The organism is Rhodonellum psychrophilum GCM71 = DSM 17998, from assembly GCF_000381545.1.
GTDB lineage: Bacteria > Bacteroidota > Bacteroidia > Cytophagales > Cyclobacteriaceae > Rhodonellum > Rhodonellum psychrophilum.
Genome location: NZ_KB906676.1, coordinates 1 through 230,686, shown reverse-complemented (window position 1 = coordinate 230,686; position 230,686 = coordinate 1). Strand labels below are relative to the sequence as shown.

Below are 230,686 nucleotides of genomic sequence, written 5' to 3'. Positions count from 1 at the left end.
CTTCCCGCCATTAGAAATGCATAAGGATCCGATATACCATACGGCCCTTCTGAAGGGATTGGAAATCTTTTGGATAAATTACCGGATTCCAGATCATAGGTATCGAAACTCTTGTTTTGCTTATTCAACACACAAAGCAATTCTCGACCGTTCTCATTTACGACTTGATGACTGAAAAACTCATAAGTGGAATACTCGTCCAAATGGAGCATCATTGAACCTGCAAGTTCAAGTGCTGGACCTTGATGAGCAACGCGATCGGAATCCTCGAGCTTATTGGAGGTGCAGGAGATCAATATGCACGCAAGGATTGCGGGGGAAAACACATTCTTCATGAAAAATGACATTTGATTCTGATTTTATTTAAAACAAAAAGCGCAAGTCCATTGGCAATCTGCAGGACAGGGAAATCTTTCCATTTGATTGATGCCCGGACAACTAATCTTTATCAAATTAAAACCTAAAAATTTCATTCGCAAATTTCGTCTGGACAGGAAAGCTAAAACATGTACATTTTGAACTTTTAAAAGCTAAAAAAACCAAATATTGTTCTGATATACTAATCCCCCCCCTGAAAACTAATAATTCATAAGTAAATTGCCTATTTTTAGTTTATGAAACTTTTTTTGAGGTTTTGAAAAAAATCTTTAAAAAAATATCTGAACCTGATCAATTAACAAAATTACCCAAATTTACAGGTGGTTTTCAAAACTTGATCCACTTCCATAATGGGCCAAGCATTAGAAAGAAATAGCTGACAGATCAAAAGACAACAAAAAAAGCCCCCAAGGTTTGATCCCCTCGGAGGCTTTTGCAATTCATCTATTTCTAATTCTTCTTTCGATCTGAAATCTTATCTATTTTCAACCTTGATCTTTTCCCAAGAATGGATATTTGTAATCCACAGCAGAGACAAAGGTCTCTTTGATTGTTCTTGGAGAAACCCAACGCAGTAAATTGATCATCGAACCTGCCTTGTCATTGGTACCGGAAGCTCTTGCTCCACCAAATGGTTGCTGACCAACGACTGCTCCTGTCGGTTTGTCATTGATGTAGAAGTTACCAGCAGCATTTCTGAGCTTTTTGGTGGCCAATTCGATCGCATAGCGGTCTTGGGAGAATACCGCTCCAGTCAATGCGTAGGGAGATGTCTGATCCACCAATTCCAAAGCGGTCTCAAAATGCTCTGCATTGTACACATAAATGGTCAGAACAGGCCCGAAGATTTCTTCACACATGGTGGTGTACATTGGGTCTTCGACGACAATTACCGTTGGCTCGATGAAATACCCTTTTGACTTGTCATAATTTCCACCCGCGATGATTTCCACTCCATCTGCATTCTTGGCATTGTCAATGTATTTGGCGATTTTATCGAAGGATTTTTCATCGATAACGGCATTGATGAAATTGGTGAAATCTTCCGTTCCTCCCATTTTCATGGATTTCAAATCCTCTACCAAAAAGGTTTTTACATCATCCCAAATATTCGTTGGGATGTATGCCCTTGAAGCGGCAGAACATTTTTGTCCCTGATATTCAAAAGCGCCCCTTGACAGACCCACGGCAACGGCTTTGGCATGCGCAGATTTGTGTGCAATGACGAAATCCTTCCCGCCGGTTTCCCCGACGATTCTTGGATAGGATTTGTAGTTCTGGATATTGGCACCGATCGTCTTCCAAATGTTCTGGAAAACGCCAGTAGAACCCGTAAAGTGAATCCCTGCAAAGCGAGGATGATTGAAGATAATATTGCCTGCAGTAGGTCCATCGACATAGATCAAGTTGATCACACCATCAGGTACGCCAGCTTCCTTGAAGACATCCATCAAGACTTTTGCAGAGTAAATCTGCGTGTAAGCAGGTTTCCAGACGATGGTATTGCCCATCATGGCGGCAGAAGTTGGCAGATTTCCCGCAATCGCGGTGAAGTTGAAAGGCGTCAAGGCGAAAATAAAGCCCTCAAGTGGTCTTTGTTCCAGTCTATTCCAAACACCATCACCCGAAACCGGAGGTTGCTGTGCATAAATCTCGGTCATGTACAGCACATTGAATCTCAAAAAGTCAATGAATTCACAAGCTGCATCGATTTCAGCCTGCATCGCATTTTTGGATTGACCAAGCATGGTTGCGGCGTTGATCTTTGCCCTGTATGGTCCAGCTAAAAGATCTGCGGCTTTCAAGAAAATAGCAGCTCTTTGTTCCCATTCCATGGATTCCCAAGCTTCTTTTGCTCCCAAAGCAGCATTGATAGCCTGTTCCACATGCGAAGCATCGCCTTCATGAAAATAGCCAAGAATATGCTGGTGGTCATGAGGTGGAGACATGGACTTTTTCTTGCCTGTTCTCACTTCCTCAGAACCAATGTACATCGGCACATCTATTTCTTGGGCTCTGAATTCTTTAAGTGTTTTTTGTAATTCTATTCTTTCAGGGGAACCCGGTGCGTAAGCCTTTACAGGTTCGTTTTTGGGTGTAGGGACATTAAAAAAACCTTTAAGCATATTATTTGGCGTTTATTTGATTTCTGAATATGACAAATATAAGAAACTAGGCTTGGAATGCCTTTTTTATCCTATTCTTTTATCCAGGTCATGAAGGACAATGGGGAAATGCGCTATTCGCCTACCGCTGTAAAAATAATTCAGAGATAATCATTCAGTCAATGACCAAGTTTGACCCGTTTTATGCATTACCAATTCAATTCCAGCCTAAAAACACCTCATAATCAGCCGGTTGTTTTTATTTTTGACTTCACCATATTGGCATTTGCCTTAATCCCCAAATAGTCTGGTTTTCTTGCGGTTTCAACCCCAATCAGGAAGCGGAATGCATATTTGGGGTTTAAAAAATATTCATTTAGTTTTACCCCATGCAGAACACAAGGATTAGCTTAATCGTGGCCATCATTATTTTTATGCTTCCCCTTTCCGGAATCAGTCAAGACGAAACCAAAAGAGAGGCGGTTTTTCTGGAAGGCTTAGGTTCGGGGATTCTTTATTCCTTCAACTATGACTGGCGATTCAAAGATCAGGCAAATGGTTTGGGTGCGAAGGTTGGTCTGGGGTACACCGCTATCGATGGATATAGCGTTACTACCCTTCCTTTTGCGGTTAATTATCTGGTAGGTCGGAAAAGGAATTTTCTGGAGCTTGGATTGGGGGCAACGGTTTTATTTTTGTCTAGAACCAATTCCACCTTCACATCTTCGGCCCCCCGGTTAACTGCAAGTGGTCTATTGTTCAATGGCATCATTGGTTACAGAAGAGTGGCTCAATCGGGATTTCTTTTGCGAGCGGGTTTAACCCCTTTCTTTTCTTCCGATCCTGCGCAACTCCTTGCACCTCAGGTTTCCATTGGTTATGCTTTTTAAGCCGAAATATGCATTGAAATTCCTAATGAGGATGTGACTGATAGAAAATCAGTTTATTTGCGAGAATGACGTATCTACCCGATATGGTGAAGTCAATAATCAGACAAAAACTGGTTATGAAGCAATTTTAGGCTGGATTAGAAATGGCAATGCAGTACAGGGGTTTAAAGAAAAATCCCGGCTTTTGGCCCTATGAAAATTCCTCTTGTATTGAGATTTTTGTCCAGAAAGATCCCTCCTTGTATTCCCAAACTCACTTTATTGGCGATGATTTTTTTCACAGCGTATGTCAGGGGAAAGTGAATGCCTGTCTCAATATCCCGGTTCCATGAAATGGAGGTGTAAAGCCCCCTCTCTTCATCAAAGTTTCCGGCAACATAATTCTCACTGGTTTCGATATATCCTCCAATTCCAGCACCCAGACTTGCTTCAATTTGATAAGGAAATATGACTTTCCTTTGAAAAGTAAAGTATAAATGATCTGATTTGACCCTTCCGGACGTGATGAAATCGCCAAAGGAAAGTGGCGTAGCTGCCAATGACGCTCTATCAAAATTAAAAACTGAATGATTGATAACCGTACCCATTTCCCAATGATCACTGAGCTGGTACATCAAGCCAATATTCATATTGAATCCTTGTTTAGGCAATTCAAATTTAATTTGATTGGGTACTCTGTAACTGCCAAAGCCTAGGCTTAAATCGAGTTTTTGTCCATTTACTTGAAACAGCACACAGGCGAGAAGTAAGATGGTTAATCCAGATCTTTTCATACTTGATTAAATTTAAAATCTATAACTGACCTCAGGACCTAAGTGAAATCCGCCAAAAATATAAAAAGGGGTTAGGAAGACGCCGGACTTGATACCGATGATTACATTTTTTGATATTTCCCTGTTGAGATTGATCTCAATAGGCATCGTAAAATCTCGTTTGTAATCTTTTTCCCCAGACAAATAATTCACTTCACCTTCCCAATGCTCCAAAAAATATCCGATTCCAGTTCCTACATGGATTTGCCAATCATTTTTGAGTTTAAACTTCCGTAGAAAAACAAAAGAAACAGCATTGAAGCTTGCTCTGGATCTTTCTCTCTCGTATCGCTGCCCATTGATACGCTCTTCTGCTCCTGCCGGAGAAAAATGGAAATTTCCATGGAAATAATTTGAAGAGAGGGCGTGTTTTTCATTGAAATGGTAATTGAATTTCACGCCTGTGCTAGGCCCCATTCCCCCATCTACATAATACCAAAAATCAATCGGTGTAAACACCCCTCCGTGAATACCGATATCATAGTACTGTGCAGAAACGCCAATTGAACAGAGGCTGAAAGTCAGAAACAATAAAATTTTCTTCATGGTCCTTAATTTACCTCAAAACTAAGGATTTATCAATTAGGGTTACAGAAAATCTTCCAATTCTTTCAAATGTTTGATGGTATGGGTGGGCTTTATTTCTATCCCTTTGCCGTGTGGATCAAAATAGACCTGATCAATATTTGCATTGATGGCTCCGAGAATATCTGAATTGGGATTGTCTCCGATCATGATGACCTCCTGATTGTTGATCCCAAGATGATCCAAGGCATATTGAAAAATTCTTGCATCTGGCTTTTTGTGGCCTGTTGTCTCTGATGTCACGATCAAGTCAAAATAGGGATTCAATCCGGAAGCATGAAGTTTTTTGGACTGGCTTTCATTGAACCCATTGGTGATGATGTGCATGGGATAATTGGGTTTCAGATAATCCAAAATCTCCATTGCATAGGGAAGAAGGTAATTCTTTGAAGAAGTCCGATGCATAAAGTCAGGCTCGAGAAGTGCGGGGACACTTTCCGGGTCAACTCCTGCATTTTCGAAAATCAACTTGAAGCGGGTTTCGCGAAGGCTGTCTCTGTCTATTTTACCGACATCATAGAGTGCCCAAAGTTTGAAATTTACGTTGTAAAAAGCCTGAATCAGTGCCTTTGCGTCAGTTATCCCCAGTTCATTTAATTGATGAACATCATGGAGTTCGGTCAGGGATTCCTGAACATTGCGGTCATAATCCCAAAGGGTATGATCCAAATCGAAGAAAATATGTTGGTATCGTTTCACTCAGTTTTATTTACGGTAAGGATTGTTCTGGATCTTGTTGGTCGCCAATTCCCGATTGGAATGTAGGATTTCGTAGACCTCCTGATCCTTGATCAGGTTGATGTCCTTTTGTATAAACTTAAAAATCTGAATAATGATTTCAGTTGCCTCTTCTAAGAGGTAATAAAAAATCCATTGGTCCACCCTTCGGCTTCCGACCAGGCCTGCATTTTTGAGATAGGCCAAGTGCCTGCTTGTCTTGGTTTGGGTAAAGTCGAGGATATGCTCCAAGTCTGAGATAGACAGTTCTTTGTTGTGGATCAAAAGATGTACTATCCTGACGCGTGGCTCCTCGGACAAGGCTTTGAAAACCCGCATTCCATAATTCAAACTGATGTTTTTTAGTCTCATTAATAACTTTTAACGAAGAAATATGGTTTGAAATTAATAAAATCATACGGAAATAGGCTATTATAGTGGTTTAATTTGAAAGCTTTTGAAAACCCGCTACGCCGTAAGCCGTAATTATAAAGAAAAACGACATTGAAAATAAAACCAACACATATCGTCCTTTTTACATTCTTTGCCCTACTCTTTCTGGGAATGGAAAAAACCCAAGCTCAGGATCAAAAGGAAAGAAAGGTAATACAATTGTCAGGGATCATCCTGAATTCGGACAGTACAGACGCTGTGCCGGGAGTAAACGTATATGTGCCCAAAAAAGGAAGAGGAACCAGTAGTGGTAGATTCGGATATTTTTCCATGCCAGTGCTCGAAGGTGATAGTGTGGTCTTTAGTTTTATCGGTCTCAAAAGGCAAACCTACGTGGTGCCCAAGCAGATGGTAGACGATAAAATCAGCTTGATCCTCACGATGCAGGATGACGAAATTACTTTGGCAGAAATTGAGGTCATGCCTTATCCCACCGAGGATGAATTTAAAAGGGCCGTTTTGGCCATGAATTACGAAGCGCCAATGTCCATCGACAGCCGTGGAAATTTGAGTCCTGCGACTTTGCTCAGATGGGCGGAAAACATGCCAGCCTCAGGAAACGAGAATTTCCGGGGATTCCAACAGGGTCAGGTCATGCAGATCCAGGACCGATATGGACCGAGACCCTTCAGATTGCTTGATCCATTTGCTTGGTCACAATTTATCCAGTCCATCAAAAGAGGTGACTTGAAGAAGAAGGATTAGAAAGTCAAACAAAGACTGCTTGTAATCAAGGAGAAATTCAACAATTACAAAAACAAGTATCGATTGAATCTCGAAATAATCTGGGAAGAAAAACCATTCATTTTATAATCCCCATTCAAATCAAAAGGCCTCAGAAAATATTTTCTGAGGCCTTTTGATTTCCCTTTAACCCGCTTTATGCAATACGAACTCAATTCAATATTGGAATTAACAGATAATCAGTTAGTTTAAACTATTGATAAATCCACCATTTTGGTGTCATAAAGTATACTCCCAAGGGTCTGATTTTCTTTCCATTTCAATCCCACTTGGAAACCTACTGCATATTACGGGATTAACCTCGATTTCCTTTATCCGAGAATTGAAGGATTAAATTTATGTATGGCTAGAATTTAGACAGACCAACTCCAAAAGAAGTGAATTCCTCCCATCTTGAGCACTTATAATTTCTGCAAAACACCATCTTCTTTCATCAATTTTTCGATGTCAGCCACCGTCCTAGGCACGAATTGGCTGAGGTTTAGATTTCCTGTTTCCGTGATCAGGATATTGTCTTCAATCCGGACGCCGATTTTCCACCATTTGGGATCGCAATTGCTTCCTTCCGGAATATAAATTCCCGGCTCCACGGTCAATACCATTCCCGGCATCAATTTGCCGTAGGCGCCCCTATCGTGTACATCGAGTCCCAAATGATGGCCAATTCCGTGTGGGAAATAGGGATGCCGCTCTCCTTCCTTGATGATCCCCAAGTCCACCAATCCCTTGTCGATGATCTGCTTGGCCACAAGCCCAACATCTCGGAAATCCTCTCCGACCTTACACGCTTCAGTTCCCGCCTCCAAGGCCTTCAACACGATTTCATAAATGGCTTTTTCTTCTTTGGAAAAAACGCCTTTCACCGGAACAGTCCGCGTGATGTCTCCTGAATATCCTCTGTATTCCGCCCCAACATCCATCAGGATGACACCATCCTGGAGTTCTCGCTTGTCATTGTCTACATAATGAAGAATACAGCTGTTGTTCCCGGCACCCACGATAGAGCCATAACCGATGTCTTCCGCACCCATTGCTTTGTGGACAAACTCGTGCACGCCCTGGATCGCCCGCTCGGAAACACCGGGCTGGATGGACTTGATGGCTTCGATGTGTGCCATGCCCGATATTTCAATGGCTTTTTTCAATATTGTCAATTCCTCCTCCGACTTGATCACCCGCAACTGGTTCATCATCTTATCCAAAGCCATTGCCGCGGGTTTGGCTGGCGAAGGATTGTTGGTGTAAAAAACCTCCATCATGCCATTCAAAGTCGCATTGTGTCGCCCTCCCTCTGTTTGACTTTTGGCCGGCGAAAGCACTTGTGCAAACTTTGAAAGATCCATTGCGGGGGATTTCATGAATTCACTGTTCAAAAATACGGCTTCCAGCCCCAGTTTTTCCTGAACACCCTCCACGCCCAATCGCGCACCTTCCCATTGTTCGGTTCGGGGATCTCTGGCGGGAACGAAGATAAATTCATCCGCACTGCCATTTCCAAAACCTTGGGGAGATTTAAAGACCACCAAAACAGCATTCGGTTCTCTAAAACCCGTCAAGTAATAAAAATCAGAATTGGGCCTGAAGGCAAAATCAGTGTCATTGGACCTGTTTTTGATCGGGTTGGTGAAGAAAACAGCGACGGAATTTTCCGGCATCAGCGCCCTTAGGGCTTGGCGGCGTTCTTTATGGAAAGCCGGACTCAAGCCATCGTCAAACCAGGATTGGCCATTGGCCGTGGTATTCCATCCAAAAAACCCAAAAAGGAAGGCAAAAAGAAAACATTTCAAAGTCTTTGTCATCTCGATATAATTATTGATTTCGGTATTCGAAAGATAACATTCCTTTCAAAATAATTTAAACCGTCGATCAAAAAATGGTGTTGACCTTCCTAAACCAATTATTGACAGCCCATCCAAGGCAAAGTGCATTTAACAAAATCTTAATCTGTCCTTCTTTTTGAATCCCTATCTTTGCCTCAACCAAAAATCAACGCATTATGAAGAGTACCTTATTGACCATATTCCTTGGACTGATATTGACTTCAGCCACATTTGGCCAAAAAACCGAAAAACCCGCAGGAAAACCAAAGCTTGTCGTTGGCATCGTAGTGGATCAGATGCGTCAGGAATATTTTTACAAATACCAAGACAGGTACACTGAAGGCGGTTTCAAAAGGCTGATGAATGAAGGATTCATGATGAAAAACGGCCATTACAATTATATCCCAACCTATACCGGTCCTGGTCACGCCTCTGTTTACACAGGAGCCACCCCTTCCACACATGGTATTATCGGAAACAATTGGTATGTACCCAGCTTGGGACGCAGCATCTATTGTGCGGAAGACAGCACAGTGACCGCAGTGGGAGGTTCGGCGGAAAATGGAAAAATCTCACCGAGAAACATGTTGTCCACCACCATTTCGGACGAAATGCGGTTTGCCAGCAACAAGCGGTCAAAAGTGGTAGGCATCGCCATCAAAGACCGTGGCGCTGCTCTTCCTGCAGGGCACATGGGAGACGCTTATTGGTTTGACAGCAAAACCGGTAATTTCATGACTTCAAATTACTATTATGACACATTGCCTAAGTGGGTGAGTGCATTCAATGAAAAGGAATTGGCCAAAAAATACCTTTCCCAGAAATGGGAACCTCTATTCCCCATCGCCACTTATACCCAAAGCATTGCAGATGACAATGAATTTGAGGGGCCGTTTATCGGCATGACATCTCCTTCATTCCCCTATGATCTGCCTGCCTTGATGCAAGACAATGGAGAATTTGGATTGATCTCCACCACACCTTACGGAAATTCACTTACCCTTGACATGGCGTATGCCGCTTTGGAAGGTGAGCAACTGGGCAAAAGAGGCGAGATGGATTTATTGGCTGTGAGCTTCTCCTCACCCGATTATATTGGACACCGATTTGGGCCGTCCTCAGTAGAGGTTGAGGATACGTATCTCAAGCTTGACAGGGAAATGGAAAAATTCCTGAATTACTTGGACAAGGAATATGGTAAGGGGGAATATTTGGTTTTCTTAACCGCTGACCATGCCGTAGCCGACATTGTGGACTACATGAAAAGCGAAAATATCCCTGCTGGGAATTTCAACTCCAGATTTATTTTAACACAACTAAGAGGTTTTTCCCAAGCCCAATTCGGAGAAGGAAATTGGATTTTGAATTTCTCCAACGAACAGGTTTTTCTGAACAAAGCTTTGGCGAAGGAGAAAGGATTGGATGATGAGAAGATGCAAAGACAAATCGCCGAATTCCTTTTGGGATTTGAAGGGATCAAGGAAGTCTACACTGCTACCGACCTGAGAAGAAACGAGTACCTTTTTGGGAGAAAAAACTTGTTACAGATGGGATACAACCACAAGGCTTCCGGAGATTTATTATTGATCCTTGAGCCAGCCTGGCTGAGCAATTCTTACAAGGGAACGACGCACGGTACGGGTTATACTTACGATACGCATGTTCCGATCGTATTCTTTGGATGGAATATCCAGCCTGGCAGCAGCAGCAGATATGCGACCGTCACGGATATCGCTCCCACCCTTTCGGTATTGCTCGAAACCAGATTGCCAAACGGAGCCACGGGACATCCGATTCTAGAAATTACAGATAAGAAATAATCCGACTTATACCAAAACAGAAAAGCCGGAAAGGCTGAAAGCTCAGGAAAAATCTCCTTTGTCTTTCAGCCTTTCCGGCTATTTTTTTTGAAAGCTTATCTGGACAAACCTGAAGGGAAATTTATTCCGTCCAACTCATTGGATACTTTTCATCTACAAATTCAAGAGCGGCAGTGGTCAGGTACAAGGGTTTGAAAGTATCCAACATCACCGCAAGCTCTTCGGTGGCTTTTGCTCCGATGGACTTTTCTACGGTCCCGGGATGCGGACCATGAGGCAATCCGCCCACATGTTGGGTAAAAGATCCCCTATCGATGCCTTTTCTGCTCATAAATTCTCCTTCCGCATAATACAGAACTTCGTCCGAATCAATATTGGAGTGATTATAGGGGGCAGGAATGGCCAAAGGATGGTAATCAAAAAGCCTTGGCACAAAGGAACAGATCACAAATCCTGAGGCCTGAAAGGTCTGATGGACTGGCGGTGGCTGATGAATTCTTCCCGTAATGGGCTCGAAATCATGAATGGAAAGTGTATAGGGGTACAAATAACCATCCCAACCCACGATATCCAGAGGACTGTGTTCGTAGGTGTATTGATGGAGCATGCCTCCTTTTTTGATTTGAACGAGGTATTCCCCTTTCTCATTTTCAGTGACCAATTCCCCGGGGGGATGGATATCCCTTTCACAATACGGAGAATGCTCCAACAACTGTCCGACTTCGTTTCTGTATCTTTTTACAGTTTCGATGGCACCTTGGGACTCGATGACCAGCAGCCTCAAAGGGCCAACTTCATTCCACTCAAAGCGGTAAATGGTCGTTCGGGGAATGACGATATAGTCACCCTTCACCACCTTCAATTTCCCGAATTGTGAATACAGGTATCCTTCACCATCATGGACATAAATCAACTCATCCCCGTCGGCATTTTTGAAGTAATACTCCATTTTGCGCTCCTCCGGGGAACAAATCCCCATCATGACGTCATTGTTCATGAGCAATATTTTCCTGGCATTCAGGTAATCCTTTCCTGTGGAGGTGACATTGGAAGTTTTGAGATGGGTTTGCAAAAGGCCAACATCTTCCGTCTTTTTCCAAGAAAAGGGAACGGGTTTTCCAATGGATTTCACCGAATTTGGGTTGTGGATGTGGTATAAAGTAGAAAAAATGCCTGAAAAGCCTTTAGAACTGACCAATTCTTCCTTATAAAGGCTTCCATCCGGCTGACGGAACTGCGTATGTCTTTTTGGCGGGATATTCCCCAATCTATAATAATAAGCCATTTTCTTTTGGGTTTATGTCAAGGGTTAAATTTAGAAAAATCGACGGGATTATTTTAGGATCCAATGTTAATCTTCAATCCTACCTTCTTTTTAGATAACGCTTATCCCCGATATTCAGTTTTCCCCAAAACAAGAAAAGCGGCCTAGGCCGCTTTTCTTGTTTTGGGTATCAGTGGGTTAATCCTTGTCGAACAAGAACTTGTTCAATTCATCTTCGGCTGCGCCTGTTTTTTTCTGAAGCTTGCCAAGAAGTTGATCCTCTTTGCCTTCTACATAAATAAGGTCATCATCTGTGAGTTCCCCGTATTTTTCTTTTAATTTACCTTTCAACTCGTTCCAATTTCCTTTTAATTTCAGGTTAGTAGACATAAATTTTTCGTTTAGATTAAAAATAATTACACTAAAATTAAAACAAAGACCATTCCAAAAACCTTTTAATAGAACTAAAAAGATGAAATATATAACAATAATATTTTTAGCAGTCCTTCATTTTTCATGCAGCGAAAAAAATTCTGATAACCTGGTTTGGTCCGATGAATTTGGAAAAGACGGAATGCCGGACCTAACCAAATGGGGATATGATCTGGGAGATCATGGCTGGGGCAACAAGGAGCTGCAGCTTTACACGAAAGAAAAGCTCTCCAATGCTCGGATTGAAGATGGGAAACTCATTATTGAGGCACATCGCGACAGCACGACCGATAAAGGTTATACTTCAGCAAGATTGGTGACCAAAGGAAAAGCTTCTTGGCTTTACGGCTACTTTGAGGTGAAAGCCAAAATCCCTTACGGAGTGGGAACTTGGCCCGCCATCTGGATGCTTCCCGAAAAAGACAGCTATGGCAACTGGCCGAAAAGTGGGGAAATCGATATCATGGAACATGTGGGCTATGATCCCGGAACCATTCACGGTACCGTCCATACCGAAGCCTTCAACCATATCAAAAAGACACAAAAAGGCGCAACAAAACTGGTCCCCACCTTTTCAGATGAATTCCATGTATATGCGATTGATTGGCAAGAGGATAAAATCGACTTCTTTATCGACGATGAACTGTACCACACCTTCGCAAATACGGGGAAAGGGTCGGATGAATGGCCCTTTGACCATGCCCATCACCTGATTCTAAATATTGCCGTTGGCGGTAACTGGGGAGGCGCCCAGGGTGTGGATGAAAGTATCTGGCCACAAAAAATGGAAATTGATTATGTGAGGGTTTATAAGGAAAAACCCCTGGAAAAATAACCCTTTCCGAATAGCCATTTTGGCTAATGCGCCAAAGAGAAGAAACAATTCCGTAAATTTGAGGCATCCTTTTTTCAAATTCCGCAATATTAAAAACTCATGCCCCAAACATTGACATCAAATCCCCAAGAAATACTCAAGAATTTTTTCGGCTATTCTGGATTTCGGGGAAACCAGGAAGCAATCATCCAATCGGTAAGCAAAGGCCAGGACACCATTGTGCTGATGCCTACCGGTGGAGGAAAATCTGTTTGTTATCAGATTCCTGCGGTCCTTTTTGGGGGCTTGACATTGGTCATTTCTCCCTTGATCTCCTTGATGAAAGACCAAGTGGACGCTTTGAACACCAATGGGATTCCTGCAGCTTTCCTGAACTCCTCCCAGAGCATAAGTGAGCAGCGCTACATCACTTCCCAGATCCAGGAAGGCAAAATAAAACTTCTTTATATCGCCCCAGAACGACTTTTTAAGGGAGAATATCCATTGATTGAATTTCTAAAAACCGTGGATCTCAAATTGGTCGCCGTGGATGAAGCGCATTGCGTTTCCCAGTGGGGGCATGATTTCCGTCCTGAATATTTGAAAATCGGAGCGCTTCGGAAGGAATTTTCCAACACCCCATTTATCGCCCTTACCGCCACAGCCGACAAACTCACCCGGAAAGACATTGCAGAAAAACTGGGATTGAATTCCCCAAAATGGTTTATTTCCTCCTTCGACCGGAGCAACATCACCTATAGAGTGACTGCAAAACGAGATTCGATGGACAAATTGTTGGAGTTTTTGGATTTCCACAAAAAAGATTCCGGAATCATCTATTGTCTCTCCCGAAAAAACGTGGAACAGACAGCGGCCACCCTTGAGGCAGAAGGACTATCAGTTCTCCCCTATCACGCTGGCCTTTCGCGGGAAATCCGCGAAAAAAACCAAGAACTATTTATCAAGGACGAAGTCAAAATCATGGTTGCCACGATTGCATTTGGGATGGGAATCGACAAATCCAATGTGCGCTTCGTGGTGCACATGAATATGCCACAAAACATCGAGGGCTACTATCAGGAAACCGGGAGGGCCGGAAGAGATGGACTGCCGAGCGATGCCTTGCTGTTTTTCAGTGTCGGGGATGCCATCACCTTGGGCAGGATGCTGGAGCAGTCGGAAAACCAGGGATTTTCCGATGTCATGCAAGGGAAGCTTGACAAGATGAAGGCTTTTTGCCAAAGCAAAACCTGCCGGAGAAAGTACTTGCTGAATTATTTTGGCGAAGAGGCTGCCGACAATTGCGGGAATTGCGACACCTGCTTTCAGAAAGGCAACCTTCAGGACATGACCATCCCTTCTCAAATGCTGTTGTCCACCATTGCCCGATTGAGCGAAGCGTTTGGATTGGGATATGTGGTGCTGGTCCTTCGGGGATCCAAATCTGCAAAAATCCAGGAAGCCCATCAAGCACTTTCCGTGTACGGAATCGGAAAAGACAGACCCGAGTCCTTCTGGAAGGATCTGGGAGAAAAACTCCAACAGGAAGGCTATCTTGCTGAAGCAGGAAGCCAATTCCCAACCCTGAAACTCACCACCTTGGCATGGGAAAAACTGAAATCCAAGGAGAAATTTCTCCTGCCGATGGAAGAAGAACGGACTACAGCCTCTGCAACTTCAGCTAAGCATGATGAAGGTCTTTTGGACGAGCTCAAAATGCTGCGCCATCGACTTGCCCAAAAGGACAATGTGCCACCATACGTAGTTTTTGCAGACAATACCTTGGTGGAAATGGCCACGTATTTCCCCTCGGATGAGGATGCCTTGTTGACGATCTCAGGAGTTGGTAAGATCAAGGCAAACAGCTATGGAAGAGATTTTCTCGGCCTGATAAAAAAATACGCCAAAGACCATCAACTGGAACCCATCCAAAAAGCCCGCCCAAGAAAAGCCCCCGTGGGTAAGGACTCACAATCTGAAATGCTGACTTTGAAATACCATGAGGAAGGCATGAATATTTTTCAGATTGCCCAGGCCAGAAGCATGACGCCAACCACCATAGAGTCCCACCTCGCCAACCTTGTCAAAAGGCAGCTTATTGATCTGGAAAAATTCCTGTCAAAAGATGATGTCCTGAACATCCGATTGGCCTACCGAAGACAGGGGAATTCATTCCTAAAACCTTTGAAGGAACATTTCGGTGACAGGTACAGCTATTTCCAGTTGAAAGTTGCATTGGCGGATGAAAGAGAGGGCTAATTCAAAAATTCCCGGAGGTCAAAAAATAAACCAAGTTCATCCCCAGCAGTTTGAAACCTTACAGGAGAGATTTGGGTAAAGTCTAATGAGTAGAAAAGTAGAAGTTTTTTGAGAATACAAATCATCTGAAATCTGAAAACTTTTCTGAAAAAAACATTTTAACCTGAAATAAGCATTCCGTTTCCCAATGGGATCGAAACTTCAAGAAAATCAGGCTACTGGGAGATTAATGCGTAACACCTATTTGGCGAAGTCAATAACGGTTAACAACTCACTGATTTAAAGATATTTATGATCAGCACCCAATTGGTAATGCATAACACGGGCTTAATTTTTTTGATGAATTGTTAAAAGTTGACTTTCAACAATTGGTAGATTAATTTAGTTGGAAAGATTGATGTTGACTATTGACTTTATCGCTTACTTTTGATTGAAGAATCCCAAACCTATGCCAAAGTCATTTTCCATCTGGAGTCTATTGAAAATCAGCAGGCCTGTGAATCTGGTGATCGTGGCTTTTGCCCAGCTGATGACAGCGCACTTTTTGGTAGGGACTACCCGACAGGGACTGCCGATCCTGCAAGACATCAATCTTTATCTGATCATTCTTTCCACCGTGATTTTGGCTGCGGCCGGCTACATGATCAATGATTATTACGATGTGAAAATCGATTACATCAACAAGCCCGAAGAGGTGATCGTAGGAAAAGGCATGCGCAGGAGAATGGTGATTTTTCTACATTCACTACTCAATTTCACGGGAATTGGTATCGCCCTAATTGTCAGTCCAAGGATCGCATTGATCAATTTCGTGGCTTCTTTTCTTTTATGGCTTTATAGCAACTCCCTCAAAAGGCTTCCTTTTATCGGGAATTTTACTGTGGCACTTCTGACCGGGACTTCGATATGGATGATTGGGTACTATTACCAGCAATCGGAGTTGTTGGTGTTGACCTATGCCATTTTTGCATTCTTTATCAACCTGATCCGGGAAATCATCAAAGACATTGAAGACCGCCAAGGAGATCGAAAACACGGTTGTCGAACGCTTCCGATTGTCTTGGGCTTTCGAAACACCAAAAAAGTGATTTTCCTGATTGCCTTTGGTTTTGTCTGCGCCATTCTGATCGTGACTTTCAAGATCAATAACCTGCAGCTTTTTTATTATTTCGGGGGCATGAGTTTCCTCTTCTTTTACTTTATGTACAAAATATATGTTGCCGACCGGAAGGCCCATTTCACCCAATTGAGCATCCTGTCAAAGATTTTGATGCTTACCGGTATTTTGAGCATGGGTTTTTTATGATCAATTTCATTGTTCTACTCAATTCCAAATTGAAATCCCGGTCTTCTTTCCGCTTTTTTCAATCCAAAATATGGAATAGAATTCCTAAAGAGGTTTGAAACTATAAGAAAATCAGATTATTTGGAATATTAAGGTTTCCCACCAAGGTATTGAAGTCAAAAACAGCAGAAAACCAACCGATTAATAGTGGATTTTAGACTGGAATCAAATTGGTACTACACAAAACGGGTTAAGTTGCGCGCCTTTTATTTTCCTACCAACTGTTTTCCAAAAATCAAATCGAAAGGGACTGGGACGAAAAGAAAGCGATCCTCTTCGATTTCAAAGGATAATCCCTATTTTTACCCGTACAAATCAACCTGAACCCCACCTTGAAAAAGATCGCCATCCTCGCCTCAGGCAGCGGAACCAACGCGGAAAAAATAATGGAGTATTTCCAACATTCCCCAAAAGGTAAAATTGTCCTGGTGGCCTCCAATAAAAAAGATGCTTTTGTGCTGGAAAGGGCAAAGAAATTCGACGTCCCCACTTTTACCTTCACCAAATCAGAAATGGAGTCTGGTGAACTCACCAAAAAATTACAATCCCTGAGAATCGATTTGGTGGTATTGGCAGGATTCCTTCTTAAAGTGACGGATGACCTGATCCAAAAATTCCCTGACCGCATCGTCAACATCCACCCTGCCCTATTGCCCAATTATGGAGGAAAAGGCATGTACGGCGACAAAGTCCATCAAGCCATAAAAGAGGCTGGGGATACCGAAACCGGCATTACCATTCACATGGTCAATGAACATTATGATGAAGGGAAAATCATCTTTCAGGCTGCCGTAGCGATTGCACCCGAAGATACCCCCGCACAAATCGCGGCAAAAGTCCATCTTTTAGAACACAAATACTTTCCAAATGTCATCGAAAGCCTGCTTTAATGCATTGGTTTTCCTACCTTTGCCCTTTGATTTTAAACCTTAAAAACCAACGATAAACCGCATTGTGCTTAAGGAAAAAATCCAAATCCTACTAAGCGATGCGTTTACAAAACACAAAACATGGCTGCCAAAAAAATCCAATCCGCCCTTATTTCTGTTTATTACAAAGACAATCTTGAACCTATCATCGCCCTACTCAAAGCACATGGCGTAAAAATATACTCCACGGGAGGCACTCAGGCATTCATTGAAGGCCAAGGAGCCGAAGTGATTCCTGTTGAAGACCTGACGGGATATCCTTCTATTTTTGGAGGAAGGGTCAAGACTTTACATCCAAAGGTATTCGGCGGTATTCTTCAGAGAAGAGACCACGACGGGGATATTTCACAAGCTACTGAATTTGACATCCCGGCCATTGACTTGGTCATCGTGGATTTGTATCCCTTCGAAGAAACGGTTGCATCAGGCGCTGGAGAGGCGGATATTATCGAAAAAATCGATATTGGAGGCATTTCATTGATCCGTGCAGCAGCCAAGAATTTCAAGGATGTGACCATCATTGCCTCTAAAGATCAATATGGCGAACTTGAAGAAAGACTGAACAACCAGGACGGCGCGACCACCTTGGAAGACAGGCGGTATTTTGCAGCCCAGGCGTTTCAGGTCTCCTCCAATTACGACACCCATATTTTCAATTATTTCAACTTAAACGAAAATATCCCTGCGCTTAAAATCTCTGAAACCAAGGCAAAAGCCTTGAGATACGGGGAAAACCCACACCAGTCTGCCCGTTTCTATGGAAATTTGGATGAGGTTTTTGACCAATTGAATGGCAAAGAGCTCTCCTACAACAATCTGGTGGATGTGGATGCAGCAGTTGCTTTGATCGCCGAATTCAAAGGCGAAACAGCTTTTGCCATTCTCAAACACACCAATGCCTGTGGCGTGGCTTTGGCATCTAGTGTCAAGGAAGCCTACCAAAAAGCGTTTGCAGCGGATACCACTTCCGCTTTTGGCGGGGTTTTGATCACGAATCAAAATGTGGATTTGGCTGCGGCTGAAGAAATGCATGGCCTTTTCTTCGAGGTGCTGATCGCCCCATCATTTGACGAGGATGCACTAAAAGTGCTGAAAGGCAAGAAAAACCGGGTCTTGTTGAAACAAAAAATCCAGATTGGCGGTACAAAACAAATCAAAACGCTACTCAATGGTATCATTGAGCAAGACAAAGATCTTCAAACCGAAACCAAGGCAGACTTCAAAACAGTGACCAAAAAGTCGCCAACAGAGTTGGAAAAAGATGCCTTGGTATTTGCGGCCAAAATCTGCAAACACACGAAATCGAATACCATCATCCTAAGCAACGGAGATCAATTGTTTTCCTCCGGCGTGGGTCAAACCTCTAGGGTCGATGCATTGCTTCAGGCGATTGAAAAAGCCAAGGCATTTGGCTTTGACCTCAAAGGTGCCGTAATGGCTTCGGACGCTTTCTTCCCTTTCCCGGATTGTGTGGAGATCGCCTCCAAAGAAGGGATTTCCGCGGTCGTTCAGCCAGGTGGCTCTATCAAGGACCAAGACAGCATTGATTTCTGCGACAAGGCCGGCATGAGCATGGTCTTGACAGGCGTGAGGCATTTTAAACATTAATTTGCGATCCATTGTATTGGCTATGTAGTATTCAAACCCCGAATTCATTGATTTACAATACAATGAATTCGGGGTTTGAAAATATTAAACACCAAGAAATAAAGAAGTTAAAATACCAAATCCCAAGCGCACGAGCTGCTAAATAACCCGTACGCTATACCGTTTTTTTTAACCCCTATGAGTGATCTGAAAATATACAATACGCTATCCAGAAAGAAAGAAACCTTTGAGCCGCTAAACGCGCCCTTCGTGGGGATGTATGTCTGCGGGCCAACGGTGTATGGAGACGCCCATTTGGGACATGCCAGACCAGCTATCACGTTTGACACGGTGTACAGGTACCTGAGTCATTTGGGATACAAGGTCCGTTATGTTCGCAACATCACCGATGTAGGTCACTTGCAGGGAGATGCGGACGAAGGGGAGGATAAAATCGCCAAAAAAGCCAAGCTGGAGCAATTGGAACCCATGGAAGTGGCGCAAATGTACACGGACAGTTACCACCGGGACATGCTGGCGTTGAACACCATCAAACCCAGCATTGAGCCAAGAGCTACTGGACATATTCCGGAGCAGATTGCTTTGGTAGAAGGGATTCTCAAGGAAGGATTGGCCTATGAGGTCGATGGCTCAGTATATTTCGATGTCATGAAATACAACGAAAGCTACCAATATGGCAAACTTTCAGGCCGGGTATTGGAGGAGTTGGTCAGCGGAAGCCGGGATCTGGACGGACAGAGCGAAAAAAGAAATGCAGTGGATTTTGCCCTTTGGAAAAAAGCTTCGTCGGAGCACTTGATGAAGTGGGAATCCCCATGGGGACTAGGTTTCCCAGGCTGGCACTTGGAGTGTACAGCCATGAGCTCCAAGTACCTCGGAAAGCAATTTGACATTCACGGAGGCGGGATGGACTTGATGTTTCCCCACCATGAATGTGAGATCGCGCAGGGAAATGCCTGCAACCATCAGGATCCGGCAAAATACTGGATGCACAACAACATGATCACCATCAATGGCCAGAAGATGGGCAAATCGCTGGGCAACTTCATTACTTTACAGGAGTTGTTCACCGGCAAGCATGACTTATTGGAACAAGCGTATAGCCCGATGACGATCCGTTATTTCATCTTGACGGCGCATTACCGGTCTACTTTGGATTTCTCCAATGATGCGCTCAAAGCTGCACAAAAGGGATACAAGAAAATCATCAATGCACTGCGCATAGCCAAAACGCTGAAATACAGCAATCCCGATCAAGTTGAAAAGGATGCTGACCAAATCAAACAGGTCGAGCAAAGCATTGCCAATGCCTACCGTGCACTTGATGAGGACTTCAATACAGCACAGGCCATTGGACATTTATTTAACCTGTTGAAAAAAATCAACAGCATGTACACCGGGCAATTGTCACCTGGTGTTTTTGGAGAAGAAGTGTTTGAGAAAACCAACCAAACCTTCATCCGCTTCGTAGAGGAGATTTTGGGATTGTTGGAGGAAAAAACGGACAATCAGGAAGGACTGTTGTCTTTGTTGATCAAACTGTATAGCGAGGCAAAACTGGCCAGAGACTACAACCGTATTGATGAAATCCGGGCTTCATTGAAGGATTTGGGGATCATCGTCAAGGATATGAAAGATAAAATTGATTGGGCTTATGAAGAATAGACTGGGATTGGGGATCGTTTTGCTTTCTCTCTTTTGGGCATGTAGTGGCGAAAAAAACGGAGTGGTCGTTCAAACTCCCGTGGATTTCAGGGAAACCCCAGCTTTCAATGCAGATTCCGCATTTCATTATATCCAAAAGCAGGTGGATTTTGGCCCGAGGGTTCCCAATACCAAAGGACATTCCCAAACCAAAGACTGGTTGGTTTCCAAATTTGAAGGTTTCGGTTTGGAGGTTCAATTGCAGGAATTTCAGGCCAAAACCTATGACAACAAACTTTGGGACCTGACGAATATCATTGCCTCCTACAACCCTTCAGCCAAGAAAAGAATTCTTTTGGCCGCCCATTGGGATACACGGAGAATGGCCGATAAGGACAGCCAAAGAATCGACCAACCCATTGATGGCGCCAATGACGGCGGATCAGGTGTCGGTGTTTTATTGGAAATCGCACGGATTGTCGCATCGGATCCAAATTCTCCCGAAATAGGCATTGATTTCATTTTATTTGACGGGGAAGACGACGGGGAACCCGAACAATCGGTATCCCGCAACAATTCCCAAATCTGGTGGTGTCTTGGCTCCCAACATTGGTCAAAAACACCCCATGAAAGAGGTTATTCGGCCTACTATGGAATTCTCTTGGATATGGTCGGCGGCAAAGGAGCCCGGTTTTACAAAGAAGGATACTCCATGGCTTATGCCAAAAACATCGTCAATAAAGTATGGAATTATGGAGTAGAATTAGGATATTCGGACTTCTTCATCATGAAAGAGGCCCCCGAAATCATTGATGACCATCTTTTTGTGAACAAAGATGCGGGAATTCCAATGATCGATATTGTAGAATTTTCTCCGGATTTTGGGTTTGGTCATTATCACCACACCCATGCCGACAACATGGAGCTGATTGACAAAAGAACCCTGAAGGCGATTGGACAAACCGTATTGTTCACCCTATATCAAGAGTAGCAAGCCATTTACCGTAAATACCCCCAAAATGAAAAAAGGCCACCAGGTAACGATGAAAGAGATTGCCAAGAAACTGAATGTCTCTGTTTCTACTGTTTCCAGGGCATTGAAGGATTCTCCCGAATTGCATCCGGACACCAAAAAACGGGTGGTCGAGATGGCCGAAAGCATGCACTATCAGCCAAATCTATTGGCTCAAAGCCTCAGAATCAGCCGAAGCAAAGTCCTTGGCGTGATCGTGCCCGAGCTCACCTCACACTTTTTTTCGAGCAATATTTCCGGGATTCAGGATACCGCCTACAAAAGGGGCTACAACATCATGATTTGCCAGTCCAATGAATCCTTTGAGCAAGAAAAGGCAAACATCAAGATATTGGTTTCCAGTCAGGTAGACGGATTGTTGATTTCCTTGAGCAGGGAGACCAAAACCTACGAACATCTGAAGGAATTGGTTGACCGCGAAATCCCCTTCATCATGTTTGATCGGGTAACGGAGGAAATACCGGTCTCACGGGTGACCGTTGACGATGCACATGGCGCCTATCTCGTTGTGCACCACATGCTCGAACAAGGCTGCAGAAAAATAGCTTATTTTTCCGGCCCAGAGGATTTGTACATCAGCAAAAAAAGGAAAGAGGGCTACCTGTTGGCGCTTTCTGAATATGGTATTTCAGAGGAGGAAAGCCGGACCTATATCACCGATCTGACCTTGGAAATGAACCGAAAAATCGCGCTGGAAATCATAAATGAAAAAAACAGGCCGGATGGAATATTTGCCATGATCGACCCGCTGGCCGTAGATGTAATGATGGTTTTGAAGGAAAACAAAATCAGGATTCCACAAGACATTGCCTTGGCTGGATTCACAAACAACCCCACTTCGGCGGTGGTGGAACCATCACTGACCACCGTGTCCCAACCTGGCTACGAGATGGGACAACTGGCAGCCAATCACCTATTGGATCAATTGGAAGAACTTGTTTCTGATGATCCTCAGTCTTTTGTTTTAAGCACAACCTTGATGGTTAGGAATTCTTCCTTGAAAAGTAAGTAACCCTACTCTTTCGTTATTTATTTCTTTTCCATGAAGAACAAGCTCTCACAGACTACCGAAATATTTGGATTAACCCCAGATGGTAGAACAGTCAACCTTTTCACTTTTTTGTTGGCCAATAAGATCAAGGTCTCCGTCATGAATTATGGGGCCACACTTACTCACTTATTTGTTCCCGATAAAAATGGGCAAATGGAAGATGTCGTGCTGGGATTCGACGATTTTGATGGCTATATCCAAAAGGAATATTTGGACAATTATTGCTATATCGGATCCACTGTAGGGAGGGTTGCCGGAAGGACCGCAGACAATCAAATCCTGATTGATGATCAAATCTTTGCACTTCCTGCCAACCAAGGACATGTCCATCTGCATGGAGGAATCGAGGGTTGGGACAAAAAAATATGGGAATCCACCCCTTTTCAGACAGCTGAAAAAGTTGGCGTGGCATTCAAATACCAAAGCGCCGATGGAGAAGAGCATTACCCCGGAAAAGTCGATGTAACTGTCACGTATTCTTTGGATCAAGCCGGCATTTTGGAGATCCACTACCAGGCGGAAACAGACCAGAAAACAATCATCAATCCTACCAATCATAGCTATTTTAACTTGAGTGGGGATTTCACCCAATCGATTGATGCTCATTTGCTTCAAATTGCGGCGGAGCACTACATGCCCCTAAGAACAGAAAGCCTTCCCACAGGAGTTTTTACGGAAGTGAATGGAAGCCCTTTTGATTTCCGTAAGCCGGGAAAAATCGGGATTGCCCTTGAAAATGAAGATCCCCAATTGCAGTTGGCCAATGGAATCGATCATGCTTTTTTATTGGACAAAAACCAACCAACCGCTACACTTCATCACCCAGGATCCGGAAGGGTGCTGCACCTTTCCACCACAGAACCCGCGGTACAGGTTTATTCGGGCAATTACCTCAATAACCGCTTCAAAGGAAAAAATGGCATCACCTATGACAAGAGGGCAGCCATTTGCCTTGAAACACAACATTTTGCCGACAGTACCCATCATTCTCATTTCCCAACAATTGTATTGAATCCCGGGGAAACCTTTGATTCCAAAACCAAATTTTGGTTTTCAATCCAATAATCCAATCCTTGAAGACATGATTACAGAGAAAATTCGCAGTGTTTTTTTGCAGACTTTTGGGGAAAGCCCTTTGCTTTGCCACTCACCAGGCCGTATCAACCTCATCGGAGAACATACAGATTACAATGGGGGCTATGTGATGCCCGCAGCGATTGACAAAAAGATGGTTGTGGGGATCGCTTCCAATGACGGCAATCAAGGAAGGATACATTCCATTGACTTTGACGAAGATTTCACCTTTGACCTCAGTTCTTTTTCTCCAAAAAAAGGCCATTGGGGTACCTATATCATGGGTGTGGTTGCACAATTTCAACAAGCCGGATATCCAGTGAAAGGATTTGACATGGTATTTGGGGGGGACATTCCAGTTGGCGCAGGATTGTCTTCCTCGGCAGCGTTGGAATGCGCAGTAGGTTTTGCATTGTCCGAACTGTTTCATTTCGAAATTCCACAACGATCCTTGATTCACTATGCCCAAAAGGCAGAACACGTTTTTGCGGGTGTCCAATGTGGAATCATGGATCAATTTGCTTCTGTAATGGGCAAAAAAGACCATGTGATCCGATTGGATTGCAGGAGTTTGGACTATCGACATTTTCCTTTGGTACTCCCCCATCACAGTATTTTATTGATTGATACCCAAGTCAAACATTCCCTGGCTGATTCTGCCTACAACCAAAGAAGACTTGAGTGTCAGGAAGGCGTAATCGCTGCACAAAAAATCAATCCGGAGATCCAATCTTTAAGGGATATGGATCTGGGCATATTGGCCTCTATTCAACATGAGGTCAGTGACATTGTATTCAACCGCTGCAAATATATTATCGAGGAAAACGAAAGGGTTTTGACAGCCTCCACACTTTTGGACAACAATGACCTTGAAGGTTTTGGTGAAAAAATGTACGGTTCGCACGAAGGGTTGTCGAAATTATATGAAGTCTCTTGTGATGAACTTGATTTTTTGGTGGACTTCACCAAAGACTTGCCTTATGTTTTGGGAAGCAGAATGATGGGTGGAGGATTTGGCGGCTGTACCATCAATATTGTCGAAAAGGAAAACGTACCATCTTTGCAACAGGAGATTGAAACTGCCTTTGAATCCAAATTCGGCGTTAACCCAAAGTTTTATGAGGTGAGTTTGGAGGACGGGACAGGCTTGGTGTGATTTTAGCCAAATCTGAACCTATTTTATGCATTGCGAACTCAATTCAATATTGCAATTAACTGATTTTCAATTATTTATTGATTGATTTCAACTTCACGCTATTGGTGTCAGGAATTAGTCTCCCAATAGTCTAATTTTCCTGCAGTTTCGATCTCATTTGGAAACGGAATGCATATTTCGGGCTGAAGGGACAAAACTGATTTTTTTTACACTTCAATAAAGCAATAAAGGCAGTCCGGAATGGACTGCCTTTATTTTTAGACCTGTATTGTGCACATGCTTTTTTATTCAGGGTTGAAATTGCAAAAAGACCATACTGTTTGGAGCCTTCGCCATAGCACTGATATGGTGAAGTCGAAAACACCAATGAAGTGACTGATTTTCAAACAATTTAAGCCCGCCATTCAATTGCGCATAATTCAGTGAAACTTAAATCAATGTGCTGCAACAATTGTTTCAGTCCTTGGATTGGCGTTCTTTTGCCAGAAATAGAATATGGTAAACAAGACTACAAGGATAATTGGGAAAATGACCATTTTAGCCAAAGTATCCTGACCAGCAGCAAGTTGGAGGTCATCACCTGTAAGACCTGCCGCCTGATTGATTGCAGTGGATCCATCGATCCAACCTCCGATTATCGGTTGGAAGATAGCCGTAGAAAACATGCCAACACCACCAATAATCGACATTCCCAAGGCGCCAGTCAAAGGCGCTCTTTGCGCGGTGGCACCGATCATAACCGGCCAGAAATAACCCACACCCAAAGCGAATACTATCGCTGCAAAATAAGCAATTGGTCCTGTGACTACACTAAACATGTATATGCCGATGGTTGCTAAGATTGCACCAGTTAGCAATACGCCTGTTTGACCCAGTCGCTGCACCACGGGACCAGCGAAAAATCTAGCGAGAGCCATCACACCGGTGGTCAAGGCAAGAATCAACATGGCATCTGCACCACTGCTGCTCAAGACAATGCTCACCCACTGATTAGGACCAAATTCGGAGATGGCCGTAAGCGCCATTGCAAAGAACAGGAATATGAATACCGGTCTGCCCATTGCTTTAAAGTTTTCAGAGAGGGAAGTGACACCCACAACTTTTGGTGTTGGGAATCTTTTCCCGAAGAATAAAACGGCATAAATTACCGTTGGGATCATCAATACCCACATTTGGGTTTGCCAGTTGCCCATTACTCCTCCAAAATCCGTCATGAACTTGGAGATCAGAGCGCCAAGGAGAATGCCTCCAGGAAACCACATGTGGAATCTGTTCAGCATTTTGTTCATTTTAACGCCTGAGTACATGTCTGCGATCATCGGATTACAAGCCGCTTCTGTACAGCCGTTACCGAATCCAATGAAAAGAGTGGAAATCAACAATGTGGTGTAGCCGTCTGCATAGATTGTAAGCAGGATACCCAAAGTATGGGCGACGAATGCTACTCTCATGATATTTGCAGGGCCAAAAGAATGGTACACAAGACCGCCGATGATCATGGAAATGGGAAAGCCCAAAAACCACATAGAGTTGATGAAGCCAAGTTGTTCGCCCGAAAGACCGAATTCCTGACCGAGCTGCGGCAAAATACCGGCCCTGATGGCAAAAGTGAAAGCAGTAGTGATCAAAGCAAAGCAACTCCCATTGAATAGGGCGCTTTTGTTAATGTTTTCGTTCATTGAAGCTGGGTTTAAGAGGTTAATGGTTTGGTTTTATTGAAGATAGATTTATCAACCTGAAAATATAAAAAAACTTAAGGAGATGGCTGGTCTTTTTCTCAAAATATTGCCGATTAATTTGATCAGCGCAAAAAAAACAATGTGGACTCAATCCAAAATCAGGAGGCTCTTGCTGACCTTTTCATTTAACCCAAATCTTTCACTACGATAGACCAAGGTGACAATATAGGTGCCAGAGGGCACGTTTCTCCCATTTTCATTCCCATTCCAGTTGCAGAAGGATACGCTTGGCACGACGCTGTAGTTTTCACAGAAGAAAACCAGAGACCCGAATTTGTTATGTATCCAGACTTTTGCCTCCTCCACAGGATCATTCACGAATATTTCAAAATGCCTTTTTTCATCGCTAAGGATCATTCCCGTAGGAAACACGTATTTAAAAACACAATCCTGAAAAGCGGAGAATTTCCCCAGAAAAGAGCAGCCCAATGCGTTGGTGACGATGATTTCATAATCCCCAACTTCTCTGGGTTTAAAAGTTGGGGATTGAGAAACCAAATTCCCTTCAAAATACCATTCATATGCTTCATAAGCACCCGGATCAATGGTTTCCCCAAAATTGGTTTCTGAACAGATATAATAAATACTTTCCAAAGTTGGCGGATCATCAGCACTGTGCATCAGCAAAATCAAATCCCTCCCCAATTCACAACCCCGATCATTGTAAACTACCGCTTCATAACTGCCCTCATTTTCGACTTCTGCGGTTTTATTGTTTTCAAAGCCTTTGAGGATTTCTTGCTTTCCGTTTAGATCGGTAAAGATCCATTCCAGCCTATCCCCTGTATTCAAATCTGTTTGGACACTTAAGGTTGCACTAGGAGCATTCGGACAAAACATCTCCGCTGAAATGGCTACGTCTACGAAAAAAACAGGTGTTTCCACGAAAAATTCGTGAATTGAGGAGGGGCAATAGCCGCTTTCCAATGGTTGTACCTCCAGAAAATACCGCCCAAATGCAGGGAGAAAAAATTGGGATCCTCTACCCACAATGCTCCCATTTTCGTTGAGCCAGCGGATACTGACAGTATTGGGATTTCTTCCAAACAATTCGGCTTCATACACCACATTGCCTGCGCAATCCTGACTTGCAAGTTTTTCTTCAAACACAATGGGTTCAAAAAGTGAAACATTGAAATCCGTTTTTCGGGGACAGCGATCAGGATTAGCCAGCAAGCTGGATCCCATTAAAGAATAGCTGCCCGCCTCGGTCAAAGTAAAGGCCTCGCCTGCATTTTTGTTGATTACCTCTCCGTTCGGGAAAGTCAAACTGAATAAAAGACTATCCGTGGTGAATGGAATGAATTCAAAAGTCTCACAAACATTGATTTCCTCAGGCACGGAATAGGAGACAAAATTTTTGCCCGGAATGGTAAATACCAGCTCTTCGGGCAGGGTACATCCTGATGTGTCCACTATTTCCAAGGCGAAATTCCCTCCTGACACCGTCAATTCAAGGGAAGGCAAATTTGGGATTGTCCCCGATTGGACAATGCTTCCCCTTTGATTGACCAATCGAAATTCCCCTTCAAAAGCACCATCCAAAAAAACCACCTTGATCTCGCCGAGCTTTTTGCCTGTATCGGTACAACTTTCCCCAATCTTTTCCAATTGAAACCTTTGAGTAGCAGGAGGAGAATCATTAGGGACAATAATGATACTGGAACGGGTACATCCATTGTAAGTACCTTCCAATGTATAAATTCCCGGCTTTAGCCCTTCAAAAAGCATATTCTCATTTTGGTCAATGTCAAAAATTTTTGATCCCAATTCCTTGATCTCCAAAATATCCAAGGGGGAATTTGCGGTAACTTGAAATGCTCCGTTTTCCATTTCGCAATCTGAAGCATTCTTCAGCAGGTTGGATTGGAATTTCGGCCCATTTTTGACCTCCACCAACACTTCCCTCTCCGAAGCGCAATCTGGATGTTTTTCATCTGCTACATTGAAAAACACCCGATATAATCCAGCACCACCCAATTCATTGTCTGTATTGAAATTGAGTGAAAAGGAAGTGCCCATATCGACACGGGAAGTTGCTCCTTCTTTTAGGACCGACCAATCCCCTAAAAATGGCACATCGGGCGTTACTGTAATCCTTTCGCCCAAGCAGACTAGGGTTTTGGAAATATTAAGCTTGAAATCGTTTGGAGGGCCGACAAAAGTGGAGCCATTGATCAGACAGTCCGCTCCTCCGCTTTCATTATTCAGAAAAAGGGAAACCGAATAGGTACCTTCCCTCGACACCTCCAAGGTATTTGTTGTCCCCACGATAGCGCCTTGGGCATTTTTCCATTGGAAGGTATATTGGTCAAGGTTTGGCGTATTGGAGTCAAGAACGGAAACACTGACGGTGTTTCTACCGCAAAGCAAATAGTCGGGCTGAAGTATTAAGGAAGGACCCTGGATGACTGACAGGGATTTAGTTGCATTATAAATCACAGTATTCCCCCTCCTCACACTTAGACTCACGCTGTAGTTGCCGATTTGTCCAAAAGAAAAACTGATATTCTGAAAGGTTCCTCCCCCTGTACGGTTAAAAAGCTGCACATTGCTTGGGGAAATGATTTGCCAACTGTAGACATCTGTTGCGGGCTCTCCAAGGCCTGAAAAGTCCCCGATGACACTGCCAAAAATCATACAAAGCCGATCCGGACCAGTAAGCTCTGGATCGATAAAAAAAGGAATGTCCATTTTCTCGTTCCATTCCAAAGGAACCATAAATCCTCTATTGATTCCAGGAGATGGATTGCCGAGACATTCCATAAAAGGATTTATCCAAAATGAGCAGGCCATCAAAGTTGCTACAAACCATTTGTTCATAAAACCGATGCTTAAAAAACGAAAAAACTCAATGCCCAAAAACAGCATTTACTAATGACCAAAGACTATTGTCTTATTTTTGACTGCCTTTTTGAATACACCGAAAGTGCTAAAACAATCAAAACAAGGCTACCTTAAAACATGGAAACTATCCATATCGATTGAGCTCAAAACAAATTCCCAATTAACAAATATTGAGATTAAAATGCAGAAAAAGTAATTTTATATATATAAAAAATGATATTATTGAATTAATGTTTTAATTTAAATATTTTTTTACACAAAATAACCATGTTTAAAAGAATATCAACTTCGTGGATTTAGCGAAAACAGAGAATTTTCAATCCAAAACAGAAAGGGACTGCAGCATGGTTCTATTGATGTTGCGTTCGGAATTTTTGAAATTTACTTTGATGGAATATGTGCCATTGGTGATTTTCTCACCATCTATGGTCCCATCCCAGAAACAAGTCGATTCTTCGGCGATCAAATCACTATTTGTACAGTGAAAGATCAATGTTCCCCATTTGTTATAAACCCAAACTTCCAATTCATCCACCAAATAATTGGTATAGATCAAAAACCCTTTCCCCTCCGTAGCTGGGATGATGGCATTGGGAAAAGAGACTTTTAGATCGCATTCTTCCTTGACGGTAAAGGGGACGGAATATTCACACCCTTCTCTACTCTTGACCAGAAGAAAATATTGACCTGCCAATTGAGGTTTAAAATCAACACTGGAAGACACAAGCATGTCCTCTCCAAAGAACCAATTGTAACTTTCAAAATCACCGGGATTAATGGTTTCTCCATAATTGCTTTCTGCACAAATCGAATATAGAGCATTGACTTCCGGCCGCTTTTCGTCCATGCTTTTCATGATCAGGATGAGGTCCCGACCGAGCTCACAACCCCTCTCATTGTAAACAATGACCTCATAAGTCCCTTCATCCTGGATCTCTATATCCGTTTCATTTTCAAAATCCGTCAAAATGAATTGATTGTTTTCCAAATCAATATAAACCCACTCAATCCTTGAGATTTGATCAAGTTCTGACTGCATGGAAATCGTGGTTGAAGAAGGATTTTCACAGATTGATCCTGCCTGCAACTCAACATCCACCTGAAGAACAGGCAATTCCACCTGAAACTGCTTGGGGCTGGCGGGACAAATCCCACTCCCCAAAGGCTGGACATCCAAATAAAACGTCCCTAATGAAATCGGAAACCATTGTAACCCACGACCTACAATCTCCAATTGTTCGTTCATCCACCGGACACTTACTTTTTCAGGTTCAATTCCATTCAATTTTGCTTCAAACAATTGAATGCCGAAACAATCCTGATCCACCAAAACTGGTTCAAAATCAAATGGATCAGAAATAGTAACAACAAATTCTCTGATTCTTGGGCAAAGCGCGGATTCAGTTCCCAAACCTATTCCCTTGAGCAAATAAACCCCGGGTTGGTTGATGATAAAAGCTTGACCTGAGCCTTTGATAATTTCTTCTTCCGATGGCGTCGTTAGCGTGAAGTTGAGATCCTGCCCCGTCGCAGGGATCAATTCAAAAGATTCGCAAACAATGAATTCTCCAGGAATCGAAAATGTCACAAAATTGATTTCTGGGATTTCCAACAGTGTTGGCCATGGCAGTGTGCATCCATTTTCATTCAAAATCTCCAATGCATAATTTCCATTGGGGGCTGGAATCACAAAAGAAGAGGTATTGGTGATGCTGCCAGAAGACAATTCATTTCCGGATTCATTTACAACACGGTAAGTTCCCGTAAATACGCCCATTGGAAAAATCACTTTGATTTCACCATCCTCTTTTCCGGAATCATTGCAACTTTCCCCAAAGGATTCCACATCATAAATTTGGTCGATCGGCGGATCCTGATTTGGGACTATCAGGATCTCTGTAAGGGTACAGCCGCTGAGCGAAGCTGAAAGGGTATAAATTCCAGGTTTGATATTGGTGAAAGAAAGCGTTTCGTTTGGACCAACATTCAAATTTTGATAACCCAGTTCTTCTATTTCCAATTTATCGAGAACCGAGATGGTGACAATATTGAATTCACCATCGTTGGCGGTACAATTCGCAGCGGATTGGACAAGGGAGGATTGGAATTTTGGCCCTTCGTTGATTTCAATGGCAACTTGTCTTTCTGTTGCACAAACGGGATTTCTTGGATTGATATAGCTGAAAAATAACTGGTAAATTCCTGGACCACCTAAATCCTCACTTGTATCCAAACTTAGCCCAAAGCCCGAACCCAAAGAAATCCTTTCCGGGCTTCCCTCCTTAACATAAGCCCAATCACCACTCACCGGGATATTTGGCGAGACTGTGATCGTTTCTCCCAAACAAGTCTGCGACGATGATATATTCAAGCTGAAATCACTTGGCGGTCCTACGTAGGTGACTCCGTTGATCAAGCAATCTGCTCCTCCGCTGGAATTGGTAAAAAACAGAGATATTGCATAGGTCCCCTCGGCAGTTACCAAAAGAGAGTTTTCGGTCCCCACGATTTCACCTGCTCCATTGGTCCATTCAAAGGTATATTGATCAAGGTTTGGTGTGGAAGGATTTAAAGCTGTAATCAGAGCGGGCTCCCCACCACAAAGCAAATAATCGGGAAGAATTGCCAATTCTGGACCTTTAAGGACAGTAAGGTTTCTGCTGGTTTGATAAATAATGTCATTGCCTCTTCTAACAGTCAAGGCAATGGTATATTCTCCAATTTCGGAAAAAGGAACATTGATATTTTGAAAGGTCGAACCTCCTGTTCTGTTGAAAATTTCGGCGCCACCGGCAGAGGTGATCAGCCAGGTATAGACATCGGTTCCCGAATCTCCATTAGCAGAAAATTGACCGATAACACCTCCGAAAACTATGCAGAGTCTATCAGGCCCCGTCAATTCCGGATCATTGGAAGTGGAGGCACTGAAAAGGTTTTGTGGCAAATTATAGCCCGACACCCTGCTCCAAGCGCTATTTAAAACCCCAGCAAAAAACACCCAAAACAGGGTAAATGTCATCAAATTGAGGATATTTTTTTTTAGAGAAGAAGTGGGCATTTCCGGTGATTTTACGTGCTGAAATTCAAATTAAGGAACAATTAACCCTTTAATCTGTATGGCAAATCCTCATTGGAATTGAGGACATGACACAATATCAAAAACAATACCATCAATTCTTCCTAAGATTGATTTCTTTAATTCCTCATTTCCTAATTCAAAAGCAATACAATATGATTCGCTAAGACTCCAAACCGATGGAAGTTCTTTCGTTGCAAAAGAGGATACTACCACCGAAAAATTCCAATAAAGTTGATTTTAATTCTGTAGGCAATGTCAGAAATTTCGTGAAAATTTAACCCGATATATGGCTGGCCCCAAACAATTCAAAGCAAAACACCAATAGCCAAATGATTCTCCAAAAATCAATTGCTACCAAACCTGAATTCATTCCAACTCCAAAAAAAATTCAAAGCAATTGCGAAATAAAACTCCTGCTTAGGTCAAAAAAACTTCCCCTTGAAAATGAATTCCCCATCAAATTCAACCTAAGCAGGTTCAATCAACCACCAAAATCGTTTTCAACAAGGTTTTATTGATATTCTTTTCGATGTTTTTGAAGGCTATTTTTATGGCATAGGCTCCATTTGGGATTTTTTCACCATCAATCATTCCATCCCAAAAACACGTGGACTCCTCTGAGATCAAGGATTTATTTTCACAATGGAAAACCAATGTTCCCCATTTATTGAAAACCCAAACTTCCATTTCATCTACCAAATAATTGGTGAAGATCAAAAAGCCTCTTTCTGGATCACCAGGGCGGATCGCACTCGGCAGCACAAGTTTCAGCTCACATTCCTCCTCCACAGTAAATGCTACGGAATATTCACAACCTTCACCGCTGTTGACTACAAGTGAATATTCACCGACCAGTTGCGGTTTGTAATTGGCACTGTTTGAAACCAGACTGTCATTTAGAAACCAGTTGTAATTGGAGAAAACCCCTGGATTGATCGTTTCGCCAATTTCGTATTGTGCACAGATCAAATATTTTTCCTCAACCTGAGGCCTTACCGTATCCGTACTTCTTAACACCAGTACTCTGTCCTCTCCCAATGGGCAACCCAGAGCATTGAAAACCCTCACCTCATAAGTTCCTTCATTGAAGGCAGAGATTTCTTGTTTATTCAACTGATCCAAGGCTGATTGATTTCCATTGATGTCCGTAAACCACCATTCTATTTTGGCGACTGAAGTGAAGTCTGCTTCCACTACCAAAACCGCAAAATCAGCCTCTGGACACAAGCTGCCTGCATTTAAGAAAACATCCAACTCTAAAACCGGCTTTATGATCTCGAAACTTTTGGGCTGTATATCACATGGCATGCTGCCTTTTGGCTGTACTTCCAGCGAATAATTGCCGGGAATACTGGAAATGAAAAGCTGTTGGTCACCCACCACCTGGTCATTTTCATTCCTCCAGGTGAAAAGGGCAAGAGTCGAATCAGTTCCAAAAATATCTGCTTCAAAGGTGAATTGTCCGATACAGGTTTGATCAATAAGTTTTGGCTCAAAATCTATTGGCGAGACGATAAAAACTTCAAAAATCTTTTCATTCGGGCAAACCAAATTATTAACGTCATTGCTTTCTCCCCTGATCGTATAGGATCCTTCTTGATTCAGGGTAAAGGTTTCTTGGGAATTGATGATGGTTTGTTGACCATCTGGATATGTAATGGTAAAAGTAAGATCTTCATTGGTAGTCGGTCCGACCTCAAAACGCTCACAAACCGTATAAACTGGTTCGATATCAAAATTAACCAAATTGGTACTTTTCTTTATGGTGATGATTTCTCTTCCCAACTCGCAATCAAACCTGTTCCATACAATGGCTTCGTATAATCCTTCATCTGTGACGGTGATGGATCGTTTGTTTTGTTCCCCTGTAAGTTCTACTTGATTATTGTCCAAGTCGAAATAAACCCAATCGATTCGATCCACTTCGTCAAAATCTGTATCCATGTCGATGATTGCTCCGGGACCAAACGGACATAGTGGCGTAGCAGACAATTCGACATCCACTTGCAAAACAGGCCGTTTCACTTCAAATTCCTTGGGTGGAATCGGGCATGCAAAACTGTTAATTGGCTGTACGTCCAGCTTGTAGATCCCATACGAGACAGGATACATTTCCAAACCAGTACCTATTTCCTCATCCAATTCATTGAACCAACGGATTAGAACTTCATTTAAGGGCTTGTTTTTCAAATCGGCTCGGTAGGTCTGATTTCCCACACAATCCTGATTGAAAAATTCAACCTCAAAATCAACTGCAGAAATCAAACTGACAGTGAATTCCTGTTGCCTTGGACAAAATTCCGGGTCTGAATTGTGCGTGGCAAGAAGGGTGTATAGTCCGGGAAGCGCCAAAGTAAAGGGAGTTCCTTTGGGATTGGTACTGACCCCTCCGCTGGGATCTGTTAATGTAAAAAAAACATTATCCCCTGACAGGGGTATGAAATCATAGCTTCCACAAATATTAAAATCATCCACTTCAGGAAGGTCAACTTGTGGAAGTCCCAAAATTTTGATTTCCTCAATTCTAGGAAAAGCGCATTCTTCCTCTTTGAATAACTCGAAATAATAAGTCCCACCTCGGACCTCTATGATCAAATCAGTGTCTTTCTGAATTACACCTGACCTAGTCAGATCTCCCATCTCATCAATCAGATTATAAAAGGCATCGGTCGTTCCATTTGGTCTCGTGACCTTAAATCCTCCGAGATTTTTGCCGGTTGGAGTACAAATTTCATCATAAACTCCTTCGATTGAAAATTCCAATTCCGGAGGTATATTGGCAAGCGGCACAACAAAAGCTTGATTGAATGGACATCCTCCCAAATTCCCAACGAAACTATAAACCCCGGACTGCAGTCCTTCAAATTTAAAGGATTGTCCTGCTTGTAAGGAAATGGGTGAAGAAATCGTCAGCGGATCTATCTCATAATAGAGTTGATCCAAATCCGTGAATGCCGTAATCGTCAATGACCCATCAGCAGCAGAGCACCCGCTGGCCGGCTCTGCGACAATCACATCATAACTCGGACTTGGGTTGTATTTTATATTCAGGCTGTTGGTAATCTCACAGCCTGGCAAATCCGGATTTTCGATAGATAGGGAAATGGTATAATCACCATAGCCATCCAAATCGACCGAAGGACGAAAGCCAAGGTTTTTAGATGACCCCATTGATACTGCTGTTCCAATACCGTTTTTCTGGTAGGACCATTTCCCAAACAAGGGTAGGCTTGAAGAAATTTGAATAAAATCCTCGGGACAAGCGATAGGTTTGTTTGATGAAAGGCTGAAGGACAACGCTTCAGAAACCTCTGTTTTTACTATGTTTTCACATTCTGGATTACCCAAAGTATTTACAAAATAATATCTGACTTGGTAATTACCTGTATTCGAAATCGCTATGTTATTGGCATTTCCCACGGTATTTCCATCAGCATCTGTCCATTCAAAAACAAATTCACCAATATTTGGCGTCAATGGATCTATCGCCATCAAGTTTAGCCCAGCACTGCCACACAAATCATAATTTTCTTTCAACAGTACTTTTGCCCCTTTTACCACATTCACCTTTTTGATCTTCGTGAAAAAGTCTTGGACCACCCCCCTTCTGACCTTGAGTTCAATAGTATGCTCACCCAATTCGGAAAAAGTAAACGGAAAAGTCTGCAAAGCAGGCCCTCCACTTGCCAACCTCAGCACCACACCATTGGGGCCAGTGACCTTCCACTGGTAAAAATCAATACTTGGTATTCCTGCTCCAAAAAACTCTTCTAGAACATTTCCAACCACCAAGCAGACCCGATCCGGACCAATGATATCAGGCATGTTCACCAATTGTGATGCTTCTTTCTGATTCAAAAAATCATTACCAGAAAAGGCATTGCTTTTCACAATCGACAATGTCAAAAGAAACATCCCAAAGAGGGACAACAAAACAAGGGTACTTTTTAAATTCATTTACAATTTTGTAATTAACCGGAAGTGTCTGGTTTCATCCATGCACCACCATAGGCTTATCACATCTCCTTGGCGGGTAGGGTTACAAAACCAATGGTTTACAATCATTTAGTAAATCCATTATTATCCAAAGTTAAAGCTACGTTAATTTTCTTTGACCAGAAAAAATCATTTTGAGGACGACCATTTAATTGAAGTAAACTTTTCTTTCACAATGGAAAAAACCCTACTTCTTTACCCATTTTATTTGGGTTTATTTTAAAAAATTCTCCGATTTATTGAAAATAAATCTATTTCTGAAAGGTATAATCCTATTTATACAAGAATCATCTTTTGATTCAATTGAAAATTTTATTTTACTTTTATCTGCATTTTTTTGACTACAAAAAATCATTCGAGTACCAAAACGGTGGCAAAGTCGGTACCCGCTCCCATGCCCGTCCTTTTATAGAATAGTTTCACGCTATAAACTCCTGGCGGGATCCTCTCCCCATTGCGTGTCCCGTCCCAATGGCAACCCGAGGATTTCGAAAGAATATTGTCATTCTTGCAATGAAAAATCAGCCCTCCCCATTTGTCAAATACCCAAATTTCAAGTTCCTCGACATCTCCATTGGCATAAATCAAAAAATGCCGATCCGGATCTCCAAGTTTGATGGCATTGGGAAATACCAACCTGAATTCACATTCCTCCACAGCATAAAAATCTACACTGTATTCGCAATTTTCCTTACTGCTGACCACCAGGCTGTACTTTCCAGCTGCTGTGGGCTTGAACGTAGGGTATGTTGCAATTAAGCTTCCTTCAAAATACCAATTGTAAATTTTGAATAATCCCGGATCAATCCTTTCCCCAATATTGTTTTCAAAACAGACGGTATACTCTTCCTTTACCGATGGTCTCACGGCATCCATGCTTCTCATCAAAAGGATTTGGTCTTTTGCCAGAACACAGCCTTTTTCGCTGAAAATCACAACTTCATAAGTCCCCTCCTCCTTGGCAAATATTTCCATAGGATTGGCGGGATGGATTGGGGATTTATTTCCACGAAAATCAGTGAAATACCATTCAATCCGAAAAACCCGATTTTGATCGGTTTCCAAAGTCAGCAAAGAAAATTCGGCCCCAGGACAGAGTGTGTTGGTGACAATCTTGAGATCCAGATTGACGATTGGTTCTTCGACGAAAAACGAAATCGGCGGATCAGGACAGGAAAAGCTTCCTTTTGGATACACTTCTAAACTGAAATCCCCATGACTCGTCAATGAAATCAATGCTGCATTCCCGATGACCGACCCATCTGAATTGTACCAATTGATAATCAGGGAGTCTGGGTCGGCTCCAAAAAGCTCCGCTCGATATACGGATTTCCCGGAACAATCCTGCTCCACGAAGACCACATCATACTCCACGGGTGGGTTGACCTTCACCTTGAAAATCTTGGTCGTCGGGCAAGTATTCTTCGACAAATCACTGCTGGTTGCCGATAAAACATACTCTCCCTGCTGATCTATTAAAAAAGCTTCGTCCTTACCCCGAACTAAGGTTTGCCCATCGGGCAATACCATTGTGAAAACAAGATCTTGGAGAGTCACTGGCGTGAATGCATAAGCTTTGCAGACGAACAACTCTTCCGGTACATCAAACTCCACCAGATCAACGCTTTCCTTTATTTCAATTGTTGTTCTGCCCAATTCACAATTGCCTTTGTTGAAGACCACCACCTCATAAACTCCCTGTTTTTCAACAAGAATCTCTCGTAGCTCCTGAAATTCGGATAGCTCAATACTGGCTCCTTGGTTGTCATAGTAAATCCATTTGACCAAATGGATAATGTCAAATTCTGCTTCAAGACTGATGACCGATTTTTTTTCGGATGGACAAAAGGGAGTGGCACTAAGCGATAATTCTTCTTCCAAATCAGCCTTTTCAACTTGAAAGATTCTTGGGGGATACGGACAGGATTGACTGTTCAAAGGCTGAACATCAAGCTTGAATTCACCATGGGAAGTTGGAAACAATAAAATCCCATTCCCCACGATTTCATCCTTTTCATTGTACCATTTGATGACAACCTTGCTCGGATCTGTACCAGATAGATTGGCACTGAATGCCTTATTCCCAAAACAATCTTGGAAAACCAGTTCCGGCTCGTAGGTTATGGGAGCGGTAAGCACTACCTCAAAACTCAATACTCTTGGACAAAAACCACGATTACCATCCATGTCAACACCAAGCAAGAAATATTTCCCTGCTTGATCAAGGACAAAGGGCTCACCTTGGATTTTGTGGACTTTCTTCCCATCTGGATAGGTGAGGGTAAAGGACAGGTCCTCCAACCCATCCACTTCCGGAGTGTATTCAAAAGATTCGCAAACGGTGAATCTCTGAGGTGCCGAAAAAGCAATCTGTTCTTTTGATGGGACCTCAAATCGCTCAATGTATGGGTTTTTACAGCCGTCTTCCTCTACAACCTCCAGATAATAGTTGCCTGGACCAATTGAAATCTCAAATTCCTGTTCTGTTGCGACAATTGAACCTGATGCGATTTCAACTCCTCCCGTGTTCAGCACCCTATAATCTCCCATGAATCCCATCTGCGCCATTTTTATCCTGATCAAGCCTGGAATCTTTCCGATGTCGTTGCAAGCTTCTCCTCGGATTTCAACAATGTTAAATTTGATGGATTCTGGTGGTTCAAGGAGCGGGACAATGGCCGCTCTTACTTTTGAACAGTTCCCTAACCTTCCTCGTGCATGGTAAACCCCCGCTTTCAGATTGGGTATTGGATAGGTCTGCCCCATTTTTAAGTCATTCAGGACGATGTCGGTACCCAATATTTGGACGATATCCATATCTGACCAAGCCGTCAACAATAAAACCCCATCATCATCCGCACAATTTCCTGAGCCTTTTTCCAAGGACATAGAAAATTCGACAGATGGCAAAACCTTATAGGAAATACTTTCTTGGGTTTTACAGTAGATTTTATCCTGATTGTCCAATTTGAAGACTATTTGATAATTCCCAGGACCTTCTAGGTCTCCACTTGATGAAAAACTCAATTGGGAACCTTCATTCAAAAATTTCATTTCAGAATCCCCTTCTTTTTGATAGTACCAATTTCCAGAAACATTCTTATTTGAAGTCACAAGGATGACTGTGCCCCCATCACATTCCTCTGTTTTGGAAATTTGAAGTGAATAATCTTCTGGATAGTACACCAAAGTGTTTGCGGTATAAGGACAGGTCAATTCGCCTTCTCCATCCAAAGAGTAGAAATAAACAGAATACACATCTGCTTTATTGACGACGATACTATTGGCCTTTCCTAGAACTTCACCATTGCTGTTTTTCCACTCAATGACATATTTGTCAAGGAATGGGATTTTGGGATCAAAAAGCGTTAAAACCGCATTTCCGTCATCGCAAAGCAAATAGGAGCTCTCCAACAACAAATCAGCCCCTTTCACCACTTGGAAATTTTTGTGGCCAGAAAAAACCTCCTCCAAACCTCTCCTAACTTTAAGTTGGACTTCATATTCCCCCAGAATCGAGAAAGTATGGCTAAAAGTCTGGAATCCACCTACCTTTTCCACGAGCAGGCTTCCATCAGGCTTTAGGATCTTCCAGGAATAAACATCGGTATCGGGATTTCCCCCTCCAAAAAAATCCCCGATAACGCTCCCAAAATAAAGGCAAAATTGATCAGGGGAAAAAATTCCCAATTCCTTGTTCTGTTCTTTGAGCTCTGATAAAGGGTTTTCATTGCGTACCCCCACTCCCAAAGGATTTGACTTCCCAGTTAAAAACACAGGCAAAAACAAAAACCATATAATGATCCCCTTAGCCATAAAAAAAAGTCAAAAATTACAATTCAATTTACAATTATTCCTGATTCATTAAAAATATTTAGAGAATAAAATACATATTTTTTCATGTAAAAAACATATAATTATGTAGAAAAAATATTCATCACCAACTTTAGGGTAAAAAATTCAAAAAATCAGTATTAAACGCCTATAAAAATACAAGGCAGAAATTCGGGCAGAAGGGTCAAGAAAGCTTTCCTTGATCTGGGTGATTTAAGGACTATTGTCCTACCGCACAAATCGCCAATCCTTTTCGTCTCCTGTCAGTTGATAACCCGCTTCATTGAAAAGCTTAAGTTGCTCAGGATCTTCCACTCTGTTTTTGATGATATAATTCGTCATCATTCCTCTTGCTTGCTTGGCAAAAAGCCCGATCGTCTGGAATTTTCCATTTCTGTATTCCTGAAACAGAGGGCTGATTACAGTGGATTCGATGGTTTTTTGATCTACCGCCTTGAAATATTCTTGCGAGGCCAGATTGATGATCGGTCTCTTGTTGGCCACTTCATTGATTGCTTTTGCAATCCTTGTCCCCCAAAATTCATAAAGATTGTTTCCCTTTTTATTTCCCAATCTGATCCCCATTTCCAACCGATAAGCTTGGATCAGATCCATGGGTTTCAACAAACCATACAATCCCGACAAAATCCTCAAATGCGCTTGCGCAAACTCAAAATCGGCATCACTGTAATTTTCAACGTCTATTTTAGTATACACATCTCCGTTGAAAGTCAACAAAGCCTGTTTTGCATGGGTGGGTTCAAAAGTTTTTTTAAAATCTTGGTACCGTCTTTCGTTTAGCGCAGCGATGTTTTCGCTCACACTCATCAACTTCTTGATTTCCTCCGTGGATTTTTTCTTCATAATGGAGACAAGTTCCCTTGTTTCTTTTTGAAAATCCGGAGTTGTATAGGTTACATTATCAGTGGTACTAAGATCCAAAGTCTTGGCGGGTGATATAAGGACGATCATAGGTTACTCGATTACTACAATGGATTTTCTAATGGTTTTCACTATGTTTTGATTCTCACTTCTAAACCTCACAATCACGGGATATGTTCCGATGGGCACAACTCTCCCTCCAACAGTCCCATCCCATGTGCATAAAACTTCCTCACCCTGAACATTTTCACTTTCACAAAAATAAATCAATTCTCCCCATCGGTTATAAATCAACACATCTACATGGTCGATAAAATCATTGGCATACACAACAAAGAGCCTCGAAGGATCGCTCGGTCTCATGGCGTTAGGGAAGATTATCTTCAATTCACAATCCTCCTCCACGACAAACTCAATCGTAAAAAGACAATCAAATTCATCGCTCACTGTGAGTGCATAATTCCCCGGCAGGGTGGGTGTAAATGTCGGTGAATTGGACACTTCTTCACCTTCCAATTCCCATGAATAATTGTCATAAACTCCGGGATCTAAAACATTGACCACATTTTCGGCGGCACAAATGACATAGCGTGTTTCCAATACCGGAGGCGTGATAAAGGATTTGGTGATTTGGACCTGCTGCCTTCCAAGTTCACATCCAAACCCACTAAAAAGAACTGCTTGATAGACACCATTTTCAATGACGGTAATGGTTTGCTGATCATCAAATCCTGGAAGCAAGGTCGCCACCCCCCCCTGAAGGGAAAACCATTGGATGGATGCCACATTGGTTAAATCTGCGACAACAGTAATCGTGGTGAAAGGATCATCGCCACAGAAAGGCAATGCATCCAAAACCACATTCACTGGTTGACCAAAATCCTCCACCGTAAAATCAATCGGAGCGGCTGGGCATAATGAACCTGCCCGTGGCTGCACCTCAAGAGAATACTCCCCTGCAGCTGCTGGAAAAAAAGTTTGATTTCTTCCGACAATAGCCCCGCTTTCATTTTTCCAAAAGAAGAAAACATCCGCAGGATCAGTACCATTGAGAATAGCATCATAAGAAATTGCCGTCGCACAGGGATCAGCCGGTCCGGAAAGAGAAAATCCTATTGGACCGTTGATCTCAACATTCATGGTTCTGACCCTAGGACAGTCAATTCCAGTTGGATCCTCTCCGGTGATCTGGTAAGCCCCGGAAGCCAAAAGGGTAAATTCCCCATTTGCATCCGCTGCTATTCCATTTCCTAATGCATCGGTCAAGGTGAAAACCAAGGACTGATTGGTCTGTGGAATAAATGAAAATAATCCGCAGGCGATCAAATTCGTCGGCACGGTGAAATCGACCTCTAATTTTTCATCGACCAAATAATTGACAGGTTCAGGCAAGGTACAGCCGAGGGCGTCCGAAACCTCCACAGCATAATCCCCTTCGGGCACAGAGATTGTCACAATTTCTTGATTTGTAATTGTTCCTGAAAACTGTAGCCCATCTTGCTGTCGGGTAAGGACATAAGATCCTGATTGAGGTCCATTGGAGAAGGTAATGATCACTGCACCATTTTCAACCTCATTAGGTCCACACACTTCCGGATTGACTGCGACTGTGTATTCAAGCGCTACTGGTGGGTTGAGGTTCGCGATGGTCACGCTTCTTGTGAACACACAGCCAAAACTGTTTGTAGCCTGAACCGTGTAAATGCCTGGTTCAAGATTTGAAATCACCGGCAACACATCCCCGGCATTGACATTGTTAAAAACCTCCCCGGTTTCCAATATTTCTATCCGTTCCGCATCCAGAAGCGCCGTAATTTCGAAACTCCCGTTTGGCGTGGCGCAGTCATCCGCATCGGTCAAGACCAACAGCTCAAAATTGGGCAAGGGATGCACCAAAAGTTCAAGTTTTTTCTCCACCAAACATCCCGGAACAATCGGGTCTTCGGTGATAAATATGATTTCGTACAAGCCTGGAGCGGGAAGGTCTGTTGGAATCAATTCCAATTCAAAAAACTCACCAATCAATGTTCTGGTGGGACTACCGACCTGCTGATAATACCAGTCTCCTATCACAGGAGTATTCGGGGCAAACACCACCAATGTCTCGTCGTAACAGACTTCCTCCGCACTTTGCGTCAAGTCAAATTCAAAGGCTGGACCTACAAAGACAGATTTTGAAGCCGGACAGACATCAAAAAACACAGTATCAGAACCACTGGGAGTTCTGTAGGAAACCGTAACGGTGTAGATGCTTTCTTCCTCTACTGCAATACTGTTGGAATTTTCATCCCCAATCAATTGACCGGCGGCATTTCTCCATTCAAAATCATACAAGCCTTCATTGGGATCATATCCATCAATCGCCACCAAGGTTACGGGCGTCCCGCTACAGAGCGTGACATCATCCACGAGGGTGATTGGTGGTGGAGCGACCACGACCACTTCCATGCTTGCTTCAAAGTAATTGGCATCACCACACCTGTCCACTCTTAGCGAAACGGTGAAGGTGCCATCTTCCTGAAAGACATGTGTTAAGGTTTGGAACTCCTCACCTGGACCTCCAAAATTGGTCAATACTGCTTGACCATTCTCTGACACAATTGTCCAGAAATAACTGTCAATATCCGGTTCCCCTCCACCCTCAAACAATGCTTCTGTCCCGTTTTCGGGATCCAGACACAGTCGGTCCGGCCCACCCAAGGTTGGCTCAGGAATACTGCTGCCTGAATTTTGGACAAAAGAAGGCAGTCCCAAATTCGTAGTTCCGGTTAGGGTGGATGTCCCCATTTCTACATAAGCACTGTTTGCGCAACCTTGCCCTGCATTGATGGTTCCCAATACATTTTGACCGGGCCTTGCCACATAAATCTGTCCATCAGGCCCTATTTGCAAAGCTCCGAATGGACCGGCGCTGCTCAATGTGTTTCTCGTGCCCAATATGCAGGATTCAACAGCCGCTTTATCTCCTGCATTTTCAAAACATGTGGCGCAGGCAGAAGGGGTTGCCGCCCCCTGGGCATCCGGGTTTTTGATCAAAAACTCTTCGATCTTTCCTCCACCACCAGTGTAGGAGACAAAAACCCTATTGCTGTCATCTGAAAACTCCAATCCATATACGTCTTCCCCACTGCAGCTCAATTCCAAGAGTGCATATTCGGTGAGCTTCCCCGTAGTTTGGTTAAAATCAAAAATTTCCAAGCGACTGCAACTCCCATTCTGGATGGTTACCGCCAATTTTGACCCATCTGGACTAAATTTCATGCTTCCGACACCAGATCCAAAAGTATGCGCAGAACCGACAGAAGAAAGCACAGGTGGCCCAATTCCAAAGGTTGTAACAGGATATGTCCGAAAGGTATTGTTGCCCAATTCATGAAAAATAACCCAAGTGGTATCTCCCGAGTTCAGGCCTGCGGAATGCTCGGTACTCGGACTGAAAAGGAAATTGTCCTTGCTCACGACATTCCCCACGCCGGTCGGATTATCCACCTTGATGTCCACCAGGGAAAATTTCACTTGATTGGTCCCATCTTCTGCTTTTTGGGTCGTGAAAAGGTAGAAGATGGTTTCATCCTGGGGAAGTGGTACTGCGACCACACTTTGCGTTGCTAGATTGCTTCCTCCGATGCTGTCCCCATTGGCCATAGTATCTCCATTGAGATCCCAAACAGTTTCTCCATCGGTGTAAAACAAAACCTGACCCGTTTCGTCGGAAATGGTCGTTGTACCGGCCGGGATATTCGTCGGATGGCTGACAGGACGGGGAACAGGCGCATTCGGATCATTTGGGTCTGGATTGAAATCCAAACCAGCTCCATCTCCAAAGTACCACACATTGTTGCTTTGGTCTGGCAAATCCCAGATTTTCACCCTGATACTCGCATAGGCATAACAATCACTCCCCTCTTCCCGAACCAAAACCCAATACAAGCCTGGAAGAAGCACACAATTTTCCTTGTCTTTTACCCAACCTTCTCCCCTGCGGTTTGACCAGAAATATTCATAATTTTCTTGTTGGCCACCGCCTCCACCTCCAACATTTGGATTTTCGCCATCTCCACCTCCACCTTTTTGAACCTCCAATAAAGAGCCGATATCCACACAGGCGCCTTCGCAAACCGTGGTGTCCTGCGCACTGAAATTGGCCTCCAAATCGTTTTCTTTGAGCGTGATGGTCTTCGTCACCGGGACAACAGACCCATCCGCAAATGTTACGGTCAAGGTAACTGTGATGCTTTGATCCGCAGTCGCCTCTTCAGGAATCAACAGGTGTTCTTGGTTAAAGTCAATATCCACCGGTTGGCCATCCTCATCTGTCAAGGCAGGTTCGAATGTCCATACAAAACTCACAGGCCTGTAGTTTTCGGGTGTGATCAAGCTGGTCAATTGAACAGGATTATTGCTACACGGTTCCTCTGGGTTCCATTCAAAATCAACAGTGGGGTTGATGTCCTGGTTGGGTGCAAACTGAGGAAAAACACGCCCACAAAAATCCGTACCGTTGAAAGGGTCTTCATCAAGCTCCAAAAGATCCAAATCAGATTCATTCGGATTGTTGACAACTCCGATCAGCTGCGGCCCTCCGAGGACCTCTTCATATAGATAATAGAGTTTTCCATCCGGCCCGATTTTGAGATCATAAACCTTGAAGATGTCATTGCCAAAAGGAATCACGGAAGGAGTCGCACCCAAATCTGCCACCGGAACCCTAAGGAGTTCATCCCCTCTGGAGAAATAAACAAAGACTCCATCAGGAGAAAAGCTGGCGCCTTCAATTTCTTCTGCACTACCCGATTGGGAAATAGGAGTGACCGCTCCAAAAGATCCGGTTGCGGTATCAAAATCTACCAGCAACAAGTCTTCGATTGCGTTTTCAGGAATGAGGATCAATTGACCTGTGCTCTCGTTGAAAACAATCGCTTTTGGTGTGAATGGGATTCCTTGCGTAGCTGTCAGAGTAAAATCACCCTGCGTGGATTCAATACTTCTTGAAATTAGGTTCCCTCCGGCAAAGCTGATCAGGTATGAAGGTGATGCCGCTGTTTTGACCACGGCGATTGCTCCTGAGGCAGGTCCGATCGGCTGATCCAAGGCCGTAACGGCACCCAAAGGAGGTTGATTTGCTGAAGCTCCTCCGGGCGCATTCATGTCCACTACCGAATACAATAACTGTCCACTTGGCGAAATGTAAAAAGCATAAAACAGTTTTTCGCCATCCGGATCGTAATCCAAAGCTCCGATAGCGACAGTTTGTCGACCGTCAAAATCCCCGTTAAAACCATTTGGAGCACCTTGAAGAGGGACATTGTCATAATTGTAGACCAATTCACCATTTGAAAAAAACAGTTTTTGCCCGGTAATGGGATCAATGGCTAAAGCGTTATTATTGGCTCCCACCACAATTGAACCGGGAAGGGATCTTACGATTGGATCCCCACTTTTACCAAAGGACAAATAATTGTTTGGATCATTTGGTCCACAATATCCAAAAACCCATTCGTTGTTATTGAACCCTTGCGAAAAGCTTTTATTTATGTTTATAAAACAAGAAATCAAGCAGATCCCTACAAATATTAATGCAAAATTTATGTTATTATAAGGGCTTTTCATAATTTACGTGCTGCATACAAAACAACAATTGAGTCGAAACGTTTAGATGCTGGATTGAATCAACTTATAAACGAACAAACAAGTGCTAAGGTCTTATCTAATTGGTGTTTTTTTTACCATTTTTTTGCTATCCACTTTTAACGTGGCTCTGGCCCAAGACCCGCAATATAGTCAATATTATGCTGCACCACTTTACCTAAACCCAGCTTTTACGGGATCGGAAATGACGGGAAGGATCGGTGCAAACTACCGCAACCAATGGCCTGGATTGGATGCCCAATTCACCACTTTCTCGGCTTATTACGACACCTACCTGGATGACTACAACAGTGGAATAGGTGTGATGGTCATGAATGATGTGGAAGGAGCGGCAAAATTACGATCAACGACGATTTCGGCATTGTATTCCTACGAGCTTCGATTAGGAGAAAGGTCCTTTTTCAGACCTGGTTTTCAGGCCAGTTACATCAGAAGGGATATTGGCTTTTATGAAAACCTTATCTTTGCCAACCAAATCGATAAAATTGATCCCTTCGGACCAACACTCCCAGGAACCGATTTGCCGGGATTGGGTGAGCCGGTCAATATGCTTTCTGTCTCTTTTGGAGGTTTGTTTTTCACCGAAAACTTTTGGTTTGGAGCTTCCGCACACCATGTCAACCAGCCCAACCAGTCCTTTTTGGACGGGGTGAGCCGTCTTCCAGCAAAATTTTCATTGCATACGGGATACCGAATTTCTTTGGGAACGGGTGGATATCGAAGTGATTTTTCACACACTTTTAAAGAAAGGTATTTGGTCCCAACTTTGAATTTCAAAAAACAAGGCCCTTTTGAGCAGTTGGATTTAGGTGCCTATGTCTACATGGAGCCTTTGGTTTTCGGGTTGTGGTACAGAGGATTGCCTTATAAACCCGTAGAGCAACAAAGCAACAGGGATGCTGTCGTGGTGATGGTGGGCATGAATTTACCTTCTGGACTCAACATTGGTTACAGTTTCGATTACACGGTTTCTCAATTGGGGATTCAATCCGGAGGAGCCCACGAAATCAGTATTTCATTTTTATTGGCTGACAAGAACCAAGGAAAACCCCGAGGAAGGGATACCATTTTACCTTGTCCCAAGTTCTAAAAAATCTGTGGAATGGATGTGGAAGATTTGAAGTTCCTCCTATTGGGGATATTGACTTTTGGCTATGTATTTAAAAAAGCACTTGATTTTCTGAACATCAGAAGGCCCATTGGGCAAATTCCAGAAACCTTATCCGAATATGTCAATTCCCAAAAATTAATTGAGGCAAGAGCCTATGCTTTGGCCAACTACAAATTCGGCTTGCTCACAGGTACGATTTCTTTTCTTCTGACCTTTTGCTTTATTTATTTTGGCTTTTTTGGAATAGTAGATCACTGGTTAAGGGGATTTATTGAAAATCCAATGTGGTTATCAGTGGTCTATCTTGGTGTTGTTTTTATTGGATCCGACCTCGTCGCCATTCCCTTTGACTACTACCATACTTTCGTAATCGAGGAAAAATTCGGTTTCAACAAATCCACTAAAGCCACTTTTTTTTCAGATAAAGCAAAAGGATATTTGCTTTCCATCATTGTGGGTGGAGGTTTGCTTTTGGTTCTGCTCATGCTTATCCATCAGATGGGGAAAGATTTTTGGTGGCAATTTTGGGGGATTTCAGCCCTGTTTATGGTCTTTGTCAATCTCTTTTATACCGCTTGGATTTTACCGATTTTCAACAAACTGACTCCGCTTCCAGAGGGGGAATTGAAACAGCAAATCATTCAATATGCGAAATCCGTAGATTTTTCCCTTGAAAACATTTTTGTCTTGGATGGCAGTAAACGTTCCTCAAAAGCCAACGCCTTCTTTTCGGGTTTGGGGAAAAGAAAAAAAGTAATCCTGTATGACACCCTAATAGAACAACACACCCCCGATGAATTGGTGGCGGTTTTGGCACACGAAATCGGTCATTACAAAAAGAAACACCTCCTGTCCGGCATGTTGATCGGTATCCTTCAAATTGGGATTTTGCTGTTTATCCTTGCCCAGTTTATCCACAATGAAAACATGAGTATGGCATTGGGTGGGTCCGAAATGGCCATTCACCTCAATATTATTGGCTTCACAGTCCTCTTTTCCCCTATTTCCACGGTTTTGGGAATTGGAATGAACCTGATCAGTCGAAAAAATGAATTCGAGGCAGATGCTTTTGCCAAAGAAACTTTTTCGGGATTGCCACTGGCGGAAGCCTTGAAAACACTCTCGGTGAATACGCTCAGCAACTTGAATCCCCATCCCTGGTACGTTTTTGTTCATTATTCCCATCCCCCCTTGTTAAAGAGACTGGAGCGTTTGGAGAAGGACACTCTCGTTCCATTGGTGTAATGGAACGGAACAGGACAGAAATTATGATTGGAGGTTTTTGATTTCAAACATTTGATACTGCCTTTTTTGACGGACATTTTCTTCTTGTAAAAATTTCCAGAGGTAAATTCCGCTTACTTTTTCTTAAATTGATTTTCAAACCCAAAGCGCCATGCATGACCTATCTTTTTACCATTATCCACTTTCGGATTTATTTTCATTTCCAAATAGCCCCAAGGAATGGGAGCCATACAAACTAAGCCAAGATCAAATCGATTTTTTTCATGAGCAGGGTTATTTGAGCGATGTCAAAATGCTCAATGAAAAGCAAATAGCGATTTTGAAACAGGAACTTGAGGAAGTTTCCGACCCAAAGCATCCCTTAAACCATCTTTTCCACGAATTCCATAGCAACGAATCAGCAGATCCAAATACCGTGCTTTTCCATTCCCTGGGACATTGGCGGATCTCCAAAGCTTTTCACGACGTGCTTTGGAATCCAGCTTTTGTCATGGCTGCCAGTCAATTGCTGGGGAATAAAAGTGTGCGGTTTTGGCATGATCAATTGTTTTGCAAACCCGCGCATCATGGAGGCGTCGTGGCCTGGCATCAGGATTATTCCTATTGGACCAGAACCATCAAAATGCAACACCTCACCTGTTGGTGTGGGTTGGATGATGCCAATATGGATAATGGATGCCTTCATTACATACCCGGCAGCCACAAATGGGGATTGCTTGAGAAACCCGCATTGGCGGGAGAAATGGAGGGCTTGAAAACCTGGTTGACAGCAGAACAGAAAGCAGCATTCAACCCAGTTCCAATAGCACTAAAAGCTGGCCATGCCACATTCCACCATCCATTGATGGTCCATGGGAGTTATGAAAACAAATCCAAGAGAAGCAGGCGAGCATTTGTATTGAATGTTTTTGCCGACGGAACGCTATCCAATGCGGATGAGGAATTGTTGAAAGGTGTCCCCATCATTCCAAAAGGACAAAAAATGAGTGGCCAGTTTTTCCCTCTGCTCCATGAGTTTAAAAATCAATCCGAATAAAAATCATCTCTCAGAATTGTCCACAAGCAAAAAGTCCATTGAGATTTCAAAACCTCAATGGACTTTTTGTATTCATTATAAAATGATTTTTGGAAAAATTGAGAAATCACACATCCCAATGAAATGTCTTCCGAACAAATTTATTTTTCTGCCATCACCTTTTTGATATAAGCCACACTTTGAGGGATCTGCTCAACCGATCGGGAGGATTCATCTTCAATAATCAAGTACTTGGTCCCGGATTTTTGAGCCTGTTTGATCAAGCCCTTGATGTCCACATCGCCTGTCCCCAAGACCACATTGGTCTCCACATCTCCAGAGCCATCCGAACTTCCAGGAGTGCCGTGAGCCCGATCCTTAAGATGTAATAATGGAAATTTGGATGGGTACTTTTTCATGATGGCCAGTGGATCTCCTCCCCCCATTTGCACCCAAAAAACATCCATGTTGAAGTCAAAATTCCGGGCATTTTCGAGGATGTAATCAAAAAGAAATCCATCACCATGTGTTTTGAATTCGTAACCATGCGGATGGTACGTCAACGTAATGCCTGCGTCTTTGAACATCTTTCCGGTTTTATTGAACAACTCCACTGCTTCCATGGCTTCTTTGAAACTGAAGTTTCCTGAAGTATGGGGAATCCAAAAACAGGTTGCATATTTTGCCCCATACGCTTTTGCATTGTCGATGATTTCCTGGGGATTTTCCTTCAGCTTGTTGTAATCTGCGCCTACTGCAACGATGGAGAGATCCAGCGCTTTGAGCATTTTTTTGTACTCCTCTTGGGCCATCCCATAGGTACCACCACCCTCTAGATTTTTGATTCCCCAATCGGCAACCAATTGGTGACTTCCGCTGACATCTGTTTTCATTTGCTCTCTAAGACTATAAAGCTGGAGGGCTATTTCCTGAGCATGAAGGTTTGCACTGATCAATATCGCAGAGATCAGCAGAGACAATTTGAAAATTTTCTTTTTCATAGGTTTTAAGGGTTTTATACAAGATACCAAAAAATGAAAAACAATTTTTCGAATAATTGATCAATGGACAATTTCTGGTCCCTTTAAATCCATGTTATCCATTGCCGAATCAACTCCAACCTGAAATTGATTAATAAGCTGTCTTTCTTTCTGATTTTTTTGACATCACCATACAGGCACTCCGCCTTATTCTTCAAATAGTTTAATTTTCTTGGCGTTTAAACCCCATTGGGGAACAAAATGTATATTTCCATCTAACTTAATCCAATTAGATGTTCTACGATACTTTTTCGGTATCTTAGAATTCGGGCTAAAATGCCAGATGAAACTCTCCAATTTCTTACTTAAATTGCTTTTGACAATGTCATATCCCGAACTATGAAAATTCCCAGAAGACATTTCCTCAAACAAACAGCACTAACCGGAATAGCGATGACCATTCAACCCCATCTTTCATTTTCAATCTCAGAAGACGGCATCATTGGCCATGGTGATTTCAAATATAAAATCGACGCAAAGTGGGGCAACTTGGATCCGGAAAAAACCCCCGTGAAAAATTGCCACGAAATGGTGATGGACAAAAAGGGGAGACTGATTATGGTCACCGACGAGGCCAGGAACAACATCATCATCTATGATCAATCCGGTCAGCTGCTCGAATCTTGGACTTTGGGCTTGGAGGCTGCACATGGGTTGACTTTGGTGGAAGAAGGAGAAGAAGAATTTCTTTGGATCGTGGACAATGGAGGTCGGGTCATCAAGACCGACCTCCAGGGGAATATTGTGGATGAAATCGCTTCCCCAATCAAAGAAGGGATTTATGAAAAGGGAATGCGGTACACGCCAACAGAAACAGCGGTAGCACCCAATGGTGACCTCTATGTCACGGATGGATACGGCTCCCAATTTGTACTTCAATACGACAAAAACGGGAAATTTGTGCGGGAATTCGGAGGAGACGGACACGGAGACGCACAATTCAAAACCGTCCATGGGATTGCCGTGGACCAGAGAAAAGATGGAACACCAACACTGATGTGTACCTCCAGAGGTCACAATTCTTTCAAGCGGTTTACAATGGAGGGGGAATATTTGGAGACGATTTTTCTGCCGGGAGCATTTGTCTGCCGACCCGTGATCCATGGGCAAAATCTATATGCCGGCGTGTGCTGGTCGAGAACGAAGTATTTGGAGCAGATGGACAATTCTGGTTTTGTAACCATTCTGGATCAAAACAACAGGGTAGTCTCTAATCCAGGAGGAACAGCCCCGGTATATTTGGATGAAAAACTCCAATTGATGGTCCAAGAAAAACCGATTTTCAAACATTGCCACGATGTCTGCATAGACCAAGACGAGAACATCTATGTCTGCCAATGGAATGCGGGAAAAACTTATCCGATAAAACTCATCAGGGTATAATTGAAATGTCGATTTACAAGACCTGAAAATGGAATTACAAACCATTTCTTTACACGAAGGAAGAATTTTATTTTACTGAATTTTTGGTATTTTTTTCACAAACTAAACAAAAACAATTATGAAAAATGTGACTGTCAGCTGGTTTGAAATCCCAGTACAAAACATGGAAAGGGCCATTGCTTTCTATGAAACCGTTTTTGATTGTAAACTTCATCGGCAACAAATGGGAGAAATTGACATGGCTTGGTTCCCTTGGGATGAAGCGGGCAAGGGTGCCGGCGGAAGTTTGGTCAAAAACGACGAATTTTATTTACCAAGTGCCGATGGGGTTCAGATATATTTTTCCTCTGAAAATGTCGATACCGAAATTGCAAAAGTTGGGAAAGCAGGAGGTAAGGTGCTTTCCCCAAAAAAGGAAATTGCTCCAGACATCGGATTTATGGCTTTGTTTATGGATACTGAGGGAAACAGGATCTCCTTACATTCCAATCAATAGTTATGGGCAAAATGAGTAGAAAAGGACATTTCTGATCATTCTGAAATGGGGTTTTCCAAATCAGAAAAATCTTTTGTCGAAGAAAAAAGGGAGGATATCGATTATCTTGACTTTTTCAAACTCTGGGTGATTGGTATTGATCACATAGTTAAATTCATCGGGAATGACCGCGGAAGGGACTTTCAGCATGGGTTTAATTTTAGATTGATACCAATCTGAGCCCAGTTGCTGACACACTTCAAAAATAGAAAGTTGGTTCCAATTTGCCGGTAATCCTTGGAGATCCACTTGCTCAATCGCGAAATTGTCGGGAACATAGATGACCATGGTTCTAAAAGATGCCGTTTCGCCAAGTCCTCTTTTGTGAACAAGGTTTTCAAGACATGCCAATGATCTGCTTGAAGCGGTGTAGATAACTTCCTCACCGGATTTATTCCACCTTCCAGAAAATCCCGGAGCAAATAGTTTTTGTGAAAATTCAGTTTTTGTAATCCTAAAAAGCTCCATTGATCAGACCACATATCCATGGACAATCCGCAAAAGAGCCTGCTCCACCAAATCCACTCCGGTGGATGTATTCAAAAAATCCAGTGGTTTTTTATTGTTAAAAGCAAAAGAAGGGGCATAAATCCAAGTTTTAAAGGCCTCCATTTTCTCAAAAGTGTCTGCGCCAAAATCAAATAATCTTTCCAATTTTAAAAGCAACTCCCCCTCCAAAGCCCCGAAATTTCTTCCTTGTTTTCTATAATTGTCAATGGTCCGAGGATCAAGCCCCATCAAGCTCGCCAACACTTGCTTTTGCAAGCCGGATCTTTCAAGCAACCGATCAAAATTATTAACGTGAACCCCTCGGTCAACTTGGTAGACAACTTGGAAATCATCTCGTAAAATACCCATTTCCTAACTTTTGATACTAATTTAATCATTTTTTCGTATTGCGAAAGAAATTTTGTTGTATTTTTTTTTACTTTTAGACAATTTGAAATCTTCCTCATTAATTAAAAACCAAAATCAGTAAATTAAAAAAGACAACTCCGTGCGTCGGGTTGTCTTTTTGTTTTGTGACTTATTTATTGGGGCTTCAATTGATCTTCTTTACAACTTGTAATATTGCTCCCACCCTTTTCGCGGTTCTGCACCAGTGAGTAACTGGTTGGCGAGCTTGTGATTTGTGATTTGCTTTGTTTCCCGATCGAACAACAACTTGGCATTCAGCTGCTGGGATAGAACTCCAAGGTTAAAAACCTGACTCAAAGGACCCGCGATATCAAAAGAGGAACGGCATTTCTCCTGACCTTTGCAGGCCAAAAGGAAGTTAGCAAAATGATTGGAGGGACTTTCAGGTACTTCAGGCAACTGTGACTTCATGTCCAGGGCTTTGTCAGCAGGAATGATCGAAAGCGTACTTCCGTGCGAACCTCCTTTAAAGGTCAATTCCTTGCTGTAAATGATCTTGCCAGGGTTGAGTTTTGAGGGTTGTATTTTGCCGTTACTTGCTGGCGGAATGTTGGGATCAAGAGCAGATTCTCCGTATCCTTCCGGAACTTCGGGAACATTGTCTACACCATCATACCAGGTAATCTCGACGGGAGGCATTTCCCCCCGTTTTGGAAACTTGAAAGCCAAGGTGGTGGATGTTGGAAAGAAAAAAGAATTATGCCCGGATAATAACAAGGGATCGATTTCGTAAGGCAATCCCAAATCCAGAAATTCATGTGCGGTATCGATGATATGTGCTCCCCAATCGCCCAAAGCTCCCATTCCGAAATCATACCAACAGCGCCATTGACCGTTGATAAAGTCTTTGTTGTAACCGTGCAGGTGGGTCGCAGAGTGCCAGGTATCCCAATCTAGCGTTTCCGGAATTGGCTCGGCGGCGGGAAATTTTGTGATATTGGTATCCCATCCGTGCCAGCGACGGGGACTGTTCATGTGGGCTGTGATGGCAGTGACATCTTTGATGATGCCTGCTTCTTTATAGGCTTTAAACTGGAAATAATTTTGTTCCGAATGGCCTTGATTTCCCATCTGATTGGCCACTTTGTATTTTTTGGCAGCTTTGGTCATGAGCTCCACCTCATTGAAAGTCCTGCCCATTGGTTTTTCGACATACACATGTTTGCCCATACTCATGGCCAACATGGTGATTGGAAAGTGAGAATGGTCAGGGACACCCACGGTTATCGCTTCGATTTGGTTTCCCATTTTATCCAACATCACCCTAAAATCCTTGAATCTGGGAACATCTGGGAATTTTTCGAGGATTTTTATTGTGTGCGGCGCTCCCATATCCACATCGCAGAGCGCGACAATATTGGCCAAACCAGTATTGTACAAAGAAAGAATTATTTCCGCTCCGCGATTTCCAATGCCACAGCAGGCGAGATTTACCCTTTCACTTGGGCCAAACTTTGGTACTTGGGTTCGTGCTGATGCCGAATTTAAAAGGATAGAAGGAACTGCCGCAACCGCAGACAATGCAAGTGCTTTTTTCAAAAATAATCTTCTGGCTGAACTATTCATTTTTTCAAGGTTTAGGTTGAGTGGGTTGTTGATTTGATGCCATGTGTGTCAATAAGTAAAACAAAAAAGGAAAATAGAAGAAAAAATGTCTTTCACCTCCATATTCTCTTTTCATAATAGGTAATGATAACTTATTATTTTAAAATATCCCCAATAAATTATACCAATGGATCAATAAATATTCATTTTGTTTTGCTCAGTGGATTTTCAAAAAAGGGGAATCTTTTTTGCTCATAATATCATATTGGTGTCAATCTCTAGAACCGGATATTAACTCCATAAAACAAATATTTGAAGTACTTATCCTTTTTCAAAATAGCTACCAAATTCAAGAGAAACACGTTTTGGGCAACTGCAATAACAATACCTCTGTCAATAGTAAGATCTTTTGCGCCAATCGAAAACCGGCAAAAGATTGTTTAAAAAGAAGCGTGTGCATTATCCGCTTCATTTATTATTGGAAAAACAATTGATAAAAACTTAAACCCGTTTTATGGATCACCAATTCCATTCTTGGCTATACTTGAATCAGAATCAGTCAGGTGTTTCCTGTGTTTGACTTCCCTAAATCGGCACTACGCCGTATTCTCCAAATGGTCTGATTTTCTTGCAGTTTCAATCCCATTGGGAATCCCAATACATATTTCAGGTTAAAAATAGCTCCGCGACAATATTTGAACTATTTACCTACTTCACGACAATAAAATTGTCGTGAAGTAGGTAAAATTGAAAACAATTATAGATTTAGCGACAATTTATGTATATTTCTGTCGCAAAATGCATAAATTTGGAGGTGGTGAAAATTTCAGAAAATAAACTGTTTGACCTCGTCAAGGAAAAATTGGCGAAGCTTCCCTATGGAGCCTCACTAGAAGAAATCAAAAAAGGCCTCGGGTTCCACATAGAGCTTCGGACCCTACAACGACGACTTAAGAAACTGACAGAAGAAGGTGAAATATATACAAGTGGTGGCTCTCGTGCGACAAAATACCATTTGGCCTTTGAGACTAACCTCGTCCGCGAAAGTGAGTTGGAAAAGCTAATCCTCTCAAAAAAAGAGGGGATTTATATTTCGCCAGCCGGTCAGAAAATCATGGATGCCGTTTCAAAACCTATTAGGGAAAGAACAAGAGTTGGATATAATAGGGATTTTTTGGAATCCTACAGACCAAATAAAGACCAATTCCTGACGAAAGATGACCTGATCAAATTGACAGCACTAGGGAAGACAAACACACCGAACCAACCCGCTGGTACTCATGCGAAAGAAATTCTCAATCGTCTTTTGATCGACCTCTCATGGAACTCCAGTCGGTTGGAGGGGAATACCTACTCGCTATTGGACACAAAAAGATTGGTGGAATTTGGAGAATCTGCGGATGAGAAATCAGTTGAAGAATCGCAAATGATCATTAATCATAAAGATGCCATTGAGTTTTTGGTTCAGTTGGGAGATGAGATTGAATTCAATAGTTATGTGATACTGAATTTGCATGCGCTCTTATCAGACAATCTCTTGCAGAATCAATACTCAATCGGCCGATTGAGGTCTATCCCAGTTGGAATTCATGAATCCACATATACGCCATTGGCTATTCCTCAGCTGATTTCCGATCAGTTTGACTTGATATTGAAAAAGACAAGAGAGATCAAAAACCCATTTGAGCAAGCTTTCTTTATTTTGGTTCATCTCCCTTACTTGCAGCCTTTTGATGATGTGAATAAAAGAACATCCCGCTTGGCAGCCAATATTCCCTTTGTCAAAAACAACCTCTCCCCCTTATCATTTGTAGAAATGCCAAGTGATCTATACATCAAGGGGATTTTGGGTATTTATGAGCTCAATCAGGTTGACCTATTGAAGGATGTCTTTATTTGGGGATATGAAAGGTCAGCTGTTCGCTATGCCGCCATTAGGCAGACGGTCGGAGAGCCTGACCCGTTCCGGACAAAATACAGAAATGAAATCAGAGACCTGATCACCGATATCATCTCCAATAATTTAAGCCCAAAAAAGGGCTCTCAAAAAATCAAGTCCCGTTCGATGGATTTCCCGGTGGATGAAAGAAGCAGATTTGTGGAATATGTAGAAGCAGAACTTATTGCGATCCACGAAGGTAGCTTTGCTAGATTTCGGGTAACTCCTTCGGAATTCAGAGTATGGAAGGATCATTGGTCAAGATAAAATGCCCTGGTTTTGGACTTTTATCTTGACTTTATTTTTACCGTTTTCGTAATTTCTAACCTTCAATAAGACATATTTCTAGTTTGGACACAACCAATTCGCCTATCGGTAATCCCAAGGTTTCCTAATAGGGTTGATACTGCAAGGGAATAAAGCTATTTGGACAATTAGGTGTGGCTAAGATGTGGCGAGGCCGTAAAGAGAAAAACCGGCTGCTTATTATGTTTTCATGGCTTAAACCGAATGGATACTGCATAAAACGGGTTCGCTGTATATTGACGCTACATTTACCTCAGCTAAGAAACCGTCACGATCACCCGCTGATATCTCGTCAAAGCCGGAAATCCATTGTCCGTCACCTGTAAAATCAAGTGGATTGTATCTCCAATTCTGGCTTCTTGGGGAATTACGAAAGAAGTTTCAGCCGCATCCTTGTCTTGGATTTGAACAAGCCCTTTAAAATCACCGGCTTCTAAATATTGCCACCAAAGAAAGGTGAGTTCATTGTTATCGGGATCTGTAGCTGTCCCACTAAGGGAGACCAAGTCACCGATGCCAGCAGTCAAATCATTGGCATGTTTAAGACTGACCTGCGGGGGATGGTTGGCACTAGCAAAGTCTTTCACGCACCAAGCCGCTCTTGCCGCAAAATCATGCTGCAATTCCTTTATCCAACGGGTTTGGGGGAATGTCGCATCTTGCTTGCCGGTATAGAAATTGAAATCCGACACATTTTCACCATCTTCCCAGCGATTGGGATTTTCCGAAGATTGAATAAATCTGCCACCCCAGCCACCATATGATGGGTTTTCATGACTTCTCAAACCGACATCCAGCAAATAAAAATAGGCTGGAGAATCTCCCTCAGAAATGAAATCATATTGGTTGCGGTTGTTTTCCCTCATGGATTGCAAATCACCATGATGGTGCTCAGGATCGTTTTCTATCTGACGTCCATCTCCCCAAGTATAATATTCTGCCATCAAAGCCCCCCTGTCAAATAGAATGTGCTCTGAAAAAAAATCCCCCGACAGGTACTGCTGAAGTTTCTCGGGAACCCTTGAAGGCCAAGGGTAGGCAAGACACCAAAACTGATCGGAATTATAAATCACCTTGACCTCTGGCCAATTGGGAGCGATGTATTTTTTGTAGGTCGCATCCTGGTCCAAAACCGTGTAAATGATGGCCTTTTCTGTTATTTTCTGATAAATCTCCTCCCACTCCGCACTTTCCTTAAATTCATCTTCTATGGATTTCAATGCCCTGGCAATGGTATTGGTCCCACCCCAAACCTGCAAGAAAACAGGACTCGGATTATCATCCAAAAGGATGGCTTTGATCCATTCGGAACCTTCGGTATCTTTTGACATTTCCCCTTCAAAATCAATATTGCCAACTTTCACCAGCCCAAGTAGATGATCAGCCGTAGGAAATCCCTGCGCGTGCAGGAGTAAGTTTTCACGGACTTCTCCATATTTCCCGATCAATTCTTCCATCCAATTTGTCCCAGGCCATCTCAATTCCGTTCTTTTTCCATAAATGGAAGCTGTCAAGGGCATTTCGGACATAAATTCCGTTCCTTTTCCATCCCCTTTGTAATGCCATTGGGAACTGCTGTAAACCAATCCTTCAATCTCAAATTCATTTGCATAAAGCAACATTCGGATAAAGGAATCTACATCGTCGACTTCTCCATCTGTGGTAATGATGGTTCTGGCTTTCTCTTTGATCTTGGAAGCAGTGGTTTGATTAGGTTCCTTACACCCAATGCATGAAAAAATCAAAAAAAGGAGTAAAAGCGAATTTGGAAAATTATTCATAGTGGCTTAAGATGCAAGGTTTTCTAAAAATAAGTATCTATTTGTATAAAATACAAGATGATTCTATTTTAAAATTAAAAAACAAAATATTATTCGTTTTTTTTATCAATAACCAAATTTATTTAAAGATTACCCTCGAATTCTAAGACTCCAAAAGAGTAAGGTAAAGCAGTTAACTTAATTAAGTTGGGTTTGCTACAACGAAATTGGCGATGCATAACACGGATTGAAACAGGCTACGGCAATACATTTTCTTCCAGTGTCTGGGTTAAAACCCCGACATAAAACGGGTTAAACCATTTCAAATTCATTTATTGTGAGGATCTGATATATAGAGGTTTTGAATCTTGGAGGTTTTTGATGGTTTCCATCCCTTATTCCTTGCAGAATAAGTGGGTGGCCAACCCTCATTTTCATGGACTTCGCAAAAGAACACTACACGATTCACCCTATATTTTAAAGAAGATTTTCTTCTTGTACAGGAAATAACACAGGTACCACATCCCGCCAAGAGTAAGCAATGCCGTCAAAAGCAAAAGAAGGGGTTCAGGTATTCCAAGCGGTTCCAAAAACCCAAAACTGAATATTTTGAGAAACCCAAACAGCCAAGCATGGCCCAATATTTCAGCAAATAGATAAATGAAAATTGAATTCATGCCGACGACCAAAAAAGCAAAAGTCCAGGATTGGACCTTTTTTACATCCACCATCCAGTAAAAGAAAGCCAATGTCAATATCGCCCATCCTCCGGAGGCAAAGGCAAAGGAACTTGTGCTGATCCTTTTGATAATGGGAGTGATCCCGCTGAGATCCAGTCCGTATCCCAAAATCAATCCGATTGTCCCGGCAAGAACCATGGTTTTAATCTTTGTCTGGATGCTTTTATCTGAAAGCAATAAATTTCCGCACATCGCTCCCCAAATTGTATGCGCAGCAGTTGGGATAAAATTGACAGCGACCCATCCTCCTCCGTTGATTTTCCCCATCAAAATCATGTCTGTATAAGACCCGAAATTTTCTCCCATGACAAATGGACTTGCCGGATGATACAACCGGTAAAGAATTTCTGTCAAAACCAACAAGCCGATGGAAACTGTCAATTGAATCCTTGCGGGCAGCTTAATCAAAAAATAAGTGATCAGGATGGTAGCTGAAAGTTGGGTCAATACATTCCAAAGTTCAAAAACCAATGTTTGACTGTACACGCAATGAAGCCCCATCCCAAAGAGAAAAAGGAGAAAACACCTTTTCAAAATATGGCGCGTCACTTTCCCCTCACCACCCACTTCTGCTAAGCGCCTGTTTAGGGAAAACGGCATTGCCACACCCACGATAAACATGAAGAACGGCTGTATCAAATCCCAGAACCGCAGCCCATGCCACGGATGATGCGTGAATTGCTCGACCAAACCCGAGCCAAAACTGCCTTCCGGAAAAACGTCCTGTAGCGCACTATAGACCAATGCCGCTTCTGCAATCAATAAAAACATGGTAATTCCCCTGTACGCATCGAGGGAAACCAGCCGATGCGGGGACGTAAGTTGCGGTTGATTCATGTGGTGGTTTTTTGGCTTGGTAATGGAAAGGTTTGAGAATGGCTGAAAGGACTTCTTGAACTCAATCTGGGTGGCTAAGGATGATTCTTCTGTAGGAAAAAAGAGAAGGGCTTCCTGAATCCTCCACTTCCAGGATAAGATGAATTTCTTGACCAGATTTCAACTGTGGCATCATAAATTCCACCATTTCCGTATTGGAATTTTTCAACAGTAGATCACCAGTGTATCTTCCAGCCCCCTTGTATACCCACCATTTATATTTCAACTCATTTCCGTCAGGGTCATAGGTGCCTTTTGCGGAAAGCGATACATTGTCGCCCGCCTGAATTTTTCCATGTGCAAATGCCTTTCCTTTGTTGCCATTCAGGACAATTATGGGATTATGGTTGGCCTTATTGAACTCGTCCGCTACATTCCAATCCATTCTTGCTGCAAAATCATGTTGAAAAGATTTTCTCCAGCGCCAAATGGTTGCTTGATTGGAAGCTATTATTTTACCATTGGGCAATTCAATTGCGTCAAATGAATTGATCGAACTTGTCCATATTTTATCCACTTCGGCATAGGCTTTAAAAAAATCATACCTTCCAGCCCAACCTCCATAGGAAGGGCTTTTATACCAAGCCAGTCCGTTTTGGATCAAACCCAAAAACGCTGGTGTATCCCCTTCCATGATGTAATCCAGTTCAGGATAATTGGCTCCCAAAGGCCCGTGATTCTCCATGATATTTTCCTTGAGCCATGGATTATCAACCAATTCAAAGTGGTCTCCAAGTTCATGTTTGTAGAATTTATCGCCGGAAATACCTGTCCAAGTGGCCTTGTAGTATTCTATATAAGAATCTCCTGCACTTGGGTCCACGATATAAAAAATTCCGGGAAAATTATTCCTTACCCAAGTACCCGCAAAGTCTTGATCGGAGATGGCGTATATCCTGAGTTTGGAAACAAAGTGCTTTACCTCTTCCGATGATCTTGTATTTCCCACCTTCCATAGCGCCTGGGCAAGACAATTGGCTCCACCCCAAACAGAAACCCAAAGTGGTCTATCATCCGTTTTGTCAACCGCCTTGATGAGCAGCTCAGATCCTTTAGAATCTTTCCCATCCCCGACACCGTCCATGCTGTACAAAGGCAAATGGCTCGCTGTCACTGCCAAAAGATCCTCCATACTTGGGAATCCCGCCGCATGCTTGTCCAAATTGGACTTTACCTTCCCATAATTTCTGACCAATTCTTCGATTTTTTCCTGCCTGGTACTACTTCTCAAGTGGGTGGATGTTGTGGCCACAATTCCTTCGACATCATATTCATTGGCATACACCAGAAACCGGACGAGGGATTGCTGATCATCCGGTTCGTTGGTGATATCGGTGAGCACAAATACCCGCTGCTTGACAGGTTCCTCGAAGGTCAGTTGGGTTTGGGAGGAGGAAATAAGAGGTAAAATCAAAAAATAAAAAAGGAAAAGGTGTTTCATTGGGTGTCCTGTTTTGGTTTTTCCAATTTATACCAAAGCAGATTAAATCACAAGAACAAAACCCTTCAATGAATGGATTTCGAGTTGAATGGCAAAATATTAATAGGGAAAAGGTAAGAAACACCTCTCCAAAACAAACCGTTCTTGGAGAGGACTTAATTTACTCCTTAAACAGATGTCCTAAAATCAGGTCATGTATTGCGGTGGCTTCCAAAACTCCCGTATTCAGCAAGCTTTCATTTTTTGTGACAAAAATAGGCTTGTCCAAGGAATCTTCATTTAGCCTGCCATGGGAGCCTTTTACCAAACTGGCATCCAAAGGAATGATGTCCATTAGATACCTGAAGCCAAGCTTTTTCTTCAAAATTTTCATTCCGACTGTCGCTTTCAAGAACTTGATTTTTGGATCTGCAAGCATCTCGACCGGATCATAACCTGGTTTTTTGTGGATATCCACGCACCTGGCATAATCAGGAGCTTTGGCATCGTCCAGCCAGAAATAATAGGTAAACCAAGAATCCTTATCTGCGACAACTACCAGATCCCCGGCTCTTTCATGGTCAATATGGAAAGCCTTTTTACCTTCTTCATCCAAAACCAATTCTATTCCCGGCGTATTTTCCAACAATAATTTCACCTTCGGAATATCATTTTTATCCCTGACGTGGATATGTGCCAGTTGATGGTCAGCAACAGCAAAAACCTTGCTGGTCCCGGCGTCCAATGTCTCCAAACCCTGTTCATCTTTCACTACAATATATCCTTCCTTTCTCAAAATCCGGTTGATATGGATGGGATGGTTGACCGAAGTAATGGCATATTCCGAAAGGAGAATCACATTTGCGCCTTGTTTCTCATAATACGTGATGAGATCCTTGCACACTTCATCGACTTCCTCAAGGTCTTTCCCTATTTTAGAAAAATCAATCCCGCAACGCTGCAGGTTGTAATCCAGGTGTGGCAAATAAATCAGCGTTAGGGTTGGATTGTGCCATTCATCCACTTTTTTGGAGGCTTCGGCGATCCATTTTGTGGAAGAAATGTTGGCGTTTGGGCCCCAAAAGGAGAACAGGGGAAACTGTCCCAATTCTTTTTGGAGCCCTTCCCTCAATTCCATCGGCTGACTGTGGCAATCGGGCAATTTCCTGCCATCTGCCAAATACAAGGGCCTTGGCGTAACCTGGTAATCCGCGGTGGAATACATATTGTACCACCAAAACATATTCGCACAGGTGAAACTTGGATCTATTTTCTTGGCTGCATCCCAGACACTTTCCGATTGGACCAAATGGTTGGATTGTCTCCAGAATTTTATTTCGCATTCATCCTTAAAATACCAGCCGTTCCCGACAATTCCGTTTTCTTTTGGCCATTTCCCGGTTAAAAAGGCAGTTTGGGATGAACAGGTAACTGCGGGCAATACGGGATTGATCACTGCTTTTTTCCCTTTTGCTATCCAATCCCGCAAGAAGGGCGTATGTTCCCCTATTACTCTACCCGAAAGGGCTACGACATCAATGACTACTGTTTTTTTCATGAAGCTTTAAAATTTTCTCCCACCCATTTCAATTCCCGAACGATGGAATTCCCCAAATCCAGGTTGACACTTTCGGGCAGAACCTCCCAAGTGTAGGTCTCTACCTCAAGGTGATTGCAGACCTGATCTGTTTGGATGTACTGCAATACATCCTGGATATCACTTTGCGTGGAAGAGATTTTTCCATAATCCGATAAAAAAACCGGGACATGAAAATGTATTCTCCATTCCTCCATTTCGGTTTCCATCAATGTTTCCAATGCTTGGGGAAGGTCTTTGAAGGAGATGAGCTTTCCATTGGTGTTGTTTTTTGCCACCACCTGATGCAGGTAGGTGGATTCTACGAAGGGAAGTAGTATTCTTTCCACCTCTTTTCTCCCTTCCAAATCAGTGGGCAAATTGACCTTCAAGGCTGCACTGATCTGAATTTTTCCGATTTTGATTCCTTCCGCTTTGAAGGCCTTGAAGATTTCCTCCGGCTTTTCATAGACCACCGCAAAATGGCAGACATCGTAACAAATCCGGATATGCTCCTTAAGGCAATTTTCGGCTTCCTCGGCACTCAAGCCTAAGTGGTTCATCAGGTAGATGCTTCCGATGGGAACCAACCAATCTTTATAATAAGAGATTACTTCGGCTGTATTTTGAAGCATCCCATCCGGTTCAGGTTCTATGTCGAGGTGCAAAAACTGCCCTTTGGATTGTTGGATTTTGTATAGCTTTTCAGCAACTGCGGCCAAGTGCAAAGTAGATTTCCTAAAAGCATCCTCAAGTTCATCCCTGTCCTTGTGCCAAAAGCGATAGGAAAGCGGTGAAGTAGAAATCCCACCGTCCATTCCCTCAGGCAAAAGAGCGGATAGAATGTCTAAAAGCCTTTTGGTATACGCGACTCTTTCTCGCGTGGTCCAGTCTGGCTGATGCACTTCGTCTTTGACTACCTGACGGTGAAATCCACCATAAGGAAAACCATTGAAAGTAAACACATAGCAATTGTTTGCTGACAGCCAGTCCTTGAAGACCTTCAATTTTTCAGGATCGATCAATTCCAGACTGGCTTCGTTTGAGAGGCGCAGTCCTATCCCGAAAGGTTTTTCGGCGGAGACTTCCCGCTTGATCCCGGGAATGTATTCCTTTATATTCTCAAAGGTTTCTGACCAACTTTCACCGGGGTGAATATTGGTGCAATAGGTCAGATGAAAACCGTTTTTTAACATTGGTGATGGATTTATGGGAATTCCTTTGCGTGAAGAAAGTCCTTGAATTTTAATTTTCTACCAGGGTTTCCTGATGGAAGGCCTTCAATTGATCGATGGCTTTTAGGATCAGGTTATTGTCCATTTCATGGACTTCCACTCCTCTCCCTATTTTCTCTAGCAAGGTGATCGTCAGTTCACCTCCCAAATGTTCCCTAAATTCTCCCAAACCTTTCAAGAGGGCTTCGCCGTTCAGTTCCGGCACATACAGTGCAAAGCCAAGGGATTTGATGAGTGTAACCACCCTGATCAACTCTTTGTGTGTGATCATCCCTTTCAAATAGGAATATGTGGTGTCCAAACCGATGCCAATGGCGACGGCTTCTCCATGACGGATGCGGTAACCGCTCAAATGTTCCATTTTATGCGCTGCCCAATGCCCGAAGTCCAAAGGCCTGGAGGAACCGGATTCAAAAGGATCCTTGCCGGCAATATGGTCCAAATGCATTTGGGCACATCTGATGATCAATGTTTTCATAGGCTCCATTTCCCGTGCCGACAATTGCTCAACATGCTTTTCCATCCAGCAGAAAAAATCCTCATCTTTAATCAAAGCCACTTTGATCGCTTCGGACATCCCGGATCGCCAATCCCTGTCCTCCAAGGTTTTCAAGAACTCCGAATCATTGATGACGGCGAATGGAGGCGCAAATGTTCCCAGATAATTTTTCTTTCCGTAGGCATTGATGCCATTTTTAACACCCATTCCAGAATCGTTTTGGGAAAGCACGGTGGTCGGAATCCTGATGTGTCGGACACCTCTGTGCGAGATGGCGGCAGCAAAACCGACCATATCCAATACCGCACCGCCGCCGATGGCGATGATGTAAGAATGCCTGTCAATCCCGTGAATGTGGGTCGCATCGACTACTTTCTTGAAGGAAGTCTCGTCATTTTTGGAAATTTCGCCACCAGGCAGGATCAGCGGCTCGGCACACAAAATGAAGCTGTCTTCATAGGTCTTGGCATACGCTTTAATGGCATTTACCAGTGCTGGATGTGCATCTGCAACTCCACTGTCGATGACAAAAAATGCTTTTGGTTTTTTTTCGGCTTTCAGCAATTGGGCAAGGAAAGGATTTCCTTCACCAAAAACCGACTCGGTAAAACAAACCTGATACCTAAAGGGTACAGAAAAGGTTTGTTCAATGATCTTGTTCATTTATTTTAGGCTTAAGAGGCTTTTAACTTATTTTTTTGGGTCAATTCAGATCCAATGAAATCCCCAACTTCATTGCAATTTATTTAATCAAATCTATGTTAGGTCACGGCAAATTTCTTTGCCAACCAAAGGGATATCGGCAACAAAAGCATTACGACAAGCCCAAATTTCCAACCTGCAAAAACTGCCGATAGGGAGGCATTCAAAATAATGAGCGATATGACACCGGCTTTTACCGCTTTCCCGATCAACTGGGGTTTCTGAAGGCGAATCGCTTTGACCAAAGGAGGGAAAATCATAGAAGACATCAGGATAAGGAAAGGCAACACTTGCCAACCCTTATTGCCGACCGTAAAGGCCAGTATCAGCACCACTGTTAGGATCAAGACATAAAGTCCAAATCCTCCGATCAATGCTTTTTTGTTTTTTCCATGCACTTCTCCCCGGCTGATCATGGTGATGGCTGCTACAAAGACAAGTGGAATGAGTCCTATCAAGGCATATTTGCTTACCATTAACGGGACAACACTTATTCCCAAAAGGAGATTCCCTGCCCTGCAAAGCCCCATATTGATGGGGCCAAGGATAAACTGATGCTTGCCCCAATAATCATAAATGACTGCTAAAAGTGCCACGGTAAGCGCGATCAAGGCACTTAAATACCCAACCTGCCAAGCTGCGATCACTCCCATCAAAAGAAGCATAAAAGCCATCCAAGCTGCATTGTTTTTACTGACGCGGCCACTGGGGATGGGTCTTTCGGGCCTTTCCCTCGCATCCAGTTTGGCATCAAACACATCATTGAATGCCACTCCGCCGCCATAAAGCCCTATGGTAGCCAATGTCAACCACAATAAATCCTGGAACATTGGCGGGGAAACCACCGATGTCAGTTTGGAAAACACCAATAGTGATCCTCCGGCGATGGCAAAGCCCGCCCAGATATCCGCAATGGCAGTAATGATATTTGCAGGGCGGGTAAGTTGTAAATAGGCTTTGATATTTGACATTTTCTTGGACTAATTCTCCACGATATCAGAAGCCTCGCCTTCCACCTTGGGGCTTTGGCCACCTCTCAAAACGGAATTGCCGAATTGACGCTGTCTTTGGTCGATAGGGTCTGGCTTCAACCAATCCATTTCTTCCATCTGTCCACTTTGGGCATAAGCTGTCAAGGCATTTTGGTAGCAAACCAATCGGATATGTTCTTCGGGAATCCCCATCTTGCGCATCAAGGCAGCTGTTTTTGGCACGGCGAGTGGATCACTTACGCCCCAATCTGCGGCACTGTCCACGATGATTCTTTCCGGCCCATATTGTCGGACGATTTCTACCATTCTTTCACTACCCATTTTGGTATGGGGATAAATGGTGAATCCAGCCCAATAGCCCCGGTCCAAAACTTCTTTGGCGGTTTCTTCATTGTTATGGTCTACGATGACCATTCTCGGATCCAGCCCATGTTCTTCGCTGACATCCATGCTTTTGGTCGTCCCTTTCCGCTTGTCACGGTGAGGCGTATGGATCAAAACCGGGAGGTTGACCTCTTTGGCCAATTCCAACTGTAGGCGGTAAAACCTATCTTCAGCAGGAGTTTGGTCGTCATATCCGATTTCCCCAATGGCTACTACTCCTTCCTTCCCCACAAACAGGGGGAGCAATTCCATCACCTCTTCTGCCAAAGGCACATTGTTGGCTTCCTTGGAATTCAAGCCCATGGTACAGTAATGGACAATCCCAAATTGCTTGGCCCTAAACCGCTCCCAGCCCACGAGACTGCTGAAATAATCCTTGAAACTACCCACTTCGGTCCTGGGTTGTCCCAACCAAAACGCAGGTTCGATGATGGCAACGATACCCGCTTTTCGCATGGCTTCATAATCATCGGTGGTTCGAGACGTCACATGAATGTGGGGATCGATATACATTTCCATTTTATATTGCTTTTTTTGACTAAAATAATTGTTTGGGATCGCTCTTCATAGCGCTTATTGACCAACGGTAGCGTGATTTTTACATGAGAAGCTATTTTGGGGATGACCTGAATCCTGCACGATGGATTCAAGGGTTTTCTTTCCGCTTTTTACTGAGGCCGACTGAGGTTTTCGAATTCCCTCCCGATCTTTTCCCAGGTAAGTTCTCCCTGCTGTATTTCTCTTTGGACTTTTGGGAATTGTTTCAGAAGGGAATTTGCTGGTACAAATCCACTCTGGTGACAAGCCAACAGCGCCGCATTTTTCTCAAGTGGATCACTGGAGTGGATTACTTTTTCAATGTCCCCGAAGTTTTGTATATCCAAATAAGGCCCTACAAAACGCCAGAGTTCCGGCATTACTTTTCTTCCTGCCGCCCATCTTTCATGTGCAAAATCCACGAGAATCTTTGCCAAAGTGGGATTGGCACGCTTATCTGCACCTTGGATTCGGTAAAGTGGACGCTGCATAAACACTGCCTTGAGGACCATTTGATTCCATGCCCTTTCTTCCATATATTGGCTTGGATAGGGATTATCAAGTGCAATGGCATCAAACACCGATGCAATATTGGTCCGAAGGCCTTCCACAGCCCTTTCCACCATTTCTTCCCTGAATGGCATCAGTGGAAGCGCCGCATACAGGGATTGTTGCTCATGCATGTCAGCCGTTTCGAACAATTTATTGATGGCATCTACCCAAGCAGAAGCATCGGCGATTCCAAAATGAAGCAGTAAATAACTGCGGGCAGTTTGCAATTGATCCCAAGACTCCGGACTGAATCCTTCCACAAGGGTTTTGGCTTTCTGGATTTTTGTTTCCGAAAGGTCCATCAGGTTTTTTTTGAAATATCTTGAGGCCATGCCAAAGGCCAAATAAAATTTCATGTAGGAAGTATCCTCTCCTATTTTTTCTTTTTGGAGCGCTAACCAGTCCAAGGATTTGGGCTCCGCATTCATTTTCAATATTTCCAAAAGGAAAGTTTTTGTTTTTTCTAAATCCATGGATAAGTGAATCATCAACTCCAGCAATAGTGCTTAAAAAAACCGTATTTTAAAGATAAGGGAAAAAATTAAAATTTAAGGAACGGAACATCTTGATCCTTTCCCCAAAATGGCAAAAAGAAAGAAAGCTGAACATTGGGCAAGTTTTGAAACTTCCTCAAATTTGAATATTTAATGAAATATTACCTAATCCCCTACCTCAATTACCCTTAAGTCATCATAGAATGGAAAAATTGGCTTTTTCGTCAAAAGGATAAATGATCAAAATCATTGAATTTATTTTGCTTGAAATCTTCAAATTATTGACGTGATTATTCCTACGTTTCAGGGAAATCAATTTCAAGTCAATTTTCGGAAAAATGAAAATGACTGGACTGGTAAAATCAAATCCTACCCAGAACATAAAAGCCCATTTTTCCAAAATTGACGAATTCAAAGCCTTATTTTTGTGCGTAAGAGAATGAAAAAAACCCTCCCCTATTGAATGCGAATCACTCATGAAAGAAAAAGAGATACGTTTGCGCTGTTGGATTGAAAAAGGTGGGGTCAAATTTTTTGGCCCGGGAAGATTGGAAATTCTGGAGCTGATCGAAATCGAAGGATCGATCTCCAAAGCTGCAAAAAGAATGGGCATGTCTTACAAAAAAGCATGGGACATGGTGGATGATCTCAACAAAAGGGGGCAGCAACCTTTCGTCATCCTCAGAAAAGGGGGCGAAAAAGGTGGTGGAGCAGAAATCACCGAATCGGGAAAAAAGATCATTTCTGACTACCGCAGGCTTGTCAAAAAACTACAGTCCATCCTGGAGGAAGAAGCTGAAATCCTTCAACTTATTTAATTATATGGGCACCTCGTTTTTAGATTAACAGTTTCTTTTTATCTTTCGATATATACGCACATATAGATCGCTGTGGTCGGAGCAAGAAATCACAAACATAAATTTCTGTTTTAAAAGGAATGAAAAATTATATTCTGGTTTCATGAAAACAAAGCATTTCTGCACATTGATTCTATTGTTATTTTGTTTTTCTGCACCTGTTCAAGCCCAGCAAAACACCAGAACGCGCATAGCTGCGGCCGCAGATCTAAGGTTTGCACTGGACTCCCTCATTTTGGTTTTCAAGGAAAAAAATCCGGGAAAGATCGATGCGATCTATGGGTCCTCTGGAAAATTGTTTGAGCAGATATCCAACGGGGCACCTTTTGACCTGTTTTTTTCTGCCGACATTGCCTATCCTGTTCGCCTTCGGGAACTTGGGATGGCTTCCTCGGAAATCCATCCTTATGGCATTGGCAGGCTGGTTCTTTGGAGCAAAAAAATGGATCCCAACCAAAAACAGATGAAGACCCTACATGATCCCGCCATTCGCAAAGTAGCCATCGCAAATCCTTCCCATGCTCCCTACGGGGAAAAGTCAGTGGAGTCTTTGACCCATTATGGGCTTTATGATAGGCTCGAAAAGAAACTGGTTTATGGTGAAAACATTTCACAAGCGGCCCAATTTATCACCAGCGGCGCGGCCGATATTGGATTGGTGGCTTTGTCCCTTGCCCTATCCCCAAACATGATCAAGCAAAAGGGGAAATATTACCTTATTCCTGAAGAAAGCCACCAACAATTGTTACAGGGAGCTATCCTCACCAAGTTTGGTCAGGACAACAAAATTGCTTCACAATTTTTGGGTTTTGTCAAGTCGGATCAGGCCATCGCCATTTTGAAACATTTCGGTTTTATGCAACCTTTGGGACAATGATGGATTTGGCCCCTTTTTATCTGACTTTAAAACTCGCTTTTTTCACCACCATTGTCCTTTTTGTTTTGGGTATTCCCTTGGCCTATTGGCTTGCTTTTAGCAGATGGCGACCGAAGATCATCGTAGAAGCCATCGTCGGTCTTCCTTTGGTATTGCCCCCTACGGTAATGGGGTTTTATTTGCTGCTGGCCTTTAGCCCCGAAAATGCTTTCGGCAGATTCCTGGATAATTATCTGGATATCAGGCTCGTCTTTACTTTTCCAGGCTTGGTCGTGGCTTCTGTGATTTATAGCCTTCCCTTTATGATTCAACCCCTACAATCAGGTTTTCGAATGCTCCCGCACGTCCTGACAGAGGCTTCATATACCTTGGGCAAAAGTAGGTTTATTACTTTGGTGCATGTGTTGCTCCCCAATATCAAGGGGGCCATCCTTTCTGGATGCATCTTGACTTTTGCGCATACGATCGGGGAATTTGGTGTGGTGCTCATGATCGGGGGGAATATACCGAATGAAACCAGGGTGGTTTCGGTATTGATCTACAATGAAGTAGAAGCGATGAATTATGAAATGGCCAATTTCTATTCACTTATCCTCTTGATTTTCTCTTTCTTGGTACTCATTACCGTTTATGTTTTTCAATACAAAAGGGCAGACTCCTCCATTTTCCGATGATCGAGATACAAATTACACGAAAACTCCATGGCGCAGATGGGGAATTGAACCTCCAATTTGAAACCCGGATAAAACCTGGGGAACTGGTGACCATCTATGGTCCATCCGGCGCTGGAAAGTCAAGTGTGCTCCGGATGATTGCTGGGCTGCTGAAACCAACCTCTGGAAAAATCATCGTGGATGGCCAGGTTTGGGTTGATAAGAATGAAAAAATAGACCTTAAAACTGCTTCAAGGGATATTGGGATGGTGTTTCAAGAGTATTCCCTTTTTCCCAACATGACCGTGAGAGGCAACTTGGAATTTGCCCTGCAAAAAGGTCAACCTAAAAATGTGGTTGCCGAAATATTGGCGTTGACCCAACTGGAAAATCTTCAGGACAAAAAACCAGCCTTACTCTCGGGAGGCCAAAAGCAAAGGGTTGCCCTTGCCAGGGCACTGATCCGTAAACCCAAGATCTTATTGTTGGATGAACCCCTTTCCGCTTTGGATTCTGGGATGCGGGCAAAACTTCAGGATTATATTTTGGAGTATCACCAGAAATTCAACTTGACCACGATCTTGGTCAGTCATGATTATAATGAAATCGTAAAGCTTTCCAAAAGGGTATTGTTGCTAGAAGGAGGAATGATCCAGAAAGATGGACCACCCAAGGAAGTTTTTTCAAGCCCAATTGGCTGATCAAAAGGGTCATATTCAGATCGCTTTACCTTTTCTTAAACTTCTTCCTGTATTTGTACTTCCATTTGGCACGGGAATAGGTTGGAATTGCCCTAAGGGAAAGGAGTATGATCAGCACCAAAAGGCCAATGCTGATCATAAACACCACATTGAATCCCAAGCCTGCATCCAAGATCACCCCAAACAGTGCCGGACCAACTGCCGAACTCAATACCATCATGGAGGTAAACAAGCTTCTGACAGTCCCTATGTACTTTTGCCCAAAAAACTCCACCTGAAGTGCCGCGATGGTGGCATTGCCAAATCCAACGGAAAGCCCCATAAAAATCATATACCCGAACATTCCCATTGGCCCCTTCACGAGCCAAATAATCAGCAAAGCAACCAAAAAGGGGATCAAATAAAACGGAAAAAAGGTTTTGGCAGAATACTTATCAATCAATGGGCCGGCAGTCAAAATACTGAATGCACTGGCAATGGCAAAAGCTGTGAGCCCAAACGCGACCAATTCCACTCCCCATTCTTTGAACTCCACGATTCCAAATTGGTAGAAAAACAATCCTGTGATCGCAAATGGGATAAAAAACACATTGGGTGCCAACAACCAAAATGGCCTAGACTTCAGGATATCCCTTTGACGGACCTTATCTATCTTTTGAGAAGTTTTTTTAACCTCCTCTTGGTTTTCCAGAATGGATTCGGGTTGAAGATGGGCGGGTTTAATGGCAAATATTACAAAAAACGTGACGATGATGCCGACCAAAGCGGCATTGACCCAGAGAGATTCCCTCCAGCCGATTTGGGCAATAACCAAAAGCGTAATGGCTGGCAGTACAGCCTGGCCTAGAGGGTGCCCAAGTGAAGCCACGCTGATCGCCTTTCCCCTATTTTCCATAAAATACCGGGACATGGAAGTAATGGCAATATGGGAGAATAAGCCCTGCCCGGCCAATCTCAAACCAAAAAATGCCAAGGGGATATGCCACCATTTCCATGAAAAACTAAAAAACACCAGGGACACCAAAAAAACGGCAGTGGTCATCAAGGTAAATTTTTTGAGCGGAACGGTATCGATAAACTTCCCGAGTTTTGGCAGCATCAAGGCACTGGCGATGGTGGCTATGCCATAGAAAGAACTAATCAGGCTATTTGTGATCTTGAATTCCTCAATCAAAAAAGGGACATACAATGCCAAAAGAAAAGTTTGCCCAAAACTGGAGAGCGTCGTCATCATGGCCCCAAAAATGGACATTACCTTGTTTTTTCGGATAAACTGGAAATAATTCAATATCGGGCTGAATAGATGGGATTTCGGTTTTTGCGCATCTTGATAGATAATTTTGTTTTTGACTCAAAAGAGGCGATTTTAAGAATTATTGTATTTTGGATTATATTACCACAAATGTAAAATAATGAACCCAAAGTAAAAATAAACCAAAATAAATGTGACTTTACGTATAAAAATCAAATATACCAGCCCAATTCCAATGGATTAGATGATCCTAGGTAATATGAAAATTCAGAATAATATTTCCTATAAAAAATTATTCTACTTACTTTTGCATCCTAATGTAAAAAATACCCCCAAATTTAGTCCCCCATTCAACAGCACGGAATTATTCCGACTTTATTTTTTTGCTATTGATTCTAAAGCACAAAATTTCTCAATCCCATTAAAAATCATCCCTATGATTCAACCTTTTTACAGATTATTTGTCCCCAAAGAGACAAATTTAAAAGACGAAGTATTGTCCGGACTCACCGTTGCTTTGGCTTTGGTACCAGAAGCTGTAGCATTTTCCATTATTGCCGGAGTCAGTCCATTGGTCGGTCTCTATACTGCATTTATCATTGGACTGGTCACCTCAATCATGGGTGGTCGACCGGGAATGATTTCCGGAGCTACAGGTGCGATTGCGGTTATCATCGTGGCATTGGTGATTAATCACGGGATAGAATATCTTTTTGCCGCCGCTATCCTGATGGGGCTTATCCAAATCCTGGTAGGTGTTCTAAAACTGGGGAAATTGATCCGTTTGGTCCCCCATCCCGTTATTTTTGGCTTTGTGAATGGTCTGGCCATTATCATATTCATGTCCCAATTCAGCCAGTTCAAATTCATCAACACCTCTAGAATAGAGGAGTGGATCAGTGGCAACAACCTTTATATCATGTTGGGCTTGGTGGTTTTGACGATGGTAATTATTAAGTTTTTACCAAAATTAACCAAAGCGGTACCCTCTTCTTTGGTCGCAATTTTGGTCATTTCATCCATTGTTATTTTTGGAGGTCTCAACACCAAAACCGTTGGAGACATTGCCTCGATCAAAGGTGGTTTGCCTCAATTTCACCTCCCATTGGTCCCTTTTAATTTGGAGACTTTAATGATCATTTTGCCTTATTCGGCTATCATGGCCGGTGTTGGATTGATTGAATCCCTGCTTTCTTTGACTTTGATCGATGAGATTACCGAGACTCGTGGTCATGGAAACAAGGAATGCATCGCGCAGGGCGTGGGAAATATTGCGACTGGTTTTTTTGGAGGAATGGGCGGTTGTGCCATGCTGGGACAGAGTTTGATCAATGTCAATGCAGGTGGTAGAACCAGGATTTCGAGTTCAGTAGCGGCAATTGTACTGCTGCTGTTTATTTTATTTTTCTCGGAATATATAGAAATGATCCCGATGGCAGCATTGGTAGGACTGATGTTTATGGTTGCCATTGGTACTTTCGAATGGGCATCCCTGAAGGTGTTTGGAAAGGTTCCTGTTCCTGATTTGATCGTCATGGTATTGGTCACCGGGATCACGGTAGTGCTTCACAATTTAGCCCTCGCGGTTTTGATCGGTGTGATCGTTTCCTCTTTGGTGTATTCCTGGGAAAATTCAAAAAGGATCCGTGCCCGAAAAAGGGTTGACGAAAATGGCATTAAGCATTACGAGATGTACGGCCCTTTATTCTTTGCCTCCGCCACCACGTTTTCAGAGAAATTTGACCCAATAAATGATCCCTCTGAAATCATCATTGATTTCAAAGAAAGCAGGATTGTGGATCATTCTGGAATAGAAGCCATCCATAAGGTGACAGAAAGATACCACAAGCTTGGAAAAACAGTTTATATCAAACATTTAAGCTCCAGCTCTAGGGTATTGCTGGAAAAAGCGGATAAAATCATCAACGTCAATTATACGGATGACGACCCAAGTTACATTTTGGTGATGGATTGATCGTGAAAATAAGGCCAAGGGTTTTGAAAGACAGCATTAAAACAACATTTCAATAACCTTGTTGTATCTTTCTCAATCAATAACTCAAAACAAACTTATGAAAAACGCTAAACTGTATTTCTTTGCCCTTACCCTGATGGTGATTTTCGCCGCCACTGGCCAGTCCAATGCCCAGATGCAGGCTCCCGCAGCCAGCCCAGCTGCCTATGTTTCCCAAAATGTAGGCTTCACCAAAATCAGCATTGACTATTCCTCTCCTGCCGTGAAAGGCAGAAAAATATTCGGGGAGATCGAAAAATATGGGGTAACCTGGAGAGCGGGTGCCAATGCAACCACCATCATAGAATTCAGTACTGGAGTAAACATTGGGGGAACCAATCTTCGCCCGGGCAAATATGGCGTGTTCATCACACCTCAAGCTTCCGGTGACTGGACCATCCATTTCAACGCAAAAGGAAACTCTGTTTTTGCCTACATGAAAGATGGAAAAATAGACGAGGAAGCAATGGCGAAGGACAATGCCGTCTCCATCAAAGTAGCGCCCATGATGGCAGCTGACAACCAAGAAAGATTGATTTATACCATCTCAGCCGAAAACAATAAAGTTGCAAAAGTGACGATGGCTTGGGAAAAGGTGAGATTGTCCTTTATGGTAGACACTCAAGTTGACCAAAAAATGGAAGGTTTCAAATCTGCATTTTAATTGAATTCAACAGTTCCAAGTAGGTTCGATTGCTCTTTGAAATTAAGCAATTGAATCCAATCTAGAAAAAACCTCCTAAATGGGAGGTTTTTTTTATTTCCTCTTGCCTCCTTTCCTGACCATTGTCATTTTTTTTACAGGACCTGATAACATGCTCATATTCAAGTTTTTCGTTATTTTTGATAGGATAATCAAGCAAATGAAAAAGAGGAGGTCAATCTACCCTCGATATTTTCATCCCTAAAATGCTTGAAGATGAAAATCCTGAAGCGACCAATTTTTTATTTTTCTAGTGTTTGATATTGGCGATTTATTTTCCCATGATATGAACAGGCTATTGAATCCCTTTATGATACAAATTGATCCAATGGAAAAACTCTTATTGGTCAATTTTGAAAAAGACCCAGACGAATTTTATATGGGCTTTGAGCCACAGGTTTTTGATGATGAGAAAAATGGGAAAGGCCATTTGATCATTGGTTGGCGGGTAGACGGAAGGGTGGATGTCTATCATCAACCAAGTTTAACTCTGGATCATGCAAAATATGATATCGCTGGGAAGGGTTTGGCAAATATGGTTTCGGTGGAAATGAAGGCTGCCGAATTTGAGGTGGACGCTTTCGGTGTCCACGCACATTATCAATTCAAGGACCTGAGAAACAGGTCCGTTGAATTTAAAATCAATGAATACAACCAAAAAAAGCGCAAGCCTTTTGGTTTATTGGCTCCTATGGGAAATGCGGCTGTGCATCCTTCTTCCATGCCCTTGGTGCTGATGCATGATTTTTATTTCGTCCGAAGGACTAAAACGGTTTTTTTTATTAAAATTGATAAAAAAAACCATCAACCCGACACTTTTCCAATACCGATGGACTGGACAAGGATGTATTTTGCCCGATACAGCCCTGAACCAGTTATCGCAACTCTAAACCCTGCCTTTGACGATGTATTGCCTGCAATTAAACTGGGTAATGGAAAGGAGCAAGCCTTCGAGGGCGATTTAATTTATGAGATAGAGTGGGAGAATCGGCTGCCAAAATTAAAATCCCTTATAAAAAACAACAAGACCCACCCGATCAAATTGTCATTCCATCCAGCCTTTCCAAATTTGGACCTTCTGGAGGTAGGCTCACCGGTAAAGGGCACTTTCGAGATTTCAGGCCATCCCTCAACAGGCTTCGTAGCCGGTGATTATTTGGTTTCTCCGAATAAAAAAGGTACGACCATTGTCTTGGCACCTTCAAAAGGATGGAAGCCCCGGCCTACCAAACTTTCCCTTTGGATTTTATATAGCGTCGTCAGGATTTTCAAACTATGGCCAACTACTTACCGATGGGAAGCCAGCTTGGAAAGGAGCAAGGATGAAGTTTGGCACATGAAATCATGTTGGAAAAGAACCGGGAAGATCTTGTAAAAAGTTTTTTCACACAATAAGCAAACCATGAAAATTATCCTTTTTATCATCCTCTTCCTTCATGGCGCCATCCATTTGCTTGGCTTCCTAAAAGCCTTTGGGATTTCGGAAATAGGGCCGCTATCTGCGGAAATTTCAAGACCCATGGGCTTGGTTTGGCTTTTGGTAACGGTTTTATTTTTAGTTGCGGGAATACTTTCCCTTTTGAATGTTTCCTGGTGGATCCATCCAGCCCTCATTGCAGTGATGCTTTCCTCTTTTTTGATGGTATTTTTTTGGGCGGATACTAAATATGGAATGATACCCAACCTGATCATCCTTTCAGCTGTAATCCTTGCTTATTCTTCAGATTCATTTTATAAAAAGATTGCCCGCGAAACCAGCGAGATCTTGGCGACCATTAATTTATCAGAACAGACATTGGTTTCAGAAGATGATTTGAAAAATTTGCCTGCACCTGTTTCTAAATGGATGCATATTACAGGAATCATGGGAAAACCAAAAATCAAAAGTGGTAGAATTGTCCAACATGCCCTGATGAAAATGAAGCAAGACCAAAAGGATTGGTATCATGCTGCTGCTTTGCAGTACACCACAACAGAAGAGCCGGCCTTCATCTGGACGGTAAATCTGAACATGATGCCCGGTATTCATATTAAAGGCCGGGATAAATTTGAGAATGGTACTGGGGAGATGTTGATCAAGATGAATTCGCTGGTGAAAATTGTGGACGAGAAGGGAGAAAAAATAAATGAAGGTAGCCTTCAGCGCTTTTTGGGTGAATCGGTCTGGTTTCCTTCTTTGGCTTTGAGTCCTTATATAAAATGGAAAATCATAGATAATTATTCCGCAAAAGCCACCATGACCTACAAAGGAACTTCTGGGAGTGGCGTTTTTTACTACAATGAACAAGGTGATTTTGTCAAATTCATAGCAATGCGATACCAAGGAAATAAACCTGATTCCAAAACCTATCCCTGGGTGTTGACAGTTGATGAATACAGCGTCTTTGAGGGAATAAAAGTCCCCTCCCGCATGAAAGCCACTTGGGAACTGGAGACAGGCAGCTGGACCTGGCTGGATTTGGAAATAAAGGACATTCAGTATAATGTTCATGGGATGGATTAAATGAAAATTCATTTTTAAAATGATCACTTCTTAAGGTTCCTTAAATCCTATTCAGGCCAATGTTTTCATTCACCTTTTTGAACTTCCATATATAATCCATATTGTCTTTTCTGATGATCATATAGGCAGCAAAAGCAGTAATGAGCGGAAAAGGAAAAGCTGCGCCAACGCCGAGAGGTGAAATGCAGAGGAAAAAGACAATAGATCCTATACAGGCAAGCTTAACCCAAATTCCTTTGAAAGCCATGCCTAAAGCAATCAATCCCTGACAAACAGAAATTATCGTGACCATTTCCCGGATATTGGTTTTGAACCAGCCATTGATAAAGTCTCTATAAACGGGGATTGACAATTCCGCATAAGCCAAATAATCTCCAGGATTTTGCTGTGCAACAGTAAAATTGAGCCAGCTCGCCCAGCCAAAAAGCAACATAAAAAAGAGACGTGTCAGTTTGGGTTGATAGAACGAAGAAATCAGGATTATAATAGCCGCAACGTTTGAAATAATGTACGGCAATAGATAATGCTGTAGAGTTTCCATAACAAGTGTGATTGAAAGACTGACGCTCCGTGCTAAGTCAATATGAAACCAAGAGAGGACTCCAAATTGAATTGGAGTCCTTCATTTTTAACAATGGACATCGGTCTATTTTCAATTCTTGGTCTCATCGGATTCCTTTTTTTGCAATAAGGTCTTGATCAGATCCGGGACTTTATCAAACATCTTGGAAATCCCTTTTTCCTGATGGGTGGAGATAAAGGAAATCTCGGATCCCTTGGTAACCAAAAACCCTATTGGCTCAATGCCCATTCCAACACCGGCGCCCAAACCTTGTCCTTTCCCATTTTTGGAGGAATCACCTTCGCCTCCCCCACTTCCGAGGCCCATTCCGACCCTTACCACCGGCACGCAGGTGAATTCTCCCAGAATGAATTGTTCACCTACCACGGTTCCTGTTTTGGCTTCCCGATGGAGGAATTCGGTCAGCTTTTCAATGACAACATTAAAATTCGTTTCCATGATTTTATTTTTTAGTTAAAAATACGAGAAATGTAAAAAGCATTTTATTCAGTCTCCCTTCAATGATCAGGTCTAGGAAATAGTTGTTGTTAAGGTTGGAAATCAACTGAACTGGACCTCGGTTTATAAATGGATAAATGGCATATAATTGGGAATGGAGCAACACATCGTCCAAATCGAACGTTCCCACCAATCTTTTTATCCTAAAACTTTTGAGCAAACCCTTTATGAGAAACAGCCATGATTGCATTGACCTTTTGAGGAATGGTTTTCTTTTTTTCTTAATGTCAGGCTTTTTGGGGTACTTTTTGGATTCGGGGATCAAAACCCCAAAAACGCTCACTTTAAAATTTGGCCTTTCCCCAGGAGTAAAGGAAAGGTGAAAAGTACCCATCTGGGAAATGATATACAGCTCCTTTTGGGTATCTATTTTCAGGTAAATGGGAACAAAAATAATCCAGGAAATCAGCCCCAGAATTAGCAGCAAAACCCAGCCAAAGACTTCCATTTTCTTGGTTTTTAGTAAATGCTTATTGCTTTTCCCAAATCTAAAGTTCGTGTCAAATTGTAAAATTCAATAAATATTTTTATTATTACTAAAAATTAATTAAGACATATAAAATAAATTATTAATCAAATAAAATTATAAATTTTAATATTAAAATCATAAAAATAATCTCAATTTACTATGAAAAAGATGATTCAGATTTTAATGGGTGGGTTTGTCATGACCCTTATACTTTCAGGTTGTGCCTCATCGGGCATGCACATGTCTTCCTCACTGACCAACGTGGAATTGTCCGAAGCCAATTACCAAATCGTGGCCAGGTCGGTTTCTGGTGAGGCGAAAGCAGGATATATATTAGGGGCCTCCTTTGGCGTCGGCATGTATGCGCAGGTCTTTGGCGTGGCCCGTGTAAGTGGGGACAAGGCGCTCTATAAAACCGCAATGGATCACCTTTGGGAAAATTTTGAGGCAAAACATGGAAGCGTAGAAGGCAGAAACCTTGCTTTGGTCAATGTCCGGTATGATGTTGATGCCCTAAACTTGATTGTGTATACCCAACCTGTTTTGACCATTCAGGCAGATATCATTGAGTTTTTGGAATAGCCGAAAAGAAAAAAAAATATCCATTCTCAGATTTTCACCTTTGGGGTATTCCTTTTTTTCAGTTCATCCCGTTTTATGCATTACGAACTCAATTCAATAGTATAATTAACTGATATTCAATTATTTGTTGATTTTTTTTTAACTTCCCTTATTGATCTCAGGAATTAGTCTCACAACAGCCTGATTTTCTTGCTGTTTCGATCTCATCTGGAAGCCTGATGCATATTTCGGGTTCAATTGAAGCAAGCTGTTTCCAAGTCTAGCGTCTTGGAAACAGGATTTACCTTCCTCCCGGTGGACAATACATTTTCAGGAAATTGGTGTATAAAGTGGAGAGATGTTCAAAAGTACCTTCACCTTCCGAAATCCCATGCGCCCTGTTGGGGTAAGGCATCACTTGAAACTGCTTGTTGTGTTTGATGAGCTCACTGATGAGCATTTCTGCGTTTTGATAGTGCACATTGTCGTCTCCGGTACCGTGGATGTACAATAGATTTCCCTCCAGATTTTTTGCATGGGTAATGGGCGAGCCCTGTACAAAATCCTCCAAATTCTCCTGCGGCAAGCCCATGTACCTTTCCTGATAGATGTTGTCATAGGTCAGCTGGTTGGCAACTGCCGCGATGGAAATCCCGGTTTTATAGATTTCGGGAAATTGGAACAAAAGGTTCAAGGTGGCAGATCCTCCACCGCTCCATCCCCAAACCGCAACCCGATCGGAATCGATGAAATCCCATTTCAAGATCTCCTTGGCGGCATTGGCCTGGTCCTGAATGTTGACCACGCCGATTTTTCTGTAAATCGATTTCCGCCATTCGCGACCCTTCGGCGCAGGAGTCCCGCGGTTGTCTATGGAGATGTAAACATATCCGTCCTCCCGCATATCTCCTTTGTACAATCTGTTTTTCGAGGCACCATATCCATCCATGACCGTGGCTCCCCAAGGCTCGGAATACACATAAAATACCACGGGATACTTCTTGGTAGAATCAAAATCCGATGGCTTTACCATCCAGCCGTCCATCTCCACTCCTTCTTCCGTTTTGATTTTGAAAAAGGCAGTGACATTTTTCTCCTGGGCATTAGGAAGTTTTTGGGCGATGCTTTCTTTTTCATTCAAAGCCTTGTGTTGAGGCAAGCTGACCAATTCTCCAAGTGGCCTTGTATGGGTATTTGAAAACCGGTGTTGGGCAAATTTCCCATTGGGGGAAATGTTGTAATAGTGACTTCCAGCCAATCCTGCGGGTGTTATCAATTCGGGTTTCCCTTTCCCATCCAGCTTGGTCCGGTACAAATATTTTTGGGTGGCATGGGTCGGAGAAGCGATAAAATAAACATAGCCGCTTTTCTCCTCATAATTTCCCAGGGAAATCACATCAAAATCTCCTTTGGTCACCAAAGTTTCTTTTTTGCCATCAATGCTGATGCGGTACAAATGCCTCCAGCCATCCTTTTCACTCGTCCATAAAAATTCCTTTCCACCGGCAAGCCAATGAAATGGATGCTTGAAATCCACGGCATAAGTATCCTCATTGGGCGTCATCACATCTATCCAAGCAGCGTCATATTCTGTGCTGATCACGGTCACCGCCCCCGAACCAACATCGCAACGGATGATTTTGCTTTCCTGCTGTTTGCGATTCAGTTGCTGTACCAAAAATTCATTCGTGCCGGGAATGAATTCCAATCGGACAAGATAATGCTGTCTCGGATCGCCTTCGATTTTCACCCATTCAATTTTTGACGTGGACAAGTTAATGACGCCAATACGGGCGGCGGATGGATCCTGACCTACTTTCGGGTATTCAACCGGTATCACCTTGGAATATACCGAATCGATATTGTTGATCATGAAGAAATCACCCGTCCCTCGCGCATCCAACTGCCAAAAAGCTATGGACTTGCTGTCCGGACTCCAGCGAAAACCATCCCTATTTGCAAACTCTTCTTCATACACCCAGTCAAAAGTACCGTTGATCAATTTTCTATTTCCATCTGTGGTCAGCGCTTGAATGGCTTGGGTCGAAAGGTCTTCCAGATAAATATTGTATTGGCTGACATAAGCGACCTTAGTGCCATCCGGAGAGAATTTCGCAAACATCAGGGAGGATTCCGGCAATGATTTCCCAAGCTTGTGAAGGCTGTTGTGCTCCAGATCCAAGACCCAATAATCTCCTCTGGTATTGATTCTCCACACCTGTGCACTGTTTGTATAGATCAATAATTTCCTACCATCCTCTGAAAAAGAAAATAATTCCAAGTCAAGCGGATCAGTTTGGCCTTCGGGAATCATGAGGTTTCTATTGATCAAAACACTTCTGTCATTGGAAGGAAGTGCATATTGAACAATCTCATTTTGCTCCACACGGAAATAGGAATTCCCGTCCTTGGACCATTGAATCCCATCCTGCTGCGCCTTGGCATGGAAAATTAAAAAAATCGAAAATATGAAAAGATAAAATTTCAAATAGATTTTTGGAAGCCTCATCGTTCTTTGAATTTGATTGTTTGAAGCACTTTTGACAAGAACTAAAATCCCATCAAAAACGAATCTCAATTTAAGGTAAATTCATTGATCTCCTCTCCCAATCAGGCAATGTTTTGACCATTCAAAAAAACATGAATTCAATTGTCGCATCCCCCACTTTATTTACGTCTGTCTTTTAGCAAGTCACCTTTATAAAATTTTTATTTTCACTTAATAATCTGAAGAAATGAAATCCCAAACAGCCAAGTACCCCATATTTTTGTTGATTGCCTGCCTCCTGATGGGCTGCGCATCCAACGAGGAATCCACCCCTAAAATCCAGCTTTCAGAAGTGGGATTCGTGGGTTCATTGCCTGACGGCAGGAATTTTGGATCCACAGGAATCAAAACCTCAAATTCCACTGGACTCAGCGCAGAACTTTATTCCAGCAGGGCAGCGGCATATGTCTATCACGGATTAACCATAAGGGATGCTATATCCGGGATTGACATTTATTTACAACTTCCGAAAATTAAGTTCAAAGAGGACTTTGGGATTCAAGATTTGGATCAGAAAGGGATTGCCAATGAATTTTACCCCTATGACAAGGTGAAAGAAATCCTTGCTATTGGAAACAAAAACATTCCCTTTGAGGAAGGGGATTCGTGGGAAGACAATTATTACATCGCTGTTTTGGATCAGCGAAATTACAATGGATACACACTTTTGCCAGGTCTTTTGGATGCCGGGAATTTTCTCAAAATCATTCATCTCATAGAAGGGACCGAAGAAAATGCTGCTGGGGAGAACATCAGAACAATAGAAGTCATATTCGATGTGGATGTCAAATTGCAATCAAACGATGCCGGTCTTGAGCAACAAGGCAATCTCAAAGGTCAGCTAAGGATGAAATATCGAGAAAATTTTGACCAATCTGAATTTGAGTCGAATTAAGTGGGGGAAGGTATCTGTGCAACAATCAGCCAATTGGAATCAATGATCACAGACACGCCTCTTCATGCAATCCAGGTCAATCAATTCATAAAATCATATTTGGTCATATTTCACCTCAATGAATTTCACCCCAAAAATGCAAATACGGATGATATCAAAACCAAAAAACCTCCTTGCTGGGAGGTTTTTTGGTTTTTTGTGGGATTTTCATTGATCACTTTTCAGTCCATTCCACCCCGGTATCTTTCCATCTTCTTTCGGCAGCGGAATCCAGGACTGCCTGACAGACTTTTTGGGTTTCCAAAGCATCTTTGAATGTAGGCGAACAGGGTTCTCCCGTCTCAAGACTTTTGAAGAAATCCGCCACCTGATGGATAAAGGAATGCTCATACCCGATGCATGTCCCCGGAATCCACCATCTGTCCATATAAGGTTGGTCGGCATCAGAAACGTGAATGGATCTCCACCCTCTCACAATGGAATCGTCGCTGTGGTCAAAATATTCCAATCTGTTCAGATCATGTAAATCCCAACGGATCGAAGCATGTTCCCCATTGATTTCGAAGGTGTACAAGGCTTTGTGTCCCCTAGCATATCGGGTCGCTTCGAACAATCCCAAGGATCCATTTTCAAAATGACAATGGAACAAACAGGCATCATCAATCCCCACTTTTTGGACTTTACCGCTTTCCTGATGCACTCTTTCCTTGATAAAAGTCTCCGTCATGGCAGAGACATCCTTGATGCCGCCGTTTAGCCACATGGCCGTATCGATGCAATGTGCCAACAAATCCCCAGTCACCCCGGAACCTGCTGCATCGGCATCCAGTCTCCAAAGGGCATCTCCTCCCTGAGGGAGATCCGGATTGATCGTCCAATCCTGAAGGAAATTGGCCCTGTAATGGAATATCTTTCCCAATTTTCCGGAATCGATCACCTGTTTGGCCAAGGTCACGGCAGGAACCCTTCGGTAATTGTACCAAACCGTATTTTTCACCCCGGATTTTTCGATGGCTTTCACCATGTCCTCCCCTTCCTGGAGTGTTCTGGAAAGTGGCTTTTCGCAGAGGATCATCTTTCCCGCCGCCGCTGCGGCAATGGCGATTTCAGCATGGGTATTGTTCGGCGTACAAATATCGATCGCGTCGATATCGTCTCGGGCAATCATTTTCCGCCAATCCGTTTCGACGGAAGCATATCCCCATTGTTCTGCAAATGCAGTGATTTTGTCTTCTCTTCTGGAGCAGGCCGCTTGCAGCACTGGGCGATATTCCAATTCCGGAAAAAAATCACCGAGTCGCTTGTACCCGTTGGTATGGATCCTACCCATCAATCCTGTTCCTATCAATCCTATTCTAAGTTTTTTGGTCTCTTTCATCGTTCTAGGTTTTTTTAAAGAATTTACTCCGCTTCGTACCAGCCGTGTTTTTCACGCACCTTGACCATGGCTGACAAGATATCATTCCATGTTTTGGGCTCTGTCATCACTTCATTGGGAAACATACAGCCATCCCAGCAAAGGTGTCGGAAGGCTTTGGTCAGCTCCCCTTGCTCATCCCTGAGCCAATGTCCGGCATCTGTTGCGATATCCAATTTTCCGTTAGGATCGGAAGCGAGGCAATGTCTGCCTGTTTTGTCATGGGATCCAGAACCGAAAACGGTCCCGTCATTTTGGGCAACATGAAAATCTATCGTCCAAGGCCTCAATGCCTTTGTCAAGGTTTTGAGTGCTTCGGTCAGTGTGGCCCGGTCATTCCAGTCAAAATCTTTTGGGAGTATCCTGTCCTGCGGACTGTTGTATCCCAATAAATACAAAAAAGTATGGGACATATCCGCCTGAAAGCCAATGTTCGGTCTGTCCACTTGCTCCAGTGTGTCGATCATCGCTCTCCAACTGTGCATGCCGCCCCAGCAGATTTCTCCTTCGGCTGCCAGTTTTTCGCCAAAATCAGCCGCCACATCACAGGCTTCTCTGAAAGTTTGGGCGATCAATTTGGTATTGCCAACTGGGTCGACTGCCCACTTTTCGACTGAACTGGCAGAATCGATTCGGACGATGCCATTTGGCCTCACACCCAAATCCCTTAGTTTTTGACCAAATAAGCAGGATTTCCTGACCATTTCCACGAAAAGTGCTCGGTCCTCTTTGCTCCCCATGGCTGGGCCTCCCCAGATGGGCGCAACCAAACTTCCAATGTTCAGGTTCAGGCCGGCAACCTTCTCTGCCAATTTCTTGATCCCGTCGTCAGACATGTCCAAATCAATATGGGGATCAAAAAGCCCGATATCCACCCCGTCAAATTTCACCCCGTCCACTTCTGCGGCGGCGGTACTTTCCAACATGGTGTCAAAAGAAATAATTGGCTCTGAGTCGGGTCCTTTTCCCACAATACCCGGCCAAGTGGCATTGTGGAGTTTTGGATAATTATTTTGGGTCATCTTTACAAGAGTCTATATGAAAGAAAATGATTGAAATTATAAGATGAGGTCCGGATTGTTGGGACCAAAATGTTTCAGCATGACAATTGGGTCAGTCTTGGAAGGATTGGCGATTTTCACGCCCGCCATTGCGGTTTTTTCGGAAACAAAGAATTCGTCGTTCGTCAATTGTCCATAGCGGATCAATGCCGGGGTTTCGATATCCCAAACACCCATCTTTCCATGCCCCTGCATCACGATCAAACCATAGGCCGCCTGGTCTGTAATGGTGACGGTCTGTCCCGGGAAAATGGTCAATTCCTTTGCGCTGAAAGCTTCGGAACGGTAGCAAACCCAGTTTTCGATATAGCCCTCGGCCTTCATTTCCTCCAAGTCTCCAACCGGCTTTGGATTCATGAATCGGGTTTCCAGGAGATTGGGATTCACGTTCAATTCCCAATCGATCACTTCCATCAACTGATCGAAATCCCCCATTCTATCCTTTGGCGTTCCGTTCCAAAGCAATTCTTCGGGGATAATCGCCTCATTGACCAAGGACTGATACATGGCGAAAACGTCAGATGCTTTCTGCGGCTCGTAAGTACACATACTTCCCGGTGCGTGCAACATTCCCGGAGGAACATCCCAGCCAGTTCCAGGTTCCAGACGGAATGCCTGGGAAAAATTAGTGATTTTGTTGTCTCCCTTGGTGAAGTTCACAAGGCATTCCCGGATCTGTTCTTTGGTGGTTCCCGGAGCAATGCCAAAGAAGGTGTAAGGAAAATCCCCTCCATGGTTGTTGAGTTGTGGTGGGAAATAATAGGCTTCTGGTTTGCCCTTTTGGCCGATCAAAGCGGCATGTTCGTCATTGTGGTGGATATGGTGCGGAAGAGGCCCCATGTTGTCAAAAAACTTGGAGTACATCGGCCAACTCTCGTATTCGTCCCAGATGCGGTCTCCGATGATTTCACCTTTTAATTCCTCGATGGCGTCTTTGAGTAAAAACTGCGTTTCCTCATCTCCGTCCTGAAAAACCACGGGGCTCAAACCTTCGCTTTTTCCTGTCAAAGGCCCATTTTGTGCAGGCGTAGTGGAAGACAACCAGCGCTCGTCAATCCCTCCTCTTTGTCCGCCAAGGACATAATAATCATCGGGATGTAATTTTATTCTTCTGCCGGGAACGCAGAAGGACCTCGGAACCCAGGTGGGTGCCAATCTTAGGATTCCCTCGCCCTGTTCTAATGCTTTTTTTGCCAAACTCATATTGTACTGGTTGATTATTTGGGATAGATTTATTTTAGGTTTTATTGTTTTATAGTTGTTTTTCGCGTTCTCTATTGTTGATTCTCAGGAGGGCTTCGATTTCCTCCGCTGTGGTCAGGACGCTCATTTCAAGGGAATAGCATCTTTTTTCTCCGGGAGGGATTTTGATCAAGGCATTTGCTTTCCTGGCGGCGGCTTGTCCGATTGGCGGATTTGTGGCAGGTTCCAAGGCGGTGACATATTCGCCTTTGCCCCAATGCTGCCAATTTACAAGCCAGGGCAATTCCTTTCGGTTAAATTTAATGGAGAATCCAATGCCCAGTTTTTGATTGACAAAACCACAAACGCACATTTCATCTTTTAGAGAAGAAAGGTCAATAAATGCAGCATCCTCGCCAGAACCGGCATGCGCATCCATCGGGGCTGGGCATTTCTTGAAATCGTTTTTGGGGTTGAAAATCCTGTTGTCGGGATCTCCATCCCTTGATTTCCAATTCCCTTCCCAGACCATCTCTGTTCCCTCATCGATAAAAGGCCAACCAAAATTCAAGTGGTAAAGCAGCATGTGGGCAGCCTCGGTATTGCCGAGATTGGTGATTTCATCGCGGATGACCAGGCTTGGTTGCCCCAATGTTCCCGAAATGGTCCTCCTCAGTTCCAGGTTGGGTCCGAGAACACGCGTTTCTTTTATTATTCCCGTGATGGACATTTCCAGATTTCCCCGAATAGGGTCAGGCTGCTGGATAGAGATGATTTCTGCAGGAGTATTGCTAATGTTGCCATGAAGGCCTCTGTTGCCAAACTCATCCGACTCGGGACCGCCCACGTGCGACAATCCGCAAGTGGTCATCAATCCTCCACCGAATGTTCTTAGCCAATTTGCACCTTGATCCGAAAAAGGCTGCGGGGCCGTGGTTCCTGCGTGGCTGATCCAGGCAAGACTGTGCGCATTGAAAAAGGCTTCAGCGATGTCCATCCCACGATCAATGACGACCTTATACCGCAATCCCGAACCCGTGTTTACCCATGCCATTCGGACTCCCTTTCCTGGGCCATTGTCCAATATGGAGGTTTCAATCCCGCCCAGTTGTGCGGAATTTGAGATAAAGTCCTTCGAAAAGTTAATGTCCATCTTTCTAGAAACGCAATAGCATTTAGGTATACAATCAAATTTCAATATATCAACACCAACATTAGGGACTATCCTGTTCTGTCGGGCTTCGAAAATCTTCCATTATAATATATCCACAATAGATGGGGAGATTAAAGCTGGTTCCATTTAAAGATAGCAAACTGCCTTCAAGAATCGAAAATTATAAGGTCCAGGATTCCCAATATTTTTATCGATTCCCCTTCTCGGCGCATGACCGGTTGTTTTCAGCCATTTTATTGTTTTTCTGAAGGAAAAGTCAATATTTAATTTCAGGAAATAACACTCTAGCCAATCAAGATTCTATCTTGGAGAAAAAGACAACTTGGCCATCTCTATCTGTTTTAATGGTTTGTAGGATAAAACCATTCATTTGTTTCGAAAAGGCAATTCTTGTAAAAAAAACAGTCCCCATTTTTGCATTTTTCTCCTTTTATCAAATACTGGGGCACCATATCAATAATTCTCTGCTTTGGCTTTTGGATTGCTTAAATTCAAGCACTAACAAACCTTAAACCCATTCACAAAAAATGAAAAAATCAACACCATTTCTCATCGCACTATTCTGCATCTTTTTGGTTGCGGACCTCTTCGGCCAAGGCTCCAAAAGGGATTTCTATGAATTGAGAATTTACCACATCGAGAATAACAATCAGGAAAAACAGATTGACGCATATCTTCAAAATGCTTTGCTACCGGCGATGCACAGAAACGGCGTCGCCAAAGTTGGGGTTTTCAAACCGGTCGCTTCTCAGCCAGATGCTGGAAAAAAGGTATATGTGCTGATTCCTTACAAATCCATGAAACAATATTTGGCTTTGCCGGCCAAATTGGACAAAGACAGCAATTACCTTTCGGATGGCGCTTCCTACATCAATGCACCGCATGACAATCCTCCCTATAAAAGGATTGAAAACGCCCTGCTCCATGCTTTTACCGGCAGCCCAAGGTTTATCGAATCGAAGGTGACGGGTCCAAAAAAGGACAGGATCTATGAATTGAGGAGTTATGAAGCTGCAACAGAAAGACTTTACAAGCAAAAAGTAAAGATGTTCAACGAGGGTGAAATCGATATTTTCGCCAAGTTGGGTTTTAATGCGGTCTTTTATGCCGAAACACTGGCCGGAGCAAACATGCCGAATCTGATGTACATGACCACATTTGCCGATATGGCATCCAGAGATGCACATTGGAAAGCCTTCGGGTCGGATCCGGATTGGGATAAGTTGAAGGTAATCGAAGAATACCAAAACACGGTTTCCAAAAACGATGGTAGATTATTGTACCCAACGGACTATTCAGATTTCTAAAGATTACTTCACTGACAATCAATCGCAAATCCCTTTTAGAAGTAGGCTGATTTTTCTGGATTCCCGCAAGGGACGTACAAATAAAAAAAGCCCGAAGTTGAATCTCAACCTCGGGCTTTTTTGTACTTAAGCAACAATAAACAGATCTGGTTTCACAAGAGATTGCCTGTGGAAAAACAGACCGATTTCTGGTACGGCATCAAAGCTTTTTCATCAGGACATTCTTGAATTGGACCTTCATCGGAGGGCCTACATGCACCTGAAAACCCATCAACCCTGACATTTTCCTGTTTTTCGGGTCGTCATCGGTGACTTCACTCATCAAGGTCCCATTCACGAAGTGCTGCAACACATTGCCTTTGATCACCACATGCAGGGTGTTCCAATCATCTTTCTTGATCAAGGCACCAAGTGTGTCCCGATCGCCCAGTTCGCTTTCCAGATTCAGTCCTTTCCAGGCATTTCTTTCCACAAATCCTTTAACATCGCCGGATTCCTGGCTGGTAATTCGGGTTTTCTGTCCACGATAAGCAAGTGTCGTTCTTTTCCGCTCCTCATAGTTTTGGCCGGTATATCGGTTTTGTCCGTCGATATCGGCTTGATAGCCTTTGAGCGCAAAGGGTACTTCCTCCACCCTATCGCTTCGATAGTTGAATCCCGAATTGCCGGCACCGCTGATTTTGTAGTCCACTTTCAACTCAAAATCTGCAGGCTCACCACCTTTCCAGATGATGAAGGTATTGGTCTTGAGCAGCGTTTCGGACGTGATTTCCCCGACGATCGTACCGTCCACAACGGACCAATACACGGGGTCGCCCTCCCAGCCTTCCAGGGTTTGCCCATCAAAAATTGAGACAAATCCCTCATTTGGGGATTGGGAAGGAGAGACTTCAGGTGACTTGGATTTGCTTGTTGAATTTTGGCAAGACCCGCAGCTCAGCAAAATAAAAACCGCACTGAGTCCGAATACCCTAATTTTATGGAATGAAAATTTATTTGGTTTTCTCATTTTGCTGTTATCTTTTTGTCTTGATACACCTCATGGTCCGGATTGCCACCTGAGATGAGGTAGGCCATCAAATCCTTCAATTCTTCTTCATTCAACCTGTTGATCATTCCCGGCAACATGATGGAAACATCGGAATTTTTGGTACTTGCGACCTCACTTTTGGCTACGGTTCTGATGGTTTCCGGTGCAAACGGGTTTTGGGAAACATAATAATTTGTTTTATCCTCATCCGTCAATCTACCCACAACCGATCCACCTGCTTTCAATTCGAATATGGTGGAATGGTATTGTTCAGAAATCACGTCACTTGGATTGATGGTGGATTCAAGGATATCCTTAGCGGAAAATCTTGTCCCAAGCTGGGTCAGATCAGGTCCTATGATACCACCTTCTCCTTGCATGGTATGGCAAGAAAGGCACAAAGTCGCCGAATACATCGCTTTCCCTTTTACCAGATCCCTGCTACTTAAATCAGCCATCAAAGGCAGGGCTTCTTCCACTGTCCATCTTCGTCCTGGACCTTCTGGCTGAACATCCGAGACGACCAGATCATTTCCACTTCCGGTCAGCAAAGCGGCACCTGACATTTCATTGTACAGATCAAAATCTTTCTGGTCAACATGCGTCAAGGCCATTTTTCTTGCCCTGTCGATAAAGCCTACATAACTTCTTCCACCTTTGTATTTGAATGCATTTTGGATCCAAGTAAAATATTCATTCCTCAAATCTGGATTCCATCCGGCTTTTGCATTCCCTAGAACGGTCGCATAATACGTCTGCTGGGCTGGCGGCACATTTGCAAGCATTTGTGCGATATCAAGGCCGTATTGAGGATTCCTCAAGACCAAATCCGAAGAGGAAATAAACGTCTTCTGGTATTCAGGATCATCTTTGGCATTTTTCAATAAGGCCAAGGTTTTTTCCACGGCAGTGGGTGCATCCAAGTGGACCAGCAATACACTCAACGAACGACCTAGGTCATTGTCATTTGCAGGGAAATTGGGATCCAAGTACGCAATCAACTGGTTTTTCACTGTAGCATTTGGGGTTCCCTGTCTATAAAGAATCAACTCAAAAGCCCGTAACAAATCCTGTTTTCCTTTTTCGTTCAAGGACCCGTAATCGATCCCTATCAAGGCCTGGATCATGGGTTCTCCCTGGCCTTTGCCGGAGTGTCTCGCCAATGCGATCATCGCTTGAGTCAAAGTGGCCGGATCTTTTTCTGCCAAAGCTTTCGCTTTCCAGGAATTCACTGGCTGATGTTCCAAAACGATTCGTGCAGCATATTGAACAAAACGATCACTGTTTTTCAGGTTTGGCCATGCCAAATCAAGCCCAGCAGCAGGCGCACCGCTTACATGATATTCTTCCAGCTGTCTTCTCAATTTGGCCTCTTGTGGCAAATCAGATGCAAGCAACGGCTTTTTCTCGCTGGCTTTAATCTCCCCATCATAGTACACCCGATAAAGATCGGATTCCAATCTTCTTCCTCCGGTCATAAAATACATCGCTCCGTCAGGACCAATTTCTCCATCGGTCAAAGGAAGCGGAGAGCCGGAAATAAACTCTTCAGCCGTGGCCTCGTAAGTGGCACCAGCCGGTTTTAAATGAATGGCATAGATAATTCCAAAGCTCCAATCGAAGGCATAAAGCGCTGTTCTGTATTTTTCGGGGAACTTCGCATGGGTGCCAAACATGGCATTGGTGGGCGAACCCTGACCGATGTTCAGCACTGCGGGTAGATTGTCTGGGAAGTTGGGCGACCATTTCGAATTGCCCGTTCTCCAGCCAAATTCACTGCCGCTGGTCACGTGATTGATTCGGGTAGGTCGGTACCAAGGCATTCCAAAGTCCCATTCCATATCTGCATCATAGGCAAACATATCCCCTGCTTCATTGATGGCGAAGTCGAATGCATTTCTGAAACCTGCCGAAATCAATTCCCAATTTGTACCTTCAGGATCAATCTTGGCTATCCAACCGCCGGGCGCCATTCTGTTGTTGGCGTGGCCACGGGGATCTTTGATGAGCGGAAAAAGATTGTCTTCATCCCAAACTTTCGGGAGTCGGTAAGCGTCCATTTCGGGCACATCGACATGGTTTCCGGCGATGAGATAAATGGATTTTCCATCCGGGGAGAGTTTCATGCTGTGGGGGCCATGTTCTCCCGGTTCACCGGTGAAGCCCCTGATCTGGGTGACGGTTTCATATTGATCATCGCCATCTTTGTCCTCGAGGCGGTACAATCCCGTGCTTTTTTCGAAATTTTCGTTGGCATTGTGGTTGACCATCACATAAAGGCTGTTGAAGGCATAAAGGAGCCCTTGGGCGTAACCCATCCCCACTTGGGGTTCCTGCACATTTCCCACGATCAATTTCTCGATTTTGGGAGCCAATGAATCCGAACCGATTTCAGGGATTTCCAAGCGATATAAAAAGCCGTATTGGTCCGCGGTGATGAGTCTGTTTTTGTCATCGAAGGTCATGGCCACCCAAGAACCCTGTTCATTTTCACCGGGGCTATGGATATGCTCTGCGACAAATCCATCGGGCAATTTTAATTTTGCCACTTTGGGATCGATAGGTCCCTTGTCTTCGGTTTTTTTGTTGCAGGCGGCAAAGACCAGAAGCAGCAAGGGAAGAAATCGGAATAGTTTAATTGAATTCATTGGATGCATATTTTTATGGTTTTTGGGTCAAGTGTTTTAGTGGCCTTCAATTCGAAATTCACAGATTCAATTTATCTTATTTTGTGGACAAATAATGGGAGAGTTTTATAAACACTTTGAATTGACTTAAAAACGGTTTATACAAGAGGTTTTATGAAGGAACATTTCATTTGAATGCCTAAAAATTTATAAAACACCCAATATTATTGGGTTAGATAGATGAATGGATTGGATTAAGTGAAATTTTCATAAAGCTATTTTATTAAACAATTTAACTATCCTGTACTATCCTTCCCTAAAAAAAGCAAAACCTATAAAATCATGTCCCGCCTGATAGTTTTTAAAACACAAGCTTCTAAATTCCTTTCAAGGGGAGGAATAATCGCTTAATTAAATAAATCCAACCAAAATTTATCCTGTAAATATGAAGATACGCCTCAATAGGCTTGATCTGATCTTATCGGCAAAATCACTACAAATCAAAAAAACCAGCAACCCATAAGGTTGCTGGCTTCTTGTATTGGCAGTAAATCAATTTATTTGAACTGCCAAAAAGGACTGCTGCTTTTTATTTCGATAGGGAATTGATCCAAAGGGCAATTTTCATTGCGTCTTCCTTGGACACCTGTGGCATAGGAGGCATTGGAGTGGCATAATCCGGCCAGTTTTCAGGCTTTGGGTTATGAATTAATTCCACGATTTTCTCCGCTGTATACTTCCTTTTGGCTACGTCAACATAAGCTGGCCCAACTTGCTTTTTAGTAGCATTGTGACATGCCGTGCAGGTGTTTTTGGAAAGTAGTGCTTTGATTTCCAATTCTGAAGGAATCGCGCGAGCAGAAGCCAAGGACTTGCTGGCGGATTCAACTTTGGGTTTTGGATTTACTGCAGAGGTGGACTTTTCTGGACTTGAGGGGACCACCACACGCGGCTTTATCACCATTTTTTCTCCACCAGGGATTTGATTCAATGTATAATACGCATCTTCGTGTACCAACTGATGGGAGTCGTTTAACTCCCTTACCCCTGGTAAACTGATTTTATGAATGTGGTATTGTTGCAAATTATTGATGGCTAGCCTTACCTTCATTCCATCTTCGGAAACTTCCACTCCCAGAATTTCGTGGGTCATTTGTTTCACTGGGGGGCTGCCATAAACTGGGAAATATTTATAAATAAAACTTTCAACTACATAAGAACTCAAATCCTCTGCAGATTTTTTATTTATTGGTTTGGTAAATTCAATTTCAAAACCATCCGGTTTAGCTTTTACGGTTCTCATTTCAAAGGGCAATTCCCTATTCCAAACCAAACGCTGCAATCCTTCATTGGCCTCTCCTGCAGAACCCCAGCCTCGGTTTGTTTCTCCCACAAACAAGGATTGATCCGGCGCAAATGCCATTCTCAAAACCCCTGATTGAAAATTACTTCTAAAATCAATTGATGCTCCCTGGTACTGACCGTTGATTTTCTCCAACATCACACGCATAATTTTGCTTTGCCCTTGATCCCCGATCAGAATTTGACCTCCAAATGGCCCCAAGAAATTTTCAGGTATTTTCAAGGGCTCTGAATTGGATATGCCATGGATACCATGCGGCAACCATACGGCTGGCAATTTCAAACTTGGCAATGACTCTTTAGCCTCGTACATGGTGATAAACTCTTCATCAACAACATTTTCCGGTTTATTGAATCTTCCCTGTTCATTTTTAACTTTCTGCGGATCTACGATTTTATCAAATTGAGCAGTAGTCATTTTGACCGGAGAATTTGGCAATTCCGCCCAGCGAAGGCCCGCTGGATGGCCCGAAAAGTCGCCTTTTTCGAGGTGCCAAAGACCGCCAGAACCAATATAGTCACCTTGGTTTTCAGTATAAAAAACTTCCTCATCAAGGATTCCGATTCCTGCGGGCGAACGCATTCCCGACGCATAGGGCTCAATGGTTCCATCCCTGTGGATTTTTAAAGTCCAACCTCTGTAGGGTACCCGACTTTCTCCCCTCCACCATTCTTGATCACCGAAGGCGACATTCGTGGTTACAATAAACGCACCATCGGCGGCTATTTTTGGACCGAAGCTATATTCGTGGTAATGCGTAGAAAGAGGCCAAGAAGCAACCGTTTCAAAAACATCTGCCTTCCCGTCAGAATTTGAGTCCACCATTTTGGTCAGCTCTCCTCGCTGTACACTATAAAAGGCTCCTTCCTCATAGACCAATCCTAAAACCTCATGCAATCCAGATGCAAATTTTCTGAAATAGGGCCGTGCTGAAGTTGGATTTTCGACAATAAAAACATCTCCTCTTCGAGTGGCAACACCGAGGCTACCGTTTGGAAGCATCGTCAATCCTCCTACTTCCAAAAGCAAACCTTCGGGAGCAGGTACACGAACGATTTTAAAATAATCCTCTTCTTTTGGCGATTCTTGGGCAATGGCTGTAACCCCAATTCCCAACCCAATAAGGCTAAGGATTACAGCTTTCAAATTAAATTTTAAACGCATCATATTTTTCAGTGCTGAATTAGAACAAAATAGCATAACTTAATTTTGAGGTTATTGGCAAGAAAATACCATCCTCTGAGTCGACTTTGGATGCTTGAGGTGAAACACCTTCAGACAAAACCTGCAAATAAACACCGGTATCTGCTATCAAATAAAGATTTGAAGAAATTTTCCTAAGTTGCTTGCCTGCCGAAACCTTTATCAAATGGGCTTGACCAGAACCTTTCAAATCCATGTTTCTTACGATCCCCTGACCATTATCCATCAGCTTAAGATGGTCCGAAAGCATGGTGCCGGTTTCCGATTTGCTGTCAAAGATCAGCTCCCCATCTCCTAAAACACGATACCCACTGCTCTTCAATTCTTTATCGATCGGAGTGAAGTCTTGCGAAAACAAGAGTGATTCACCCATGTTCAATGTAGTCACAACACCCAATGGCAAGGAAACCCCATTTCCACGGTTATTCCACATAGGAGTCGCATCCAAAAACGCTCCCCTCCATACCTGAATCAGTTGATTTGTACTGAGATCATAAGAAAAATGAATTCCTGATTTTCCAGAAACGGAAACTGCATGAGATATTTTCTCTCGATTTGGAAGCTGAATAAAGCTTCTTAATACTGGCGTTTCATCTGCATTTACCCATATTGGATCGGTGGAGTTTTCAAAGGAAATCACAGGCTCACTGAACTTAACCGGCCATAAGCCCTCTGCGCTGGCACTCCAAAAAAATCCTTGGGCAGTCCAATCACGCGGCTTTGAAACCCAAAGCACGTAGGGTATTTCACCTGGGGAAAGTGTTTTTTCAACCTTGATTTTACCTTGTTTGAATTCAGGTTGTCCCGAATCGCCTCCAAGCTGCAAAGCACCTAATCCTCTTGGAACTTCCACTTCGAACGTGTAGCTTCCAGTCTCAAGAATCCTAATATTCCCTTCGAATTTGGTCAAAGAGGCACCAGACACTCCAGTCTGGAATTCTTCAAATGAGTTCAAGTCACCTGAATGCCCATTTTCTAAATTCTCTATCGCTGGATATTGCGTATACGCACCGGGATAAACCTGATACTTTATGGAAGAAATTTTTGGTGCAGGAAAATTCATTTGCTGAATCTCCAAAGATTGGATGGCAATCGGACCATGATCTCCCTGAATTCGGATGGGGCCTTCCGCCACTTCATTCGCTTTCAAAGCCCCTCGAGTGGGGCCAAACAATTCAACATCTTCATGGATCACAACACCGTTTAGTTTTATGAAGTTAAACCTGGCATTCTGAGTTTTTCCTCCACTTTCAGAAAATCTAGGCGCTTGAAATGACACCTCCAATGTTTGCCAGATTCCCGGAGCCTTGCTTACATTTTGTCTCGGTGCATAGCCCTGAAATCCTTTTTGTCCCTCAGGTTTTAAATCATCCCAACGCTGATAAATCCCGCCGTTATCCCCGGCCTTAGGTGTGATGGTTTTCCAGCTATCAAACAATTGGATTTCATATTGTCCTTGGATATAAATTCCTGAATTGGAGCCCGCGGCAAGCATGTAGGTTAGAGAAAGTTCGATATCCCCAAAATTCTCAAGGGACACAATATCTTTTCCAGGGTTCTTTTTAGTTGGCGTATTGATCAATACATTGCCTTTTCCCTCCGAAAAGAGGAGTTGGTTATGGATTGGATCAGTCCATGCATCACGCACTTCAGACCAGCTTCCTTTTGTTTGGACAAAGGAATCCAGAGTAAGTGTGGTAGTGGATTGTGCCAGAGCATTATTGGAATTGGCAGAAATGGCAAATGCCATTCCTATCAAAATTAATCTGGGGTTCAACAACATGATTTTATTAAGAGTTTGGTAATATGTTTTGAAATTAAATTCATAAAAAAGAAGTGCTGAGGAAAAATTCATCCTCAGCATTTCCATCTTATCCAGTGCAGTAAATCAATAACCCGGATTTTGAATTAGGTTAGGATTGGAATTTGTTTGGATTCTTGGAATTGGGAAAAGCTCCAATTCAGGATTATTTGATGCTTGGTGATCCCACCAATTTGTCGTGGTGAATTTGCCAAACCTGATCAGATCGGTCCTTCTCTTTCCTTCAAATATAAATTCTCTCCCCCTTTCGGCAAGCAATTCATCCATGGTAAGGGTGGTGGTGGTATAGGCTGCCGAAAGCCAATCTCCATCTGAAAAAGATCTTTTTCTAGAGGCATTGATTAAATCAACCGCTTCTTGGTTTGCAACGCCTCCATTTTTTCTCATTATTGCTTCCGCCTTATTGAAGTACAATTCTGTCAATCTGTAGATGATATAATCATTTTCCCAATATTGATCATCATCTAATGTACCGGAACGGAATTTATGAAGCCTTGCACCGCTGTTTTCTTCTCCCTCAGTCATGGATCCTTCGCCCGTTGCACCTTCAGAGTTTCTGCGAATATTATTCACATATACCAAGGGTTGGTTTTGAAACTCTTCCGTACCAAGAATAGGCTCATCTGTTCCAAATTTGAATTGGGGGCCAAAAAGAAACCATTCCTGCTTTCTCTTGTCGTTTTCCTGGTAGGCATCAAAAGCAGTTGGAATAACCACAAAAGCATTGTTTCCACTGTAGTTCACATTTAACGCCTGGGACATGTTGCCATATCCAAAATAAAATCCAGACCAGTTAAAAGTAAATCCTCCTACTCTGCTAAAGGCAAACTGGAAAATGTTTTCCGGAGACAAATGGTTATCCGCCTTGAAGGGTCCAAGAATATCAACATCCAGTCTCATAGGGCCATTTAAAGATCCCCCTTCACCGATTATGACCTTATTGGCATACTCGATTGATTCATCCCACATGGCTGTACCACTCCATTTTTCTGCATTGAGGTACAATTCGGAAAGCATGGTATAACCGGCAGCTTTAGAAACCCTACCGACTAAAGCTTGGGACAAAGGCTCTAGCAATTCAACATTTTGTTCCAATTCTTGTCGAACAAAATTAAACACCTCTGATCTTGGCGCAGTTGGAGGACTCAATGGCTCCCCAACTTGTGTGATAATGGGAACATTTCCCCAAAGATCCATAATCCTTATATAATGATAGGCCCGCATTACTTTCACTTCCGAAATGAGCGCTTGCCTTTCCTGTTCGCTCAACCCTGCCCGAGCAATATCCAGATCCTCTAAATCAATCAAAATTGAATTTACGTAGCCAAGACCTTCCCAAATGAGAGACCATGCATTTCTCATTCGAGGCTCATCAGGACTCCAAGTATGGTTATGCAACCGAATATGGTCTCCTCCATCAAAACCATGTCTTCCTTTTTGTGGCCACGCAACCTGATCTGCTGCCATTTCGCTGTGGTAGTAAAAACCATTTTGACCTGTTGGTGCAAGCCAGGCTTGCATGTGGGTGAAAGGTCTCAAAACACCTTGCATCACCTCGACTTTGTTATTGTAAAAATTATCCTTGGACAATTCACTGTAAAAGGTCTCCGAAAGGTCCATACATCCCACAAATCCGAGGAAAAGGAATGCCAAAACTACGCTATAGTTCTTTATAAAATTTTTCATTTTCAATGTCTTTAGAAAGTTACATTTAAACCTAGGGTGTAAAAATTGGTCCGCGGATAAAATCCACGCCCATCAATACCGGTCGTAAATCCGGTATCCTGCAACTCAGGATCCAGACCTGAATAACCAGTGAAAGTCAGCAGGTTTCTGCCTGATGCATAAACCCGTAGATTTTTAACCGCTTTGCCCACCAAATTGAAAGTATAACCGAAGGTCACATTGTCCAATTTGACAAAATCACCTTTTTCAAGGTAGTAATCTGAAAATTGAGGATTGTCATTGAGTTCAGCATTTTTGGTTATCGCACTCTTCAGGAGATTATTGGGTAACCAAGCTTTGTTTCCAAAGTACATTTCTTGGGTATTCAGGATATCAAATCCAAACTTACCCCTGAAAAACACCGTGAGATCCATGTTTTTGTATTGAATGGTATTTGAAAAACTGGCCATGTATTTTGGTACACCATTTCCCAAAATTGTCAAATCCTCAGGGGAAATTCCACTTGCAGTAACAGTAGAACCATCGGCTTTGAAAAATAGCCATTTTCCATCATCATTAAATCCAGCAAATCTCTTTCCATAAAAATTCCCCACTTTTCCTCCTTCGTCCAACCTGATTGCTGGCCCTAGGTTTCCTGGGGAAGGCAAAAATCCGAATTCCAGAAAATCTGAACTATAAAACTCATTTGATAGTGAGGAGATGGTATTGAACTGAGAATTACCCGCAAAGTCAACGGAATATTTAAAATCGTTTTTGTCAACGATGATTGCATTCAAATACAATTCTACACCATGGTTTCGGATACTTCCCACATTGGTATAAATTGAACTTCTAACAAAAGGAGGCTGCTGGGCAGAATAGTTATTCAACAAATCAACTGTTTCCCGATTGTAAACATCCAATGATCCCGAAATCCTGTTATTCAACAATCCAAAGTCAAGACCAACATTCCATTCTTGTTTTTTCTCCCACTTTATGTTGGGGTTTGGATTTCTGGATGGTCCATAAGTTTGATAGAAGACGCCTTCCTGTGGGTAAACGCCTCCTGTATTCAAGGTCACCAAAGATTGGTAATTAGGAATCCCCTGATTTCCCGTCACACCGTACCCTATTCTCAGTTTAAGATTGTCGATTTGACTTATATCGGTCATGAATCCTTCTTTGGAAATATCCCAACCAACCGATGCTGCAGGGAAATTACCCCATTTATTGTTCGCCCCAAACTTTGATGAGCCTTCTCTCCTGACGATCACTTGACCGAAATATTTATCACTAAAGGCATAACTCACCCTGCCAAAAACAGCTATCAAGGTATTGTCCTCCTTGAAACTTCCCATTCCCGGCCTTGGCAACCTCGTATTGTTGATCGCACTTCCTGCGCCTATATTCCAATCCAAGAAAGAATCCGTAGTGAATCCGCTATTGTTTACCGCGAAATTTTCATAAGTAGAATATTGGTAACTATAGCCACCAATAAAATCAAAAGAATGGTCTCCGATTATTTTTTTATAATTAACCGTAGATTCCAATACGTCCGTCCATGTTACTTCATTGTATTTTCTGGCAAATCCCGTCCCTTGATATTGGGAATTGGGTCTTTGATCAAAATCGGTTAAAGAACGGTATTGACGATCATTGATTACATTTCTTACATGTGCGCCGAAGGCACTGACGGTCAATCCTTCAAAAATCTCAAAGGACAGTTTTACATCACCTGAGAAAGTCTGCTGATTTCTTTCATTTAACCGGTTCTGCAATCTAGAAAGCGGATTGTAGTTGTTAAATGCTTCAGTTTCCACAAAAGACCCATCGGCATTTCTGATAGGTGCTGTTGGGTTTCTCTGGATACCTTGTTCATAATCACCTCCACCGCCTCCAAGAAGGTTTGCTTTGTTAAAGTTTGTGGCTAGATTGGATTGCATCTGCAGTCTGCCATTCAGTCCGGTTTGGTTGAAATTAATCCTTGCACCATATTGCTTTCGCGAATTTTCTTTGGCGATACCTTCAGCATCATTGAAGTAAAAAGAGGCCCTATAATTCGAGTTGGCAGTACCACCTGATGCTGCGAAATTGTGGTATTGGCTTAAATTTTCCTTGTTCAACAACTCATCATAGAGATCGGTGGAAGCCCCCAGATCATTTCCTTCACTGATCAATCCTTGTGTGATCAAATTCCTGTATTCGGCTGCAGTAAGAAAGTCGGGCTTCCTATCCACGACATCTCTCTGAAAATAGGTAGAGTAATCAAACCTGGCTTCACCTGCTTTTCCTTTTTTTGTGGTGATCAAGATTACACCGTTATTTCCACGTGTACCATAGATAGCCGCGGCAGAACCATCTTTCAATACTTCAAAAGATGCAATATCATCCTGCTGAAGAAGATCCAGATTCCCACCTGGAATTCCATCGATTACAATCAAGGGATTAAGGTTTCCTGTGAGCGAGGTCACTCCACGCATTTGGATGGATGCCCCAGAGTTAGGATTATTGCCTTCCGTTCTAGTGATGCTAAGACCTGCCACTTTCCCTTGAATAAGGTCAAGGGGACTTCTTACGCCTCCTTGATTAAAGCTTTCTTCATCAACTTTAGCGACAGAAGAAGTAATTTCTCTCCTCTTTTGGGTACCATAACCAATAACGACTACTTCATCCAATGACTTGGTGTCTGCTTTCATCGACAAGTTAAATACTCTTCTTTCCGCTACGGCAAGCTCAATAGTTTGCATCCCGATGAATGAAAAAACAAGGACTGCATTCTCTGATGCGACCACAAGCGAGAATTTTCCGTCAAGGTCGCTAATGGTGCCGTTGGTAGTTCCTTTTTCTATAATGGAAACTCCTGGCAAGCCCATATTTGTTTCGTCTACTATCACTCCGGAGACGGTCTCTGTGGGATTTACTTCAATGCTTACTGCATCTTGTGATACAATTTCTCCCCCTTTTCTAACATGGATATTTCCATTGATCTGTTTGAAGTGCAATCCTGTTTGCTTCGAAAAATCCACCAAAATATCATATAATGACTCATTGGCATTGATATTAACCAATGGAAGATTTTTTGTTTCCTTGTTTGTGTAAACAAAGTTGAAACCGGTCGCAGATTCAATTTCTGAAAAAGCTTTGGTAACAATACTATTGTTAAGGTGCAAACGGAGTTGAACCTCATCTATTTTTTTCACTTGGGCATTGCTGTTGGAAGCAAGCAGAAAGCTCATAGATATGCATTGAATTAAGAAAATATAAAGTAATCTTTTGGACATGGCCAGTACGTATAACAGTATGATTTTTTTCATAACTTTACGAGTTGTTTAAACTATTTAGGATGGTTTTTGCAATAGGTTCTGAAAGAAAATTTGAACATGACTTTCAGACGGAATCCAGCTGGAGGTGTTGGCGCACCTCCAGCTTCATTCTTTCACAAGGTTTTGTTTCATTGGCTATTTAGATTTGGGTTAAAATTGAATTTTGATTTCTTTTCCTTCAATGGAATAGCTGAATCTAGATCCATAACTAAGTCCCTCCAGAATATTTTTCAGGTTTTCATCCTTGAATTTTCCTGACACCGTCAAACTTTTCGGAATCGGGTTTTGTATTTCGATCTTTACACCAAACCAGTTTTCGAGTTTCAAAATCGCCTCACTCATCGGGGTGTCGTTGAAGATCAGCGTTTTGTTCATCCACGCAATGATCTCTTCCGGATCAAATTGTTCCTTCCTCCAATCATTGGTTTCTGTGTTTGCAAACACACCTTCTCCTGGGGCAAGTCTCACCTGGAAGTCACTGTTACTGTCATTGTTTACGAACACACTTCCGGTCAGCAATGAGATGGAAATCACATGATCCGAATAGGCTTTAATGTTGAATGAAGTCCCTAGGGCGGTCGTACTCAATTGATTGGTTTTCACAACAAATGGCCGCAAAGTATCCTTTGCAACATCAAAAAAAGCCTCGCCACGCAAAGTGAGCAGTCTAACATCACCTTCAAGATTTTTTACATAGCGAAGACTGCTTCCGGAATTCAAGAAAACCTTTGACCCATCTGGTAGGGCAATGGTGGTCTTGACCCCTGCTGGAGCTTCATGCAACACAAATACCTCTTTCGGTTCTACTTCTGAAAAATCTTGATTTTTGATCTGAAACCAGAAAAAGGCTGTACTAGCAAGTACCAACAAAAAACTAGCGGCTATTCCTCTCCAAAAATGTTTTTTCCTTTTTTTATTAGACTCGTCCTTATGGCGCTGGATTGCAGACCAACTGTCCAAGGACACGACTTTTCCAGAATGACTAGGGTGATTTATTTGACCAATCCTTTCATCGATTTTTTTCCATTGAAGATCCAATTCATCCTGATTCATTGCATACTTTTTGCGCGAAAGATTGATCAGGATTTTTCGTGCATGCTGAATATCATCTATTTTATCCTTATTCAGGCCCATGAACTCGACCCAATACGCCTTAGCCTCAGGATCATTGTTCAATACCCATTTTTTAAATTCAGGATCGAGGACAAAGTCCTCTAATGTATATTCTGATTTATTCATAACTTTTGCATTCAATGTGATAAGTCACAATCAATGAAAAGTTATCCCTCAAATTAGAAAAATATTTGAAAAATAAAATGAAGTCAAAATATTAATTATATATACTAGATAATATCAAAATAATAATTGGTTGACCTATTTCTCTTTTAAGACTCGTTATTGCCTTCCAAGCCAAAGTATACACAGATCTAAGATTGATATTCATCAATCGAGAAGTCTCCTCGTAAGTGAATTGTTCAAAAAACAAACAGTTGAGTACCTCCTTTTGCCGCATTGGCAATTCTTCCAAAGCAATGGAAAGTTTAATTTTGACACTTTCCTCTGTGTTTATATTTATCAGATGCGTTTCTACACTATCCAAAAAATGATCTTGTTGCATTGCATGATCCTTCGAGATAACTCTCCTTTTGGACTCCTCTTTGTTTCCCTTATAAATCCTGTTGGAAAGGCATTTAAATAAATATAGTTTGATATTATCTGTAGATTGAAGAGTGGAATGGTATTTCCACAGGTCTACAAAGACATCCTGGAGGCAATCTTTCACAAATTCTGGATCATTGATCAAAGAACAGCCAAATTGAAGTAATTCACCTGCATGTTTCCGGTAAATTGCTTCAAGTGCACACCTGTCCCCTTGGATCAAACGCCCCCAATTTAAACTTATCTCATCGTTTAAATGAGTTTGCTTCAATTCTTCCACGAGATTTTTTTTGGGTTTCCCGCTAACTTAAAGTAAATTTTCAAGAAAGTAATTACATTTTTTCAAATTAACACCAAGCGATTCTGTAAATCTTAAAATTATTCAAAAAAATAAAACAGAAAAATCTAATCCATTTCTCCTCCTGATTGTATTTTAAAACTTCAAAAGCACTTTCCAAACACTGCAGTGAACTTCAAATTCACCCCCGCTTCTGCCAAAACTTCAATTTTCCTTTGTTCTGGGATTTGACAAGGGTGTAAGTTTCGGGGATTTCTATGTCTTGGCCGCAATAGGTCACGATCTTGGTGCCTTTTGGGACCAGGTCAAATTGATCGTGCAGAAATTGACAATATTCTTGGTAAAGGAGGACATCAAAGGTGTTCTCTGCGTCAAGCTTGTCGGTCAGGTTGATGTTCTCCTCAAATGAATTGAAAAAATAGAAGGCCTCATACTCCTTAAAATCAATCGTTTTGATATCCCCATGGACAAAATCCACGTTTTCAATCTTGTAATTTTCGGCCATTTTTCTGGACAAGCGAACCAGGTTTTCCCTTTGCTCCACACCTGTGACCTTTGCCTGTGAATGACTTGCCGCGACCAAACAAAACTTGCCTGTACCCGAACCAAGGTCCAAGACTTTGACACCGGGACGATCCGCCAGAAACTCGATTGCTTTCCTGGCGATGGCCACTGGAGTCCAATGGGTAGCCGACAGTTTCCTCATCTTGATGGGATAAAACGCATCGAAATCCTCATCCGTAAAATCGCTCAGTTCCATGTCCGCAAAAATGGGGTTGTTTTATGAAAATAAAAAAAAGCATTGAAAGCGGATTTGATCCAGCCCTCAATGCCCATTCAATCCTTATTGGACAATCTTCTCAGACATCACAAATCTCCACTCCCTGCTTGAGAGAGGCCAGTTTATCAGGTCTTTTTGGGATAAATTCCTGACCGACAAAGCCTTTGTATCCCGTCTCAAGAATGGCTTTCATGATCGCGGGGTAATAAAGTTCCTGGGTTTCATCGATCTCATTTCTCCCCGGAACGCCTCCTGTGTGGTAATGCGAAATATAGGGATGGAATTTATTGATGGTCGCGATGACGTCCCCTTCCATGATCTGCATGTGGTAGACATCGTAGAGCAACTTGATGTTTTCAGACCCAACGGCCTTGCACATCTCTGCTCCCCAAGCGGTATGGTCAGCTTGATAATCCTTGTGGTTGACCTTGCTGTTGAGCAATTCCATGCACATGATCACGCCATGTTTTTCGGCAGTCGGCATCAGTCTTTTCAATCCCATCGCACAATTTTCGATTCCTTTTTGGTCATCCAAACCTTTTCTGTTTCCGGAAAAACAGATGATTTGTTTGAAGCCTGCGGCGGCTACCTTTGGGATCATTTCCTCATAGCTTTTCACAAGATCATCATGGAAATCGGGATTGTTGAATCCTTTTTCGATACCCATTCCGGCACCCCAGGGCATGGCGGATGTCAATCCGTATTTTTTGAGCATTGGCCATTCTTCCGGACCGACCAATTCGATGGAAGTCAATCCAATTTCATTTGCTGCTTTACAAAGGTCCTCCAGTTCGATATCGTTATAACACCAACGGCAAACAGAGTGGTTGATGCGGCCTTTCAAGCCTTGAGGCATATTGTCTTCCGAGGCTTGGATCCTCTGGGAAATCGAAGCGCCCAAGAATGTGAGAGCGGTCGTTCCTGCTATTTTCTTCAAAGTATTTCTTCTGGATTCCTTCTCGTTGATTTTTTTCATGCTGGTTTATGTTAGGTTTTTGCTGGGCAAGGAAATGGGAATTTCATCCTATTTTAAGGATCTAATTGATTTTCACTGGCTTTTACTTTTTAAAGTCATCAAGTACTCCACCAAATCCACCAACTCTTGACTGCTCATGGATTTTTCCAATCCCGAAGGCATCATGGAGTTCTCCATTTGTGTGATGGAGGTGATATCGCTGGTTTTCAGAGGAGTGACAGTTCCTCCGGGCATTTTCAGGTCGATATCGGTTTCTGTCCGACTGGAAATTATTCCTCCCAGTGTACTTCCATCCTTCAATTTAACCATATACCCTTCATAGCCAAAACTTATCCCTGCATCTGGATGAAGAATGGATAGGTATTGCGCTTCTTTTGGCAATTTACTGCCGATTTCGGAAAGTTTTGGACCAAAGTCCAATCCGATCTCATTTACTTGGTGGCACACGGAACAGTTTCTCTTAAAGATTGTCAATCCATTGTCTATGTTTCCTTCCATCTCCATCAGGGTTTTGATGGGAAGGGTTTTATTTTCTTCGTCGTTGTTGTCCAGATAGGAGGCGGCTTCCATTCTCACACTTTTACGCCAGGCATTGCTCACCCCTGACACTGCGGCTGCTTTGAGGTTTTCGGGGAATTTCTCGGCTTTCAACAATTCCAAGACTTTCCCTTCCCCATCATAACTCCCCCCAATCGACCCGGCTGCTTCCCGCCTTACGGACAATGGCTGCTTTTGGTCAAAAGTCAAGGTTTCCAAAATCTGAATGGATTCTTTTGAGCCAACCCTTTTGATGGCTTGCAGCATTGCGAAAATTTGTTTTTCATCCTTTCCAGCCAACACCTGATTTACATGATCTGCTCCACCCTGTCTGAGCAAGGTACCGGCAGCACTTCGACCAATATTGTTGTCGCTGTTTGCCAAGACCAGTTTCAGAAGTCTTGGGTTTTCTTCCTTCACTTCAAACCGCTGCACCATTTCCACAAATTCCTGGGTGCCTTCCACGTCATTCAAAACACCTTTCAAAGCCGTCATCGCAAGGTTTGACTTTCTGGTGAAAGCTGGATCAAGATGGGCAAGAACCAATTTATTGATTGGGCTGGGTTGCCGTTTATCACTTTCCAGCATGTTGACCAGTGCTTTGGATTTGGCTTCCCCATCGGGATTGAAATCAAAAGCGCGGAAATACCTGAGCCTTTGATCAATCTCCTCTGAAGAATCAGATGCCAGGGAGGCCAACATCGGGATGGATTTCCCTGTTCGGGCTCTCCAGATGATATCCCGGTTGGATTTGTTGGCAAGTGCCTGGTCTTTGACTTCTTCGGCCCAATTGGAGAAATAACTGTCCCATTGGCCGTCGGCGCCTATTCCCAAAGCTTCCAAATACCATCGGTCTTCTCCATCATGCTGCAAGGCCAATTTTGTCCAAAGTGCGGCTGCTTCAGGCGCCTTGTTGTGCCGCAATGCGATGGCAGCTTCGCGCCTCACTTGGGGATCTTTGTCTTCGACCAATTGCTGCAGATAAGGAATAAGGTCCATTTTCATTTGCCTGGCAATACGGATTCCTGTTATTCTTATGTCTGGATTTTCATCCTGAATGGCCTTTTCGACATGGATTTTTTCTTTCCCCTCTATTTTTGCAAGGAGCCACAATGCCCTTGCCTGCATCCTTGTATTTTCATGGTTATCGAACATTTCCGACAAGCCTTGCTCGGCTTTTGAGCCCATGCCGTTCAAAGCATTCCAGGCTTGGTATCTCCAAGAAAGGTTGGGATTTTGAAGGGCTTCCAATGCCCCGTCCACGGTTTTGAGATCGTAATCTGGATTCCTATAAGGCGTTTTTGGCGGCGCGATTCTGAAAATCCTTCCCCGGTTGAGATCACCAACCTGATGTCCACCCACACCCGGATCATACCAGTCCGCCACCATCAGGGAGCCATCCGGCGCCACGGCAACATCCGAAGGACGGAACCATTGGTTCTTGCCTCCTTTCATGATGTCCACTATTTCTGCTTTGTATCCTGCACCGGATTTAGTAACAGGATAGGCCCGGACCACGTTGGGACCGGCATCTGTATGGATCATCTGGTCCCAAAAAACCTCAGGCAATAATCTCCCTTCATAAACCAAAATACCAGTTGGTGAACCCGCTCCGGTCTGAAGTAAATTCGGCACGACGCCGGGATCGTTGAGATGCCAATGCTGGAGAGGGATTTCCGCCTCTTTGTTGGTCCTGTTGGCACGCCAACCCGCGCCGGTCATTTCGTCCTGATAACCGTAATTCCCATATTCCATTACAAAATTGATCCTGACAGCTTTGTTGCCATCATCGTCATTGTCAGATTGCCAAAGGGTGCCATAGGAATCCACGGCCACCTCATAATTGTTCCTGAAGTTTTGGCCCAAGACCTCTATGTTCGTGAAATCCGTATCGCACCTAAAAACCAAGCCTTGCCTGTAATTTGCCGGGGAAATTTCCTTTCCGGAAATGTCTTTTACGATTTCCCCGTTTCTATCCTTCAACTGACCGCCTTCATTTCCGAAGTTGAAATAAAATTTGCCATCGGGGCCAAATACAAAAGCATGCATGCCATGGTCATGCTGCTCACCGGAAATCCCCTGGAAAATAATCTCTTTTTTGTCCGCCTTGTCATCCCCATCGGTGTCGGTAAACAGCCATACATATGGACTTTGGGAAACAATGGCCTGATTGCCCATCACCCAGATTCCCAGTGGGGAACTGATTTCAGGACCTTGGTAAAAAACGGTGCTTTTGTCTTGGACACCATCTCCATTGGTATCCTCGAGAATCATGATTCTATCTCCTGCTTCCCTGGTGTCATTTCCTGTGATTTCCGGTCGGTAATTGAAGGCTTCACAGACCCAAACCCTTCCCTTGTGGTCAATGTCGATATTCGTGGGATTGGTGATGGTGGGTTCAGAAGCGAATATCTTGGCCTCCAAACCCTCGGCAAGGGTGATTCCCGCGAGTGCGTTTTCCGGCAACCTCCTTTCTTCTTCGGTGAGCAGATCAAAGTCTTTGGGCGGGGTTTTGGAAGTGCAGGAATAAAAAAAAGAGACCATCAAGACAATCATTGAAATTGGCTTGGCCACAGTTGAATTTATCATTTTCGGTTTTTTAGGCTTATTCTTTGGGAAATGGTTCATTTTCCAATATTAAAGTTAGGTCTCTATTCTGAAATACCGGTTTTTATGATTGACATTTTTATGAACGGACAATACAATCGATAAATAGCATGTCCGATGGTTTCCGATCTCCTTTTTCATTTGGTGAAACAATGACTGAAAAAGCGACCAAGGATTTTTTCCTAGAAAGAGAAAGAAGTATGAATGGGATCGTTTTTTCAGAAAAAAATATCTTCTTTTTGTAGATTTTTAAAGAGAAAACCAATTCAAATCCGTTAGGTAGGGAACACTTATGGAAAGCAAACAAATCACGACCATCACCATTTTTAGATTCGAGGGCAAAAACAGGTACTGGATTTTTACCCAGATGCAGCGGTCCTTAGCAGGATTCAAAAAAATCAAGGGCTTGACGTTTTTTAAAATGCTGGGGAGTGGGGGCAAAAACGGGTTCTCCAAAATGCTGAATCTCAATGTATATGCCTTTTTGGGTGTTTGGGAATCCGAGTCTGATGCCAATGATTTCTTCGATAATTCGGCTTTTTATCAAGAATTTGATACTCGCTGCACAGAAGCCTGGACCATTTTTATGGAAAATAAGGCCGCCCATGGCCGGTGGTCAGGGGTCTCACCTTTCGAAAACTTCCAGCCCTACGCCGGCGGATTGATCGCGGTGATCACCCGGGCGCGGATAAAGCTGAGGTTCCTTCCGAAATTCTGGAGCTATGTGCCCCGCGTGGCCGACAACCTTTTTGACCATGAAGGCTTTCTTTTCTCAATAGGTATCGGAGAACTCCCTCTGTTGACGCAAGCCACTTTCAGCATTTGGAAGGATCAATCCTACATGCACCAGTATGCCTACAAAAGCAAACTGCACAGCGAGGTCATCAAAAAAACCCGGGAATTGGGCTGGTACAAAGAAGAACTGTTTGCCAATTTCATCCCTTATAAAAGCGTGGGAAATTGGGAAGGAATCAATCCTTTGGAGGAGTATTTGAATAACGAAAAACCCCTGGACACATAAGTCCACACATTCATTTTTTTGTATTGGACTTTTGTGCAAAATGCTTGAGAGCTTACCGGAGGGTTATCCCATCGAGTGTAGGCTCGATTTTCAGGATATAGCCATTTTCATCAAATTCCATTTTATCAATACAAATTTCCCTATGGAATCCAGCTGAAGAACCCATTCTGATACCTTCAGGTCTCTTGAATCGGTGATATACGATCATCCAGTCATCGGTATCTCTGACATTGATTACTGAATTGTGGCCAGTACCATATATTCCCAATATTGGATTTTTACTCAGAATCAGGTTGTTTTTCGGAATTTCCAATGGTCCAATCGGAGAATCAGAGATAGCATATCTCACCCTGTAATTTTCAGACCTTGTATCATCCTCTGACCAAAGGAAGTAGTACTTTCCTTTTCTAAAGAAAACTTCCACACCTTCCCTAAAAGTATTGTCAGGAGTCATGATTTTTATCTGCTTTTTGTCAAAACTCTTCAAATCATCATTTAAAGGAACTACAGCCAAGTAGCCATTCCCCCAGTAAAGATAAGTTTTATCAGACTTTGGATCCTTGAAGATATCAGGATCGATCTCTTGTCCACCTCCAGCACCTTCTGGCCTGAAGTCAATCAAAGGTTTGCCCGAATCCTTAAATGGCCCTGATGGACTATCAGAAGTTGCCAAACCGATTTTTTGGCTTGCGGTGAAGTAATAGAAATATTCGTATCCATCTTCTCTCTTGACTTCAAGCATTGCAGGCGCCCAAGCATGCTTATCACTCCAAGACACATCCTTCTGAAGATCCAAAATCACCGCTTCCTCTTTCCAATCCCTGAGATTTTCTGAGGAAAATGTCTTAAAGTAAGTTCCTGACCAACCATCAAAGCCATCACTTGTAGGATAAAGGAAGTATTTCTGTTCTTTATCCGAATAGATAATTTCAGGATCAGCATAGTAGCCTTTCAATACTGGATTGCCTGATACAACCTCATCTGCATAGCCAAAGTCATTGATCAATCTCTCTTTTTCTTCCAAAGAAATCGGAAGAACAGAACCATGTCTAGGGTGAAAGTCCATGCTAATTTGCTCATCAATGATGCTGAAATCCTCCAAGTCGGTACTCTTCGTAAACTGGTAGGAACCATTCATATAAACATCATACATCAAGATGTAATCATCAGAATCGTTCAATTTGAAAATACCGGATCCCTCAACCGCCTCTGTGGTCTGCTGGAGGTATTTATCATGTATTTCATATCCTTGTGTCAATTGGTCAGAAACCGCCTTTTTGAGTCCATTACCATGACCTTCGGTTTTGAAGAATAAGTGGTATTTTCCTTCATGAAAAATGATATCCCCATCTATACAAGATTTTCCATCTGGATGGAAAAATAGTTGCTGAGGCTCGGATTCCAAAGCTGTAAAATCCTTATTGGCATAGGCATAATAGATAATATCTTCCTCGCCTTCAAACTGCATTGACCAGTAAACCATGTATTTTCCGGCTTTGGAATCAAAAATAGTTTGTGGTGCCCAAACTCTGCGTACTTCACTGAATTTTTCAGGAAAAACAGTGGGAATATGAATATTGCTGTGGGTCCAATTGACCAAGTCATCTGATTTTAACAAGATCATACTTTCATTTGTCCAGCCGTCGTTTGGGACATATAAGTCTGTGAGCGCCATGTAAAAACTTTTACCATCATCCGATCTAAGAATATGTGGATCGCGCACTCCCCCCTGCTTGCTGATGACATCATTGTCTAGAATCGGCAGGTAATTATTCAAGGCCCGAAAATTGAAACCATCATCACTGATCGCATAATGGACAGATTCCTGACCTGCACCATTCCCGATAAAATATGAGAATAAATAAGCTTCAGTTTTAATGGGTTTAGAGCAGGAGTTCAGAGACAATAGACATATGCAAAGTATGTCGAAAAGAAAGTTCTTGTGGGATTTCATTAGATAGACTTTACGTGATTTTTATATCTTTTGATTGCTTCCAAAAAATAATAATCCCCATAGGTCAGGGGTGTATCTACTTCTGTGTTTTCAGGAATATGACCTACTCCATGATTCAGGATAAATCCACCATTTGTCTTCGGATCGGCCAAATAAGGTGCAGAAACGAGTGATTCAAGCATGATTTCTGCATTATGGAAATACTTTTTTGAAGCACTTTTATCAACATAAGTTGCCAATTCAAACAGCGCAGAGGCTATGATTGCACCCGCCGAAGAATCTCTCAAAGCATCTGGTATATTTGGCGCATCGAAATCCCAATATGGGATTTTGTCTTCTGGAAGGTTTGGATGGTCTAGGATCAAATTCGCTATGTTATTCGCTAAATCGAGGTATTTCTCGTCTTTGGTAAACCTGTACATCACAATATATCCGTACAATCCCCATGCTTGTCCCCTTGCCCAAGCGGATTCATCTGCATAGCCCTGGGCGGTATGCTTTTTATTTACCCCCCCTGTTTTTGGGTTATAGTTGACCACATGATAGGTGCTATAATCCTCTCGGAAGTGGTTCTTGATCGTATTGTCAGCATGTTTGATGGCGATGTCTCTGTACGTCGGATCACCCGTCTCTTGAGATGCCCAAAAAAGCAACTCCAAATTCATCATGTTGTCAATGATCACTAGGTAATCTCCCTCTTTTGAATCCCAAGACTTGATCACGCCTACTTTTTCATCGAATCTTGAACTGAGTGACTTCGCACTTTGGATCAAAACATCCTTGTAACTTTCATCAGGAGCTATTTCCAAAGCATTCCCAAAACTGCAAAACATCATGAAGCCCAGATCGTGGGTTGTGGTATTGAATTTTTCTTTCTCAAGCACTTTCATGATTCTATTGGCTTCCACCAAAAGTTCCACATCCTTGTTTTGCTCATACATGTAGAGGAGTGATCCCGGATAAAAACCGCTGCACCACCAGCCTGAATTGGAAGTTTCAAGTTTGTCTTGATCAGCATGATATGTCTTTGGAAACCTATTTTCAGGTAGGGTTTCCATCATAAATTTATATTGATTCGAAGCTTGGTAAATTACTTCATCCAATTTGGAATTTAAATCTTTATCCTGGATTGCCACGCTTTTTCTTTCAACTTGACAATTCGAAAAAATTATCGATGAAAGTAAGATAAACAATGTGAAAAGCCTTTTCATTTTTTAACCTTTAGTATATGAATAATATTAATTGAGTTCGATAACTTGAACAGGACTTGATTTCCCATCTGCTATTCCCTCTCCATCTATTTGCGCTACATTTTGCAAAAATAAGTGGAGTGATTTTGAGGATTTCCAAAGTGAGATATCATAAGTCGGCTCCCATTGACCGACAGGAAGCTCGGTCAAATCCCTAATGTCCCATCCTAATTTGGTTTGATATACCAAAGAGACCTTATTGTCTCTTTCCTCATCTCTATAAATGATATAAATCTGTTCTTGATGATCCACAAGAATCTGAGGTCTGGAAATTGGAATTCTTTTCGTACCTCCACCTCCCAAAGAGAAAGCTTGTGTTCTATTGTTAGGGCTTACTTTTTCCCATTTTCCATCCTTCAAAAAAACAACCTGTAGCTGCGGAACCCCATTTTCAGCCCAATAAGTAACGATATAAGGATTCCCCTTCCTATCTGCCGACATGCCGGTCTGATTGATCAGGCTACTGTTTTGGGGTATTTTCCATGCGTATTCTGCCGAAGATGCGGTAATCGGTAGTATGTATTTTTCACCAGTTGACTTTTCCCATGTCATTCCCTGATCTCTGGATACTGCATAACTCATGTCATGGTTCGTCGAAACATCCCAGGATTCTCTCCAGACCCAGCTTAGATGAATGTTTCCAAGATCATCGATATAGGATTGCCAATAGGCATTTCTTTGATCTTCTCCATCGATGAGATTTGAATGGATTTGAAGCCAGGATTTAGACTTTAAATCATATTTATTGATCAAAAGATTTCCTCTTCCTGATGCTCCTGATCTGTACATAAAAATCAGATTTCCATCGGGTAATCTGTGAAATTCAGGATAAGTGACTTTTGATTCCTGAAGTCCTGTCATGTATTCTTTATCTCCCAATTCAAGACTTAACGGCTCTTTGCTTTTGGCATATCGCAATTCATTGTCATGGTGATCCCAAGAAACATGCAAATACCCTTGCCCATCCAGCGCAATGCTGATGGAATTGTGTGCATCCTTGACATTGCCCATGTATGCTGTCTTTTTAAGCTCCCAAATTTCCGAGGACAGATTTCTTTTACCAAGAACAACAAATCCCTCCTGATCATAGAAAGCGATAAATTGATTCTTACCATCAGAGTCCAAAGAATTTCTTCTGAAAATGACTGTATTGATAGAATTATTCGCCCAACCCTCACCGACCAAAGTCGCAGTGATCGGTGCTTTCTCCAACTTTTGAGCCTGACAGGAACAGACAATCAGAATAAATAGTAAATATGATATTTGAATCCTTTGAATCATCTCAAATTGCTTTGTCAATCACTCCTTTTTTCCCACCCCAGATTTTCTGTTGTGTCCATTCTTCCCTTGGCTTTGCCCAAAAGTCAGCTGACGCAGGCAATCCAAGAACCAGGAATACTTCTGCACATAAATAAAGGCTACCGGTAGAAATGTAAGGCTCTGCCAATTCGGGTTGGTTGCCGTTGAACCCAAGTTTCAGCCATCCATTTTGATCGAACATGGACTCAGACGCCATGTGTTTGTCCACAATTGCGAGTAAGGCAGCACGGACCTGTGGTGGAGCAATTTCTTGAGGCAATTCTTCCCAAAGTGCTATTTGGGCAAGTGCCTGAAAAGCACCAAAGCGATAGGCCATAGATCTTCCAATCACGGGATAGGTGCCTTCTGGAGAAATCAATCTTTCTTGAATCGCTGCATATCTTCTTGCCCTTTTTAAAAAAATTTCAAATTCTGCTTTATTTCCGCTACCTGCTTCCAAGAGTGCTTTTGTGACATCCAATATCATCGGCTGGATGACAAAGCTGTTGTAATAGTCAAAGTGAAAGTCAGGACCATCTCCATAAACTCCATCCCCGAGATACCACTCTTTGTGCTTGTTGAGGGCATAGGAAATTCTGACATAATCCCCATCACCGTCAAACTTGATCAGTGCTGCCTCAACCATGGCTGTAAAAAGCAACCAATTGCTGTAATAAGGATTGATGGTTCTTGTGGATTTCAATGCTGTGATTGTATTCTTCTTGGTTTGGGCATCCAGCCGATCCCAAAGCTGGGTCGGTGCTCTCAACAATCCCTGAGCTAAAAATGCTGCATCCACAAGCGGCTGTCCCCCTTCTGTGAAATTCATATAATCCTTGGCATTAGGGTCTGTTGCATTTCTGAGAGATTGGTGAACCAAAAGGATATATTTCTCTCTCAACTCACCTTCTTCCGAGTCATCCGGACCGAGCTCCAACCAAGGTGCCATTCCAGAAATCAATCGACCAAAAGCCTCCAAGTGAGTGACTTTATCCCGATCACCATATGCATTTGGAGCAATTTCGATAGGCATATTTTCCTTTAACTTGTCCTGACTTAAATTGACCAAAACTGGATCAGCGATTTTTGTCAGATAGGAAATAAAAGCTTTCCTATCCTCCAAATCTTCTGCTTGGGCTGTGCCTAAGCTCCAAAGGATTAATAAAATGCTGAGTAGTTTAATATTTTTCATTGCGTGATTATTATTTGTTGGAATACCCTTGCGTAGTCCACTTCATAGGTTTTGGGAAACAATGTGTTACTTGGATCTCCACCATTTGAGCCAATAGCAAGATTGAGAAGTAAGTAATGGGGCTGATGGAAAGGGTTGAAACCATCTGGGTTGATGGTTTTGGAAAGGTCTATTTCATTCAATAACTCCCCATCCAGATAGAGTAGAATCCTGCCCTCATTCCAATCCATAGTCCAAACGTGAAATTCGTTTGGCCAATTGCTGTTTTTTTCAATAAACCCCTCAATCTTAAATTTAGCTTCATCCCACATGACAGAAGGTTGGGTTCCTTTCCATGCCGCATTTGCCAAGATAAAGGCGTTATCATTTCTGCGGTAGAATTCCATGACATCAATTTCACCATTGGAAGGCCAAGGTTTTGAAACGCCAAGTGTCCATATGGCAGGCCACATACCCATCGCAGTATCAATTTTTGCCCTGACCTCGACGATTCCATACTGAAACTCCATTTTTCCCCGCGTATTGATACTTGAGGATGTGTATTGGGAGAATTCAGAATTTCTTCTCCAATCTTGGCTATTGGGATCGAATTTTTGGTTTGTTGCTTTTTCCCTTCTGCCTTCTATAATCAAAAGCCCCTGTTGGACAGCGGCGTTGTCTTCTTGGTAGTACTGGAGCTCATTGTTCCTGACAAAACCTATTTCATATGACCAATTACTAGAATCAGGTTTGTTCCCATTGTCGAATTCATCAGACCAGATAAGTGTATACACTTTATTATCTTCCGCTGAAAACAAAGTCGGAACAGGGTTCTGTGCATATGCACTGCCAGGAGTCCAAACAATGAGATAGAAGGAACAAACCCAAACAAGTGAGGTGAGTGAAAAATTGCCATTCATGGTTCCTATCCTTAAATTATTGATGTTTTCGAGCATTTGCTATATTTTATTAAACCCGTTTAATGCATTATCAATTCTTTTCCGGCCTGAAATTGCTTATTAATCAGTCGGTTGTTTACTGTTTTAGACTACAACATATTGGACTTTACATTATCATCCAAATAGTCTGATTTTCTTATAGTTACAGCCATATTGGGAAGCCTATTGCATATTCCATCTAACTTAATCAAGTTAGATGCATTCCGTTACTTTTTCGATGTCTTAGAATTCGGGTTAAAGGGTAAATATGCAATTACCAGACAAAGCCCGGTAATTGCGATAGCTACAATAAACCCTAAAAATATTTAATATGATTATCCGTTTTTCTGCCAGTTACTTGATTTTCTCTCAATATCGGACTTGAAGACCGAAAACGGAAGAAATCATAAATTCTGAATTTTTCGGGTTTTTCAACTGGCCCATTGGTCTAGTGGAAAAGTAGTGGATATACATACCATTTAATATTAACATTCAAGAATATGTGAGTCCCTGGATTTAATACCCTTCATTTTGCTTCAGTTCGGCATCTTTGTTCAAATCAATCTCAGACTGAGGGATAGGGAATTTCATGTGAAAATCCTGCAAACCACCTGTCGTTTCAATTTCACCATTCGCCAAAGGACTCGTCCCGTTCAATCTTCTGGCTCTTTCCACAAGAGTCCCCGTCCTGACGAGCGTCATTCTTCTGTTTTCTTCGGCCAAGAGTTCTCTCGCTCTTTCATCCAGGATAAAATCCAGGTTCACTTGTCCCGCGTTCACCAGAGGTGCATTTGCCCTTTCTCTCAACACATTGATGTCAGAAGCTGCGCCTGCCAGGTCTCCCTGAAGCATCCTAGCTTCTGCCCTTAACAAGTAAGTCTCGCCCAATCGCATCAACATGAAATCTTTCCACATACCATAGCCAAAAACATCTCTGTTATCAAATTGACCCCACTTCATAGAATAGGGAGCCATTCTCCAAATAGTATCTGCGGGAAAAATTTTAATGACATTTCCATTAGTAAGGGTAAATTCTGAATTTTTACCATAAGGTACCTCTTGTCCTCTTATGTTATCGTAAGCACTTCCCCTATTATTAAAATACAATTTCCTTTTGATGTTAAACTCTGAGTTTCTCATGTCAAGCTCATCGTACAACCCATATAAAACCCAATTATTAAGTCTGACCCTTGCGATACCTCTTCCGCCAAGAGAATCTGCTGGCTCCATTCCTGGAATATCGTAATATCCACCTACCCATAATCTTCTTTGCTGTGGGTTTCCAGAACCACCACCTGCAATATCTGCTGGGTTTTCCATTTCCAAAACCCAGATAGCCTCTGTATTCCCTTGGTTCCTCCGTTGATTTCCTCTGATAAACATATCAGAAAAAGGATCTCCTGGGCTATTTGCATTTACACCATATCTCTGATTGACAAGAGAATACCTTCCATTGCCAATGATTGAGGAGGCTTGTTCTTCTGCCTCCGCTGGTTTTCCTAGTCTTAGGTAAACCTCTGCAAACAGTTGGTGTGCCATCATTTTATTGATTCTACTTTCATGACGGGCAGATCCTGCATTAGGAAGAAATTCCGTTGCAAAAATCAAATCCTGCTCGATAACTGCATTTATTTCATTGATCGGGATGCGAACAAAATCCGTTTTGGGTGCTGTCAACGGTTCAGTCAAAAGAGGGACGTCTCCATAAAGTGTTGCAAGCATGTTGTATGCATATGCTCTGAAAAACCGTGCTTCTGCATTGAATGCGCTGATTTCTTCGGCATTCATTCCAGTAGGATTGTTGTTTTCAGCACTATTGATTAAAATGTTGGCATTATTGATCAGAATGTACAATGAACTCCAGGTTTTTCTAGCCGCTGGGTCCAAGGAGTTCATTTGAGAATAGCTGAAAAATGATCTTGAATCTCCGTTTGACCTACCTGATGGTGCCCACAAAATATCTGTTCCCACATGCCATATCCCTATCAAGGTTTGATCTTGATCCGTATTGAGCATGGAAACAAAATGTCTATGCAAGCCAATGGCTGCAGCATCAAAGCCCAATCGATCATTCAATGATTCCGGAGCATATCTGTCCAGGACTTTCTCATCTAAGAAAGATTCGTCGCAAGCTGTATTGGTAATTACCAAAACACAAAGGATTCCTATATATATGATTAATTTTTTCATTTTCTTTCTGATTTAAAGTGTTAGGTTAAGACCAAAGGAAACTGTGCGGACCAAGGGGTAATTATTGGTCCAATTCCCAGATCCTCTTGGATCATAATTCATCTCAGGATCCCATCCAACCCATTTTGTAAAAGTGTGCAAGTTTCGGCCTGCCATGTAAAGTGTCAATCCTTCAATATTGTATTTTGACAGAAATGGTTTAGGCACGACATAACTCACCCTTACATCTTTGATTCTCAAAAAGCTAAAATCTTCCGTAAACTGATATCCTCTGTAATTTCTGAAAGCTGCAAGACCAGGCCAGTAATTGTCCTGGTTCTCGGGAGTCCAGTAACCGACCTCTTGAGGAATGTTTCTCCTCCCTGCCTCATCCGCATAGGACAAGTCTCTATTGCTTTTTAAGCCGCCCTTCACTGCTTGAAGGAATATACTCAAATGGAAGTTTTTGTATTTGAAATTATTGGTCAATCCTCCTATCCATTTTGGATCTCTTTGACCCAATATCATTCTATCTTCTGCATTGATGATTCCATCTCCATTCTGGTCCCTATATTTGAGATCCCCAGGCCTCGCTACAGGGTCATGATTGGCTACTTCTTCCCCAACTTGCCAAATGCCAATTTTTTCATAATCAAAAACCACCCTTAGCGGTTGACCTATGAACCAACCGTTTCCAATATCATCACGACCATCCCCGTAAAGCTCCAAAATTTCATTTCTGTACCTGGAATAATTCAATGATGTTTCCCAGGAAAAATTATCTTTGGCGATGTTTACGGTGTTTAAGGTAAATTCAAACCCTAGGTTTTGCATCTTCCCTAAGTTTGTCAAAACATTGGAATAGCCAGTGACATTGGGGAGGTTTCTTCGCAATAAGATGTCATTTGTCACAGTTTTGTAAGCTTCGACAGACCCTCTTATTCTATTTTCAACAACTCCAAAATCCAAAGCCAAGTTGGTCGAAGTGGTGGTTTCCCAATTTAGATTAGCATTCCCTAAATTGTTATAAAGTACCCCTACTAAGGGTGTCCCGTTGAACGGCTGTAGAAATGTATTGGCCGTTGTCGCAGTTTGATTCACCCCAATGGCTTGATTTCCTGCTTGTCCGTGAGACAACCTAAGTTTTAACTCACCTACTGAACTGGCATTTGCCATGAAGTTTTCGTTGTGAATATTCCATCCCAAGGCAATGGATGGGAAAAGACCATATTTGCTTGTGTTTGCTCCAAAAGCTGAATATCCATCTCTTCGGGCAGTTACTGTCAATAAATATTTACTCATGTAGGAATAATTCACCCTTGCCATTTGAGACAATAAGGTGTAGCTGTTTCCTGCCGATCCGGTTTGTTGTGTCGATCCTGCACCCATATTGTTGAAAGACAGCGCATCATTTGTAAAAATCCTTGATTGTCCACTTGTGAAAAAATAATCAACTTTTTGTGCACTGTATAAACCTGTAAAATCAAGTCTATGCTCGCCAATCTCTTTGGTATAAGACAAAATATTTTCCAAAACCCAATTGGTTACTTCTGTATTGGAAACATTGGCCGTGCCGTTTAAATCATTGAATTGGCGGCCTGTATACTGGGCTGTTCTGTCGATATTGTAAGTATAGTTACCATTGAGCCTATAGGTCAATCCTGGAAGAAAACTTGGGGTGATGTCCACATAAGCACCACCTGACAAGGTTTTCCTTCTGTCTTCTCTGTCCACCGTAAGCCCTAACATCGGATTTAAGAAAAGCTGCTCGGGTGCCATAGGGAAAATCTGATATTCTCCATCATCATTCGTAGGTCTTGAATAAGGACTCATGGCAGTCGCCAAAAGCAGGTTTACCCTTCCACCATCTTGATTTCTATCCGTAAAGAATGCGCTGGTACCCACTTTGATTAAATCATTGATCTTTGCATCTATATTTGTTCTGAAAGAAGCTCTCCCAAACTGATATCCTTTGACCACGCCCTCTTGGGCAACCTTAGAGCCAGAGACAAAGTATTGAACATTCTCTGTCCCACCCGAGATACTCAAATTGTGCTCGGTGATTCTTCCTGTTTGTGAAGCTTCATTTAACCAATCGGTGGTGATTCCATTGTTGAAATTTTCAACTTCCGCAGCATTGGGGAGAATGTTCGTCATGGAAAGATTGTTGGCCACTAAAAAATCTGAATATTTTTGAACATATCGATCTGGGCCCATAGGTGTTAGCAGATTGCCAATCCCCTCAAATCCAGTATAGGCATTGTAGTTAATTCTAGGTTTTCCAGATGTAGATGAACCTCTCTTTGTAGTGATAAGGATGACCCCGTTGGCACCTCTTGTGCCATATATCGCAACCGCGGATGCATCTTTTAGAATCTCGATTGATTCAACATCATTGGGACTGATGTCATTGATACTTCCAAAAAATGGGGATCCATCTACGACCAAGAATGGGCTTGTGTTGGCATTGATTGAATTGACTCCTCTGATCTGTAAGCCTCCCGTACTTCCAGGAACAGATGAACCTTGAGTAACTGTCAAACCAGCCGTAGTTCCCTGAATGGCTTGGGTAATGTCCGTCACCGGAAGATTTGACAATCTATCTTTTGGGACCGATGCCACAGAACCGGTAATGTCCGATCGCTTCTGCGTACCATACCCAATGACCACGACTTCATCTAGCTGGCTGATATCCTCCTCCAACAAGACCTCTATGAAGCTTTTGTTATTGATGCTTATTTCCTGTTGGGCGAATCCAATAAATGAAACAGTGATGAGTGAAGCGCTGGAATTAACACTGATTTTGAATTTTCCATCCACATCCGTTACGGTTCCATTTGTGGTGGCTTTTTCTAAGATCGTCACCCCTGGTATGGGTAAGCCATTTGAGGCTTCTTTTACAACTCCTTCGATTGTGATTGATTGATTTTGAGCATCAGCAGAATTTGCCAACATCAAAAAACAAACCATAAGGACAGTTATCCTTCGTATTAGTTTATTCATAATTAAATTGGGTTGATGTTAATTGATTTGAGTGTATTGATACTTATTGAAATTCTGAGTTCGAATTATTGTGGTGATTATTCTTTTTCACAGACTTTAACCTTATCACATTATAGTTTTTGTAATCAGAGAAACATTCAAAATTAAATTGCTTCAATCTGCATTTCTACCGACTTTGAATGCTGTAATGATTGTAATTAAAAATTAAAAATCTAAATTTAACGTACTTTTAACGGTATCTTTAACGGTTAAAAGATGACTTGAATCAATTTAAATGGCATTTTTCTAAGCACCATGACACCGATACCCAAATCCTAAAACCGATGGACCAATCAAAAAAACTAGAAGCATTGCGGCATTTGCTTGAGCATAAGTTGTTCTCAAGATCGCCTTCTACGAGCATGTTATTGAAATATCTTGTCGAAGCATCTTTAGAAAAGAAAGACTTGAAAGAAAATACAATTTCCATGGAGTTGTATGGAAAGGATTATGCAGATGAAAAAAGTGCAGCCCACATGCGGGTAAATATCTATCATCTCAGAAAAAAAATAGAAAAGTATTACAGCACCGATGGAGAAAACGATGAAATCAAATTGGAAATCAAAAAAGGTCAGTACCAAGTTGAATTCATCGAGAGATCAAATGACCCTCAGTTGATCATCCAAAGAAGAAGAAGAAAAAAGAGGTATTTCGTCTTGGCCGCTTCCATACTTTTGGCAATTTCCCTCGTTTCTCTCTCGATTTATCAAAAAAAAATCCCCGTTTGGCAACCCTTTTTTAGCAACAATAAACCTACCACTTTATTTATCGGAGATTTTTTTGGGATAATGGGAACTACAGTCACAGGGAATACTGGCTGGAATAGAGATTATGATATCAACAACCTTCAAGACTACTATAACTACCTGGAAAGAAATCCAGACAAAAAAGAGCAAATGTCCCCGGCAAACTATCCTTATGTCACAGGATTAGCGGCCATTGGAACGATGAATATCTCTAGGATTTTCCATTTCAACGGCAATGACTTCGATATTCGTTTTACCTCTCAAACGTCCATAAAAGACATTTCCTCTGTGAACTCCATCTATATCGGTCCGGTAAAGAACAAAAATATTTTTCTCGCCCTTTTCAATGACAGTAACTCAAAATTCAAAATTGACCAATACACCATCTCCTACAAAGATGCCGCTGCCGAAAGAGATACTTTGATCAATTTGAGTATTGAAGATGGTACAAAATATGAACATGCCGTCGTTTCGAGAATGAAAGGGCCCAACGGCACAGAGCAGTTTATGTTTTTCTCCGATCATGATATTGGGGTAAAAGCTACCACAGAAAAATTTACGGATATCAAGTGGATAGAAGAAGTGTTTTTCAAAATGACTGAAGAAAACATTGAGTATTTCACCGCGGTATTTTTGGTGAGAGGTCAAGAAAGGACAAGCCTTGAACTTGAACTGCTGTTATGGGAAAAGTTGTGAAAAGTGACTTTATTTGTCTGAAAAATAATTCTGCAATAAATTAAGAATACCGGAAAATCGAATCCAGACCTAATTGTAGACACATCTTCCTAATTGCTCTACCAGGGGAGATAAGGCCCAAATTTTCTAATAGTTTTGAGAATTCAGAGTGTCAAAAGTGTTTCATTCGTCTATTTTTTGGTGATTATGAAAAAGTCGAACAGGGTTGATTCATCTCATAACCTTTTCTATTCCATTTATTTGAGGTGATTTCTCCTATAAGGTTCAATGATAAACTTTTAAAAAGTTGTATTCTTTTTTTTAGCTTTTCCCCACCCCATTATTCCACAAAAAGCTTGATTAGCGATATTTTAAAAGAATCATTCCCATGCATATAAAAAATGTTTAAGATTCGCGATATTTTGTCCTTATTGATTCCGATACTAAAAAAATGAACCATGACAACACGTTTTTTTCAATCCATCACCTTTCAACCCAATTCGAGCATCCGGTTTTTGATGGCCTTTGCGATGGCGATCTTTTTTACCTTGGCCTGTCAGGCACAAAAAGATGTACAATGGCTTCAGTTTGAAGGCAAAGAAGGTCCAGGAAAAGGGAAACACATCGTCTTGATCAGCGGGGACGACGAATACCGCTCCGAGGAATCCATGCCAATGCTTGGCAAATTGCTCGCCCAGCACTATGGCTTCAAATGTACCGTCCTATTCCCCATCGACCCAGAAACGGGGGATGTCGTTCCCTCCTACCAAAACAATATTCCAGGACTTGAGCATTTGGCAACTGCGGATCTGATGATCTTGCTGACCCGGTTCAGGGAATTGGATGACAAGCAAACCCAATATTTTGAAGACTATCTTAAGGCCAGCAAACCGATCATCGGCATGCGGACGTCCACCCATGCTTTCCATTATTCCAAAAACAAAACAAGTCCTTTTGCCAAGTACGGTTTTGAAAGCAAGGTAAAGGATTGGACCGGAGGTTTTGGCCAGAAAATCCTTGGCGAGACATGGGTTGCCCATCACGGTGACCATGGCAAGGAAGGAACCAGGGCCTTGATCGATGGCCCAGCACAACTCGCGGATCACCCCATCTTGAGGGGTGTGAAAGACATTTGGGTAGCTTCCGATGTGTACACAGTGAAAAACCTCATTCCGGAAGCAAAGGTCTTAGTCTACGGACAACCCACCAAAGGGATGACCGCCGACACGCCTTTAAACTGGGAAAAAGCCGTGATGCCCATTGCCTGGACCAAGGAGTATCAAATAGAAGGTGGCCAAAAAGGAAAGGTTTTCACCACCACCATGGGCGCATCTGTTGACCTGGAAAGTGCCGATTTGAGGAGATTAATTGTCAACGCCACTTTTTGGAGCCTTGACATGCCGGATAAAATCACGGAGGACATGAATGTCTCCATTGTGGGAAATTATCATCCCACTCCATTCGGTTTTGGGACATTCCGGAAAGGGATGAGGGTTTCTGATTTCAAGTGATTTAGCAAACAAATTTGTCCTTACAAATCAACATCATGAATAAAATTGGATTTAATGTATTGGCTTGGTCCGCAGACATGTCGGATGACCTCATCCCCATTCTTGACAGACTGAAAACCATTGGATACGACGGCGTGGAGTTCTTTGTGGGTTCTCCCGATAAGGCCGCCTACAGCAGAATTGGCGCCTACGCAAAGCAGATTGGCTTGGAGGTCACGGCTGTATTTGTACTGGGCCCAGACGAAAACCCAATAAGCCCCGATGCCCACAACAGGCAAAAAAGCCTCGAAAAAATCAAGTGGACCATTGACAGGGCACATGACTTGGGTGCAAAAGTAATCTGTGGACCTTATCATTCCGCTTTTGCGACGTTTACTAAAGCGGCTCCACAGGAAATTGAATATGAGCGCAGTGCCGAGATCTTACGCCAAGCCGGAGAATACGCAGCCCAAGCCGGGATTTTGCTCACTCCGGAGGCACTGAACCGGTTTGAATGCTACCTCTGCAATACGATGGAGCAACTCGCTTATTTGATCAAAAAAGTGGATCATCCCAACGTGAAAGCCATGTTTGATACCCACCATGCCAATATGGAGGAGAAAAAATTCCGGGATTCCATCCACAAAATCGCGCCGATTCTGGGCCATTTCCACATCAGTGAAAATGACCGGGGCACACCTGGATCCGGACATGTCCCCTGGGATGAAACATTTGCAGCATTGGCCGAGATCCATTACAAAGGCTGGCTCACCATCGAAGGTTTCACCCGAAACGATCCCGGCTTTGCCAATTCGATCGGAGTCTGGAGGGAATTTTCCGAACCTTGGGACATGGCCGAAAGTGGCTACACTTTCATCCGGGAAATGGGTGAAAAGCATGGACTCTGAGAGCCGTGATTTTTGTGAAGTGTTGAGGAAATAGGAGTTGACGTCAGAATTGCAAGCTTAGTGTGCGGAGAATAACCCTTTTATTCTCCGCATATTTGTGGTGAATAAACCATTCAATTTCCTTTGATTCGGCGCTGATTCCCAATCGGCTTTACTTCTGATTTAAAAGCCAATCCCGCACCCTTACATTAAAATCCTCCAGATTTTCCCAATGAAAAGCATGGCCGCTTTTCTCATAAAGATGCAATAATGAATTGGGAATGGCTTCCGCCACCTCATGGGTCATCCAGACGGGGGTAAAAGCATCTTCTTCCCCTCCCAAAACAAAAGTAGGACAACTGATCCCTGACAATGCATCCAAAACCGAATGATGGATACAGGCAGCAGCCTGTCCTTCCAAACCGATCAAGGGTTGTGGATTGGGATCCAGAGCGGCATTTTTCCGGTCTTCCAACAGACCTTCGTACACTTCCTCATCATCCCAGGAGCGTTTTGAAAAGATCAACAGTTGGATATAAATGCTGAATTCCTCCGGAACGAGCCTGGCCTTACAGTCCACCATGTGTTGAAATATTGCCTTCGCGGTATTGTCACAGCGTGCCCAGGGACACATCAAAACCATTGCGCTTATTCTTTCGGGAAAATGGATGGCCAATTGCTGGGCGATGATACTGCCCATGGATACGCCCACAACCTTGGCAGAGGAAATCCCCAAATGGTCCAACACGCCAATACAATCCTTCGCCATCTGCAAGGAAGTGTAGGGGCCGGGTCGCTTGTCGGATTTGCCCACACCCCTATTGTCGATCAAAATGCACCTGAAGTGTTTTTCCCAATGGGCAACATGCTTTTCCCAAACCTCACCGGCCGCGGTGATTCCCATGATTAGCAAAAGGGGCTCACCTGAACCTCTTTCTTCAAAATAAATATCAATTCCGTTGGCGTTTATGGTTGACATGGTTTCTTATTTTAATCCGGGAACCAAAGTTTTCTGGATCCATTGTCCATCATGGAGCGTGACAAAATCAGGATCTTCCAAAGCTTCCTTTCCTTCATCTTCACAGATAATCCAACCCTTGTAATGGATATCCTTAAGCCATTGGGTGATTCCCAAAAGATCAACTCTTCCATTTCCCATTAGGGCAAATTCCGGATTTCCATCCCAATCTTTGTAATGGACATGGTTGATTAGGGATTGATATTCTTTCATTTTCCCGAGGGGATCCATGCCGCCATTGATGATGTGTCCAACATCCGGACACCATCCCGTGGCCGAAGTATCCAAAGCGTCCAAAATCACCTGATAATCCTCCTCTGTTCGCGTTATGGAACTGTGCGGAGAATTTGGGTGAAAACTACTGATCACGCCATGATCCGCAGCTCTTCTGGAAACTATATTCACGATATCCGTCAGGTTTTTTCTCCTTTGGACAAGGTCATGACGGCCTGTTGGTATCTGAACGGTACAGAGCACTGAACCCGGAAACTTTTTGAGCAATTCAATGGCATTGTCAGCTACTTTCCGCTCTTCGTCTGTCTCCTCTTTGCCGTTCCAGTCCAATGCCAAAGCGACCGCTGCCAGTTCTATTCCCTGTTCCTTGAGTTTTTCCTCCAACAAGACCGGATCACTCAATTTTCCCATCCAAGAAAAAATAGGTTGGATTCCCGTAAATCCGGCCTTGGCAATGATTTCAATCATATGCCCCAACTGATCTTTGTAGGTTTCCCCATTGTTGTTCATGTACCAGGTATAAACTTCAGCTCCGAATTTGAAGGGTAATTGTTGCATCTTATTTTCCATTTAATTTCAAAAATGATTCAAACCGCTTTCCCATTTGGGGCACACGTGTAACCAATAATACATTTATTTTCAATTCTCCATCGGATGTACTTTCAGCAATTCCGCAGGGGAATAAAAACCGGTTTTCCCGGCTTCGGCAGCCCTGACAGCTTTCACCTGTTCAGGTTTGATCGGAGAAGCCTGATTGCCAAATGAGTTTCGGACATAGGTCAAAACCGCTGCCACTTCATTGTCATTCAACATTCCCCCAAACGGCGTCATGGGCACTTGTCCGGGATAGTCCTTTCCGTTGACTTCTATCGGCCCGAGAAGTCCTTTCAAGGTCAACTTGATCAACCGTTCTTCACTTCCCAACACCCAATTGGTCCCCACGATCGGTGGAAATCCCGAGGCGGGGAGTCCTTTCCCATCTTCCTGGTGACAGGTACTGCAATATCCATCACGGGCATAAATCTCTTTTCCCATGTTGTAAAGTTCCAAATCGCTTCCAGTCAAACTTGACAGAATGTCTTCCTCTTTTTTCTGCTTCACAGAGATTCCATTGAGATGGGCCACAGCGGTTTCATGTGCGTGCACCATCCATTCATCCATCGGTTTTTTCTTGGCTTCCTCTAAAATCGGCAATCCTTTTTGTTTCTCCAGCCATGAGGCCGATACGATGGCTTCCAATCTCACCCTTCCGTGATCATCCCGAACGGCTTCCATCAGTAGATTTGGCTGATCGGCAACTTGGTGACCGGTATACCGCAATACTCTGACGGCAGCTGATCTTACACGGAAATCCTTCGCCTTTAAAAGCTGTTTAAGCAGGTCTTGATCTACCTTATTCAAGCCCCAACTCACCCACAAAGCTTCCAAAAGATGATGCTCATACTTGGGGTCGTTTTTATTCAAGCCAGCCTGGTAAGTTTTGATTGCCGTGAGAACATCATCGACATTTCTTCCCCTCAATTCCCTTCGGGTTCTGTATCTCGTTCTGAATTCGGGGAGCTTGAGGTTTTCCAAAAGCTCCTTGATGCTTGCCCCATCAATTTTGGCAGGTTCCACCAAAGGTCTGGACGGATACGTGATCCGATAAACCCTTCCATGGACGTGATCCCGCAGCGGATCCCTTGCATTGTGCTGCATGTGCCCGATCAGGACATTGTGCCAATCGATAAAATAAAGCGATCCATCCGGAGCAAATTCCATGTCCACCGGCCGGAAATTTCGGTCATCACCCACCACGATATCCAATCTGTGTTTGCTGGTATATCCCGTTCCATCATCGACCATGGTATGTTGTTTCATTCCCAAAAAACCAATGGTGTTGGCGATCAAAAGGTCTCCTTGAACTTCCTCTGGAAAATGTCGGCTGGACACAAACTCCAGTCCCGAAGTCGGTCTCACGCGGTGGGCATCTTCCACGAGATTCGTGGACTTATGTGTCGCTTCACCATAGCGAGGCAACACGGATCCGGGCATCATCCAGCGGACATCTGGTCCGGAAGTCTCCGCAAAGAAGTTTTGTCCATAATCGTCAAATGCGATTCCCCAGGGATTAGGGATGGAAAGCTGGGCGGTGCGTTCCAAGTGCCTTCTGGCGGGATTGTACCGATAGAAACCGCCGTTCGTTGCGCGAACCGGACCATAGGAAGTTTCAACATTGGTGTGCAAAAACACACCTTCGCCCATATAGATGGCACCGGAAGGATCCGCTACATAAGCACTGTGGGCATGGTGGGTATCGTGGTCATCAAATCCACTTAAAAGCGTTTCGATTTTGTCTGCCCGGTCATCTCCATCCGTGTCTGTATAGAGTTTAAGGTTGGTTCCCTGAGAAACATAAACGCCCTCCGGCGCTATTTCAAACCCGATTGGCAGATGTAATTTATCTGCAAAAACGATTTGTTTGTCCGCTTTGCCATCGCCATTGGTATCTTCCAAGATGATGATTTTGTCGTTAGGTTTTTGATCTCCAGGCTTGTAATGGGGGTAGCTTGGAATGGTGGCCACCCACAATCTGCCTTTGTTGTCAAAGGTCATTTGAACGGGATTGGCCAAATCCGGAAATTCTACTTCCGAGGCAAAAAGTTCGATTTTATATCCTTCTGGCACTTTTAACCTGTCTAAGGCATCTTGACCATAGAGGTACTTTAGACTGCCATTCTGATCGGGATTGTAATTGGTCTCTACTTTTGGCAATTCCCTGGTGGTTTTATCAGCAGCCACCAGATCCATTTTCTCTCCTTTTGAAGCCAACCAAATCGCCTCATCCCGGATGGCTGTCATCTGCCGTATTTTCTCCAATTCAGCAGGATAATTGTCCGGACCGAAAGGCGCATAGCGACGGCCAAAAACATGAACCCCATTTGGGATTTTATAGTCATTGTGCCACATCCAGTTTTTTTCCATGACCGCTTCATGGATGATTTCCCTGTTTGCACCGGCCTGTTCTTTTGATTTCCCAAAAACCTTATCGGCCAACAAAACCGCAAATTTTTTGTAGCCAGCCTCATTGAGCTGCGACCCATCGATGGTCAAGGGCTCTTTGCTGGATTCAAACCATTTTTTTGAGGGGGAAAAGGCATCCACAAAGAGCACTTTGTTTTTTTCGGCCACTTCCTTCATCGCATGGGTATATAAGGAAAGATTTTCATTTTCCTTTTTCCCATTGGGCAAATCCATAAAGGCCGATAAATCCTCAAAAGCGATCGGGGAAACAATGGCCAGTCGGGCTGCGGATTTGCCATTGTATTTTTGTGCCAAAGTATGCTTGATAAAAGCATCCAATTCCGCTTTATAATTTCCCAATCCTTGTTCACCTTGAAAGGATTCATTGAACCCGAAAAAAGCGATGATCACATCCGCCCCATGTCTGGCAAGCCATTCGTCGGGAGATTCGAAATGCCCTTCACTCCCTGAGTTTTTTGCCAGTTCGGTTTGGAACTCCTCCGCACCCGGAAATGCCCAAGGGGATTCCCTTCCTGAATGCGGTCTAAAACCCGGTGTATTTCCCCCATCACTCATGTTGCGGATATAGAGTAAACTATCGGGATAGCGTACATGCATTTCCGTTTCAAAAAGCCCATAATCCATCATTCTGGACCCAAGATTGTTCCCGATCAAAATAAGGTGATCACTTTTTTTGACCTCTAGCGAATCCGATGGGCTGCATTGAAAGGCACTGAAGGCCATGGCTACAATACCAATGGCTCTGCTCAGCTTTTTGAAACTGAATTTGAAAGGGTTTATCATTTTGGGTAGTGGCTTGTTCATTTCTGTATTTTGGGCATGCATTTATCCACATGCAAAAAGGTCTTCAATGGATATAAGTAAGTTTTAAGACCCTTGATTTCTGCCCTCATTAATCCTGCTGGAATGAAATATTTCGTTCCAGCAGGATTTCTTTGGTTTTGCCCATCAAGGTAAAAAAAGTGCTTTGCATTCCAAAGAGCAAAAAAGCTGGTTTTGAGGATATTTCGATACTTTATTATCTTCTTGGGCAAAGAAATTGCGCTTGGAAAATCAATCCTTCAAAATTTGATTTCTTTGGATTCGCCAACGGAAATTTCTTTGCCATCTTCCGGGATCACAACTGAATTTTCGAAAATCACGCCTTCGGCAAATATGATGGAGCCTCCGGTTTGCGTGTGAATTGTACTGTTCTTGATCCTTATATTCTGTATTGCCGAAGTTTCCGCTCCTGCTATGGTGATCGCCATCTTGGATTTTTGGACCTGCAGATTGGTGATCTCTATATTTTTGAATGTGGGAATACCCAATGCTTTCGGTACCACTCGGGTCAACATCGTCTTCCAATGATCAGGAACACTGTCCGCATCAAACCCTTCGGGCAATTCCGAGTAACTGTACGAAGGATTCCAGTTCAATCCGATTTCAATGGCAACCCCGACGGTATCCATCTGAATATCTCTCAGGTGAATATTTTCCACTGTCCCGCCTCTTGTCATCGCAGACTTGAAACGCAAGCCAACACCTGTTCCTTTTGCCTGCAGGTCATGGGCAACCACATGCCTGATCCCTCCCGAAGTTTCACTTCCAAAAGTGATCAAACCTCCACCTGCACGGGAAATTGAGTTTCGAATCACGACATATTCCGTAGGCCTATTCACTCTTAAACCATCTGCATCCCGACCTGATTTCAGGCAAAAGTTGTCGTCATTGCAATCGATATCACAGTTTTCGACCAAAATATAGGAGGAAGAATCAATGTCAATCCCGTCGGTACTCGGACCGTGTCCGTCCAGATTGTTTCGAATTATGAGACCCTTGGCGGTGATGTTTTGGGAATACAAAATATGGACTGTCCAAAATCCGGCTTGTTTCAAGGTGAGATCCTCCAAGGTGACATCGCTGGATTCTGAAACCAAAATTGTCCTTGGCCGCTTCACATCATAATCCACAATCCACCTTAGGCCCCGCTTTTCGTATTCTTCTCTGGTTCTCCAATAGGCCTCCCAAAAGGGTTTTCCCTGTGCATGAATTACTCCTTTCCCGGTAACCGCTGCCTTTTGCTGCCCGATCACATTGATCAATGCGGCCGGCCAAACCATCTCAATTCCAGCAACCCGCGTTGGCATGTCCGGATAATCTTCGAGATTTTGGCTTCCCAACAGCGTCACCTTTTCCCCAATCCATAGGTTGACGCCTGACTTGATGAAAAGTGATCCTGTCAAATATTCTCCGGCATTGAAGGAAACTACCCCTCCACCCTGTTTGGCACAAGCGTCAATGGCGGATTGAATGGCTTTTGTGTTCATTGTCTTACCGTCAGCCACAGCACCAAAATCATTGACAAGAAAGGGCTGTTTTTGATCCGGAAAATCCTTTGCACCAACCTTATCGTACCAGTCAAACTCGTCCTTTAAGCTTCTCTCTTTTTCACCACAGGAAATCACGACCAGCGAAATCAAAGCCAACAAAAGCAATTTGGGATTCATCATTTTTTAGTTTCCATCAGGTTTGACATTGGAGGTTCTTTTGCTCAGGGGCCAATAAAAATCTTCAAACCTTCCGGGAATTTCAGGGTCATAGGGCACGATTCCGGGCTTTAAAAATTTGATCACCTCCAGATCCGTATTTTTCAAGCCTTCGACGACAGCTTTTGCCAATTCATTGGCGCCATAGGTGCTGAAATGGGTATTGTCGGCAAAATCCTCCTCTTGTCCTTCGAAGGTTCCTTTGGCAAAATGGACAAAAGCCTTTTTTGAATATTCAGGTCCCCAAGATTCATACAGGACTTTGCTCATCGCATTCAAGTCGATCAGCGCAACATTTTCCTCATGGGCGACCTGCCTGACCGCTTCGGGATAATCTCCAAGCGTATTCACAATCTTTCCGTTTTGATCGAAACTCCTTCGGTGCATGGAGGTTACCAAAACCGGAATCCCTCCTTTTTGTCTTGCCGAAGCAATGTAGGATTTCAAGGTTTCCTTGTAGGTGGTAAAGGCATCTAGATGATTTCCTCCGGTTTTTTGGTCATTGTGGCCAAATTCGACAAACAGGTAATCTCCGGGTCTCATTAAATCGAGGATTTTGTCCAATCGATTTTCCCTTTGGAAAGACAAGAGACTTTCTCCGGATTCTGCGTGATTGGCGATAGCCACTTTCCCTGCTTGGAAAAAAACAGGAAACATTTGGCCCCAAGCCGCCCAAGGCTCATACGCTTGATCCACCACGGTGCTGTTTCCTGCGAGGAAAACAGTTACCGCTCTGGTATTCAGCTGAATCTCAAGCCCGGTCACCCTTGGATTTTCCCCGTTGAATTCGATTGTCAACTTGTCATCCCAGTGGAGATAGTCCAGCTCCCTTTCCTTCAATTTCACACGCTCTCCGGTATTCCCAATTTCAGGTTGCCTTATATTGACCGTGAAAGTCAAGGCCTTTATTTCCCCGTAAGCAGTTTCGGTTTCCTCCAGCATCAAGCGTCTGCATTCGGCCCGGATAGTGGTGGCAGATTTTCCCTGCAAATCACCGAGATAAACCGTTACATCATAATTTCCTTCGGGCAAATCCACCAAAAAATAAAATGGATCTAAGCTGGAGACGCCATCGATAACAAGCGGGTCGCCCTCCAAATTTTCGATCCCGATCAAATCAGTTCCTCCCAAAAACCCAAAGCCCTTTTCTGCAGCATAGATATCCCAGGGTTGAACGGCTTCATAACCTGCCTGCACTTCCCCGGTCCCGAAATCAAATTTCCATTCGGTCTTTTGGTTCCCTTCCTGTGCCAAAGTAATCTGGGGAAGGAAATACCAAAGAAAAATCAGGGCTTTGAATATTGGGCCATATCGCTTTAGAACACGCTTCATTTTATTTTCTCAACAATTGGAGGGAGCTGTCATTGATCTCAAAATCATTGTTTTGGAGCAAACGGATCACTTCCGCTCCTGCTGCGATGACGGGACCATAACCATGGGCGGCAAATTTATTGATTGGCCTGTGGTAATAAAATGCGGGATCAAAGGCCATTCCTGTTCCGACACAAGTTCCTTCCACCTGCCCAGTATTGTTTACCATCGTGGCCACGGCATTCCATGCGAGAAGTGTCATCGGTGCATGCGCCAGACCATCAATCCATCCTTCATTGATCGATTTTGCGATGCAATAGGCATATATGGCGGTGGCGGAGGTTTCGAGATAACTGTCATTTTTATCCAGCAACTGATGCCAAAATCCGGAGCCGGATTGTAAAGCGGCTAGACCTTTGATGTGTTTTTTTAATAAATCCATGACCATTGGCCTTCCTGGATGGTCTTTCGGCAAAACGCTCAACACTTCCACCTTGGTGAGCAATGCCCAACCATTGGCTCTCGCCCAATGAAATTCGGGATGGACATCCATATCCTCTACCCAACCATGCATATAAAGACCGTTTCTTTCATTGAACATTCTTTTCGAAAACAATTCGATTTGCTTGACCGCTGCATCGTAATATTTCGTTTCCCCTGTCAGTTTCCCCATTTGAACAATGGCAGGAACACTCATGTAAAGATCATCCAGCCAAAGCGTATTTTTCAAGGGCCTGTTTCTCGCCAAGGTTCCATCATTGAGTCTAAATTCTTTCTCCATGATATAGGTCATGAAATTGTCCACAATGGGTCGGATATCGGCATCCGATCCTACCGCTTGGGTTTTGATGAAGGCCGCACAAAGTGCCCCTGCATCATCCAAAGCTCCAGGATGGAGAATGGAGTGCAGCGCATTTTTTTGTTCTGAAAGTGCTTTGAAATGGGGATACAGGTCAGCGATGAATTTCACGCGGTCCTTGGTGTAGTCGGTGTATTTGGCGTCTCCGGTGATTTCACCGGCTGCCAACATCGCAGAATAGGTCACGCCCCACTCGTAGCTCAGCAGTCTGAAATCCCCGGGTTTCAAGAGGCTATTGGCATTCACTTTAGAAAAATCCGTGATTTCCTTCTGAGTGGTTTTGTCGATAACAGTTGTCGGGGTGACTGCCGCCAAATAATCCCTCACCCGATCGATCACTCCTTTTACCTCTTCCTTTTTGACCATTCCATAAGGAACGGGATAATCAGGTTGGAGCAAATGGAGCGGGGTATTGCTGTCTGTGAGTTCTTTTTCTTTTGAGACTTTTCCTTCCTTTTCAATTTGGAAGCTGAAAAGAAAAAAAGAAACCAAAAGAAAGATAAATGGCTGGGCGGTTCTGGTTATAGCGCGTTTCATTGTCATTTTTGAGTTTTATGTACCTAATCTAGCTCCAAAAATATTGATTAAAAGCTAAAAACTTTCCTGTAGTGTCTGTTTGAATGGAATTGAATTCGGCATGCAAAGAAAAGCACGGCTTTTTGTGAATTAATAAATAACAAGACCATCAAAAGAAGCCTTTGCAAAGGCTTCTTTTGATGGTCTTTAGGTTTTTGAATAATGAAGAATTCCTTATCAATATCCCGGATTTTGATAAGCGCTTCTCGCAGAAGGATCCAAAGGATCACCATTTTCATCCGTCAACTGGACTAAATAGTTGAAAGGCCACATTCTGAAAGTATGGTGCTTTTGCAGTTGTCCTTTGCCATTTCCATTCTGTCCATTTCCACCGGCAGTATTGGTCGCACTTGGCCATAAACCTGTCCTATTGGAGGCCATTTGGTTATGATGCATCACTCTCTCAAACAAGATTCCTGCATTGTGTAAATCTTCCCACATAATTCCCTCTGCCAAGAATTCTCTATTTTTCTCATTATAGATAAAGTGAACAAACATATCCGCTTTGGTGGTCACTGAAGGGATATACCCTTCGCGGGTTGCTTCAGGTGTGCCAGGGGTAAAGTGATTTTGTGTTACCATGATGGTATTGTAAGAATCTCCCGAAGCGGCAAAAGGAGTTTGCCTTTCGGATGCATTCAACTCCCGGGCTTCAGGATACCACTCGACAATGGGTGCTGGTCTGTTTTCCCCACCTTTGAAGGCTGCTCGCTGTCTCAGGATATTGATGTCATCCAATGCCGCTGCATAGTCGCCTTTTCTACCATAAGCTTCTGCTCTAATCAAGTGGGTTTCCGCCAATCGCATCAAAATAGCATCTCTTGTTCCTGCCTCACTGTTAAAGTTACTTTCGTCAGTGCTGCCTCCACGTGAAGGATCTACATATTTCTTCACTGCAAGATAGGGAGCAAGTTGCGTTGCAAGCCCCATGTTGGCTCCGTTGATAAATAGCCGATAATAATAATTCCCTGTTTTGGAGGAACGAACCCATCTTACCATAAACTGATAAGGCTGGCTCATAACCTCCATAGAGTCAAGCGCATTTTCTTTGTCATTTTCCAAATAAATCAATGCTCTTCTTCCATTTTGGACTCTTCTGTCTCCAGCCTTTACCTCTGGTTGGTCGGCTGGTTTATTGGCATTCCACCAAGCGGCTGTTGGGGCGGTCCAAGTAAATGAAGTAGAGTTTCCAGCCATGTTGCCAATGTATTCATGTTGGAAGGTTTTGGCATATCTTGAATCATGCATTTTGTCCTTAAAATTATCATAACCAAAATCAGTTGGCTTGAATGTCCCGAAGGGTCTGCCATAGGCCATGGATCTGTTCACCCCAGATTGTTCTGTATAATTTCCAACATGGTAGTTCACGGACCTATTGCCTCCAAAACGGCCATTGAGGCCAATATTAGTATCAAACTGAGCTGACCAAAGAACTTCAGGGTGTGGGTTGGTTTCTGAAACAGATGGATCAAACAGTGTAGAATAGTCTGGTGCAAGGCCTCCGGCGCCACTGATGACCTCGGTGGCAATCTGAATGGATTGCTCCAAATCGGTTGGATTTGTTCCTTTGAAAAGCATTCTCAAAGATTCATCTCCACTGTTTGCAAATTCCGCAGCTTGGGCCCTGTTTAAATAAAGTTTTGCCAAGAAATGCCCAGCTGCCCATTTTGTAATCCGCCCTCTTGGCGCATTGGTGGGAAGATTTTCATACGCAAATCTCACATCTTCAATGATTTGTTTATAAACAGCTTCCAGAGAGGCTTTCGGGTAATGATAAATACCGTCATCCTGTCTTCTCGGTGTCAAAAGAAGTGGGATATCCCCCAATTGGTTGGACACCAAATAAAACGCCCATGATCTTAAGAACAATACTTCGGCTTTTCTTTGGTTTGCAAAAGCTTGATCTGTACCAAATACACCCGGCTTACCATTTTCAATCACATCCAAAGCAAGGTTACAATTATTGATATGGGGATAAGCACCCATCGGGGCATAGGCGGCGTTCGCATTACCCAAATAATTGAATACATTTCCTGCCACATTACTGAGGTCATTCCCATAGGTACCTATTTCCACTCTTGCCCAAGCCGGACTTGAACTCATATAAGCATCTGTTTCGGCTTGCGTCAATCTTGATCCACTCGCATCCCATTCATGTTTTATCCGTGCAAAAACATAAAGTCCATTGATCAATGATTCAAGACCATTCTGATCATTGTAATAATCTTGGGTAAGATTGGAAACTTGCCTTTCGTCCAAAAAGTCCTGACATGAGTTGAATGTTCCCATCGCAATCAGGGCTATTATCCAAATATATTTTTTCATCTTCTTTTTTTTTAAATTATTAAAACCCTGCTCTTAATGTGAAGACGAAACTTTGGGGTAGAATTGTATTGCTATTCATCCCACCCAAAGGATCTCCTTGACCGTTTCTGTTTTCCCACGAGGTATCATCATCCGGGTTGAATCCCAAACGAACCATGTCTCCTCCAAAAATGAATGGGTTCACAAATTGAACATTCACCTGAAGACTGGACATTCCCATTCTCGCTATTGTTTGAATTGGAAAATCATACGCCAAAGAAATGTGTCTGATGGAAACAAAAGAGCCATCATTGAATTGAAGTGGATTTACGATATTTTGAACGTTCGCACCAATGATCGGTAAAGGCCATCTTCCATTTGGATTGTCCCAATCCCAGAAATCGGTCTCATACCTTCCATTTGGAAAAATCCCTCCTGTACTGGGAAGACCCCCAAAATAGGTTTGACCGAATCGACCATAAGCCATCATGCTCAAGGTCCAATTTTTATAAATAAATGTATTGGTGATGCCACCAGTCCATTTTGGTTGTCTCGAACCCAATACTTCCCGGTCATCACTATCGATCCTGTAATCACCGTTTTGATCCACAATTTTCACTGTGCCCGGATAGAATCGATGTCCATTTGCATTGAAAAGCGCCATTTGTTCCAAATCCTCAGGAGTATTTTGCCAAATACCATCATGGCGATAATCGAAAAAGGAATGGATGGGATGACCAATGAATAGGTTATTGGCGATCATATCTTCAGCACCATTTACAAGACTAACTATCTGCTCTCTATTGGCTCCGAAGTTGAAGTCTGTCTGCCAGACAAAACCATTTTTTTCCAAATTGATCGTGGATAGCGTCAATTCCACTCCTCTATTTCTCGTACTTCCAATATTCTCGAATTTTTGAACATAACCTGAAACAGCTGGCAGCGACCTCCCGAAAATCAAACCGGTGGTCGTCATGTCATATACTTCAAGCGCGCCCTTTACTTTGCCATCAAAAAGACCAAAGTCCAATCCAGCATTCCATTGCGCGGTTTTTTCCCATCCCAAATCGGGGTTCTGTACCAACTGAGGTAAGAAACCAATCGCAGCATCACTGCCAAAAACATAAGGATTTTGGCTCAAAGGACCTGTGGTCGTATAGGGATTCACCGAAGAGTTACCTGTAACACCAAATCCCAACCTCGGCTTCAGTTCATAAATCCAGCTGACATCTCTAAGAAAACCCTCTTCTTGCATTTTCCAAGCTGCCGAGAAAGAAGGGAAAAAATCCCATTTCTTTCCTGGGGCAAGCACAGATGAACCATCATATCTTCCTGAGGCCGTAAAAAGGTATTTGTTTTTCAATGCATAATTGACTCTCAGCATCCAGGATTGAAGCGTGTTTTCTGTGAAGGAAGACCCATAGCTATCTGGGCGGCCATTGGTGTTTGAGGCCAAGTTGTACCACTGACTTGCCGGAATTACGGTATTGGAAACACCAATACTCATTCCTTCTCTTCTTGAATATTGCGAAGACTGCAACAAAGTGATTCCTATTGCATGGTCATCGCCAAAAGTCTTGTCCACGAAAAGCAGGTTTTCTGCGACCCAGGAGAAGTTTTCATCTCTGGACATGCCTGCGGTATTTCTTCTTAAGGTTAGGTGGTTAGACGCATTTGGTCCAGTCCAGCTGCCATTTCTGAAATTTCTGATTTGTCCTCCAAAATTGACTCTGTACTTTAACCAAGGCGTGAAGGTTATTTCAGAATAGATATTGGCTAATACTGAAGCTGTTCTTCTTTCATTCAAAGCCTGATCGATGTCCATCACAGGATTCCAAAGATTCAGATTCCCTCCCGGATTCGGGATGATTTGACCATTCCCATCTCTTGGGACTGCATATGGAAATTGTCCATTTGCCCTTGAAAACAAATCCTTGGCTCCGGTATTACTTGTATTCGGACCCATGAAACCGTAATTCTGGTTCGAGAAGGATCCAATTACTGATGTACCAACCGTCAACCATTTTGTAGGCGTAACATCCCCATTAAGGTTCAGTGTAAATCTTTCGAAGTCTTGGTCTTTCTGAACACCTACTTGTTCATGGTATCCAAGAGAAAGGTACAGCCTGGAGTTTTCAGTACCCGAAGAGAGTGACAATTGATGGATTTGTGTGATTCCCTGCCTGGTAACCTCGTCCTGCCAGTTGTGGTTTCCAACATTTTCAGCATTGTAAACCGGCACCTCATTTGGCCAGCCCATACTTCTTTCCTCCGCAGTGGTAGGTCTCAATCTGGGGGTTACGCCAAATTCCTCCCACTCATACCCTCTCCAAACAGCATCTCTGGCGTTTGGATCCTGTCCAAGCCCCATCACTTGCTGATCTAAAAATGGATCCGGATACCAAGATGTTGCAGCAGTATTCAAGTTCTGATTGCCATTGCTGCCATATAAACGTCCATTGATCAATGACCTTCTCCAGATGTCGACATATTGTCCTCCACTCATCCAATTCGTCAGGTTCTTGTAAGAATCCAAAGAAACGGTCGCAGTGTAATTCACTTTAAGTTGGCCTTTTTTGCCTTTTTTAGTCGTCACAAGGATAACTCCATTTGAGCCTCTTGATCCATAAATTGCTGTGGCGGATGCGTCTTTAAGGACCTCTATGGATTCAATGTCATTTGGACTGATGTCATTGAGGGAAAATGAACTCACGCCCAATTGTGAAACAATCGGAATCCCATCTACCACATATAAAGGATCATTTGAAGCATTGATCGATCTGTTTCCCCGGATTCTTACCGCAGGCAATTCTCCAGGTCTCATATTCGAGGTTACATGGACTCCAGCTGCGTTTCCCTGTAGGGCTTGCGCAATATTGGTGATTGGTCTTTCCTCTAATTTGGCGGCACTGACACTGGTGATGGCGCCGGTCAAGTCACTTTTCTTTTGCGACCCATATCCAACGACGATCACCTCTCCCAATTGCTGGAGGTCTTGATTCATGACAATATTGATTGTGCTGTTTGACCCAACACGGATTTCCTGGGTGACAAATCCGATTGACGAGAACACCAGAACAACATTCCCGTTTGGAATGGTCAGTGAATATTTCCCATCAATGTCCGTTACAGTCCCCACTGTAGTTCCTTTGATCAGTACGTTGACACCCGGTAGCGTCAGTCCTTCTTCATTGTCTGTCACTACTCCGGAAATGATAATCTCCCTGTAGTTGACTTTTTCTTCCGTCGCACTCCGCTCAGAGTCCATCGGTAAAGAACCAATATTCATTGTCTCCGCAATGGAAACATTCAGGCAAAAGGGCAGAAACAGGGTCGTTAAAACTCCCTTTTTGAACCTTTCACAATACTTGAGTAAAAATCGTTTTTCCATTAATTTTCGGCTTTGATTTTAGGTTTATTTACAAATGGTTAAACTTGACATTAATCACCAGAAAAATCTTCAATGAAGATTCCGTGAGATTAATTAGTTATAAAACTACCACCCAATAAAAAGAGATCAATCCTGCAGTGTCATGCTCGCATAAAAAAATTTGTTGCCCATTTAATTTATTGATGTGACAAAGTGCAGGATAGGACAGGACACAAAACATTGGGATTCCTATTAGTTTTAAATTCATTCCCTACATCTCCATTCCGATAAAAATGTACCCTTGGTACAGCAGATTAAACCTTATCGGAAGACAACGTCCCCAACTATGGAAAAGAAACCCGTTTATAAAATTCACCAACTGATACTCACTATCTTTACATTGATTCTTCTTTCAGGATTTGTGATTCAAAAAACCACTTCTGAAGAAACTGAAAAAATATCCGTTTTCCTCATCGGGGACTCCACTGTCAGGAATCAATCGGGCACCGGAGGTCCAGGACAATGGGGCTGGGGAACATTTTTGCAGGATTTTTTTGACAGCGCCAAAGTCAAAGTACACAACCATGCCATGGCCGGACGAAGTACCAGGACTTTTGTCAAGGAGGGTCGATGGGAGAAGGTATTGGCGTCGATCAAACCGGGAGATTATGTGATCATGCAGTTTGGTCACAATGAAGGGAGTTCACCGGACACGACAAAGGCAGGATATCGAGGAGTGCTTAGGGGAATGAGCGATGAAACCAAAGAATTTGCTTGGTCTGATGGAACGGTGGAAACGGTCCACACCTACGGTTGGTACTTGATGAAATTCATCAAGGAAGCAAAAGAAAAAGGAGGGTATCCGATTGTGGCCTCCATGATTCCTAGAAACAAATTTCAAGATGGCTCATTGGAGAGAGCCAATATGGATTTTGGGCTATGGGCAAAAGAAGCGGCAAGGAGATCGGGAGCAGGTTTTGTGGATCTGAATAATATCGTTGCTGATCAATATGACAAATGGGGACAAGAAGTAGTCAAAGGCCTTTTCGAAAAAGACCATACCCATACCAATGAAGCTGGAGCTCGAATCAATGCTTGGTCGGTCGTTCAAGGTCTCAAATCACTTGAAGATGAAAAACTGCTGGCACTTTTGCCAGGTAAAAAGCCTACACTTTACCTGATTGGTGATTCTACAGTCAAAAACGGCCAAGGTGATGGCGCCGGAGGGCTTTGGGGATGGGGAGATTTTATATCGCCTTACTTTTATAAGGAAAAAATTAAAGTGGAAAACCATGCACTGGGAGGAACAAGCTCCCGAACATTCCAAACCTATGGGCTATGGGATAAAGTGCTTGATAAAATTGAGCCTGGAGATTTTGTGATTATGCAGTTTGGCCACAATGACAGCAGTCCGCTAGATGATGAATCCCGGGCAAGAGGAACAATCCGCAGCGCAGGATTGGAGGCGCAGCATATCTACAATCCCATCACCAAAAAACAAGAAACCGTCTATTCCTACGGACAATATCTTCGCAATATGATTTTGGATACCAAAGCAAAAGGTGCGATACCGATTGTATGCTCATTGGTCCCCAGAAACAGCTGGAAAGAGGACAAAGTCAATCGCGCCTCAGAGGATTATGGACTTTGGGCCAAAGAGGCTGCAGAAAAAGCGGGCGCGGTTTTTATTGACCTCAATGCGATCCTATCCGATGCCTATGACTCAAAAGGGGAAGCCTTTGTGCGAGAGCATTTTTTCAACACAAAAGATCACACGCACACCATAGAAGAAGGAGCGAAATTCAATGCGGAAGCGGTGGTCAAAGGGATTTCTATGAATGAAAATAATCCTTTGAATGCTTATTTGAAAAAATAAAACTTCGAAAGGTTTGGATTCAAATCTTGATTCTTCCCTGGGTATTGATCGCATGGATTTTGCTATTTTGGTCATTGATTCCCAAAGTGACTTCACGATCAAAATCGTTGCATGGGTAGGAATCAAACGTACCTCAATGTTGTATTCTCCTTTTTGCTTCACCTTAAAAGGATATTCCAAATAAGGTTGGTTTGATTTTGCAAAAGTGACATTGTCGAAGGGAAATTAAGTTATTGCTGTATCACTATACCCCAATGCTTCTACGGTTTTCCATTCATGATTTGCTGAATTTTTCAAATTCGAATAGTTCTTCGCCTGAATGGCAATTGCCTCGGGGAGTTTGCTTTTGCTCTTCACTTTTGGTGTAGTTTTTTCTTCCACATGAAAAACCGGCATCGAAAAAACCAGGAGATTTCTTGGATTCATCGACATCATTCCGCTCCATTTGCCAATGCTTATGTTTTGGTTGTAGGTTTCTGTCAAGCTGATGATGCCCTGATAAGCTTCTTCTTCCTGATTCGTCAATTTTTCTTTTCCCTCCACATTTTCCGTCAAGAGTGCCTGTTACTTATGGTTCATCAATACCGCCCTGACTGGATACAGGACAACTCAGGATAGATGGGCCATATGCTCCAGTTACCTTTACCCATAACTATAACAACTCTCTAAACCGATAAGTGTATGAAAGCATTATTTGACTTGAGTGGCAAAAATGCCCTCGTGACCGGAGCAACGCATGGATTGGGCATGGCCATGGCATCCGCCCTTGCCAAAAGTGGCGCCAACCTCCTCTTCAACGATATCGATCAGCAAAAAATCGATCAAGCGACCAAAGACTATGCAGCCAATGGCATCACCGCCCATGGATACCTTTTTGATGTCACTGACCAAAAAGCGGTAGACGAAAATATTTCCGCCATTGAAAACACGTTTGGTCCAATCCATATCCTTATCAACAATGCTGGTATCATCATGCGTGTTCCCGCACTGGAAATGGATCCCCAAGATTTCAGAAAAGTAATTGACATCGATTTGGTTTCGCCCTTTATCATGTCCCAGCGTGTGGCCAAAACGATGAAAGAAATCGGCGGTGGCAAGATCATCAACATCTGCTCGATGATGAGCGAATTGGATCGTGACTCAGTGTCCGCCTATGCTGCGGCCAAAGGTGGTCTGAAAATGCTCACAAGAAACCTCGCAACTGAATGGGCCAAATACAACATCAATGTCAACGGTATCGGGCCGGGATATTTTGCCACCGCGCAAACGGCTCCGATCCGAATTGGAGGACATCCCTTCAATGAATTCATCATCAACCGAACACCTGCAGGACGCTGGGGAGATCCGGAAGACCTCCAGGGTGCTACCATTTTCCTTGCGAGCAAAGCCAGTGATTTTGTCAATGGACAGGTGATCTATGTGGATGGTGGGATACTCGCTACGATTGGCAAACCTTCCAATGAATAAAAATTTAATTTAACCCAAAATATGCATTAGAATTTCTAATACGAACCCTAATGCGAAACATGAATATAAAAGTACGGCGCGGGTAAATTCCGCACCATACTTTTAAATGAACTTAATAATCATTTTACCCCAAAATCGCTAGACAATGCATTGCGGACAAGCCCCATTGGGCTGTCGAATTTGTGGAAACACCTAGGGCTTCGGTACGCGGGGTGAGAACTTCGGGACCGGAGATTTCTTTGGCTTCGCCGTGTCTGCGGATGCCACCTTCTCCTGCGTAGAATTCTTCCCATGCACGTTTTGCCAAGCGGGGATCTGATTTTTCTTTTGCTACGAAGGCTGTTAGGCGTGCATGTCCTTGTTGTAAATTGAGTTTTCCTAGACTATTTCCGAGGACTCTTTCTTGTTCCTCCTCACTGGCATTGTACATTTCGCAGTATTGCAGCCAAGCTTTATTGAAGGACTTCATGTCCACGAGTTTGTAGAGCTCAATGGCGATCTCGGTCAGCCCAAACACAGCTGAAAGATGGGAAGCGGAGGCTCTTTTGGTTTTGACTTTCTCGAATTCCCCTGTTAGTAGGTTCATGCGGCTGCCCATGGAGTAGAAACCTTTGGGTTGGTTGCCGATGGAACGCATGCTGTTGAGAAGTTTTTCGCGGATTCCCTTGTCTTCGGTCCTTTCCCACTCGGTCAGCCAAGCAGCCGCTACCGAGCCCCAGTCTGTACCGAAACTTAAATACACGTTATTAGGATCGTCTGTTCCCCAGGTTTCCTTGGGAGCTACTTTTCGGATAGGCACGACTTTGAGCAATGCTTCAGCGGCCGTGACCTGCTCCCGCATCAAGTCCCCCGTTCTTTCATCTGCGGTGAGGTAATAGAGAAATCTTCTGTTGGCCGAGGTGCTGATCCGGAGTTGCTTCGCACTACAGCCCCAGTGCATGACATTGTGCCTGCTTCCCAATGGCGCAAAGGGTCCGGAATGATGGACATCCACTTCCCCGGTATGTCTTGTCATTGCCTCAGCAACCCGAAAAACTTCTTTTTTTCCGGTTTTCAAATAATAATACCAAAGCCAAAGGTCTGTGGAAAGCTCTGAATTGTCCCAGGCAAAACCTCCAACATCATACCTCCACACATGTCTGTCGGCATCATAGGTATGCATGAAGTCCCCATAATCCCAGAAACCAAACCATTTGTGTTCCTCAACTTGTTTTTGGTAATAGTCAAAGTACCAATCCAATTGCATGTCGATTGCTTTCGCTTTTTCGCTTTGCGGTGCATCGGCACTCCACAGGCTTCCGAAAACGCCGACTTGAAGCAGGTATTTTGGATCAGCCGTAAGCAGCGGTGGCTCTTCCAGATAGGTGCACATTTCATTGAAAAGGGAATGACCCGGCGTCTCTTCCAAAGCCCAAAAATTCAGTTCCGAGGTTCTTGCGACTCCTTTGGCTGTGCCAAATCCCGGCTCGTAGTCTTCATAGGTGATGTCCAATGCATCCAATTGCTTGGGATAGGTATCTTGCCCCATCCCGTCATGGTAGAAACGCAAGTCCATCGCTGGAGAATTGGGCGCCCAAAGCCAAGCGGTGATTTCCGAAGAATCGGTATGGGCATTTTTGATATCCAATTGCCCGGGAAAGCTTTTCCAAAAATCCCGAACACCAAAGGCAAAACTCCCACTTGGTCCACCTACTGCTGCAAGTCCTCGGGAACGCTGACCTCTAGCGGAATTCAGCCACGAGTGTCCTTCGGCGGTTCTTTTCTTGATGGAAAATGAATCTGCATTTCCTTGGAAGAGTGTGTAGTCTCCAAATGCCGGAATGTAGTTGATGTTTTTGGAAACATTTGCTGGGAATTCACTGATTGGGGGTATCTTTTCTCCCGCCAGTTGTGCTGCGATGATGGCTTTTCCCGGATCTCTTCGCAATCCGGTCAGTCCCCTCACTGCTTCGCTGAATATCCCATCGTCTTTTCCCGCAAACCTGATATGTCTGTCATGCAATTCGTCCTGCATGGGCACATCGAATTTCACCCCAATGCCTTTGATAAAATCGGTTTCTTCTTCTCCATCAAAAATGATGGTATGTACCATTTTAAAAGAAACTGCTTGATGGTAAAAATACAATCTGACTATAAAAGAGATAAAATCTCTTCCTGTATCCGACCTGTGTGAACCCTCTATCTTTACTACGGAGCGTAATGCGCCTTTTTGCTCCAATGAAATGTTGGCAATATTGCCTTGAAATGCTGTTTTTTTGATCTGATCAGCGGCATCTTCGTCGGAAACATCCTGGTGCAACACGATCAAGCGGCCATTCTCAGCGATGGTCGCCGGGCCTCTTTTGATCGAAGAAATGATTTGATTGCCCGATTTCGGGAGGGTGTATTGTACTTCTCCTGTATCAATCTTGAAGGCCGTATCGGATTCCTCGACTTGAATTCCCTGAATTGCCTTTGGTTCGCTGTTTGGCAAAAGGCTAAAGGCTGTTTGGCTAGAAAATTCACCCGCTGGAGCTGCATGTCCCGTCCACTTGAGAGAGCCATCCGGCCAGTACGCCAATGGCCAGCTTTGGATCAGAATTTCTTCTTTGTCCGAAGAGCGCAATTCGAAACCTGCTTCTCTTTTCACTTTTCCTTTTGGCCAGCAAGTCCCCCAGGTAAATCCCTGATTGTGCTTGGGAGCCATATTTCCCAGCCAAGTGAGTTGGACGGCACCGGTTTCCTTATGAAAAAAATTAGCATTTGCCAACATCGGTGAAAGCAGATACGCTCCGCCTGTGAGGGCAGAAGAGGCTTTGACAAAAGTGCGTCTGGATATTTTTGGTTTATTTTTCATAATACTTGTCAGATTGATAAGTTGGGTTCTGGGTCAAAGTCTGGTGATTGTCAAATCACTGATCTCCTGTCTGGACCAGGTGGACCGAAATCCAAAGTATCCCGATGTCAAAGGTTCAGGATCTTTATATTCAAAAAACAGGACATCGTCCACCAGAAAACTTACCTTTCCATCCTTGCAAATGGTTTTGATCTGGTAATCATGATTGGCTTGGAGTAAATAAGGACCTTCCAAATACTCCCCGAGAACTGGTTTTTCTCCCTGATCATATTTTCTGAATCTTGTGGTGGAATTGTGATTTCCCCCAAAACCCACATAATACAAGTGCATGTCATCATAGGATTCAAATTGCCCGGATCTGGTAAACATACCTTTTGAAGTGGGGTCGCTTGCAGCCCAAAACTGATTGAGGTCGGAAATCCGGTCATTCTTTCCACTATCCAGCACTACTTTCCTTGAATAGCTGATTTCATAATTCCCTTCCAATTCCAAGTCCAACCAGACCGTCACCCCACCTTCAGTATCCATGACCAATTTTCCATTTTGGGTATAAACAGAAGAATTGGGCGTGGAATCCATTTCTATTTTCCAGGTGTCGAGGTCCAAAGGTTGGCTGAAATCCGATTCAAAAATGAGGGAATCATCTTTGGTTTTGATTGATGTTATTTTCTTTTCACTTTCTGCACAGGATCCCAAAAAGAACATCAGGAAAATGAGATACAGCAATGCGAATTTTATCTTTTTGATGAATGAAATAAAGCGCTTGGGAAGAAACAAAGAGAATCTCGAGGGATACACAGCTTTTGGTTTTGAAAGAGAATGATAGACTTGAAATATAATTCAATCTTACTCAGAAAGTCTCCCGTACTGTCATGGAAAGAATTAGAGAATCAATTGCCCACATACTTGATCGTTTGGATAGCAGGGAATTTCGGCTTTTCCATGCCATGACCGAAATAGTAATCTGTGTGGGGAGGTTGATTGTAAGCGACGTTTTGCCATGCGATGCTCAACCGATACTGTGGATTGTGCATGAGGGTATAGAGCCTGTGTGCGGATGGAATGGTCGTCGAAAATATCCTCAGTTCCATTCCATCTTCGGAACGGGCAATCAACTCCTCTCTCCAATCGCCCAAGATATCGGCAGATAAACTGGGATTGGACTTGGTGCCGTTATTCTTTGCTACCTGATAGTCCGCACCTGACAAGATCCTCACAGATGCACTGTTTTCGTAGTCCCACTTGTCAATGTTGACACCATCCAGGATCTCGCGGAGCAAGTCTCCGTCCCACCAGATGGCCATATTCGCCGATGTTGGCTTGTAATCTGAAATCACTTCTCCCTTGACATTCCAAAGTCCTGTCAGCCCCTCTCCAGATGCCCAACTCTCGAATCCCCTATGCCTCGGATCAATGTCAATGGATATCCCTCGGCCAACATCTTTGGAAGGAAAAGACCAAATCACTTCTCCGGTCAGGGCATCACGAAGATTGACACCATGTGGATGTCTGGCCCGCTCGTGAATTCCAAAAATCTCCATACCGGTGCGATCAGGATCAATGTCAGAAAGATGCATGGCATCCCCATGACCAAGCCCTGAACTGTACAAACCTGTTCCATCATGGTTGATGACCATGGATCCAAATACGATTTCATCCCTTCCATCTCCATCAATATCTCCCACGGACAGACTGTGATAGCCTTGTCCGGCATATTTCCTGTTTTCTTCATCGCCATCGTGGCTGTCGAAAGTCCACACCTCCGTAAGCTCACCGGCTCTCCAATTCCAGGCAGCAATGACGGTTCTTGTGTAATACCCTCGGCTCATGATCAAACTGGGTTTTTTGCCATCCAAATAAGCAATTCCTGACAGAAATCGATCTATTCTATTCCCATAACCGTCTCCCCATATTTCTTTCATTTCATCGGGACTTGGATCTGCAATGTTCGGATGTCTGCTTGGCACATAGTCGGTAGTCGCCAATGCAGCACCTGTCAATCCATCAAAAATGGTCAAAAACTCAGGCCCTTTGAGGATATAGCCATCTGGATTTCTGTGATCCGCATTGGGGTTGCCGATGATTTCCCCATTTCCATCCTTCGTGCCGTCGGCAGTCTTACAGGCAATCTCTGACCGTCCATCCCCATCCAGATCATAGACCATAAACTGGGTATAATGTGCGCCCTCTCTGATGTTTTTCCCAAGATTGATTTCCCATAGAAATTCTCCTTCCAAAGTATAGGCATGAAGAATCGGTTCGTCCGTGATTCCTTTTTGGGAATTGTCTTTTCCTGATCCTGTCATGTGCACCACTATTTCATATTTCCCGTCACCAGTAAGATCTCCAACAGATGCATCATTGGGCGTGTATCCTTTTGGTGTTCGCAGTGGAATTGACAAATACGGCTTTTCCCAAGTTTTTACAGAAGCGGAATTCTCTTGCTCCTTGCCCTCCAAAACTGCCCTAACATAATAGCTGTTGGATTGGTCCGGCCTTGCGGATTTATCCAAAAAATTAGTGCTTTCCGTGATCGGAGTGGGATTGATTCTCTCAGGTTGGCCTCCGGCAATAATGCGGTAAATGTTAAAGGACACTGCATCGGATTCGGTCCCCAGCAAGCGCCAACTGATAAACACCCCATCTTCGGAATCAATCGCCACAACTCCCCTGTCCAAATATTCCATCTGCCTTTGGGAATAACCCTCAGAAATCATCAGGAATACCATCACAAGCGTTAGGATTTTTGGTAAATATTTCTGGCTGGTCAACCCTTTTCTCTTGGATTGAATATTGGGAGAATGGGTTGATCGATAATTGGGTATTTTTTTGTTGTTCATTTTTTTATTGTCTTTATCAAAAGCTTCAATTCATGGCCACCAAGAGCTCCCGATGTACGCAGATAATTCTAATCCCTAAATTTTATTTCTCGACTTTTTCACTTCCTTGACTTGGATCGTCACCTCATCCGAATGAAGCCCTTTTGAGACTGCTTTCAACATGGTTTTTCCAGAACCACTTTCCGCACCGATGATGGCTAGCCCTTCGCCTCGATATACTCTCCGGCGTTTTCCCTTTGAAGAAGAATGATCGACCCTGTCGCCATTGTCTAAGGCAAGCAATTTTCCAGAACCGGAAATCTCATAATAAATCAGGTTGTCAGCATTTGGACATTTCACACCATTTTCATCCACCACATACGCCATCACGTGGGTAACGTCATCCCAATCATTGTTCATTTCTTCCTGATCGGCAACCAGTTTGATTGCAAAAGGCTGTCCTGCGGTCTGTAGGTTGTGGATGGCCGCTTGCTTTCCTTGGTTTCGACCAATTACTTCCAGTATACCTTTCTCAAATGTCAGGTTGTAATTCACTGGAGAGGCATCATTAGGGACTTTTTGAATACCTTGAGATTTTCCGTTTAAGAATACCTCCACTTCTTCACAATTGCTATAAATCTCCAAATGGGCTACATCGTAGGTATCAAAATCCTTTGGCGTCCAGTCAGGGACCAACTCCCCTCCCCCGGCATTGGTTTCCCTTCTGACGGCATACACGACAGGCTCATCTGTCCACCAACTTTTTCGTTGCAAAGCCCTGGCTTTCATACCACCAATCCTGTCCAACAAACCAAAATCATGCACTATTGCCGGCCAATCCGCCTCTCCCAGATAATCGATCCCCGTCCATAAAAACTGACCCGCCATAAAGGGATTGTCCCGAAGGGCCAGCCAGGCTTGTCTGGTATGTCCATTTTCGGTACCCAAAACCTTCCGTGCTGGATTTTGCTTGTGTGCAGCAACGAGCTCTTCCTCTCGGTAGTTTTGCCCTACCACATCCATCATTTCCACAAATCCATTGTCATAGACATTTTGAGAATTTGGTCTGAAAAGACCCATGGTTACCGGACGGGTGGGATCCAAGGAATGGATCAAATCCTGCTGGTCTTTGTATTTTTTGAAACCATCGGGGGAATCCAGGTTATCCCTTATTTCATTTCCGATGCTGTAGCTAAAAATGCTAGCGTAATTTCTATCCCTTAAAATGACATCCCGTGTATCTCTCTCCCACCAATCCTCAAAATAAAGGTTGTAGCCATATTCGGCATGATTTTTTGGAGCTGTCCAAGTGTCAAACGTTTCATCCATGACCAAAAAACCCATTCTGTCGCAGAGTTCATAAAATTCGGGCGCAAAGGGATGATGTGAAGTCCTGATGGCATTTACGCCAAGATCTCTGAGCAGGTTGAGTCTGCGTTCCCAAACTTTCATGGGAACGACAGCACCCAATCCTCCACCATCATGATGGAGACAAACGCCTTTGATCTTAATGTTTCTGTCATTGATGTAAAAACCTGTGGAGGGTTCAAACCTAAATTCCCGCACCCCAAAAGTGGTAATCTCCTGATCAATCACTGTTTTACCATCCATTACTTTGGAGAGTGCTTGGTAAAGATTGCCTTGGGCAATGTCCCAAAGTTCGGGATTTTTGATATTTGCTTGTTGTTCAATATCAAAAGACCCACCTGCCGGGACGCGTTGTTTGGTCTCCAATTTTTGCAGTATTTTACCCTTGGAATCCACAATTTCAGTAAGCAGAATGATTTCTTTTTGGGAGCCACTGGTGTTGATCACTTTGGTTTGGATCTTGATGCTGGCATTTTTTGCAGACACATCCGGTGTACTTACAAATACACCCCACTGGTCAATGTGGATGGCGTGTGTCGTAACCAATCTGACATGACGATAAATCCCTGCGCCGGTATACCACCTGGAAGCGGGTTGATCGGTGTTGTCTGCCCTGACGGCAATGACATTCTCTGCTCCGAATTTCAAATGTGGGGTGAGTTCATACCGAAAACTCACATACCCAAATGGGCGTTTGCCGAGGTGCACGCCATTGATCCAGACCTCACTGTTGGCCATCACGCCATCGAAGTCTATAAAAACCCTTTTCCCCTGATCGGCATTCGGCATTTGGAAATTCTTTCTGTACCAGCCAATTCCATCCGGAAAAAATGCCCCGCCCCTTCCCGAAGGATTGTCCCGATCTATGGGTCCAAAAATACTCCAATCATGGGGAAGATCCACCAACTGCCATCTGCTGTCATCAAAACCGAGGGAACTGGCTTCCTGGATATCATCAAGCTGGAATTTCCAGTTTTTGTCAAAATTCAATATTTCCCTACTGCTCGTCTGAGCTGAAAGGGTTGAACCGATTGTTGACAAAACTATTGAAAAAAGGAGGGTAAGTATTTTCATGGTTTTGAAGGTTAAGTATTTCAATTGAGAATAGAGGTCAATTCACTTCTGACCGAAATATGCATTCGTCTTCTTAAGGGTATTGAAACTGCAAGAAAATCAAGCTATTTGAAGGATATCAAATATTGCTAATATGATGAGGTCAAAGTTTGTAAATAACCAACTGATCATTCAGCAATTTCAGACTTGAACAGAAATGGTAATGCATAAAACTGGTTTAAGATATAGCGATTGCTTTTAAAACTCTTTTTTTGGCCCTTCGCTCACCTTAAATGAAAGTTTACGAAGGGATTAATCAATGCAAAGACCCTCAGTCGGGTCTTTCTCAGATGATCCGGTAAACACTCAAAATTTTTAATTTTTCTTATTGAAAAACCTGATCATATGTTCTTTTCAGCCAATGTTCAGGAACCGATACAATACATATATTCATCGATCGGTCATCTTCCGATAGCATTGCAGACTGTATCTGGATCTTGGTTCCGTCGGGACTGAATGTAGGATGTGGGTGATCAGCGGCGGTGGTCTTGTGACCAGTTGAGAGCATTTTCATCTCCTTGGTATTTCTATCAATCAAATAAATTGTGCGGGAAAAATCATCCCCAACGGCCCATCTCCCATCGGGTGATCCATGAACATGCCATAAGCCACTTCCGCTTTCTGTCTGTCCCTCAATTCTCATCTCTCTTGTTCTTATGTTGACAATAGCTAAGCCTGTGGGTTTCTCTCTCGTCCCGGATGGACCCCAAGATGTTTCCTGCCCAGGGTTTGCAGCAGAAGATTCATTGGGATTTTCTGTACCAAAATCAACTGGTCTATGACCCATTATCGCCATAGCGACTTCATCTTTGGAGATCACTGCTTCGTGCGTGACCCACTCATATTCAGACTCGGGATATAATGGTCTCAATCCTGTTCCATCTGCCAAAACTGTCCAAGTTCGCTGAGGAGATTTCCCTCCAGTTTCCCAACAAAAAATGATCTCATTGGCTGCCCAGGGATTGGTTTGAACATGCCCTACTTGAAAAGGTACTGAAACTACATGGGAAATTTCTCCAGATTTCAAGTCCATTGAAGCTATACCTCCTGGTCCTGCACCCATATTCCTTGGCCCAAATATTGGCTCAATTGACACATTTTCAGCCAAATGTTTTGCAGATTCTTCCTTATTTGTTTTAAAATAGATTTGATTCTCTTCGGCATCTAGTGCCATATCTCCACCATTACCTATCGCTTTTGGGACTATCCCATGAATGGTTTCATAAACTGACTTTGTCTTGAGCTTTTTTGTCATGCTATCTGCAAAAAGCTTTGCAAGGTCTATCGAAACAACTTCCATATCTCCTACATCCAGTTTCCTCATATAATAGAGTCGCATTTCTTTTCGCGCTAAAGTCAACATGCCATCATAACCCCCTTCGGTCACTTGGATAATATCACCTGTCGATTCATTCACTGCCATCGCTTCTCCTTTGACGCGATTGGAGCGGAAAATCAACCAATTTCCATCTGCTGACCACTGCGGATGCGTAGGATAAATTTTTGAATCACCCGCTGGAGTACTTGTCAAAAATATTAGGTCAACTCCAGTAACGGAGTCTTTTACAACTTTTCTTTCTGATGGAAATCGTGTGCCTATTTGTGATTTGACCTCACATACACCAATAAGAACACTTAATAGGATTGTGAAAATAAATGTCTTCTTCATTATTCTTGGGTTATTTTGTTCACTTGAATATCTACTTGAATTTCACTGACTAAATCACGCAGATATTGCTCAAAATATGCTGCATCTCTAAAACCTTCATCACTTAACTCCCAGGCACCAATAGCGTAATATTCTATGGATTCATTATTGACAGTTTTCATTTTGGCTAAGTACGAATCCGTTACATTTCCCTCCTGCGGTGCTTCTATCATTTCTATGAATTGAGCCTTGGGAAGAATCAAAGCCATCCCAATGATCCATTCTTTCTCATAACCCTGTGCATCATGCGTCATTAAGACTACCCAGTCATCGAAATCATCAATTTGCTTGATTCCCTTATCATTGTGGATATTGACTAAGCCGATAGCAATGTGCTCGTCTCCTTGTAATCCATCAAATTTCACCTCGTTTTTGAACCCATACATGCCAGGGACAATGCTCACTTTTTCTTCTACTTTTGAATATTTTCGATCAAACGCATCCCAGTTGTTGTACTCAAAATGAATGATGGAACGAACCGGTCCTTCGGATAGAATCCTGAAAGTGGATTTCTCTATATTATTTACCGAATCAGTAAACAAAACACCTAGTCTTGCTGGCTTATTATCTTTCAGAAGGGTAAAACCACCAAGACCAACAGAATTCCCAACTGCCAAAATATCTCTCCCCCAATCTTCCATCGTATGATAATTGTCCTCAACTTCTCCATTTGAATTAACGCCAACATCCTTCGGACTCATGGCTGAAGTCTTTTTCCCGAACAAATCCTTTGAATTTCTACCATCAAAATAATGCCGGAATCCGACTTTGTCATTTTCCCAAGAAGGGCCATCCGTCTGGTAGGGCTGGTACCCAATACTTCGGGGAAGTCCATTTGCCATAAGCGTATCACCGGTCCTTGGCTGAACAGGAGAATCCGCCGCATCTCTTTTCCCAAAGCGAACGCTGGTACGGATGGTATATTCAGCTTGCTGCGCAACCCATTCCAGCGTCAGGGTTTTTGATTCCTGAGGAGCAAAATCCGTGACCAAGAAGAGCTCATCCCATTCTCCATCCCCATCGACATCGTCAAGCTGGGAAGGCACCAGGCCTCCTTCTGCATTCTTCAAGGATGGGAATTTCCCTTCCGCTATTTCCAATTGATTTTTCCCAATGGAAACCCCTTTGTCTTTGAGCTCCTGCCCTGAGCCATTGGTCAGTAAAATAGTGTGCTTGAAATTTTTTTCCTCTGGCGTATTGCAGGCAAACATTGCCACCAATAAAAAGTACGCGGCTGATGATTTGATCTTTTTCATTTCAGTCTGGATTTGTATTCTTGTATTTTATGTGAATAAAATGACTCTTGGTTGCTCAAAAAAAGGGTTGTTAATGTTTTTTTCGGATGAATGACCTACCATTCAACCCCATTGGGGCATCTGATGATTCGTGAATGAAAAAAAACCATTCCTTCAGTAAAAGAATGGTTTTCAAACAACTAAAACCCTATATCAATCTTCACTATGAGAATTTATATTCAATGAATTGCAATTGGGCAAAAACTATTTTTTTGCCATCGATTCCTTCAATTTAATCACTTCAATCCCCGCGTCAATAACAGAACCCACCCCATGCTTTTCATTTGCCCTGGCTGGTCTTGTATAATAAAAAACCAGGTCGTCGCTGATTCCGGTGCCTACGCAAATGTCCTTCACTTGTCCATCTTCGGTGATCATGATTTTCTTCAATCCTTCCCAACCCCTCAGGGCCACAGGAGCAAAACGCTTGTCTATCCAACCTTCATTGATGGCTTTTGCAAATCCCTGTACAAACATCGCTGATGCGGAGGTTTCCTGATAAGAATCGTTTTTATCCAATAATTGTCTCCAAAGTCCATCGCTGTCCTGATACCGCGAAAGTCCAATCAATTGTTTTTCTAGGTTTTTTCTGACTTTCTCTTTGCCTGGGTATCCTTCCGGCAATCTTTCCAAAAGGTGCACCTGCGCCAACACCAACCATCCATTGCTTCTTGCCCAATGGGCTACTCCATTTTCTTCGGTATCACTGTAATAGCAATGATAATAAAGCCCATTTGAAGCATTCCACAAATACTTGTCAAAATTCAAAATCTGCAAGATGGCATCGTCGAAGTATTTGTTTTCTCCGGTATAAACAGCCAATCTGGACAAGAAAGGGACACTCATATACAAGTCATCCGCCCACAAAGTCATCTCCTGTGGAAATGTCCGCACCAAAGTCTGGTCATACAGCCGCACCTGGCCTTTTGACATTCTTTCAGCTCCATTCACGATGTAGTCCTTATAGTCCTGCCTGTCCACTTGCGCCATCACTTCCAACATACTGGCTGAAATAGCGCCAAAATCATCCAATTCCAGCATCGTCCACAACTGTCCCAGGGGATAGCGGTGGTGCGGTCTGTCATTCTTAAACCTGTTTTGAAAAAATTTATAATTGTCAAATCCAAAGGCGATATGGTTTTTGGCAAAATCAAAATATTGCTGCTCACCGGTAAGCTTGGAAAGATGCATCATCGCAAGATTGATAACTCCGTTCGTGTAATGCCATTCCCCATATTTGGAGGCAAAACCTACTTCGAGTTCCTTTGGGATGGTTTTGAAATCCTTAAACTCCTTTCCTTTTTCGTCCTTAAAGCCAAGTACCGTTTCGCTGAGAATGAAATCCGCCACTTTTCGGACCACTGCCTCATCTTCTTGAATAGATTGCTGCGCAAAAATCGGAGCCCCTAAAAAACAAAGGATGAGAAATATGCTGAATGTCTTTTTGTTCTTGTACATAAAATCAAAAGGTAAAATTGGTTTCATCGGGTTGAGTGCTGCAGTAGAAGAATTGGAATGCACAAATCGGGTCCAAATGGGAATAGTTTATTTTGATTGTGATAAAAGTAACTTCCAGATTTTTATGGCCTGTCCTGTACTATCCCGAATTCATATAAAATCATCCCGAGAGGGTTTCCAAAAAACACATGAATAGCAAATAAGTAAATGAACTCAGTAGGCTACAAAAGGACAAAGTCAAGATTTTCACAGCCAAAAAACCCAAAGTTTAGGTTTAAAAAAACACTTTTCAATCCGTAGTATGCATCACCAGTTCTATTCCAGCCAGAAAACACCGAATAAGCAGTCATCGCATACTGTTTTTGACTTCACCACATCGGCACTTTGTTTTATTCTCCAAATAGTCTGATTTACATGCAATTAAAAGCCATCAGGAAACCATCGCATATTTCGGTTCAACTGTGCTGGACTATCCTGCAAAAAACTTTTAGTGAATAGAAAAAGCTTGCCAATACCGGATCATTGGCTTATCCTTACTTTTCAAAATCCAGAATATGTCAAAAACGAATTTCATTTTCACCTTTCTATTTCTCCTGTTCCTTCACCAAGAAAGCGCTGCCCAAACCAGCGATTCGGAGGTCTATCTCTTTTCCTACTTTACAGGAAATGGTGAGGATGGTCTGCATTATGCCTACAGTCTGGATGGCTACCAATGGGAAGTTTTGGGAGATGGCGGTTCCTATCTAGTGCCGACAGCCGGAGGAGATAAATTGATGCGGGATCCCTGCATCATCAAAGGCGGCGATGGAATGTACCATATGGTTTGGACCGTGAGTTGGAATGAAAAAGGTCTGGGGTACGCCTCCTCCCCTGATCTGATCCATTGGTCAAGGCAAAAATTCCTACCGGTCATGGAACATGAAGCCAATGCCAGGAATACCTGGGCACCGGAAATCTTCTACGATGCCAAAGAGGATACATACATGATCTTCTGGTCCACCACCATCCGCGGGCGCTATCCAGAAACCCAATCCGATGCGGAAGACGCCTACAACCACCGCAAGTATTTCACAACAACAAAAGACTTCAAATCCTTCAGCCCTACGGCACTATTGTATGAGCCCGGTTTCAACGTTATCGATGGCACCATCATCAAGGAAGGTGGCGAATACCTGATGTTTGTGAAGGACGAAACACGCGAGCCTGCACAAAAAAACATTCGCATCACCAAGAGCAAAACGTTGACTTCTGGCTATTCTCCAGCCGGAACGCCCATCACAGGGGACTACTGGGCGGAAGGTCCAACCGTCACCAAAGTCGGTGATCAGTGGGTAGTCTATTTTGACAAATACATCGAAAAAAACATGGGAGCCGTCGCATCAAAAGACTTGGTCAACTGGACCGATGTTTCTGACAAAGTCAAATTCCCAAAAGGAACGCGGCATGGAACCGTCCTTAAAATCTCGAAGGCTGAATTAAATGCCCTGAAAGAAGCATTGCTTTAACCCCTGTTATGCAATGCTATTTCAGCCTGAAATCGCCTAACAATCAGTATTTGTCTACAATTTTTGAATGCACCATATTGGTAATATGCGCAATTCTCCAAACGGTCTGATTTTCTTGCAGTTTCAACCCCATCATTGGGAATCCCAATTCATATTTCAGGTTTAATGGGAGTATTTCAAAATCAGCGCTTAAAATTCAACAACCTGTACCTACAAGAGAAACAAATGAAAAACAGCATCGCTTTCCGAATGAAAATATTTCCTGGAGCTGAAATCGAATATGAAAAAAGGCACCGGGAAATCTGGCCGGAACTTGTGGTTTTGCTAAAGGAAAGTGGAATAGAAAATTATTCGATTTTTTTGGACAAAGAAACCTCCACGCTCTTTGCGATTCAGGAAAATACGGGGAAAACCAGTTCCCAAGATCTGGGAAACAATCCTGTCGTCCAACGTTGGTGGGCATATATGGCCGATCTCATGGAAACCAACCCCGACAATTCCCCGGTTTCGGTTCCTTTGAAGGAGGTATTCAAATTGGAATAAATACGCTCTCTTTTTTAATTGCAAAAACTGATTTTCGAAAACCGGAAAATCTAATTTGTTTCAAAAGGGATCAAACCCGAATTGCCGTTTTAAACAATTTTCCAAATGACCTATAAGTTCCTTAAATCCATTGCCGCCGTGACCATTTTCCCGGTTTTTTTCTGCTGCCATACCCAATCTGCACAAGAGGACCTGCCGCTGGACCAATGGCCAGAAATCACCAAAGAGGCCAAACCCTGGACCCGCTGGTGGTGGATGGGAAACGCCGTGGATAAGGAAAACATTGAATTCCTTTTGGAAACTTACCAGGAAGCAGGCCTTGGAGGAGTGGAAATCGCCCCGATTTATGGCGCCAAGGGTTTTGAAGACAGGTATCTGGATTTTCTTTCCGAAGAATGGTTGACAGCCTTGGAAACCACCGTTCAAAAAGCCCAGCAATTGGGCATGGGCGTGGACATGACCCAGGGAACCGGATGGCCGTTTGGTGGGCCGCATGTCAGTCCAGAATTTGCCGCGTCCCGGATCGCCATCCAAGATTATGAAGTCGGTGGTAATCCAATCCGGATTCAATACAAAAAAAGGGATGAAAGAGAGTTGGATGCCAAGCTGCTTGCCCTATTGGCCTACGGAGAAAATGGATCGGCCGAAAACATCACTGACAAAATCGACAAAAACGGGAATCTGAAGGCATCATTTCCAGAAAAAACCCAAATCAAAGCCGTTTTTCTGGCCAAAACCGGTCAAATGGTGAAAAGGGCGGCTCCTGGCGGAGCAGGATTGACGCTTGACCATTATTCTGAAGCTGCCGTGGATGTCTATTTGGCACATTTTGAAAAAGCATTTGGGGAAAAATATCCCGCTTTCCGGTCCTTTTACAACGATAGTTTTGAATTGTACGGTGCGGATTTTACGGAAACCTTTTTTGAGGAGTTCGAAAAAAGAAGAGGCTATGACCTGAAAAATCACCTCCATGAATTGCTGGGAAACGAAGGGACTGAAACGTCTATCCGGATCAAATCGGACTACAGAGAAACATTGAATGCGCTTCTGCTAGACAATTTCACCAAAAAATGGACAGATTGGGCACATTCCAAAGGCAAACTGACCAAAAACCAGGCCCATGGTTCGCCCGGAAACCTGCTCGACCTGTATGGCACAGTCGACATTCCCGAAGCGGAAACATTTGGCTCCAGCTATTTCCCCATCCCGGGATTGCGCAGGGACAGCGCGGATATCCGAAATGTCGATCCAGATCCCATTATGCTCAAATTCGCCTCCTCGGCTGCACATTTAACAGGTAAAAAACTGGTGTCTAGCGAAACCTTTACCTGGTTGGGTGAACATTTCAAATCCTCATTTTCCCAGATGAAACCTGAGGTAGATCAGGCCTTTTTGGCGGGTGTCAACCATATTTTTTATCACGGAGTCACTTACAGCCCAAAAGATGTCCCTTTTCCGGGCTGGCTGTTTTACGCCTCGCTTAACCTGACCCAACACAACAGCCTATGGCCGCATTTCCGGGAATTCAACGCTTACATTGCACGGACACAATCCGTATTGCAACTGGGGAAAGCCGACAATGAATTGCTGGTGTATTGGCCGGTGTATGATGTCTGGGCAAATCCAAAGGGAATGCTGGACTTGATCACCGTACACGGTATCGATGAATGGCTGCATCCCACTGCTTTTTATCAGGAATCCAAGGCATTGATCGAAAAGGGCTATTCTCTTGATTTCATCTCAGATGACATGATTGCGAATTCCAAAGCCAAAGAAGGAAACATATTGCCCCATCCAGACGCCTTTCCAGCAAAAGCCCTATTGATTCCCAGAATGGAATTTATGTCCATAAAAACCTTGGAAAATATCCTCCAACTGGCCAATGAAGGCGCAACAGTCATCTTTCAAGCAAAACCGATGGATGCGCCGGGATTACAGACCTTGGGAAATGGAAAAAATCAAATCAATGAAATTTGGGCAAAATTGGATTTGAATGATTTTGGCACAACAAAAACCTGGGGTAAAGGGAAAGTGATCCTTTCCAACGATTTCTCCAAAACATTGGAAAATGAAGGGATCCGTCGGGAAGAATTGGTGGACAGCGGTTTGAAATTCATCAGAAGATCCACCGACACAGAAACCTATTATTTTCTGGTCAACCACAGCCCGGAGACAGTTGACAAAAAAATACCACTTTCCATTTCGGCCAAAAGCCTAATCCTGATGGATCCACTCACGGGTAAAATCGGTCTTGCAAAAAGCGATAACCAAGGGAATCAGACAAGGGTTCGGATCAGATTGGCGCCCGGTGAATCGATGGTCCTCAGGGCGACCAATAAGCCGGCACAGAAAATCTCCAACTGGATATATGCCACTTCGCTTACCAATTCCTTTGAAATCCCCGGGCCTTGGAAATTGGCCTTTGACCCAAAAGGCGGCCCAGAAACCCCTAAAGCCACAGAAATTCCAAAAATCGTCCCCTGGACCACATTGGAAGATCCTTTGGCTTCCTTCTATTCAGGTTTGGGCACCTATAGCAGCCACTTTGAATTCCATCCGGAATCTGGACAGCAGCACGTTTTGGTTTTCGATACTATCCATGAAAGCGCAAAAGTTTGGATCAACGACCGATATGCAGGCCAGGTTTGGAGTCTTCCGTTCAGGTTGGACATCGGTGATCATCTCAAATCCGGTCAAAACAACATCCGCATCGAAGTCGCAAATTTGATGGCCAACCATATCCGGTATCTGGACCAACAGGAAATCTCCTGGAGAAACTACCATGAAATCAACTTTGTCAATATCGACTACAAATCCTTTGATGCCTCAGATTGGAAAGTGATGCCTTCGGGAATTTCGGGACCGGTGAAAATCATATCCCTTGGTATGGAATAAAGAGGACAAGGAGAATCTGAACAATCGATTGCACGCAATTTGCAAATAATTGAAAATTATCGGATTTTTTTTCAAAGAAAAATTACAGGATAGACCAGCACAGTTAAAAGGGAACAATCTGTTTGATTCTTGAGAATAAACCTTCAATAAATCAATATTATTTTTTCATTTTCACTTTAAACAAATTTTATTCTTTTAATGACCAAAAAACAAAATCTAAATGAAGCCAAGCCCAGTCCATCAGGATTAAAATAACTTAAACAAAATTTCCTGCTAAGCCCATTTTCAATTATATTGTTTTCGATTGCACAAAACAATAAACCCTAAATGATTACAGCTGAAAATATTATCAGAATTGAATGCGATTCCCGGATCCCCAAATACAAGCAAATCGTCAACTCCATCATGGAGAACATCGAACGGGGCTACTTGGTCGTGGGAGAAAAAATTCCTTCCATCAATGAAATCAGTGAGGAATTTTACCTGTCTCGAGACACGGTCGAAAAGGCCTACAATCAGCTCAAAAATCAAAAAATCATCTTATCCGTCAAAGGTAAAGGCTATTATGTAGCCAGATCCGTAGACCAATCTCAAACAAAGGTTCTTTTTTTACTCAATAAACTGAGCAATTACAAACTCAAGATTTACAATTCATTCTTGAACAGTATGGATTCCTGTACAAAGGTTGATTTGAAAATCTATCACTGCGACCCAAAAATCCTTTTGAATATCTTGGAAGAAAATATGGGCGCATATGATTATTATGTGGTGATGCCACATTTTAAGGAGGGAAACCAAAAGCATCAAAATGAAAATCAAAAAGCAATTGACGCCTTAAAACAAATCCCGTCTGACAAATTGGTAATCATGGACAACCTAATTCCTTCCATGGGTGATGAAGTGGCTTCGATTTATCAGGATTTTAAATCAGACATCTATAAAGCACTGAAAGAGGGAATTGCTAGGCTCAAAAAATATGACAAACTCATTTTGGTTTATCCTGAAAATGAAGTTTACCCCTATCCCAAAGAGATCAAAATAGGGTTCCAGAAATTCTGCCTAAACCATGGATTTGATTTTGAGGTCATCCCCACCATTTATCCGGACATGGAACTTGAACGGAAAGATGCCTATATCGTCATCGAGGAAAATGACTTGGTCTGTTTGATCAAACAGATGCGGGACCAAAATTACCAATTGGGAGAAGACATCGGCGTAATCTCCTATAATGACACCCCACTGAAAGAATTGCTGGGAATCACCGTGATATCCACGGATTTTAAGGTAATGGGAGAAACGGCAGCCTACATGATCAAAAAGCGCAAAACCGAGATTGTCAAAAACGTCTTCAATTTCATCGATCGAGGATCAGTATAATTCATGTTTTTTCTTGAATACAGTAATGTACAGGACACTTTGATGCATCATGCTTCATAATTTGTCTTTCAAACAAACCCGGATTAATCCCAATGCAAAAGAAGAATAGCCTGAAGGAACAGTTGGACGCCATCAATGAGTATGAGCGTCAGCCCATTCCAAAAAATAAACTTAAAAGCTGGGGGAGTTTCATAGGGATTTATGCGGGAGAACATACCGCAGGAACCGAATTTGTCCTTGGACCTCTTTTTGTCGCCCACGGTGCGAGCGCAATGGACTTGGTCACGGGTCTTTTGGTCGGAAATATCCTAGCGGTCTTGAGCTGGGCATTTTTCACGGGAAAGATCTCTGTGAAAACTCGACTCACCCTTTATTATCAACTGGAAAAAATCGCAGGAAGTAAATTTTCTCTGGTGTACAATCTGGTCAATGCAGGGCTCTTCTGCTTTTTGGCCGGAGCCATGATCGCTGTTTCCGCCACAGCCGTGGGGATTCCCTTCAACATCGCCATGCCCACCCTGACGGACATTCTCCCAAACAGTCTCGGCTGGGTAGTGACCGTATTTGCGATTGGCGCCATCACCACGGTTGTGGCCATGTTTGGCTTTAATCAAGTTTCTAAGTTTGCCAATATTGCAGCGCCATGGATGATCATGATCTTTATCGCTGCAGCAGTGGGCGTATTGCCTCGATTGGGCATCAATTCCCTTGCAGATTTCTGGCCTGTGGCAGAAAGTAAAATATGGACAGGCATTCCCCTAGAAGGCCAAAGCAAATTCACATTCTGGCATGTCATGTTCTTTGCATGGTTTTGCAACATGGCCATGCACATCGGGATGGCAGATATGTCCTTGTTGAGATATGCAAAAAAATGGCAATATGGCTTTTCTTCTGCCTCAGGAGTGTTCCTCGGACATTACATTGCCTGGATAGCATCGGGAATTCTCTATTCACTTTTCTTGATTGAATCCAACAACAGCCTGACTTTTGCGCCGGGACCGATTGCCTATGAAGCCGCTGGCATAGCTGGTGCAATTTGCGTAGTGATTGCTGGATGGACCACTGCCAATCCCACTTTATACAGAGCGGGTCTGGCCATCCAATCCATCAATCCAAAATGGAAAACATGGAAGGTGACGCTTTTTGTGGGTTTGATCACGACCATTGCCGCCTGTTTCCCAGCGCTCGTCATGAGATTGTTGGAGTTTGTCGCCCTCTACGGCTTGATCTTAATGCCCTTGGGAGCCGTGATTTTCATTGATGTCTATGTATTGGAAAAAATGGGCTTGAAGAGCAATTATGCGGAGCTAAAGAACAGTAAATTCAATCCTGCTGTCGCCATTACCTGGGCCATCACACTGATTGTCTGTGTCTTTCTCAATATATTCGGAGGCATTGAAATCTTCTTCTTGGGACTTCCGGGATGGTTTATAGCGGTCTTGGTATATGTGGTCAGCAGCAAATTGATCCAAAAACCGCTCCCTACAGGCATAAAAAGCCAATCAAAACCTACGACCATTTTATCCAACTGAAACTATGCCTCTTCTCTTTAAAATACTCTCATTTATTGCCCTGACCATGACCCTGATCCCTTCATTTTTGGTTTTTCAGGGCATAATCGAACCCAGCCTGTCCAAGACCCTGATGTTTATCGGGACCGTTTTGTGGTTTCTGACCGCTCCCAGATGGCTCAATAAATCACAAGAGGAGACTTTGGAAGAATAAAAGAATCACACACCAATGGATATGAAAAAACAGCTTGTTCTCTTGCTCATGGCACTTTCTCCACTTCTTGTTTTGGGTCAAAAAGTGGAAACACTTGCCCTATATCCCAATGAAGCCCCTTTTACCAAAAATCTGATCTCCGAAGATCAAATCGGTGAGGGTGGAAGAATCCAAAAAGTGGCCCTGCCCGAACTGACGGTCTATCATCCCGATCCAGAAAAAGCGACGGGGAAAGCCATTCTTATTTGCCCAGGTGGTGGCTACTACATTATCGCCATCCAGCATGAAGGCCATCAGATCGCAAAGTGGTACAGTGACAATGGAATCTTGGCAGTGGTGCTGAAATACAGGTTGCCGGATCCCGAATTGTTGCACGAACACTGGAATGTCCCGCTGGAAGACGCCAAAGCAGCCATTAAAAAAATGAGGGCAAATGCAAAAAACTGGAAAATCGATGACAAAAAGGTGGGTGTATTGGGCTTTTCCGCTGGAGGACATTTGGCCGCGTCGCTGTCGGTCCATGGAAAAAACAATGTTGATTCCAATAAAAACGAAAGACCTGATTTCAGCATCTTGATTTATCCGGTCATCAGTATGGATACCGCCATCACACATCAGGGTTCGAGAAAAACCCTTTTGGGTGAAAAATTAGATTCTCCGTTGGAGGATTTTTATTCAACCGAAAAACAAATTGACTCCGACAGCCCACCCGCATTTTTGGTGCACTCCTGGGATGACAAAGCTGTCCCTGCGGAAAATTCCATTCGATATGCCAAAAACCTGAATAAATTCGGTGTGAAAACAGAACTCCACCTTTTCGAAAAAGGAGGACACGGATATGGAAAAGGAAATCCTGATGTCCATGGCAATGCAGCCTCATGGATGGAATTGAGCCTGAAATGGATTCGGGATTTATACTGATAGAAAAATCCCGAACCTTGCCAGCGGTACAGGAGAGTAAAGGACACTCTTCACATTCACATTGATTAATTTAGGACAATAGACATCCATTTGTTAAGCCTAAATTCCATCCAAAAATTTAAGATGCATCCAATTCGATCTATTGCGCTACTTTTTATTCTTGCTTTTTCTTACGGGAATTCAAATGCCCAGACCAAACCTCAAAACATTCACACGCTTCAATCCTTGGGAAAAACGATGCGGTTGGAGTTTTACAAACCCGACCTATTTAGAGTCAGAACCAGTTTAAATGGCCAATTTGAAAATGAATCTTCACTTATGCTGGAAAAACAGGAATGGAATACCCTTTTTGTCGCCAAGGAGGATCATTCCGATCATTTTATTTTCAACACTGAAAAAATCGGGGTCAAAATCAACAAAGAAACCCTACAAATAACTGTGTTCAACAAGAAGGGTGAGGTGATTTCCACGGAAGAAAAGGTGGGAAGTGGCATGTATTCAGTGGACAACAAAATCGGCACAAGAAAGCAGCTCCAGCCAAATGAACATTTTTTTGGTTTTGGGGAAAGAATGGACTTTCTGGATCAACGGGGGAAATCCATTCAACTCAACGTGGGTCGGGGATTGCTCAAGCCACACATTATCGGAGCTTACAATGTACTTGAGGCCAACTATGCACCTGTTCCATTCTTTATGAGTACAGGAGGATATGGAATTTTCTTCCACACTCCCTATGCCAGTGATTGGGATTTGGGGAAAAGTGATCCTGAAACCTACTCTTTTCAAGCACAGGGACAGGAATTGGACTATTTCTTTATATACGGGCCTGACTTTCCCAGTTTACTGTTTCATTACACGGATCTTACGGGAAGATCTCCCTTGTTGCCCAGATTTGCCCATGGGCTGCATGTGGGGACTTATAGTGGTGGCACATGGGGTCATGAAGACCTGACTTCCACACAATATGTGGTGGAATTGGTCCGGAAATTCAGGGAAATGGGTATTCCTTTGGATGTCCTTCATTTGGATTCCACTTGGAGAATGTTTGGGAAAAATGGAGGCAGTGGTGCCACTACGTTTGAATGGCGAGAAACCTTCCTTGATCCAAAAAGCATGTTTGACAGCCTCTATGCCCTAGACATCAATATGGTGGGTCTTCATGTCAGACCAAGGTTTGACAACGGAAACCAATTGAATTTACTGGATCAGGCAAGGATCGCAGGCCATGTTTATCCAGAAGAGAACAATCAGGGAGAATTCGTGAATTTTTTCGATAATAAAGCCGTAGACTGGTGGTGGGAAAATGGAGTTAAAAAAATAGCCGACGTAGGTGCCATGTTTCTGAAAACCGATGAGGGCAGTGCCTTTGGCCGGCAAGCCAATGAAAGCACCAAGACAGGCCCAACGGGAGCATCTGCTCAAAAATTGCACAATATTTTTCCAGTTGCTTACGCAAAAGCCCCATTTGAAAAATTCAAGAAGCATAATCAGATGAGAGGGATGAACCACACCCGTGAGGGATATGCGGGTATCCAACGCTATCCTTTTATTTGGGCGGGAGATTGGCCAAGCGAATGGCAGTATTTCGCACCCGTCATCAAGGCGGGTATCAATATGGGCCTTTCCGGAGTAGGCTACTGGTCCCACAATATGGGGGGATTTGAACATGACGCAGACCCCGAACTTTATTCCAGGTGGGTACAATTTGGCATGTTTAGTCCCATAGCACATTTGTTTGGCATGGATCACCCCGGGTACAAAGAACCTTGGAACTATGGTGAAAAGGCATTGGAAATTTTTTCCCAATATGACAAACTTCGCTATCGACTTATTCCTTATATTTATACAACTGCCTTTCAGCAGCACCAAGAGGGATTGCCCATCATGCGGGCACTGGCACTCCATCATCAGGAGGATTACAATACATACAATATTGATGACCAATATTATTTCGGGGAGCAAATGATCGTCTGTCCGGTAATTACCAAATCTGCCAGCACAAGGACAGTTTATCTTCCCATTGGAGATTGGTTTGATTACTGGAACGGTGATAAATATGAAGGCGGAAAATACCACAACATCGTTACCCCACTTGAAAAATTACCCATATTCGTCCCATCAGGAGCCATTATCCCGATGCAGGATGAGGTGTCATTTGACAACAAAAAACCCTATGGCACTATCACATTGGAAATTTTTCCGGGAGAAAATGAGGGTTTCGGGCTTTATGAAGATGATGGGATTTCCGAAGCTTATTTGGAAGGAAATTTTTCTTTGACCCAAATAGAAAAATCAACCCAAGGAAAAGAAACTGAAATCACCCTTAATCCCAGCGAAGGAAAATTCCAGGTTCCCACCAGAAAATATATCCTTAAAATCCATGTCGCAAAAGCCCCGACCTCAATATCCTCCAATTTGGCCAACGAATTGAAAACCGTCCCAGTTGAAGACCTTTCCCAAGGTGTTGAAGGATGGGCATTTGACCAAGAAAAAAGTCTGCTTTGGGTAAATTTCAGCAAAAAATCACTTCAAAAAATAGTTTTAAAAATCACCAACTGACGCAAAACGATCAGTACAGAACAGGACAGTGCAAAATAAATAATTCTGTAATTTCCCCTTATCATTAGACCTTTTAAATTATGGCAGTTTTGAACAAAACCTATAACCATGTCTCTTACCTATGGGACGACGAAAAAGCAAATTCTCTGGGCGACGATCAAGTTGCCCTTTTGATATACAGATCCAACATCCTGGGCGCAGACCTTAGGATCACCAATTATGGTGGCGGAAATACCAGCTGCAAAACCATTGAAAAAGATCCCCTATCGGGTCAGGACGTGGAAATCATGTGGGTGAAAGGCTCCGGTGGCGACATCGGCACCTTGACAAAATCCGGTTTGGCGGGGCTCTATGTAGACAAACTCAGGGCACTGAAAAACATCTATAGAGGCATCGAATTTGAAGATGAAATGGTAGGCCTTTTTTATCATTGTATCTATGACTTGGACTCCAAGGCACCTTCCATTGACACGCCTTTGCATTCTTTCTTGCCCTTCAAGCATATTGACCACCTTCATCCAGACGCAGCCATCGCGATTGCTGCCTCTAAAGAAGGAGAAAAAATCACCCAAGAACTTTTTGATGGCCAGATCGCCTGGGTACCTTGGCAAAAACCGGGTTTCGACCTTGGTCTCCAATTGAAAGCAGCATTGGATGAAAATCCGGGAATCCGAGGCATCATGTTGGGTGGCCACGGTTTGTTCACTTGGGGAGACACCGCCCATGAGTGCTATGTCAACAGCCTCGAAGTCATTGAAAAAGCCTCCACTTATCTGGAAGAAAATTACGGTAAAAAAAGACCGGTTTTCGGAGGACAGAAAATCGATTCGCTTGAACCCGAAAAAAGAAAAGATCAAGCTGCGGCCATCGCCCCTTTGTTGAGGGGTTTGGCTTCGAGCTACAAAAGGATGATCGGAACGTTCAGTGATTCTGAAACCGTCCTGCAATTTATCAACTCCAATGACCTTGACAAACTCGCTCCTTTGGGAACCAGCTGCCCGGATCATTTCCTGAGAACCAAAATCAGACCTTTAGTGCTGGACATTTCTGCCGACCACGATTTGACAGATCTCAGTTCCCTGAAATTGCACATCGGCAAACTCTTCGATGATTACAGATTGTCTTATCAGGAATACTACGAAACACACAAAAGAGACAATAGCCCTGCGATTCGGGATGCCAATCCAGTGATCATCCTTTGGCCGGGAGTGGGCTTGTTTTCCTATGCCAAGGACAAACAGACTTCACGGGTTGCGAGCGAATTCTACATCAATGCAATCAATGTGATGCGCGGGGCAGAGGCCGTTTCCGAGTATGTTCCTTTGCCTTTGCAAGAGGCATTTGACATCGAATACTGGTTGCTTGAAGAAGCAAAACTGCAGAGAATGCCGAAAGAAAAACCCATGTCCAGAAAAGTGGCTTTGATCACCGGAAGCGCGGGTGGAATAGGGAAAGCCATCGCAGACAAATTGGCTGCTGAGGGTGCTTGTGTGGTTTTGACCGATTTGGATGCAGACAGACTGAAAGAATCCGTGAAGGATTTCGGCAAAGACACCGCCATTCAGGCTCCATTGAATGTCTTGGACCAAAGCTCCATCGCCTCTGCATTCAAAGCTGCAAATTTAGCTTTTGGAGGAGTCGATATCGTCATCAATTGTGCGGGTTTGGCGATCAGCAAGCCATTGCCGGAAACCTCTGAAGCCGACTGGGATCTTCTCAACGATGTCCTTGTCAAAGGACAATTCTTGGTTTCCAAGGAAGGGGTAAAAATCCTCCGTGCCCAGGCATTGGGCGGGGACATCATCAACATCGCCAGCAAAAACGCCTTGGTTTCCGGACCTAACAATGTGGGCTACGGAACTGCCAAAGCCGCTCAGGTACACATGTCCAGATTGCTGGCCGCTGAATTGGGCCCTGACAAAATCCGGGTGAACGTGGTCAACCCAGATGCCGTAATCGAAGGATCCAAAATTTGGGAAGGCACATGGGCAGCCGGAAGAGCGAAAGCCTACGGGATTTCAGTCGAAGAATTGCCTGGACATTATGCCAAAAGGACCTTGCTCAATGAAATCATCTCCACCGAAGACATCGCCAATGGTGTGTTTGCCTTTGTGGGAGGCTCACTTTCCAAAAGCACCGGAAATATACTCAATGTGGATGGCGGAGTCGCCGCCGCATTTGTAAGATAATCGCTCAAATCCTTAAACCTCCATACCGGAAGACCTTCCAGGTTCAAACACATTTCCAATTTGAAATCGTTTGATTCAAACCCCTGGAAGGTTTTTTTCTAAGCCCTTGGACCGAACTGATCAGAAAACCGGATAGAAGACAGCTTTAATTTAACCCGCTGGCCAAAAATGCGGATAGTTACCATTGGACTAAACCATTTTCAGGAAGCCTTGCAGGGAATCACAAACAATAAAACCAAAAATGAAAACAAGCTCCGACCACATACAGGATTACAATGCCCCCTTGGAAAAGGAGCAAAAAAGACAGTTTGATTTTTTGGCCGAAAGCCTGGAAAAAAAGGGATTGAACGTCCCTTCCCTCCTTCAAAAGATCCAGGATTTACAGATCGCCATTCCCAGTTGGGCTTTGGGGACTGGAGGAACCCGTTTTGGGAGATTTTCGGGAGGAGGAGAACCTGCCACCCTGACCCAAAAAATCCAGGATGTAGGCATTATCCATGCACTGAACAAATCCAGCAATGCAGTCTCCCTGCACATTCCCTGGGATATTCCGGAAGATTACGAAGCGATAAAGGCAGTGGCGCAGTCGGTTGGGATCGGCTTCGACGCCGTGAATTCGAACACCTTCCAAGACCAAGACGGACAATCCCAATCCTACAAATTTGGCTCCCTTGCCAATGACACGCTGGCAGTTCGGGAACTTGCCGTCCAGCACAATCTCGAAGTGATCGAAATCGGAAAAAAGCTGGGCTCAAAAGCACTCACCGTTTGGCTTGCCGACGGCAGCAGTTTCCCCGGCCAAAACAGTTTCAGAAAATCACTGGACAACACCTTTCAATCCCTCCGCGAAATCTACAAAGGCTTGCCGGAAGACTGGAAAATGCTGGTCGAATACAAACCTTACGAGCCCAATTTCTACAGTACCGTGATCCAGGACTGGGGAACTTCTTTTCTCTTGGCAAATAAACTGGGGCCAAAGGCATTTACCTTGGTGGACCTTGGCCATCATCTGCCCAATACCAATATTGAACAGATCGTGTCCACTTTGATGACCGAAGGAAAACTGGGGGGATTTCACTTCAATGATTCCAAGTATGGCGACGATGACCTCACCGTAGGAAGCATCAAACCTTATCAGCTGTTTTTGATTTTCACAGAATTGATTGCTGGATTTACGGAAACCCAAAATCCCAATCCAGCCTGGATGATCGATGCGAGCCACAACCTGAAAGATCCCATGGAGGATTTACTCCAGTCTGTGCAAGCGATCAAAATGTCATTTACCCAAGCTTTGTTGGTGGACAATGAACAACTGAAATCCGCACAGGAAAACCATGATGTCGCCGCAGCACAGGAAATCCTACAGGATGCCTTCCGCACGGATGTACGCCCCTTGGTGAACGAGGCCATCCGACAATCCGGTGGCGCCATCAACGCGCTGGAAGCTTACCGAAAATTGGGCATCCGCGAGCAGCTGATCAAAGAAAGGGGATCCAAAACCAAAGCCACGGGCTTGTAACATGGGAAAAACCAAAGTCACCGCCATTTTTGATATCGGGAAGACGAACAAGAAATTCTTTCTCTTCGATGAAAACCTGAAGGAAGTCTACCGGGTCTATCACCGTCTGGAATATGAAACTGACGAAGATGGTGATCCCTGTGAACCTTTGGAAACCCTGACTTCCTGGGTCAAGGAAACTTTGGAACATGCCCTTTCCCTACCTGAGTTTTTGATCCAAAAACTGAATTTTAGTGCATACGGTGCCTCCTTGGTTCACTTGGACGAAAGTGGCAAAACCGTCGCCCCTTTGTACAATTATCTGAAAGAATTTCCCGAGGATTTATTGGCGGAATTTTACAGAAAATACGGGGGGAAACAAGCCTTTTGTACCGCCACCTCCTCCCCTTCTCTCGGAATGCTGAATTCCGGCCTGCAACTGTATTGGCTCAAATACCGGAAACCGGAAATTTTCGGGAAAATCCGGCATTCTCTCCATCTCCCCCAGTATTTCAGCTATTTGTTTACCGGGAAAGCAATCTCGGATTACACCAGCATTGGTTGTCATACGGCGCTTTGGGATTTTTCGAAAAACGATTACCACCATTGGCTGAAGGAAGAGGAAATCTTGAAAGTCCTGCCCGAAGTGGTGAAAACGACACACACCTATTCGATCGAGATGGCGAATCATCCCGTCACCGTTGGCGTGGGCGTGCACGATTCCTCCGCTGCCCTTATTCCCTATTTAAAAAGCAATGATGAACCCTTTATCCTTATTTCCACCGGAACCTGGGCGATCAGTATCAATCCTTTCAATTCGTCAGCCCTCACCCTGGAAGAACTCAAGCAGGATTGCCTCCATTTTATCGGCATGAATGGACAAGCCATTAAAATCAGCAGGTTGTTTATCGGGGAAGAACACAAGGTGCAAATCGAATGGCTTTATGCGCATTTTGGTTTGGAAAAAGGATATTACAAGGAGCTTTCCTTTGACAAAAACCTCTATCAAAAAGCAAAATCCCATCCGGGGAAAAGGTTTCAGTTTGCCTATCTCAAACCCGAGCTATTCGATATCAGCCAAGCAAGCCAAACCCAATTGGAAACTTTTGGGGATTTTGAAGAGGCCTATTATTGCTTTTTACATGAACTCACCGATCTCCAGGTCGCTTCGCTGAATCTCGTCCTCAAAGGCTCCGATGTCAAAAAACTTTTCATCGATGGCGGCTTCAATGCAAATGAAATTTTTGTGGAAATGCTGCGGGACAAGCTCCCCGAAATCAAGATAGAAACCACGGATTTTGCTTTGGGATCGGCACAAGGGGCGGCGATGTTGGTGGACGAAAAGGGAATAGAATTTTAGGAGGGAATTTATCCTGAAATGGATATTCTCTTTTATGCATGTATATGTTTTTAAACCGTATCGCCAAACGGTAAAACAACTTATTTATCTGCAAGTTTATTTGTCTTTTCGAAAACGGTGAGATTGCAATGGCCTCTTCTCACATTGATCTTTTAGGGGGAATTTCTGTCGTGCCGCTGGCACTTTTATTGAGAGATTGTTTTCTCCTCTCCCCACAATGAATTGTGGGGTTAAGAGTTGATTCAAGCCTACGGCTTTTTGTCGGTAAGTATCATTTTTTCAATCGCATAGCGATGCCAGAAATCTTAACCCGGGATTTTAAATCCCCGGAAATTAGGGTTACTCTTTAGTAAAATCCCATAGGGATGGGCCAAATATTTTTCTCTTGGAATCCAATATTCCGGACTTAACAAAATTATTTTCAACAGCTTTAAAGCAAATACTTGAGAAACTTAAAGATAAGAGACATTTATCTCAAAAATAAAATCTTCATAAATCAGACATATCTTTTTTCAAAATAGACAAAACCTTCACTCGGGTTGGTGAGTCAAACCGATCCCAAATCAAAATTTTAGGCCTAATATTTAGATTACGATCTAAATATTAGGCCTATTTTTTAGATTACAATCTAAAAATTCAGTGTCTTGAATCAAAATTAAGCAAAAGATGATTCAAAAATCAATCTTGGAAAAGCTTGTTTCTTCCTGCTTCAAGGGCAAAACCATACTGCTTTTGGGTCCGCGTCAAGTTGGAAAAACCACACTGCTTAAGGAAACTGTCAAGCAATTGAATACGCCTTCCGTTTGGTTCAATGCCGATGAAGCGGATATTCTGGAGGCATTTTCTTCTGCTTCCACCAGCACCCAATTGATCCGGCTTATCGGTGCCAACCACAATTTGGTCATCATTGACGAAGCGCAGCAGATTCCGGATATCGGAAAGAAGCTCAAACTTATTTTTGACAATTGGCCTGACATTCAAATCATCGCTACCGGATCTTCCGCTTTTGACCTTCAAAACCAAACTGCAGAACCGCTGACCGGTAGAAAAAACACTTTCCATCTTTATCCAATCAGCTTCAAAGAAACAGTAAACCATACCTCAATAATGGAAGCCAAAAGACTATTGGACACACGGTTGATCTATGGGTGCTATCCCGAAGTCATCAATAACCCTGGAAATGAAAAGGAAATCTTGGTAGAAATCGCACAAAGCTATCTGTACAAGGATGTTTTGCAGTTGGACAACATCCGAAAACCAAGCCATATCGACAAACTCTTGCGTGCTCTGGCATTCCAGGTTGGCAGTGAGGTCAGTTACCATGAATTGGCCCAGACTATCGGCAATATCGATACCCTGACGGTGGAAAAATACCTGGATTTGTTGGAAAAAGCCTTTGTCATTTTCAAACTTCCTGCATTCTGCCGCAACCTGAGAAATGAAATCAAGAAGAGTAAGAAGTATTATTTCTATGATAACGGAATCCGGAATGTGCTGATCAGTAATTTCTCACAACCAGAAATGCGACAGGACAAAGGGGCTTTGTGGGAGAATTTTCTGATTTCGGAAAGATTGAAACAAAACCAATATAACGGAAGGTTTGTCAATACCCATTTTTGGAGAACCCATGACAGGGCCGAGATCGATTATATTGAAGAAGAGGATGGGATTCTTCATGCCTTCGCAATCAAGTGGAAAGAGCAAAAAGTGAGGTTCCCCGCATCCTTTCTCCAAGCCTATTCGGAGCACCAAACGGCTGTGGTCAGCAAAAAGGATTTTGAGGGATTCGTTGGAATCTAGAATAATTCCGAATGAAAGCCTACTGATCCAACCACCAATTTTCGGGATTCTACATTCGTCCACGCTGACTTCAAATCTTAATTATCCCCAAACCAAAAACACATGACAGTACAGGATATCCATTCAATTAGTTTTCTTTATTTTTATACCTGAAGTCCCAAAGACTGGCATTTTGATTCATTTGAATTGGGATCTATTTGGATTTCTATATTTGGTTTCAGAAAAAGATCAATCCATCTTTACCTAAGCCGGCGGATGCGTTGACCATCAATATCCACCAATTTCATTTATTCCAGACTTCTGTCTAAAATTTATGGTGCAAAATAAAAAAATCGCCCTTTTTATCCCCTGCTATGTGGATCAATTCTATCCTCAGGTAGCCATTTCGACTTTGGAACTATTGGAAAAATTGGGTTGCAACGTGACCTATCCCATGGGACAGACCTGTTGTGGGCAACCCATGGCCAATGCAGGTTTTGAAAGAGACACTTTGGGCACCACTGCCCATTTTATCCGCACCTTCAAAGATTATGATTATGTCGTGGCCCCTTCCGGCAGCTGTGTACTGCATGTCAAAGAACATTCTCCCCAGGTTCCTGGTTTGGAGAAGGATCAAAAGGAACTGCATGACAAGATTTTTGAAGTGACGCAATTTATCGTGGACGTACTGAAAATTCCCAAAATAGAAGGGAAATATCCCCACAAGGTCGGTTACCATTCCAGTTGTCATGGACAAAGAGGCCTGAGACTTTCCTCCTCCTCGGAGCTCAATGAAGCTCCTTTTGGGAAGGCAAAACAGCTGTTGACGCAACTTGAAGGCATCGAATGGGTGGAACTGACCCGACCGGACGAGTGCTGTGGATTCGGCGGGACTTTTGCCGTCACCGAAGAGGCCTTGTCCATCCAAATGGGAAAAGACCGCATCGCCGATCACCTTGGGCATCGCGTCGAAATCATGGCTGGAGCGGATATGTCCTGCCTGATGCATCTTCAGGGAATTGCGAAAAGAAACAAACAAGATCTCCAATTCAAACACGTTTGTGAAATCCTAAACGAAGCCTTATCATGAGCCATCCCGTCGAAGCAGAAGCATTTCTCAAGGACAAAGCCACCTCCAAGTGGCATGACGAGACCCTTTGGTTTGTGAGAGACAAGCGCGACAAAGTCTCCAAAACCGTCCCTGAATGGGAAGAGCTGAGAGAATTGGCTTCCCAGATAAAGGACAATGTCCTTTCCCAACTGGAAGTATATTTGGAGGCATTTGAGAAAAATGCGGTGGCAAACGGCATCCAAGTACATTGGGCGAAGGATGCTCAAGAGCACAACAAGATTGTCTTGGAAATCCTGAAGAATAAAAAATGCAAAGCGATCGTCAAAAGCAAATCGATTTTGACCGAAGAATGTCATTTGAATCCTTTTTTGGAAAAAAACGGCGTCGAAGTCGTGGATACAGATTTGGGAGAAAGGATTGTTCAGTTTTTGAACCAGGCCCCGAGCCATATCGTGCTCCCCGCCATTCACCTTAAAAAAGGCCAGATATCGGACATTTTCCATGAAAAACTCCAAACGGAAAAAGGAAACGACGATCCGACTTACTTGACCCAAGCGGCGAGAGTCCATCTTCGGGGAAAATTTTTAGGCGCCAAAGTGGCGGTCACCGGGGTGAATTTCGGTGTCGCCGAGACAGGTGAATTCGTTGTCTGCACCAACGAAGGCAATGCGGATATGGGCGTACATTTGGCCGATGTCCATATCGCCTGCATGGGCATTGAAAAAATCATTCCGAAAAGGGAACATCTCGGCGTATTCCTGCGCTTATTGGCCAGATCGGCCACAGGACAGAGCATCACCAATTACAATTCCCATTTCAGAAGTCCTGCAGTGGGAAAAGAAATCCACCTCATCTTGGTGGACAATGGCCGGACGGCACAACTCGGCCGGGAAAAATTCAGGAATTCCCTGAAATGTATCCGCTGTGGCGCCTGTATGAATACCTGCCCCATTTACCGCCGAAGTGGCGGTTTCAGTTACAAAAGCACGGTTCCCGGACCGATAGGATCCATACTTTCCCCGGGCATCGACCTGCAAAAACACAGCTCACTGCCTTTTGCCTCGACACTTTGCGGCAGCTGTACCGATGTATGCCCCGTCAAGATCAACATCCACGAGCAACTCTATGAGTGGCGCCAGGAAATCACCAAGTCCCAGTCTGCCTTAAATGGAAAGAGCATCGCGATGAAGATCGCCAACGGTATTTTTTCCGTCCCATTTGCTTATCACGTTTCGGGGGCAATGATGCGGGGCGCCTTAAAGATCCTGCCTGAAAGCGTGACTTACAGTGGCCTGAACACTTGGGGAAAAGGAAGGGATTTACCCGAATTGCCAAAGGAATCCTTTAGGAATTGGTACGAAAAAAACAGAAAATGAACAACTCCAAAGACAATATCCTTTCGAAAATCAGGGCCGTCAAAAGGACTGAAATCCCCTTGCCCACCATTGGTGAATTCGCACATCCGGCAGATTTGAAGAAAACTTTTTGCGAGGCCATCCTTTCCAACAAAGGTGAAATCCTGACGCAGGAAGGTTTTATGGAAATCATGGCATCGGCTGATTTCCCAAAAAGATATTCCCCGATCGAGGCTTATCGAAAATTCAACACCTTTAAGCTTCCACAAGATCCGCATGCGCTGAATGATTTGGACCTTGCGATAGTCCAGGGACAATTTGGCGTTGCCGAAAACGGAGCGATTTGGTTTGAGGAAGAAGATCTTATCCATCGGGTTTTGCCCTTTATCACGGATCACCTGATCGTGGTTTTGTCCATCGACAACCTACTGGGCAACATGCACGCCGCCTATGAAAGGATGGACAACAACCACTCGGGATTTGGCGTCTTTATCGCAGGCCCTTCCAAAACGGCGGATATTGAGCAATCCCTGGTCATCGGTGCGCAAGGAGCGAGAAGCTTGAAGGTGGTATTGGTCTGAGCAAGTGGGATTTGAATACGGAGATGGGAAAGGAGCGGTTTCGGTATGTTTCTGTTGCTTTTACTTAACTCATTATTTAACAGCGTCCCATCTCAAAAGAACATAAAGTATTCAACTATTTTTTAATATTTTAAAAAGAGGGGAAACCCGCTATTTTTTGAACGCAAACCGAATATTATTTTTTTTAGTCACCGCTTGAACTACTTTTTTAAAATAAAATTCTGAAAAACAACCCCCAAAAAGCGCAATATCATTTAATTCCTTAGGTTTCCAAGAAAGCGGATTTTGAAAATTAATTTTTTCGGATTATAATTTTTTTACCCAAGCATTTAGACTTAAGCTTTTTTATTGATTTATAGTATTATTTAAACCTAGTTCTCTGCATTTGTCTGAACTTCTGACAGACTGTGCTTTGGAAATTATTTGCGCCCCCTTTACGGTTGGAAATGGGGCTCATGCGGGGAACCGTTTGTTTGGCAATTTACGATTTGGGTTAGGACAGCAAATTTTTCCTGATTGCCCTGATCACAGTTCAAGGTTTTCCTTTTTAAATTTAATCGGTTTTTAAAATTATAAAATTCACTTTTTATGAGCGACAAAATTTTCCCGGCTTCAATCATCCAAAACACTGTCGAGGTATATGATTCAAGGATAAGTGTGAAGTCCAAATTTATCTACAATGCCAGCCTTCGTCAGCCTCACCTTCTAACCTTACAATTTTCTAACCTTTTAACCAATTCAACTGATCAACCAATAACTAAATTAACTAGACCATGGAATTTATCAAACAAATAGAGAGATTGCAGCTGCTGAACAAATTGGTAAAGGAACAGCGAACTGGAAGTCCAGAAGAATTTGCAGAGAGGTTGGGGGTAAGTAGAGCAAAGTTGTATTTGATGCTGGATGAATTGAGAGATGAGGGGGTTGAGATTAGGTTTTCAAAGCGATCAAATTCATTTGTTTATGAAAATTGTAATGGTGTATCTGTGGTGTTTTCTCTAAAGGTTCTTGGATCAGATGAAATACGAAAGATCTCCGCTGGAAAAATTTCAAATTATCTTCCAGCGTCTAAATTATTAGACGGAACTATCTTTTCTTTGGTTTATGATCAATCAGCAAATCAACATGCTAGCTAATTCGGTTTGCTAGAGCGAGATTGGGAGCACCCGATGCCCGGAAAAGATTGGGGGGGAATGAAAATTTAATTAGATTATGAATAATTTAAAAGAGTTGAGTTTTGAGGAGATGGTGGAGGTTGATGGGGGATGGATTTTAACAGGACCACTATGGATAACAGAAGCAGTGTATGAGTTTGGTAGTGGATTTGCGGAAAATATAGGTCCAGCTTTCGAGCGAGCATTTAATAATATCAAATACCAAAATTAATAGAAACATGAAAGAGTTAAACAATTTCGAATTAATTAGCATTAATGGTGGCGAGGTATCTTTTGCCAAAAAAGCTGGTTATTTTGCAGCAGAATTTGTTGCAGTAACTGCCGCTTGCGTAGTCTGGCTGGCAGATTGTACAGTTGACGTAATAAAGACAATATTTTGATGTTATAAATTGGGGCATTAGATCTACAAATTGATTTATTGTCCCAATTTTTGAATTGTTTTCTAAAACAAAAATGGTTGAAAATTAAAAATTTTTTTTGTGATTTCATATTTAGAAAATCAATATAGTAAATATGAAATATATAAATTTTCAATACAATAATAAATGTTAGCATTCAGCAAGGAATTTTATAAATTTATAACCAAAGATCAGGTTATAAATCATTTTGTTTCTTCAAGAAAGAACTTTTTTTTAAATGCATATGCATTTAAATGGTTTCTATTTTTGTTCTTTATAATATTTCAATTAATATTTTTCAACCTAAAAAACAACAATGGAAGCCCGGTATTTACTGGAGACAATTACTTTAAAATTTTTATCAATGTTGTTTTTCTGGCACCTATACTAGAGGAAATTGTTTTTCGATATCACAATGATTTAAGGTTTAAAAACCTATTATTTTCCATACTTGCATCAATTACATTATTTCATATTAGTTTAGTAGTTCTTTTTGTAATCCTGTCATATTTCTTGATTCTACTCACTCTTTTAAAGCTTGATTTTAAAATAAAAAGATTGGCGTTAGTTTATATATCTTCTTTTATGTTTGCAATTTTACATGTGATTTTTTTTGAGAGTTATGATAATATCGAGAATTTGGTTTTCATTTTTTTACCCCGATTTTTTGGCGGACTACTATTTTGTTATGTGTTTTTCAAAAAGGGAATCGTACTATCAATACTTCTTCATATGTTTTGGAATCTTTTTCCTTTTATAGTGTATTTTATAAGAACCCAAATGGTAGATTTTTGACTTAATAGATTTTTAAATCGAATAATAATATACTACACAACGAGCTTAAAACTAAACTATATGAAATTTCCCATTCGAAAGTCTTAATAAAATGACACAAACATTTACCAAACTAAAATCCTTTCTCAAATCCCCATATCACAAGGAATCTTATGAAAACATAAGAGGTAAAGAATTCTTCTTTTTGCTTTTGATCACTTTTGCCATTGTGATTCCTTATGCATTTATTTTGGATTTGGCAGGGATGGATCAGTTTGACCATAAACTGGAGTTTCTGTTGAAAAAGAATAAATGGCTTGTCGCTGTACTTGCCATCGTAATTGCCCCATTGTTGGAAGAACCGATTTATAGGTTGCACCTAGATTTTAAAAAATCATCTATTTGGTGGGGTTTAGGGCTCTCTTTATTATTGATCAGTGAAGTTTGGATACCGGTAGCTTTGCTATGGATTTGGTTGTTTTTCTTATTGTATAAGGTTAACAAGGGTGAGATGCCGAATTTGAAATATAGTATTTTTATCTCTTCAGTATTATTTGGATTAGTCCATCTGATGAATTTCACGGACTTTGATTATGCACAATATTTCTATTGGGTGCCATTTATGGTGGGTGCCCAGTGTTTGATTGGACTGGTGCTAAGCTATGTCAGGTTGAACTATGGCATGAAATGGGGTATTATCTTTCATGGTGTTTATAACGCTATCTTGATCATCCCAGCTGTATATTTTTATGAAGTGTGAGAAATTGATATCTTCCGTCCCTACGGGACTTTAGCTTAATCGCAGTTTTCTCTATCGCTGGGTTGAAACCCAACGTTACTAAATCATTCGTGCCGCTGGCACTTTGGCACGAGCGCTTTGATAGATTGTGTAGATCAAGATAGATAGTGTATTCTCCAACAGCTCCGTAGGATTGATCGATATATTAGTCCATGCATTTCAATCCATGACAAGGGGATAGCCACCATGCCATAAAGTCCCGTAGGGACAAGCGGTATAGTTTATAACCAAAAACAAATCACCCCGCTAGCTAATTCGCTTTGCTAGAGCGAGATTGGAAGCACCCGATGCCCGGAAAAGATTGGGGGAGAATGGAAATGTGTTTAGATTATGGAAAAGTTTATAGGTTTGAATGAATTTGAAAAGGAAAGAATTAAGGGATTCAATAAAGTGTTAATTTTAACCATATCTATCATGAATAAGAAAATCATCTCGTTTTTAATAATCATAGTTTCCTTACTTATTTCAATATCGATCTTCAATGATTGGGAGAATTTTAAAAGAGGAATTCATGGTAAGCCACCTGTTGAAAAAAAGGGAGTTTATAATTAGGGTTGATTTTTGATTTAATTATCTCAGAGAATTTGAAAAAGTAACTGATAACAGAACGAATTAATGGGGAAAATTTAGAAAATTTGAGCGATTCAGAACTGATACAAACCAATTGAGAGAAATTAGGATGCAACCCCAGCACACGAATCGGCATTACACGGCCCAAATTCCAGGCCTACGGGTTGATTTAACAAAAAGATTGATGCTTTCCTTATTTAAATAAGGATAAGCATCAATCTTTATATAAAAAAAATTTAAGGAAAAATCATCATGTCCAAAACGATATTATATGGGCCCATATTTTAACATTATTTAAAAATTGTGACTTTATATTTCTCAGGGTTTCTTCTCGCTAGTCATTACCCGCCTTTTCAAAATAGACAGGATTTCTTTGATTTTGGGTTGGCAGATTCCGATGTTGGGTTGGCATCTATTATTGCAGTTTATTTGATATTCACACCTACAAGTAAATCAAGACTACAATTTGTAATCGAAAATAAAACTAGAATGCGATAAATAAAATAGCAACTCACTATACAGAGATTTTTAACCCAAAATCATTTGCACTGTTGCAGAAATTCCATTTTGATTATCAATTATTAAAGAGATGAAAAGAAAATATTTATTGATTTTTATTGGACTAGTATTGTTCTTTTATTTGGCTTATCTAGTCCGTAATTGGGAGGCTTTTGTTGAAGGATTTAAAGCTGGGTGGAATTAGATTTTTTTTTAAGTGGTCAGAAAATGAAACCTTCTCAACCGATTTTATTGGATTCAAATCACCATAAATGTAGGGATTTTAACCTCCAATCTTATTGAAACCTTTTAGGGCTGAAAACAAAGTGATCGCTCCTCACCCAAATCCTTTGAATCAAATTTTTGCTTATCTTGTACTTCGATCAAACCAACAAAGCCATGAGAGAGGTGACCTTGAGAATCCCTGATGACAAATATGATTTCTTTATGGAACTGTTTGAACAGTTGGGATTGGAAAAATCCGATGATTTCGAAATCCCTGAGGCGCATAAGGAGATTGTAAGGGAGAGAATTAGAAAATCGGAAGAAAATCCGGAAATCCTATTGAATTGGGAAGACGTCAAAGATACTTTTAAGTTGGAATGAAATATTTCAAAATTCAAATCAATAGTGAAGCCTACCAAGATATTCAAGAAGGTGTCGATTGGTACAATAAACAGAGAAAAGGCCTTGGAAAAGAGTTTCATCTTGAAGTAAAAGATGGGTTTGAAAAATTAAAATACTTGTCATTTTTCCAAATCAGATACGACCAAACCAGATGTCTGCCCTTGAAAAGGTTCCCCTTTATGATCCATTACACGGTGGATCAAAAAAAGGAGTTGATCATCGTTAGCGCTGTGTTCAATACTTTCCGAAATCCGGACGTTTGGAAAAACAGATAGCAGAAAATTCAGAAAAGAAAACCTTGATTGATACGGGGATTTCGCCCAGATTTATACATATCAATTTGCCAGTAATACATACCCAAGCCCAAAACCCATGCATGCCTTCCCAAAATACTTCTTTATTTTTTGGACCCTGATCTTCCTGCTCTTCGCCTACTTCCAACTCAATGATCCGGACCCCGAAATCTGGGTGAGCATTTATGTGGCGGCCATGGTATTTACAGGACTTGCTGTCCGTGGAAAGCATCCCCTCATTCCCCTTTCCATCGCTATCCTGGCCTGTATTATTGGTGCGCTTTACTATTTCCCGGAATCTGTTTCAGGATGGATCAGCCAGGAATTGGAACAGAAAGACCTCACCATGAAAACACCCCAAATGGAGGAAGCCCGGGAAACCTTCGGTCTTTTGATCATTGCGGTGGTACTTGGGTATTCCGCCTTTTTGGGATGGCGGGAAAAACGACATTTCTAATTAAACCATCTACTCAAACTAACCCCTATTAAATGAAAAAGCTTTCCCTATTGTTCCTATTTTGCCTTTTGGCCTTTGCCTTCACCGCAGAAGCCCAGCAATCGCGCTACTATGAAATGCGGACCTATCATTCCCCCGAGGGCAAAAGGCCGGACCTGATCAAACGCTTTCAGGACCATACATTGAAATTGTTCGCCAAAAACGGAATAGAAAATGTCGGTTATTTTATTCCTACGGACCAAAATAACTACACGCTAACCTTTATCCTGGCCTATCCCAACCAGGAATCCAGAGACGTTTTGTGGAACAAGTTTGCCAATGATCCCGAATGGCAAAAAGCCTATAAAGCCTCAGAAGCCAATGGTCCTTTGGTGACAAAAGTGGATCAAGTATTCATGTCGGATGCTTCGGAACTCTCAACTGAAATCAGCAAACTCTCCCCTCAGGCACCAAAAATATTTGAACTGAGAACCTACCATTGCTTGCCGGGAAAGTTGGACGCGATCAATGCCAGATTCAGGGACCATACCCGAGAGCTGTTCGAAAAACACGGGATGCTCAATGTAATCTACTGGTACACCGTGGAGAAGGATGGCGCACAAGCCAAACTGGTCTATCTCCTTGCCCATAAAGATGAGGCTGCTGCCAAAGCATCCTTTACCGCCTTTGGTAGCGATCCGGAATGGATCAGGGTCAGGGATGCCTCTGAGGAAAACGGAAAGATCGTCGAAAAAGTGGAATCGGTTTACCTGAAAGCACTTCCTTTCTCACCCCTTCGCTAGGAATTCTGCCGGTAAAACCGAGCTTAAAACCCAATTGTTTTCAGCTCGAAAAGTGCCAATCCTTTGGGCGTAAAGATTAGATCGGGCTTTCAAAATAGTCGCCACCTTTACAGGCCAGCAGATTTTCAAATCCCCCGATCACCATTTCGGGAGTTACAACGATGAGAACCAAACACTCCAAAGCAGAAAAGCCCCACCGACTTATCGGTGGGGCTTTTCTTATATACAATCTATTGACAAATTCCTGATAAATACGTCGTTTGGAGGCATTTATCGGGGGAATCTTACTTTGCTTTCAGTTCCACTGACATCAGCGCTGCAGTTCCGGTTTCCTGCGCATTGGCAGGTCGGGTCACCACGAAAAGTTCATGCTTTTTCCCATCTGTTATCGGCTCAATGGCAATGGATGCCATTCCGCCAAAAAAGCCGCCAGCTCCTGGGCCACCAACTTTGAATAGAGATTCCCCGATTTTTTTGCCATCAGGCGTATCCAGTCTCAATTCGACCACAAAACCATGCTCGGTCGGCTTCTGACCTCCACCTATGATGTCTATTGAGGAAACCGAAGTAAGGTCCATGGCAGGTAGGCCAAAATGCGCCTCTTGTGCCGGAACCAGCAACAAAGTCTGTCCATTGTAGGACATTGCGGAATATCCTTCCATCTTGCTGGCTTGGTCCATTCCCATCTTGCTGTTTCTCAGACCCAGTGAACTGTTTCCGGTCAGTGGCTTGATGTTTTCCCCACCTCGATCGGTAAAGCTGGCAGAAAGGATCAACACGCCATTGTCGCTTGGCGCTTTGTCCAGGGTTGGTTTTACGGTTCCTTTGGCTGGCAAAGATGGGAGAGTTTCTCCCCTTCTGCCCAAGGAAAGGATGTAAGCAGCGATCTTACGGCCGTCATCATTTTTCAATTCCGGGTTGGCTGGCATGACAGTTTCTCCCCAGATCCCTCCGCCTCCTTTTTGGATTTTATTGACGAGATAATCCACCGCATTTGGGTTTCTTCTGTATTTTCTGGCCACTTCTGTGAAGGAGGGCCCTATGGAAGCCTCGTCGTCTTTGTGGCAAGTCTTGCAGGTCAGTGAACCCATCAGGCTTTTGCCTGTCATCGCTTCGGTCATGATGAGATGGCCTTGGGAAGCTTCTGCCATGTCCACTCCCGAGATGTAATCCGCAGATACAAACAAGGAGGAAAGATCTTTCCCAACCTCTGCATCATCCGGATCCGTGACCGTGATGGTGTAGGAAACTGGTTTGTTGGCGAAATAAAAGGTTTGGTTGCCTTCAACCTGGATATTGACAATTGGAGCAATGTTGCCCGCATAGACTGAAACCAGATTGCTCTTTGCAGATAGCTTTCCTGGATCGCTTACCTGCACCTGTACATCGTAATCCCCAAGTGCATTGAAGGTATGTTTCAATTCGGGTTCGGAAGTCGTGACCGTTTCGCCATTGCCCAAGTCCCAGACAAAAGTCAGGGGATCATTCTCAGGATCGCTGGCGTCCACCTTGAAGACCGCCGTAAAAGGCAAGGCACCTGAGGTTTTGTCCACGGTTATTTTCTGTACCACCGGAGTTCTGTTTCCATCGTTGAAATCAATTCTGGAGAGCCCGGAATCCGCATTTTTGGTAAACCAACCATTGCCATATTCCAAGACGTAGATTTTTCCGTCCGAGCCAACTTCCATGTCCATCAATGCATTGAATTTGGTGGTGGACATAAAGGGATCCATCTTGTCGAAATCGCCATTTGGCTGCATGGTGACTACTTTGATCCAACCCCTTATCCAATCATACATAAAGAATTTTCCATTGTAGTAGTCCGGATATCGGGTTTCTTTGGGAAACATATCGGTGTAATACACCGGACCTGCCATGGCGTTTCTTCCGCCTGTGCCCAGTTGTGGGAATTCTTCTGAAGCACCATAAGGATACCAGATAAATGCAGGTTCTGCCTTTGGCAAATCTTTGATACCGGTATTGTTCAGTGAGGTGTTGACAGGTTTTGCAGGATCGAAAGCCTTGGTGGATGTTCCGGTTTCATAATCGTAATCAAAATAACCGTAATTGTCTCCCACAAAGTACGGCCAGCCAAAATTCCCGGCTTTTCTTGCCTGGTTGACTTCATCGTAGCCACGTGGGCCCCTGTTGTCCAAACTGTCCATATTGGCATCCGGCCCAACTTCTCCCCAATAAAGGAATCCGTTTTTCTGATCTATACTAATCCTGTAAGGATTTCTGTTTCCTTGGACGTAGATTTCCGGTCGGGTGCCCTCCGTTCCTTTTGGATACAGATTGCCTTCGGGAATTTCATAAGTACCGTCCTCTTTGACTTTGATCCGAAGGATTTTACCCCTCAGGTCATTGGAATTTCCTGAACTCCTTCTGGCATCAAATTGCTCATGACCTGGTCTGCCATCCACGGGCGCGTATCCTTTGGTTTGGAATTTTTGACCTGCCTCATCAAAAGGCGTCGAGTTATCTCCTGTAGACACATACAACAACCCATCCTTGTCAAAGGCAATGGAGCCGCCTGTATGGCAACAGATATTTCTTTGTGAATAGAATTCCAATACGATTTTTTCGGAAGCCATGTCCCAAGTGTCGTTTTTAAAGGTAAACCTGGACAACCTGTTGACTTCCTTGTCAATAGGGCTATAAAAAACGAAAACATGGCCGTTTTTGGCATAATTCGGGTCTTTTTGGATACCCATCAGGCCTTCCTCGGCATTCACGCCAGGGGTTTCTGTTTTCCAGTACACATCCAACTTGGCGATTTCATTTGCTGTGGAATCCCCGCTTTTATAAAACATCACTTCTCCTCTTCGCTGTGCGATCAAGATGTCAAGATTGGGAAGAACAGTCATTTCCGTAGGTTCGGTAAAGACGCCTTTCACCAGATCTGTTTTTTCAAAACGATTTTCCTCAGGAATCCTTTGGGTTTTGGCTTTGGAATAGTCCAGCTTCTTGTTGTCTCCAATGGCATACTGGATGCCTGCGAGTAGGTGCTGGAGGAAAAGATCTTCGGTATAGGATTCATTGGTATGGCCACCTGCGGTGTAAAAAGCCCTTCCCCCATCGTATTCATGGTACCAGGCGACAGGATGCTCTCCCATTTTGACACCACCTTGGTAGCTGCTTTCATCCAGATTCATGAGGACATTTACCTCAGGATTCAATTTTTTGAAACTGTACCATTCGTCTTTTCTGTTCCAGATTTCGGGAAGAAACTTGGTGGTGGAATGGCTGCGGTCGGTGACATTGATTGTTCCATCCTGCACATTTGGATGTGGATCATTGATCCCTGGGTGATCTAGGAAATAAGCGCCTACAAGTCGGTTGTACCAACCCCAGTGGTATTCCGTGTCGGTAGCGGCATGGACACCGACAAATCCTCCACCCGCTTGGATGTAGCGTTCAAAGTCGGCTTCCTGATAATGATTCAGTACTTCTCCTGTGGTGCTCAACCAAATGACCGTTGAATATTGGCTGAGATTTTCTTCGTTGAAATTATCCGAATTGGTGGTGGTGTCCACGGCAAAACCATTCTCGGCGCCCAATTTCTGGATGGCGGCAATGCCACTGGCGATGGATTCATGGTGAAATCCTGCCGTTTTGCTGAAGACAAGGACTTTGGGATCGCCCGATCGCTTGTTGCAGGAGGAAAAAAGGATAAGCGTACAAGCCAATAGCAATAGGCTTTTTTTCAAATAGGTTTGGGTTATCATAGGGTATTGTTTTGCAGGAAATATAAATATTTTTTACAGATCAACTCAAAGTTGATTTTTGAATGGGGAATAATGGGTTGAAGTGGAGAAAACGAAATGATAAATACATTTTGAATTGACAAAGCGTGAAATTTACAAATAATATTTAGATAAAAAACGCTTCAATGTGTACTTTTTACATGCTGGGCAAATCACGGTTTCCCAAGGCCATTGAACCAGAATTCTAAGACAGCGGAAAAGTAACGGAAAGCAGATAACTTGAGGTTAGTTAGATGGAAATATGCATTAGACTTCTTAAGGTTATCGAAATTGCAAGAAAATCAGATCATTGGGAGACTAATTTCTGACACCAATAGGGTGAAGTCAAAAATAGCCAACAGCTATTTGATCATCAGTGAATTACAATCCCAGATTGTAATTGTCATGCATCACAAGCGTTGAATTGAAAACCACAGGGCTAAAAAAGGATCCGGATCGGATTTTGGGCAACTACTTTTTTTCTGAATCTGGAAAAAATAATGCTTAACGGATCAAAAAACAACAAAACCCTTTGGGGAAGCAAATCCAAACGTACGGCTATTCAACTTTCTTTTTGTAAACACGATTCACGCAAACCACACTGTCGATCTCACTTTGTTCGTTCTTGATGTCTAGCGACCACAACTTGCCGTCCTCATCCCGATAGGTGAAAACGCCTGTTTCTTTGCTTCTCCTGATATCCTCCATAATTTCAAAGGAGGTGCCGTCCTTGAGATAGACCATGCAGGGATCTTTGATTTCCTGAATATCCATACAAGCCAATAGCCCCAACAATAAAAAACAGGAAGCCAAACCCTTTTTCATACTTCTAACAATTTCATACCCATTACCGACCAAAAGTAAAGTTTAAAACTTTACCAACCTTATATCCGGAAAGATATTGTTTTCAATGATATCTCCCTCATGGGAAAAAAGATACATCGGTAGCTAAGCGAGGGAATATACACCATTATCGGAAAAACACATAAGGTTAAACATCTTTAAAGCAAAAAAGACCGATTGGATCGGTCTTTTTTGTATTTGTATACACTGAAATTTCAACACTTTTTTATTTTGGCTGCAAGGCCTCAACACCAGGAAGCACTCTGCCTTCCATGTGCTCTAGCAAAGCACCACCACCGGTGGACACGTAGGAGACCTTATCTCCGTAACCAAACTTATTCACCGCAGCTGCGGAATCTCCGCCACCGATCAGGGAGAATGCTCCGCTTTTGGTCGCCTCCACCACAGCATCTGCCACGGCTTTGGTTCCTTTGTCGAAACTGTCCATCTCAAATACGCCCATTGGACCATTCCAAAGAATGGTTTTGGAGGCTTTGATCACTTCTGCAAATATCTCCCGGCTCTTTGGTCCAATGTCCAATCCCATCCAGCCATCAGGGATTTCGCCCTTATTGGCCACGCCTTGCTCCGCATCATTTGCGAAAGCCTTGGACGTAATGGAATCTTCCGGAAGGATGATTTTCACACCTTTGGCCCTTGCCTTTTCCAGCAATTCCAATACAAAATCCAATTTATCTTCCTCGCAAAGTGAGTCCCCGATGGTGCCTCCTTGAGCCTTTGCGAAAGTATATGACATTCCGCCACCGATGATCAAGTTGTCCACTTTGTCCAACAAGCGCTCGATGATCATGATTTTATCCGAAATCTTGGCACCGCCCATGATGGCAGTGTAAGGCCTTTCCGGATTTTCAAGGACTTTGTCTGCATTCTCCAACTCGGATTGCATCAAATACCCACTTACTTTGGTATCAAAAAACTTGGCAATCACAGCCGTGGAAGCATGTGCTCGATGAGCGGTTCCAAAGGCATCATTGACATAGACATCTCCAAGAGAAGCCAGTTTTTTCGCAAATTCCTCGTCTCCTTTTTCTTCTTCTTTGTAAAATCTTAGATTTTCCAATAAAAGGATCTCTCCTGGCTGCAGCCCCGCGGCCAACTGCTTCGCTTCTGAACCAATACAATCCGGAGCGAACTTCACGGAACGTCCTACCAATTTTTGAAGGTGGTTGATCACGTGTTTTAATGAATATTTATCCGTGGGGCCATCTTTAGGCCTTCCCAGATGTGACATCAAAATTACAGAACCCCCATCTTCGAGTATTTTCTCAATGGTTGGAATGGCCGCGCTGATCCTAGAATCGTCGGTAACATTCAAATGGTCATCCAAAGGGACATTGAAATCTACCCTGACCAAGGCTTTTTTACCTTTAAAGTCAAGGTTATCCATATTTTTAACTCTGTTTTTCATGTTTATTGTTGGTTAATGGTTGAAAGTCGGAAATCCGAAGCTTATTTAATTATTTTTTTACAGAACCGGAAAAAGACAAGATTTTAAATCCTCCCTCTTTTCAGCTAGAATGATGCAATCCCTGTTTATTATCGGCCGCGGCTCTCCTCAGCCTGTCGTTGATTGCCCTGCCCAAACCTTCTTCGGGCAAAAGTTCTGCTAAAATTACAGAAACATCCATGCTATCCAAAGCCCTCATCGCGGCAAAAAGATTTTTTGCCGCCTCGTCCAAATCTCCCGTAGGACTTAAATCCAGTTGTTGGGTCTCTGGGATTTCGGCAAAGTGCTTTTTGAAAGACAATACCGCGAAGGTTTTTTTCTCGCTTATACATGAATTGACCAACTCTTTTAGATTGCCTAAAACAAATGGTTTTTTCGGTGCGTAATGGCTTTTGAGCATTCCCGGAGATTTTGGATTGCTGCTGGAATGGGTCTTTACAACAACCCGGCCAACAACCGACTCGATGGCATCGATATCCAATCCACCCAAACGGTAGACAGTCACTTGGCCATTCTCCATGCCCACTATGGTGCTTTCCAATCCTACTTTACAATCCCCACCATCCAAAATATAGGGTATTTTGTCACCCAGCTGGGCATTTACATGGTCCGCTTGGGTAGGACTGATGTATCCAAAAGGATTTGCACTCGGAGCAGCCAAGGGAAAATCCAAAGATGCCAGCAGAGAAAGTGCCAAAGGGTGTTGGGGAACCCTCACCGCCACGGTGTCCAAACCACTCGTGACCAAGTCAGAAATATTGGGTTTTCTCTCCAATAAAAGCGTCAATGGTCCAGGCCAATATTTTTTTGCCAATAGAAAAAGTGAATCTGGAATATGGGTCGTGAAATCGGAAACTTGGTGCAAGGATGCCGTATGAATGATCAGTGGGTCAAAACTTGGCCTGTCTTTGACTGCGAAGATTTTGGCTACGGCATCGGGATCAAAGGCATTTCCCGCCAAACCATAGACGGTTTCCGTTGGAATCCCAACCAACTCGCCGGATTCCAGCAAACCCTTGGCTGTGGTAATATCCTTCCCTATCGCAGCCATTACTCTTGGCAAAAATCGTTGATCCAAGTTTTGGCTTCGGTATAACCCAAACTCAAGGACATCTTCAAGTTGGCGCAACCCTCTTCTTTCATCCCCAAAGCACTCATTTGGGTCACTCCCAAAAGATAAAAAGCGGCTCCGTTTCGGTTATCGACCTCCACAGTGGCGGCCAAAGTCTCCAAGGCTCCAAGAGGATCATTGTTCCCCAATTGGGCTTTTGCTTTGTTGAACAAGGCCAAAGGTTGGTTTGGATTTGCCTGAAGCGCCATGTCAAAATCCAACAGGGCATCTTCGTAAGCTTCCATGCCCAGCAGCGCCAAACCTCTGTTGTAATAGACATCAACTTGCTGGAGGTCCAAACCATTGGCATAATTGTAATCAATTAAGGCTTCTTTGTAGGATTTTTTCTCCAAATGGGCATTGCCCCGGTTGAAGAATGACTTATAGGAAGTGGAATCCAATCGGATCGCCGCAGTAAAGGAGGCGATTGCACTGTCGTACGCTTCCTGTTGGAAGTAGGCGACTCCTTTCGCATTGTGCGCAGCGATAAATTCTGTATTTTTTTCAATTGCCCGGTCAAAAAACCCGATTGATTTATCCAATTGTCCGGACTCCATCAATTTGATTCCTTCGTCAAACAGCTCTTGTTCTGAGGGTGAGCACGAGAACATGAGAAATAGGGCACTCAGCAAAATAATTGATCTTTTCACGTGGTTGAATTTTGGGCAAAGATAGGGATTTATGCCTTGCCAAAAGTACCGACCAGCATTTTTGATACGTATTCGGAAGGAACCGGTGTTGGCCTCATGGATTTCATATCCACGGATACCATGGTGGTCATGGCTGAAGCAAAGACTTTTTCTTCCCCATTAGCCGTCAAACCCATCAGCACCTGTTCCAAAACAAAAGAAGATTTACCGACTTCCAGGCAGCGCACATAGGCAATAGGGAGATCCAGAACGTGCATGGGTCTGAAAAAATCAAGATTGATATTGGCGACAACGGTACCTATTTCCAAAATATCCCAATCACAGACCCGGAAAAGATATTGGGCACGGGCATGTTCAAAATAATTGAAATAGATCCCATTGTTCACATGCATGTACCCATCTATATCGGAGTACCTGATTTGGATGGGGATTGAAAAAACAAAGGAGGATTTTACCTCCTCTACGGTATATTTTTTTACCATCAGATCAATATTTCCGATTTGTTCGTCTTTTCCAACATTCTCACAATGGAGGGATTGAAACCAATCATGTCTTCTATAGAATCAAAATTGATCCATGCCAAGTCATTGCTTTCTTTGCTGATGATCAATGGCTCATCCAATTCCGCTTCGATCAGGTACCTGACATCAAAGTGAAAATGCTCCGGCACATCGCCCCTTTGGGGAATGATATGCTTGTCTATATCAAAAATCCGCCTGTCTACCAATCTCAGGGAGGTGAGGCCGCTTTCTTCGCGCGCTTCTGTCATGGCAACTTCCAATAGGTTTTCATTGCCATCGGCATGTCCCCCCAACTGTAGCCAGCGGTTCAATTTGCCATGCAAAGTCAGAAGGGAATGTGTCCTCCTTTTGTTTACGATCCAGGCAGATGCGGTAAAATGACCCTCGAGTCTTTCCCTTTTGAAGGCCAGGTCATCAAATGTCAATTCTAGAAATTCGGAAGTAAAATCTGCTTCCTCTTCATAAGGTGTGCGGTAATTTTGAAGGTTTTCTCTTAGGGAAATTCTATTCATAATATTTTAAATTTGAAACAAATCATCAATAAACAGGTCAAATGGACGTGCCTTTTGATATAGGTGATCCGAATATACGGTAACTAGTATTTTAAGAAAACTTGCTTTATCGTTGATGCTCGTTTTTTCTACGCTGATATTTCCATAGAGCTGATCGATTTTCTGCTCTATCAGATCCGCACTGCTCAGGGGCGGTTTGAAATATTGTTTCTCGATTGTGCGGACATCGTCATTGATTTCTTCGATTTTTCTATCCAGACTAACTTGATTATAACCCAAATCTAACATTCGCCTTCCAAATGCAAAGAAAAGCATCGAAAAAGTTTTCTCATCGAAGGGATGTTCATAACTGATCGCAAAACCATTCGCATAGGGGGATTTGAGAATGTGGATTTCCGGGGAATCGTTGATGCCTGCTGTTTTGTAATGGTAGTTTTTATGGACCAATGCCAAGATTTTCTTGCCTTCATCGGACCCAAACCATTTCTCAGTATCGGCTTTGGACGTTTCCGACTGCACAAAATTTTCTTTGATTGAAATCGGTGTCTTTTTTTGGGGAAATAATTTTCCAATTATTTCGTCGATAAATGAGGGCATCAGGCTTTGATTTTATAGTTTCCATTGGCTTCGGAGTGAATCAATCCCTCCTCTTCCATTTCTCTGAGCACACCAAGTGTCAAATTGTCATTTTTCAGGCCTGGTGTTTCTTGTAGCGTATGAATAGAAAACGCTTTTCCATCGGATAAAGTTTGAAGGATCTTTTGCCGAAGGTCTATATTTACCTTATCCAGCATCCCTGCCTTTTTATTGGCGATGCAGGTATCACAGATTCCGCAAAAGAAATCCCCCTCTTCCCCAAAGTATTGGGAAATCTGATTGGCCCGACAAAGTGTCTGGTTATGGATATAGGCTATCATCGAGGCCGCCTTTACCTTGGTGTTTTCCCTCCTTTCGTCAATCCTTCTGGCGTTCAGCGGGAGTTTTCCCGCATCATACCTGGGAGAGAGAAAAGTCACCTGAGGTTTGTCTTTCCTTTTGTTGTATGCCAATATCCCGAACTTGTCCAATTGTTCAAGTTGGTTGATCAATTCGGATTCGGGCAAATTGATGGATTTGGCGAGTTTGGATTCTTGGATTTTCAGATATTCGACAAAAAGCTCCCCTCCAAATGTCCGCAAAAGGGCTTTGACCAGGGGATCGAGTTTTGCATTGGAAATCTGGAATTCATAGAGCTTTCCCGGATCCACCAGCAAATGGATGGAAGAAGGGACAAAAAAACTCTCATTCAAATCCACCAAATCCTCTTCCTGAAGAACCTTAAGCGCGTTGTAGGTGGAAAGTACATCCAGCCTATAGGTCTTTGCAAAATCCGCCAGGTCAAAATCATAACTCACAAACAAGCTACTTCCCACCGCAATCCGGTACTGATTGGCCAGACTTTGGTACACTTTCTTGAGAAATTCAGTCGGAGGATAGGCAATTGCGGCCCTCTCCGTCAGCGCAATCATGTCCTGCGCATTGGTCAGCAAAATGCCAAATGCCTTGATTTCATCCCTTCCTGCCCGACCGGCTTCCTGATAATAGTTTTCCAGGTTTTCGGGCAAGTCCAAATGGATCACCGTCCTCACATCAGGCTTATCGATTCCCATCCCAAAAGCATTGGTGGCCACCATCACCCTGATTTTGTTAGATTTCCAATCCTGCTGCCGGGATTCCCTGGATGCCCCATCCACACCTGCATGGTAGAATGTGGCGGAAATCCCCATTTGGTTGAGGACGTTGGCGATGTGCTTGGTCCCTTTTCGGTTTCGAATATACACAATGGAGGATCCCGGTACCCGCTTGAGGATGTCTATGGCTTTTTCCAGCTTGTTTTCCACTATTCTCACCGAATAACTGAGGTTTTTTCGGCTGAAAGAGCGCACAAATACCTCAGGCTTCTTCAACTCCAGCTTCTCGATGATGTCCTTTTTGACGACCAAAGTGGCCGAAGCCGTGAGCGCCATAAAAGGCACTTTCGGATGGAATTCCCGGATATTCGCGATTTCCAGGTAGGATGGCCTGAAATCATATCCCCATTGGGAAATACAATGTGCCTCATCGACCGCGATCAGGTTGACTTTCATCTGCTTGAAACGCTCGATGAAAATCTCCGTTTTCAAGCGCTCGGGTGAAACGTAGAGGAATTTATAATTGCCATAAATACAATTGTCCAAAACCGTATCGATCTCCCGGAAATGCATTCCGGAGTGAATCGCGGCGGCCAAAACCCCTTTTTTCCTGAGATTGTCCACCTGGTCTTTCATCAGGGCTATCAGTGGGCTCACGACCAGACAGATCCCTTCCTGCGCCAAAGCCGGCACTTGAAAACAGATGGATTTTCCTCCTCCCGTCGGCAGCAATGCCAAACAATCCTTCCCTTCCATCGCAGAAAGCACGATTTCCAACTGGATGGGACGAAAGTCTTCGAATCCAAAAATTGTCTGGAGAATATGTAAGGCCTGGGTTTTCAAATTACCAGGTAATGGGTTTTTTGTTCAAAAATGCATCAATCCCTTTTTTGCAATCACTGGTACCGCGGGCTTTGGCATTCATGGCGGCTGCATATTCCAACCCTTCTTCGAGTGTCCGTTCTTGGATTCTTGCAATCATTTCTTTGGTCAGGGCCATGGCGCTACCTGAGTTTTGTTTGATCAATTTCTGGGCATAATCATAGACGATTTCGTCAAGTTGATCAGCATTCACCACCCAATTGATGAGTCCGATGTTTTTGGCTTCCTCCGCAGAAATCGGATCGGCATCCAAAAGCAATTGGCGGGCTTTTCCTTCCCCGATTTTGCGCAGCAGAAAAACCTTTACAATTGCCGGAATGAACCCAATCTTGACCTCCGTATAGCCAAATTTGGCTTCGGGAACGGCAAAGGAAAAATCACAAACCGATGCCAGCCCACAACCTCCCGCCAATGCATGCCCCTGAACCTGGGAAATAATCACTTTGGGAGAAGTGTAAATCAGGTGGAAAAGTGCTTTTAGATTCCTGCTGTCGGCAAGATTTTCTTCAAAGGTATTGGTTTGAAGGGAATGGAGGTATTCCAAATCCGCCCCGGAGCAAAACACCTTTCCGGCAGCCTTGATGACGATGATTTTCACATCAGGATTTATCCCCAAATCCGTCAAGGCCTCCTTCAGCGCCTCGACCATTTCGGCATTCAGCGCATTCCGCTTTTCGGGTCGGTTCAATTCCAAATATCCAATCCGGTCTTTTATGTTTACACTGAGATAATCGCTCATATTTTTTTAATTTTTTTGATCCCACATTGATTCTGTGGGGAAAGGACTACAAAGGGAAATATAACCACAAGTTGCTCCCTTCCAAAATTCAAGACTAGTTTAGGTTGATCTTTATCGCATTTGTGCCTACCGGAATCGTATCCTTGAAATCCAGCGGCATCCACTGCTCATTTTTCCAGTGGTGGACGGCTTTCACTGTTGCCACCGGCGAAACAACCAAATGGGCACCCGTAAAGGTAACCGTTCCATTTCCTTTGGGAAGCCAAACCTTCAGATTGTTTTCCAAACCGAAGGCTGGAAGTTTCAAGATTTCACCGGAACTCCCCCTGTTGGGAAGTACTTTATAAGAGAGGTCTGCTTCTTCCACACTCTCCTCCCAATAAAATACCGCTCCATTTTGCCGGTAATCCATCGCAAATCCACCCCCTGAGGCATAGAGGAGCAATTCCTTGTCATCGGAAGGAAAGACAAATTTGGAGAAATGAAAGGCTCCAAAAACCAAAAGCGCAAGCATTCCCGTGTATAACTGCCATTTCATGGGCATCACCCAAAGGAGGAGCAACATCGCCAAGACAAACCAATACATCCAAATGGAAACAGGATCGATATGGAGATTGGAGATTTTGGCCATGGGCAAACCCTGGACAGCAAAAATCAATTGGTTCAGCAGCAGAATCAATTTCTCCACCACCCAGCCCAGCCCTTCCGAAACATAGGGGACCTTGGCCAATACCATGAATGGCACCCCAACGGACATGATCAAAAAAGCGCCGGGAATCGCGATGAGATTGGACAGGATAAAATAGGTGGGGAACATGTGGAAATAATAAACCGAGATGGGAAAAGTGGCCAATTGGGCGGCGATACCCACCGAAGAAATCTGCCATGCATATTCCAAGAATCTATTTTTGGGCAACCAAATCCCCACGATCAAGGGTTGGAAAAGCAAGATCCCCAAAAGCGCCATGTAAGAAAGCTGAAACCCTACCGCATAGATCAGAAAGGGGTCAAAAGCCAACAGAATGAGTGCAGAAAGCGCTATGGCGTTGAAAATGGAGGGGCTTCTGGATTTCATTTGGGCGAGGGCCATCAAGGAAAACATCGTCGCGGCCCGCATCACCGAAGGTGACATTCCCGTCAACAAGGCATAGCCCCAAATAATCAGGATAAGAAAGGAAAGGTATAGGATTCTTTTGCCTAGGGAAAGGCGAAAGGGTTTGACAAAAAGAAAGAAGAATCCATAAACGATCCCCACATGAAGCCCCGACACTGCCAAAATATGCATGGCACCCGTACTCGCATAGGCTTCGCTGAGGTCTTTCTGCATGTTTTTCTTTTGGCCAAGGAGCAGCGCTTTCGCGACCTGATTGGCTTGGTAATCGATGATTTTCAGATCCATTTCCCGAAGGATTCCCGATCGGATTTTCAGGAACAAATCTTCCACAGGTTGCTCATTGACAGTTCCCAACTTACGGAACCGATTGCCGATGAAGTGCTGGTGGGAGATTTGCTGCCGCTGCAAAAACTTCCGGTAGTTGAATTCCTTTGGGTTATCCGGTGGGGAAATCTCCTGCGGCATTCCCTTCACCCATAACAAATCGCCTGGCTGCAATCCGGCATCTCCGCGATGGTAAATGAGGATTTCCCCCTGAAGGGGAAAATGATCCTTCCCCTCAAAGCCGGATTTAAGCAAAAGTCTGTTGGCAATCGAGTTGGGCTTTTGTTCATCATTGCCAAGGACCACAGCAACATATCCTGTCAGTGGTTTTTCCCGATGGAGTATATGCTGAGGATGGTTTTGACTGTCTGTCAGATGGCTGAAAAAAGCGCCGGTTAAGAGCAATTGGGCATAGGCCAGAACCGACAGCCAAGGCCTTACCAAAAATCGATTCCATTTTTCCTGCACAACCAAAAGCAGAACATAGGCAAGAAACAAGGAAACCAAAAACCCCAAATAGAATTGTGGAGAAAAAGAATCCAGAAGGGGGTACAACAGAATCCCCAACACGAAAAAAAGAATATATCTTAAAAATGGAAACTCACTGAATCTCATCGGCAAGGAATTTTCCATTAATCTAGGCATTAAAACAAAAAAAGGAACCCCTTTGGGCTCCTTTCACTATAAATTAAACGACTAATTTCAAAATCGAAATCCTACAGAAAATCCAGCTTTGAATTCCACTGCAGAAAAGCGGTCATTGACCTCGGAACTGAATCCGCGGGCGATGTTGGCATAAGGCCCAAAGGCAAACTTGTCATTGAAAACCCATTTGTAACCTGCCCCAAGGCCAAGGTAACCAGAGTTCAGATTGGTCACCGTGGTGATTCCGTCAATGGCTTCGGTGAATTCCCCAAATCTGTATTTGAAGAAAGGAAAGAGATAAAGTTTTGCATCCTGATTCCCATCAAAATAGAAATTATAGGAAACGAGCACCGAGCTGGCATCGAAATCCCTATTCCCCTTTTGAGAATTGTAGCCAAATCTATCATTGAGGTGTAGCTCTACGCCGATGGATTGTTCACGGGAAAGAAACTGTTCATAGCCCAACTCAATGGATCCCAAAATAATGGTGTTGAGAAAATTCAGTTTTATCTCGCCGGTACTGTGGTCCTTTTCCATTTTGACAGCAGGCTGCATGTCAGTCTGTGCGTAGATGGAAAAACTGATCAGGAATATGGCCAAGAAGCCAAAAATGGATTTTTTCATTTTTATAAAATTAAATTATCAACAAAGTTAGGGAAAAACCCTTCTACAAATACAGTTCCATTTTGAAATGCTGGATATTACATTCCTCGAACATGGGGCCGGTTTTTTTGAAACCAAATTTCTCGTACAAAGGAATGGCAGTAAGTTGGGCGTGCATGTACAACAGTTTCCCTTTTGCCGATTCATGGGAAGCAATGTCTTCCACGACGGCCTTTACCAAAGCCTGTCCAACGGCCTTCCCCCGCATGGGTTTCAATACGGCGAATCTTTCCAGTTTGACTCCGTTTTGGGTGAACCTCCAGCGGGCGGTTCCCGCAGGCTCCCCTTCTATTTTGGCAAGGAAATGCGTCGAAGTATTCTCGAATTCGTCGTATTCCTCAGCCGGATCCACTTCCTGCTCCACAACGAAAACATCCTCCCTGATTTTGAAAATGGTATTAAGCTGCTCCTCCGTCTGGACTTTTTCTACTGATATATTCATCTCTTTTTTGTTCTTTTTTGGCATCGTCTTTTTCATAAGCTTCAATGATGGATTTCACCAATCGGTGTCGAATCACATCCTTTCCGCTGAGTGTCACCACGCCGATTCCCTTGATGTCCTTGAGTACAGCCAATGCTTCACGAAGCCCTGATTTTTGTTTGGTCGGGAGATCCACTTGGGTCTGATCTCCGGTGATGATCACCTTGGAGTTGGGGCCCATTCTTGTGAGAAACATTTTGATCTGTTCGTTGGTGGTGTTTTGTGCTTCGTCCAACAATACAAAAGCATCGTGCAAAGTTCTCCCCCTCATATAAGCCAAAGGAGCAATCTCGATCACCCTGGTTTCCTGATAGAATTTGAGTTTTTCGGAAGGAACCATATCGCTCAGAGCATCATAAATAGGTCTCAGATATGGATCGAGTTTCTCCTGCAAATCCCCTGGCAAAAACCCGAGGTTTTCTCCTGCCTCGACTGCAGGGCGGGTAATGATGATGCGTTTGACCTCCCGATTCTTCAATGCTCTGACGGCCAAAGCCACGGCGATGTAAGTTTTGCCCGTTCCAGCTGGACCCAGTGCAAAGACCAAGTCATTTTTGGAGGCGGATTCTACCAATTTGCGTTGATTTTCGGATTTGGGTTTGACCACGACGCCTTTGTTTCCGTAAAGGATGACATCGTTTTTGATGTTTTCTTCAAACGGAACCCCCTCCAGAGAGATATACTCCTTGACATTATCGGCGGTGATCCGTCCGAATCTTTCGAAGTGCTGAAGGAGCATGTTGAGGACATCGTTGATTCTTAAAATCTCGGGTGCACGACCCTGGATCCGAATTTCATTGCCTCGGGAAACAATTTTGCTTTCCGGAAATGCGGCGGCAATCTGACGGATATTCTCGTTTTCTGAGCCCAAAAAGTCCAGTAACGGAATGTTTTCTAAGGTAATTACTTTTTCTACCAATCGATTTGTTTTGATTTAAAGGATTCTGGTAAAGGTTAAAGAATAAAATTTCTACTTTTGTTTGACCTATCACAAAAATACAAAATTTTAATAGACTTGCTCATATGGCACTGATAACATTCACATCAGATTTTGGAGACGGGGATTATTATGCCCCGGCGGTTAAGGCGAAGATGTTATCGATCAATCCCCAATTGAACATTATTGATATTTCACACAGTGTAGACACCTACGACATTGCCCATGCGGCCTTCATCTTGAGGGCGGTTTACAAGGATTTCCCCAAAGGAACCATCCACTTGATGGCCCTGAATGGCACCAGCAACATGACCGATGGTTTTATTGGTATTAAACTGGAAGACCATATTTTTGTTGGCCCCAACAATGGGGTTTTGAGCTTATTGTCGGACCATGACCCCGGCATCATCGTACAGTTTGCGGATATCCACCTGAAGGACAGCACTTTTCCTGCCAAGGACATTTTGGCACCCATCGCCGCAAAAGTTGCCTCCGGCGCAGCCATCCATGATTTTGGAGGCCCTTTGATGCAGATGAAAAAAATGATCCCCAGGCAGTTCAAGGCCACCCGGAAACAAATCATCGGCCATGTCGTGCGGGTGGACAATTATGGCAATCTGCTGACCAACATCAGCAAGGAAATCTTCGATAAGCTCAATCCAGGAAAGTTCACCATCGAATTTAGCCGGGAATCCCTGACCAAACTCAACAAGACCTACGACCATGTCGAGCCGGGCGATTGCTTTGCGATCTTCAACAGTTTGGAGCTATTGGAAATTGGCATCAACCATGGGCATGGTGCGGATTTGCTCGGCCTGAGGCTGGACAGTCCTGTTTTCATTAATTTTTTCCCCGAGGAGGCTTGATATGCTGATACGAGTAGTCAGGATGACCTTTAGGGAAAATGCGGTGGAGGAATTTCTTTCCAATTTCCACGCCATCAAGGAAAAAATCCGGGGATTCCGAGGTTGTCACCATCTGGAACTCTGGCAGGACGAAAACCAGAAAAATATTTTCATGACTTTTAGCCATTGGGAAAACGAGGAAGCCTTGGATCAATATCGTGATTCCGAGCTCTTTAAATCCGTCTGGGGTGCTACGAAGCCCCTTTTTTCGGAAAAGCCAATCGCTTTCAGCTCAAAAAAAATCCTGGAACTGCCCTAAAGGACTTGCATGGAATAAAATCTTTATTCATCTTTGCATCCCGATCAGAAAGGAACGGGTCAAGTTTCTTACCAGAATTTGAAATTGCATGCCCAGGTGGCGGAATTGGTAGACGCGTTGGTCTCAAACACCAATGAGGTTACACTCGTGCCGGTTCGACTCCGGCTCTGGGTACACAAAACCCCTTTAGAAGCGATTCTGAAGGGGTTTTTGCTTTTATTGGCAAACCATTGGCAAACATTTAGAGAATTCGGTTTTTTTAGTCTGGAAAATAATAAACATTCATTGTAAAGGTTGCTGCGATTTTTTAACAAGGTCGCTTAATTTACTTGGTGAAATCAACTAAAACCTCATCTTCATAAAAGGCCTTAATATTGACATTATTAAATCCTAAGGCTTTTGCCCATTTTCCAGTAGGTGTTAAAAAAGCACTCGTTTCTATTGTTTCGGTTTTTAAGTTTTCTTTGAAAATTTTTAAATTTGTAGACATGTTATCTTCAAAATCTTGAAACTCTTCACCAGCGTGCCAACTACCTTTAATGATAGTAATTGGAACCACATTGTTTATTTCGTTAAATATTTTTTCAAATGCTTCAAAACCATAGCCATTTCTTTGATAATTGGGATGAAAAATTTTGACAACACTTACTAATTCCCCGTACTTATTTCCAAATCCTTCTACAGTTCCAATATCCTCATTTTGACCATTTGTCAATTGGTAACATTTGGTTAAATCGGTATTTTCAGAATCAGGAATATAAATTATCTTCATAGGTCGATTTTCAATTATTGGTAGTTTACAGTTTATTCTAAAGGATGATCATTTTTCACCAGTTCCCACAGCATCATCAACGCTTTCATTTTGTCATGGGATTGGATTGAATATCCAGTTTCAGTTTTCTTAAAAGATTTGATTGCCCCTGTTTTTTTGGGATCAACTTCACTAAGGGATTTAAAAGACCAATCCTCGTTAAAAAAATCGGTGACATCCGCAAAAGCGATCTTTGCTAACTCTTCTAAAACCTTTTCCTGTGTTACCCCAATTTTTTCAAGGATGTCAGATGATTTCGCTTGAATATATTTTTTGATGTAAGGTTTTGTAAGGTTTTCATAACCCTGCTGTCTTGCTGTATGCGCACTGTACCCTGCAAGTTTCGCTGCTTTTGTTGCATTCATTCTTGCACCACCCAAATAGTGGCCAACAAAGTGAAGCTCTTTGTCTGTTAAAAACAATTTTTCGTTTCCAAGGTCGATTTCTGTTTTCATTGTTTATCCCTCTATTGATCTACTGATTATTAACTATTTCATGCCTACTTGTATGGAAATCAAAATTATGGCAGCATTTAGGCTCTTTGGGTGATTTGGACCTGAATAAACCTGAAAATTTTTATAGGTTGTCTGGGTTTCCCAATAGTCCTGACACAAACATAATTCAACCCCTAATTTGCATCCCTTTGATTCAAGCTTATCACAACATTAAATACAACCTTTTTCTGCTATACTACATGTCAAACTATCTTGGTTTTCGCTTTTTTAACCTTTCGTGAAAAACCTTGCATTAAATACAGGCAATTTTCATTAAACATTCTATGTATAAAATGCATACTTTTTATGCTACTGGAATTGAATTCAAGAACTTTAGTTTTTTTTCAAGTAATTTTTCTAGCATTTGGTTATAGTCCTCCCCTTTAAACTCCTGGCGCAACTCCTCCAATCTTCGCTCATAACCTTTGTAGGTCCTATAGTTTGATTTCTTCTTCAAGACCTTTTTAAACAATGGATTGCTCATAAAGATAATAACCGAAGCATCATGAAAATCTCTGGCTTGCTCAGGATCTAAACCATAATCAAAACCTAATGAAGAAATGACTTCATACAATTCAAAAGTCAGAAATGCAGCAGCGCTTTGGCTCCAAAGGTCCCTTGGATTAAATATCAGAATAGGATTCAGCCTTCTCTTCTGAAAATAAGCCATGTTCATTTCGATTTCTATCCTAAGAGTTGGAACAATGTCCAATCGATCACATTTTTTAACCTCAAACTGTTTATCATAAATTTTGATATTATAATGTGTACTTGGATACCTCTTCCCATAAACAGTCCGACTGTTCCTGGGTCTCATCGGCTCCATTGGATTTCCTTTGAAAGAAATCAACCTTTCAATAATCCGCTTCGGATCACACTCTAAATTGATGGCAACTGTCAACTTGGTGATTCTGGATTCCCAAAACACATCACCAAAAACAGCACTCAAAGTCTCCATGCACTGCTTAATTTCCCACTCTGTAAATTCAGAATAATTGTTCCCGTGGTAAAACTTATGCAGAGAGTTTACCACTATGATTTTCCCTGAGATCATTTTCAGGTAAAGGTTTTTTAGCTCTCCGGTATAGCTAGTCACATCCCCGTTTTTGTTAAATTCAGGACTGAAAACCATACCATTCCACTCAAATGGATGGGTGATTTTTTGTCTGAATTCCAAAGGTGGGTCAAACGGTATTTCAAACTTAATATCATCTATCATTTCCCACTAGCTTTTTGTGGTTCTTTGAGATATCCTTCTTTGGGAAAATCAAACCGGAAAGCTATGGTTCTCTCACTTAGCTTTCCGAAGACTTTTATTTTATGAAGACCAGAACTTGTAAGAAAAGGGTTTAATGGGATCTCTTCCCAGCCGTGCCGACTCATTTCATGAATTGAAGCCAAAAAATAACCGGAATCAATGTTCTTACTGTGAATCAACCCGATTGCTGAAAATTGTACTTTTTTAAAAACAATTTTATTTGGGAGATTATCAAGTAAAGCGGCAACCCATAGCACATCAGCCTTACAGGAAGCCCAGTCCTTTAAACAGAATTCATCGAGGGAAGAATTACATCTATGGTAGTGAACCATAAAATGGGGATGGATCTTATTTTTCATATCCCGGATCCGTTTAATGGCTTCATAGCCTTCTCAATGTCAGAACGAAGAAAATAAACACGGTTCCCAATGCCATAGGGCTGAAGCTTTCCTTTCTTGCACCAATTGTGCAACGTGCTTAATTCAATCTTCAGAAGTTCTGCCACCTCTTTTCTGGAGAGATATTCTTCCTTTGGTAATACAGGAGCGATTTCCTTTTTTATAGAATCAAGCTGGGATTTAAGCGCCTTTATGATCGCTTCCTCGAACTGCTCTGGAGATAATTGAGTGATTTGAATTGTTTGCATTTGCATGTCTTTATTATTTAGCTCATGCAAAGTCTCAATTCGTCCGTACCCTTCAAGGTACGAAATCGTACCTTTTTCAAAAGATCAAATAAAATTTTGCTATTTCAATCCTATAGCACTTTTTGCGGCAGAATAAGCTTGTTGTCGCTTCACAGTATCGACATCAAACCATACTTTGTATTTTCCCATAGCTTCAAGTTCTGGATACTTATCGGCCAAAAATAAATTGAAGGATTTTTGAGTTACATGAATAAACGGATTCTTCTCCATCTCTTTCATCATTCGGTAAAAAAAAGCAATATCTGATTGCCAGCCGGTTCCAGTCGTTAGATGATTTTTCATCAAATAATCAAACAACCTAAAGCCATTGGGTGAAAAAATATCAAGGCGATAATTCTCATCTTCAAGGTTCTTTTTGATTTCGCCTGTAACACCCAGAAGTTCACGCTTTGCAATTTTTGAAGCAATCAATCTCTGCAAAGTAGCGATCATAACAGCGGCATCATTTCCATAGTAGAGCCGAAAGTCATCCCAAGTCAAAACATCTTCTAATATATTTTTTAAATACTCTATTTCATCTTCTAACCCTGCTCCTAACTTATTGAGCCGTTCTGACAAACCTTCTTCTGAGAGGATCTGGGAATATCTATTCAAATCCTTAACTATTGCATCCATTTGACCAGGGTAATTACTAAAAAGCTCTTCAAACACATCAAATGACTCCCTGATAATCTTTTCAGTTTTAGAATAAAAAATTACCGAATTTGCTTCCCTTGAGTTAGGCAGGTCCAAAAATTCCCCATCATCGATCAAATTCAAAAGCATTACAAGAGCACATTTGACTTGATGCAAAGATTGCAATTCGATTGGTATGGAATTGTTCAAAAAAATCAAGGAATAGGTCCTAGGGTTCTGAAGTTTCAAATTCTTAAAAATAAATGCTTCAAGTATCTCAACCGCCTTAGTCCTTAATTCATTTATTTCATTTTGGATGGATTTATCAGAATGTTTTTGAACCTCCTCAAGAAATTTGTTTACATGCTTTTCTACCATAAAAAGTCAGATTTACATAGTTACCTTTTCTTTTACCAACTCCCATAGTTTCAATAAAGCACCAAGTCGATCATGCATAATTATCATCACTCCTGTTTTGGTTTTCTTAAGCGTTATAATACCTGCTGATTTTGATTTGGGTATATCTTTCAATTCTTTCAGAGCCCAATCGTCCTCAAAATTAATCCGTCTCATTCGAGAAGGCTATGTTTGCTAATTCTCTTAAAACTCTTTCCTGAGTAACCCCAAGTTTCTCCAAATTAGAATTCGTCTTATCCTGAATGTATGCTTGAATGTGAGGTTTTGTCAAATTTTCGTGACCAATTTACCGTGCAGAACACCCACTGTATAGTGCTGCTTTTGCTGCTTCAGTTGCATTGAAGGTACAGAGGTAGTTTTCGGCGAAAGAGATTTCTTTTGGTGTCATATGTCAATCTTTATTGAAACTGTGAAGGAACCTCAATACCTAATTTAGAACATATTCCCAAAAAGGATTCTTTTAAATCATCTCTTTCGCTGAACAACTCTTCTAATCTATTCTCCAGGGAAAACGGAGAATAATCACGCCTAAGTACTCCAGAAACGAAATTTACAGATGACTCATCAAATCCTTCAGTTTGAAAATAACTCTTGAAAAGAAATGAATTACTATTTATCCAATTAAAGCTCTTTTCCTCAATGGATGAAAAAAGATAGTCACTTAGACAATCATAAAACCTATTCCTTTTCAAAGGAATATAAGTTTCCTCGTTTAATTCAAAATGCTTTAAAAAACTTATTATAGAAAGGTTCGATTCACCTATCTCATCTTTAGGTATTAGCGAATTTCTTAACAAAGCAGCATAGACTTCTAATGGATTTGAATATTTACTAAGTCTAGTTTTCCAAAAATTACGAACATCTTCTGCAGTCAAACCAAGCCAATTTACAAAATTTGGATTATGCTTCAAATATTCTTGGAGGAAAGACTCTTCATTTTTAATAAAATCAGAAAAAGTTGTAATTAATTGTTGATTTCCGCTTATCAGGAGTTTATCGATATAATCCAATATCTCATTATTTAAAAATAGATACTGATAAGAATCATGGATTACTGCAAATGACCTCATTAAAAAGTCCCGAATATCATCTTTTGGTACTACTGATTCAATTTCATTTATCAGCGGAGTTACATCTTTTCCTTTAGGAGTGAAATTTACATCGTAATGCTTTTGAATCTTTTGAATTAAAGACATTATACCTCCCTCTACGGTGATTTTTCCCAAATTTGACTGAAGGAACGCCCAAAAGACTTCAACGTGAGACTGTAAAATCAAACTACCTTTATTATGAGCACATTCATTCCTTCTATCTTTCCAGTATTTTATTTCATCTCTGAGAGAATTCGGAATTGTGAAAACTGGAGATCTTTGGATAGACTCATCTTGATTTATAACTACTCTTAATTGCGTTAAATCAAAAATAGCAGACTCCCATACATCTTCATTTCTGACTTTTTTCAAATGTGAATCCCATAGTCCTTGGGGAAAAATGATTGGCTTGTCAGCAGTCAAAACTCTATGTTTGAGGCTAGTTGCAAAAGCTAAGTACGATAATAATAAAGAAGCTCTATAGGCTCCCGCTTTATAGCAAACGATTGACTCCACAAAAAGTACTTTTGCATCATCATTAATAGAATTTACAGTTTCTACCCAAAATTCAAATTTCAACTTCATATACTCAATTTTTAATCACAAAATACGCATCACGAATTACCTTGGCTATTAACTTTCTTCGCTCTTCCAGAAAATCCAAATACACCATTTCTTCCCATTCCTCTGGAAGTGCATGCCAGTAATACAATTGTTGCTTTTCTCCGGATTTTAATCTTTCCAGATAGGAAGGAAGATATTCTCTTGGATGCTTTGCCGATATATTGATATTATCACTCCATTCCACCAAAGCATAATTCGCAATCTGATTCCGCACCGTCTGATCTGTAAATCCATTCTTCTCCAACCACGATTTCGGGAATAAATGATGACGTTCCAAAGCTGATTTTTTGCTACGTAAGCCCTCCTGCAACAAATCCGAAGTCTTCAACTTGCTAAATAAGCCTAATGCCCCAAGTACGTACTGAGCAGCATAAAATCCATAAAGAGATGGTGAGGTGGAGGAAGATGTCGCCAAATCTAACGGAAGTCTGATTTCCCAAAAATCATCTGTTAGCTGTGCTTCTATTATGCTCTCCAATATCTGTTTGAATTCAGCAGCTGTTTCAAAACCTCTCAACTTTGCTAAATCAATCTCCATTACTGTTTCAGGAGAGCCAGTGTACCGCTGAGTAATTGAAGACATGAAAAACCATTTCGCTATTAAGTTTTTTAACTCATATAGATCCATTTTAAAATCCTCTCGGCCAATCAAAAAGAAGATGTAAGAATAAAGCAGATTGTTTGAAGAACTGATGTAGTCCTTACGGGCAAATCCGGCCTGTTTGATTGCTTTGATAAATTCATGCCAGTTTACGACATTTAAAACTTTGCTTTGAGCCTCTTGAAGCTTGCCAAATTGCAATGCTCGCCGGTCCGTGCTAAATTCTCCCGTATCCAAGTCTTTCCCTCTTAGAATGCTGTAAACATACTGAAGCCGAGCTCTCCTGAATGCTAGTCCTACTCCAACACGCAACATTTGATCTGGATCTGGATCAATCAAGTAATTAAAGGGCGATGCAGACTCTTTGCTTGGTAGTCGGCAAAGTCTGCAAAATTCTTCCAACCCCCTTCTTCCATCCTCCCAAAACACACTCATAAGCGTAAGAATGAAGTCAGCTTGATTCAATTTCTTTCCTTGCGAATTGATTCGAACGAACACATCTGCAACCTGCTCTTCGTCTATTTCTGAAGAAAGCTCAAGCGCAGAGAATGGATAATTCTCTAGATTTTTAAGGTTATTAAAAGATTTTCTAATCTTTTTGATTTCTTCCTTTTCTAATTCCTTTACCAGGCTTAATCGCTCTATAAACTCATCTGTTATTTCGAATATATCTGCGTCAGGCCTCCATACTTTGGAGATATTTTGGAAGTATCTTGGATTCTTTCTAATAGTGGCATCAGGGATCTCAAACTTCTCTTCTAAAGGATTGAATGAAATAATGATATTTGCCTTCTCGTAATTCTCCCTAATCACTTCCTGTCCTTTAATTACTGCATACAATGATGTTAATCGCTGCTGACCATCGACAATCAATAAGGAAGGGTGTTTCTGTTTAGCTACTGTTCCGATTCCTTTGGTGCCTTCGATATTGGCATTTGCCCAAAACAGAAAGTAACCCACCGGATAGCCTTTGTACATACTGTCAAAAAGATCCCGCACCTTGATGTCCTTCCATACAAATGGACGCTGAATATCTGGAAGACCAATTAATCCCAAATCAATCTGCTGGATCAAGGATGCCAGATTGTAGTTTACTTCTTTAAAAAGTGTTGCCATATCTTAATTTGCTCAATATATATCAAATCTTAATCTCCAGGACCAAGACTTTTTCCACCGTGTTTACAAACAATTGCCTCTTTCTTCAAATACTCCGCACAATAAGGACATCTTTTTGTATCCCCTTTTCGAAAGTTCTTTTCCTGGTCATTATCAGAGGTCAAAAATGACATCAACAGGCCAATTGGACCTAACAATACGCCCATCAAAAACCAGCCTCAACCTCTATTTTGCTTAGCTACTAGCGATCATGGCACTTTCGACCACAAATCCCAACCAAATAAGTAAATATCCCAAATTAGTTTATTTTAAATTGGGATAACTCAACTACCAAAATTCTACCTCCATATTACCTGCCACAGCTTTTCTCTACATATACACCCCCTAAACCAGCCATGATATAACCATAAGAATAAGACCAATTACAGCCAACCAAAAGAAAAATTTTAGGTACCACCTAATATCAGTCATTACCTCGAATTGCCTTTTTTGCTCTTTTATCACGGAGTTAAAGAATTCTTCAGTCGCAGCACCAAGGACCTCGTTTCTCTTTCGAATCTGTTTGGCGGCATTAATTTTTTCAGAATAAGATTCAAGCTGAATATATTTATCCTCATCCGAATAAAGATCTAAGCTCTCTCTTATCCTATCATAAAGGATACCTGCTTCCAATGCCAAGCCCTCGCTAATAAATTCATCTAATTTTTTAAGGGATTTCTCAAATTCATAAATTTCCATTTTAGTCATTTATAGTGTTTTAATTATCCCCCTAAACCCATCCAAAGCAGCCTCCACATCTTCGACGATTTCCAGAGCCAAAACATCAGGATCGGGGAGATTGTCAAGGTCTGCCAAGCTTTTGTCCTTTAGCCAGAAAATATCCAGGTTGGTTTTGTCACGGGCAATGATCTCCTCATAGGTGAACTTGCGCCATCTGCCTTCGAGACCAATTCCATTTTCGGGAGAAAGCTCCGCTGACCAAGTTTCATTTCTTCTGTGTCTATTGCTTGGATTGTAGCAATCAATGAAGTCTTGAAGATCTTCGAGCTGCATGGTTCCCTTTTTCAGGGTGTGATGGATATTGGTTCGGTAGTCGTAAATCCAGACATTCTCCGTCCATGCTTCTCTTGCAGCAGGTTTATTGTCAAAAAACAAGACATTCGCCTTTACTCCATTTGCATAGAATATCCCTGTTGGCAGTCGGAGAATGGTATGGAGGTCTGTTGTTTTGAGAAGTTCTTTCCGAACCGTTTCCCCTGCTCCGCCTTCGAATAGGACGTTATCCGGTAGAACTACTGCTGCTTCCCCGTTCACTTTCAGCAGAGTTCGGATATGCTGAAGGAAGTTCAACTGCTTGTTGGAAGTAGAGGCCCAAAAATCCTGTCTGTTATAGCTCAAATCCTGTCTTTCCTGATCGCCTTCTTCGTTGGTGATGGTCATGCTGCTCTTCTTGCCGAAAGGCGGATTTGCAAGCACATAATCCACCCGGAATCCTTCATCAGCTATAAGCGCATCATTTGGAGAAATGAATGTATTCCCGTCTATCTCTCCAATGTTGTGGAGGAACATATTCATCAGACAGAGTCTGCGGGTTCCAGCCACAATCTCATTGCCTGAGAAGGTTTTGTTTTTGAGGAATGCTTTCTGATCCCGATCCAAATCATGATTTCTGATGATGTGATCGTATGCTGCAAGGAAGAAACCACCGGTACCGCAACTTGGATCATGAATGGACTTCATCGGTTGTGGATCAAGACAGGCTACCATGGCTTTGATCAAGGCACGGGGAGTAAAATACTGCCCTGCACCGGATTTGGTATCGGCAGCGTTCTTTTCCAGCAAACCTTCATAGATATCCCCTTTGATGTCAGCACCAACCATGGTCCACTGCTCTTTACCGATCATATCGATCACCTTCAGCAACTTGGCCGGGTCCTGAATCTTGTTTTGGGACTTGGTAAAGATCTGACCCAAGATTCCCTTTTCGGTTCCCAGCGAGCGAAGCATCTGGGTGTAGAAAGCTTCCAATTCTGCTCCCCGTTTTTTGGACAGCGTTTCCCAGCTACAGAATTCACCATTCGGAATCTCATTGCCTTCAGTATCCTTGATTCTCGGGAATCCGATGTTCTTGTTGTAAGGTGGCTTGGACATCTCATCTGCCATCTTCAAGAAGAGCAAATAGGTAATCTGCTCCAGGTAATCCCCATAGCCTACTCCGTCATCACGCAGTACATTGGCAAAATTCCAGACTTTTGATATTAGGGCAGATTCGGTCATAATTTTAAAATCAATAAATCAAGAATTTTTTTCCTAAATCGTTTTCACTCTTCTCGTAAGCCCAATATTCAATTTTAATAGATATTAGCTTTCTAATTGATTCGAAGTAGCTTTTTTCTGAGTCATTAAGTTTCACAGGACCTACTATGACCAGTTTTTTAATATTTACTCTTGAATCTAAATATGCGTATTCAAACAATTGCCCCAAGGCTTGTCTAAAGTTTAAAAATCCAGATAGGCTTGTCTTTACTTCAAAAATGGAAAATTGATCGTTTTCTAATATGACGAAATCCAAGACTCTTGGACCAATTGTAGTTTTCTCAGCTGAAAGGTTTACCACATTTAAACCTAGAATATCTCTATGATACTTAAACAGGTCTTTTGTAATGTGAGAATGAATTCTCGCCACATTAGTTTCAGAAGCCTCCCTTACTCTCTTAAATTTTTCTTTAAAAAGAATTTCACCTGGCAGGAAATCAAATGATGGGCTTGATATTAACCCCATCCCAAGATTTCCCAAATCTTCTGTGGAAAGTTTGAAAGGCTGGAACCTTCTAAACTTTGACTTATGGATATTGATAAAAGGAGAAAAAATCAATTCGGGATAGATTTTAGCATTTTCTGGCTTAAATCGAACATTAAATCCTAGGCCTTCCTCTTGAAGTACACGATAGTCCGCTCCTACTTCTTTATGTTGTTCATGTTTGGATTTTTATTCCTTTTTCTGCATGTTCTTCGGCTTCTTTGGTTCAGGAATTATTTCCACTTGAGCCAATTCCCCAACCAAATACCTAACCTTGGTTTCCCCATGTATTGTGAAAAGAATAATCTTGTCAATAAATAAATCCTCATAGGGCATCCCATCAACGCCACGGATATAACCGTACTGATATCCTTCATGATAAAAATCCGGATTTAAAAACCACTCTTCGTGACCAAATCCAAATTGCTGTTCATAGGCAACAGAAGTATTTCCCTGCTTACTCTTAGACCATTTATGTCCTTGAGGCTTCTGCCAATTGAATTTATTCCAGGTCAATCGCATCAAACGAGCAGCGATTTGTTTTTCTTTAGCCATAGTTATTTCTTCCTTTCACTCTTAATCCTCTCAAACAACTTCTCCGCAGGTTCCCAATCAGCCTCCTTGCGACAAGCTTCAAGTTCTGCTTCAGTGAGCAGCTTTCCCTCAAATGCCTTTTTCAAAATACTCTGCCGCAAAGCTTCTGCTTTTTGCAGACTGGTCCGAATGGTCTCAGCCATCTTATCCGCTACTGAAAGCCGGGATTCTATTTCTTGGACGATTTGGATTTGTTCACTCGGCGAGCAAATTGGGAAACTCAAATTCTCAACATCACCTACCCTTAAATGCTTGACACCTGTTCCAATGGCACTTTTATCCATTCTTTCTTGAAAAAGAGGATCTTGGATTGCATAATAGAGATATCTTTTTTCCAAAAAATCATTAAAAACTCTAAAAAGCATCATTCTCTGTCCGAGACATACCTGCGTATTTTCAGGTATTATTGCAATTTCTCCCATTGGAGCTTCTCTTGTAAACAAGAGATCACCTGATTCGGGAACACATCTTCTTGACCAATAATCAAATGTTTTCTGGGAAACGAACCTAATACCAGATAACAAATTCAATCTGCCATTCTTAACGTTTGTGGTTCTTATTAAAAAAACACCATCCTTTTCATAAGGTGCAGTCTTATTGTGGCAATCAACGACTAGATTAGAGGACTCCAAAATTGTAGTCCAAGTCCAGCTAGGGGGTAATTCTTTGAACTCGGAAAAAGTTGATTTTACCTTATTTAGCTTACTTTTCAATCTTTTTGCTTCTGAATTACCTTTTATTGTTTCTATATCAATCCATTTTTTCTGTTCAATTTTAATTTGACCTATAATTTCTTCACCAGAAATAGATGAATTAGTTTTTCTCCACTCCTCAGTAAATCCCCCCTCAAACGCCTTTTTCAGCACGGCTTGGCGGTAGATTTCGAGTTTCGCTTGAGCGGAATTGAGGTTGGAGATGGAGTGATCCAGTTCGCTAAACAGTTCCTCGATCCGGGCGACTATGGCCCGCTGTTCGGGGAGGGGGGCTATAACAATTGGAAGATTTTTAAGAATTGTCTGACTAATATTTGGTTGAGCTCCACCTGCCCCTTTTTCTACAAGTTTTCTTCTATTATGAAAAAGGAAGTAGTATAGGAATTTTGATTCAATTCCTTCATTCTTGAAAATCCCACATACCGCTTGATTAGTCGCCGCATTTATTCCAAGGAATGCAAGTTTTCCAATAGTTGCACCATAAAGAGCAATAAGTAAAGTCCCTTTTGGGAAGATTTTTGCACTTGAGTTTTTGACTGCCTCCTCGGAAATATGCTCCTCTGTTTCTAGAATAGTATTCTGGTTCAATTCACCTGATTTAACCCATGGAATTGAACCTGTATAGTAATTAGAATTACTTCTGCTAGGAGTACCTCCACTAGTGGTTTTAAGAACTTCTCCTAACTTCAATTCAATCCAATATTTATTCATTATTTTCCGCTTGCTACTATTTTGTCAAAAATATTTCCCGGCATGGTAGGAGAACCATCGTCTTTCAAAAGCCCTGTATCCGCTCTACTGAAAAGGGATTGCATGATCAAATGTCTCTCGGTCGGATCAATAGCCTTTTCCTTCTGCATTGCTAAAAACACAAATGTCAATTGTTCTCTTTCTTCTGCATCACGTACTAAGTGAAAAGTACTAAAGGTCATCTTAGATAAAGTTTTTATTAGAAATGCTAAAAATGAAACCAGAGTAATAAATGTTATCGAATATTTAATGGCAGTAGCAGTGTCATCAAAAATTTCTTTCATGGTACCATCTGCTAGGAGTTGCAAGGCATAAATAAATATTCCAACTCCACCTAATATGGACAAAATTAAACCTCCTAACCAAAGGTATCCCTCCTTCCTTAATTTTGTTGCTCTTAAATTCCAGTATTGAGCAGGTGCTTCAAGTTTCAGTTTTTCACGATACAGAACTTCAAGATCCTTAATTTGATCTAGAGCTTCCTTATTAAAAGTTTTTAGATCATTTTGAACACTAGTATACCATTCACTAAAAACCTGTTCCTTTTCTTCTTTGAGTTTGGTGATTTCATCTGAGTGTAAATCAAATACTTCTTTTGATGATTTTAAGTGAGACACTAATTCGAGCTGGGTTTCCGAAATAATATCATCGTAATGATTTCTAAGTCGAGTTAAAGTTGCTTTCTCGAGGTCAAAACGTTTTGTTATTTTTGATTCGTCATCTTTTATGTGAAACTCATATGCCAGAATTGAACCTATAAAATAATCTCTTTGCCTTATTCTATTTTGATCTATGTTGTCCAAAACAAATGCTAACGCACCATCATAATACTTAGCATTTGCATTAAAAAGATTTATTAAAAACCTCGTTTCTAGCATCTCTATCAAAAACCATGGCTGCCTATTAAGATTTCGTGCTTCTCTATCCCAATAATGAATTGGAGAATTATTTGCTTTCAATTTTGTTTGTACAAACTCCTCAACCTTTTTAATTAAAATTTCAATCTGATTCTTTGATTCCTGTATTTCTGAAGGCAAACTTTCTGGAATACCTGCATATCCTTTTTTTTGTTCTAAAAGAAACTCAAAAAAAGAAGCCATTCCTTTTGAGGTTTTTGGACTGTCAGAGTTAATAATTGGAATTGATATTTCAATATTTTTGAAATGATCAACTTCAATAGATTCAGAAATTATAACTCTTATTTCTTTTAATGTCATGAAAAATTAAGCTGATAAAGCTTCGTTTAAGTTAATAATTACCTGTTCCATATCCGTACCAAATAGCTTCCACATTCTTCCTCTTCCACCTTGGGAATCAAACGGGGTAAAGTCCAAATCTTCCATTTCCAAGTGGAAACTGGTTGCCATATGATCTTTGATCATTCGGAGCCAAGCCATTTGATCTTCAGTAAATTTGTTGTGCTGTCCGGCATTCTGTCGGAAGATCCATTTTTGAAAATTCTCATTGACCGTTCTATCATAAGGAGTCAGCTGTTGATCGATTCCTGATACTTTACGGATCAGAGAAACCAAGGCTACCAATTCATTCTTGGGACTGTTCTCCTTGACTTGACTCAACTGTTTGTACGCTTCCCAGACATAGTTTGGGACAAGGGTTGGTCTTTCCAGTTTCAGAGTCTCCATCACCTCCTGAATCATCTTGAAAGTCAGTTCACGTCTTCGGTAAGGCTGATCATAGAAGATGCTGAGCGCAATGATTTCATCCTTGTGCTCCTCGATGTAGGTGGTAAAGTCCTGAATTACTTGCTGAGCCTTTTCAGTGGTGAACGTGTCCCATTCAGATTTGGTGACCTTATCCTGATTGACTGTATCGATGATCTGATCATGGGCTTTTCGGACATTCTCCACGTACTCATTCAATTCTCCGGTAAAAACTTTGGCAGCAGAAGATCGAAGTTTTTCGATTTCCTCAGCGATTGATTTTGATATTTCATCAGGTGCATCACCAAGTTTTTCATTTCGAACCTGCGCTTCGATGCTTTCGATGACATCCGGATTGTAGGCATTCAAGAGTTCTTTGACGACTGTCTGCATGCTTTTGCCTTCCGTTAGGGCTGAGAATTTCGCCTTTTCCGGTTCGGTCAGTTGCTTGTCCAGTCTGAGCAGACGGTTTGCCAGGGAAAGAAACAAATCCTCATCCTGAGCGCCCATTTTCACAGCGCCTAACAAGTCTTTTAGCGGAATAGTGGGTTGGCGTTCCAGAGGTCTGCTATCCGTCTTTTTGGACTTGATCGCCCCGATTGCATCCACTATTACAAAGTGGGTTTTGGTATGTTTTGCTGTTCGGGAGACCTTTAGCAAATCATCAAAATTGATGGTTCGGGTTCCCCGGCCTTTCATCTGCTCGAAGTAATTGGCACTTTTCACGTCCCGCATAAAGAGCAAGACTTCCAAAGGCTTCACATCCGTACCTGTTGCAATCATATCGACAGTCACTGTAATTCGAGGCGCCCAGGAGTTTCGAAAGCGATTTAAAACAGACTTTGGGTCTTCCTCTATCTTATAGGTAACCTTCTTGCAGAAGTCGTTTCCTTCGTTGAATTCCTCCCGAATGATTTGAATGATATCGTCTGCATGGCTGTCTGTCTTGGCAAAAACCAGCGTCTTGGGTACTTCAAATTCCCCAGCTTCATCAATCCGATCGGGGAAAATAGTCGGAAGTGCTTCCTTGAAGGCACGGATGATATTTCGTATTTGGCTGGGATTGACTACATCCTTATCCAGTTGATTAGCGGTGTAATCCAAGTCTGAGTCCAGCTGTTCCCATCTTTTCTTTCGGGATAGCTTTTCTCTTTTGTCCACAAACTCCTTAGCCTTGATTTTGGCACCAGCTTGTGTAATCTCAGTTTCGATTGTGTAAACGTCATAGGGAACATTTACCCCATCCAAAACAGATTCTTCATAAGTGTATTCGCTGACGACGTTTTCATTGAAAAACCCAAAGGTTCGCTTATCCGGTGTGGCCGTGAGCCCGATCAGGAAGGCATCGTAATAGTCCAAAACCTGTTTCCAAAGGTTGTAGATGGAGCGGTGGCATTCGTCAATGATGATGAAATCAAACTGTTCGATTGGGTTTTTAGGATTGTAGGCGACTGGCAAAGGGTCTTTTTTCTGCCAGCTCCAGGAAGATTCATTCGGGTTTTCCTCCTCTGCCGAGTCTTCTAATTCCTTGCCTTGCAGCAGGGCATACAATCGCTGAATGGTGGAAATACAAACCTGACTATCCGAAGCAATGTAGCTCGAACTCAATCGCTGTACGTTGTACAGCTCTGTGAATTTCCGGTTGTCGTCTGTGGGTTGATATTTCAGAAATTCCTGTTCGGCCTGCTCTCCCAGGTTTCTGGTATCTACCAAAAACAGGATTCGTTTGGCCTTTGCAAACTTGAGAAGCCGATATACAAACGTGCAAGCCGTGAATGTCTTTCCTGCGCCTGTAGCCATTTGAATCAAGGCTTTCGGTCGATTGTCTTTGAAGGACACTTCCAGGTTTTTGATGGCCATCTTTTGGGCAGGTCGTAAGCCGTATTCATCCAAAACGGGAATCTCTCTCAGCCTTGCCCGAACGGTGTCAACTTCCTTTATCCATTCTCCCAAGGTTTCGGGTTTGTGGAAATGAAAAACAGGCCTTGATCTTGGTTTGGGATCTCTGTAGTCAGTGAACCGGGTGAGTGTACCCGTGCTTTCATAGACGAATGGCAATGGACCATTTTGAAGGTATTTGAGCTTGCTGCTTGCATATTCTCTGGACTGATCCTCCACCGTAGTCAGTCTCTCTCCTTCTTCCTCTCGTTTAGCTTCAATCACTCCGACAGGTTTTCGGTCAAGAAACAACACATAATCAGCCGGACCAACAGTTGTTTGATATTCCCGTACAGCAATTCCCCTAGCGGCGGATAAGTTAACCTCGGATTTGGATTGAATCAACCATCCTGCTGCCATTAGCATGCTATCGATCAGGTCTCTTGCAAGTTGTTCCGGGTTTTGGTTTGTAGTGGGCGTCATTAAAAAGTGCTGGTTCGAGTTTCAAATTAGAAATTTAATTTGAAATAAAAAAAAAGATAATTACTTGGAGTCCTATTTATCAATGATTTTCGATTAGTTCCTGCATTCGTAACGGTTTTCTTACTGGCATCAACAGCCATAATACCTGTTTTTTGGAAGGACATTTAATGGCTTGGGTTAAAAATCAAATTGGGAATTGAGTGGGTGCAGTGAAACAATTGAGTGGGTGTGGCTAAACAGCCCTTCTAAAATAGGGACTTAATAAATTAGATGGCTAACATTGGGGTGGAATATTTACTGGAAATGAAAATTACAATGCTCAGATAGTTAAAAAGGCTGTTTTTATCAAACAGGGTTTTTCAAACCAAAAATGGAATGTGTAGTTTAGACAAGTTTTGAATAGCCCTTGAAGTAAAAAAATGTTAGCATTTGTTAGCATCCAGGGATAGTAAAGTTAAAGGAATATTTTTTTGGGTGATTATTGCTTGATTGGCAAAGATTTTAAAAACAGATATACATGATTAAAAACTTTCTCTTCCCAATCAACAAATAGACCATGTCTGTGTAATTTTAGTTTATCTATTTTAATCTTGGATCCTGCTAAACTTCCTTTTAGGCTTTCATCCAACCCACCCTTAGAATTATACGAATGCTTAATAATGAAGTAAACTCCATTTATTCCGTCATAATCGGAATCCAAATAATCGCCTTGATGAGTAAAATAGTTTCGAACCTCAAATAGGCTTTCAAACTCCTTATAGAAATTTTCGATTATTTCATAAGACTTTGATGTTTTAAAGCTTACATTTTTTTCCACCAAAAACCATTTAAGCTTCTTTTCAGGCAATCCAATTTGATAGGCTTTATTTATAATTTGAACCATCGTATCTCTAACAACAAAAATTTTATTTAGGGTCATCTCGGTAAAGAGCCGGATAGTATCTAAATCTGAAACTTCATCTTTACTCAACCAGTGTTGTGGTTCATATTGAATAAATAGATTTGATATTTTTGTAAGGTCTTCCAAATGGTTCACTAGCCTAGTAAGAAAATTAAATTCATCTAGGGTTTGAGCATCATCTTCAGGCAATATCTCTTCCCCCTTTTTACCATTTTCCAAAAAACAATCAATCTCTCTATTTAAAATAATACTTGCTCGTTCAAAACACTCCTTGTAATAAGGATTGTCGAGGATTTCATCAATTCCCATTTTCTGAAAAATATTTTAAAAACAATTTTGCATTATCATCCCTATCCTTTGGCTTGTTGATGTATTGAAGGAAGGTGCTTTCCTTGGAATGCCCTGTGACCCCCATAATTACCGTTGTAGGAATTATTTTGTAGTAATTGGTACAAAAAGACCTCCGGCACCCATGGGAAACGATTAACTCATGCTTAGGAAATTTTCCAAGAACCTTCCGACCAGTTTCAGGATCCATTTTTTTCCCCTCGGTCAATTCATTTAAGCCTGCTTCTTTGCACAAATCTTTAATGTAGTCGTTAAAATTCTGAAGAGAGATACTTTCAGGAAACCCTTTATCCAATACTCTTTTAGCTCTTGGTGTAATTGGAATTGAGACATGTTTTTTCCCTTTTTTCTGAAACACATCCACAAACGCACCATCTTGGGTATGCCGAAAATCATTTGGCCGAATCTCTATCAAATCCTCACCCCTTTGTCCTATTTCACAACCCAACAACAGCCATTTTCTGGCATTGATCAATGCTTCTCGCTTCAATTCTGCTTTTTCAATTTGGTCCAACTCATTAAATGATAGCGTTACAATATATCGATCCTCATTGGATTCAGTGAATGTTTCAATCTTCAAAGCATTTGTATGTATGGTTACACCTAACTTTTCTGCATCCCTTGAAATGCTTTTGAGGAAAGCCATTTGTTTTCCTGCATGATTGACTGAATACCCCTTCTTTTTTAGCAGCCAGTTCTTGAAATTCTCTACCAATTCTGGTGACAAATCAATGAATCGCAATGGCTTTTTAATAACCACTTCAAACCCTTCGATGATATTCTTGAAGGTTTGATAGTTTTTTACAGTGTTTGCAGCGAGACCGATTTTGCTTTTCCCCTGAATCTTTCGGGTATCAGCATGATCAATGATGTACTGTATCTGATACGTCACCAATGAATTGTCGGTCTTTTCTTCTCTATTGAAACATCCATTAGTTTTCTTTTCTAGGAAATCCGTATTGATTTCTATTCCATTCGCCTGCGCATCATTTATACATTCAAGCAAGTGCTTCTCTAGTGCTTTCAGATTAGTGGCAATTTTCTTATTGGCTTCATCATTTTGTTTAGGGAATCCTTTCGCTTTACTCCAGCTCGAAGGATGAATTGAAAAACCTGTTCTTATTCTAAAAAATGAACCTCTCCCCATTGAAAGGTAAAAGTAAATTGGAACAGCCTTGTTTGCTTCGCTCCTGAGCTGAAATTTGATTGTCGCCATTTCAATGATGTTTGCCAAATTTATATATTTGGCAAACCATTGGCAAACATTTAGTGGATTTCTTTAAATAACATGATACTACATACTATAAGTTTAACTTTCAAAAAGTGGTCATTATAGTCTATTTGGCCACTTTTATAGCAATATTTGTACAATAGGACAAGAATTCAAAAATCATGAAATCCAACATGTTCGACTCCGGCTCTGGGTACACAAATGATCAAAAAAGGGCTTTACTTAACTGTATGGCCCTTTTTTGTTGCAAAAATGTTCGGCAACAAATATTGCCCCTTTAGCTGGAAACGCACTTTTTGAAATTTTTAATTTCCAAACTCAACACTTTGTTCGGCAGATATGAAGGCAAAAAAGCAAATCGCAAAACTTTACGCTTACAAAAAAAACACAACCAAAGAAGGTTTAACGGGGCTTTATATTGCGGTTAGCTTCAATCGAAAGACAAAATACCTCCCCTTAAAAATCTATTGGCCGGCATCACATTTTGATTTTGAAAAGCAACAAATTATTAAGCGATCCGGCAGGGATAAGGAATATTCTGATAACATGTTGATAATTACCCAGGCCATTGGGATCTGCAATGAGATTTTTGTACAGTATAGGCTCCGGGATCAGGAAATATCAATGGAAACCTTTTTGGAGGAATATTATCAATTCAACCTGAAAAAGGATTACATCACTTATATGGAATCCATTATTGAAAAGCGATATCGGAAAAAAGATATTTCTGAAACAACTAAAAAAAATCATACCAACACCCTTAAGAAGATCAAAAGTTTTCATCCCAAATTACTTCCGTTTTCTGCGGTGAATGTAAAGGTTGCTGCGATTTTTTAACAAGGTCGCTTAATTTACTTGGTGAAATCAACTAAAACCTCATCTTCATAAAAGGCCTTAATATTGACATTATTAAATCCTAAGGCCTTTGCCCATTTTCCAGTAGGTGTTAAAAAAGCCCTCGTTTCTCTTGTTTCGGTTTTTTAAGTTTTCTTTGAAAACTTTTAAATTAGTAGACATGTTATCTTCAATATCTTGAAACTCCTCACCAGCGTGCCTACTACCTTTAATGATAGTAATTGGAACCACATTGTTTATTTCGTTAAATATTTTTTCAAATGCTTCAAAACCATAGCCATTTCTTTGATAATTGGGATGAAAAATTTTGACAACACTTACTAATTCCCCGTACTTATTTCCAAATCCTTCTACAGTTCCAATATCCTCTTTTTGACCATTTGTCAATTGGTAACATTTGGTTAAATCGGTGGTTTCAGAATCAGGAATCCAAGAATTGGGATAACTCAACTACCAAAATTCTACCTCCATATTACATGCCACAGCTTTTCTCTACATATACATCCCCTAAACCAGCCATGATATAACCATAAGAATAAGTCCAATTACAGCCAACCAAAAGAAAAATTTTAGGTACCACCTAATATCAGTCATTACCTCAAATTGCCTTTTTTGCTCTTTTATCACGGAGTTAAAGAATTCTTCAGTCGCAGCACCAAGGACCTCGTTTCTCCTTCGGATCTGTTTGGCGTCATTAATTTTTTCAGAATACGATTCAAGCTGAATATATTTATCCTCATCCGAATAAAGATCTAAGCTCTCTCTTATCCTATCATAAAGGATCCCTGCTTCCAATGCCAAGCCCTCGCTAATAAATTCCTCTAATTTTTTGAGGGATTTCTCAAATTCAAAATTTTCCATTTTATGTCATTTATAGTGTTTTAATGACCCCCCTAAACCCATCCAAAGCAGCCTCCACATCTTCGATGATTTCCAGAGCCAAAACATCAGGATCGGGGAGATTGTCAAGGTCTGCCAAGCTTTTATCTTTTAGCCAGAAAATATCCAGGTTGGTTTTGTCACGGGCAATGATCTCCTCATAGGTGAACTTGCGCCATCTGCCTTCGGGTCCGGTTCCATTCTCGGGAGCAAGTTCCGCTGACCAGGTTTCATTTCTTCTATGTCTGTTGCTTGGATTGTAGCAGTCAATGAAGTCTTGAAGATCTTCGAGCTGCATGGTTCCCTTTTTCAGGGTGTGATGGATATTGGTTCGGTAATCGTAAATCCAGACATTCTCCGTCCATGCTTCTCTTGCAGCAGGTTTATTGTCAAAAAACAACACATTCGCCTTTACTCCATTTGCATAGAATATCCCTGTAGGCAGTCGGAGAATGGTATGGAGATCAGTTGTCTTGAGAAGTTCCTTCCGAACTGTCTCCCCTGCTCCGCCTTCGAATAGCACGTTATCCGGTAGAACAACTGCTGCCTCCCCGTTCACTTTCAGCAGAGTTCGGATATGCTGAAGGAAGTTCAATTGCTTGTTCGAAGTAGAGGCCCAAAAATCCTGTCTGTTATAGCTCAGATCCTGTCTTTCCTGATCGCCTTCTTCATTGGTAATGGTCATGCTGCTCTTCTTGCCGAAAGGCGGATTTGCAAGCACGTAATCCACCCGGAATCCTTCATCGGCTATTAGCGCATCATTTGGGGAAATGAATGTATTGCCGTCAATCTCTCCAATATTGTGGAGGAACATATTCATCAGACAGAGTCTGCGGGTTCCGGCCACAATCTCATTCCCGGAAAAGGTTTTGTTTTTGAGGAATACCTTCTGATCCCGATCCAAATCATGGTTTCTGATGATGTGATCGTAGGCGGCAAGGAAGAATCCTCCAGTTCCGCAACTTGGATCATGGACGGACTTCATCGGTTGGGGATCCAGGCAGGCTACCATGGCTTTGATCAAAGCACGGGGAGTAAAATACTGCCCTGCACCGGACTTGGTATCGGCAGCGTTCTTTTCCAGCAAACCTTCGTAGATGTCGCCTTTGATGTCTGCCCCCACCATAGTCCATTGCTCTTTGCCGATCATATCAATCACCTTGAGCAACTTGGCCGGGTCCTGAATTTTGTTTTGGGACTTGGTGAAGATCTGACCCAAGATTCCCTTTTCGGTTCCCAGCGAGCGAAGCATCTGGGTATAGAACGCTTCCAATTCCGCTCCTCGTTTTTTGGAGAGCGTTTCCCAGCTACAGAATTCACCATTCGGAATCTCATTTCCTTCAGTATCCTTGATTCTCGGGAATCCGATATTCTTATTGTAAGGTGGCTTGGACATTTCGTCGGCCATCTTGAGGAAAAGCAAATAGGTAATCTGCTCCAGGTAATCCCCGTAGCCTACTCCGTCATCACGGAGTACGTTGGCAAAATTCCAGACTTTCGATATTAGAGCAGATTCGGTCATAATTTTAAAATCAATAAATCAAGAATTTTTTTCCTAAATCGTTTTCACTTTTCTCGTAAGCCCAATATTCAATTTTAATAGATATTAGCTTTCTAATAGATTCGAAGTAGCTTTTTTCTGAGTCATTAAGTTTCACAGGACCTACTATGACCAGTTTTTTAATATTTACTCTTGAATCTAAATATGCGTATTCAAACAATTGCCCCAAGGCTTGTCTAAAGTTTAAAAATCCAGATAGGCTTGTCTTTACTTCAAAAATGGAAAATTGATCGTTTTCTAATATGACGAAATCCAAGACTCTTGGACCAATTGTGGTTTTCTCAGCTGAAAGGTTTACCACATTTAAACCTAGAATATCTCTATGATACTTAAACAGATCTTTTGTAATGTGAGAATGAATTCTCGATACATTAGTTTCAGAAGCTTCCCTTACTCTCTTAAATTTTTCCTTAAAGAGAATTTCACCTGGCAGGAAATCAAATGATGGGCTTGCTATTAACCCCATCCCAAGATTTCCCAAATCTTCTGTGGAAAGTTTGAAAGGTTGGAACCTTCTAAACTTTGACTTATGGATATTGATAAAAGGAGAAAAAATCAATTCGGGATAGATATTAGCATTTTCTGGCTTAAATCGAACATTAAATCCCAAGCCTTCCTCTTCAAGTACACGATAGTCCGCTCCTACTTCTTTAAGTTGATCAACAATGGATTTTAATTCCTTTTTAAAAAACTTCTTCGCCTTCTTTGGTTCAGGAATTATTTCCACTTGAGCCAATTCCCCAACCAAATACCTAACCTTGGTTTCCCCATGTATTGTGAAAAGAATAACCTTGTCAATAAATAAATCCTCATAGGGCATCCCATCAACGCCACGGATATAACCGTACTGATATCCTTCATGATAAAAATCCGGATTTAAAAACCACTCTTCGTGGCCAAATCCAAATTGCTGTTCATAGGCAACAGAAGTATTTCCTTGCTTACTTTTAGACCATTTATGTCCTTGAGGCTTCTGCCAATTGAATTTATTCCAGGTCAATCGCATCAAACGAGCAGCGATTTGTTTTTCTTTAGCCATAGTTATTTCTTCTTTTCACTTTTAATCCTCTCCAACAGCTTCTCCGCTGGTTCCCAATCCGCTTCCTTGCGACAAGCTTCCAACTCAGCTTCCGTAAGCAACTTACCTTCAAATGCTTTTTTCAAAATACTTTGCCGCAGGGCTTCGGCTTTTTGTAGACTGGTATGGATGGTCTCAGCCATCTTATCCGCTACCGAAAGCCGGGATTCAATTTCTTGGACGATTTGGGTTTGTACGTCTATCCCACAAAAAGGGACTAGTGTCTCTCTTATCGATTTCATTCCAACATTACCTTGTCCAACATTTCCTGTTTCCGATCCAAAAAATTGATCTTTGAAAAAGTCAGTCCAGGAAAAATAGAGAAAGAATTTTGGATAATATTTCTCACCAAACCTTAATGCAGCCACTCTTTGGTTCAATAATAAATTATGGCCTTCAACAAAAGCTGTAAATCCATAATCCCTCTTTTTCCGAGTTCCGGTCAAAGTTATTAGAACATCGCCTTTTAGAATTTGGGCTTTTGAAAGTGTCTTTGAATCCAACTTATCTAAGAATATTGGAGATTCATTTAATCTAATTACTCCGGGCCTAATATTCCCTATTCTTATTACTTGATATTTGAATCGTTCCTTTTTAAAATCTCCACTTTTAAAGGCAAATCCACCAATTGCATCACTTACCTCTTCTAATCGCACAAAATTTTCTTGGGGATTGGATTTGGAATATCCCCCCTCAAATGCCTTTTTCAGCACTGCTTGGCGGTAGATTTCGAGTTTGGCTTGGGCGGATTTGAGGTTTGAGATGGAGTGATCCAGTTCGCTAAACAGTTCCTCGATCTGGGCGACTATGGCCCGCTGTTCGGGAAGGGGGGCGATATGAAACAGGATGGTGTTAAACTTTCCTTTGTTTACAATCGGCACAGTCGTAGCCGAGGATAGCTTATCTAATTGGTTTTTAAACTTAGGAGATTGTGCTTGGTAAAATGTAAATGATGAGTCAATGCCGGTTAAGGGCTTAATTGCATTTATCTGTTGATTAAATGCTACTTGATTTTTGGAAAGACCGACCCTTCCAAGATTACCAATACATGTTACTAAAATCGAACCTTTTGGCAAAAGCCTAGATCTCTTGGCTCCTTTTTCACTTAAGAACTCTACTGCCTTCGAAATTGGTCTATTTGTGACTTCAGGTGGTTTCACAAAAGGAATCTTACCTCCATAATTTTGAGGATCATTTTTGGGTGGAGTATTCCCAGTAACAGTTTCGAAAATTTCTCCCAATTCAACTTCAATCCAATTTGCTCTCATAAGGCTACTTTTCGAATTTTCCCATTATATAATATGTCGTATCCGAATGGCTTTTTCTCATTTACTGCGATTTTGGATATTTCGGGCCATGCTTTAGCAAGGATTTCAACCATTTCCCAAATGGTAAGCTGGAGCTTTTTATTTTTTCCTTTCAGGAAAAATATCCCAAGGTTGCTTTTTCTAAAAAGTTCGATTTCATGCCTCCGCTTAGCGATATGGATATCCTGGGTAATCATGCATGCATTCAAAGCAGCAATTTTGGGCATCCACTCGTGATCCTTCTCGCTATAAGCAGAAAATTCAGGCCAATGAATTACCTCTATTGGAACTCCTGATTTGAGACTTTCGGGCGCCTGAAGAATATTGAAGCCTTTTGCCAGATGAGGAGGGATGTTTTCATCCGTAAAAATAATCATGCTACCTGCTTACAATAATTGATAGCATCCTCAGCTTCTTTCTCCGTGATTTGATAAATATACGATATGTAATTCAGCGGATCTCCTGCTTTAAAATGTCCGTAAATCGTTTCCGGATAAATATTTTTTCCTTCTATGATGGGATGACCAAATTTTCGAAGTGGATCAATTACAATAGAATGATCCTTCCCCATCGGCCAGAGTTTGGAAACTACTTCACCATCAAACTCTAACTTCTTAAAGAAAAACTTAATAATATTTAAGTTGAATTGATTCGATCCATTCAATGAAACCAGATTCTCTCCATTTTTCCAAAAGATCGTCGTGCCATCCGTATTAATTTCCTCAAGCACTTCCTTTTGTGCAAATGGAAATGGTGTAAGATAGATTTCAGAAAGTCTTTGATGAGCTTTCAAAACATCAGAGGTTTTTACTCCTTTCTCTGCGAGCTGAATCATAATATAAAGCTCTACCACAGTATGAAAACTAACTGCTCTTGAGCCATCTCTTTCCCAAGAATATTGGAGCTGGAATTCTTTACCCAACTTCCCATCCCAATAGGTGCATACCCAACGATGTACCTTAGCATAAGGTAGATGAAGGATAGTCGCCACATCCTTAAGGGTATAAATCCCTTTTCCTATTTCTGGTTTATTTTCGAATGCAATCATGGTTTAAGTTGTAAAAGTAACAGTTATGATGCCAGATTAATATTCATTTCATCAATAATTGAGAACATATCTGTCCCAAAAAGATTCCACATTTTTCCTCTTCCTCCCTGAGAATCAAATGGGGTAAAGTCGAGATCTTCCATTTCCAAGTGGAAACTGGTTGCCATATGATCTTTGATCATCCGGAGCCAGGACATTTGGTCCTCGGTGAATTTGTTGTGCTGTCCGGCATTCTGTCGGAAAATCCATTTTTGGAAATTCTCATTGACGGTCCTGTCATAAGGAATCAGCTGTTGATCAATTCCTGATACTTTCCGGATCAGAGAAACCAAGGAGACCAGTTCGTTCTTGGGACTGTTTTCTTTGACTTGATCCAGCTGTTTGTACGCTTCCCAGACATAGTTTGGGGCGAGGGTTGGTCTTTCCAGTTTCAGCGTTTCCATCACCTCCTGAATCATCTTGAAGGTCAGTTCACGTATTCGATAAGGCTGATCATAGAATATGCTGAGCGCAATGATTTCATCCTTATGTTGCTCGATGTATGTGGTAAAGTCCTGGATTACTTGCTGGGCTTTTTCAGTGGTGAACCTGTCCCATTCAGATTTGGTGACGGTATCCTGATTGACCGTATCGATGATCTGATCATGGGCTTTTCGGACATTCTCCACGTACTCATTCAGTTCTCCGGTAAAAACTTTGGCTGCAGAAGTTCGAAGTTTCTCGATTTCCTCAGCGATTGATTTTGATATTTCATCAGGTGCATCACCAAGTTTTTCATTTCGAACCTGTGTTTCAATGCCCTCAATTACATCCGGATTGTAGGCATTCAGGAGGTCTTTGACGACTGTCTGCAAGCTTTTGCCTTCCGTTAGGGCTGAGAATTTCGCCTTTTCCGGTTCGGTCAGTTGCTTGTCCAGTCTGAGCAGACGGTTTGCCAGGGAAAGAAACA

Annotated in this window: 174 protein-coding genes, 1 tRNA gene and 1 pseudogene (1 of these 176 cut by a window edge); 64 read left to right on the top strand and 112 right to left on the bottom strand. The window is 42.6% G+C overall.

Features of this window, described 5'->3' with window-relative positions:
* Positions 1-335 carry the start of a DUF4221 family protein gene (locus F824_RS0108905; RefSeq protein WP_161629722.1) on the bottom strand. The gene continues 823 nt to the left of window position 1, outside the view, so the window shows 335 of its 1,158 coding nt (coding positions 1-335); the start codon lies at positions 333-335; its stop codon lies off the left edge, out of view.
* A gap of 528 nt (positions 336-863) precedes the next feature.
* The gene (gene pruA, locus F824_RS0108900; RefSeq protein ID WP_019597532.1) at positions 864-2,504 is read right to left on the bottom strand and encodes an L-glutamate gamma-semialdehyde dehydrogenase; all 1,641 of its coding nucleotides are present in this window, start codon (positions 2,502-2,504) and stop codon (positions 864-866) included.
* Positions 2,505-2,872: 368 nt separating this feature from the next.
* Between pruA and F824_RS0108895 the strand changes: the two genes are divergently transcribed.
* A complete protein-coding gene (locus F824_RS0108895; protein WP_019597531.1) occupies positions 2,873-3,373 on the top strand; it encodes a hypothetical protein in 501 nt (166 codons plus the stop codon).
* 164 nt (positions 3,374-3,537) lie between these two features.
* Here the strand turns inward: F824_RS0108895 and F824_RS0108890 are convergent, their stop codons facing one another.
* Genes F824_RS0108890 through F824_RS0108875 form a run of 4 tightly spaced genes read right to left on the bottom strand, consistent with a single transcriptional unit; the run spans position 3,538 to position 5,859 of the window.
* Entirely contained in the window at positions 3,538-4,146 is a 609-nt protein-coding gene (locus F824_RS0108890) for a hypothetical protein (protein WP_019597530.1), read from the bottom strand.
* A 12-nt stretch (positions 4,147-4,158) separates the two neighbouring features.
* Positions 4,159-4,731, bottom strand: a complete 573-nt coding sequence (locus F824_RS0108885) for a hypothetical protein (protein WP_019597529.1) — start codon at positions 4,729-4,731, stop codon at positions 4,159-4,161.
* A gap of 42 nt (positions 4,732-4,773) precedes the next feature.
* Positions 4,774-5,469 carry a YjjG family noncanonical pyrimidine nucleotidase gene (locus F824_RS0108880; RefSeq protein WP_026333594.1) on the bottom strand — a complete coding sequence of 232 codons (696 nt, stop codon included), beginning with the start codon at positions 5,467-5,469 and terminating at the stop codon, positions 4,774-4,776.
* 6 nt (positions 5,470-5,475) lie between these two features.
* Entirely contained in the window at positions 5,476-5,859 is a 384-nt protein-coding gene (locus F824_RS0108875; protein ID WP_019597527.1) for an ArsR/SmtB family transcription factor, read from the bottom strand.
* A 192-nt stretch (positions 5,860-6,051) separates the two neighbouring features.
* Between F824_RS0108875 and F824_RS0108870 the strand changes: the two genes are divergently transcribed.
* Positions 6,052-6,645, top strand: coding sequence for a carboxypeptidase-like regulatory domain-containing protein (locus F824_RS0108870; protein ID WP_019597526.1), 594 nt, complete (start codon positions 6,052-6,054; stop codon positions 6,643-6,645).
* Between the two features lie 440 nt (positions 6,646-7,085).
* On the opposite strand, the gene F824_RS0108865 is transcribed toward F824_RS0108870, so the two are convergent.
* Positions 7,086-8,483, bottom strand: coding sequence for an aminopeptidase P N-terminal domain-containing protein (locus F824_RS0108865; RefSeq protein WP_019597525.1), 1,398 nt, complete (start codon positions 8,481-8,483; stop codon positions 7,086-7,088).
* A 197-nt stretch (positions 8,484-8,680) separates the two neighbouring features.
* Between F824_RS0108865 and pafA the strand changes: the two genes are divergently transcribed.
* A complete protein-coding gene (gene pafA, locus F824_RS0108860; protein ID WP_019597524.1) occupies positions 8,681-10,324 on the top strand; it encodes an alkaline phosphatase PafA in 1,644 nt (547 codons plus the stop codon).
* Positions 10,325-10,445: 121 nt separating this feature from the next.
* Here the strand turns inward: pafA and F824_RS0108855 are convergent, their stop codons facing one another.
* Both F824_RS0108855 and F824_RS0108850 read right to left on the bottom strand, forming a co-directional pair.
* Positions 10,446-11,609, bottom strand: a complete 1,164-nt coding sequence (locus F824_RS0108855; protein ID WP_019597523.1) for a homogentisate 1,2-dioxygenase — start codon at positions 11,607-11,609, stop codon at positions 10,446-10,448.
* 177 nt (positions 11,610-11,786) lie between these two features.
* Complete coding sequence (locus tag F824_RS0108850; protein WP_019597522.1) at positions 11,787-11,978, bottom strand: CsbD family protein; 192 nt, start codon at positions 11,976-11,978, stop codon at positions 11,787-11,789.
* An 82-nt stretch (positions 11,979-12,060) separates the two neighbouring features.
* On the opposite strand from F824_RS0108850, the gene F824_RS0108845 reads away from it, so the two are divergent.
* The 10 genes from F824_RS0108845 to galK all read left to right on the top strand — a co-directional run bounded on the left by F824_RS0108845 (position 12,061) and on the right by galK (position 24,933).
* Positions 12,061-12,855 carry a glycoside hydrolase family 16 protein gene (locus F824_RS0108845; protein ID WP_019597521.1) on the top strand — a complete coding sequence of 265 codons (795 nt, stop codon included), beginning with the start codon at positions 12,061-12,063 and terminating at the stop codon, positions 12,853-12,855.
* A gap of 99 nt (positions 12,856-12,954) precedes the next feature.
* Positions 12,955-15,093, top strand: coding sequence for a DNA helicase RecQ (recQ, locus tag F824_RS0108840; protein WP_019597520.1), 2,139 nt, complete (start codon positions 12,955-12,957; stop codon positions 15,091-15,093).
* A 448-nt stretch (positions 15,094-15,541) separates the two neighbouring features.
* A complete protein-coding gene (locus F824_RS0108830; RefSeq protein ID WP_019597518.1) occupies positions 15,542-16,399 on the top strand; it encodes a geranylgeranylglycerol-phosphate geranylgeranyltransferase in 858 nt (285 codons plus the stop codon).
* 371 nt (positions 16,400-16,770) lie between these two features.
* A complete protein-coding gene (gene purN, locus F824_RS0108820; protein WP_019597516.1) occupies positions 16,771-17,328 on the top strand; it encodes a phosphoribosylglycinamide formyltransferase in 558 nt (185 codons plus the stop codon).
* 120 nt (positions 17,329-17,448) lie between these two features.
* Complete coding sequence (purH, locus tag F824_RS0108815; RefSeq protein ID WP_019597515.1) at positions 17,449-18,975, top strand: bifunctional phosphoribosylaminoimidazolecarboxamide formyltransferase/IMP cyclohydrolase; 1,527 nt, start codon at positions 17,449-17,451, stop codon at positions 18,973-18,975.
* A 177-nt stretch (positions 18,976-19,152) separates the two neighbouring features.
* Positions 19,153-20,640, top strand: coding sequence for a cysteine--tRNA ligase (cysS, locus tag F824_RS0108810; RefSeq protein WP_019597514.1), 1,488 nt, complete (start codon positions 19,153-19,155; stop codon positions 20,638-20,640).
* Positions 20,630-21,610 carry a M28 family peptidase gene (locus F824_RS0108805; RefSeq protein ID WP_019597513.1) on the top strand — a complete coding sequence of 327 codons (981 nt, stop codon included), beginning with the start codon at positions 20,630-20,632 and terminating at the stop codon, positions 21,608-21,610. The genes cysS and F824_RS0108805 overlap by 11 nt, the downstream gene beginning before the upstream one ends.
* A gap of 28 nt (positions 21,611-21,638) precedes the next feature.
* Entirely contained in the window at positions 21,639-22,664 is a 1,026-nt protein-coding gene (locus F824_RS0108800; protein WP_019597512.1) for a LacI family DNA-binding transcriptional regulator, read from the top strand.
* A 30-nt stretch (positions 22,665-22,694) separates the two neighbouring features.
* Complete coding sequence (locus F824_RS0108795) at positions 22,695-23,768, top strand: aldose epimerase family protein (RefSeq protein WP_019597511.1); 1,074 nt, start codon at positions 22,695-22,697, stop codon at positions 23,766-23,768.
* Between the two features lie 16 nt (positions 23,769-23,784).
* A complete protein-coding gene (galK, locus tag F824_RS0108790) occupies positions 23,785-24,933 on the top strand; it encodes a galactokinase (protein ID WP_026333592.1) in 1,149 nt (382 codons plus the stop codon).
* A gap of 434 nt (positions 24,934-25,367) precedes the next feature.
* Here galK and F824_RS0108785 read toward each other — a convergent pair whose 3' ends face one another.
* The 7 genes from F824_RS0108785 to F824_RS0108740 form a co-directional block, all read right to left on the bottom strand.
* Complete coding sequence (locus F824_RS0108785) at positions 25,368-26,612, bottom strand: MFS transporter (protein ID WP_019597509.1); 1,245 nt, start codon at positions 26,610-26,612, stop codon at positions 25,368-25,370.
* A gap of 147 nt (positions 26,613-26,759) precedes the next feature.
* The gene (locus F824_RS0108780; RefSeq protein WP_139189730.1) at positions 26,760-29,495 is read right to left on the bottom strand and encodes a hypothetical protein; all 2,736 of its coding nucleotides are present in this window, start codon (positions 29,493-29,495) and stop codon (positions 26,760-26,762) included.
* Between the two features lie 340 nt (positions 29,496-29,835).
* Complete coding sequence (locus F824_RS0108775; protein WP_139189732.1) at positions 29,836-32,541, bottom strand: gliding motility-associated C-terminal domain-containing protein; 2,706 nt, start codon at positions 32,539-32,541, stop codon at positions 29,836-29,838.
* A 534-nt stretch (positions 32,542-33,075) separates the two neighbouring features.
* Positions 33,076-36,555, bottom strand: coding sequence for a hypothetical protein (locus F824_RS0108765; RefSeq protein ID WP_019597505.1), 3,480 nt, complete (start codon positions 36,553-36,555; stop codon positions 33,076-33,078).
* A 390-nt stretch (positions 36,556-36,945) separates the two neighbouring features.
* Positions 36,946-40,338 carry a hypothetical protein gene (locus tag F824_RS0108750; protein WP_139189734.1) on the bottom strand — a complete coding sequence of 1,131 codons (3,393 nt, stop codon included), beginning with the start codon at positions 40,336-40,338 and terminating at the stop codon, positions 36,946-36,948.
* A gap of 318 nt (positions 40,339-40,656) precedes the next feature.
* Entirely contained in the window at positions 40,657-41,400 is a 744-nt protein-coding gene (gene yaaA / locus F824_RS0108745) for a peroxide stress protein YaaA (RefSeq protein ID WP_019597501.1), read from the bottom strand.
* A gap of 3 nt (positions 41,401-41,403) precedes the next feature.
* A complete protein-coding gene (locus F824_RS0108740) occupies positions 41,404-46,764 on the bottom strand; it encodes a gliding motility-associated C-terminal domain-containing protein (RefSeq protein ID WP_236613151.1) in 5,361 nt (1,786 codons plus the stop codon).
* A 238-nt stretch (positions 46,765-47,002) separates the two neighbouring features.
* On the opposite strand from F824_RS0108740, the gene F824_RS0108735 reads away from it, so the two are divergent.
* The 3 genes from F824_RS0108735 (at position 47,003) to F824_RS0108725 (ending at position 50,351) form a co-directional block, all read left to right on the top strand.
* The gene (locus F824_RS0108735) at positions 47,003-48,049 is read left to right on the top strand and encodes a PorP/SprF family type IX secretion system membrane protein (RefSeq protein WP_019597499.1); all 1,047 of its coding nucleotides are present in this window, start codon (positions 47,003-47,005) and stop codon (positions 48,047-48,049) included.
* 12 nt (positions 48,050-48,061) lie between these two features.
* The gene (locus F824_RS0108730) at positions 48,062-49,315 is read left to right on the top strand and encodes a M48 family metallopeptidase (protein WP_019597498.1); all 1,254 of its coding nucleotides are present in this window, start codon (positions 48,062-48,064) and stop codon (positions 49,313-49,315) included.
* A gap of 151 nt (positions 49,316-49,466) precedes the next feature.
* The gene (locus tag F824_RS0108725; RefSeq protein WP_019597497.1) at positions 49,467-50,351 is read left to right on the top strand and encodes a phytanoyl-CoA dioxygenase family protein; all 885 of its coding nucleotides are present in this window, start codon (positions 49,467-49,469) and stop codon (positions 50,349-50,351) included.
* A 140-nt stretch (positions 50,352-50,491) separates the two neighbouring features.
* Here the strand turns inward: F824_RS0108725 and F824_RS0108715 are convergent, their stop codons facing one another.
* Positions 50,492-51,331: a sugar phosphate isomerase/epimerase family protein gene (locus F824_RS0108715; RefSeq protein WP_019597496.1), complete on the bottom strand. Its 840-nt coding sequence runs from the start codon at positions 51,329-51,331 to the stop codon at positions 50,492-50,494.
* A 378-nt stretch (positions 51,332-51,709) separates the two neighbouring features.
* On the opposite strand from F824_RS0108715, the gene F824_RS0108710 reads away from it, so the two are divergent.
* Together F824_RS0108710 and F824_RS0108705 are read left to right on the top strand one after the other, a co-directional pair.
* Positions 51,710-52,753: a 6-bladed beta-propeller gene (locus tag F824_RS0108710; RefSeq protein ID WP_019597495.1), complete on the top strand. Its 1,044-nt coding sequence runs from the start codon at positions 51,710-51,712 to the stop codon at positions 52,751-52,753.
* A gap of 118 nt (positions 52,754-52,871) precedes the next feature.
* Positions 52,872-53,249 carry a VOC family protein gene (locus F824_RS0108705; RefSeq protein WP_019597494.1) on the top strand — a complete coding sequence of 126 codons (378 nt, stop codon included), beginning with the start codon at positions 52,872-52,874 and terminating at the stop codon, positions 53,247-53,249.
* A gap of 60 nt (positions 53,250-53,309) precedes the next feature.
* On the opposite strand, the gene F824_RS0108700 is transcribed toward F824_RS0108705, so the two are convergent.
* The 3 genes from F824_RS0108700 to F824_RS0108690 all read right to left on the bottom strand — a co-directional run bounded on the left by F824_RS0108700 (position 53,310) and on the right by F824_RS0108690 (position 55,772).
* Positions 53,310-53,756, bottom strand: coding sequence for an RES family NAD+ phosphorylase (locus F824_RS0108700; protein WP_019597493.1), 447 nt, complete (start codon positions 53,754-53,756; stop codon positions 53,310-53,312).
* 3 nt (positions 53,757-53,759) lie between these two features.
* Positions 53,760-54,146, bottom strand: coding sequence for a type II RES/Xre toxin-antitoxin system antitoxin (gene parS, locus F824_RS0108695; protein ID WP_081624984.1), 387 nt, complete (start codon positions 54,144-54,146; stop codon positions 53,760-53,762).
* Positions 54,147-54,344: 198 nt separating this feature from the next.
* Positions 54,345-55,772, bottom strand: coding sequence for a Gfo/Idh/MocA family oxidoreductase (locus tag F824_RS0108690; RefSeq protein ID WP_019597491.1), 1,428 nt, complete (start codon positions 55,770-55,772; stop codon positions 54,345-54,347).
* 796 nt (positions 55,773-56,568) lie between these two features.
* Here F824_RS0108690 and F824_RS0108685 point away from each other — a divergent pair.
* A complete protein-coding gene (locus F824_RS0108685; RefSeq protein ID WP_236613150.1) occupies positions 56,569-57,957 on the top strand; it encodes a Fic family protein in 1,389 nt (462 codons plus the stop codon).
* A 296-nt stretch (positions 57,958-58,253) separates the two neighbouring features.
* Here the strand turns inward: F824_RS0108685 and F824_RS0108680 are convergent, their stop codons facing one another.
* From F824_RS0108680 to F824_RS0108630, 9 genes are all read right to left on the bottom strand, one after another.
* Positions 58,254-59,777 (bottom strand): DUF1593 domain-containing protein, encoded by a 1,524-nt coding sequence (locus F824_RS0108680; RefSeq protein WP_019597489.1) that lies wholly within the window; start codon positions 59,775-59,777, stop codon positions 58,254-58,256.
* Between the two features lie 449 nt (positions 59,778-60,226).
* Positions 60,227-61,333: an acyltransferase family protein gene (locus F824_RS0108665; protein WP_019597486.1), complete on the bottom strand. Its 1,107-nt coding sequence runs from the start codon at positions 61,331-61,333 to the stop codon at positions 60,227-60,229.
* Between the two features lie 61 nt (positions 61,334-61,394).
* Positions 61,395-62,813 (bottom strand): DUF1593 domain-containing protein, encoded by a 1,419-nt coding sequence (locus tag F824_RS0108660; RefSeq protein WP_019597485.1) that lies wholly within the window; start codon positions 62,811-62,813, stop codon positions 61,395-61,397.
* 160 nt (positions 62,814-62,973) lie between these two features.
* The gene (locus F824_RS0108655) at positions 62,974-64,350 is read right to left on the bottom strand and encodes an alkaline phosphatase family protein (protein WP_019597484.1); all 1,377 of its coding nucleotides are present in this window, start codon (positions 64,348-64,350) and stop codon (positions 62,974-62,976) included.
* Positions 64,347-65,564 (bottom strand): metabolite traffic protein EboE, encoded by a 1,218-nt coding sequence (gene eboE, locus F824_RS0108650; RefSeq protein WP_019597483.1) that lies wholly within the window; start codon positions 65,562-65,564, stop codon positions 64,347-64,349. The genes F824_RS0108655 and eboE overlap by 4 nt, the downstream gene beginning before the upstream one ends.
* Positions 65,565-65,613: 49 nt before the next feature.
* Positions 65,614-66,765 (bottom strand): 3-dehydroquinate synthase, encoded by a 1,152-nt coding sequence (locus F824_RS0108645; RefSeq protein ID WP_019597482.1) that lies wholly within the window; start codon positions 66,763-66,765, stop codon positions 65,614-65,616.
* A 98-nt stretch (positions 66,766-66,863) separates the two neighbouring features.
* Entirely contained in the window at positions 66,864-67,775 is a 912-nt protein-coding gene (eboC, locus tag F824_RS0108640; protein ID WP_019597481.1) for a UbiA-like protein EboC, read from the bottom strand.
* A 9-nt stretch (positions 67,776-67,784) separates the two neighbouring features.
* Complete coding sequence (locus F824_RS0108635) at positions 67,785-68,699, bottom strand: TatD family hydrolase (RefSeq protein WP_019597480.1); 915 nt, start codon at positions 68,697-68,699, stop codon at positions 67,785-67,787.
* A 149-nt stretch (positions 68,700-68,848) separates the two neighbouring features.
* Entirely contained in the window at positions 68,849-69,712 is an 864-nt protein-coding gene (locus F824_RS0108630; RefSeq protein WP_236613149.1) for an EboA domain-containing protein, read from the bottom strand.
* A 527-nt stretch (positions 69,713-70,239) separates the two neighbouring features.
* Here F824_RS0108630 and F824_RS0108620 point away from each other — a divergent pair.
* The 4 genes from F824_RS0108620 (at position 70,240) to F824_RS0108605 (ending at position 72,851) form a co-directional block, all read left to right on the top strand.
* Positions 70,240-70,581, top strand: coding sequence for a winged helix-turn-helix domain-containing protein (locus F824_RS0108620; RefSeq protein ID WP_019597477.1), 342 nt, complete (start codon positions 70,240-70,242; stop codon positions 70,579-70,581).
* Between the two features lie 142 nt (positions 70,582-70,723).
* Positions 70,724-71,497: a molybdate ABC transporter substrate-binding protein gene (modA, locus tag F824_RS0108615; RefSeq protein ID WP_019597476.1), complete on the top strand. Its 774-nt coding sequence runs from the start codon at positions 70,724-70,726 to the stop codon at positions 71,495-71,497.
* Positions 71,494-72,171 carry a molybdate ABC transporter permease subunit gene (gene modB, locus F824_RS0108610; protein WP_019597475.1) on the top strand — a complete coding sequence of 226 codons (678 nt, stop codon included), beginning with the start codon at positions 71,494-71,496 and terminating at the stop codon, positions 72,169-72,171. The genes modA and modB overlap by 4 nt, the downstream gene beginning before the upstream one ends.
* On the top strand, positions 72,168-72,851 hold the full coding sequence (locus F824_RS0108605; RefSeq protein WP_019597474.1) for an ABC transporter ATP-binding protein: 684 nt from the start codon (positions 72,168-72,170) through the stop codon (positions 72,849-72,851). The genes modB and F824_RS0108605 overlap by 4 nt, the downstream gene beginning before the upstream one ends.
* A 25-nt stretch (positions 72,852-72,876) precedes the next feature.
* On the opposite strand, the gene F824_RS0108600 is transcribed toward F824_RS0108605, so the two are convergent.
* Positions 72,877-74,103 (bottom strand): MFS transporter, encoded by a 1,227-nt coding sequence (locus F824_RS0108600; RefSeq protein ID WP_019597473.1) that lies wholly within the window; start codon positions 74,101-74,103, stop codon positions 72,877-72,879.
* 436 nt (positions 74,104-74,539) lie between these two features.
* Here F824_RS0108600 and F824_RS0108595 point away from each other — a divergent pair, with 436 nt between their 5' ends.
* From F824_RS0108595 to F824_RS0108575, 4 genes are all read left to right on the top strand, one after another.
* Positions 74,540-76,078, top strand: a complete 1,539-nt coding sequence (locus tag F824_RS0108595) for a SulP family inorganic anion transporter (protein WP_026333589.1) — start codon at positions 74,540-74,542, stop codon at positions 76,076-76,078.
* A gap of 97 nt (positions 76,079-76,175) precedes the next feature.
* Positions 76,176-76,781, top strand: coding sequence for a DUF2911 domain-containing protein (locus F824_RS0108590; protein ID WP_019597471.1), 606 nt, complete (start codon positions 76,176-76,178; stop codon positions 76,779-76,781).
* Between the two features lie 367 nt (positions 76,782-77,148).
* The gene (locus tag F824_RS0108580) at positions 77,149-78,195 is read left to right on the top strand and encodes a hypothetical protein (protein WP_236613148.1); all 1,047 of its coding nucleotides are present in this window, start codon (positions 77,149-77,151) and stop codon (positions 78,193-78,195) included.
* A gap of 27 nt (positions 78,196-78,222) precedes the next feature.
* A complete protein-coding gene (locus F824_RS0108575) occupies positions 78,223-79,323 on the top strand; it encodes a DUF6544 family protein (protein ID WP_019597468.1) in 1,101 nt (366 codons plus the stop codon).
* Between the two features lie 40 nt (positions 79,324-79,363).
* Here the strand turns inward: F824_RS0108575 and F824_RS25710 are convergent, their stop codons facing one another.
* The 3 genes from F824_RS25710 to F824_RS0108560 form a co-directional block, all read right to left on the bottom strand.
* Entirely contained in the window at positions 79,364-79,864 is a 501-nt protein-coding gene (locus F824_RS25710; protein ID WP_051107550.1) for a hypothetical protein, read from the bottom strand.
* 111 nt (positions 79,865-79,975) lie between these two features.
* Positions 79,976-80,344, bottom strand: coding sequence for a GerW family sporulation protein (locus F824_RS0108565; RefSeq protein WP_019597466.1), 369 nt, complete (start codon positions 80,342-80,344; stop codon positions 79,976-79,978).
* 4 nt (positions 80,345-80,348) lie between these two features.
* Positions 80,349-80,852: a hypothetical protein gene (locus F824_RS0108560; RefSeq protein WP_019597465.1), complete on the bottom strand. Its 504-nt coding sequence runs from the start codon at positions 80,850-80,852 to the stop codon at positions 80,349-80,351.
* Between the two features lie 180 nt (positions 80,853-81,032).
* Between F824_RS0108560 and F824_RS0108555 the strand changes: the two genes are divergently transcribed.
* Positions 81,033-81,455 (top strand): DUF6567 family protein, encoded by a 423-nt coding sequence (locus F824_RS0108555; protein WP_019597464.1) that lies wholly within the window; start codon positions 81,033-81,035, stop codon positions 81,453-81,455.
* A gap of 280 nt (positions 81,456-81,735) precedes the next feature.
* On the opposite strand, the gene F824_RS0108550 is transcribed toward F824_RS0108555, so the two are convergent.
* On the bottom strand, positions 81,736-83,943 hold the full coding sequence (locus tag F824_RS0108550) for a S9 family peptidase (protein WP_031326969.1): 2,208 nt from the start codon (positions 83,941-83,943) through the stop codon (positions 81,736-81,738).
* Positions 83,944-84,169: 226 nt separating this feature from the next.
* Between F824_RS0108550 and F824_RS0108545 the strand changes: the two genes are divergently transcribed.
* Complete coding sequence (locus tag F824_RS0108545; protein WP_019597462.1) at positions 84,170-84,877, top strand: hypothetical protein; 708 nt, start codon at positions 84,170-84,172, stop codon at positions 84,875-84,877.
* A 214-nt stretch (positions 84,878-85,091) separates the two neighbouring features.
* Here F824_RS0108545 and F824_RS0108535 read toward each other — a convergent pair whose 3' ends face one another.
* From F824_RS0108535 to F824_RS0108520, 4 genes are read right to left on the bottom strand one after another with little or no spacing between them, the layout of a single operon-like run.
* Entirely contained in the window at positions 85,092-86,255 is a 1,164-nt protein-coding gene (locus F824_RS0108535) for a Gfo/Idh/MocA family protein (RefSeq protein WP_019597460.1), read from the bottom strand.
* 23 nt (positions 86,256-86,278) lie between these two features.
* The gene (locus F824_RS0108530) at positions 86,279-87,316 is read right to left on the bottom strand and encodes a sugar phosphate isomerase/epimerase family protein (RefSeq protein ID WP_019597459.1); all 1,038 of its coding nucleotides are present in this window, start codon (positions 87,314-87,316) and stop codon (positions 86,279-86,281) included.
* A gap of 36 nt (positions 87,317-87,352) precedes the next feature.
* Entirely contained in the window at positions 87,353-88,558 is a 1,206-nt protein-coding gene (locus F824_RS0108525; protein WP_019597458.1) for a class I mannose-6-phosphate isomerase, read from the bottom strand.
* Between the two features lie 49 nt (positions 88,559-88,607).
* A complete protein-coding gene (locus tag F824_RS0108520; protein WP_019597457.1) occupies positions 88,608-89,690 on the bottom strand; it encodes an aldose 1-epimerase family protein in 1,083 nt (360 codons plus the stop codon).
* Between the two features lie 548 nt (positions 89,691-90,238).
* On the opposite strand from F824_RS0108520, the gene F824_RS0108510 reads away from it, so the two are divergent.
* Positions 90,239-91,018 (top strand): NIPSNAP family protein, encoded by a 780-nt coding sequence (locus tag F824_RS0108510; protein WP_019597454.1) that lies wholly within the window; start codon positions 90,239-90,241, stop codon positions 91,016-91,018.
* A 199-nt stretch (positions 91,019-91,217) separates the two neighbouring features.
* On the opposite strand, the gene F824_RS0108505 is transcribed toward F824_RS0108510, so the two are convergent.
* The 11 genes from F824_RS0108505 to F824_RS0108450 form a co-directional block, all read right to left on the bottom strand.
* A complete protein-coding gene (locus F824_RS0108505; protein ID WP_019597453.1) occupies positions 91,218-92,027 on the bottom strand; it encodes a 3-keto-disaccharide hydrolase in 810 nt (269 codons plus the stop codon).
* Positions 92,024-94,705: a c-type cytochrome gene (locus tag F824_RS0108500; RefSeq protein ID WP_019597452.1), complete on the bottom strand. Its 2,682-nt coding sequence runs from the start codon at positions 94,703-94,705 to the stop codon at positions 92,024-92,026. The genes F824_RS0108505 and F824_RS0108500 overlap by 4 nt, the downstream gene beginning before the upstream one ends.
* Before the next feature lie 559 nt (positions 94,706-95,264).
* Complete coding sequence (locus F824_RS0108495) at positions 95,265-97,205, bottom strand: c-type cytochrome (protein WP_033405247.1); 1,941 nt, start codon at positions 97,203-97,205, stop codon at positions 95,265-95,267.
* A gap of 16 nt (positions 97,206-97,221) precedes the next feature.
* A complete protein-coding gene (locus tag F824_RS25705; protein WP_161629721.1) occupies positions 97,222-99,024 on the bottom strand; it encodes a 3-keto-disaccharide hydrolase in 1,803 nt (600 codons plus the stop codon).
* 105 nt (positions 99,025-99,129) lie between these two features.
* Complete coding sequence (locus F824_RS0108485) at positions 99,130-100,749, bottom strand: RagB/SusD family nutrient uptake outer membrane protein (protein WP_019597449.1); 1,620 nt, start codon at positions 100,747-100,749, stop codon at positions 99,130-99,132.
* A gap of 11 nt (positions 100,750-100,760) precedes the next feature.
* The gene (locus F824_RS0108480; protein WP_019597448.1) at positions 100,761-103,964 is read right to left on the bottom strand and encodes a SusC/RagA family TonB-linked outer membrane protein; all 3,204 of its coding nucleotides are present in this window, start codon (positions 103,962-103,964) and stop codon (positions 100,761-100,763) included.
* A 237-nt stretch (positions 103,965-104,201) separates the two neighbouring features.
* Entirely contained in the window at positions 104,202-105,290 is a 1,089-nt protein-coding gene (locus F824_RS26800) for a FecR family protein (protein ID WP_022582115.1), read from the bottom strand.
* A gap of 91 nt (positions 105,291-105,381) precedes the next feature.
* A complete protein-coding gene (locus F824_RS0108470) occupies positions 105,382-105,990 on the bottom strand; it encodes an RNA polymerase sigma factor (protein ID WP_019597446.1) in 609 nt (202 codons plus the stop codon).
* A gap of 199 nt (positions 105,991-106,189) precedes the next feature.
* On the bottom strand, positions 106,190-106,768 hold the full coding sequence (locus F824_RS0108465) for a class I SAM-dependent methyltransferase (RefSeq protein WP_019597445.1): 579 nt from the start codon (positions 106,766-106,768) through the stop codon (positions 106,190-106,192).
* Positions 106,769-106,868: 100 nt separating this feature from the next.
* Positions 106,869-107,765, bottom strand: coding sequence for a hydroxypyruvate isomerase family protein (locus F824_RS0108455; RefSeq protein WP_019597444.1), 897 nt, complete (start codon positions 107,763-107,765; stop codon positions 106,869-106,871).
* A 72-nt stretch (positions 107,766-107,837) separates the two neighbouring features.
* Positions 107,838-110,891 carry a PVC-type heme-binding CxxCH protein gene (locus tag F824_RS0108450; RefSeq protein WP_139189736.1) on the bottom strand — a complete coding sequence of 1,018 codons (3,054 nt, stop codon included), beginning with the start codon at positions 110,889-110,891 and terminating at the stop codon, positions 107,838-107,840.
* 310 nt (positions 110,892-111,201) lie between these two features.
* Between F824_RS0108450 and F824_RS0108440 the strand changes: the two genes are divergently transcribed.
* Positions 111,202-111,930, top strand: coding sequence for a hypothetical protein (locus F824_RS0108440; RefSeq protein WP_019597441.1), 729 nt, complete (start codon positions 111,202-111,204; stop codon positions 111,928-111,930).
* Positions 111,931-111,982: 52 nt separating this feature from the next.
* On the opposite strand, the gene F824_RS0108435 is transcribed toward F824_RS0108440, so the two are convergent.
* From F824_RS0108435 to F824_RS0108405, 7 genes are all read right to left on the bottom strand, one after another.
* Entirely contained in the window at positions 111,983-113,884 is a 1,902-nt protein-coding gene (locus F824_RS0108435) for a family 43 glycosylhydrolase (protein WP_026333583.1), read from the bottom strand.
* A complete protein-coding gene (locus F824_RS0108430; protein WP_236613147.1) occupies positions 113,884-114,945 on the bottom strand; it encodes a glycoside hydrolase family 88 protein in 1,062 nt (353 codons plus the stop codon). The genes F824_RS0108435 and F824_RS0108430 overlap by 1 nt, the downstream gene beginning before the upstream one ends.
* A gap of 177 nt (positions 114,946-115,122) precedes the next feature.
* Positions 115,123-116,346: a BNR repeat-containing protein gene (locus F824_RS0108425; protein ID WP_236613146.1), complete on the bottom strand. Its 1,224-nt coding sequence runs from the start codon at positions 116,344-116,346 to the stop codon at positions 115,123-115,125.
* Positions 116,347-116,416: 70 nt separating this feature from the next.
* A complete protein-coding gene (locus F824_RS0108420) occupies positions 116,417-117,625 on the bottom strand; it encodes a DUF2264 domain-containing protein (protein ID WP_019597437.1) in 1,209 nt (402 codons plus the stop codon).
* Positions 117,622-118,560, bottom strand: coding sequence for a glycoside hydrolase family 16 protein (locus F824_RS0108415; protein WP_019597436.1), 939 nt, complete (start codon positions 118,558-118,560; stop codon positions 117,622-117,624). The genes F824_RS0108420 and F824_RS0108415 overlap by 4 nt, the downstream gene beginning before the upstream one ends.
* 498 nt (positions 118,561-119,058) lie before the next feature.
* On the bottom strand, positions 119,059-120,732 hold the full coding sequence (locus tag F824_RS0108410) for a RagB/SusD family nutrient uptake outer membrane protein (protein ID WP_019597435.1): 1,674 nt from the start codon (positions 120,730-120,732) through the stop codon (positions 119,059-119,061).
* A gap of 12 nt (positions 120,733-120,744) precedes the next feature.
* Complete coding sequence (locus F824_RS0108405) at positions 120,745-123,714, bottom strand: SusC/RagA family TonB-linked outer membrane protein (RefSeq protein ID WP_139189738.1); 2,970 nt, start codon at positions 123,712-123,714, stop codon at positions 120,745-120,747.
* 323 nt (positions 123,715-124,037) lie between these two features.
* On the opposite strand from F824_RS0108405, the gene F824_RS0108400 reads away from it, so the two are divergent.
* The 3 genes from F824_RS0108400 to F824_RS0108390 all read left to right on the top strand — a co-directional run bounded on the left by F824_RS0108400 (position 124,038) and on the right by F824_RS0108390 (position 127,572).
* Positions 124,038-125,195 carry a hypothetical protein gene (locus F824_RS0108400; protein WP_033405238.1) on the top strand — a complete coding sequence of 386 codons (1,158 nt, stop codon included), beginning with the start codon at positions 124,038-124,040 and terminating at the stop codon, positions 125,193-125,195.
* A gap of 437 nt (positions 125,196-125,632) precedes the next feature.
* Positions 125,633-126,685: a ThuA domain-containing protein gene (locus F824_RS0108395; RefSeq protein WP_019597431.1), complete on the top strand. Its 1,053-nt coding sequence runs from the start codon at positions 125,633-125,635 to the stop codon at positions 126,683-126,685.
* Between the two features lie 35 nt (positions 126,686-126,720).
* Positions 126,721-127,572: a sugar phosphate isomerase/epimerase family protein gene (locus F824_RS0108390; protein ID WP_019597430.1), complete on the top strand. Its 852-nt coding sequence runs from the start codon at positions 126,721-126,723 to the stop codon at positions 127,570-127,572.
* A gap of 151 nt (positions 127,573-127,723) precedes the next feature.
* Here F824_RS0108390 and F824_RS0108385 read toward each other — a convergent pair whose 3' ends face one another.
* The 8 genes from F824_RS0108385 to F824_RS0108345 form a co-directional block, all read right to left on the bottom strand.
* Positions 127,724-128,530: an alpha/beta fold hydrolase gene (locus F824_RS0108385; RefSeq protein WP_019597429.1), complete on the bottom strand. Its 807-nt coding sequence runs from the start codon at positions 128,528-128,530 to the stop codon at positions 127,724-127,726.
* A 6-nt stretch (positions 128,531-128,536) separates the two neighbouring features.
* Positions 128,537-129,361, bottom strand: coding sequence for a sugar phosphate isomerase/epimerase family protein (locus F824_RS0108380; protein ID WP_236613185.1), 825 nt, complete (start codon positions 129,359-129,361; stop codon positions 128,537-128,539).
* Positions 129,362-129,442: 81 nt separating this feature from the next.
* Positions 129,443-132,550, bottom strand: a complete 3,108-nt coding sequence (locus F824_RS0108375; RefSeq protein WP_236613186.1) for a PVC-type heme-binding CxxCH protein — start codon at positions 132,548-132,550, stop codon at positions 129,443-129,445.
* 338 nt (positions 132,551-132,888) lie between these two features.
* The gene (locus F824_RS0108365) at positions 132,889-134,319 is read right to left on the bottom strand and encodes a glycoside hydrolase family 28 protein (RefSeq protein ID WP_019597425.1); all 1,431 of its coding nucleotides are present in this window, start codon (positions 134,317-134,319) and stop codon (positions 132,889-132,891) included.
* Between the two features lie 3 nt (positions 134,320-134,322).
* Positions 134,323-135,687: a rhamnogalacturonan acetylesterase gene (locus F824_RS0108360; protein ID WP_019597424.1), complete on the bottom strand. Its 1,365-nt coding sequence runs from the start codon at positions 135,685-135,687 to the stop codon at positions 134,323-134,325.
* Between the two features lies 1 nt (position 135,688).
* Positions 135,689-137,062, bottom strand: coding sequence for a glycoside hydrolase family 88/105 protein (locus F824_RS0108355; RefSeq protein ID WP_019597423.1), 1,374 nt, complete (start codon positions 137,060-137,062; stop codon positions 135,689-135,691).
* A 216-nt stretch (positions 137,063-137,278) separates the two neighbouring features.
* Positions 137,279-139,426 (bottom strand): RagB/SusD family nutrient uptake outer membrane protein, encoded by a 2,148-nt coding sequence (locus F824_RS0108350; protein ID WP_019597422.1) that lies wholly within the window; start codon positions 139,424-139,426, stop codon positions 137,279-137,281.
* 19 nt (positions 139,427-139,445) lie between these two features.
* Entirely contained in the window at positions 139,446-142,796 is a 3,351-nt protein-coding gene (locus F824_RS0108345) for a SusC/RagA family TonB-linked outer membrane protein (RefSeq protein ID WP_019597421.1), read from the bottom strand.
* Positions 142,797-143,121: 325 nt separating this feature from the next.
* Between F824_RS0108345 and F824_RS0108340 the strand changes: the two genes are divergently transcribed.
* Entirely contained in the window at positions 143,122-144,651 is a 1,530-nt protein-coding gene (locus F824_RS0108340; protein ID WP_019597420.1) for a rhamnogalacturonan acetylesterase, read from the top strand.
* Between the two features lie 225 nt (positions 144,652-144,876).
* Here F824_RS0108340 and F824_RS0108330 read toward each other — a convergent pair whose 3' ends face one another.
* Positions 144,877-145,194 (bottom strand): hypothetical protein, encoded by a 318-nt coding sequence (locus tag F824_RS0108330; protein ID WP_139189740.1) that lies wholly within the window; start codon positions 145,192-145,194, stop codon positions 144,877-144,879.
* Positions 145,195-145,332: 138 nt separating this feature from the next.
* Here F824_RS0108330 and F824_RS0108325 point away from each other — a divergent pair, with 138 nt between their 5' ends.
* Positions 145,333-146,118: a gluconate 5-dehydrogenase gene (locus tag F824_RS0108325; protein WP_026333577.1), complete on the top strand. Its 786-nt coding sequence runs from the start codon at positions 145,333-145,335 to the stop codon at positions 146,116-146,118.
* A 124-nt stretch (positions 146,119-146,242) separates the two neighbouring features.
* Here F824_RS0108325 and F824_RS0108320 read toward each other — a convergent pair whose 3' ends face one another.
* From F824_RS0108320 to F824_RS0108285, 7 genes are all read right to left on the bottom strand, one after another.
* Entirely contained in the window at positions 146,243-148,954 is a 2,712-nt protein-coding gene (locus tag F824_RS0108320) for an exo-rhamnogalacturonan lyase family protein (RefSeq protein ID WP_019597416.1), read from the bottom strand.
* 33 nt (positions 148,955-148,987) lie between these two features.
* The gene (locus F824_RS0108315; protein WP_236613184.1) at positions 148,988-149,752 is read right to left on the bottom strand and encodes a DUF6250 domain-containing protein; all 765 of its coding nucleotides are present in this window, start codon (positions 149,750-149,752) and stop codon (positions 148,988-148,990) included.
* 92 nt (positions 149,753-149,844) lie between these two features.
* A complete protein-coding gene (locus tag F824_RS0108305; RefSeq protein WP_019597413.1) occupies positions 149,845-151,794 on the bottom strand; it encodes a rhamnogalacturonan lyase in 1,950 nt (649 codons plus the stop codon).
* A gap of 75 nt (positions 151,795-151,869) precedes the next feature.
* A complete protein-coding gene (locus F824_RS0108300) occupies positions 151,870-154,215 on the bottom strand; it encodes a glycoside hydrolase family 2 TIM barrel-domain containing protein (RefSeq protein WP_019597412.1) in 2,346 nt (781 codons plus the stop codon).
* A 364-nt stretch (positions 154,216-154,579) separates the two neighbouring features.
* Complete coding sequence (locus F824_RS0108295) at positions 154,580-155,923, bottom strand: TolB family protein (protein ID WP_019597411.1); 1,344 nt, start codon at positions 155,921-155,923, stop codon at positions 154,580-154,582.
* Complete coding sequence (locus F824_RS0108290) at positions 155,923-157,218, bottom strand: DUF4861 domain-containing protein (protein WP_026333575.1); 1,296 nt, start codon at positions 157,216-157,218, stop codon at positions 155,923-155,925. Before F824_RS0108290 ends, F824_RS0108295 begins: the two co-directional genes overlap by 1 nt.
* 243 nt (positions 157,219-157,461) lie before the next feature.
* The gene (locus F824_RS0108285; protein ID WP_019597408.1) at positions 157,462-158,742 is read right to left on the bottom strand and encodes a glycoside hydrolase family 88/105 protein; all 1,281 of its coding nucleotides are present in this window, start codon (positions 158,740-158,742) and stop codon (positions 157,462-157,464) included.
* Between the two features lie 527 nt (positions 158,743-159,269).
* On the opposite strand from F824_RS0108285, the gene F824_RS0108280 reads away from it, so the two are divergent.
* From F824_RS0108280 to F824_RS0108150, 24 genes are all read left to right on the top strand, one after another.
* Positions 159,270-160,220: a glycoside hydrolase family 43 protein gene (locus tag F824_RS0108280; protein WP_019597407.1), complete on the top strand. Its 951-nt coding sequence runs from the start codon at positions 159,270-159,272 to the stop codon at positions 160,218-160,220.
* Positions 160,221-160,445: 225 nt separating this feature from the next.
* Complete coding sequence (rhaM, locus tag F824_RS0108275) at positions 160,446-160,763, top strand: L-rhamnose mutarotase (protein WP_026333573.1); 318 nt, start codon at positions 160,446-160,448, stop codon at positions 160,761-160,763.
* Between the two features lie 105 nt (positions 160,764-160,868).
* Positions 160,869-163,658 (top strand): glycosyl hydrolase, encoded by a 2,790-nt coding sequence (locus tag F824_RS0108270; RefSeq protein WP_019597405.1) that lies wholly within the window; start codon positions 160,869-160,871, stop codon positions 163,656-163,658.
* A 327-nt stretch (positions 163,659-163,985) separates the two neighbouring features.
* The gene (locus tag F824_RS0108265; RefSeq protein WP_019597404.1) at positions 163,986-165,035 is read left to right on the top strand and encodes a GntR family transcriptional regulator; all 1,050 of its coding nucleotides are present in this window, start codon (positions 163,986-163,988) and stop codon (positions 165,033-165,035) included.
* Between the two features lie 92 nt (positions 165,036-165,127).
* Positions 165,128-166,567, top strand: coding sequence for a purine-cytosine permease family protein (locus F824_RS0108260; protein WP_019597403.1), 1,440 nt, complete (start codon positions 165,128-165,130; stop codon positions 166,565-166,567).
* A gap of 4 nt (positions 166,568-166,571) precedes the next feature.
* The gene (locus tag F824_RS0108255; protein WP_019597402.1) at positions 166,572-166,760 is read left to right on the top strand and encodes a hypothetical protein; all 189 of its coding nucleotides are present in this window, start codon (positions 166,572-166,574) and stop codon (positions 166,758-166,760) included.
* A 21-nt stretch (positions 166,761-166,781) separates the two neighbouring features.
* Positions 166,782-167,681 (top strand): alpha/beta hydrolase, encoded by a 900-nt coding sequence (locus tag F824_RS0108250; RefSeq protein WP_033405228.1) that lies wholly within the window; start codon positions 166,782-166,784, stop codon positions 167,679-167,681.
* A 123-nt stretch (positions 167,682-167,804) separates the two neighbouring features.
* A complete protein-coding gene (locus F824_RS0108245) occupies positions 167,805-170,240 on the top strand; it encodes a glycoside hydrolase family 31 protein (RefSeq protein ID WP_019597400.1) in 2,436 nt (811 codons plus the stop codon).
* A gap of 80 nt (positions 170,241-170,320) precedes the next feature.
* On the top strand, positions 170,321-172,429 hold the full coding sequence (locus tag F824_RS0108240; protein WP_019597399.1) for a bifunctional rhamnulose-1-phosphate aldolase/short-chain dehydrogenase: 2,109 nt from the start codon (positions 170,321-170,323) through the stop codon (positions 172,427-172,429).
* Positions 172,430-172,670: 241 nt separating this feature from the next.
* The gene (locus F824_RS0108235) at positions 172,671-173,948 is read left to right on the top strand and encodes a sugar isomerase (protein ID WP_019597398.1); all 1,278 of its coding nucleotides are present in this window, start codon (positions 172,671-172,673) and stop codon (positions 173,946-173,948) included.
* A gap of 1 nt (position 173,949) precedes the next feature.
* Positions 173,950-175,287, top strand: a complete 1,338-nt coding sequence (locus F824_RS0108230) for an FGGY-family carbohydrate kinase (protein WP_019597397.1) — start codon at positions 173,950-173,952, stop codon at positions 175,285-175,287.
* A 666-nt stretch (positions 175,288-175,953) separates the two neighbouring features.
* Complete coding sequence (locus F824_RS0108225) at positions 175,954-177,087, top strand: ATP-binding protein (protein WP_019597396.1); 1,134 nt, start codon at positions 175,954-175,956, stop codon at positions 177,085-177,087.
* Between the two features lie 313 nt (positions 177,088-177,400).
* Positions 177,401-178,156: a (Fe-S)-binding protein gene (locus F824_RS0108220; RefSeq protein WP_019597395.1), complete on the top strand. Its 756-nt coding sequence runs from the start codon at positions 177,401-177,403 to the stop codon at positions 178,154-178,156.
* A complete protein-coding gene (locus F824_RS0108215) occupies positions 178,153-179,514 on the top strand; it encodes a lactate utilization protein B (protein WP_019597394.1) in 1,362 nt (453 codons plus the stop codon). Before F824_RS0108220 ends, F824_RS0108215 begins: the two co-directional genes overlap by 4 nt.
* Positions 179,511-180,074, top strand: coding sequence for a LutC/YkgG family protein (locus F824_RS0108210; RefSeq protein WP_019597393.1), 564 nt, complete (start codon positions 179,511-179,513; stop codon positions 180,072-180,074). Before F824_RS0108215 ends, F824_RS0108210 begins: the two co-directional genes overlap by 4 nt.
* Positions 180,075-180,847: 773 nt before the next feature.
* The gene (locus tag F824_RS0108200; RefSeq protein WP_019597391.1) at positions 180,848-181,210 is read left to right on the top strand and encodes an HTH domain-containing protein; all 363 of its coding nucleotides are present in this window, start codon (positions 180,848-180,850) and stop codon (positions 181,208-181,210) included.
* A gap of 76 nt (positions 181,211-181,286) precedes the next feature.
* Positions 181,287-181,460, top strand: coding sequence for a class IIb bacteriocin, lactobin A/cerein 7B family (locus tag F824_RS27150; protein ID WP_019597390.1), 174 nt, complete (start codon positions 181,287-181,289; stop codon positions 181,458-181,460).
* 7 nt (positions 181,461-181,467) lie between these two features.
* On the top strand, positions 181,468-181,629 hold the full coding sequence (locus F824_RS27705) for a hypothetical protein (RefSeq protein WP_019597389.1): 162 nt from the start codon (positions 181,468-181,470) through the stop codon (positions 181,627-181,629).
* Between the two features lie 165 nt (positions 181,630-181,794).
* On the top strand, positions 181,795-182,442 hold the full coding sequence (locus tag F824_RS28175) for a CPBP family intramembrane glutamic endopeptidase (RefSeq protein WP_019597388.1): 648 nt from the start codon (positions 181,795-181,797) through the stop codon (positions 182,440-182,442).
* 91 nt (positions 182,443-182,533) lie between these two features.
* The gene (locus F824_RS0108180; protein ID WP_019597387.1) at positions 182,534-183,181 is read left to right on the top strand and encodes a CPBP family intramembrane glutamic endopeptidase; all 648 of its coding nucleotides are present in this window, start codon (positions 182,534-182,536) and stop codon (positions 183,179-183,181) included.
* 1,506 nt (positions 183,182-184,687) lie between these two features.
* Complete coding sequence (locus F824_RS0108165) at positions 184,688-184,894, top strand: addiction module protein (RefSeq protein ID WP_139189744.1); 207 nt, start codon at positions 184,688-184,690, stop codon at positions 184,892-184,894.
* Entirely contained in the window at positions 184,891-185,190 is a 300-nt protein-coding gene (locus tag F824_RS0108160; protein ID WP_019597383.1) for a hypothetical protein, read from the top strand. Before F824_RS0108165 ends, F824_RS0108160 begins: the two co-directional genes overlap by 4 nt.
* Positions 185,191-185,287: 97 nt before the next feature.
* Positions 185,288-185,665, top strand: coding sequence for a transmembrane 220 family protein (locus F824_RS0108155; protein ID WP_019597382.1), 378 nt, complete (start codon positions 185,288-185,290; stop codon positions 185,663-185,665).
* Positions 185,666-185,697: 32 nt separating this feature from the next.
* Entirely contained in the window at positions 185,698-186,447 is a 750-nt protein-coding gene (locus F824_RS0108150) for an NIPSNAP family protein (protein WP_019597381.1), read from the top strand.
* Between the two features lie 284 nt (positions 186,448-186,731).
* Here the strand turns inward: F824_RS0108150 and F824_RS0108140 are convergent, their stop codons facing one another.
* From F824_RS0108140 to F824_RS0108070, 14 genes are all read right to left on the bottom strand, one after another.
* Positions 186,732-190,175 (bottom strand): ThuA domain-containing protein, encoded by a 3,444-nt coding sequence (locus F824_RS0108140; RefSeq protein WP_019597380.1) that lies wholly within the window; start codon positions 190,173-190,175, stop codon positions 186,732-186,734.
* A 576-nt stretch (positions 190,176-190,751) separates the two neighbouring features.
* Positions 190,752-191,018, bottom strand: coding sequence for a hypothetical protein (locus F824_RS25695; protein WP_019597378.1), 267 nt, complete (start codon positions 191,016-191,018; stop codon positions 190,752-190,754).
* A 244-nt stretch (positions 191,019-191,262) separates the two neighbouring features.
* Entirely contained in the window at positions 191,263-192,465 is a 1,203-nt protein-coding gene (locus F824_RS0108125) for a phosphoglycerate kinase (RefSeq protein WP_019597377.1), read from the bottom strand.
* Between the two features lie 100 nt (positions 192,466-192,565).
* Positions 192,566-193,555, bottom strand: coding sequence for an L-threonylcarbamoyladenylate synthase (locus F824_RS0108120; RefSeq protein WP_019597376.1), 990 nt, complete (start codon positions 193,553-193,555; stop codon positions 192,566-192,568).
* Positions 193,555-194,226: a tetratricopeptide repeat protein gene (locus F824_RS0108115; RefSeq protein ID WP_019597375.1), complete on the bottom strand. Its 672-nt coding sequence runs from the start codon at positions 194,224-194,226 to the stop codon at positions 193,555-193,557. Before F824_RS0108115 ends, F824_RS0108120 begins: the two co-directional genes overlap by 1 nt.
* Before the next feature lie 68 nt (positions 194,227-194,294).
* On the bottom strand, positions 194,295-194,747 hold the full coding sequence (locus F824_RS0108110; protein WP_019597374.1) for an acyl-CoA thioesterase: 453 nt from the start codon (positions 194,745-194,747) through the stop codon (positions 194,295-194,297).
* Positions 194,747-195,298, bottom strand: coding sequence for an NUDIX hydrolase (locus tag F824_RS0108105; RefSeq protein ID WP_019597373.1), 552 nt, complete (start codon positions 195,296-195,298; stop codon positions 194,747-194,749). Before F824_RS0108105 ends, F824_RS0108110 begins: the two co-directional genes overlap by 1 nt.
* A 6-nt stretch (positions 195,299-195,304) precedes the next feature.
* A complete protein-coding gene (locus F824_RS0108100; RefSeq protein ID WP_019597372.1) occupies positions 195,305-195,895 on the bottom strand; it encodes a hypothetical protein in 591 nt (196 codons plus the stop codon).
* A complete protein-coding gene (locus F824_RS0108095) occupies positions 195,895-197,811 on the bottom strand; it encodes a RecQ family ATP-dependent DNA helicase (RefSeq protein ID WP_019597371.1) in 1,917 nt (638 codons plus the stop codon). The genes F824_RS0108100 and F824_RS0108095 overlap by 1 nt, the downstream gene beginning before the upstream one ends.
* 1 nt (position 197,812) lies before the next feature.
* Positions 197,813-198,589 (bottom strand): enoyl-CoA hydratase/isomerase family protein, encoded by a 777-nt coding sequence (locus F824_RS0108090; protein WP_019597370.1) that lies wholly within the window; start codon positions 198,587-198,589, stop codon positions 197,813-197,815.
* Between the two features lie 94 nt (positions 198,590-198,683).
* Positions 198,684-200,660: a ComEC/Rec2 family competence protein gene (locus F824_RS0108085; protein ID WP_019597369.1), complete on the bottom strand. Its 1,977-nt coding sequence runs from the start codon at positions 200,658-200,660 to the stop codon at positions 198,684-198,686.
* Between the two features lie 69 nt (positions 200,661-200,729).
* Positions 200,730-201,296 (bottom strand): hypothetical protein, encoded by a 567-nt coding sequence (locus tag F824_RS0108080; RefSeq protein WP_019597368.1) that lies wholly within the window; start codon positions 201,294-201,296, stop codon positions 200,730-200,732.
* A 43-nt stretch (positions 201,297-201,339) separates the two neighbouring features.
* On the bottom strand, positions 201,340-201,777 hold the full coding sequence (locus F824_RS0108075) for a GNAT family N-acetyltransferase (protein WP_033405225.1): 438 nt from the start codon (positions 201,775-201,777) through the stop codon (positions 201,340-201,342).
* Positions 201,734-202,735, bottom strand: coding sequence for a PhoH family protein (locus F824_RS0108070; RefSeq protein ID WP_019597366.1), 1,002 nt, complete (start codon positions 202,733-202,735; stop codon positions 201,734-201,736). Before F824_RS0108070 ends, F824_RS0108075 begins: the two co-directional genes overlap by 44 nt.
* Positions 202,736-202,839: 104 nt before the next feature.
* Here F824_RS0108070 and F824_RS0108065 point away from each other — a divergent pair, with 104 nt between their 5' ends.
* The 3 genes from F824_RS0108065 to F824_RS0108055 all read left to right on the top strand — a co-directional run bounded on the left by F824_RS0108065 (position 202,840) and on the right by F824_RS0108055 (position 204,091).
* Positions 202,840-203,619 carry an SAM hydrolase/SAM-dependent halogenase family protein gene (locus tag F824_RS0108065; RefSeq protein ID WP_019597365.1) on the top strand — a complete coding sequence of 260 codons (780 nt, stop codon included), beginning with the start codon at positions 202,840-202,842 and terminating at the stop codon, positions 203,617-203,619.
* A gap of 1 nt (position 203,620) precedes the next feature.
* Positions 203,621-203,917, top strand: a complete 297-nt coding sequence (locus F824_RS0108060) for a putative quinol monooxygenase (protein ID WP_022582205.1) — start codon at positions 203,621-203,623, stop codon at positions 203,915-203,917.
* 90 nt (positions 203,918-204,007) lie between these two features.
* Positions 204,008-204,091: transfer RNA gene (locus F824_RS0108055), tRNA-Leu, on the top strand.
* Between the two features lie 151 nt (positions 204,092-204,242).
* Here the strand turns inward: F824_RS0108055 and F824_RS0108050 are convergent.
* The 18 genes and pseudogenes from F824_RS0108050 to F824_RS25680 all read right to left on the bottom strand — a co-directional run bounded on the left by F824_RS0108050 (position 204,243) and on the right by F824_RS25680 (position 222,994).
* A complete protein-coding gene (locus F824_RS0108050; RefSeq protein WP_019597363.1) occupies positions 204,243-204,689 on the bottom strand; it encodes a hypothetical protein in 447 nt (148 codons plus the stop codon).
* A gap of 32 nt (positions 204,690-204,721) precedes the next feature.
* Positions 204,722-205,183: a terminase small subunit gene (locus F824_RS25690; protein WP_019597362.1), complete on the bottom strand. Its 462-nt coding sequence runs from the start codon at positions 205,181-205,183 to the stop codon at positions 204,722-204,724.
* Positions 205,184-205,526: 343 nt separating this feature from the next.
* Positions 205,527-206,441 (bottom strand): hypothetical protein, encoded by a 915-nt coding sequence (locus F824_RS0108040; RefSeq protein ID WP_019597361.1) that lies wholly within the window; start codon positions 206,439-206,441, stop codon positions 205,527-205,529.
* Complete coding sequence (locus tag F824_RS0108035) at positions 206,438-206,839, bottom strand: hypothetical protein (RefSeq protein ID WP_019597360.1); 402 nt, start codon at positions 206,837-206,839, stop codon at positions 206,438-206,440. The genes F824_RS0108040 and F824_RS0108035 overlap by 4 nt, the downstream gene beginning before the upstream one ends.
* Positions 206,836-207,132: a helix-turn-helix domain-containing protein gene (locus F824_RS0108030; RefSeq protein ID WP_019597359.1), complete on the bottom strand. Its 297-nt coding sequence runs from the start codon at positions 207,130-207,132 to the stop codon at positions 206,836-206,838. The genes F824_RS0108035 and F824_RS0108030 overlap by 4 nt, the downstream gene beginning before the upstream one ends.
* Positions 207,133-207,225: 93 nt before the next feature.
* Positions 207,226-208,179 (bottom strand): hypothetical protein, encoded by a 954-nt coding sequence (locus F824_RS0108025; protein ID WP_019597358.1) that lies wholly within the window; start codon positions 208,177-208,179, stop codon positions 207,226-207,228.
* Between the two features lie 181 nt (positions 208,180-208,360).
* A pseudogene (locus tag F824_RS28170) lies at positions 208,361-208,606 on the bottom strand (terminase small subunit).
* A 10-nt stretch (positions 208,607-208,616) separates the two neighbouring features.
* A complete protein-coding gene (locus F824_RS0108015) occupies positions 208,617-209,894 on the bottom strand; it encodes a hypothetical protein (RefSeq protein WP_019597356.1) in 1,278 nt (425 codons plus the stop codon).
* Between the two features lie 4 nt (positions 209,895-209,898).
* On the bottom strand, positions 209,899-211,650 hold the full coding sequence (locus tag F824_RS0108010) for a GmrSD restriction endonuclease domain-containing protein (protein WP_019597355.1): 1,752 nt from the start codon (positions 211,648-211,650) through the stop codon (positions 209,899-209,901).
* A gap of 384 nt (positions 211,651-212,034) precedes the next feature.
* Positions 212,035-212,397 (bottom strand): hypothetical protein, encoded by a 363-nt coding sequence (locus F824_RS0108000; protein WP_019597353.1) that lies wholly within the window; start codon positions 212,395-212,397, stop codon positions 212,035-212,037.
* Complete coding sequence (locus tag F824_RS0107995; protein ID WP_019597352.1) at positions 212,398-213,927, bottom strand: class I SAM-dependent DNA methyltransferase; 1,530 nt, start codon at positions 213,925-213,927, stop codon at positions 212,398-212,400. It abuts the gene before it with no gap.
* A gap of 10 nt (positions 213,928-213,937) precedes the next feature.
* Positions 213,938-214,447, bottom strand: coding sequence for a hypothetical protein (locus F824_RS0107990; RefSeq protein ID WP_154654328.1), 510 nt, complete (start codon positions 214,445-214,447; stop codon positions 213,938-213,940).
* Positions 214,448-214,639: 192 nt separating this feature from the next.
* Positions 214,640-215,005 (bottom strand): hypothetical protein, encoded by a 366-nt coding sequence (locus F824_RS0107985; protein ID WP_019597350.1) that lies wholly within the window; start codon positions 215,003-215,005, stop codon positions 214,640-214,642.
* Between the two features lie 2 nt (positions 215,006-215,007).
* Positions 215,008-216,447, bottom strand: coding sequence for a restriction endonuclease subunit S (locus tag F824_RS0107980; protein WP_161629762.1), 1,440 nt, complete (start codon positions 216,445-216,447; stop codon positions 215,008-215,010).
* A gap of 20 nt (positions 216,448-216,467) precedes the next feature.
* Positions 216,468-217,724, bottom strand: a complete 1,257-nt coding sequence (locus tag F824_RS0107975; RefSeq protein WP_019597348.1) for a DUF6161 domain-containing protein — start codon at positions 217,722-217,724, stop codon at positions 216,468-216,470.
* Between the two features lie 6 nt (positions 217,725-217,730).
* Positions 217,731-220,529, bottom strand: coding sequence for a type I restriction endonuclease subunit R (locus tag F824_RS0107970; protein ID WP_019597347.1), 2,799 nt, complete (start codon positions 220,527-220,529; stop codon positions 217,731-217,733).
* A gap of 478 nt (positions 220,530-221,007) precedes the next feature.
* The gene (locus F824_RS0107965) at positions 221,008-221,739 is read right to left on the bottom strand and encodes a Cthe_2314 family HEPN domain-containing protein (protein ID WP_019597346.1); all 732 of its coding nucleotides are present in this window, start codon (positions 221,737-221,739) and stop codon (positions 221,008-221,010) included.
* Positions 221,729-222,994, bottom strand: a complete 1,266-nt coding sequence (locus F824_RS25680) for a tyrosine-type recombinase/integrase (RefSeq protein ID WP_019597345.1) — start codon at positions 222,992-222,994, stop codon at positions 221,729-221,731. Before F824_RS25680 ends, F824_RS0107965 begins: the two co-directional genes overlap by 11 nt.
* 354 nt (positions 222,995-223,348) lie before the next feature.
* Here F824_RS25680 and F824_RS0107955 point away from each other — a divergent pair, with 354 nt between their 5' ends.
* Positions 223,349-223,846, top strand: coding sequence for an Arm DNA-binding domain-containing protein (locus F824_RS0107955; RefSeq protein ID WP_019597344.1), 498 nt, complete (start codon positions 223,349-223,351; stop codon positions 223,844-223,846).
* A 72-nt stretch (positions 223,847-223,918) separates the two neighbouring features.
* Here F824_RS0107955 and F824_RS0107950 read toward each other — a convergent pair whose 3' ends face one another.
* The 8 genes from F824_RS0107950 to F824_RS25670 form a co-directional block, all read right to left on the bottom strand.
* Positions 223,919-224,251, bottom strand: a complete 333-nt coding sequence (locus F824_RS0107950) for a hypothetical protein (RefSeq protein WP_154654327.1) — start codon at positions 224,249-224,251, stop codon at positions 223,919-223,921.
* Between the two features lie 120 nt (positions 224,252-224,371).
* Positions 224,372-224,725, bottom strand: coding sequence for a hypothetical protein (locus tag F824_RS0107945; RefSeq protein ID WP_019597342.1), 354 nt, complete (start codon positions 224,723-224,725; stop codon positions 224,372-224,374).
* Between the two features lie 10 nt (positions 224,726-224,735).
* A complete protein-coding gene (locus F824_RS0107940) occupies positions 224,736-226,265 on the bottom strand; it encodes a class I SAM-dependent DNA methyltransferase (RefSeq protein WP_019597341.1) in 1,530 nt (509 codons plus the stop codon).
* A gap of 10 nt (positions 226,266-226,275) precedes the next feature.
* Positions 226,276-227,343 carry a hypothetical protein gene (locus tag F824_RS0107935; RefSeq protein WP_019597340.1) on the bottom strand — a complete coding sequence of 356 codons (1,068 nt, stop codon included), beginning with the start codon at positions 227,341-227,343 and terminating at the stop codon, positions 226,276-226,278.
* A gap of 2 nt (positions 227,344-227,345) precedes the next feature.
* A complete protein-coding gene (locus F824_RS26795; RefSeq protein WP_019597339.1) occupies positions 227,346-228,650 on the bottom strand; it encodes a restriction endonuclease subunit S in 1,305 nt (434 codons plus the stop codon).
* Complete coding sequence (locus tag F824_RS0107925; RefSeq protein WP_019597338.1) at positions 228,647-229,066, bottom strand: PIN-like domain-containing protein; 420 nt, start codon at positions 229,064-229,066, stop codon at positions 228,647-228,649. Before F824_RS0107925 ends, F824_RS26795 begins: the two co-directional genes overlap by 4 nt.
* Positions 229,063-229,737: a DUF433 domain-containing protein gene (locus F824_RS0107920; protein ID WP_019597337.1), complete on the bottom strand. Its 675-nt coding sequence runs from the start codon at positions 229,735-229,737 to the stop codon at positions 229,063-229,065. The genes F824_RS0107925 and F824_RS0107920 overlap by 4 nt, the downstream gene beginning before the upstream one ends.
* A gap of 23 nt (positions 229,738-229,760) precedes the next feature.
* A partial coding sequence (locus F824_RS25670; RefSeq protein ID WP_033405201.1) for a type I restriction-modification enzyme R subunit C-terminal domain-containing protein occupies positions 229,761-230,686 on the bottom strand: 926 nt, incomplete at its 5' end.

What these genes read in the sequence shown, in the direction of transcription:
- pruA (WP_019597532.1), bottom strand. Translation starts at nt 2,504, where the DNA reads ATGCTTAAAGGTTTTTTTAATGTCCCTACACCCAAAAACGAACCTGTA.
- F824_RS0108895 (WP_019597531.1), top strand. Translation starts at nt 2,873, where the DNA reads ATGCAGAACACAAGGATTAGCTTAATCGTGGCCATCATTATTTTTATG.
- F824_RS0108890 (WP_019597530.1), bottom strand. Translation starts at nt 4,146, where the DNA reads ATGAAAAGATCTGGATTAACCATCTTACTTCTCGCCTGTGTGCTGTTT.
- F824_RS0108885 (WP_019597529.1), bottom strand. Translation starts at nt 4,731, where the DNA reads ATGAAGAAAATTTTATTGTTTCTGACTTTCAGCCTCTGTTCAATTGGC.
- F824_RS0108875 (WP_019597527.1), bottom strand. Translation starts at nt 5,859, where the DNA reads ATGAGACTAAAAAACATCAGTTTGAATTATGGAATGCGGGTTTTCAAA.
- F824_RS0108870 (WP_019597526.1), top strand. Translation starts at nt 6,052, where the DNA reads ATGGAAAAAACCCAAGCTCAGGATCAAAAGGAAAGAAAGGTAATACAA.
- F824_RS0108865 (WP_019597525.1), bottom strand. Translation starts at nt 8,483, where the DNA reads ATGACAAAGACTTTGAAATGTTTTCTTTTTGCCTTCCTTTTTGGGTTT.
- pafA (WP_019597524.1), top strand. Translation starts at nt 8,681, where the DNA reads ATGAAGAGTACCTTATTGACCATATTCCTTGGACTGATATTGACTTCA.
- F824_RS0108855 (WP_019597523.1), bottom strand. Translation starts at nt 11,609, where the DNA reads ATGGCTTATTATTATAGATTGGGGAATATCCCGCCAAAAAGACATACG.
- F824_RS0108850 (WP_019597522.1), bottom strand. Translation starts at nt 11,978, where the DNA reads ATGTCTACTAACCTGAAATTAAAAGGAAATTGGAACGAGTTGAAAGGT.
- F824_RS0108845 (WP_019597521.1), top strand. Translation starts at nt 12,061, where the DNA reads ATGAAATATATAACAATAATATTTTTAGCAGTCCTTCATTTTTCATGC.
- recQ (WP_019597520.1), top strand. Translation starts at nt 12,955, where the DNA reads ATGCCCCAAACATTGACATCAAATCCCCAAGAAATACTCAAGAATTTT.
- F824_RS0108830 (WP_019597518.1), top strand. Translation starts at nt 15,542, where the DNA reads ATGCCAAAGTCATTTTCCATCTGGAGTCTATTGAAAATCAGCAGGCCT.
- purH (WP_019597515.1), top strand. Translation starts at nt 17,449, where the DNA reads ATGGCTGCCAAAAAAATCCAATCCGCCCTTATTTCTGTTTATTACAAA.
- cysS (WP_019597514.1), top strand. Translation starts at nt 19,153, where the DNA reads ATGAGTGATCTGAAAATATACAATACGCTATCCAGAAAGAAAGAAACC.
- F824_RS0108805 (WP_019597513.1), top strand. Translation starts at nt 20,630, where the DNA reads ATGAAGAATAGACTGGGATTGGGGATCGTTTTGCTTTCTCTCTTTTGG.
- F824_RS0108800 (WP_019597512.1), top strand. Translation starts at nt 21,639, where the DNA reads ATGAAAAAAGGCCACCAGGTAACGATGAAAGAGATTGCCAAGAAACTG.
- F824_RS0108795 (WP_019597511.1), top strand. Translation starts at nt 22,695, where the DNA reads ATGAAGAACAAGCTCTCACAGACTACCGAAATATTTGGATTAACCCCA.
- galK (WP_026333592.1), top strand. Translation starts at nt 23,785, where the DNA reads ATGATTACAGAGAAAATTCGCAGTGTTTTTTTGCAGACTTTTGGGGAA.
- F824_RS0108785 (WP_019597509.1), bottom strand. Translation starts at nt 26,612, where the DNA reads ATGAACGAAAACATTAACAAAAGCGCCCTATTCAATGGGAGTTGCTTT.
- F824_RS0108780 (WP_139189730.1), bottom strand. Translation starts at nt 29,495, where the DNA reads ATGAACAAATGGTTTGTAGCAACTTTGATGGCCTGCTCATTTTGGATA.
- F824_RS0108765 (WP_019597505.1), bottom strand. Translation starts at nt 36,555, where the DNA reads ATGAATTTAAAAAGTACCCTTGTTTTGTTGTCCCTCTTTGGGATGTTT.
- yaaA (WP_019597501.1), bottom strand. Translation starts at nt 41,400, where the DNA reads ATGATCGTCCTTATATCACCCGCCAAGACTTTGGATCTTAGTACCACT.
- F824_RS0108730 (WP_019597498.1), top strand. Translation starts at nt 48,062, where the DNA reads ATGGATGTGGAAGATTTGAAGTTCCTCCTATTGGGGATATTGACTTTT.
- F824_RS0108725 (WP_019597497.1), top strand. Translation starts at nt 49,467, where the DNA reads ATGCATGACCTATCTTTTTACCATTATCCACTTTCGGATTTATTTTCA.
- F824_RS0108715 (WP_019597496.1), bottom strand. Translation starts at nt 51,331, where the DNA reads ATGAAAAAGAAAATTTTCAAATTGTCTCTGCTGATCTCTGCGATATTG.
- F824_RS0108710 (WP_019597495.1), top strand. Translation starts at nt 51,710, where the DNA reads ATGAAAATTCCCAGAAGACATTTCCTCAAACAAACAGCACTAACCGGA.
- F824_RS0108705 (WP_019597494.1), top strand. Translation starts at nt 52,872, where the DNA reads ATGAAAAATGTGACTGTCAGCTGGTTTGAAATCCCAGTACAAAACATG.
- F824_RS0108700 (WP_019597493.1), bottom strand. Translation starts at nt 53,756, where the DNA reads ATGGAGCTTTTTAGGATTACAAAAACTGAATTTTCACAAAAACTATTT.
- parS (WP_081624984.1), bottom strand. Translation starts at nt 54,146, where the DNA reads ATGGGTATTTTACGAGATGATTTCCAAGTTGTCTACCAAGTTGACCGA.
- F824_RS0108690 (WP_019597491.1), bottom strand. Translation starts at nt 55,772, where the DNA reads ATGAATAGTTCAGCCAGAAGATTATTTTTGAAAAAAGCACTTGCATTG.
- F824_RS0108680 (WP_019597489.1), bottom strand. Translation starts at nt 59,777, where the DNA reads ATGAATAATTTTCCAAATTCGCTTTTACTCCTTTTTTTGATTTTTTCA.
- F824_RS0108665 (WP_019597486.1), bottom strand. Translation starts at nt 61,333, where the DNA reads ATGAATCAACCGCAACTTACGTCCCCGCATCGGCTGGTTTCCCTCGAT.
- F824_RS0108660 (WP_019597485.1), bottom strand. Translation starts at nt 62,813, where the DNA reads ATGAAACACCTTTTCCTTTTTTATTTTTTGATTTTACCTCTTATTTCC.
- F824_RS0108655 (WP_019597484.1), bottom strand. Translation starts at nt 64,350, where the DNA reads ATGAAAAAAACAGTAGTCATTGATGTCGTAGCCCTTTCGGGTAGAGTA.
- eboE (WP_019597483.1), bottom strand. Translation starts at nt 65,564, where the DNA reads ATGTTAAAAAACGGTTTTCATCTGACCTATTGCACCAATATTCACCCC.
- F824_RS0108645 (WP_019597482.1), bottom strand. Translation starts at nt 66,765, where the DNA reads ATGAACAAGATCATTGAACAAACCTTTTCTGTACCCTTTAGGTATCAG.
- eboC (WP_019597481.1), bottom strand. Translation starts at nt 67,775, where the DNA reads ATGTCAAATATCAAAGCCTATTTACAACTTACCCGCCCTGCAAATATC.
- F824_RS0108635 (WP_019597480.1), bottom strand. Translation starts at nt 68,699, where the DNA reads ATGGAAATGTATATCGATCCCCACATTCATGTGACGTCTCGAACCACC.
- F824_RS0108620 (WP_019597477.1), top strand. Translation starts at nt 70,240, where the DNA reads ATGAAAGAAAAAGAGATACGTTTGCGCTGTTGGATTGAAAAAGGTGGG.
- modA (WP_019597476.1), top strand. Translation starts at nt 70,724, where the DNA reads ATGAAAACAAAGCATTTCTGCACATTGATTCTATTGTTATTTTGTTTT.
- modB (WP_019597475.1), top strand. Translation starts at nt 71,494, where the DNA reads ATGATGGATTTGGCCCCTTTTTATCTGACTTTAAAACTCGCTTTTTTC.
- F824_RS0108605 (WP_019597474.1), top strand. Translation starts at nt 72,168, where the DNA reads ATGATCGAGATACAAATTACACGAAAACTCCATGGCGCAGATGGGGAA.
- F824_RS0108600 (WP_019597473.1), bottom strand. Translation starts at nt 74,103, where the DNA reads ATGTCCATTTTTGGGGCCATGATGACGACGCTCTCCAGTTTTGGGCAA.
- F824_RS0108595 (WP_026333589.1), top strand. Translation starts at nt 74,540, where the DNA reads ATGATTCAACCTTTTTACAGATTATTTGTCCCCAAAGAGACAAATTTA.
- F824_RS0108590 (WP_019597471.1), top strand. Translation starts at nt 76,176, where the DNA reads ATGAAAAACGCTAAACTGTATTTCTTTGCCCTTACCCTGATGGTGATT.
- F824_RS0108580 (WP_236613148.1), top strand. Translation starts at nt 77,149, where the DNA reads ATGGAAAAACTCTTATTGGTCAATTTTGAAAAAGACCCAGACGAATTT.
- F824_RS0108575 (WP_019597468.1), top strand. Translation starts at nt 78,223, where the DNA reads ATGAAAATTATCCTTTTTATCATCCTCTTCCTTCATGGCGCCATCCAT.
- F824_RS25710 (WP_051107550.1), bottom strand. Translation starts at nt 79,864, where the DNA reads ATGGAAACTCTACAGCATTATCTATTGCCGTACATTATTTCAAACGTT.
- F824_RS0108565 (WP_019597466.1), bottom strand. Translation starts at nt 80,344, where the DNA reads ATGGAAACGAATTTTAATGTTGTCATTGAAAAGCTGACCGAATTCCTC.
- F824_RS0108560 (WP_019597465.1), bottom strand. Translation starts at nt 80,852, where the DNA reads ATGGAAGTCTTTGGCTGGGTTTTGCTGCTAATTCTGGGGCTGATTTCC.
- F824_RS0108555 (WP_019597464.1), top strand. Translation starts at nt 81,033, where the DNA reads ATGAAAAAGATGATTCAGATTTTAATGGGTGGGTTTGTCATGACCCTT.
- F824_RS0108550 (WP_031326969.1), bottom strand. Translation starts at nt 83,943, where the DNA reads ATGAGGCTTCCAAAAATCTATTTGAAATTTTATCTTTTCATATTTTCG.
- F824_RS0108545 (WP_019597462.1), top strand. Translation starts at nt 84,170, where the DNA reads ATGAAATCCCAAACAGCCAAGTACCCCATATTTTTGTTGATTGCCTGC.
- F824_RS0108535 (WP_019597460.1), bottom strand. Translation starts at nt 86,255, where the DNA reads ATGAAAGAGACCAAAAAACTTAGAATAGGATTGATAGGAACAGGATTG.
- F824_RS0108530 (WP_019597459.1), bottom strand. Translation starts at nt 87,316, where the DNA reads ATGACCCAAAATAATTATCCAAAACTCCACAATGCCACTTGGCCGGGT.
- F824_RS0108525 (WP_019597458.1), bottom strand. Translation starts at nt 88,558, where the DNA reads ATGAGTTTGGCAAAAAAAGCATTAGAACAGGGCGAGGGAATCCTAAGA.
- F824_RS0108520 (WP_019597457.1), bottom strand. Translation starts at nt 89,690, where the DNA reads ATGGACATTAACTTTTCGAAGGACTTTATCTCAAATTCCGCACAACTG.
- F824_RS0108510 (WP_019597454.1), top strand. Translation starts at nt 90,239, where the DNA reads ATGAAAAAATCAACACCATTTCTCATCGCACTATTCTGCATCTTTTTG.
- F824_RS0108505 (WP_019597453.1), bottom strand. Translation starts at nt 92,027, where the DNA reads ATGAGAAAACCAAATAAATTTTCATTCCATAAAATTAGGGTATTCGGA.
- F824_RS0108500 (WP_019597452.1), bottom strand. Translation starts at nt 94,705, where the DNA reads ATGCATCCAATGAATTCAATTAAACTATTCCGATTTCTTCCCTTGCTG.
- F824_RS0108495 (WP_033405247.1), bottom strand. Translation starts at nt 97,205, where the DNA reads ATGATGCGTTTAAAATTTAATTTGAAAGCTGTAATCCTTAGCCTTATT.
- F824_RS25705 (WP_161629721.1), bottom strand. Translation starts at nt 99,024, where the DNA reads ATGTTGTTGAACCCCAGATTAATTTTGATAGGAATGGCATTTGCCATT.
- F824_RS0108485 (WP_019597449.1), bottom strand. Translation starts at nt 100,749, where the DNA reads ATGAAAAATTTTATAAAGAACTATAGCGTAGTTTTGGCATTCCTTTTC.
- F824_RS0108480 (WP_019597448.1), bottom strand. Translation starts at nt 103,964, where the DNA reads ATGAGCTTTCTGCTTGCTTCCAACAGCAATGCCCAAGTGAAAAAAATA.
- F824_RS26800 (WP_022582115.1), bottom strand. Translation starts at nt 105,290, where the DNA reads ATGAATAAATCAGAATATACATTAGAGGACTTTGTCCTCGATCCTGAA.
- F824_RS0108465 (WP_019597445.1), bottom strand. Translation starts at nt 106,768, where the DNA reads ATGGAACTGAGCGATTTTACGGATGAGGATTTCGATGCGTTTTATCCC.
- F824_RS0108455 (WP_019597444.1), bottom strand. Translation starts at nt 107,765, where the DNA reads ATGAAAAAAATCAACGAGAAGGAATCCAGAAGAAATACTTTGAAGAAA.
- F824_RS0108450 (WP_139189736.1), bottom strand. Translation starts at nt 110,891, where the DNA reads ATGATAAATTCAACTGTGGCCAAGCCAATTTCAATGATTGTCTTGATG.
- F824_RS0108440 (WP_019597441.1), top strand. Translation starts at nt 111,202, where the DNA reads ATGGAAAGCAAACAAATCACGACCATCACCATTTTTAGATTCGAGGGC.
- F824_RS0108435 (WP_026333583.1), bottom strand. Translation starts at nt 113,884, where the DNA reads ATGAAATCCCACAAGAACTTTCTTTTCGACATACTTTGCATATGTCTA.
- F824_RS0108430 (WP_236613147.1), bottom strand. Translation starts at nt 114,945, where the DNA reads ATGATGGAAACCCTACCTGAAAATAGGTTTCCAAAGACATATCATGCT.
- F824_RS0108420 (WP_019597437.1), bottom strand. Translation starts at nt 117,625, where the DNA reads ATGAAAAATATTAAACTACTCAGCATTTTATTAATCCTTTGGAGCTTA.
- F824_RS0108415 (WP_019597436.1), bottom strand. Translation starts at nt 118,560, where the DNA reads ATGCTCGAAAACATCAATAATTTAAGGATAGGAACCATGAATGGCAAT.
- F824_RS0108410 (WP_019597435.1), bottom strand. Translation starts at nt 120,732, where the DNA reads ATGAAAAAATTAATCATATATATAGGAATCCTTTGTGTTTTGGTAATT.
- F824_RS0108405 (WP_139189738.1), bottom strand. Translation starts at nt 123,714, where the DNA reads ATGAATAAACTAATACGAAGGATAACTGTCCTTATGGTTTGTTTTTTG.
- F824_RS0108400 (WP_033405238.1), top strand. Translation starts at nt 124,038, where the DNA reads ATGGACCAATCAAAAAAACTAGAAGCATTGCGGCATTTGCTTGAGCAT.
- F824_RS0108395 (WP_019597431.1), top strand. Translation starts at nt 125,633, where the DNA reads ATGACAACACGTTTTTTTCAATCCATCACCTTTCAACCCAATTCGAGC.
- F824_RS0108390 (WP_019597430.1), top strand. Translation starts at nt 126,721, where the DNA reads ATGAATAAAATTGGATTTAATGTATTGGCTTGGTCCGCAGACATGTCG.
- F824_RS0108385 (WP_019597429.1), bottom strand. Translation starts at nt 128,530, where the DNA reads ATGTCAACCATAAACGCCAACGGAATTGATATTTATTTTGAAGAAAGA.
- F824_RS0108380 (WP_236613185.1), bottom strand. Translation starts at nt 129,361, where the DNA reads ATGCAACAATTACCCTTCAAATTCGGAGCTGAAGTTTATACCTGGTAC.
- F824_RS0108375 (WP_236613186.1), bottom strand. Translation starts at nt 132,550, where the DNA reads ATGGCCTTCAGTGCCTTTCAATGCAGCCCATCGGATTCGCTAGAGGTC.
- F824_RS0108365 (WP_019597425.1), bottom strand. Translation starts at nt 134,319, where the DNA reads ATGATGAATCCCAAATTGCTTTTGTTGGCTTTGATTTCGCTGGTCGTG.
- F824_RS0108360 (WP_019597424.1), bottom strand. Translation starts at nt 135,687, where the DNA reads ATGAAGCGTGTTCTAAAGCGATATGGCCCAATATTCAAAGCCCTGATT.
- F824_RS0108355 (WP_019597423.1), bottom strand. Translation starts at nt 137,062, where the DNA reads ATGAAACGCGCTATAACCAGAACCGCCCAGCCATTTATCTTTCTTTTG.
- F824_RS0108350 (WP_019597422.1), bottom strand. Translation starts at nt 139,426, where the DNA reads ATGAAAAAATATATTTGGATAATAGCCCTGATTGCGATGGGAACATTC.
- F824_RS0108345 (WP_019597421.1), bottom strand. Translation starts at nt 142,796, where the DNA reads ATGGAAAAACGATTTTTACTCAAGTATTGTGAAAGGTTCAAAAAGGGA.
- F824_RS0108340 (WP_019597420.1), top strand. Translation starts at nt 143,122, where the DNA reads ATGGAAAAGAAACCCGTTTATAAAATTCACCAACTGATACTCACTATC.
- F824_RS0108325 (WP_026333577.1), top strand. Translation starts at nt 145,333, where the DNA reads ATGAAAGCATTATTTGACTTGAGTGGCAAAAATGCCCTCGTGACCGGA.
- F824_RS0108320 (WP_019597416.1), bottom strand. Translation starts at nt 148,954, where the DNA reads ATGAAAAATAAACCAAAAATATCCAGACGCACTTTTGTCAAAGCCTCT.
- F824_RS0108305 (WP_019597413.1), bottom strand. Translation starts at nt 151,794, where the DNA reads ATGAACAACAAAAAAATACCCAATTATCGATCAACCCATTCTCCCAAT.
- F824_RS0108300 (WP_019597412.1), bottom strand. Translation starts at nt 154,215, where the DNA reads ATGAAAATACTTACCCTCCTTTTTTCAATAGTTTTGTCAACAATCGGT.
- F824_RS0108295 (WP_019597411.1), bottom strand. Translation starts at nt 155,923, where the DNA reads ATGAAGAAGACATTTATTTTCACAATCCTATTAAGTGTTCTTATTGGT.
- F824_RS0108290 (WP_026333575.1), bottom strand. Translation starts at nt 157,218, where the DNA reads ATGAAAAAGATCAAATCATCAGCCGCGTACTTTTTATTGGTGGCAATG.
- F824_RS0108285 (WP_019597408.1), bottom strand. Translation starts at nt 158,742, where the DNA reads ATGAAACCAATTTTACCTTTTGATTTTATGTACAAGAACAAAAAGACA.
- F824_RS0108280 (WP_019597407.1), top strand. Translation starts at nt 159,270, where the DNA reads ATGTCAAAAACGAATTTCATTTTCACCTTTCTATTTCTCCTGTTCCTT.
- rhaM (WP_026333573.1), top strand. Translation starts at nt 160,446, where the DNA reads ATGAAAAACAGCATCGCTTTCCGAATGAAAATATTTCCTGGAGCTGAA.
- F824_RS0108270 (WP_019597405.1), top strand. Translation starts at nt 160,869, where the DNA reads ATGACCTATAAGTTCCTTAAATCCATTGCCGCCGTGACCATTTTCCCG.
- F824_RS0108265 (WP_019597404.1), top strand. Translation starts at nt 163,986, where the DNA reads ATGATTACAGCTGAAAATATTATCAGAATTGAATGCGATTCCCGGATC.
- F824_RS0108260 (WP_019597403.1), top strand. Translation starts at nt 165,128, where the DNA reads ATGCAAAAGAAGAATAGCCTGAAGGAACAGTTGGACGCCATCAATGAG.
- F824_RS0108255 (WP_019597402.1), top strand. Translation starts at nt 166,572, where the DNA reads ATGCCTCTTCTCTTTAAAATACTCTCATTTATTGCCCTGACCATGACC.
- F824_RS0108250 (WP_033405228.1), top strand. Translation starts at nt 166,782, where the DNA reads ATGAAAAAACAGCTTGTTCTCTTGCTCATGGCACTTTCTCCACTTCTT.
- F824_RS0108245 (WP_019597400.1), top strand. Translation starts at nt 167,805, where the DNA reads ATGCATCCAATTCGATCTATTGCGCTACTTTTTATTCTTGCTTTTTCT.
- F824_RS0108240 (WP_019597399.1), top strand. Translation starts at nt 170,321, where the DNA reads ATGGCAGTTTTGAACAAAACCTATAACCATGTCTCTTACCTATGGGAC.
- F824_RS0108235 (WP_019597398.1), top strand. Translation starts at nt 172,671, where the DNA reads ATGAAAACAAGCTCCGACCACATACAGGATTACAATGCCCCCTTGGAA.
- F824_RS0108230 (WP_019597397.1), top strand. Translation starts at nt 173,950, where the DNA reads ATGGGAAAAACCAAAGTCACCGCCATTTTTGATATCGGGAAGACGAAC.
- F824_RS0108225 (WP_019597396.1), top strand. Translation starts at nt 175,954, where the DNA reads ATGATTCAAAAATCAATCTTGGAAAAGCTTGTTTCTTCCTGCTTCAAG.
- F824_RS0108220 (WP_019597395.1), top strand. Translation starts at nt 177,401, where the DNA reads ATGGTGCAAAATAAAAAAATCGCCCTTTTTATCCCCTGCTATGTGGAT.
- F824_RS0108215 (WP_019597394.1), top strand. Translation starts at nt 178,153, where the DNA reads ATGAGCCATCCCGTCGAAGCAGAAGCATTTCTCAAGGACAAAGCCACC.
- F824_RS0108210 (WP_019597393.1), top strand. Translation starts at nt 179,511, where the DNA reads ATGAACAACTCCAAAGACAATATCCTTTCGAAAATCAGGGCCGTCAAA.
- F824_RS0108200 (WP_019597391.1), top strand. Translation starts at nt 180,848, where the DNA reads ATGGAATTTATCAAACAAATAGAGAGATTGCAGCTGCTGAACAAATTG.
- F824_RS27150 (WP_019597390.1), top strand. Translation starts at nt 181,287, where the DNA reads ATGAATAATTTAAAAGAGTTGAGTTTTGAGGAGATGGTGGAGGTTGAT.
- F824_RS27705 (WP_019597389.1), top strand. Translation starts at nt 181,468, where the DNA reads ATGAAAGAGTTAAACAATTTCGAATTAATTAGCATTAATGGTGGCGAG.
- F824_RS28175 (WP_019597388.1), top strand. Translation starts at nt 181,795, where the DNA reads ATGTTAGCATTCAGCAAGGAATTTTATAAATTTATAACCAAAGATCAG.
- F824_RS0108180 (WP_019597387.1), top strand. Translation starts at nt 182,534, where the DNA reads ATGACACAAACATTTACCAAACTAAAATCCTTTCTCAAATCCCCATAT.
- F824_RS0108165 (WP_139189744.1), top strand. Translation starts at nt 184,688, where the DNA reads ATGAGAGAGGTGACCTTGAGAATCCCTGATGACAAATATGATTTCTTT.
- F824_RS0108160 (WP_019597383.1), top strand. Translation starts at nt 184,891, where the DNA reads ATGAAATATTTCAAAATTCAAATCAATAGTGAAGCCTACCAAGATATT.
- F824_RS0108155 (WP_019597382.1), top strand. Translation starts at nt 185,288, where the DNA reads ATGCATGCCTTCCCAAAATACTTCTTTATTTTTTGGACCCTGATCTTC.
- F824_RS0108150 (WP_019597381.1), top strand. Translation starts at nt 185,698, where the DNA reads ATGAAAAAGCTTTCCCTATTGTTCCTATTTTGCCTTTTGGCCTTTGCC.
- F824_RS0108140 (WP_019597380.1), bottom strand. Translation starts at nt 190,175, where the DNA reads ATGATAACCCAAACCTATTTGAAAAAAAGCCTATTGCTATTGGCTTGT.
- F824_RS25695 (WP_019597378.1), bottom strand. Translation starts at nt 191,018, where the DNA reads ATGAAAAAGGGTTTGGCTTCCTGTTTTTTATTGTTGGGGCTATTGGCT.
- F824_RS0108125 (WP_019597377.1), bottom strand. Translation starts at nt 192,465, where the DNA reads ATGAAAAACAGAGTTAAAAATATGGATAACCTTGACTTTAAAGGTAAA.
- F824_RS0108120 (WP_019597376.1), bottom strand. Translation starts at nt 193,555, where the DNA reads ATGGCTGCGATAGGGAAGGATATTACCACAGCCAAGGGTTTGCTGGAA.
- F824_RS0108115 (WP_019597375.1), bottom strand. Translation starts at nt 194,226, where the DNA reads ATGTTCTCGTGCTCACCCTCAGAACAAGAGCTGTTTGACGAAGGAATC.
- F824_RS0108110 (WP_019597374.1), bottom strand. Translation starts at nt 194,747, where the DNA reads ATGGTAAAAAAATATACCGTAGAGGAGGTAAAATCCTCCTTTGTTTTT.
- F824_RS0108105 (WP_019597373.1), bottom strand. Translation starts at nt 195,298, where the DNA reads ATGAATAGAATTTCCCTAAGAGAAAACCTTCAAAATTACCGCACACCT.
- F824_RS0108100 (WP_019597372.1), bottom strand. Translation starts at nt 195,895, where the DNA reads ATGCCCTCATTTATCGACGAAATAATTGGAAAATTATTTCCCCAAAAA.
- F824_RS0108090 (WP_019597370.1), bottom strand. Translation starts at nt 198,589, where the DNA reads ATGAGCGATTATCTCAGTGTAAACATAAAAGACCGGATTGGATATTTG.
- F824_RS0108085 (WP_019597369.1), bottom strand. Translation starts at nt 200,660, where the DNA reads ATGGAAAATTCCTTGCCGATGAGATTCAGTGAGTTTCCATTTTTAAGA.
- F824_RS0108080 (WP_019597368.1), bottom strand. Translation starts at nt 201,296, where the DNA reads ATGAAAAAATCCATTTTTGGCTTCTTGGCCATATTCCTGATCAGTTTT.
- F824_RS0108075 (WP_033405225.1), bottom strand. Translation starts at nt 201,777, where the DNA reads ATGAATATATCAGTAGAAAAAGTCCAGACGGAGGAGCAGCTTAATACC.
- F824_RS0108065 (WP_019597365.1), top strand. Translation starts at nt 202,840, where the DNA reads ATGGCACTGATAACATTCACATCAGATTTTGGAGACGGGGATTATTAT.
- F824_RS0108060 (WP_022582205.1), top strand. Translation starts at nt 203,621, where the DNA reads ATGCTGATACGAGTAGTCAGGATGACCTTTAGGGAAAATGCGGTGGAG.
- F824_RS0108050 (WP_019597363.1), bottom strand. Translation starts at nt 204,689, where the DNA reads ATGAAGATAATTTATATTCCTGATTCTGAAAATACCGATTTAACCAAA.
- F824_RS25690 (WP_019597362.1), bottom strand. Translation starts at nt 205,183, where the DNA reads ATGAAAACAGAAATCGACCTTGGAAACGAAAAATTGTTTTTAACAGAC.
- F824_RS0108040 (WP_019597361.1), bottom strand. Translation starts at nt 206,441, where the DNA reads ATGATAGATGATATTAAGTTTGAAATACCGTTTGACCCACCTTTGGAA.
- F824_RS0108035 (WP_019597360.1), bottom strand. Translation starts at nt 206,839, where the DNA reads ATGAAAAATAAGATCCATCCCCATTTTATGGTTCACTACCATAGATGT.
- F824_RS0108030 (WP_019597359.1), bottom strand. Translation starts at nt 207,132, where the DNA reads ATGCAAATGCAAACAATTCAAATCACTCAATTATCTCCAGAGCAGTTC.
- F824_RS0108025 (WP_019597358.1), bottom strand. Translation starts at nt 208,179, where the DNA reads ATGGTAGAAAAGCATGTAAACAAATTTCTTGAGGAGGTTCAAAAACAT.
- F824_RS0108015 (WP_019597356.1), bottom strand. Translation starts at nt 209,894, where the DNA reads ATGAAGTTGAAATTTGAATTTTGGGTAGAAACTGTAAATTCTATTAAT.
- F824_RS0108010 (WP_019597355.1), bottom strand. Translation starts at nt 211,650, where the DNA reads ATGGCAACACTTTTTAAAGAAGTAAACTACAATCTGGCATCCTTGATC.
- F824_RS0108000 (WP_019597353.1), bottom strand. Translation starts at nt 212,397, where the DNA reads ATGACTAAAATGGAAATTTATGAATTTGAGAAATCCCTTAAAAAATTA.
- F824_RS0107995 (WP_019597352.1), bottom strand. Translation starts at nt 213,927, where the DNA reads ATGACCGAATCTGCCCTAATATCAAAAGTCTGGAATTTTGCCAATGTA.
- F824_RS0107985 (WP_019597350.1), bottom strand. Translation starts at nt 215,005, where the DNA reads ATGGCTAAAGAAAAACAAATCGCTGCTCGTTTGATGCGATTGACCTGG.
- F824_RS0107975 (WP_019597348.1), bottom strand. Translation starts at nt 217,724, where the DNA reads ATGACATTAAAAGAAATAAGAGTTATAATTTCTGAATCTATTGAAGTT.
- F824_RS0107970 (WP_019597347.1), bottom strand. Translation starts at nt 220,529, where the DNA reads ATGACGCCCACTACAAACCAAAACCCGGAACAACTTGCAAGAGACCTG.
- F824_RS0107965 (WP_019597346.1), bottom strand. Translation starts at nt 221,739, where the DNA reads ATGGGAATTGATGAAATCCTCGACAATCCTTATTACAAGGAGTGTTTT.
- F824_RS25680 (WP_019597345.1), bottom strand. Translation starts at nt 222,994, where the DNA reads ATGGCGACAATCAAATTTCAGCTCAGGAGCGAAGCAAACAAGGCTGTT.
- F824_RS0107955 (WP_019597344.1), top strand. Translation starts at nt 223,349, where the DNA reads ATGAAGGCAAAAAAGCAAATCGCAAAACTTTACGCTTACAAAAAAAAC.
- F824_RS0107945 (WP_019597342.1), bottom strand. Translation starts at nt 224,725, where the DNA reads ATGGAAAATTTTGAATTTGAGAAATCCCTCAAAAAATTAGAGGAATTT.
- F824_RS0107940 (WP_019597341.1), bottom strand. Translation starts at nt 226,265, where the DNA reads ATGACCGAATCTGCTCTAATATCGAAAGTCTGGAATTTTGCCAACGTA.
- F824_RS0107935 (WP_019597340.1), bottom strand. Translation starts at nt 227,343, where the DNA reads ATGGCTAAAGAAAAACAAATCGCTGCTCGTTTGATGCGATTGACCTGG.
- F824_RS26795 (WP_019597339.1), bottom strand. Translation starts at nt 228,650, where the DNA reads ATGAGAGCAAATTGGATTGAAGTTGAATTGGGAGAAATTTTCGAAACT.
- F824_RS0107925 (WP_019597338.1), bottom strand. Translation starts at nt 229,066, where the DNA reads ATGATTATTTTTACGGATGAAAACATCCCTCCTCATCTGGCAAAAGGC.
- F824_RS0107920 (WP_019597337.1), bottom strand. Translation starts at nt 229,737, where the DNA reads ATGATTGCATTCGAAAATAAACCAGAAATAGGAAAAGGGATTTATACC.